Genomic DNA, 230,686 nt, shown 5'->3' on the forward strand with positions numbered 1-230,686 from the left:
ATCACACGTCAGTGATCGCCGTCACCCGTCCCCAACCTCCGTGGACAGAACACCTAGTTCTCCCCGGCCGTGAACGCCACCTCCAGCACCCGCTCACCGGTACGGACCCGCATCCCGGAGGCGACGGCGTCCGCGGCCGGGTCCCGCGACGGCTTGGCGAGCCACCAGAGGTTGAGGGCCGAGCCGAGGAGGAGCGCGTCGAGGCGGGGGCGCGGGGTTCCCCACGGGCGGCGGGCGTGCGCCTCCAGCAGGATGCCGCCGCGCAGCCGGACCAGACAGCGGTCCTCGGCCAGCGGCGCCACCACGACGTTCAGGTGGGGGAGCCGCTCGGCGGTGCGGCGCACCCACTCGGCCGGCGGCAGCTCCGCGTCGAGGACCGTGCGCGCCATGACCTCCGCGCTCTTGGGGTGCAGCACATGGGTCTCGCGGTCGCTGATCGCGTAGAAGCCGCGCGCCTCCCGCGGGCCGAGCCCTGCGACCACCGGCCGGCGCAGCACCTCCACGGTGCCGTCGGGGAGCGGGCCGCCCGTCACGTCGTACGTGGACGGCGTGGCCCGGTGCGGGAGAGCGGGAGCGGGGACCGGCTCCGCGACGACAGGACGCGGCGGTGGGGTCAGGCCGAGCCGCTCGTAGATCCATCGCTGGAGGATCTCCCCCGACCGGCCGCGGGCGCCGAGCTGCCGGTCGACGATCTCGCGCAGCCGGTCCGGGGCGTACTCGTCCGAGGCTCGCCGCAGCTGCTCGTACAGATCGCCGCGAGGGTCGAGTCGCGGAGCCGTACGCCCGAACGCGGCGGCGGGCGAGGCCGGGTCCAACTCGTCGAGTCCCGTGGCCGCGAGGAGGACGACCCGTTTCAGGGCCGCCGAGTAGAACGATGTGCTGCCGTGGTCGCCGATCACCCAGTCCCCGGCGATGACGGTGGCCCGCCAGCCCTCCTGCGGCGGAACCACCATCAGCCCGGCGTCGACGGCCCGCGCGAGCCGCTGGTACACCCCCATCGGGGTGTGCCACGCCCACACGTTGGGGTGCAGGACGGCGGCCACGGCGAACTCGTCGGCGGGCAGTTCGGTGACCAGGCGCAGCGGCAGATCGGGCCAGCGGCCCAGCAGCGACTGCTCGCTCCACGTCGAGTGCAGCACCACGAGACGGCGGCCGCCCACGCCCAGCCGCTCGCGGTAGACATCGCGCAGCGGCAGGCTGGCGCGGATCCGGTCGAAGCAGGGGTCGCCGACGACCAGGGCACGCGGCACGGCGGGCGGGCAGCTCCGGGCCAGCCGCTCGATCTGCTCCTCGTGCGACACACCGATCGCGGTGGGCACGACCCGGCCGCGGTGCATGAGTTCCTTGCGGGACAGCCCCGCGGGTGACACCGCGTCACCGGTCGTCTCCCGCACCAGCCGGTTGTAGCCGGCGCCGTGCGGCAGTACCAGCAGCGGCGCCCGTACCCGGCGCATCGACGCGTTCACCGTGCACGCCACGGCCAGCTCGAACGGCTGCCGCACGGCCTCCCGCCACGGCAGGACACGGGTGTGCAGACCGGCCAGGTACTCCTCCAGGCCCGCGGCGAACACCGAGCCGGGATTGACCGTGTACGCGACCTCGATGCCGTCCTCGGGCCGCAGCAGCGCGAACACGTCCAGCAGCCGGGTCGCCGACGTCAGCGTGCGGACGATGCCCAGCACCCGGGCCCTGGGCTCCGGCCAGGTGTGCCAACGCTCCGACGCGGTACGCCGCTTGGCGATGCGGGGGAGCAGGTGCACGGTGATTCTCCGGCGGGCTCGGGGCGGACCGTGGGGCGAATGCGGACAAACGCGGGTAATGCGCGGTACGGGGAACGTAGTGATCGTACTGAACCGGTGCCGGGCCGACGGCGCGCGGCACCGCCGCTCTCAGGGCTTCGGCTCGTCGGGAGCCGCGCCGCCCGCCACGCTCCCCAGCTCGGCGAGCTTGTCGAGGCAGGCCTGCCGCAGAGGGGAGTCGTGGACCTGGTCCGCCAGTTCGGCGGTGAGGAGGAGGGCCTGGTTCAGCTTGGCGTACTGCTTCCGGCCGTGCGCCCGCACCGCCGCGTCGATGGCGAGCTCCAGCGCCCGGTCGTACGCCCCGAGCGCCTGGTGGGCCCGGCCCAGGACGATGCCGATCCGCATCCGCATGGCGTCGTCCTCGGGGATGCCCGCGAGGACGGAGTCGAGGAGGTCGACGGCCCGCCGGGGACGCCCGGCGGCCACCAGGGCCTGCGCGAGGTTGTAGCTCTGCACGGCGATGCCGTGCCGGTCGCCCTCGTTGGCCCGCAGCGCCCGGGTGAACAGGTCGACGGCGGCCTCCGCGTCGCCCTGCTTCATGCTGAGCAGGCCCTGCGTCTCCCAGATCACGCCGTGCAGCCACCCCTCGGCGACCAGGCCGAACAGTTCCTCCGCGCGGTCGAGCTCCGCACGCGCCTCGCCGTCCTCGTCCAGGCCCATGTGGGCGCGTGCGAGTTGGTTGCGCAGACGGATCTCGACGTCGGGGCGGGGTACGGGTGCCCACTGCGCGGCGGTGACACCGAGCCGATGGGACTCGATCCAGTCCGTGTAGTACTGGCGGCTGTGGTACAGCGCCCACAGCGATTCGCACAGCTGCCACACCGGGTCGTGCCAGTCGTGGGCCGCGGCGGCCCGCAGCACCTCCAGGAGGTTGGCGCGCTCCGCGTCCAGCCAGGCCAGCGCCTCGGCCGCGTCGGCGAACGGGGTGTCACCGGACGGTGCGGGCTGCAGCCGCCGCCGGCCGCCCAGGACGAGCCGGTCGGCGTGGGAGGTGAACTCCACGTAGTGTTCGACGAGTTGACGCAGCGCTGAGGCGCGGCGCTCCTCCGGCACGGCGGACTCCGCGTGGGCGCGTGCGTGGGCCCGTACGACGTCATGGAGCCGGAAGCGGTCCGGTTCCCGTCCGGCGGTGGGCCGGTGCGCCACCGCCAGATGGGTCGCGAGGAGATCGCCGAGGGCCTCGTCGAACCGCTCGGCGCCCGTGGCCCGGGCCACGGCCGCGGTGAACGTCGTACCGGGCAGCGAGCCGAGCAGCAGGTACAACGCCCGGGTGTGGTCCGGGAATCCGGCCAGGACCCGGTCGAAGACGCCCCAGGCCGACTCCTCGTCCTCGCCGCCCCGCAGCCAGTCGCTGTCGCCGCCGAGTTCGCGCACCACATCCTCCAGGGGTACATGGGACCGCTCCAGCAACTGCCGTCCGGCCGCCCGCAGGGCCAGCGGGGAGCCGCCGCACAGCCGGCTCAGACGGGTGGCCGCCTCCCGGGTGGCCGTGTGACGCCAGTGGCGGATCAGTTCCACCCCCGCCTGCTCGTCCAGGGGGTCGACCGTGACACAGGTCGCCCCGTCGATCTCCAGCGAGGGCAGCCGACGGCGGCTGAGGACCAGCAGGTGCCCGCCGCCCGGGACGAGCGGCCGTACTTCCGGGGCGTGCTGCACGTTGTCCACGACCACCAGCAGCCGCAGTCCGGCGGTCACCGAGCGGAACGCGCGGGACAGGCCGTTGAGCGTGGCCGGCAGCCGGTCGTTGTCCTCGCCCAGGGCGACCAGGAAGTCCCGGAGCACGGCGGCGACGTCCACGGAACCGTCACGGCGTCCGTCCGTCAGATCGGCGTACAGGTGCCCGTCGGGGAATGGGTCGCCGTCCAGGCCCGCGATCCACTGCGGCACCAGCTGCGTCTTGCCGACACCGCCGAGACCGCTGAGCGAGATCAGCCGGGAGGACTCCATGGCGTGGGTCAGTTCGGTGAGTTCCCGGGCCCGGTTGACGAACAGTCCGATGCGCGGCGGAAGTTGCCGAGGCACGGGGCGTCGCTCGCTGGTCGCGACATGAAGGGAGTTGATCATCGAGGCCTGGACGACAGGGCCGTGTATCACGGCGTCCCCCGACACCGTGTTGTGAACCGTCCGCCCGCCGTCCCCGCGCCCGAGGTTGTCCACTGGCTCCCTTTCCGCGCCGCCGCCGATCCGTGCGGGCCCAGCGTATTGCCCGAGCGCACCGCGCGTCCCACCCGTCACCGAGCGGTCGCACGTGGCTCAGCCCACCACCGCCTCGTGCACCAGCCGCCGCAGCTCGGGGAACACCGCGTTGGAGGAGGTGGGCCGCACCTGGGTCATGAACTGGACCGTCAGGTCCCGCGCCGGGTCGACCCAGAAGGTCGTGGTGGCCACACCGCTCCAGCCGAACGTGCCCCGGGACGACGGGGTTTCGGTGACCTCGGGGTCGATGACGACCGATACGCCCAGGCCGAAACCGACGCCCGTGTTACCGGGCAGCCGGTGGGGTGCACTGCCGAAGGAGTGCAGGTCGGCGTTGCCGGGGAGGTGGTTGGCGGCCATCGTGCCGACGGATTCCGGGGAGAGCAGGCGGGTGCCGTCGAGTTCGCCACGGCGGCGCAGGAACTCCATGAAGCGGTGGTAGTCACGGGCCGTGGCGGCCATGCCCCCGCTGCCGGACAGGAAGCGCGGGCGGCCGTGCAGCGGGAGGCCGGGGATCGGGGTGATGCCGCCGTCGTCGGTCTCGCCGTACAACTCCGCCAGCCTCGGGGCCTGTTCGGGGGTTACGCGGAAACCCGCGTCCGTCATGCCCAGCGGGCCGAAGATCCGCTCGGCGAAGAACGCGTCGAGGGGCAGGCCCGAGACCACCTCGATGACCCGGCCGAGGACGTTCGAGGCGACCGAGTAGTTCCACTGCGTGCCCGGCTCGAACTGCAACGGCAGGCTCGCGTACACGTCGCACGTGCGGGCCAGGTCGGCGCCCGAGGGGACGGAGTTCTCCAGGCCCGCGTCGCGGTAGAGCGCGTCGACCGGGTGGGCGTGGTAGAAGCCGAACGTCAGGCCCGAGGTGTGGGTCATGAGATGGCGGATCAGGATCGGCCCCTGTGCGGGGCGGGTCACGGTCTCGCTGCCGGAGCCCGACACGTACACCCGGGGCTCGGCGAAGGCCGGGATGTACCGGGACACCGGGTCGTCGAGGGCGAGGCGGCCCTCCTCCACCAGGATCAGCGCGGCCACCGAGGTGACCGGTTTGGTCATCGAGTAGATCCGCCAGATGGTGTCGGTCTCCACGGGGAGTCCGGCCGCGCGGTCCCGATGGCCGTACGTCGTGAGGTGCGCGACACGGCCGTGCCGGGCGACGGAGACCAGGTAGCCGGGCAGCCGGCCGTCGTCGACCAGGTGGGCGAAGCGCTCGTCCAGCCGGGCCAGGGACTTCGGGTCGAGGCCAACCGATCCCGGCTCCACCTCTTGTCGCAGTGGTCCCATGATTCACCTCCGGTGCGGCCCGGGCCAGGGCTCACGAACGTCCTTCCTCCTCATGCTCTCTCACGGGCGGTGAGTCAACCGTGTTCGGGGTTCCCGGTCCGGCAGCCTGGAGCACCAGGTGGACGTCGGCGTCGATCAAGGAATACGTCGATCGAGGAATACGTGGAATCCCCGCGGACGTTCGGCCGTTGGTCAGGACATGAACCAGGATGCGAAGGAAGCCGACGGAGTGCCCGACGCCGCGCGGGACGCGCAGAACGCACTGCTCGGGCTGCTCTCCCAGTACAACGGCGGAGTGCTGGTGACCCTCAAGGCCGACGGCCGCCCCCAGCTCTCGAATGTCAGCCACGCGTACTCCCCCGACGAGCGGACGGTGCGCGTCTCGATCACGGACTCCCGCGCCAAGACCCGCAACATGCGCCGGGACCCACGGGTGTCGTACCACGTGACCAGCGACGACAGATGGGCGTACACGGTCGTCGAGGGCACGGCCGACCTGACCCCGGTCGCCGAGGACCCGTACGACGAAACGGTCGAGGAGCTGATCCGGCTCTACCGCGACGTCAGCGGTGAGCACCCCGACTGGGACGACTACCGAGCGGCGATGGTCCGGGACCGCCGGCTCGTCCTGCGGCTGCGGGTGGAGCGGGCGTACGGGGTGCCCAGGCGTTAGGCACCGATCCGGCACGTGTGCCGCCATGCCATGGGGTGATGCGCCTCAGCCGGGCGAGTGACAGCGGCCACCGCACGCTGCTACCGGGCGCGCCCGGTGTCCCAGGATCGGTGCCCCACGTCTGTGCCGTGCGATCGGCTCGACCACGGCTGTCCGAGGAGTCCATCCCATGCGTTCACGCGTCATCGCCGTCATGGCCGCCGCGGTCGCGGCCACTGCGGCCCTCGCGCAACCCGCCCACGCCGCCCCGCTCGTCGACGGGGTCTACCGGTTCGCGGCTCTCAAGGACGGCACGTGCCTGGTCTGGCCCAAGGCGAACGTGAGTACCGGCCCGGTGACGCTGGGCGCCTGCACGGACAACGCGTCCACCTCGGCGAACTGGCAGGTACGGCAACGCCCCAACGGAACGATGGAGGTCTCCGGGGCCGGCTCGAACCCGCGCACCTGCCTGAGGGTGACGACGGAGCACACCGTGATGGTCGGCAACAACTGCGCTGACAAGTACACCGAGTGGACCGTCTCCTACGGCTCCGCCGGGCCCGGCAGCGTGGTGTGGGCCGACATCGAACACACCCCCGGCGACCGGTCCGGCTCGTGGGGGAGGCTGGTGGACAGTTCCGACGCAGCCGGTCGACTCGTGGTGAGGCAGGCCTCCATCGAGCCGCACTACTGGACGTTGCAGCAGGTCAGCTAGGTGCAGCCGCCGGAGCCCCCGCCGTCCGCCCGTGTCCCGGGCGGCCGTCGGACCGGCCGCCCGGAACGTGGGGTCTTTGGAACGCTCAGACGCGGTACGGATTGCGCAGGTAGGTCAGACTCAGATCGCCCGTGTTGCCGAAGTACTGGGAGACCAGATACGCGGGATCGGTCGCGATCACGCCCGCCTGGAGGTCACTGCCGTCGTTCGTGTCGTCCCAGGCCCAGGGAGCGTGCGCCGCGTTGTCCTTGCCGTTGTCGCCGCGGAACGCGCCCCACGTGGCGTACGTCTCCGTGTTGGTGCGACGGCCCCAGAGGCTGTCGGCGGCGGTGAGGTCGGTGAGTCCGTAGCGCGCGTCGCGGTCGTTGCCGCCGGCCGGGACCGAGCCCCCAGCGCGGCTCGGCTTGTAGACGATGCCGTCGCCGCCGGGGAAGTCGGCACCGTTCCAGGCGTAGGCACCGTGACCGCGCGCTTCCTGGAAGCTCGTCGGGTGCGCCGCACCGTCGTGGTTCCGCATGACCAGGGTGCCGTCGATGTTCTCGCGGCCGTCGGTGAAGGGGCTGCCGGGCGGCGTGTACGAGTAGAAGTTGTCGTGCGCGAGCGTCACGACGGCCTGGAGGGTGCCGTACTCACTGCCGTCCTTGCGGATGACTTCCACCTGGCCCTCCATGTCGTTCTCGTGCGAGAAGAGGTTCAGCGGGTAGTCCTTCCAGTCCCGTGGGTGGAAGAAGCCGTAGGTGATGTACCAGTGCGTCCGGGTCTCGGCCACCGAGTAGTACACGGTGCCGGTCAGCCGTGAGGCGTTGGCGTCGAGGTTCTCCCAGTTGTTGAGGGTGTTCCAGTCGCCGTCGTAGTTCACCGGCGCCAGGTAGTCGGCGGTGTAGTACGCCGACGAGGTGTCCTGGTAGTGCAGGGGCGCCCAGCGGTAGGCGAGGTCGGTGTCACTGGGGGCGGCGTGGGCGGGCGGGGCGAGGAGCAGGGTGGCGGCGCCCACGCACGCGGCCGACAGGGTCGCCAGGGCGGATCTCCAACGGGGCACGACGGTCCTCCGGTAGGGGAGCGGGGGGTGGCGACTCCCCATGATCGGGACCGGCGGGCCCCGTGCACAGCCCTGGTCAGGAATGTTCAACCCAGGGGTGCGATTGTTCACCCGTGTTCACCCGGGCGCTGCGGACCGTACCCAAGTCCCCCTCGCCCCCCGGAGGTTGCGTCCGTCGGGCGCTCAGGCCGCGATCGTCTCCCGGCCCGCGTTCTCGCGCGGTGCGCGCTCGCCGAGGAGTTCCGTCGGGACCTTGTGGGTCTCGCGGGCGGTGAGGGTGGCGAGGACCGGCGGGACGCACAGGGCGGCGGTGAAGAGGGCCACGGCGGACCAGTCGTCACCGTTCGGGCCGGCGATCTGCGCGGCGAACGTCACGGCGAACCCGGCCACCGCGAAACCGATCTGCGTGCCGATGGCCATGCCGGAGAGGCGGACGCGGGTGGAGAACATCTCGCCGTAGAAGGAGGGCCAGATGCCGTTCGCGGCCGAGTACACCACGCCGAAGGTCAGGACGCCGAGGAGCAGGACCAGCGGGTACGAGCCGGTGGAGATCGCCCACAGGTAGACGAACATCAGGATCGCGCTGCCGGCGGAGCCGACCAGGAACACCGGGCGCCGGCCGATACGGTCGGACAGGACGGCCCACGCCGGGATCGCGCCGAGCGCGACGAGGTTGGCGAGCGCGCCCACCCACAGCATCGACGAGCGGGACAGCCCCACCGAGTCGCTCGTGCCGTACGCCAGCGCCCACACCGTGAAGATCGTGGAGACCGACGCGACCAGCGCGCCCGCGATGACCCGCAGTACGTCCGCCCAGTGCGAGCGCAGCAGTTCGGCGAGCGGCAGTTTGGCCACGCCCTCGGACTCGACCTGCTGGGTGAAGGCCGGGGTCTCCTCCAGAGTGCGCCGGATGACGTAGCCGACGACGGCGACCGCGATGCTCAGCCAGAACGGGATCCGCCAGCCCCAGGACAGCAACTGCTCCTCCGGGAGCGCGGCGACCGGGATGAAGACCAGGGTGGCGAGCAACTGCCCGCCCTGGGTGCCGCTGAGGGTGAAGCTGGTGAAGAAGCCCCGGCGGTTCGGTGGTGCGTGTTCCAGGGTCATCGAGTTGGCGCTGGCCTGCTCGCCCGCCGCCGAGATGCCCTGGAGGACACGGCAGACCACGAGGAGGACGGGCGCGAGCGTGCCGATCTGGTCCCGGGTCGGCAGACAGCCGATGAGGAACGTCGACAGCCCCATCAGGATCAGCGTGAAGACCATGATCTTCTTGCGGCCGAGCCGGTCCCCGAAGTGCCCGAGGAAGAGCGCGCCGATCGGCCGTGCCGCGTACGCGACACCGAACGTGGCCAGCGACAGCAGGGTCGCCGTGGCCGGGTCGGACTCGTCGAAGAAGACCTCGGGGAAGATCAGGGCGGCGGCGCTGCCGTAGATGAAGAAGTCGTAGTACTCCAGGGCGCTGCCGATCCACGCGGCCGTCGCGGCTTTCCTGGGCTGGCCGGGCGGCGCGTCGAGGGGTGCGGCGGGGGCAGACGACACGGCGTGCTCCTTCGAGGGGGCTCCACCGTAGGCGGAGCGAGCGGAGGGGAGAAGTGCCGGATCCCCGGGGTGAAGGGCCGGCCGCGCCGGGGGCTGCGACGTCACCTGCTGCCCCGGCTAATTAACCCACTGGATAGTTAGTAGTGGTTGGGCAGTGATGTTGCGCTCAGGTGTCCGGGGTGTCAAGAGGTCGCGTCGAAGGGCGTTCGCGGCGGGCCGGGGCGCGCGGTCGCGCAGGGGCCAGGCCCGTCGTGGAGCGGCTCAGTCCGAGGCGCGGTCCGCCGTCAGATAGGCGATGACCATGTCACCGAGCATGGTCCGGTAGTGCTCGCGTTGGTCGGCGGCGACCAGATCGCGGCCGAAGAGGGCGCCGAACGTGTGCCGGTTGGCGACGCGGAAGAAGCAGAACGAGCTGATCATCGCGTGCAGGTCCACGGCGTCCACGTCCGCGGTGAACAGGCCCGCCTTCCGGCCCGACGCCAGGATGCGGCGGATGACCTCCAGTGCGGGGGAGCCGATGCGGCCCAGCTCCTCGGAGGCGGCGATGTGTTCCGCCTCGTGGATGTTCTCGATGCTCACCAGGCGGATGAAGTCGGGGTGCGCCTCGTGGTGGTCGAAGGTCAGCTCGGCCAGTCGGCGGATGGCCGCGACCGGGTCCAGGTGCTCGACGTCCAGCTCCTGCTCGGCCTGCCGGATCACCGAGTACGCACGCTCCAGAACGGCCGTGAACAGCTGCTCCTTGCCGCCGAAGTAGTAGTAGATCATCCGCTTCGTGGTGCGGGTGCGGGCCGCGATCTCGTCGACGCGCGCCCCGGCGTACCCCGCGCGGGCGAACTCCGCGGTCGCCACGTCGAGGATCTCGGCCCTCGTGCGGGCCGCGTCGCGCAGCCGCCCGCCGGAACGGGCCGGCTCGTCGACAGTGGTCATCGGATTCCTCGGATTTCTCGGCGTCCTTCGGTCGGGGCGGCCCCCGGCGGTCGAGGTCCAGTGTCCGCGATGAAGGGCTTCCAGTGCCCGTGATTCTAGAAGCAGGTGGTTCCCAGAAAGTCCGGGGCCTGATATGACTAACGAACCAGTTCGTACATTAGTCGCTCAGTAAGCCCCCCGCAGGAGGCCCCGCCGTGCCCCAGGACTCGTACCTCGTCGGTCTCATCGGGTCGGGCATCGGGCCCTCGCTCAGCCCCGCACTGCACGAACGCGAGGCCGACCGGCAGGGCCTGCGCTACATCTACCGCCTGATCGACATCGACACCCTCCGTACCGGACCCGAGTCGGTGGGCGACCTCGTACGGGCCGCCCGCGACCTGGGCTTCGACGGGCTGAACATCACGCACCCGTGCAAGCAGCTCGTCATCGAGCACCTGGACGCGCTGTCCCCGGGGGCCGAGGCGCTCGGCGCGGTCAACACCGTCGTCTTCGAGGACGGCCGCTCCATCGGCCACAACACGGACGTCACCGGCTTCGCGGCCTCCTTCGCCCGCGGCCTGCCCGACGTCCCGCTGGAGCACGTGGTGCAACTGGGCGCCGGAGGCGCGGGCGCGGCCGTCGCCCACGCCACGCTCACCCTCGGCGCCGGGCACATCACCGTCGTCGACGCGATGCCCGACCGGTCCGCCGACCTCGCCGCCTCCCTGAACCGGCACTTCGGCACCGGCCGCGCGGCCGCCGCGACCCCCGACGCCCTGCCCCGGCTGCTGGCCGGCGCCGACGGCGTCGTCCACGCGACACCCACCGGGATGGCCGCCCACCCCGGCCTGCCGTTTCCGGCGGAGCTGCTGCGGCCGGGGTTGTGGGTCGCCGAAGTGGTCTACCGGCCGCTGGAGACGGAGCTGTTGCGCACCGCCCGAGCGGCCCGCTGCGCCGTTCTGGACGGGGGCGGGATGGCGGTGTTCCAGGCCGCGGACGCGTTCCGCCTCTTCACCGGCCGGGAGCCGGACACCGCCCGGATGCTGGCGGACATCACCGAGTTGACCGGCGTTGCGCGTATCCGCAACTGAGCGCCGCCCCGCGGCCCCTCGGGCGCGTTACCGGATCCCAAGCCCTGAAGGAGCACCGTCCATGCGTACCTCCATCGCCACCGTCTCGCTCAGCGGATCGCTCACCGAGAAGCTCACGGCCGCCTCCCGGGCGGGATTCGACGGCGTCGAGATCTTCGAGAACGACCTGCTCGCCAGCCCCCTCACCCCCGAGGACATCCGCGCCCGCTGCGCCGACCTGGGCCTGAGCATCGACCTCTACCAGCCGATGCGCGACATCGAGGCCGTGCCGCCCGAGGAGTTCGCCCGCAACCTGCGGCGCGCCCGCCACAAGTTCGAGCTGATGAGCCGCCTCGGCGCCGACACCGTCCTCGTCTGCTCCAGCGTCTCCCCGCTCGCCGAGGACGATGACGCGCTCGCCGCCGCCCAGCTGAGCCAACTGGCCCAGCTCGCCCAGGACTTCGGTATCCGCGTCGCATACGAGGCGCTGGCGTGGGGGCGGCACGTGAACACGTACGACCACGCCTGGCGCATCGTCGAGGCGGCCGGCCATCCGGCGCTCGGCACCTGCCTGGACAGCTTCCACATCCTCGCCCGCGGCTCCGACCCCAAGGACCTCGAAGGCCTCGCGGACATCCCCGGCGAGAAGATCTTTTTCCTGCAACTCGCCGACGCCCCGCTCATGGCGATGGACGTCCTGCAGTGGAGCCGCCACTACCGCTGCTTCCCCGGTCAGGGCGGCCTCGACGTCACCGGCCTGCTGCGGCACGTCATCGCCGCCGGATACCGGGGGCCGCTGTCCCTGGAGGTCTTCAACGACGTGTTCCGGCAGGCCGAGGCGGGTCCCACCGCCGTCGACGCGCACCGCTCCCTCCTCGTCCTGAAGGAGGCGGCCGGCCTGGCCGCGCTGCCCGCACCCGTCGTCCCCACGGGGGCGGCCTTCGTCGAACTCGTCACCGCCGACGCCGAACCCGCCTCCGCGCTCCTCGGCGCGCTCGGCTTCGCCCGGACGGCCCGCCACCGCAGCAAGCCCGTGGACCTGTGGCAGCAGGGCGAGGCCCGCGTCCTCGTCAACACGGGCCCGGCCGCCCGGCGCCACGGCACCTCTCTCGCCGCCGTCGGCCTGGAGTCCCCGGATCCCGCCGGAGCGGCCCGCCGCGCCGAGTCCCTCCTCGCCCCCGTACTGCCGCGCCGCCGCGCCCCCGGGGACGCGCCCCTCGACGCGGTGGCCGCCCCCGACGGCACGGAACTCTTCTTCGTCGCCACGGACCCCGTGGCCGCTGAAGGCGAGCCCGAACTCCCCGACTGGCGCGCCGACTTCGTGGACGTCCCGCACCAGGACGCCACCCCCCACGGAGTCACCCGCATCGACCACCTGGCCCTCACCCAGCCCTGGCACGAGTTCGACGAGGCGGTCCTCTTCCACCGCAGCGTGCTCGGACTGCACGCCCAGGAGAGCGTCGACGTCGCCGACCCCTACGGACTGCACCGCAGCCGCGCCGTCAGCAACGCCGACGGCAGCGTCCGCATCGCCCTCGGCGTCGGCCCCGCTCCCACCGACGACGGCGCCCGCGCCCAGCACATCGCGCTCGCCACCGACGACGTGGTCGCGACGGCCCGCGCGTTCCTTGCCGCCGGCGGCCGACTGCTGTCACTGCCCGCGAACTACCACGACGACCTGGCCGCCCGGTACGCGTTCGCCGACGGGGAGCTGGAGACGTACCGAGAGCTGAGCATCCTCTACGACCGGGACGCGCACGGCGAGTTCCGGCACTGCTACACCCACACCGTCGGCCGCGTCTTCTTCGAACTCGTCCAGCGCGACGGCGGCTACCGCGGCTACGGCGCCCGGAACGCGCCGGTCCGGCTGGCCGCGCAGCACGCCGCGCGGTGACTCAACTACGGCTGACGGACCTGGTCACACCGGCGAGGACCGTCGTGGCCAGAATCCAGCCCGTGATGATCAGGACGTAGGACAGCGTCTGATACCAGCCCTGCGGGGCGAACGCGCCCTCCTGGCCGAAGGAGATCACCGGCAGCAGCAGGTCGAGCGTGTAGAACACCGGGTCGAACTGCGGGGCCTCGGACGGCTTCAGCGGGGGCGGGTGGTGCAGCCCGTACGCGGCCGAGCCGACGGCGAGCAGCGACAGCAGCCAGACGCAGGCCCGCAGCGGGCGGAAGCCGTAGCCGACGGTCGCGTCCTGGACGTGGCCCCACAGGCGGCCGTACCAGGCGAGCGTGGAGCGGTGGCGGCGCTGCTTGGCGAGTTGCACGAGGCGGGCCGCTTGGTCGTCGCCGATGCGGCGGTAGGCGGCGGTCAACTGCTCGTAGGCGTGCGGGACATAGCCCTCGCGGTCCCGTTCCAGCATCGGCAGGCGGCGCTCGGCGGGCTCATGGGGGATGAGCGTGGTGTAGCCGAGGTTGTTGAGGAGGACCACGTCCGGCACCGCCTCCGGTTCCAGGAACAGGACGTCGATCTGGGTGCGGCGCAGATTGAGTCTGCCGTCCAGCGACGCGCTGCCCCGCAGCCAGAGTTCCCCGAACACGGAGCCGCTCGCCCGCAGCGCCGCGTCGCCGGGGTTCGACAGACGGATGTGCGACAGGTCGAGGCGGCCCGCGACACGGGCGCCGCCCAGGCCGATCCAGCCGTGCGCCTCCAGGCGCCGCATGAGGACATTGCCCTCCACGACAAGGGTCTGCGCGTCGAGGACGGCGTGGCCCGGGTGGTGGAGCCGCGCCCCGTTGAGGTCGACCGATCCGGAGACGGCGGCACCGTCGAGCCGTATCTCGCCGTGCGTGCGCAGCCCGGGCGCGCATATCTCGTCCTCGATGGTCGCCTGCTTGAGTTGCAGGACGGGCTGCGGTCCGTCCGAGGCGGTGAGCTCCGCCCCCTCCAGGAACAGCGTCCCCGAGATGTGCGCCCCGCCGAGGCGCACCGGGCCGCGCACCCGGCAGCCTGTCAGCCGCAGGCTGCCGTCCACTCTGGCACGCGCCGAGGCCAGGCCGGGAAGCACGGAGCCGGTCAGGTTGAGGTAACTCAGGTGGGCGCCGGAGAGATCGGGAGCGTCGTCGAAGCGGCACTGGCTCAGGCGTACGACGCTGTCGACCGTCGCGTACCGCAGGTCCAGGACGCCGGTGATCCGGGCACCGGCGACCTTGAGCGCGGCGACCTCCCCCTCCTGCCGCGGAGCCTTCAGCAGCAGCGCCCGCAGCACGCTCGCCCGTACGGTCCGCTCCGGCCCCCCGTCACCGCCGGGCACGGCGTCCTCGTCCTCGACTGTACGGAAGTCCACGGCCTCGCCCCGGGGGAACGCCCGCCACACCCGCGCCTCGGCCGGCGTCAGATCGTTGATCTCGCTCACGCCGGGACTCTGACGTGACCCCTCCGGGCTGTCAACTCGCCGTGGCTGTCCGAAATCCCGGCTGACACCGCGCCCGGAACGCCATGAGACTGGCACCCCGCGCACCCGCACCACACACACCATTCACCCACGCCACCCACACCCACCCTGCACCCTCAGTCGAACGCACCCGACGCGGAGGCGGACCGCCATGCCGAACGGAGCGCAGATCCTCATCGAAGGCCTCGTGGACGCGGGCGTCGAGGTGTGTTTCGCCCATCCCGGCACCTCCGCGGCGCACATCGTGGCCGCCCTGGACGACGTGCCCCGGATGCGGCCCGTCCTGTGCCTCGTCGAGGGGGTCGCCACGGGCGCCGCCGACGGCTACGCGCGCATCGCGGAGAAACCGGCCTGCACGCTTCTGCATCGGGGCGCGGGCCTGGCGAACGGACTGGTCCACCTCCACAACGCCCGGCGCGCCGGCACCCCCGTCGTGAACATCGTCGGCGACCACGCGCCGCGGCACCACCGCCTCGACGCGCCCCTGGAGTCCGACATCACCTCTCTGGCCCGCACGGTGTCCGGCTGGACCCGGCGCACGTATCAGGTCACCGAACTGGCGGGGGACGTCGCGGAGGCGGTCGCGGCGGCGTACGGACCTCCCGGCGCGGTGGCGACCCTGGTCGTGCCCGCGGACGTGTCCTCGTCGGAGGCGGACAAGAGCTCCGGGACGGGCCGGGGCGAGGTTGCGGAGTTCCTTCAGGAAGGCCCCAGGTCCCGGACGGGTGCCGTGTCCTCGGCGGCCGTGGCGGCGGCCGCCGAGGTGCTGCGGTCCGGGGAACCGGCCGTCCTCCTCCTCGGCGGCGCCGCCACCCACGGCCCCGGACTGCACGCCGCCGCCCGTGTCGCCGCGGCGACGGGCGCCCGGCTGCTCTGCGAACCCTTCCCGGCCCGGCTGGAGCGCGGCGCCGGACTTCCCCCGGTCGAGCGGCTCGCCTGCGGAACCGCCGACGCCTTCGTCCAACTCGCCGACGTACGGCACCTGTTGCTGGCGGGCGCCACGACACCGGCGGCCTTCGCCGCGTATCCGGATCAGCACGGCCGCCAGGTACCGGCCGGCCGCCTCATACCGGACGGCTGCGAGGTGCGGTCGCTGGCCGAGGGGAGGGAGGACGTGACGGCGGCGCTGGAAGCACTGGCGGGTGCCTTCGATCCCCCGCGTCCCGTTCCGCAGAAGTCCCCCCGTCGTCCCGGACGCCCCACCGGTGAGCTCACCGCCGAGTCGGCCGCCGCGGCGATCGGCGCGCTGCTGCCCGAGGGAGCGATCGTCGTCGACGAGTCGAACACCGCGGGACTGTGGCTGCCGGACGCCACCGCGGGCGCTCCGCCGCACGACTGGCTGACCCTGACCGGCGGCGCCATCGGCCAGGGACTGCCCGCGGCGGTGGGCGCCGCGCTGGCCGCCCCCGACCGGCCCGTGCTCGCCCTGGAAGCGGACGGCAGCGCGATGCACACCCCCCAAGCACTGTGGACGATGGCCCGCGAGGAACTCGACGTCACCGTCGTCGTCTTCGACAACCGCTCCTACTCCGCCCTCGGCCTGGAGCTGATGTCCACCGGCGCCGACCCCCACGGGGAACGGGCCGCCGACCTCCTCGAACTGTCCCGGCCCGACCTGGACTTCGTCGGTCTCGCCCGCTCCCTGGGCGTCCCCGCCGAACAGGCCACCACCGCGGAGGAGTTCACCGCCCTGCTGAACCGGGCCCTCGCCGAGCCCGGCCCCTACCTCGTCGACTGCGACGTACCGCGGGCGGGAGTTTGACGACAGGACCTAGGTGTTCCGTTTCCGCGCCCTGTCCTGGTGGGCGGGGAAACTACGGGGACGACTCGACCGCGTGGCCGCCGAACTGGTTGCGGAGCGCCGCGATCAGCTTCATCTGGGGGGAGTCGTCCTGCCGGGAGGCGAAGCGGGCGAACAGGGACGCGGTGATCGCCGGCAGCGGCACCGCGTTGTCGATCGCGGCCTCCACCGTCCAGCGCCCCTCACCCGAGTCCTCCGCATAGCCGCGCAACTTCTCCAGGTGCTCGTCCTCGTCGAGCGCGTTGACCGCGAGGTCGAGGAGCCAGGAGCGAATGACCGTCCCCTCCTGCCAGGAGCGGAACACCTCGCGCACGGACGTCACGGAGTCCACCTTCTCCAGCAGCTCCCATCCCTCCGCGTACGCCTGCATCATCGCGTACTCGATCCCGTTGTGGACCATCTTCGCGAAGTGCCCGGCGCCCACCTTGCCGGCGTGGACGTACCCGTACGGCCCCTCCGGCTTGAGCGCCTCGAAGATCGGCTGGAGCCGCTCCACATGCTCCTTCTCACCGCCGACCATCAGCGCGTAGCCGTTCTCCAGGCCCCAGACGCCGCCGGACACACCCGCGTCCACGAAACCGATGCCGTGCGCGGCCAGCTGCTCCGCGTGCTTCTCGTCGTCCGTCCAGCGCGAGTTGCCGCCGTCGACGACCGTGTCACCGGGGGACAGCAGGCCGGCCAGCTCGTCGACGACCGACTGTGTGGGACCGCCCGCGGGCACCATCACCCACACCACCCGCGGACCGTCCAGCCTCTCCACGAGTTCGTGCAGGCTGCTCACATCGGAGACTTCGGGATTGCGGTCGTAGCCGACGACGGTGTGGCCCGCGCGGCGGATCCGCTCGCGCATGTTGCCGCCCATCTTGCCGAGGCCGATGAGACCCAGCTGCATCGCTGCCATGTCAGTTCACTTCTCCTTGAACGTTCCGAAGACTGCGGTAGACCGTCACGAGGGCATGGGGACCTCGGACATGGGGACCTCAGACATGGGGGGCGGTCTCCCTGGTGCGCTCGCCCCGCAGGGCGACGGCGTACATCTCGTCCGCGTCGAGCCGGCGCAGCTCCTCGGCGATCAGCTCGGACATGGGGCGCACCTTCAGGGCGAGGGTGCGCGCGGGCTGGCCCGGCAGGGCGAGCGTGGCCAGCGGGCCCTCGGGGCGGTCGATGACGATCTCGCCCTTCTCGGTACCGAGACGGACCCCGGTCACCACCGGTCCGGCGGTGACCACCCGCTCGACGGGCGCCCTCAGCCGCACCTGGAGCCAGCGCGCCAGCAGCTCGGCGCTCGGGTTCTCGGCCTCGCTCTCGACGGCGGCGGACGTGATCTCCGTGTGGGCCTGGTCGAGGGCGGCGGCCAGCATCGAGCGCCACGGGGTGAGCCGGGTCCAGGCCAGGTCGGTGTCGCCCGGCGCGTACGAGACGACTCGCTGCTCCAGTACGGCCATGGGGTTCTCGACGGCGTACAGATCGGTGATCCGGCGCTGGGCCAGGGCGCCGAGCGGGTCCTTCGAGGGCACCTCGGGCGCGTTCACGGGCCACCAGACGACGACCGGCGCGTCCGGCAGCAGCAGCGGCAGGACCACGGAGTCGGCGTGGTCGGCCACGTCGCCGTACAGCCGCAGCACGACCGTCTCCCCGGTGCCCGCGTCCGCACCCACGCGGACCTCGGCGTCCAGGTGGGACCTGGTGCGGTCGCGAGGGGTGCGGGCATGCCGCTTGATGACGACCAGAGTGCGCGAGGGATGCTCGTGCGAGGCCTCCTCGGCGGCCTTGAGCGAGTCGTAGGCGTTCTCCTCGTCGGTCACGATGACCATCGTCAGGACCATGCCCACGGCGGGGGTGCCGATGGCCCGGCGTCCCTGCACGAGCGCCTTGTTGATCTTGCTTGCCGTGGTGTCGGTGAGGTCGATCTTCATGGCCTGCGCCAGCTCCGTCCGTCTCGTATGAGCATCTCGTCGGCTTCCTCGGGACCCCAGGTGCCCGAGCGGTACTGCGCGGGCCCGCCGTGCCGCTCCCAGTGCTCCTCGATCGGATCGAGGATCCGCCAGGACTCCTCCACCTCCTGATGGCGGGGGAACAGGTTGGCGTCGCCGAGCAGTACGTCCAGGATCAGACGTTCGTACGCCTCCGGGCTGGACTCCGTGAACGACTCGCCGTACGCGAAGTCCATCGACACGTCCCGGATCTCCATCGAGGTACCCGGCACCTTCGACCCGAAGCGCACCGTCATGCCCTCGTCGGGCTGGACGCGGATGACCACCGCGTTCTCGCCGAGTTCCTCGGTGGCGGTGGTGTCGAAGGGGGAGTGCGGGGCACGCTGGAACACGACCGCGATCTCCGTCACCCGGCGGCCCAGGCGCTTGCCCGTCCGCAGATAGAAGGGGACGCCCGCCCAGCGGCGGTTGTCGACCTCCAGCTTGATCGCCGCGTACGTGTCGGTCCGCGACGTCGGGGCTATGCCCTCCTCCTGGAGATACCCGGGCACCAGCTCGCCGCCCTGCCAGCCGGGCGCGTACTGACCGCGCACGGTGTGCGCCCCGAGGTCCTCCGGCAGCCGTACGGACCTGAGGACCTTGAGCTTCTCGGTGAGCAGCGACTCGGCGTCGAAGGCGATGGGCTCCTCCATGGCGGTCAGCGCAAGGAGCTGGAGCAGGTGGTTCTGGATGACGTCACGGGCCGAGCCGATGCCGTCGTAGTAGCCGGCGCGGCCGCCGATGCCGATGTCCTCCGCCATCGTGATCTGGACGTGGTCGACGAACGACCGGTTCCAGACCGGCTCGTACATCTGGTTGGCGAAGCGCAGCGCCAGGATGTTCTGGACGGTCTCCTTGCCCAGGTAGTGGTCGATACGGAACACCTGCTCCGGGTCGAACACCTCGTGCACGACCGCGTTCAGCTCGCGGGCACTGGCCAGGTCGTGACCGAACGGCTTCTCGATGACCGCACGCCGCCAGGAGCCCTCCGGCGCGTCCGCCAGGCCGTGCTTCTTCAGTTGCCGGACGACCTTCGGGAAGAACTTCGGCGGCACGGAGAGATAGAAGGCGAAGTTGCCACTGGTGCCGCGGTAGGCGTCCAACTCCTCGACAGCACTGCGCAGTTGCTCGAACGCGCCGTCGTCGTCGAAGTCGCCCGGCACGAACCGCATGCCCTCGGCGAGCTGCGTCCAGACCTCCTCACGGAAGGGCGTACGGGCGTGCTCGCGCACCGCGTCGTGCACCACCTGCGCGAAGTCCTGGTCCTCCCAGTCGCGGCGCGCGAACCCGACGAGCGAGAAGCCCGGCGGCAGCAGACCGCGGTTGGCCAGGTCGTACACGGCCGGCATCAGTTTCTTGCGGGACAGGTCACCGGTCACCCCGAAGATGACCAGGCCCGAGGGGCCCGCGACACGGGGGAGCCGGCGGTCGCGGGGGTCGCGCAGGGGGTTGGCCCCACGGATCTCGACAGCGTCCACGAAGCGTTCGGATGTCTGCGCACTCATCTTCAAGGAGTCCTCACGGAATGGAATGCCATTGCCGGTTCGCCTTCAAATCTAAAAGTCTGACTTTTGCTGGGGAAGGTGCGCCCGTGTCAGCCTTCGGTGAAAGTGGGACAACGACCACAGGGCACACTGCGGGGCAGAGCGCAGGGCGGACCGCAGCGCCGAGTCGCCGCGAGAGGGACATGACCGACAGAACCCCAACCTTCCCAGACGCAGAAGGAACCTCGGCAGGGGGAACCTCCCGAGACGGTGATGGGATCAAGACGTTCCCCTTTCCCGTCGACCTCAGCCTCTCCGGCGTCGGTATGCAGGTCGGCCGCATGGACCCGGACCGCACCTGGCACCCGGACGTGCCGCTGGAGCGTGTGCATCGCATCGACTTCCATGTGGTGATGCTGTTCGGCGGCGGCCCCGTGACCCACATGATCGACTTCGCCGAGTACGAGGCCTCCGGCGGCGACCTGCTGTGGATCCGTCCCGGCCAGGTCCACCGCTTCTGCCGTACGGCCGGGTACCGCGGGACCGTCCTGACCATGCAGCCCGGGTTCCTCCCACGTGCCACCGTCGAGGCGACCGGCCTCTACCGCTACGACCTCCCACCGCTGCTGCGCCCGGACGCGGCCCAGCTCGCCGCTCTACGACACTCCCTCGACCAGCTGGAACGCGAGTACACCGACACCGAGACCCTCCCGCTCAGCCTGCACACCGCCGTGCTGCGGCACTCCCTCACCGCGTTCCTGATCCGCCTGTCCCACCTCGCGGCCGGTACGGCGGAAGCCGAGCGCCGACGGGCCGACACCACCTTCGCCCGGTTCCGGGAGGCCGTCGAGAGGGGCTTCGCGGCCAACCACAGCGTCAGCGCGTACGCCGACGCACTCGGCTACTCCCGCCGTACGCTGGTGCGCGCCGTCCGCGCCGCCACGGGGGAGACGCCCAAGGGCTTCATCGACAAGCGGGTGGTCCTGGAGGCCAAGCGTCTACTGGCGCACACGGACATGCCGATCGGCCGCGTCGGCGCCGCGGTCGGGTTCCCCGACGCGGCCAACTTCTCCAAGTTCTTCCATCTGCACGCGGGGATGAATCCGGTGAGGTTCCGGGCGGAGCTGCGGTGAGGGGGTGTGGCCGGGCCGTGGGCCCGGAAGAACTGGAAGATCACAACGCTTGAGGAGCCGGAACGTCCGCCCCTCCCGGTAGCCAGACGCTCGCCCTGCCGGGCGGCCGGAAGCCCGCCCGCACGTACGACACCAGGTCCCGCAGCCCGGGGGGCCGGTTGTGCGAGTGCCAGACCAGGGACCACGGGTACGTCGGCGTGGGCTCGACGAGCGGGATGCGGTACAGCGTCTCGCCCTCCGGCCAGGTGAGCCGGGTCTTCTGTCCCACGAAGGTGATCAGCGAGCTCGATGCGGCGATCGTCTCCAGTAGTGCCTCCGGACCGAAGTTCGGGCCACTTGAGTCGATGACCAGGGAGAACGCCTCGCCGAACTCGCGGTAGAACTCCCCCACTCACTGCCGCCGACGATTCCGGGCATCCAGGCGGTGAAGGAGCCCAGATCCCCGGGACGGAGCCGCTCGGCCCCCGCGAGCGGGTGCCCCGCACCGACGACGACCTCCAGCCCCTCGAAGTACACGGGAGTGCTGGTGAGCAGCGGATCGCGTTCCTCGACGGGGCTCCGCAGGTACGCGAACGCCACGTCGATCTCGCCGTCCAGGAGCGCGCGGACGGCCGCGTCGGCCTTGGCGAGCGTCACCGACTCCAGCGCAATGTCCGGATGCGCGCGATGGAAGTCACGCAGCATCTCGGCCGACGCGAGGTGACTGCGCAGTACGTCGACCCTGAGGGGGTCCCCGGCGATCCGTACCGATGCGACCGCCTGCCGCACCGCCATCAGGACGGCTCGCGCGTGCGGGAGGAAGGACTCTCCCTGCCCGGTGAGGACGGCACCCGTGGGCACACGCCGGAACAACGCGACACCAAGGTGCGACTCAAGTGCCGCGACGCGTTTGGACACCGCCTGCTGCGTCACCCCGAGACGGGTGGCCGCATGCCGGAACTGTCCCTCTTCCGCCACGGCGACGAAGGCGCGCACGGACTCCAGATTCACCCGGGGGACGCTAGCACCCGACAACGATGGGTTGTACGGCGGTCTGCTCCCGCGGTGTGAAACCGCTGTGGGCGCCGGGCTGACATGAGTGCGGACCCGGCCGGGGACCACCCCGGCCGGGTCCGTGCGGGCGCCTCCCGCCTATCGGTCACCTCCTCGCTCAGCGACCGAAGTTGAACCAGTTCACGTTCACGAACTCCTGGGACTGGCCGCTGGTGAACGTGAGGTAGACGTCATGGGTCCCGGTGACACCGCTGATGTTGGCCGGGACCGTGCGCCAGGACTGCCAGCCGCCCGTGTTGCCGATGGCGAAGCTGCCGACGGGTGGGTTCGTGCGGCTGTCCAGGCGGACCTCGACGAGGCCGCTGACGCCCGAGGCGGCACCGCTGGCGACGCGGGCGCTGAACTGGGTGGCCGTCATGGAGCCGAAGGTGACGCCGCGGTACAGGGCCCAGTCGCCGCCCGCGAGGCCGCCGATGTTCTGGCCGCCGCCCGAGTCGGAGGTGGACTCGGTGCTCACGCCGCTCTGGCTGTCGTACGACTCGGCCTGGATGGCGCTGTAAGCGTCACGGTTGCCGGTCGGAGGCGGGGTGCTGCCCCCGCCGGCCGACAGCACCTGGACGTAGTCGACGACCATGGGGTGGCCGGGTTGGGTGTCGCCGTCCAGGCCGCCGCCGAACGCGTCGGGGAAGCCGCCGCCCATCGCCACGTTCAGGATGATGAAGAAGCCGTGGTTGGTGGCGTTGGCCCAGGTCGTCGCGTCGACCTGGTTGGCCGTCACCGTGTGGTAGTTGCTGCCGTCGACGTAGAAGCGGATCGCCTCAGGGCTCACCGAGCGGTCCCACTCCATGCTGTAGGTGTGGAAGCCCGACTGACACGTGGTGTTGGGACAGGCCGTGGAGTTGCCGATGCCGGTGCTCTCGTTGCACGGGCCGCCCGGGTTGGTGCCGCAGTGCATCGTGGACCACACGCGGTTGAGGCCCTGGACGTTCTCCATGATGTCGAGCTCACCGATGCTCGGCCAGTTCTGGTAGTTGCCGCGGAAGGGCGCGCCCAGCATCCAGAACGCGGGCCAGTAGCCCTCGGCCGCGACGCCGGTGACGTTCGGCATCTGGATACGGCCCTCCACGCGCAGCTTCCCGCCCGAGGGGGGCTGGAAGTCCGTGCGGTTGGTCTCGATGCGGCCCGAGGTCCACTTGCCGGCGGCGTCGCGCCGTGGGGTGATGCGGAGGTTGCCGTTGCCGTCGAGCGCGACGTTGTTGGTGCTGTTCGTCATCGTCTCGACCTCGCCGGTGCCCCAGTTGGCGGGACCGCCCGGGTAGGAAGTACCCGTCGCGTACTGCCAGTTCGAGGTGTTGACTCCGGTGCCCGCAGGGCCGTCGAAGTCGTCGACGAAGACCTGGGTCCAGCCGGCCGGCGGCGTGGGCGCGGACGCCTGCGCCGCCGAGGCGCCGGCCGCGGCCAGGCTCAGCGCGGCGGCGAGGGCGAGGAGCGTGCGGCGCAGGCGGCCTCGTCTGGGGGGTGCGGAGGGTGTGGGGGTTGTGGGGGTTGTCCTCATGAGTACCTCTTTGCGTACGGAGTGGGGTGCGCAGGTGCTGAGGCGAGCGCCCCGGGGAAGACCGTGCTTGAGAGCGCTCTCAACGAGAGGTGCGGGGCCAATGTGCTCCCGGTCACTCCGATCGTCAAGAGGTGAAGCGGCGAAAGTTCCTTGGGAGAGGGCCGAGTTCACACCCTGAAGGAGACCTCTCCGTACGGGAAGAGCCGTACGAGGCATGCCGGGGCCGGTGGCCCCCGGACGGGGGTCCTGACAGGGTGCGGGCGATCTCGTGCGAAGATCACTCCTGGTCCAGGGAACCAGAACCCGGGATTCCCCCTCTCTAGGGTCGGGTGCCGCCCGAAACTCCCCCCGAGGTTGCGGGCGGCACCCGGTGACCTGCAACAAGGTGTTCATGCCCCGTGCATGGTCCTGCACGGAGAGTCCCCTTGATCATCGGTTTACGACCCGCAACCGCACGCCGACAGGAGTTCCGCATGCCCAGCCGCCGCCGTTTTCTCGCCGGGTCCGCCGCCCTCGGCGTGGCCGGAGCGGCGGCCGGGTGTTCCGCCGGCAAGGAGGCCGGGGGCGGAGACGCGGCGCCGCCGGCCGGCGCACCGTCCCCCTCGGTCGTGCCCGCCGCCCGGCCCAAGGGGCAGCGGCTCAACTTCGTGGTGGTCCTCGCGGACGACCTCGGCTGGGGCGAGCTCGGCAGTTACGGGCAGAAGCTGATCGACACACCCCGTCTCGACGCCCTCGCCGCCGAGGGGCTGCGGTTCACCGACGCGTACGCCGCCGCCCCCGTCTGCGCACCCTCACGCTGCTCCCTGCTCACCGGACTGCACAGCGGCCACGCGACCGTGCGCGAGAACCCGTGGGGCGCCGGGGGCCAGGCCGGCCTCACCGAGGACGACTTCACCTTCGCGGAGGCACTGCGGGCCTGCGGCTACCGCACCGGCCTCATCGGCAAGTGGGGCTTCGGCCCCGAGGCACCGGACCAGCCGAGCCACCCCAACTCCCGCGGCTTCGAGGAGTTCTACGGCTATCTGACGCACGGCCACGCCCACGACTACTTCCCCGACTACCTCTGGGACAACGGCACCCGGCAGGAGATCCCCGCGAATCGGGGCGGCGCCCGCGAGGTGTACGCGCCCGATCTCATCCAGCAGCGCTCGCTCGACTTCATCGACACGCACAAGGACGAGCCGTTCCTGCTGTACCTCGCGCCGACCGTCCCCCACGCCCCCAGCCGCGCCCCGGACCTCGGCCGGTACGCGGACGCCCCCTGGAGCCACCCCGACAAAGCGCACGCCGCCCAGGTCACGTCCTTCGACACCCTTGTGGGCAGCGTCGTCGACCGGCTCACCGAGCACGGTCTGGCCGAGCGCACGCTCGTCCTCGTCACCAGCGACAACGGCCCGCACGAGGAGGGCGGCACCGATCCCGACCTCTTCGACGGCAACGGTCCGCTGCGCGGCTACAAGCGCAATCTTTATGAGGGAGGCATCCGCGTTCCGCTCATCGCCTGGTCGAAGGGCCGTGTCCGGGCCGGGACCACCGACCGGCCGACCCCGCTGATCGACCTCCTGCCGACGCTGGCGGACCTCGCGGGCGCGCCCGTCCCCACGGACATCGACGGCCTCTCGCTCGCGCCGCTGCTGAGCGGCGGCCGGAACACCGCCCACGCCCCCTATCACGATCACCTGTACTTCTACCGCAACCACAGCGGCACCTCCCCGCGCGCCAACGCCGTCGACGGCGGCCGGATACGGCGCCTGTCCGAGGCCGTGCGCCGCGGCGACTTCAAGGCGGTGCGGTTCGCGCCCGGTCAGGACCGGCGGGCGCCGGACGACCGCTGGCAGGTCGAGCTGTACGACCTCGCCAAGGACCCCTCGGAGCAGGACGACCTCGCGACGGCACGGCCCGCCGAGGCCGACGCGCTGGTCCGCCTCATGCGTGAGTCGTGGGTCGACGGCTACGAGCGCAGGCCCTTCGGTGTCACGGTCGAAGTGGCCCGGCAGGGCACGGAGTTCCTCGTGACCGCCACGCTCGCCAACGGCTCCGCCCGGCCGTGGACGGCCGCCCAGCTCGCCCTCCAGACGCCCGGCCGCTGGCAGGTGCGCGCACTGGGCCCGGCGACCGCGGACCGCGTCCCGGCGGGCGGCCGGCTCACCGCCCGCTGGACGGTCACGCCCTCCGCGGGCGCACCAAGCGGACGGCTGACCTGCCGGGGCACGGCCACGCACGCGGGGACGCCGGTGACGTACGCGGCTCAGGTCGTCGCGCGGTAGGCGCCGGGCGAGACGAGGCGCCTGGCGCGAGGGCCCGTAGCGGGCGGATGCGGGCGGCGCCGCGTGGGCCGGATCAGCTTCCTGTTCCCGGCTGCCACCCCAGCGCCCGGGAGATGCCCCGCGCAGCCAGCCGAACCGCCGGGATCAGCGCCGGGACCTGCGCGCCGGCCTCGGGCACCACCACCGACACGGCCGCGACGACCGTGCCGTCCCGGCCGCGGACCGGGGCGGCCACCGAGAGGGCGTCGTCCGTGACCTGACGGCTGCTCACGGCGGCGCCGGTGCGCCGGACCTCGGCCAGCACGCGTCGCAGGCGCGCTCCGTCGGTGAGGGTGTACGGCGTGAACCCGGCCAACGGCCCGGCGCAGTACTCCTCCTGCGAGGCCGGGTCACTGTGCGCGAGCAGGGCGAGGCCGACGCCCGTGGCATGCAGCGGCCAGCGGGCGCCCACACGGATGTGAACGCCGACCGCGGAGCGGCCGGAGAGCCACTCGATGTAGACGACCTCGCCGCCGTCCCGCACCGCCAGCTGCACGTTCTCGTGGGTCGCCTCGTACAGGTCCTCCAGGTACGGCAGCGCGATCTGCCGCAGCGCCAGCCCGCGCGGGGCGAGGGCGGCGACCTCCCAGAGCCGTAGCCCCACGTGGTAGACACCGGAGCCGTCGCGCTCCAGAGCGCCCCACTCGGTGAGCGCGCCGACCAGCCGGTGGGTCGTGGTGAGCGTGAGTCCGGACCGGCGGCTGATGTCGGTGAGGCAGAGCGCGGGGTGCTCGTGGTCGAAGGCGGCGAGCACGGCGAGCAGCCGGCCAGGCGCGGACCGCGCGGACGAGAGGGAGGGCGGCGAGGGGGAGTACGGCGGAGGTGTCGGAGACGGGACGGTGTCAGCGGTCATCGGCATGGCATCGGCTCCGTCTCTGCTCGGACCGGCTCCCTGCTCGGGCCGGTTCTCGGCTCGGTCGGCTCAGCTCAGCTGCGTCTCGGGGACACGTGTGCAGCAGTGTGCCATCGGCACCGGCGGCGACAAGGTGGCACTCTGGTCGCATCCGCAGGAGCTCAAGACGGCGTACGCGAACGGAGGCCGGCCCCCTGGAGGCGTACCTGCTCGGGCCGACGCAACCGTAAGGGACACCCATGTGCGCTCCCATCGGCAAGGACGGACAGAGGCAGACAGATGCGCGATGAGGGAATCGGGTCGTGGCCGGCGCGCCGGGCCCGCAGGACACCGCACCGCACCGCCCTGATCCACGGCGACACCACGCTCACGTACGCGGACCTGTACGAGCGCACCACCCGTCTCGCCCACGCCCTGCGCGGCACGGGGGTCCGCCGGGGTGACCGGATCGCCTATCTGGGGCCCAACCACCCCTCGTACCTGGAGACGATGTTCGCGGCCGGGACGCTCGGTGCGGTCTTCGTCCCGCTCAACACCCGCCTCGCCGGCCCCGAGATCGCCCACCAACTCGCCGACTCCGGCGCCAAGGCCCTCGTTCACGGTCCCTCGCACGCCGGGCTCGTCGATGGCCTGCCCGGCGAACTCCGCGACACGGGCGTCCGGACGACCATCGAGGTCGGCGCCGAGTACGAGGCGCTGCTCGCCGGGGCCGGGAACGAGCCGATCGACGAGCCCGTCACACACGACGACACCTGCGTCATCATGTACACCTCGGGCACGACGGGCCGCCCCAAGGGCGCGATGCTCACCCACGGCAATCTGACCTGGAACGCGTTCAACGTCCTGATCGAACTCGACCTGGTCGCCGACGAACGCGCCCTGGTCGCCGCCCCCCTGTTCCACACGGCCGGGCTGAACATGCTCACCCTGCCCGTGCTGCTCAAGGGCGGTACCTGCGTCCTCGTCGAGGCGTTCGACCCGGCGGGCACCTTCGACCTGATCGAACAGCACCGGATCACCTTCATGTTCGGGGTGCCCACGATGTTCGACCAGATGGCCCGCAACGAGCGCTGGGCCCGCGCGGAGCTGTCCAGCCTGCGCATCCTGACCTGCGGCGGCGCACCGGTGCCCCGCGCGCTCATCGCGAGGTACCAGGAACGCGGGCTCACCTTCCTCCAGGGCTACGGCATGACCGAGGCCGCGCCCGGTGTGCTCTTCCTGGACGCCGAACACGCCGTCAGCAAGGCGGGCTCGGCCGGTGTTCCGCACTTCTTCAGCGACGTACGGGTCGTACGGCCCGACATGACGCCCGCCGCCCTCGGCGAGACCGGCGAGGTCGTCGTCCGCGGCCCGCACGTCATGCCCGGCTACTGGGGGCTCCCCGAGGAGACGGCCGCCGCCTTCACCGACGGCTGGTTCCGCAGCGGGGACGCGGCCCGCATCGACGAGGACGGTTACGTCCACATCGTCGACCGCATCAAGGACATGATCATCTCCGGGGGCGAGAACATCTACCCCGCCGAGATCGAGGACCGCATCCTCGCCCACCCCGACGTCGCCGAGTGCGCCGTCATCGGTGTGCCCGACGAGAGGTGGGGCGAGGTGCCGCGGGCGGTGGTGGTCCCCCGTGAGGGCGCCACGGTGGACCCCGACGACGTGCTCGCCTCGCTCGCCGGGCGCCTCGCCCCGTACAAGATCCCCAAGTCGGTGGTGCTGGCGGAGGCACTGCCCCGCACCGCCTCCGGAAAGCTCCTCAAGGCCCGGGTGCGCCAGCGCTACGGCACGGATTCCTGAGTACGGATTCCTGAGTACGGATTCCTGAGTACGGATTCTTGAGCAAGGAACCCCGCACCCCCTCGGGGCGCGCCCTCAGGCGCCCACCACGTCCACGAAGACCGGGTTCGAGTAGAACCATGTGTCCGCCCACGGGTCGCCGTTGCCCGGCTCGTGCGGGATCGGCCCGTGGGGGTCGATGGCGGCGCCCAGATACCCCGTCCCGTTGCGGTTGCCGTCGCTGCCGCGCAGGCGCACGTAGAAGGACTCGTCCCCGGCGGTCAGCGGCATACGGAGGGTGTACGTCCCTTTCCGGCCGGAGACGTCCTTCGTCTGTACGACCTTGGTGTCGGGGGCCTTCCAGGTGTCCCGGTCGGCCACCGGACCGCGCACCGCGCCCCTGATGACATCCACGTGCGCCAACTCCGGCAGGATCCCCTGGGAGTTGGGGCGTGAGGCGGTCGTCACCGTCACGTACAGCGTGATCCTCTCGCCCTTGCGCACGCGCAGCCGCCCGCCGAGCGTGACGCCCCGGCCCGCGTCGCCGTCCCGCTTCAGCCGGACGTCGAGACCGTCGAGCAGATGGCCGTGGTCGAGCCACACCCGGCCCGCGCGCAGGCCCGCCATCACCGCGCCGTAGCCGTAGCGGGTGACGCCCACATGGGTGCGGCTGAACTGGCCGGGCCAGAAGTCGCTGCCCGGCTGCGGGCTGTCCGTGCTCACCGGGTCGGGCAGCCTGCCGGTGTTGTCGAAGTTCTGACCCGGGAGCCAGTCACCGTTCTTCCAGGTGTCGAACACGATGCGGTGGGCGTCCGAGTTGGTGGTGACGGAGAACAGCCTGCCCTCGGCGAGCAGGGAGTCCCAGAGGCCGCCCACGGTCGCGGTCGCCCAGTCGAAGCCGCCGTACGTCAGGTACGCCTCCGCCGGGTAGCCGGGCCAGGACTGCGCGGACGGCTTGTTCTCGTACTCACCGCGCATCGATGTCGAGCCGCGCCAGCCGGGGATCGCCGCGCCCTGGGCGCCGGGCGCGCCCTCCATGCCGATCATGATGCCGGGGGCCGCGTCCCGCCAGTTGCGCATCTCGTGCGGGGAGTCGATGCCCAGCCGCAGGGGGTGGTTGGCGAGGACCAGAACGTCGTCGACGTAGCCCGTGCGGCGCTGCTCGGCCAGCCACTGGAGGGCCTTCACGGCGTGCGCCTCGTTGCGCGCGGTGTCGGCGTCGGCGGGGCCGCCCTTGTCGTAGCCCAGCAGCTTGCCGTCGTACGCGTTCTCGAACCGTGTGAGCAGGTCGACCTCGTGCGGGCCGGGCGCCGAGAAGACCGTGCAGTGCTCGGCGGCCGGGATGTACCACTCCAGACCCTGGAAGATCAGCTGACGCGGGTTCTCCGCCCGTGCCCTGAGGATCTCCTGGTGCTCCAGCGCGGCCCCGTACCGGGCGTGCCCGACGTTGGAGTGCTCGGTGAACACCATCCAGTCCAGGCCGTACCTGGCGCCCGCGGCGGCCAGTTGGGAGAACGTGTACTTCGCGTCGTGGCTGTAGACGGTGTGGATGTGGTGGTCGCCGACGAGGTAGGCCAGGCGGGGGTCGTCGCCCCCGAGGCGCTGCCCCGCGGCGGCCGCGGGTACGGCCGCGGAGCCGAGGGCGAAGGCGGCGCCGAACAGGCCCGCGCGGCGCAGGAGCCCCCGGCGGGAGACGCCCTGCGCGTCGAGGTCGGCGGGGGAGACGGACGGGTCGGCCCAGACGGGCAGCTGCTGCTCGGGCAGGGCGGACTTGGCGGATATGGCGTGCATGGCGTGTGGGTCCTTCTGGATCTCAGTGGTTCATGAACGACGTGACGGGCAGGGCTCGTTCGACGATCCGGACGTCACCGAGCCGTCCGTGCAGGATCTGGTCGATCCGGCCGCCGTACTCGTAGCCGCCCAGCAGCCACGGCAGCCCCACCGAGGTGATGCCGATCGCGGGGGCCTTGGGATTGCGGACCACCGGGCAGCCCTCGACGTACAGCGTCGTGTGGTCGCCGTCGTTGACGACCGCGAGGTGCCACCACGTCTCCAGCGGCGTCTCGTGGCCCCAGTTGGTGGCGATGCCTTCCTGGTTGAGCGGGCGCATCGCCCACTGCGGCTCGCGGTCGTTGGAGAGGGACAGTGTGGCCAGCGGCTCGTCGGGATCGTCGGCGGTCTTTCCGGCGGCACCGCCCGTGCCGGTGCGGCTGACCAGGCCCGACCAGGCGTGGTGCGAGGGGTCCCAGCCGGCGGGGAGGCGGTAGAAGGCCTCGATGGTGTAACCGTTCCTGAAAATGGCCGAGTTGAGCGGAGCTCCGTCGACGGTGCGCAGGTACGCGCCCTTCAGCGGGGACTTGTAGCCCTGGAACTCCAGGCTGCCGTGGCCAGGTTGGTCGGGGTGGTGGTCCGGGGACCAGCCCAGCTCGCCGCCGCCCACGGTGACCAGGCCGAGGTCGTTGCCGTGCCCGGACAGGTCGCGGACGGTGCCGTTCGCGGGCTCCTCGAAGCGCCAGTACGCCAACGTGCCCGGTACCAGCATCCGCGACGCGGGCCGCGCCGGTCGCGCGGGCACGGGTGCGAAGCCCGAGAAGCGCTCCTCGAAGTCGATCTCCACGGAGAACCTGTCGGCGTCGCCGCTCAGCTCGATCTCCCGCCGCTCCAGCTCGTTGATGCCCTGCGCGGCCCGGCCCAGGATCCACGGGGAGACCGTCTCCACGTCGATGGTGTTCCGGTCGAGGTCGAAGCGGTAGAGGCGGATCATCGCGGCGCCACCGAAGTAGCGGTTCTGGTAGTTCGTGAGGTGGAGGTGGACGTCATGGCCCGCCGCGTTCTTGCGCGTGGTGCGACCCGCGGGCCAGTAGTGCCCGTTGAGGGTGAGGAAGATCTGGTCGTGGTCCTCGACCAGCTGGTCCCAGAGCCGTTGACCGTACGAGGAGAGCGAGTCGTCCCCGTCGAATGTGGTGAGGATGACGGGGGTCCTCGGATGCCGGGCCATGACGTCCCTGGCCCAGGCGAAGCCCTTCGCCGACAGCCGCCAGTCCAGGGCCAGCACCATCCACGCGCGGCCGGCGGCCCGGAAGAGGTGGAAGGTGTTGTAGCCGTCGGGCGAGGCACCGCCGAAGGTGGGCCTGCCCTGGAAGCGGCCGGGGCCGAAGACGTCCAGGTACGGCGTCGAACCGCGCTGGTCGTCGGTGGTCGAGCGCACATCGTGGTTGCCCGCCAGGACGCTGTAGCCCACGCCCTGCCGGTCGAGCAGCCGGAACGCCTCCCCGATCGCCGCGCACTCCTCCTTGGCGCCGTTCTGCGTGAGGTCACCCAGGTGGGAGAGGAAGACGATGTTCTCCTCCCGCCCGTGCTCCAGCAGATAGCGCAGGGACGCCTCGACGGGTGCCTTGTCGATGCTGGGGCCGTCGAAGAGGTACTGGGTGTCGGGCATCACCGCGAGGGTGAAGCGGCGGCTGTCCGGGTCGGGGCGCCGGGCGGCGTCGTCGGCGGGGACGTCGGCCGGTGCGGCCTGGGCGGCGGTCGTGGCGGGCAGCGCGACCGCGGCGGACGCTCCGATCAGCGCGGTCGCCCGAAGGAAACCGCGTCTGCCGGCGCCCGCCTGGGGCGCCTCCTGGGCAGGCTGGTGCCCGGACTCGTGCGAGGTGCACACATTGACTCCGTGAGAGGGGGAGGTCCCGGAGAAGGGAAGGGGACGGGAGGCGGGGGGTGGAGTCCTGGGAGGGGGAGGGGAATCAGAGAGTGCGCAGGGTCCAGCTCCAGCGATGGGCGCCCGTCGGCACGAGGTACGAGGGTGAGGTGTCCGGCCCGCACGAGGCGGTGCCGAGGCCCCGGTGGGCCGCGTCGATGTGGACCACGCAGCCGGGCCGGGGCACCAGTTCGTCGTGGTGCGCGGCCGCGGTCAGGTCCTCCGCGCGGTAGCGGGTCACGGAGACCTGTCGGGGCCCGTCCAGCCGCACGGCCAGTCCGTGCCCGCCGTCCCCGGTGAGCGAGAAGTGGCGCACCCCGTGCCGCCCCCCGCTCTCCTGCGGGCGCAGATACGGGGTGAACAGCTCGTCCACCGTGGCCGAGTAGTGCCCCACGGGCGCCCCGGCGGCACGGTCCGGGTAGCTCTCCCACGGGCCCTGCCCGTACCACGCGAAGCGGTCGAGCCCGGCGACGGTCTCGAACACGGTGCCCACCCGCGCCACGTCCGACAGCTCCTCGGGCAGCACCGCCGTCTCCTCGACGCACACCCGGCCGTCCCGCAGCGCCGTGAACGCCTGCTCGTGCTCGACCGGCCCCACGGCCGTGGCCCAGCGGGACCGCACCAGCACGCGGGCGCCCGTCCGCTCCACGGAGACGGTCTCGCGCTCCGCGCGGTCCAGGCCCCACGCGCGCCAGCGGCCGGCCATGCCGCCGAGGACGTCGTTGTCGGTGGGGGCGCGCCACAGACACAGCACGGGCGGCGCGGTGAGCAGCGGGTGCAGCAACAGGCCGTCGGCGTCGGTCTCGGGCCGGGCGCCGGAACCCGGGCCGCCCGCGCCCGGAACGAGACGACCGCGGCTGTCCCGGGCGGCCCCGTCGTCGGCGTCCTCCTCGACGCCCGCCGCCGAGGTGACGCCTGCCACCGAGTGGACGCCCGCTGCCGTCCCGTCGCCCGCCGGCGGTTCGCCGGCCTCCGTCTCGTACCAGCGCACCTGTGGGCCGCATACCTCGGTGCCGCGCGGCGCCCACGGTTCGTCCGCGGCCGTCGTCACGCGCAGCGTCAGCCAGGTCTCGCCGGCCCCGCCCGGCACGTCGGGCCGGTCGATGACGGCCGCGCCGCCGGGCGGCACGTCGGGCAGCACGGCCGGCACGGTCCAGCTGCCTCCGTCGGCGGCGGCGAACTCCCACTGGGCGGCCAGCCACGACAGATCGCGGAAGTGCTGCCGGTTGTGCACCCGCAGCACCCGCCGGGTGCCCTCGCCCTCCACGGACAGCCGCACCGGCGCGGCGATCTCCCGGTGCTCGTACATCACGGGCTTGGGCGTGCGGTCCGGGAAGACGACGCCGTCGGCGATGAACGCGCCGTCATGGACCGCCTCGCCGAAGTCGCCGCCGTACGCCCAGCGCAGGCCGGGTGCGGCGACACCGTTGTCATACAGCCCGGCGCCCGCGCGCCCGGCCGGTCTTCCGTCACTCACCCGCTGGAGAATGCCGTGGTCCCAGAACTCCCAGATGAAGCCGCCCTGAAGCCCCGGGGTGGACTCGATGGCCGCCCAGTGGTCGGCGAGCGTGCCGTTGCTGTTGCCCATGGCGTGGGAGTACTCGCACTGGATGAGCGGCCGGGTCTGCTCACCGGACAGCGCGTGGGCGACACAGTCCTCGATCGGCGCGTACATCGGGCAGGTGATGTCGGAGGCGTCGTCCGTGGCCGCCCAGTCCAGCTTGGCGGCGCCCTCGTACTGGACCGGCCGGGTCGGGTCGTGGCGGCGTACCCAGCCGGCGGCCGCGTCGTGGTTCGCGCCGTAGTCGGACTCGTTGCCCAGTGACCAGATGATCACGGACGGGTGGTTCTTGTCCCGCAGCACCATGCGTGAGACGCGGTCCACGAAGGCGGACGCGTAGCATGGGTCGTCGGCGATCTCGTGGGCGTGGTCGTGCGACTCGATGTTCGCCTCGTCCACGACGTAGAAGCCGAGTTCGTCGGCGATGTCGTACAGCGTGGGGTCGTTCGGGTAGTGGGCGGTGCGGAGCGCGTTGAAGCCGAAGCGCTTCAGTGTCACCAGGTCGGCGCGCATGTCGTCGTACGACACGGTCCGTCCGGTCAGCGGATGGAAGTCGTGCCGGTTGACGCCCCTGAGGTAGACCCGCTCGCCGTTGAGCAGCAGGTCCCGGCCGCGGATCTCGACCTCGCGGAAGCCCACCCGGTGGGTCGAGGTGTCGGCGACGGAGCCGTCGGCCCGGTGCAGGCGCACGGTCAGGCCGTACAGTTCGGGCGTCTCGGCGGTCCATGCGCGTACGTCCCGTACCGTGGCGCGCAGGCGGGCCTCCCCCAGGAAGTCGGAGACGCGCTCGTCCTCGGCGTTCAGCCGGTCGAACTCGGCGTCCTGGGCGAGCTCCTGCCCGTCCAGGCGGCCGGTGACGTACCACCCCTCGGGCAGCGCGCCCGCCGCCGACCGCACCCGGCAGTCCACCCGCAGCGAGCCGTCGCACCGCGCCCGGACGGTCACGTCCGCGAGGTGCAGCGGATCCGTCGCGTACAGCAGCACCGAGCGGGTGATCCCGCCGTGCCACCACTGGTCCTGGTCCTCGATGTGCGAGGCGTCGGACCACTTCACCACGGTGAGCCGCACGGTGGCGGGCTCCCCGGGCCGTACGGTGCCGGAGAGGTCGAACTCGGCCGCGAGGTGCGAGTCCTTGGAGAGGCCCACCGGCCGCCCGTCCACGTGCACGAGCAGCACGCTCTCGGCGGCGCCGACGTGGAGCACGATCCGGCGCCCGGCCCAGTCGGCGGGAATGTCCACTTCCCGCTCGTACACGCCCGTCGGGTTCGCGGCGGGGGAGTCCGGCGGGAACTCCGCCCACGGCATGCGGACGTTGGTGTACTGCGGCAGGTCGGTCGTGTCCTGTGTCGTCCAGGCGCCGGGGACCGACGACCAGGACCACGCGGGGCCGGGCTCCGCCTCGGGTGACGGCAGCAGCTGGAAGCGCCACCGGCCGTCGAGGGAGAGGGCACCCTCGCGCCGGTCCACCGCGCACATGGGCAGCCGGCCCCAGGAGGTCACCTCGGGTGCCTGCCACGGGCGCAGCGCGATCAATGGATCGCCAGACATTCCGAACACTTCGGACGTCAACGGATGGCTCCCTTGCCGAGATCGGCGATGATCTGCCGGGCGCCGACGGCGAACACGATCAGCAGCGGGACGAGGGCGAGCAGGGCGCCGGTCATGACCATTCCGTAGTCGGTGGTGCCGTGGGTGCCATTGAGCTGGGACAGCGCGACCTGAAGGGTGACGTTGTCCGGGTTGGTGAGGGCGATCAGGGGCCAGGCGTAGTCGTTCCACTGGCCCATGAAGGTGAAGATGCCGAGGAACGCGAGGCCCGGCCGGACCACCGGGAGTGCCACGTGCCAGTACTGGCGCAGGAAGCCCGCCCCGTCGATCCGTGAGGCGTCGAGCAGTTCGTCGTGGATCGCGCCCTTCATGTACTGGCGCATCCAGAAGATGCCGAACGCGTTGGCCGCCGCCGGGACGACCAGCGCGGTCATCGAACCGATCCAGCCGATCTTCGCCATGATGACGAACTGCGGGATGGCCGCCATCTGTGCCGGGACCATGAAGATCGCCATCATCAGGGCGAACAGCGTCCGGCGCCCGGGGAACTCGAACTTGGCGAAGACGAACGCCGCCAGTGAGTCGAAGAACAGGACCAGGACCGTCACCGAGCCCGCCACCAGCAGCGAGTTGCCCATCGAGCCGAAGAAGTCGATGTTGTCGAAGAGGTTGCGGACGTTCTCCGCGAAGTGCGAGCCGGGCAGCAGCTTCGGCGGGTAGGAGAAGATCTCCGTCGACGAGTGCGTCGACATGATCACGGCCCAGTAGAACGGGAAGACCGAGAGCAGCAGACCGACGATCAGGACCAGATGGAGCGCTATGCCCCGCTGCCGTGAACCCTGCTGTCGTGAACCCTTGAGTGATGCCATGGTGGCGGGCTCCTATTCTTCGCCCCGGCGCTGTACCAGGCGCCAGTTGATGATCGAGAAGAGGACCACGACGAGGAAGATGCCCCAGGCCACGGCGGCGCCGTAGCCGAAGTCGTTGTTGTCGAAGGTCTGCTGGAAGAAGTAGAGGACCATGGTCTGGCCCGCGTGGCCGGGACCGCCCGCGAACGAGGAGTTGTTGTCCGTCGTCTGCAACAGCACCTGCGGCTCGGAGAAGGACTGCAGGCCGGTGACGGTCGAGATGACCAGGACGAAGAGCAGGACGGGACGCATCAGCGGCAACGTGACCCGGAAGAAGGTCTGCACGGGACCGGCGCCGTCCATGCGCGCCGCCTCGTACAGCTCACTCGGGATCGTCTGGAGACCGGCGAGGAAGATGATCGCGTTGTAGCCGGTCCACTGCCAGGTCATCAGCGTCGCGATGGCCACCTTGATGCCCCACGGCGAGTTCAGCCAGGCCACCTGGTCCAGGCCGACCGCCTGCAACAGGGCGTTCACCAGGCCGAAGTTGGTCGAGAAGACCGAGCCGAAGATGATCGCGACGGCGACGATCGAGGTGACGTTCGGCAGGAAGTACGCGAAGCGGTACACGTTCTTGAAACGCACCGCCGAGTTCAGCAGCACGGCCGTCACCATCGCCAGGAAGATCATGGGGAAGGTGGCCAGCGCCCAGATGACGACCGTGTTGCCTATGGAGCCCCAGAACTGGCTGTCCGACAGGAGATAGCGGTACTGCGACAGCCCCGCGAACTCCATCGAGCCGAGTCCGTCCCAGCGGTGGAACGACAGATACAGCGAGAACCCGACCGGGATCAGTCCGAAGGCGAGGAAGAGCAGATAGAAGGGTGAGATCGCCGCGTACAGCCGCCAGTGGCTCAGGATTCCCTTCCGGGCAGGTCCGGCGGGGGCGGTGGTCACGGTCGCCGGGGGCGTGTCGATCACGGGTGCGGTGGCCATGTCAGTAACTCACCCCCAGGTGGTCCGCGATACGCCGGCACTTGCTCATGGCGTCCTTCCATGCCTGGTCCGGGTCCTTGCCGAGGACGGAGAAGTTCCGCAGTTCGTCGTCGATCGGGGTCTTGAGCGCGATGTCGTACGGGCTGTTGAAGGCGACCGGGATCTTCTGCGCCGCCGGACCGAAGACGTCCATGGTGATCTGCCCGCCGAAGAACTCGTCCGGTTCGCGCAGCTTCGCCATCCGGTACGACGCCGGAGTCGAGGGGAAGAGCACCGAGTCGACGAAGCCCTGGGCCTGGTTGTCCGCGTCGAGCATCCAGGTGATCATCTCGAACGCCTTCTCCGGCTCCCGGCACGCCTTGGTGATCGACAGGAACGAGCCGCCGATGTTCGACGGGCCGCCCGGACAGTTCGCCACCCGCCACTTGCCTTTGGTCTTCGGCGTGTTGAGCTTGATGTCACCCGCCGCCCAGGAGGCGTTCAGCTGGCTGGGCAGCAGGCCCCGCTCGGTGGCCGAGATATTGTCCGGCGTCCCGTTGACGATCTTCGAGACCAGTCCGCGGCGGGTGGCCTCCACGGCCCGGTCCCAGGCGGTGCGCACATGCTCCTGGTCGCCGATGAAGTGCCGGTCCTTGTCGACGAACCGCTTGGTCGTCTGGTTGACCGAGATGCCGTAGATGCTGAGGGCGTCCGTGAGGATGAACGCGCCGGGGACGCGTTTCTTGAGCTGCTCACCGGCCGCGAGGAACTTCTCCCAGGTGTCCAGCTCCCTGGAGACGTCGTCCGGTTCGTACGGCAGCCCGGCCTTCTCGAAGACGGCCGGCTGGTAGTAGTGGGCGACGGGGCCGCAGTCGATCGGGAAGCCCACCATCGAGCCGTCCTCGGCGATCGCCTCGTCCCACTTCCAGGTCAGATACCGGTCCTTGAGCCGGTCGGCACCGAGCGTCCGCAGGTCCACGAACTGGTCGGAGTTGGGCAGGTACGAGGCCATGTCCTCGCCCTTGAGCCCCGCGATGTCCGGCACGTGGGCCCGTCCGGTCATCGTGGTCATCAGTTTCGAGCGGTAGTAGCCGCCGATCTGGATGGCCTGCAGGTTCACGGCGCTGTCGTAGCGGGCCTTGGCCTTCTGGAGGACCTTCGGGCTCAGCCCGCCGCTCCAGTACCACAGGACCATGTTCCGGCCGGTCGACCCGGTGGGAACGGCACAGCCGGATGCCAGTCCGCCGAGCGCCGTGGCGGCCGTGCCGGCCAGGCCCGCGCGCAGCAGGCTCCTTCGTGAGAGCCGCAAAGCTCCCACCGCCTTTCGGATGTCTTGACTTTGCGTGTGGTTCAGTGAGGGGTGTTGACCGGGGGTGTGACGGGGGCGAGGGGGAGGGGCGGGCCCGGGTCGGCCGGCAGCCGCTCGGCGAGGAAGCCGTAGGCGCGCCGCAGCCCGGGGTCGTCGAGAGCCCGCCACCACGTGTGCACCCCGTGCCAGCCGGGCGCCGCCAGGGCCCCGCCGTGATGGCGTACGGACAGACCGGCGGCGAGCACCGCGAAGCGCAGCCGCTCCTCCAGTGGCCAGCCGCCCAGCGAGGCCGCGACGAAGCTCGCCCCGAAGACGTCCCCGGCGCCCGTGGCGTCGACCACGTCCACGTCCAGGGCCGGCACGTCGGCGTACTCACCCGTCGTCTGGTCCACGGCGATCGCGCCCTCGCCGCCGCGCGTGACCACGGCCACCGGCACCAGCTCCGCCAGGGTGCCGAGGGCGGCGACGGCGCTGTCGGTGCGGGTGTAGGCCATCGCCTCGGTCTCGTTCGGGAGGAAGGCGTGGCACAGGGAGAGCTGGTCGAGGAGGTCGGAGGACCACTGCTGGGTGGGGTCCCAGCCGACGTCCGCGTAGATGTGCGTGCCGTTCGCGGCCGCCTTGGCGAGCCACTCGCGGGGCTCGGCCTCGATGTGCACGAGAGCGGCACGCGCGTCGGGCGGGTCGCCCATCAACGCGTCCTGGGTGTACGGGGGTTCCTGGCCGTGGGTGACCAGCGCCCGGTCGTGGCCGTACGCGAGCGAGACGGTGACCGGTGTGTGCCAGCCGTCCGCCGTGCGGGACAGAGAGAGATCGATGCCCTCCTGGCCGTCGAGGACGTCACGGCAGTACTCACCGTAGAAGTCGTCACCGAAGACGGTCGCCAGCGAGGTGGTGAGGCCGAAGCGGGAGGCGGCGACGGCGAGGTTGGCGATGCCGCCCGGACCGCAGCCCATGCCGTGGGTCCAGATTTCCTCTCCGGGTGTCGGCGGCTTCTCCAGGCCCGTGAGGACGAGGTCGTAGAACAGCAGCCCCGTCAGCAGTACATCGGGCCGGTCGTCGTCCACGCGCGCATCCTCCTGTCGCAGGCGGCCGCGATCAGTTCTGAGCGCGGTCGTCGAAACCTTCGCAATCGGTGCACAGGATCGTGCGCGCCTCCGGGGATTTTGGCAAGAGTCAAGCAGAAGTGAGCATGGAAATGATTGAAGATGACGAGTACTGTCCACGGTGTGCTGGCAGAACGACGACATCAACTCATCCTCCGGGCCCTGCGCTCCGGGGGCCCCGCGGCGGTCACCGACCTGTCCGAACAGCTCGGAGTGAGCCCCGCCACCATCCGGCGCGACCTCGTCAAGCTGGAGGAGGAGGGGCTGCTCACCCGTGTGCACGGCGGAGCGGTGGTGGAGGAGGGCGACCAGCCCTTCGCCGAGGTCGCCGAGATGCGTGTGCCGGAGAAGGACGCCATAGCGGCGAAGGCCGCCTCGCTGGTCCGGGACGGCGAGTCCGTGCTGCTCGACATCGGCACCACCGCCTACCGGCTGGCCCGGCACCTGCACGGCCGCAGGCTCACCGTCATCACCAGCAACCTGGTGGTCTACGAGGAACTCGCCGACGACGAGGGAATCGAGCTGGTGCTGCTGGGCGGCATGCTCCGCCGTGAGTACCGCTCGCTCGTCGGCTTCCTGACCGAGGACAACCTGCGCCAGCTGCACGCGGACTGGCTGTTCCTCGGGACCAGCGGGGTGCGGCCGGGCGGGCAGGTGATGGACACCACCGTCGTCGAGGTGCCGGTCAAGCGCGCCATGATCAGGGCGGGGGAACGGGTCGTCCTGCTGGCCGACCGCGCGAAGTTCCCGGGCACGGGGATGGCGCGGGTCTGCGGACCCGAGGAACTGGACATGGTGGTGACGAACGCACCCGTCGACCCGGTCACACGGTCCTCGCTGGAGGAGGCGGGCGTGGAGGTGGTGCCGGCATGAGCCGGGTACACGAAAGGACGGCAAAGGTGGTAGGCGCGTGAAGCTGACGATTCTGGGCGGTGGCGGGTTCCGGGTGCCGCTGGTGTACGGGGCGCTCCTCACGGACCGCGCCGAGGGCAGGGTGACGCGTGTCGTCCTGCACGACCTGGACGCGGAACGGCTGTCCGCCGTGACCCGCGTCCTGGCCGAGCAGGCGGCGGGCAGATCCGACGCGCCCGAGGTGACGGCCACCACCGACCTCGACGACGCACTCAGGGGCGCCGACTTCGTCTTCTCGGCGATCCGCGTCGGCGGCCTGGAAGGGCGCGCCGACGACGAGCGCGTGGCCCTCGCGGAGGGAGTCCTCGGCCAGGAGACCGTCGGCGCCGGCGGGATCGCCTACGGCCTGCGCACGGTGCCCGTCGCCGTCGACATCGCCCAGCGGGTGGCCCGGCTCGCCCCCGACGCCTGGGTCATCAACTTCACCAACCCCGCCGGACTGGTCACCGAGGCCATGTCCCGCCACCTCGGCGACCGCGTGATCGGCATCTGCGACTCGCCGGTCGGCCTCGGCCGCCGTATCGCCCGCGTGCTCGGCGTCTCCGACCCGCGCGAGGCGTGGATCGACTACGTGGGCCTCAACCACCTGGGCTGGGTCCGCGGACTGCGCGTCGCGGGCCGCGACGAACTCCCGCGCCTGCTCGCCGACCGCGACCTGCTCGGCTCCTTCGAGGAGGGCAAGCTCTTCGGCCCCGACTGGCTCCAGTCCCTCGGCGCCGTCCCGAACGAGTACCTGCACTACTACTACTTCAACCGCGAGGCCGTCCGCGCCTACCAGGAGGCCGACAGGACCCGCGGCGCCTTCCTGCGCGACCAGCAGGCCCACTTCTACGAGAAGATGCGGCGCCCCGACGCCGAGGCCCTCAAGGCATGGGACCGCACCCGCGCCGAGCGCGAGGCCACCTACATGGCGGAGAACCGTGAGACGGCGGGCGCCGGCGAGCGCGACGCCGACGACCTCTCCGGCGGCTACGAGAAGGTCGCCCTCGCCCTGATGCGGGCCATCGCCCGCGACGAGCGCACCACCCTGATCCTCAACGTCCGCAACAAGGGCACCCTCTCCGTCCTCGACACCGAGGCCGTCATCGAGGTGCCCTGCCTCGTCGACGCCAACGGCGCCCACCCCGTCGCCGTCGACCCGCTGCCCGACCACGCCACCGGCCTGGTGTGCGCGGTCAAGGCCGTCGAACGCGAGGTCCTGTCCGCGGCCGAGTCGGGCTCCCGCACGACCGCGGTCAAGGCCTTCGCCCTGCACCCGCTCGTCGACTCCGTGAACGTGGCCCGCAGACTGGTCGACGCCTACACGGCCGTCCATCCGGGCATGGCGTACCTCAAGTAGAGCCCGCACCGTCCCCAGGAGAGCTTCTTCCATGCATGACGAACGCCGCCGGATCGAGGAACGCGTCGAGCGCGTCCACACCCAGCGCATCAAGCCCGCGATCTACGCCGCCTCCGTGCCCTTCCAGGTCGAGGCATGGCAGGCTCCCGGCGAGCCCGTCCCCTTCGAGGAGGCCGCGGCCGCCCCGTACGAGCCCTTCGCGATGGACACCCCCTGGGGTCCGCCCTGGGGCACCACCTGGTTCCGGATGCGCGGTCAGGTGCCCGCCGAGTGGGCGGGCAGGCGCGTCGAGGCCGTCATCGACCTCGGCTTCGTCGGGGACTGGCCCGGCAACCAGGCCGAGGCCCTGGTCCACCTCACGGACGGGACACCGCTCAAGGCGGTCAACCCGCTCAACCAGTACGTGCCGATCGCCGACCCGGCCACGGGCGGCGAGACGGTCGACTACCTGGTCGAGGCGGCCTCCAACCCGGACATCCTCGCCAACAACTTCGCGGCCCCGACCCCGCTCGGTGACGTCCTCACCGCCGGCGACAAGCCGCTCTACACCTTCCAGCGCGCCGACCTCGCCGTCCTCGACGAGAACGTCTGGCACCTCGACCTGGACCTCCAGGTGCTGCGCGAACTGATGGTCCACCTCGAAGCGCACGACCCGCGCCGCCACGAGATCATGCACACCCTGGACCGGGCCATGGACGCCCTGGACCTCGACGACATCTCCGGGTCGGCCGCGGCCGTCCGCGAGGTCCTCGCCCCCGCCCTGGCCAAGCCCGCGCACGCCAGCGCCCACACCGTCTCCGGCGTCGGGCACGCCCACATCGACTCCGCCTGGCTGTGGCCCATCCGCGAGACCAAGCGCAAGACGTCCCGCACGTTCTCGAACGTGACCTCGCTGGCGGACGAGTACGAGGACTTCATCTTCGCCTGCTCGCAGGCCCAGCAGTACGAGTGGGTGCGCGACAACTACCCCCACGTGTGGGAGCGGATCAAGAAGTCCGTCGAGAAGGGCCAGTGGGCGCCCGTCGGCGGCATGTGGGTCGAGGCCGACGGCAACCTCCCCGGCGGCGAGGCCCTCGCCCGCCAGCTCATCCACGGCAAGCGGTTCTTCATCGAGCACTTCGGCGTCGAGACCAAGGGCGTGTGGCTGCCGGACTCCTTCGGCTACACCGCCGCCTATCCGCAGCTCGCCAAGCTCGCGGGCAACGAGTGGTTCCTGACCCAGAAGATCTCCTGGAACCAGACCAACAAGTTCCCGCACCACACGTTCTGGTGGGAGGGCATCGACGGCACGCGCATCTTCACCCACTTCCCGCCGGTCGACACCTACAACGCCCGGTTCAGCGGCGAGGAGATGGACCGCGCCGTCCGCAACTACCAGGAGAAGGGCGGCGGCACCCGCTCCCTGGCACCCTTCGGCTGGGGTGACGGCGGTGGCGGCCCCACCCGCGAGATCATGGAGCGGGCGCGCCGGCTGGCCGACCTGGAGGGCTCGCCGAAGGTCGTCGTCGAGCACCCGGACGCGTTCTTCGCGAAGGCCCGCGACGAGTACCCGGACGCCCCCGTCTGGGCCGGTGAGCTCTACCTTGAGCTGCACCGCGCCACCTACACCTCCCAGGCCCGCACCAAGCAGGGCAACCGGCGCTCCGAGCACATCCTGCGCGAGGCCGAGCTGTGGGCGACCACGGCCGCACTGCACGCGCCGGGCTACTCCTACCCGTACGACCAGCTCGACCGGCTGTGGAAGACGGTCCTCCTCCACCAGTTCCACGACATCCTGCCGGGCTCCTCGATCGCCTGGGTGCACCGGGAGGCCGAGGCGGAGTACGCACGGGTCGCGAAGGAGGTCGAGGCACTGACCGCGGAGGCGATCGCCGCACTCGGTACGGGCGACGCACACGTGTTCAACACGAGTCCGCTGGACCGCGGGGAGGTGGTCCGGACCGCGGACGGCTCCCTGGTCCACACGGTCGTCCCGGCGAACGGCAGCGCCCCCCTGGGTGCCGGAGAGGGCACGGACCCGGTGACGGTCACCGGACGCGTCCTCGACAACGGCCTCGTCCGGGTGGAGATCGCCGAGGACGGCACCCTGGCCTCCGTACGCGATCTGCGGGCCGGTGGCCGTGAGGTCCTCGCCGACAAGGGCAACCTGCTGCGGCTGCACACGGACCTCCCGAACTACTGGGACGCCTGGGACGTCGACAGCCACTACAAGAACCGCTACACGGACCTGCTGGACGCGGACTCCGTGACGGTGGTCGAGGAGGACCCGCTGCGGGGCGCGATCCGCGTCGAACGCTCCTTCGGCAAGGGCTCGAAGATCACCCAGACGATCAGCCTCCGCGCCGGCAGCCCCCGTATCGACTTCGAGACGGACATCGACTGGCACGAGGCCGAGAAGTTCCTCAAGGCGGGCTTCCCGGTCGACATCCGGGCGCCCCACTCCTCCGCGGAGATCCAGTTCGGTCACATCCAGCGCCCCACCCACACCAACACCAGCTGGGAGGCGGCCCGCTTCGAGGTGTCCGGGCACCGCTGGGTGCACATCGCCGAGCCCGGCTACGGGGTGGCGGTGATCAACGACTCCACCTACGGCCACGACGTCTCCCGCACGGTCCGCGAGGACGGCGGTACGACCACCACGGTCCGCCTCAGCCTGGTCCGCGCCCCGCGCGTCCCGGACCCGGAGGCCGACCAGGGCAGGCACCGCTTCACGTACGCGCTCCTGCCGGGCGCGAGCGTGGACGACGCGATCGCGGAGGGCTACGCGCTGAACCTCCCGCTGCGGATCGCGGACGCGGCGGGCCCGGCGGAACCGGTGGTCTCGGTCGACGGCGCCGGCGTGACGGTGGAGGCCGTCAAGCTGGCCGACGACGCGTCCGGTGACGTCGTGGTCCGGCTCTACGAGTCCCGCGGCGGCCGCGCCGAGGGCGTGCTGCGCACCGGCTTCCCGCTCGCCGGGGCCCAGGTGACGGACCTCCTGGAGCGCCCGCTGGAGGCGGCGGCCACCGAGGGGAACGCGGTGCCCATCGCCCTGCGGCCCTTCGAGGTGAAGACGCTGAGGCTGACCGTGGAGAAGTAGTGACCCCGCTTCCCAGGAAGAATTAAGAAAGCGGTAAACACGCTGGTCGCGGCGGGTGTACGACTCGCCGCGACCCTTTCCCGTTCCCTCCCCGACACCTGGAGTTCGCCCGCTCCCCCTGTGATACGGGCGAACGAAAAGCGGAGTGAGACGGGTGGAGAGGTGGCATCGTGCGAGACCCGCGTATCAACGCGATCGGTAAAGGGCTCAAGCGCCGCGGCAGGCTGATCGCCGAGGCGGTGAGCCCGCCGAAGCGGAACCTGGACGCGGTACCCGCGCAACGGAGCACCGACGCCGGGGCCGAAGCGGAGCCGTACGTGGCCCCGCGCGCCCCGCGCCTGGTGGAGTCGCCGGTGTTCGTGCTGTCGTCGGTCCGTTCCGGCTCCACGCTCCTGCGGGTCCTGCTCAACAGCCACAGCCGTATCCGCGCCCCGCACGAGATGCATCTGCGCACGGTGCACGTCAACCTCTCGCGCGACTTCACCGCGGACGCCATGAAGGCGCTCGAACTCGACAAGGACGAGGTCGAGCACGTCCTGTGGGACAGGCTGCTGCACCTGGAACTCACCCGCAGCGGCAAGGAGCTGATCGTCGACAAGACGCCGCCGAACACGCTCATGTGGCCGCGGCTGCACCGATGTTGGCCCGAGGCGCGCTACATCGTGCTGCTGCGCCACCCGGGCGCGGTGATCGCGTCGCTCACGAGCCGCCGTACGGACCCCGACCACGAGGCGATCGCCGCGGAGGTCCTGTCCTACAGCGAGAAGCTGGAGGAGGCGCGGCAGAACCTGCCTGCGCACGTCATCACGTACGAGGAGCTCACGGCCGAACCGGAGAAGGTGACGCGGGGCATCTGTGACTACCTGGGCGTCCCCTGGGAACCCGCGATGCTCGACTACGGCACCAAGGACCACGGCACGTTCCGCCCCCAGCTCGGTGACTGGTCCAGCACCATCAAGTCGGGCCGCATCCAGGCCGCCCGCCAGGCCGACCCGAACGCCACCCTCTCACCCCGCCTGACAGAACTGGCAGAGGCGTGGGGCTACCCCTCCTGAGGTTCTTAGCCCCCGCCGCCCCTACCCGTCCCATCCGCAGGGGCTCCGCCCCTTCGACCCCGGCCCAGGGGGGGCTCCGCCCCCTGGCCCCCGGGTTTCGGGGCACGCCCCGGACCCCCGCTCCTCAAAACGCCGAAGGGGCTGACGATCCAGCCCGTCCGGCGTTTGAGGGCGAGGCCGTTCAGGCCGGCGAGCGGGGGTCTGGGGGCGGCAGCCCCCAGGAAGGGATGGGCCGGGTAGGGGCGGCGGGGGCGAGGAAAACGCCCGGTCAGACGGCCAGCGGGCGGTCCGCCGGGTGGGGGCGGACGCCCGGCGCCGGGGCGAGGGCGAAGGGACGCCCCTCCGCCGGCTCCGGCGTCGTCGCCGGAACGTCCGGACGCTGGTGCGGCAGAGAGACGGGACGCACCGCACGCGGACCCGAGACGACCGTGTAGTCCGCCCCGAGGCGGGCCGGAAGAAGGTCGCCGGGGTCCTCGCCGAGGGCCAACTGAACGGCGGCCCAAGGAGCGTTGAGGCCGCACAGGGAGAGCTGGTGGAGCCCACCCGCAGGCCGCGTGTTGACGTCCATGAGAACCGGATCGTCGCCGTACATGCGGAACTGGATGTTGGAGAGATAGTGGAGGCCGAAGGCCTCCGCCAGACGCCGCGCCGGCTCGATCCAGGCCGGGCCCAGCGTGAACCCGCGGCGGCGGCCGTTCTTCGTACGGCCCACCGCCATACGGACGCGACCGTCCGGGGCGACGAGGCAGTCCACCGACACCTCGGGCTGCTCCAGGCGGGGCATCACCAGCCAGTCCACCGTCTCCCCGGCATCACGCAGCGCGTCCAGCACCACGTCCAGAGGCACATGCGGACCCGGAAACCCGTTGAGGTGCGTCAGCGAGAAGGGGGCCCGGGTCACGACACGGAAACCCACCCCGCCCGCACCCGCCGCGGGCTTGAAGCACGCCTTGTGCCCACCGGCCTCCAACTCCTCCACGGCGGCGACGAGTTCGTCCGCATCCCGCACCCGGTGGTACGGCGGCACCGGCACCCCGAGCGCCTCCACCGCCTGGTACGCCGTCACCTTGTCCTCGAAGACGTGCACGGCCTCAGCGGGCGGCGCGAGAAGGGTCGTACCCACGGCCCTGAACTCCTCGCGGTGCGCGGCGATCGTCGCCTGGTGCAGCCGGGGCACGAACACATCGATCCCGCGCCGCTGGCACTGGTCGAGGGCGAACTCGACGTACGCGGCGGGGGAGAGGCCCTCCGGCTCCAGGTCGGCGGTGTCGGCTGCGGCGAGCACGGGCGAGTCGGGGTCCCCGTGGGTGGCATGGATCTCGACCGGACGCGCCTGCGGATTACTTCGCAGCTGATCCATGAAGAAGACGTTCTCCGCGTACGTGCGGTTGAGCCAGACGCGTACGCGAGAGACCATGCAGGCCGCCTTTCACGGTTCGCGGGCAGGGCTGAGCAGGCCGTGCCCGGCCAGGGGAGAGGGAGGTACGCCGAACCGCCCGACGCGAGGGACGGAGCGTGGCGGAGGTGTTAGGGGCGATCATAGGGCCACCGGGGCACTGGTTTCTGTCACGCGGGTGTTAATCCTTCGTACGGGTCCTGCCAGATGCCGTTCACGTGGTCGGCGGGCCGCTCTTGTCCGCTGGTGCGTGCGTGTGTTCTCGTGTTCCCATCCGGATCTGGAGGGAGTGAGGGTGGAGTCGACCGCTGGCGGTTCGGGGAATTTGCTGGCCATCAGTGACCTGCACATCAGCTATCCCGAGAACCGCGCCCTGGTCGAACAGATGCGCCCCGAGACCGACGGCGACTGGCTCCTGGTGGCCGGAGACGTCGCCGAGAAGGCGGACGACATCCGCTGGGCCCTGGAGACCCTCGCCGGCCGTTTCGCCAAGGTCGTCTGGGCGCCGGGCAACCACGAACTGTGGACCCACCCGCAGGAGACCCTCACGGCACGCGGCGTCGAGCGGTACGAGCATCTCGTCGCCCTGTGCCGCGAGCTCGGCGTCACCACGCCCGAGGACCCGTACCCCGTGTGGGAGGGTCCGGGCGGCCCCGCCGTCGTCGCCCCGCTCTTCCTGCTGTACGACTACTCGTTCCTGCCGCCGGGCTGCGCGACCAAGGACGAGGGGCTGGAGTACGCGCACGGCACCGGCATCGTGTGCACGGACGAGATGGTGCTGTACCCCGACCCCTACCCGAGCCGTGAGGCCTGGTGCCGTGCCCGGGTCGCCGAGACCGAGCGCAGGCTCGCCGAGATCCCCGCGCACCTGCCCACCGTGCTGGTCAACCACTACCCCCTGGACCGGCATCCGACGGACATCCTGCGCTACCCCGAGTTCGCGATGTGGTGCGGCACCCGGCTCACCGCCGACTGGCACCGCAGGTTCCGCGTCGAGGTGATGGTCTACGGCCATCTGCACATTCCGCGGACCACCTGGCTGGACGGGGTCCGCTTCGAAGAGGTGTCCGTGGGGTACCCCCGCGAGTGGCGCCCGCGCCCGAAACCGCCGGGAAGGCTGCGCCGCATTCTGCCGATGGAGGTCGAAGCCGGTGATCGAGGAGTTGCTCCCGGAGTCGGTCGTGGTCGTGGAGGCCTACGGTGAATACGCCGCCGACGCAGCCGACGCCGCCCGCGCGGCAGGGGGGCCCGAGGATGTGTCGCTCTTCCCCGAGGAGGAGGCGGTCATAGCGAAGGCGGTGCCCAAACGCCGCAGGGAGTTCACCGCCGTACGCGGGTGCGCCCGCCGCGCGATGGAGAAGCTCGGCGTGCCCCCGCAGGCCGTGCTGCCCGGTGAGCGCGGCGCCCCCGCCTGGCCGGACGGGCTGGTCGGCAGCATGACGCACTGCGAGGGCTACTGCGCCGCCGCACTGGTCCGCGCCGCCGACGTCGCCTCCCTCGGTATCGACGCCGAACCCCATCTGCCCCTCCCGAACGGCGTCCTCGGCGCCATCGCCCTCCCCACCGAGGAGGCCCGGCTGCACCGCCTGAACACCGAGCGGCCCGGCGTCCACTGGGACCGGCTGCTGTTCAGCGCCAAGGAGTCCGTCTACAAGGCGTGGTTCCCGCTCACCGCCCAGTGGCTGGACTTCTCGGAAGCCGACATCGACGTGTTGGCGGACAGCGGCCCTCCCACCGGCGCCGGGTCGGGCGTCTTCCGGGCGCGGCTCCTCGTGCCCGGGCCGGTGGTGGACGGACAGCGGATCGGGTCGTTCGACGGACGCTGGACGGTACGGGACGGGCTGCTGGCCACCGCCGTGTCGGTGCCCTACCCGACGGGACGCGCGAAGGCCGCCGGATGACCTCCCTGTCCTACGTCGAACTGCACCGGCAGTTCTCGGGCGAGATCGACGCGGCCCTGGACGCCGCCCTCGACGGGCTGGGACCGGAGGCGGAGTCGGTCAGGAAGGCGATCACCGGACTCTTGCACCACCAGCAGATGAAGTACCCCCTGTCGGTGCTTCCGCTGCTCGTGCACGCCGTCGAGACGGGCGACCCCGGACCGGCCGTCCCCCTCTCCGCCGTCCACCTGCTGTGGTGGACCTCGGCCTGTTACCTCGACGACCTGGCGGACAGTCAGGCGACCGGCACGCCCGAGGGCCTCGGCGAGCAGGAGGCACTGCTGGCGGCCGTCGTCGGCGGGCAGGCACTGCCCATCCGTATCGTCCAGGCACAGCCGGTACCGGACGCCGTGCGGGGCGCCCTCACCGCCGAGATCGTCAACTGCTGGTTCCCCGCCGTGGAGGGGCAGCTCAGGGATCTGCGGGGAGGCACGGAGGGCGCCGCGCGGGAGTCGGTCGTCACGGCGTACCGGGGCAAGTCCGGGGCTCCCTTCGCGATGATCACGGCCATGGCCGGCATATGGGCGGGCGCGGACAGCGGGCGCATACGGCTGTGGCGTGAGTTCGGCGACGTCCTCGGCATCCTGTGGCAGTTGTTCAACGACCAGGAGGACATCCTGTCCGGCCGCAACGAGGACCTGAGGAACGGCACGCTGACCTATCTGCTGGCCTGCGCCCTGGAGGAGGCGCCGCCCGGGGCGAGGGAGCACGTGCTGGCGCTGTCCGGGGCCGCGCGGAGTTCCGGACGGGCACGGCGGGAGCTCACGGAGCTGCTCCTCGCGCCCGCCGTGCTCCGCGGCTATCAGAAGGACCTCGGCACGTTCCGTGACGAGGCGTACCGCGTCCTCGGTGAACTGGGCGGCCACGAGGAACCCTTGGCGGCCCTGCGGCAGCTCGTGGACCAGTCCGGCGGACTGTACCTACGGGCGACCGCCTGAGCCGGCCCGCTCCCGGTTCGCCCGGGAACGGGCCCGGGTGTCAGATCTCCGGGCACCAGCTCCGCAGCAGCCGGAAGAACTCCTCCTCGTTGCCCGCGAGTCCGGCCGCCGCCAGGGCCTGCTCGGCCTCGGCGAGCGCGGCGGTCGGCACCACGGGTGGTCGGCCTCCGCCGGGCGGGCCGTCGAACGCGGCTCGTACGGTCTGCAAGAGCCGCAGATAGGCCTGCACGGCGGTGCGTTCATGGTCGGTCAGTACGGCGGTCTGCATCGGACGGCTCTCCCCTGTTCGGCCGGTTTGATCGGTGCGTGCGCCCCGGCAGGGCGGGGGGCGCACCTCCAGCTTGCCGTCCACCACTGACAATCCCGTTCCCGTACACGGAGGTTCGCTCGCTCAGCGGAGGCGAAGCCTTTGCCGCACGCCTACGTTCCCGCCCCCTCCGGCGCCCCGGACACCGCCGCCTGCTCCCCCTCCGTGAGCGGCGGACCCGTCAGTGGGGCCTTCAGCGGACCTCGCAGGACGGCGAGGAGGACTTCGGGCGCGAGCAGGGCGCCGGGCGGCCTGGAGAGGGTCATGACGCCGAGGAACGTCCGGAAGACCAGGGGGCGGCCCGTCGCCGTGCGCAGGAGGCGGTTCACGTACCGGGTGAGCAGGCGCTGGACGGGACCGGGCTGCTCGCCGATCGCCTCCGGGTAGCGTATGTCCGTCTCCGTGGCCAGCTGCCACGCCATCGACACCGGACCGGCCACCGCCCGCTGCACCCGCCGCGCGAGCCGCGGAGCCATGAGCCCGTGCGCGGCCACCCGCTCACGCAGCGCCAGGGCGCTCTGCGCGGCCACCGACATGCCGTGACCGTACAGCGGGTTGTAGGTGGCCACCGAGTCACCGATCGCGACGAACCCCTCGGGCCAGGCCGAGACCTTCTCGTAGAAGCGCCGGCGGTTGACGGTGCTGCGGGTGACGGCCACGTCCGTCAGCGGTTCCGCGCGGGCCAGCAGTTCGCCCACCACGGGGTGGCGCACGTTCCGTGCGAAGGTCTCGAACTCCTCGGCGGACGCGGTCGGCTGGCCACCGCGCGTGCCCGACACCGTCACCAGCCAGCGCCCGCCCTCGATCGGCACGAGGGTCGCGCTCTGCCCGGGCACCGGCCGCGCCGCGTCCGGCTGGACGTTGACGACGGGGAACTCCTCGGTGCCCGCCGGCGCGCGGAAGACCCGGCTGGCGTACACGAGCCCGGAGTCGACCTCGCCCAGCGGCGCGGGCGGCACGCCCAGCGCGTCCAGCCACGTCGTGGCCCGCGAGCCGCGCCCCGAGGCGTCCACCACCAGGTCGGCGGCCAGAACACGCTCCTCGCCGTCGGCCGAACGGACCCGCACCCCCGTCACCCGGGTCGCACCGCCCTCCAGGCCCAGCAGTTCGGTGCCCTGCACCACGGTGATCCGGGTCTGCCTGACGACCTCGGCGCGGATCACCGACTCCAGCAGGTCCCGGCTGCACGCGATCATGAACTCCATCTCGGGCCAGCGCCGCACCCAGCCCTGCGCCGACAGGGAGACGAGCCCGGTCGGCAGCGGAATCCGGCGGGCGCCCGCGGCCAGCCAGGCGTCGGTCACCCCGGGCAGCAGCTCCTCCATCGCGCGGACGCCCCCGGACCACAGGAGGTGCGCGTGACGGGCCTGCGGGACGCCCCGGCGCGATGCGGGCCCCTCGGGCAGCAGGTCGCGCTCGATGACCGTGACATCGGCGTACGGACGCAGCGCGGCGGCGGACAGCAGGCCGGCCAGGCCCCCGCCGACGACGACGGCCCGACGGAATTCCGACGGCACCACGGATCCGGGGACGTCAGCGGGTTCGCTCATGGAAGTCGCTCTCTGACAGGGGCGCGGCGTGCTCCCGGGCAGCCGCGACGACGGGTGACTGACTGAGGGCCAGGGACAGCCGGACCAGGTCGCGTGGACCGTCCGTGGACGGGGGCGGTGCGGCGCCGGTCTCCGCCGAGCTGATGACCCTGCCCTCCGGGTCGGCCGCCCGGGCCCGTACCGCCGCCGTCACCATCGCCGCGTCGGCCTCGGCCCGTGCCTGGTCGGGCGCGGAACCCGACGCGACGGCCGCTTCGTAGGCCCTCGCCCGCACCCCGGAGTCGAAGTACGGGTGCAGGGTGAGCATGCCGTCGTGGATGTCGGACTCCCGCTGGGTCACCTGCAGTTGGACCGGCGACCACCAGGCGATCCGCACCGCGCGCTCACCCTGGTCGGCCACGGGCCTGAGCTCCCGCCACAGCGGGCCCAGCCTCCGGTACGTCGACCAGGTCGTCCAGGAGTCCCCGATGCGCTGGCAGGCCAGCGGCAGAGAGAAGCCGACCGCGGCGATCTGCGCCCCGACCGAGGCCAGCACGGGCGCCACATAGGTGCTCAGGCCGTCCAGGTTCCCACCGTTCCAGCGGGCCACCACGGCCGTGAACTTCGCCGCCGAGTACGGGACGTTCGACAGAAAGCCGACCGCGATGATCAGCAGTCCGGCGCGCAGCCAGCCACGCACCTGGAGCGCCCAGCGCCAGCACATGACCACCGTGGCGACGCCCGCGACGGAGAACGCGGCGAGGTAGAGCACGATCATCTCGCGGATGAACGGCGTGTTGGCGTAGTACGTGTCCAGGTCCCGCAGCCGCTCCACCGGCGCGTCACCGAGCGCGAACAGCACCACGATCGCCACGCTCACCGCGCCGTACCCGGCGATCCAGCGACGCGACAGCCTGCGCGTCACCTCGGGCGGACCACCCCGCCAGTTGATGATCAGCACCAGACAGGAGGCGCTCAAGGCACTCATCAGGACGTACACGACAGGCGCCGAGACGTTGGTGATGCCGGTGAGGCGGTTGACCTCGGCGATCGTCGGCGGGGCGGCGAAGCAGAACACCAGGCTCGCCAGCGTGAGCAGCGCGCACACCGACCGCAGCAGCGGATCGCGCCAGCCGTGCAGCAGCGCGGGCGTCTTGACGGCGAGGACGACCGCCATCGCCACCGCGGGGATGTAATAGCTGGACCCGTCCATCTCCGGTGGCTCAGCCCTGCGGCCCGCGATAGCCCAGGGAGGCCTCGATGCGCCCCGCGAGCCGGTCGCGCCGCACCGGACCGCGCAGCGCCGAACCCGCCAGCCAGGTACGGCACTTGCTCGCCAGCAGCAGCCCGAAGCTCTCGGCGTCCTGCTCGTCCTTCACGTCGAACCGGGTACGCGCGGCGACCTTCTGGACCGTCGCCCGCAGGTCGGCCCCGTCGCTCAGCAGACGTGCCGCGACCGCGGCACCCTCCACATGGTGGCCGCAGTGCCCGGCGTGCATGTGCCACAGCTCATGGCCGAGGATCACCAACTGGTGGTCGGGCGCGGTGCGTTCCTCGATCACGACGAGGTCCTGCTCGGCCATGTCCAGCCACAGCCCGCTCGCGGTCCCGGGCGGGAAGGCGGCCGTACGGTACTGGACGGGGCGGCCGCGGCGTCTGCCCATGGCGTCGCACAGCGCGGAGTACAGCCCGGCGGGCTCCGCCGGTGCCGGGAGCGTCAGCTCGCCGACCAACTCGCCGCACAGGCGGCGCATTTCCCTTCCGATGCCCACTGTTCTCCCCCGGGTCAGGACTCGGGCCGCTTGACGCTCTCCAGGAGCATGTCGAGCCACTCCGCCACCTTGTCGCGATGCTGGTCGGTGGGCAGTTGTGCCGCACGCCAGGCGATGCCGCGGACACCGTGGTCCTGGAGCAGCCGCTCCAGCGGGTCGTCGGCTGCCTGGGTGGCCGGCGCGGCCGCCCGCTCGCGGTCGGCGAGCTGCTGGAGCAGCTCCTGCTCGGTGCGCATGAGGGCGCTCGCGAGTGCCTCCGGGTCCTCGGCGGTGAGGAAACCGGCGTGCACTCGGAAGAAGCGCTGGATGGCGTCGCAGTGCTCCATCGTGGGGCGCCGGTCGCCATTGATGAGGGCTCCCGCCTGCTGACGCGACATGCCCGCGCCGTCGGCGATCTCCTGCTGTGTGTACTTGCGTCCGTTGGGCTTGAGACGGGTGCGCCGCAGCAGGGCCAGCCGCTGCACGAACCGGGCCTGCAGGTCCGGCTCGCCGGCGGGCCGGCCGCCCAGCAGCGCCTTCACCACCGACTCCGGCACCCCGGAGGCCGACGACAGGCGCCGGGCGTCGAAGACCTCGTCGTGGGGCACGCCCAACCGGTCGGCGAGCGCGGTGACACGGGCCACGACGGCCGGCAGCAGAACCGTCGCCGCAGCGTCCGGAACCTCGAAGCCATCCGTCACCGACAGGTCTCCTACGTCTCTCTCAGCCAGTCTCAGCCAGTCTCATCATGATGCCGAATTCCCGGGCACGCGAGGCCCGGGCATAGTCCACCACCGTGAACTGCACGGAGATTAGCCCCTGACGCGAACTCACATCCAGGTCTCGCCACAACTGTGGCGAGATTCAGCCGTCAACGGCCGCGAAATGCCACGATAGTTGACATGACTCCCGCGCGGGCCTCAGGATCAAGACGCCGCGTGAAGGCCGCATAGGCAAGAGGGGTGACCTCCCGATGGCATATCAGGCAGGAGGGCAGCGGTCCGAACCGCGCCCCGTCCCCGAGAGCCTTGAGGCTCAGGCGTACCTGCAGGACTACGCCACGCTCCTGGAGGCGGTGCCCTTCCCGTCCGTCGTCTTCGACCACCGCTGGGACGTCGTCCTGTCCAACAGCGCCTACGAGAAGCTCTTCCGCGGTGTCGGTCCGCACCCGACCGCCATGCCGGGTGACAACTTCCTTCGCTTCGTGCTCTTCCACCCCGACGCGGCCACGGTCCTCGGCGAGCACGAGTCCCGCTGGTGCCTGCCGATGCTGGCCGACTTCGCCGCCGCCGTGGAACGGCACGGCCAGGACCGGGGCCTGCAGTCCATCCGCCGGGACATCGCCCAGGACCCCATCATGGACGCCGCCTACCGGCACGGGCTGCCGCACTGGATCCGTACGGTCGGACCGGAGGCCGCCGAGCACGACGGCGCCGTCCGCCCGGTGGTCCACCCCGACCCCCGCTGGGGCCGCACCGACTGCCGTATCGTCGGCGAGACCCCCAAGACCCTGCAGGACATGGGATACACGCGGATGACGCTCGTACTGCGCGCGGCGCGGCGCCCGTCGGCCGCCCCGCCCCGCCCCCGCCGCGACCGGCGCACGCCGAGCCATCTCAGCGTGGTGCCCGCACCCGAGTAGACAGCTCCACGTAGAGCTGTCAGCCGCTTCGGCATCCTTCCGCCCATGCACTGCGCACCATTCCCAGCGAGTGAACCATGTGACATAGTACTGCCGTGAACACGCGGCTGACCTGCGACGTCGTAGTGATCGGGGCCGGAATGACGGGCGCTGCCTGCGCACTGTACGCGGCCAGGGCGGGGCTGGACGTGACCGTCGTGGACCGCGGCCCGGTGGCCGGCGGCACCACGGGCGCGGGGGAGGGCAATCTCCTCGTCTCCGACAAGGAACCCGGAGCCGAACTCGAACTCGCCCTGCTGTCCAACCGGTTGTGGGCCGAACTCGCCGAGGAGACGGGGGAGAGGGCGGAGACGGGGAGGATGATCGAGTACGAGGCGAAGGGCGGCCTCGTCGTCGCCTCCTCGGAGCAGGGGCTCGCGGCGCTCACGGACCTCGCGGCCGGACAGCGCCTCGCCGGAGTGGTGGCCGAGCAGGTGCCCGCCGACCGCCTCCGGGACCTGGAACCCCACCTCGCGCCCGGCCTCGCCGGAGGCGTGTACTACCCACAGGACAGCCAGGTGATGCCGGCCCTCGCCGCCGCCCACCTCCTGCGCGTCTCGGGCGCCCGGCTCCTCACGGGCCGGACCGTGACCGAGGTGCTGCGCACGGCGGACGGTTCCGTACGGGGGATACGCACCGGCCACGGCGACATCCACGCCCCGGCCGTCGTGAACGCGGCGGGCACCTGGGGCGGTGAGGTCGCCGCCCTCGCGGGCGTGTCCCTGCCCGTCCTGCCCCGGCGCGGTTTCGTCCTCGTCACCGAGCCACTGCCCCGCAGGGTGCGGCACAAGGTGTACTCCGCCGACTACGTGGCCGACGTGGCCAGTGACTCGGCGTCCCTCCAGACCTCTCCGGTCGTCGAGGGAACGGCGGCCGGCCCGATCCTGATCGGGGCGAGCCGCGAACGGGTCGGCTTCGACCGGTCGTTCTCGCTTCCCGTCGTCCGCGCGCTGGCGGAGGGCGCGGTCCGGCTGTTCCCGTTCCTGTCCGAGGTGCGGGCCCTGCGGACATACGCCGGTTTCCGGCCGTACATGCCCGACCACCTGCCCGCCATCGGCCCCGACCCCCGCGTCCCCGGGCTGTTCCACGCCTGCGGGCACGAGGGCGCCGGTATCGGCCTCGCCACCGGTACCGGACACCTGATCGCCCAGGCCCTGGGCGGCAAGGCGCCGGAGACGGACCTCGCGCCGTTCCGGCCGGACCGCTTCGAGGAAGAGGCCGCGTGAACCCGTTGGAGCTGGCGCGGGCCCAGCCGGGCCCCGCCTTCACCGTCACCCTGGACGGCCGGGAGATCGAGGCCCTGCCCGGCCAGACGATCGCGGCCGCGCTCTGGGCGGCCGGCGTCACCTCGTGGCGCACCACCCGGGGCGAGGGCCGCCCGCGGGGCGTCTTCTGCGGGATCGGCGTCTGCTTCGACTGCCTCGTGACCGTCAACGACCGTCCCAACCAACGGGCATGCCTGCTCCCGGTACAGCCGGGCGACGCGATCCGCACCCAGGAAGGCACGGGCCATGAGGACTGAGCTCGCGGTCGTCGGCGCCGGCCCCGCCGGACTCGCCGCCTCCCTGGCCGCCGCCGCGCGCGGCGTACACGTCACACTGATCGACGCGGCCGAGGACGCGGGAGGTCAGTTCTACCGGCAGCCCGCCGCCGGGCTCGGGGCTCGCCGTCCGCGGGCGCTGCACCATCAGTGGCGGACGTGGGAGCGGCTGCGGGACGGGCTCGCCGCGAGTAGTACGGTCCGCCACCTGACGGGGCATCATGTGTGGTGCGTCGAGCGGAACTCCGCGTCCTCGGGGGCCTCCGGGCGCTCGGAGCGCTCCGCCGCCTTCGGCGTGCACGCCCTCCTCGGGCGCTTCCAGGACGAGCCCGTCACCGTGCACGCCGACGCCGTCCTCCTCGCGACGGGCGGATACGAGAAGGTGCTGCCGTTCCCCGGCTGGACCCTCCCCGGCGTCGTCACCGCGGGCGGGGCCCAGGCCATGCTCAAGGGCGGGCTGGTCGTGCCGGGCCGCACGGCCGTCGTGGCCGGGACCGGTCCGCTGCTCCTGCCGGTCGCGACCGGGCTCGCCGCGGCGGGCGTCCAGGTCGCCGCCCTCGTCGAGTCCGCCGACCCCAAGGGCCTCGTACGGCGGCTGCCCGCCCTCGCCGCCAAGCTGCCCGAAGCCGCCGGGTACGCGTCCCGGCTGCTGCGCCACCGCGTGCCGTTCATGGCCGGGCACACCGTCGTCGAGGCACACGGCGAGGACCGCCTCGAAGCCGTCACCGTGGCCGCCCTGGACCCCGCCGGACGCGTCCGGCCGGGCACCGGGCGGCGGATCCCCTGCGACACCCTCGCCGTCGGGCACGGCATGCTGCCGCACACCGATCTCGCGGAGACGCTCGGCTGCCGCGTCGACGGGGTGAACGTACAGGTCGACGACGAGCAGCGCACCGACGTCCCCGGAGTGTGGGCGGCGGGCGAGACCACCGGCATCGGCGGCGCGGCGCTCGCGCTCGCCGAGGGGCACATCGCCGGACGGTCGATCGCCGCACGACTCCAGGGCACCGCGCCCGACCCGCGGGAGTGGGCCGCGGCCGCCTCGTCCCGTACGCGACTGCGGCAGTTCTTCGCCGCCGTCGACTCCGTCTGCGCACCACCCGCGCACTGGACGGAGCAGGTCACCGACGACACCGTCGTCTGCCGCTGCGAGGAGGTGCGGGCGGGCACCGTACGTGAGGCGGTCCACGGCCTGGGCGCCGGGGACCTGCGCACCGTGAAGCTGCTGACCCGGGCCGGGATGGGCTGGTGCCAGGGCCGGGTGTGCGGGCCCGCGGTCGCCGGGCTCGCCGGATGCGACCTCACACCGACCAGACGACCGTTCGCCCGTCCCGTGCCGCTGGGCGTACTCGCCCGGACCGACCACCCCGCCGAGGCCGACCACACCACCGAGGAAGGACCCTCATGACCCTCTCCGCCCACCGCCCCTGGCGCGGCGTCCTCGTCGCCACCGCCCTCCCGCTGACCGACGACCTCTGCGTCGACCACGACAAGTACGCCGAACACTGTGTCTGGCTGATCGACAACGGCTGCGACGGCGTCGTGCCGAACGGCTCGCTCGGCGAGTACCAGGTGCTGACGCCCGAGGAGCGCGCGAAGGTCGTCGAGACGGCCGTGTCCGCGATCGGCGGCTCGCGGGTCATGCCCGGAGTGGCCGCCTACGGCAGTGCCGAGTCGCGCCGCTGGGCCGAGCAGGCGCGTGACGCGGGCTGCGGCTCCGTGATGCTGCTCCCGCCCAACGCCTACCGCGCCGACGAGCGCTCCGTCCTCGCCCACTACGCGGAGGTCGCCAAGGCGGGCATCCCGGTCGTGGCGTACAACAACCCCATCGACACCAAGGTCGACCTCGTCCCCGAACTGCTCGCCAAGCTGCACGGCGAGGGCTTCATCCAGGCCGTCAAGGAGTTCTCCGGCGACGTCCGCCGCGCCTACCAGCTCGCCGAACTCGCCCCGGAACTCGACCTGTTGATCGGCGCCGACGATGTTCTGCTGGAGCTCGCGCTCGCCGGCGCCAAGGGCTGGGTGGCCGGCTACCCGAACGCGTTGCCCGCCGCGACCGTGGAGCTGTACCACGCGGCCGTGGACGGCGACCTCGCGACCGCCAGGCGGCTCTACGAGCAGCTGCACCCGCTGCTGCGCTGGGACTCCAAGGTCGAGTTCGTGCAGGCCATCAAGCTGTCCATGGACATCGTGGGCCGTCACGGGGGACGCTGCCGACCACCGCGGATGCCGCTGCTGCCGGAGCAGGAGGCCACGATACGCTCCGCCACCGAGAAGGCCGTCGCCGCAGGGCTGGCGTAAGCGCGTAAGGAGGGCCAGAGCCATGCGCAGCAAACTCGTCCTGCACGCCGTCGACTCGCACACCGAGGGCATGCCCACCCGGGTGATCACCGGCGGGATCGGCACGATCCCCGGCGCCACCATGAACGAGCGGCGGCTGTACTTCCGCGAACACCGCGACGACATCAAGCAGTTGCTGATGAACGAGCCGCGGGGCCACTCGGCGATGAGCGGCGCCATCCTGCAACCGCCCACCCGCCCCGACTGCGACTGGGGCGTCGTCTACATCGAGGTGTCCGGCTACCTCCCCATGTGCGGACACGGCACCATCGGTGTGGCGACCGTGCTGGTGGAGACCGGCATGGTCGAGGTCGCCGAGCCGGTCACCACGATCCGCCTCGACACCCCGGCGGGACTCGTCGTCGCCGAGGTCGCGGTCACGGACGGCCACGCCACCGCGGTCACGCTGCGGAACGTGCCGTCCTTCGCCGTCGGCCTCGACCGCAAGGCGACGCTTCCCGACGGCCGCACGGTGACGTACGACCTGGCGTTCGGCGGCAACTTCTACGCGATCCTGCCGCTGGACGAGTTCGGCCTGCCCTTCGACCGGGCCCGCAAGGACGACATCCTCAGCGCCGGACTGGCACTGATGGACGCCATCAACGCCGAGGACGAGCCGGTCCACCCGGAGGATCCGTCCATCCACGGCTGCCACCACGTCTATCTGGCCGCCCCCGACTCGACGGCCCGCCACTCACGGCACGCCATGGCGATCCACCCCGGCTGGTTCGACCGCTCGCCGTGCGGCACCGGCACCAGCGCACGCATGGCACAGCTGCACGCGCGCGGTGAACTCCCGTTGCACACCGAGTTCGTGAACGAGTCCTTCATCGGCACCCGCTTCACCGGACGGCTCCTGGACACCACCGAGGTCGCCGGCACCCCCGCCGTCCTGCCCAGCTTCACGGGCCGCGCCTGGATCACGGGCACGGCCCAGTACCTGCTGGACCCCGAGGACCCCTTCCCGGCGGGCTTCGTGCTGTAGGCAGCGCCCATAATCTCCGGGGACGTGTAAGGAGGACGACACCCATGGCCCCGCAGCACAGACCCGCCCTGCCCGTGCTGGGCGGCAGAAAGCCCAGCTACCGGGAACGGGTCGCGGACGCGCTGCGGGCCGCGCTGATCGCGGGCGAACTGCGTCCCGGCGAGGTGTACTCGGCCCCCGGCCTCGCCACCCGCTTCGGGGTCTCCGCCACCCCGGTGCGCGAGGCCATGCTCGACCTCGCCAAGGAGGGCCTGGTCGACACCGTCCCCAACAAGGGCTTCCGGGTCACCGCCGTGTCCGAGCGGCAACTCGACGAGTACACCCACATCCGCTCCCTGATCGAGATCCCCACGACGGCCGACCTCGCGATCAGCGCCGACCCCGTCGACCTGGAGGCGCTGCGCCCGCTCGCCCAGGAGATCGTCACGTCCGCCGCGACCGGCGACCTCATCTCCTACGTCGAGGCCGACCTCCGCTTCCACCTGGGTCTGCTGTCCCTGGCCGGCAACACCCATCTGGTGGAGGTCGTACGGGACGTGCGGCGCCGCTCCCGACTGTACGGACTGACGGCGCTGGCGGAGGCGGGACGACTGGAGGCCTCCGCGAAGGAGCACCTGGAACTCCTGGACGCCCTGCTGGCGAGGGACGAGGAGGCGGTGAGAGAGGTGATGACGCGTCACTTGGGTCATGTACGGGGCCTGTGGGCAAGTAAGACCTAGTCAGGCTGTTCCCCGCTTGGCCGCCTGAATCTGCTCGTACACCCGCGTCCGCAACTCCGCGAACCGCGGAGCGACCCGCGTACGCAACTGATCCCGCGCCTCAGGAAGATCCACCTTCACCTGCTCCCGTACGACCGTGGGAGACGCCGAGAGAACGAGTACCCGCTCACCCAGATACACGGCCTCGTCGATGTCATGGGTGACGAACAGAATCGTGATCCCGCGCTCGCGCCACAACCCCCGCACCAAGTCCTCAAGGTCCGCCCGCGTCTGCGCGTCCACCGCCGCGAACGGCTCGTCCATCAGCAGCACATCCGGCTCGTACGCGAGCGCCCGCGCGATGGCGACACGCTGCTGCATACCGCCGGACAGCTGCCACGGGTACGCCCCGGTGGCATCGGCGAGACCGACGGAGGCCAGCGCGTCGGCGACCAGCGCACGACGCCGCGCCTTGGTCAACGGCTTCTGTCTGAGCGGCAGTTCGACGTTGGCGCCGACCCGCATCCAGGGAAAGAGGCTGCGGCCGTACTCCTGGAAGACCACCGCCATGCCGGGCGGCGGCCCACTCACCGGCCGCCCCTCCAGCAGGACCTCACCCGAGGTGGGTGTGAGGAGCCCGGCGACACACTTCAGCAGCGTGGTCTTGCCGCAGCCCGAGGGACCCACCAGACAGACGAGTTCACCCGCGTCGACGGTGAACGTGAGGTTGCCCACCGCCTCCACCCGGCGGCCGGAGCCCTCGTAGACCTTCCTCAGGCCGCGTACGTCGAGCATGGACTGCCCCATTCCGAGCGTCTTCCCGAGCTTCTTCTCATACTTCACGACGACCGCCGGGAAGCCGCGCGCAGTCCGTGGTACCAGGCGAGGACCCGCCGCTCGACCAGGTGGAAGACAAGCGACAGAAGGAACCCGAGCAGGCCCAGGACGAGGATGCCGGTCCACATGTCGGGGATCGCGAACCCGCGCTGGAACTGCACGATGGTGAAGCCGATCCCGTTGCTGGCCGCGAACATCTCGCTGATCACCATCAGGATGATGCCGATGGACAGGGCCTGCCGGAGCCCCGCGAAGATCTGCGGGCTCGCCGACCGCAGGACCACGTCCCGCAGGCGGGCCATGCCCGTGATGCCGTAGGACCGGGCGGTCTGGGACATCACCGGGTCCACCGCCCGTACACCCTCGACCGTGTTGAGCAGGACCGGCCACACGCAGCCGCTCGCGATCACAGCGATCTTCATGCTGTCGCCGATGCCCGCGAACAGCATGACGACCGGCACGAGGACGGGCGGCGGGACCGCCCGCAGGAACTCCAGAACCGGTTCGCACACGGCTCGTACGCGACGGTACGAGCCGATGACCGTGCCCAGCGCGACGCCCCCCACGGCCGCCGCCGCGTAACCGGCCAGCAGGCGCAGCACACTGGGCAGGACGTCGGCGCGCAGCCGCTCGCCCGTCCACACGTCGGGGAACGTGGTGAGGATCGTGCGCAGCGGCGGCCAGTACACGTCGGTGCTGTCGTCGGACGTCAGCCACCAGGCCGCCACCAGCAGCGCCGGCAGTGCCACGACGAAGAACAGCCGCAGGGCCAGGCGTTTCACACCATCACCTCCCCGCGCACCGACTGGTGCCAGGCCAGCGTCCGGCGCTCCACCGCCCGCGCGCCCACGTTGATCAGCAGCCCGAGCGCGCCGGTGACCACCACGAGCGCGTACATCTCCGGCACGGCCTGCGAGGTCTGGGCCACGGCGATGCGCTGGCCCAACCCCGGTGCGCCGATGACGAGTTCGGCGGTCACCGCAAGAATGAGGGCGACCGCGGCGGCAAGGCGGACACCCGTCATGACGTACGGCAGGGCCGTGGGCCACAGGACGTGACGGACCCGGGCCCAGGCACCGAGGCCGTAACTGCGGGCCGTGTCCTCGGCGACCGGGTCGACGTCCTGGACGCCGTACAGCACCTGGATCAGCACCTGCCAGAACGACGCGTACACCACCAGCAGGAGCACCGAGCGCAGTTCCGAGCCGTAGAGGAGGACCGCGAGAGGGATCAGGGCGACCGACGGGATCGGACGCAGGAACTCGATGGTGGAGGCGGTCGCCTCGCGCAGGAACGGCACCATCGAGATCACGACCCCGGCGAGGATCCCGGCCGTCACCGCGATCGCCAGCCCCAGCGCCCAGCCGGTGAGCGTGTCGCCGAGCGCGGTCCAGAACGCCTCGTCGCCGAACTCGGTGACGAGCGCGCCCGACACGCGGGTGAGCGGCGGGAAGTAGTCCCCGGAGACGACTCCGAACCGGGAGACCGCCTCGCACAGCGCGAGGAAGCCCACGATCCCGGCCGCGCCCAGGGCCGCGCCCGCCCGCCTGCCCTTCACGGCAGCAGCTTGTCCAGGTCCGGGGCCTCCTCGAACAGGCCGTCCTGCACACCCAGTTCGGAGAGCCGCTCGATGGAGCCGCGGTCCGGCTCGGCGGGCCAGCGGGGCAGGGTCAGCTCGTCCAGCAGGGCCTCCGGGATCTTCGTGTACGTGGTGAGGATCTGGCGGACCTCCTCGGGGTGGCTGTCGGCGTACGTGAGGGATTCGACCGTGGCCTCCTGGAACCTCTTCACCAGCTCCGGGTTCTTCCGGGCGTACTGCTGGGAGGTGAAGTACATGGCCACGGTGAGGTTCGGGTCCACGTCGTAGTAGAACGACGCGATCGACTTGCCGCCCGCCGCCCTGACGGTGGCGAGCGCCGGTTCCACGGTGCAGGCGCCGTCCACCTGTCCCTTGTCGAGCGCGGCCGGCATCCGGTCGAACGGCATCTCGACGAACTCGACCTTGGACGGGTCGCCGCCGTCCTTGCGGACGGACTCCTTGATCGAGGTGTCACAGATGTTGTTGAGCGTGTTGGCCGCGACCTTCCTGCCCTCCAACTGCTTCGGGGACGTGACGGGGCTGCCCTTCCTCACCGTGAGGCCCGCGTAGTCGGCATCGTCCTTGGAAGTGGAGGAGACACCGTTGGCCACGGCCTTCACGGGCACGTTCTTGGACTGGGCCACCAGCAGGGACGTCGTGTTGCTGATCCCGAACTGGAACTGGCCGGAGACGACAGCGGGCACGATCGCCGCCCCGCCCTGGGCCAGGCTGATCTCCAGCTTGATTCCGCGCTTGGAGTAGAAGCCCTGCTTCTGGCCCAGGTAGACGGGTGCGACGTCCAGGATGGGAATGAGACCGACCTTGACCGTGGTGGTGCCGCCGGACCCCTTGTCCTCGCCGCCGGAGCCGGAGGAGTCGGACGAACCGCAGGCCGTCGCGGCGACGAACACGGCGCCGGCCGCGAGGCGGATGAGCAGACGACGCATGGATCCCCCTAGTGGGACAGCTCTTCGACTGGCTGTGCGCGGACCGTACACGGATGCTCAGCGGGAAAGTAGAGCCCCACCGGGAACGGGTCAATCCCCCGGCCCCCTGGACGTGGTCGCGCGGTCGTCCGCCCCGGGGCTGGGGGCACCTCCCGCGCCCTTGGGGCAGTGGGGGAGGGAGTTCGACGACAGGGCCTACAGGTCGAGCACCAGCCGCCGCCCCCGGCATCGGGACACACAGATGAGCATGGTGTCCCCGGCCTCGCGCTCCGCGTCGCTGAGTACCGAGTCGCGGTGGTCCGCAGTGCCCTCCAGGACGTCCGTCTCACAGGTCCCGCACGTGCCCTCGGTGCAGGAGTAGAGCACCTCGACGCCCGCGGCCCGCACCGTGTCGAGGACGGACACGCCCACGGGCACGGTCAGGGTCTTCCCCGAACGCTCCAGTACCACCTCGAACGCGCCGTCCGGGCCGGTCTCCTGCTCCCTCGGCCGGAACCGCTCCACGTGCAGCAGCCCCTTTGGGCATCGCTCCTCGACCGCGTCCAGCAGCGGCCCCGGACCGCAGCAGTACACGAGGGTGCCCTGGGGCACGTCGTCGAGCACGGAGCCGAGGTCCAGCAACCCGGTCTCGTCCTGCGGGGCGAGGGTCACACGGTCGCCGTACACGCCCAACTCCTCGGTGAACGCCATGGAGGCGCGGGTACGGCCCCCGTACAACAGCGACCACTGGGCACCGGCCGCCTCCGCCGCCGCCAGCATCGGCAGGATCGGGGTGATGCCGATGCCGCCCGCGATGAAGCGGTAGCGGAACGAGGGCCGGAGCGCGAAGTTGTTGCGCGGCCCCCGCACGCGGACCTTGTCGCCGTGCCGCAACTCCTCGTGGACGTACGCGGATCCGCCGCGCCCCTCCGGTTCGCGCAGGACGCCGATCCGCCAGGTCCGCCGGTCCGCCGGGTCCCCGCACAGCGAGTACGGGCGCTCCAGTTCCGGTCCGAGCAGCACATCGATGTGCGCGCCCGGCTCCCATGCGGGGAGCTCCTCGCCCAGCGGGTGGCTCAGGGAGAGGGCGAGCACGCCGTCGGCCGCGATCACCCTGCGGTGGACGACGAGTTCGGCTTCGTACCCGTTCATGAGCTGTTCCCCAACGGCTCGTGTCCTTGCGACTTGAGTCCTTGTGGCTCGTGTCCTTGTGGATGGGCGAGCATCCACTCCCACATCTCGACGGGGTCCTGCGAGGTGTGCTCGCGGCCGCAGTGGCAGGTGCCGTGCAGGATGTCCGTGCCCGGCAGCCAGTCGATGCGATAGATCTCGCGGGCCGCGGGAGAAGGGGGCGTCATCACTGAATCCTCTCCACGGGCTTCGCGCCCTCCTCGACCAGCCGGGCCAGGATACGGCGGGCGGCGAGACCACCGGTGTCGATGTTGATGCTCAGTTCCTGGTAACCGGTGCGCTCGGTGCCGAGCGTCTCCTGCAGCAGGTTGAGCGCGGTCACGTCCTGCATGACGACCGTGTGGTTGTTGCTCCGCACGAACTCGGTGACCTCGTCGTCATCCGTGGCCCAGTCGCGCGAGACCATCCAGAAGTCGTACACCTTGCCGTCGGCGGACGGTGTGATCGCGTACGTGATCTCGGTGTGGAAACCGTGCGGGTCGCTGCCGTCGGCCTCGGGCAGCACACCGACCGGGGCGATACGGCTGTGCAGCAGGTACAGACACGGGGCGTGGTACTCGATGTCCTGCCAGCGGGTGATCCGGCCCTCGATGCCGGTCGACCTGGCGTAGAACGGCGGACACTCGGCGTCGTCCATGTGCCGGCTGACGCGTACGATCCCCGCACCCTCGTCGACCTCCGTGCTGATCGGCGTCTCGGCGACCTCCGGGGTGCCGATGTACCCGCCGTGCAGATAGGTCTCGTGCGAGAGGTCGAGGAGGTTGTCGACGAGGAGGCCGTAGTCGGCGTCGATGGGCTCCATGCCGCGCACGGTGACCCAGCCGGGGGAGTCGAGGTGCTCGGCCCGCGGGATGGTCTGCGCGTCGGCGAGGTCCGGATCGCCGATCCACACCCAGATCAGGGAGTCCCGTTCGACGACGGGATACGAGGCGACGCGGGCGGTGCGCGGCACACGCTTCTGCCCCGGCACGTACACACAGGTCCCGGTCGTGTCGTACGTGAAGCCGTGGTAGCCGCACACGATCCGGTCCCCGTCGAGCCCGCTGTGCGACAGCGGGTAACGGCGGTGCACGCACCGGTCGTGCAGCGCGACGGGAGTCCCCTGCTCCTCGGTCCGGTAGAGCACGAGGGGCTCGCCCAGGATCGTACGGCCGAGCAACTCACGCCCGACCTCGTGGGAGTAGGCGGCGACGTACCACTGGTTCCTGGCGAAGGCGGTCATGTGCGGCATCGTTGCGGCTCCCGTCTGTCTGCGGTGGTGGCATCGTCCGGAAGGGGAGCGCGGTGCCGCAATACCTCTTCCGTCTCACGGAAGGGGAAAAGGCGGGGGCCCGGCAGCCAGGGCCACCGGGCAGCTCGGTGCGTGTGGCAGTCGGCGCTGGGCGGCGCCGCCGTCGACACCGACTCAGCGCCGTGCGGCCGGGTCGCGGGGTCCGGGCAGTTCCGCCCCGGGGATGACCAGGTCCGCGCGGTCACGGGTGCCCGCGACGAGATCCGCGTTGCGCTGGTCGGTGCCCAGGACCCAGGCGACCGCCGTGTCGTGCGGCTTGCCGAACTCCTCGTGCCGTGCGATGAGCCGGCGGATCCGGTCCTCCTCGTCCGGCTCGCAGAACCACACCTCGTCCAGCTCCGGACGGACGCGCGCCCAGGAACCGGTCTCCAGCAGAAGGTAGTTGCCCTCGGTCACGATCAGACGGGCCGACGGCGGCACGGGTACGGCGCCCGCGATCGGCTGTTCCAGCTCGCGCTCGAACCCCGGCGCGTACACGACCTCACCGGTCTCCTCGCGCAGCCGCCGCAGCAGCGCCGCGTACCCGGCCGCGTCGAAGGTGTCCGGGGCGCCCTTGCGGTCGCGGCGGCCCAGCCGGTCCAGTTCGACGTCGGCGAGGTGGAAGCCGTCCATCGGGACGTGAACGACCCAGGGCGGTCCGCCCCCGTTGAGTTCGCGCACCAGGTGCTCGGCCAGGGTCGTCTTGCCCGCGCCGGGGCTGCCGGTGATACCGAGGACCGCCCGGCGGCCGGGGCGGGCCAGGGACGCGGCCCGCCGCAGGAGGTCGTCGACGGTCGTGCGCGGGTGCCGCTCACTGCCAGGTGCTGGGCGCACGGGCCGTACCAGGTCGTCCTCCTCGATGTTCATGTGGCAGGTGTCCAGATGGATCAGGACGCTGCCGATGTCGTGGCGAGGGCGAGCGCCTCGCGGGCGGTGTTGACGACGTTCGTCTCGTACTGGTCGCAGACTTCCAGGGAGGAGCCCGTGAAGTGTACTTTTCGAGATGCGGCAAGCCAAGCACGGCACTGTGCTCGTGATCGTCGACCAGCCCGCCTCGGGGAGCCAACTGGGCTGCCCGCCCCGGCCGGCTCCCCGAGAACCACTACCAGGGTGCTACCCGGGGTGGTGGCCGGGCGTGTCCGCCGACTCGGCCCCGGATGCGTCCAGCGCGTTCAGCGCGTCCAGCGCGTCGAACTCGGCGATGAACCGTTGCCGCAGCGCGGCCCTGTCGGCCTCGGGAAGCCAGCAGGCGTCGACGCCGGCGAGCGACATGGCGCGCAGCGTCGTCCGGCTCAGGCCCAGGTCGTCGGCGGCGATCCGGTACTCGTCGGTCAGCGTCGTCGGGAACAGACCCGGGTCGTCGTCGGCGAGGATCACGTTCAGCCCGGCCTCGATCATCGCCGCGACGGACGCCCGTCGCCAGGGCCGCCAGGAACGGCGTGAGGTGGTGAAGGCGACGACGAACGGCACGCGTTCGGCGCGGCACCGGGCCACGACCTCGTCGTCCTCCAGCACGTAGTAGCCGTGATCGATACGGTCGCAGCCGAGCAGGTCGAGGCAGGTGACGGTGTTCACCGCCACCGGCGCGTGCTCGGAGGAGTGCGCGGTGCGGCGCAGTCCCGCCTGCCCCGCCAGCCGGAAGGCGTCCGCGAAACGCTCGGGAGGGCCCACGGTCTCCAGGTTGTCCAGACCGATCCCGGCGACGTACTCGTGCGGGTTGTCCACGACCTCGCGCACCCGCGCCAGGGCCTGTTCGGCGGTGGTGCTGCGGTCGACGGCGGCGATGAGCCGGCCGCTCATGCCGAAGTCGCGCTCGGCCAGCCGGATTCCCTCGGCGTACGCCTCGACCGCGCCCAGGTAGCCGAGAGAACGCAGATGCGGCGGCACGCCGTCGAACGACACCTCCAAGTGACGCACGGAACTGGTGCGGTGGGCCGCCTCGAACGCCTCGTACGTGATCCGCGTCAGGTCGTCGGCGTCCCGCAGCGCCTCGACGACCCACCCCGACACCTGGAACAGGGAGTAGGACACCTCCGGCTCGTCGGCGGCCCGCCCACGCGGCACCGGGATGCGGGTGTTCTCGTACAGCTTCGGGTCCGGCGGCAGCGAGTTGACGTCACGGAAGATCGTCTCGGGCGCCGCCGGAAGGTCGAGGCGGTGGCGCCGGGCGAGTTCGGCGAACGTCTCGGACCGCACGGTGCCGATCAGATGGCAGTGCAGGTCGGTCTTCGGCATCCGGCGCAGATAGTCGTCGGAATCGATGGTGGTGGTCATGGTGTCCAAGTGCGGGTGGAGTGGGGGAGCAGAGGAACGGGAGGGGGAGCGACCGGTGGGGCGGGGCGGGGGCACACGCTCGCCCGCCGGCCGCCCCACCCGGCGGTCACTTGGAGCTGACCTCGCGGCCGAACCGCTCGACCCACGAGTCGCGGTTCTTCACGACCGTGCCGGGGTCGAGGGTGCGGAAGCCGGCACCCACCGGGTCGGTCGCCGCCTTCCCGGCGACCTTGCCGAGCACCGAGGGGATCGTGGCGTCCGGGTTCACCGGCATGTCGCCGATGACCTTCGCTGCCTGGGTCTGCGCCTCGGCCGACAGGTAGTAGTCGATGAACGCGTACGCGGCCTTCAGGTTCTTGGCGTCCTTGGGGATCATCATCCGGTTGGTCGCCATGTACTTGCCCTTGCTCGGCGCCACCCAGCTCACCGGCTCACCGGACTGGATGAGGGAGGTGGCGAACGCGCTGATCGCCGGGGCGGCGACGATCTCGCCCTGGGTCAGCAGGTTCGTCACCTCGGTCGAGGACGAGTAGAACTGCAGGGTGTGCGGAGCCCAGGAGCCGAGCTTCGCGTACGCGGTGTCGATGTCGTACGGGCCGCTGCCGTAGGTCTCGCCGACACCGGACACGGTGAGCTGCCCCGAGGTGACCGAGATGTCGGGCAGGGCGGTCTTCTTGGCGTACTTCTTGTCGCCGTACACCGCCCAGTCGGCCGCGGTCTTGGCGCCGAGCTTGTCGGTGCGGTACAGGGTGCCGTTGAGCTGGTAGGTGTACGCCGGTCCGTCGTACGCGTCGTCGACGGCGAAGCTGCTCAGCTTGGACATGTTCGGCACGTCCTTGGCGCCGAACTTCTGGAAGAGTCCCTTCGACTGACCCAGCGCGGCGTAGTAGTCGGAGATGAGCATGACGTCCACGTCCGACCTCCCGCCCGCTGCCTCAAGTCTGGTCAGACGGGTGGCGTTGTTGCCCGTGTCGAGCTCGACCTTGTAGCCCGTCTTCTTCTCGAAGGGCTCGATGACGGCCTTGGTCAGCTCCTCCGACCCGAAGGGGAAGGAGCTCACGACGAGGGTCTTGCTGTCGCTTCCGCCGCCGGTGGCGGAGCAGCCGGCGATGGTCGTGGCGAGCGCGGTGGCGACGACGAGTGCTGCTGTGGCGCGTTGGCGCCGAGGAGTGGTACGCACGAGGGGTCCTTCCGAGGGTGTGGCGAGGGGAGGGCTGGGCGGGGAGAGAGGGAGAAGGTGAGAGAACGAGAAAGAGAACGAGGTGAAACGGGGGACGGGGGGACCGGAAGTAAGAGAGGCGGTGCCGTCGGTGTCGTACGGACCCGATGGCGATGAAGTCGGCGAAGTCCGCGGTTCAGTCGGCCAGTTCCACCACGTGCTCCGGCCGCGCGGACACCGTGACCCGGTCGCCGGGCCGCCAGTCGGCCCGGGAGTGGTCCGCCCGTACCGTCGCGATCAGGGTGACGTCGTCCTCGCCCTCGCCCCTGGGGGCCGACAGGGTGAGGTGCCGGTCGACCCCGCGGTAGGCGATGCCCGTGACCGTCGCGGGCAGGGCCAGCCGGGCCCCGTCCGGTGCCTCACCCTGGACGACCTCCAGGTGCTCCGGGCGCACGGTCAGGGTCGTGGCGCCGTCGGAGGCGGACAGGCTCGCCGGGACGAAGTTCTCGTAGCCCAGGAACTCGGCGACGAAGCGGTTGGCGGGGCGCGGGAAGACCTCGGCCGGCGACCCGCTCTGCATGACGTGTCCGGCACGCATCAGGACCATCACGTCGGACATCTCCAGCGCCTCGTCCTGGTCGTGGGTCACCAGGACCACGGTGAGGCCGGTCTCGGCCTGGATCCGGCGGATCTCGGCGCGCATCTGCACCCGCAGCCGGGCGTCCAGGTTGGACAACGGCTCGTCGAGCAGCAGCAGCGACGGACGGATGGCGATGGCACGGGCGAGCGCCACCCGCTGCTGCTGGCCGCCCGAGAGCTTCCTGGGGCGCTGCGCGGCCAGGTGGCCGAGGCCGACGAGGTCCAGCGCCTCGGCCACCCGGCTGCGGCGCTCGGCGGCCGGGATCCTGCGGAGCTTCAGCCCGTAGCCGACGTTGTCCGCCACGCTCATGTGCGGGAACAGGGCGTACGACTGGAAGACCATGCCGAGGTTGCGCTTCTCCGGAGGCAGCCGGGTGGCGTCCTCCCCGGCGATGCGGATCGTGCCCGAACTGGGCGCGGTGTAGCCGGCGAGCATCCGTAGCGTGGTCGTCTTGCCGCAGCCGCTCGGTCCCAGCAGCGTGGTGATCCTTCCTTCGGGGATGTCGAGGTTCAGGGACCCGACGGCGGTGAAGTCGCCGAAGGTCCGGCTGACGTCGATGAACTGGGCGGCGGCGGTCATCAGTTGATCCCCCCGAAGATCCTGGTGAAGCCGACGGTGCGTTCGGCGACGACGGCGACGATGATGGTGGCGGCCAGAATGAGCGTGGACATGGCCGCGATGACGGGGTCGTAGGACTGCTGGACGTAGTCGAGCATCGTCACCGGCAGAGTCCCGAAGTCCCGGCTCTGGAGCAGCAGCGAGAGCGGCACGTTGTTGAACGACGTGATGAAGCCGAGCAGTGCCGCCGACATCACGCCGGGACGCAGCAGCGGCAGGGTGACCGTGCGGAACGCGCGCCAGGGAGTCGCGCCCAGCCCGCGTGCGGCCTCCTCCAGAGCGGGGTCGGCCAGGGTGAGGGCGGCTCCCGTGACCCGTACCGCGTACGGCATGAGAAGAACGGCGTGCCCGATGAGGAGAGCGGCGAACGCGGTCTGCCCGAGCCCGATCATCAACTGCTGGTACAGCGCGAGCCCGATGACCAGCTCCGGCACGACCAGCGGGGACAGGAACAGCCCCTGCAGCAGGGACCGGCCGGGTATCGCCCCGCGGTGCAGGCCCAGCGCGACCGGAACACCGAGCGCCAGGGCCAGGGCGGTGGCACAGCCGGCGAGCAGCAGGCTGGAGACGAGCGCGTCGGTGAACGGCTGGTAGGCGGCGGCCTTGCCGAACCACTGCAGCGAGAAGCCCTTGGGTGGGAACGACAGGGTGCTGCTGGAGGTGAACGCACTGGCCACGACGAACAGGATCGGGACGAGCATGATCACGTAGCCGAGGACGGCCAGTGCGGCGGCTATCGGTCGTGCCTTCATGCGACCCGTCCCTTCGCTCGCGCCACGGCCGATCCGATTCCGGAGAGCGCGAAGACGAGCACGGTCATCACGAGCGCCGTCGCGGAGGCCGCGGCCCAGTCGACGGTGACGTTCGCGTGGACGAACAACTGGGTGGCGAGCATCCGCTGGGAGGACCCGCCGAGGAGGTAGGGGGTGGTGTACGCGGTGATGCTCCCGGCGAACACCAGGGTGGCGGCGACGACGATGCCCGGCAGCGACAGCGGAACCACCACGGTCCACAGCGTGCGCAGCCGGCTCGCGCCCAGGCCCCGGGCGGCGTCGTCGAGCCCCCGGTCCACCTGGGCGACCGCCGAGTAGCAGGAGACGACGGCCAGCGGCAGGAACAGCTGGACCAGGCCGAGTACGACGGCCAGCGGCGTGTACAGCAGTTGAGGAGCCTGCTGCGCCAGCCCGAGGCCGGTGATGATCTTGCCCATGACCCCGTTGGAGCCGAGGATCACCAGCCAGCCGAAGCTGCGCACGACATTGCTCAGCAACAGCGGGAACACCGCCAGCGCCAGCCAGAGCCCGGCCCAACGGGAGGTCGAGCGGGCCAGCAGGCTCGCGATGGGGAAGGCGATCACGACGCACACGACGGTCACGATCAGTCCGAGAGTCAGGGTGCGACCGATGATCTGGAGGTCGTATCCGTCGGTGAGCATCTTCGTGAGGCGCGTGAACACGTCGGACGGACTGACTCCCGGTGGCGCGAAGAGCATCGCGGCGGACGGCACGGCGAAGCCGAGCACCATCAGGAGCAGCCCGGGAAACAGCAGCAGTGCGCCTGCTCGGGGCCTGTGGAACATGGGTGGAGTTCGATTCCTTTGACGGCGAGTGATGAGTATCATCGCTGCAACCGGTTGCAGCAACCGGTTGCAGGCACCTTAGGTGACGAAGAGGTGGTGTGTCAGCCCCGCGTGTGACGTTGATGTAAAACCTGTTACCTCAAGGGGCCGGGAGTCCTCGCCGGGGAATTTCCGGCGGCGGGCGCCGGCCCACTCGGGGACGATCCCCGGCGACATCCGGGGGAAGGGGAGGTGCGGTGAATCCCACTGGGGGCGCGAGCCAGGTGCCCACGCTCGACGACGTGGCACGGCGCGCGGGGGTGTCGAAGTCGACGGCGTCGCGGGCACTGAGCCGGCCGGACATCGTCGCCCCGGCGACCAGGGCTCGGGTCCATGACGCCGCCGTCGCCCTGGGCTTCGAGCCCAGCCGGGTGGCGCGGGCCCTGGCCCATGGGCGTACGGGTCTCATCGCGCTCGTGGTGCCCGACCTGGAGAACAGCTTCTTCACCCCGATCGTCAACGGCGCCCAGGCCCAGGCCGCCCAGGCCGGAGTCCAGCTCACGGTGGCCGTCCACGAGGCCGACGACCACGACGCGCTGTCCCGGCTGTCCCGGCAGGTCGACGGATTCCTCATCACGGCGCCGCGCGGCACCGACGACGATCTGCGGGCCGCCGCCCGCCTCGCGCCGACGGTCCTCATCGACCGTGAGGTCTCCGGGCTGCCGTCCGTCTCCGCCGACGTCGCCCGCGCCTTCGGCGAGGTCATCGGCCACCTGGCCGGAGCAGGGCACCGGCACATCGCCTACCTCGGCGGACCGCACGGCTCCTGGCAGAGCCTGCGCCGCCACGACGCGGTCCGTGAGGCAGCCGCCGGGCGGACCGAACTGACCGTACTGGGACCGGTACCGGCCACCTTCACCGCCGGAGTGGAGAGCGCGGGCCCCGTGCTCGCGACCGGGGCGACCGCGGTGGTCCCCTACGCCACCTCGGTCGCGCTGGGCCTGCTGGCGGCCCTCCAGCGCCGGGGCGTACGGGTCCCGGACGACATGCTGATCAGCGCGGAACGTTCCGTTCTCGACGCGCTCGGCATGAACGGGGTGCCCGCGATCGACGTGGACGGCGAAGAGCTCGGAAGGGTGGCGGCGGGGCAGTTGGTGGACCGGATAGAGAGGGGCGGTCGTGCCGGCGGACCGGAGGCCGTGACCCGCCTGGGAGTCGCGGTGCGGCTGCCTGAGGGGTGACGCTTGGGACGGCTGCGGCTGCGGTCACGGTGATGGCTGCGACCGCGGCCACGGTCACGGCCCCGCGAGGGCGGTCCGGCGCCGGAGGCCGCCGTGGGCGGTGTGACGGCGGTTCGGTCAACTGCCTTGGGGAATCACCGAGTTGCGCCTGCCCTTCGGGTGAAATGCGCTTTCGCGACACGCCCTAGTCGGGCAGGGGCTGTTCCGCCCAGATGGTCTTGCCGGTGGGTGTCTGGCGGCTGCCCCAGCGCTCGGAGACCTGGGCGACGAGCAGGAGTCCGCGCCCGCCCTCGTCGAAGACACGGGCCCGGCGCATGTGCGGGGCGGTACCGCTGCCGTCGGACACCTCGCAGATGAGCGTCGCGTCACGGATCAGCCGCAGCTCGATGGGGGCGTCACCGTACCGGACGGCGTTGGTGACAAGCTCGCTGACGATCAGTTCGGTGACGAACACGGCGTCCGTCAGACCCCAGGCGGCCACCTGTTCGCCCGCCATCCTGCGGGCCCCGGCCACGGTCGCCGGGTCCTGCGGCAGCTGCCAGGTGCGTACCCTGCGGGCGTCGAGCGCGGAGGTACGGGCGAGCATCAGCACGATGTCGTCGGCGGGACGGCCGGGCAGCACGGTGCGCAGCACCTGCTCGCAGGTTTCCTCCAGTGGTCCGGCCGGGCTGCTCAACGCCTGGCGCAGCAGGGTGAGCCCGACCTCGATGTCGCGGTCGGCGGCCTCGACCAGACCGTCGGTGTAAAACGCGAGCAGGCTGCCCTCCTCCAGTTCGATCTCGACGGCCTCGAACGGCAGGCCGCCCAGACCGAGCGGCGGCCCGGCCGGCAGGTCCAGGAACCGTACGCTGCCGTCGGGGGTGACCAGGGCGGGTGGTGGATGCCCGGCGCGGGCCATGGCGCAGCGCCGGGACACCGGGTCGTACACGGCGTACACGCAGGTGGCCCCCACCTGCCCGGACGCTTCGTCCCGCCCGCGTACCTCCGGGCCCTCCTCACGGTCGAGCCGGATGACGAGGTCGTCCAGCTGGGTGAGCAGTTCGTCGGGCGTGAGGTCGACATCCGCGAGGGTCCGTACGGCCGTCCGCAGGCGGCCCATCGTGGCCGACGCGTGGATACCGTGGCCCACCACGTCGCCCACGACGAGGGCGACCCGGGCACCGGACAGCGGAATCGCGTCGAACCAGTCCCCGCCGACGTCCGCACCCGAACCGGCCGGCAGATAGCGGTAGGCGATCTCCATCGCCGCCAGCCCCGGCGGCCGCTCGGGAAGGAGGCTGCGCTGGAGCGCCAGCGCCGTCCGGCGTTCACGGGTGTACCGGCGGGCGTTGTCCACACTGACCGCCGCCCTGGCGACGATCTCCTCCGCGAGCAGCAGGTCGTCCTCGTCGAAGGGCTCCACCGTCCGGTGCCGCACGAAGTGCACCAGGCCCAGGGTCACCCCGCGGGCACGCAACGGCACCATCATCACCGAGTGGATCGTGTACTGGGTCACGATCTCGGCGCGGGCCGGGGAGGACATGATCCACTCCCACACCTCGGGATCCTCGGGCTTGTGCCGTGCGCCCCGGCCGGTGAGCAGCGTCCGCACCGGCAGTGTGTCCGCGGGGTAGACCGACGTGTCGCCCGAGGCGACCACCGACTCCGGGCAGCCCTCCAGCACCGACCGCTGGGCCGTGCGGCGAACGGTGACGGGCTCGCCCGGCCGGATCGGTTCCGGCTCGTCGCCCCGTACCACGGACGCCAGCAGGTCCACGGTGACGAAGTCCGCGAACCCGGCCACGGCCACATCGGCCAGCTCCTCGGCCGTCCGGGTCACGTCCAGGGTGCTGCCGATACGGAGACCGGCTTCGTTGAGCACCGCCAGGCGGCGGCGGGCCCAGTACTGCTCCGTGGTGTCGAACAGAACCGCGGACAGTCCCTGGACGGTGCCGGTCTCGTCCTTCAACGGCGAGAGGAACATCGACCAGGCGTGTTGCCGGGCGTCACCCCGGGCGGGGCCGTGGCCCTCGTGGTACACCATCCGGCCGGTGCGCAGGACCTGCCGCTGAAGGCGGTCGTACTCGTCGAAAGGCCGGCTGGGCTCGATCTCCCACAGGGTCAGGCCCCGCATCTCCTCCTCGGACCTGCGCATGAGCCGGGTCATGATCTCGTTGGCGGCCACCAGCCGGGCCTCGCGGTTGTAGACCGCCACCGGCGTGGGGAGCTGCGCCAGCGTGAGATCCCACAGGGCCGCCCTTTCCGGGTCGGCCCGCCCAGCGGTGCCCGCCCGTACGTCACCGGTGACCAGCCAGAACCTCTCGCGGCCCGCGTCCAGCAGCGGTGTTCCCCGCAAGCGCGCCACGACACGGTCTCCGTCCCGGTGCCGCAGCGCCACCTCACCGGCCCACGGGTGCCCATCGGTCAAGTGGCGCCGCACGGACCCGGGCAGTTCGTCGCAGAGCAGGTCGGCGGCGGCCCCGCCCACGACCTCGGCGGCTTCGTATCCGAGCAGCTGCCGGGCCCCGGCGCTCCACATCCTGATCGCCCCACCGGCGTCGACGACGGCCGCCAAGTCCTGCGGTGCGCGTCCCTCCACGGTGCCTCCGGATGTGACGTCCCTGCTGTTCATAGGCCCCTTCTCTTCCGCAGTGCCGCTCGGCCGGAGCAGATCGGCAGCCGGGGTCCCCCACACATCCGGGTACCCCCCTCCAGCGTCCCGCCGCGCCGCTTTCCGCTCAAACGAGGACACCAGGGATGCCAGGGGATGCTTCGGGCCGCGCGACGCAGGTGGCCGTCCACCCCGATCGCTCCTGGCCGAGCTGGACCGGTCGGCGCGTACGCGTCCGGCAGACCGCCCGCGCGGCGCTGTTCGCACCCCGGACGACCGTCCGTCACACGCGCGCCACTGGCTCTTCCCCGACGTTCGCTGCGCTTGGCACACTCCCTGCCCCGAGGCCCCATCCACCGCACCACTCCAGGACAAGAGGTCACCCGCCCATGCCTGAGGTCAACCGGCGCCGATTCCTCCAACTCGCGGGCGCCACCACGGCGTTCACCGCCCTGTCCACCAGCATCGAGCGGGCGGCGGCGCTGCCCGCGCACCACCGGTCCGGCACCATCGAGGACGTCGAGCACATCGTCGTCCTGATGCAGGAAAACCGTTCCTTCGACCACTACTTCGGCTCCCTCAGAGGCGTCCGCGGTTTCGGCGACCCGCACCCCGTGACCCTCGACAACGGCAAGCCGGTGTGGCACCAGTCGGACGGCACCAAGGACGTGCTGCCCTTCCACCCCGAGGCCGACGACCTCGGCATGCAGTTCCTGGAAGGCCTGCCGCACGGCTGGCCCGACGGCCACGCCGCCTACAACGGGGGCAAGTACGACCAGTGGATTCCCGCGAAGGGCACCACGACCATGGCGTACCTGACGCGCGAGGACATCCCGTTCCACTACGCGCTGGCCGACACCTTCACCGTCTGCGACGCGTACCACTGCTCGTTCATCGGCTCCACCGACCCGAACCGCTACTACATGTGGTCGGGTTACACCGGCAACGACGGCAGCGGCGGCGGCCCCGTCCTCGGCAACGACGAGGTCGGTTACGACTGGACGACGTATCCGGAGCGCCTTGAAGAGGCGGGCGTCTCCTGGAAGATCTACCAGGACATCGGCGACGGCCTGGACGCGAAGGGCTCCTGGGGCTGGATCCAGGACGCCTACCGAGGCAACTACGGCGACAACTCGCTGCTGTACTTCAACAGGTACCGGAACGCCAAGCCCGGCGACCCGTGGTACGACAAGGCCCGCACCGGCACCGACGTCAAGAACGGCGACGGCTACTTCGACCGGCTGAAGGCGGACGTCAAGGCGGGCACGCTGCCGCAGATCTCCTGGATCGCCGCGCCCGAGGCCTTCTCCGAGCACTCCAACTGGCCCTCGAACTACGGCGCCTGGTACATCGCCCAGGTCCTGGACGCCCTCACCGCCAACCCCGAGGTCTGGTCGAAGACGGCGCTGTTCATCACGTACGACGAGAACGACGGCTTCTTCGACCACCTGGTGCCTCCGCTGCCGCCGCGCTCCGCCGCCCACGGCAAGTCCACCGTCGACGTCGGCCCGGACCTCTTCGCCGGGAGCTCCACTCACGTCCCCGGTCCGTACGGCCTCGGCCCGCGCGTGCCGATGCTGGTCGTCTCGCCGTGGAGCAAGGGCGGGTTCGTCTGCTCCGAGACCTTCGACCACACCTCGATCGTGCGGTTCATGGAACGCCGCTTCGGGGTGCACGAGCCCAACATCTCGCCGTGGCGGCGCGCCGTCTGCGGCGACCTCACCTCCGCCTTCGACTTCTCCCGCGAGGACAGCGGGCCGGCCGAACTGCCGGACACCGACGACTACGAGCCGGCGGACCGCGAACGTCACCCCGACTACCGGCCGACGGTTCCCGCCGACCCCAGCATGCCGAAGCAGGAGCGCGGCCTGCGCCCCGCCCGCCCCCTGAAGTACGCGCCGAGGGTGGACGGCTCGGCCGACCCGGCGGCCGGGACGCTCACGCTGACCTTCGCCTCCGGCCCCGAGGCGGGCGCCGCGTTCCTCGTCACGTCCGGCAACCGCACCGACGGGCCGTGGACCTACACCACCGAGGCGGGCAAGAGGATCTCGGACACCTGGAACCCGTCCGCCTCGAACGGCTCGTACGACCTGACCGTGCACGGCCCGAACGGCTTCCTGCGCGTGTTCAAGGGCCCGGGCAAGGCGGCCGGACCCGAGGTGACCGCCCGGCACGTCGGTGACGACGTGGAGCTGACGTTCACCAACAAGGGCTCCCGCACGGCGAACCTGACGCTCACGGACGGATACGGCGGCCGCCCCCGGACGTTCCGGGTGCGGGCGGGGGCCACCGTGCGTTACACGGTGGACCTGCGGGGCGGCAAGCGCTGGTACGACCTGACCGTTGTCTCCGACACCGACTCCGGCTTCCTGCGCCGGTTCGCGGGGCACGTCGAGAACGGGCGGGCCGGGGTGAGCGATCCGGCGATGATCACGTACTAGGAATCCGGGTACAGCAGCAGGCCGGGGCCGCCGTGAGCGGCCCCGGCGGCCCCTTGTCCGGTGAGGGTGGTCACCGAGGGTTCGTACGGCGCTTGTCCGGGCTCCAGTGCCAGGACCGCCGCCACTGGATGGTCCACCGGAGGGTCGCCGTCCGGGACAGGGAGGTCCTCGGTCACGGGGTGCGCTGGGCGCGCCGCCCGGGACAGCAGCAGCACGCCCCAGGACGCCAGCGCCGCTCCCGTCAGGGCCAGGGGGACGCCCGTGAGGCCGGACCGCACGTGTTCGCCCAGCAGGGACAGGCCGATCACCGAGGCGGCGACCGGATTGGCCAGGGTCACCAGGGCGAGCGGGGCGCCGAGGCCGCCCCGGTAGGCGGTCTGGGAGAGCAGCAGCCCACCCGTGGCGAAGGCCGCGACCAGCAGGGCGAGGCCGATCACCCGGATGCTCAGCAGTGAGCCCGAGCGGTCCGTCGCGGCCACCGTCACGGTCTGGGTGAGCGCCGACGCGACGCCCGAGGCGAAGCCGGACGCGGTCGCCTGCCGCAGCCCCGGCCGCGCACCCGGCCGGGCGAGCACACCGATCACGGCGGCCGTGCCTCCGGCGACCGCGAGGGCCTCCGGCACGCTCAGTACGTCATGGGGCGCGGGGCCGGACGCGGCGACCAGGATCGCGGCGAGACCGACGAGCGTGAACGCCGTGCCCCGCCACTCCACCGCGCTGACCCGCCGCCCGGCCATCCGCGCACCCAGCGGCACCGCGGCCACCAGCGTGAGCGCACCGAGCGGCTGCACCACGGTCAGCGGGCCGTACGTGAGGGCCACGACGTGCAGCAGCGCCCCGGACCCGTTCAGGACGACCGACCCCCACCAGGCGCCACTGGCCAGAAGCCGCCCCACGCCCGCGTCCCCGCTCCGGGACGCGAGCCGCTCCTGCGCGACGGCCGCGGAGGCGTACGCGACGGCCGAGAACAGCGAGAGGACGACGGCGACGAGGGTGGCGCTCATCGGCCCGCTCCGACCAGGACGGGCTCGTCGGCCCTGACGAGCTCCGGGGTGCGGCCGGCGGTCGTGGCCGTGCGGTGCGGCAGGTGGATCGCGGCGAGGGCGAGGCCGAGCAGGGCGGCGGCCCCGACCGCGTCGAGCCAGTAGTGGTTCGCCGTGCCGACGATCACCAGCAGGGTCACCAGCGGGTGCAGGAGCCACAGCCACCGCCAGGGGGAGCGGGCAGCGGCGATCAGGCCGACCGCGACCATCAGCGCCCAGCCGAAGTGCAGCGACGGCATCGCCGCGAACTGGTTCGCCAGCGAGTCGGTCGCCGGGGTCGCCGAGTACACCGTGGGCCCGTACACCTGGCCGGTGTCGACGAGGCCCGAGCCGTCGAGCAGGCGCGGCGGAGCCAGCGGGAACACCAGGTGCACCAGCAGGGCGGCGCCGGTGACGGCGGCCAGGACCCGGCGGGCCCACACATAGTGCGCCGGCCGCCGCAGATAGAGCCAGACCAGGAAGGCCGCGGTGGCCGGGAAGTGAACGAGCGCGTAGTAGCTGTTCGCCAGCTGTGCGAGCCCGTCGCCGTGCAGGAGTACGGACTGCACGGTGCCCTCGTCGGGCAGGCGCAGGGCCCGCTCCCCGTCCCACACACGCTGGGCGTTGCGGAAGGCCTCGCCGGTGTGGCCGTTCGCCAGCAGCCGGCCGGACTTGTAGACGAGGAAGAGTCCCACGACGAGCAGGAGCTCACGGACGAGAGGCGGCCGCGCGGTGTCGTCGGGCGAGGCCCGGCGCCGTATGACCGCCTCCGACTCGGATCCCGCAGGCTCGGTTCGGCCATCCATCCCCCGGCCCCTTTGCTGACGTCGTACTGGATCACCGATACGCGAACGTACCGATACGGTTGTGTACCGAAACGCCACTGTACCGATACGAGGCCGTTTCGGTACAGTGGCGTATCGCTCTACACTGTGTGAGACGGACCACCGATCAAGACCGCGGATCACGGCCCCGAGCCGAGAAGAGATCACGAGGGAGAGAGCATGACGTCGCAGGCAGCGGACGGACCGGAGACGGTCGCCGCCTCGCGCCGCTCCAAGATCACGCCCGAGCGTGAGCAGGAGTTCTTCGACGCCGTGCTCGACCAGATCCGCGAGTGCGGTTACGACGCCGTGAGCATGGAGGGCGTGGCCGCGAGCACACGGTGCAGCAAGTCCACGCTGTACCGGCAGTGGAAGACGAAGCCGCAGTTCGTCGCGGCCGCGCTACGGGCCCACAGCCGTCCGCGGTTCGCCGACATCGACACCGGCTCGCTCGCCGGGGACCTGCGCGAGGTGGCGGTGCGCGCCGGGGCGGGCGGGTTCGGCCGTGACGCCCGGCTCCTCCATGGGCTCGCCCACGCCATCACACAGGACGAGTGCCTGCGGCGGGCGATGCGTGACGCGTTCGTCGAGCCGGAGATCGCCGGTCTCCGCAAGCTCCTCGCCCGCGCGGTCGCCCGGGGCGAGATCGCCGCGGACAATCCCGCGATGGAATACGTGCCCGCGCAGATCCTCGGTGTGGTGCGGTCCCGCCCGCTCCTGGAGGGCCGGGACGCGGACGAGGCCTATCTGACCCGCTTCATCGAGGCCGCCGTCCTCCCGGCGCTCGGAGTGGGCGCCGGGCCGCCGGGCGGCACGCCCTCAGAGCGCGGGCCGTCGTCCGAGGGTTGACCGGACGCCGGCCCGACCGCGCCGCACCGTGGGGACGGGGGCGGCGCACTCCCCGGCCGGGTGGGGTCCCTCTGGAGCGGAGGGGGACTCCACCCGGCCGACGGGCTCTCCCGGACGAGGTACCTCGGGCCAGGGGGCCCGGGGGTCAGACGTCCTGGCCGTTGCCGCCGCCCGACATCTTCTTGATGCCCTTGGTGATGTCGTCGATGACGGACTGCTTCGGTGCCTTGGAGCCGACGTCGATGCCGAAGCGGATCACCACGAGCCGGTCGGGGCCGGCGGGCGCGGGGAACGCGACCGACTGGACGTAGCCGTCGTCGCCCTCGCTCGTGGCGACCTTCCAGCGCACCAGATAGCCCTTCTCGCCGGCCACGGTCACCGCCTCGGAGGCCAGCTCGTCGTGCGAGGTGATCTCCCCGTACGCCGTACCGCCGTAGGCCTCCTCGGCGTTCTTCTCGATGTCCGCCTTCGCGGCGGCCTCGGCCGTGGTGGCGTTCAGCTCCAGCGCCTCGGCGGGTGCGGAGTACGCGCCGCCGCGCGTGCAGGTCTTCGAGGTGTCGCCGGGGCACTTGTACGAGTCCTCGGTCGTGACCTGCACGCCCACCCCGAGCGATACGGCGGTCCAGTCGTCGGGCACGGGGATCCCGATGCCGTTGACCGGGTCGACGGCGTACCCGTCCACGATCCGGGGCTGCGCGGACTCACCGGGCCCCGGGCCCTGACCGTCCGGGCCCCCGGAGCCGCCGCCGGGACCGCCCTGACCGTCGCCCGGGTCGTTCTGCCGTCCGGGACTCCGCGAACTGGCCGTGTTCCCGTTCCCGTCGTCCTTGGTGAGGGCGTACACGCCCACGCCGATGCTCGCCAGGACGGCCGCGGCCACGGCGACGGCGATGCCCGTGCGCAGCCCGCGCCGCGCAGGGGCGGGCGGGTACGCCGGGTACGGTGCCATGGCCCCCGGGTACGCCCCCGCGGGCGGCACCTGCGTCGGGGGACCCCATGCGGCGGACGGTTCCGCGGGCCGTATCCGGTCCGTCCACGCCTTGCCGTCCCACCAGCGCTCGGTGGCGGGGCCGTCACTTGTCTGCCCGGGGTCGGGGTACCAGCCGGGGGGAGTCTCCTGCGTCATGGGGTCACGGTATGAGGTGAGCGTGAAAGACGGATGAGAAGGGCCCGTTACGGTCGTTCACCGGGTCGGACATCCCGCTCGCACACCATCCGCACCGGCCCCCGCTCGACACCGCCCGCCGACGGCGCCCCTCCGGGAAACCCCCGACGCCCCGGCGTCACCGACCCCAGCAGGCTCGCGCGCCGTGCCCCGGTGCTCGTCGGACAGGTGCCCGGCAGCCCGTGCACGGTCAGAAAGCCCAGCACCGCGAAGGCGTACGCCTCCTTCGCGGCGGACGGCAACCCCAGCACCTCGGAGGTGCGCACCGGCACACCGCCCAACGCGTCGCCCAGCATCCCCATCAGGACCGGATTGCGGGTGCCGCCCCCGGAGGCGATCACCTCCGTGGCGTGCACGGCCCGGACGGCGTCGGCGACCGTGCGCGCGGTGAGCCGGGTGAGCGTCGAGACCACGTCCTCCGGCCGCAGCCCGGGGAAACCGGCGAGCGCCTCGCGCAGATAGCCCGCGTGGAACAGCTCCTTGCCCGTCGTCCTGGGCGCGGGCAGCGCGTAGTACGGCTCGTCGAGGAGCCGGGCCAGCAGCGGCTCGTGCACGGTGCCCCGCGCGGCCAGGGCGCCGTCCACGTCGTACGGCAGGCGCCCGCCGGTGATGTCACGGACGGCCGCGTCGATGAGGGCGCCCGCCGGACCGGTGTCGAAGGCCGTGCCGTCGGGTGCGGTGAGGTTGGCGATGCCGCCGAGGTTCAGCGCGACCGGTGTGCCCGGACGGCCCCGCAGCAACAGCAGGTCGACCAGGCTCACCAGGGGCGCGCCCTGGCCGCCCGCGGCGATGTCGCGCGGCCGGAAGTCGGCGACCACGGGCAGCCCCGTCGCCTCCGCGATCCAGGCGGGCTGACCGATCTGGAGGGTGCCGTGCACGGTGCCCCCGTCGGCCCAGTGGTACACGGTCTGCCCGTGCGAGGCGACCAACTCGGCCCGCCCGTCGCAGAGCCGGCCGTTCGCGTGCAGCGCGGCCGCCGCGAAGGCCTGCCCGATCCGTGTGTCCAGGCGGCACACCTCGGCCAGGGTGGTGGTCGCCGGGGGGAGGGCCGCGGCGAGCGACTTCCGCAGCGCGTCGTCGTACGGTTCGCTGACCAGCCCGAGTGGCTTCAGCGTGAGGGTGTCCCCGTCGAGGCGCAGATCCGCGGCCGCCGCGTCGATCGCGTCGTACGACGTGCCCGACATCAGACCGATCACCCGCATCCCTCAGCCACCCTCATCCCTCAGCCACCCTCATCCCTCAACTCCCTTGCCGGGAGCGGTCTCCGCGCGGCGTCAGCAGCGCCAGCGCGCTCACCGCGCACGTCACCGCCGCGTAGTACCCCGGGATGTCCGCGTTCCCCGTGCGCTCGATCGTCTCGGTGATGACGAGTCCCGCGCAGCCCGAGAACACGGCGTTGGACAGGGCGTAGGCGAGTCCCAGGCCCGTGTAGCGGACGTTCGTCGGGAAGAGTTCGGAGAGCATCGCCGGGCCGGGCCCCGCCATCAGACCGACGACCGCCCCCGCCACGAACACGGCCGCGCCCTTCACCGCCGTCGACGTCCCCGTGTCCTGGAGGAGATGGAGGAGCGGCAACGCCAGGACCGTCACCATCAGCGCGCCCGTCAGCATCACCGGCCGCCGCCCGACCCGGTCGCTGAGCCACCCGGCGGGGACGATCGTGACCGCGAAGCCGAGGTTCGCCAGCACCGTGGCCACGAGGGCCTGCTGGAAGGTCGCGTTCAGACTGCTCTGCAGATACGAGGGCAGCACCACGAGGAAGGTGTAACCGGCCGCCGCCCAGCCCATGATCCGTCCGGCGCCGAGCGCGATGCCCCGGGCGACCTCCCGTGCCGGCGGGCGCTCGGCCGACCGTTCCTCCCGGAAGGCCGGCGTCTCGTCCAGCCGCAGGCGCAGCCACAGTGCGCCGAGGCCCAGCGGCAGCGTCAGCAGGAACGGCAGCCGCCAGCCCCAGGAGCTCAGCTCCTCCGTGGTGAGGAGTGTCGCCAGGAGGGCCGCCGCCCCGGCTCCGCCGAGCAGTCCGAGCGCCACCGTGAACGACTGCCACGACCCGTACAGCCCCCGCTTCCCCGGCGGTGCGAACTCCGTCATCACCGACACCGCGCCGCCGAACTCCCCGCCTGCGGACAGCCCCTGGAGCACCCGCAGGAACGTGAGCAGCCACGGGGCGAGGGCGCCGGCGGTGGCGTACGTGGGCAGTGCGCCGATCAGTGTCGTCGCGCCCGTCATCAGCAGGACGGCCAGGATCAGCACCGGACGGCGTCCGATCCGGTCACCGAGACGGCCGAACAGCGCCGCGCCCACCGGCCGGAAGAAGAACGCGAGCGCGAACGACGCGTACGTCTTGACCAGGCCCTCGATCTCGCTGCCGCCCTCGGGTGTGAAGAAGCGGGCCGCGATGATCGTGGCGAAGTAGCCGTAGACGCCGAACTCGTACCACTCGATGAAGTTGCCCACCGACCCCGCGAACAGCGCCCGGCGGGACTGTGCGGGCCGGGTGGCGGTCTGCTGGTCCGGGCCGTGCTCGGGGGCGGCCGTCATGCCGGTTCCTTCCGGGAGCGGGAGACCGAACGATGTTGAAAGTTAGCTTCAGCGCAGTGGCTGTCGACTGTCAATAACTTTCACCAGGGCGGGCCTCCCGAGAGATGGGTCCTCAGCGCGGTCAGGACCGCCTGCGGGCACTGCGCGGGCGCCAGGTGCGAGGCGCCGGGGATCTCGACCAGGGCCGAGCCCGGTACCGCGTCTGTGATCTCCCGCAGGTGCGCGGGCGGTGTCGCGGGGTCCTCGCGGCCCGCGACGAGCAGGGTGCGCACGGTGATGTCGGGGAGACGGTCCCGGAGGTCGAACGCGGCCAGCGCGTCACAGCACGCGGCGTACGCGTCCGGGTCTGCTTCGCGGTGGTCGGCCACCAGTTCGGGCACCGTGAAACCGGGGGTGAACCAACGGGAGTTCGCCGACTCCGCGAGCCCTGCCAGCCCCTCGCGGCGCACCAGCGCGGCCCGCTCCTCCCACGGCTTGGAACCGCCGAAGTGGGCGGAGGAACAGATCACGGCGAGCGCCGACAGCCGCTCCGGGTGATGGACCGCCAGGTGCAGGCCCACGGCGCCGCCCAGGGACACGCCCGCGTACGCGAACCGCTCGATGCCGAGGGAGTCGGCGAGCGCGAGCACCAGGCCCGCCAGATCGCCGACCGTGGCCCCCGGTCGGATGAGGTCCGCCGCCGAACCGCCGTGCCCCGGCAGGTCCCAGCGCACGACCCGGTGCGTCACGGACAGGTCGGGCGCGACCTTGTCCCACAGCGCGGTGGACGTGCCGAGGGAGGGGCCCAGCAGCAGCGGGGGAGCGGTGGTGGAACCCTCGGCGCGGTGGTTGAGCAGCTCACTGGTCAACGTCGCTCCAGGGCACGGTCGGTGAGGGCTCCGGCGGAGCCGGTGTAACGGGTGGGGTCGGTCCAGCCCGCGAGGTCGATGTCGAGGTCCTGCAACTCCGGCTCCTCGGCGAGGAGCTCCGCAAGGGTTCGGCCCTCGGTGTGGAGGCGCCGCGCCGTCGCGGTCAGCAGCTCCTTGGCGCGGGCACGGCCGAGGACCGGCGCCAGCTCGGCGGCCAGCCGCTCGGAGACGATCAGCCCGTGGGTGAGGTCGAGGTGCCCTCGCATCGTGCCGGCGTGCACCCGAAGCCCCTCCATCAGCTCCGCGGCGTTCCCGGCCGCGCCCGCGACCAGCCGCAGCAGATCACGCAGCGGCTCCCACTCCGCGTGCCAGGCCCCGGCGGGCCGCTCGTCCTGCGTGGCCAGCGAGCCGTACAGCGTGGCCGCGAGCTGCGGGGCACGCCGGGCGGCCGCGGCGATCAGCGTGGACCGTACGGGGTTCGCCTTGTGCGGCATGGCGGACGAACCCCCGCCGCCGCCCTCGGAGACCTCCGCGATCTCCGTACGGGCGAGGGTGAGCACATCGACGGCCGCTTTACCGAGGGCGCCCGCGGTGAAGGCGAGGGCACTGGCGAGATCCGCGACCGGCGTGCGCAGGGTGTGCCAGGGCAACAGCGGCTCGGCCAGCCGGAGTTCGCCCGCGTACGCGGCGACCAGCGCCCGGGTGTCCGAGGCGCCGTAGGCGCCGAACGCCGCCAACGTGCCCGCCGCGCCCCCGAGTTGCGCGGGCAGACCGTCCCGTACGGTCGTGAGACGGTCCCTGGCGTCCAGTACCAGCGACCGCCAGCCCGCCGCCTTCAGCCCGAACGTCGTCGGCACCGCGTGCTGGGTGAGCGTCCGCCCGGGCATCGCCGTGTCACGGTGCTCGGCGGCCAGCCGGGCCAGGGCACGCTGTGTGCGCTCCAGGTCCGCCAGCACCGGATCGAGGGTGCGTACGGCGACCAGCATCGTCGCCGTGTCCATGATGTCCTGACTGGTGGCACCCCGGTGGACGTACGGGCCGTACTCCGCGCCGACCGCCTTCGTGAGATCCGCGACGAGGGGGATGACCGGATTTCCGCCCGCGCGGGCACGGGCCGCGATGTCCCGGAGGTCGAAGCGCTCGGTCACGGCCGCCGAGCTCACCGCCGTCGCCGCCTCCCGCGGAGCGAGCCCGAGCGCGGCCTGGGCACGGGTCAGCGCGGCCTCCGCGTCGAGCAGCGCCCGCAGATACGCGGCGTCGCTCGTCGTCGAGGACGCAGGGGAGGCGGCCGACCCGGGTGCGAGCAGCCCGGCGTCGGAACCGGCTGGGGGTGCCTCTTCCTCGGAGGTCGAGGGAGTCACCGGAACTCCAGGAAGACCGTCTCGCCCTCGCCCTGAAGGCGGATGTCGAAGCGGTACGTGCCTGCGCCGTCGTCCACGGCGATCAGCGTGCCGCGCCGTGCCTCGTCCACCTGCCCGAGCAACGGGTCCGCGCCGAGCACCGCCTCGTCGCCCGGCAGATAGAGCCGGGTGTACAGGTGCAGGAGGAGCCCGCGCGCGAAGACGCAGACGCTGATGTACGGCGCGCTCCGTCCGCGCGCCCCCGGCCGCAGCGTACGCGCGGTCCAGTGCCCGGACGCGTCGGTCTGGACGCGGCCCCAGCCGGTGAACTCCACGCCGTTGCGCCCCAGGAAGCCGCCGCTCGCCGGGTCGCGCCGCATCGAGCCGTCGACCCGGGGCACCTTGCCGTCCGGGTCGGCGCCCCACAGCTCCACCAGGGCGTCCGGCAGCGGGTTGCCCTCGCCGTCGTACACATGACCGTGCAGGACGATCGTGTCCGGGTGGCCGACGGGTGCGATGTCGCCGCCGCCGGGGAACGGCAGAGCGTGGCCGTAGAACGGGCCGACCGTGTGCGACGGGGTCGGGAGCACGGTCTCCGGACGACTCGGGTCGATCTTCGTCATGGCGGTCAGCGCCCTTCTTCGATCCACGTGGCGTTCGGCCCGTCGAGCACGATGTCCCAGTGGTAGCCCATCGAGAACTCCGGGACCGACAGGCTGTGGTCGTACGTCGCGACCAGCCGCTGCCGGGCCGCGTCGTCCGTCACCGACTGGATGATCGGGTCGTACGGGAACAACGGGTCGCTCGGGAAGTACATCTGCGTCACGAGCCGCTGGGTGAACGCGGTGCCGAAGACCGAGAAGTGGATGTGGGCCGGCCGCCAGGCGCCCACGTGCTGGCGCCACGGGTACGGGCCCGGCTGGATGGTGGTGAAGGTGTAGAACCCGCCCTCGTCCGTCAGCGTGCGGCCGACGCCCGTGAAGTTCGGGTCCAGCGGGGCGTCGTGCTGCTCGCGCTGGTGGGCGTACCGGCCCGCCGAGTTCGCCTGCCAGATCTCGACCAGCTGGCCGCGGACCGGGCGCCCGTCCCGGTCCAGCAGCCGCCCCGAGACGGTGATGCGCTCGCCGATCGGCTCGCCGTGGTGCTGCCGGGTGAGGTCGTTGTCGATCTCGGTGATGTCCCGCTCGCCGAAGGCGGGGGAGGACAGCTCCACCAGCTCCGGGTCCTTGGTGACGTCGATGGTGACGGGCGGCTGCTTCGGGTGGCGGAGCACCGAGGAGCGGTACGGCGCGTAGTCACGGCGCGGCTGGTGCTCGACGGGGGCGCCGTCGGCGATCCGCTTCTCGTACGCGGCGTGCTGGGCCGCGATCTCCTGGTCGATGTCGTGCTGGGTGAGAGTCATGGGGTTCCTCGGGGAAGACTCAGCGTTCGAGGACGAGGGCCAGGCCCTGGCCGACGCCGATGCAGAGGGTGGCGACGCCGACGCCGGAGCCCTTGCGGGCGAGCTGGTGGGCGACGGTGGCGGCGAGGCGGGCACCGGAGGCGCCGAGCGGGTGGCCGAGGGCGATGGCGCCGCCCTGGGGGTTGAGGACGGCGGGGTCGAACTCGGGCCACTCGGCCACACAGCCCAGGACCTGGGCGGCGAAGGCTTCGTTGAGTTCGAGGACGTCGAGATCGGCGAACGTCCTGCCCGCCCTGGTCAGGGCGCGGCCCACGGCCTCCACCGGGGCGAGCCCGAAGTAGTGCGGGTCGATCGCGGACACACCCGACGCGCACACGCGGGCCAGAGGCTGGCGGCCGGTGGCCTTCAGGCCCTCCTCGTCGGTCAGCAGCAGGGCGGCGGCGCCGTCGTTCAGGGGCGAGGCGTTGCCGGCGGTGACCGTGCCGCCTTCTGAGCGGAAGGACGGCTTGAGGCGTGCCATCGCCGCCAGGGAGGCGTCCGGGCGGACGCATTCGTCGGCGGCGACCACGAGCGGGTCGCCCTTGCGCTGCGGGATGTTCACCGGGGCCAGTTCGGCGTCGAACAGTCCCTCCGCCTGGGCCCTGGCCGCCTTCCGGTGGGAGGCGAGGGCGAACGCGTCCTGCTGCTCGCGGCTGATCCTGTGCTTGTCGGCGATGAGTTCGGCGGACTCGCCGAGCGGGACGGTCCACTGCGGGTCCATCTTCGGGTTGACCATGCGCCAGCCCAGCGTGGTCGAGTACAGCTCGGTGTGCCCGGCCGGGAAGGGCCGGTCGTTCTTGGGCAGCACGTAGGGGGCGCGGGTCATCGACTCCACACCGCCCGCGAGCGCGATGGAGGCGTCACCGCAGGCGATGGCACGGGCCGCCTGGATCACGGCTTCAAGACCCGAGGCGCACAGCCGGTTGACCGTCACCCCGGGCACCGAGGTGGGCAGGCCCGCCAGCAGGGCGGCCATACGGGCGACGTTGCGGTTCTCCTCGCCCGCGCCGTTGGCGTTGCCGAAGTACACGTCGTCGATCCGGGAGGCGTCCAACTGCGGGGAGCGGGCGAGGAGTTCCCGCACGGCGTGGGCGGCCAGGTCGTCCGGGCGCACCGCGGCCAGGGCGCCGTTGTAGCGGCCGATCGGCGTGCGGACCGCGTCGACGATGTAGACGTCTCTCATGACTGGACCCCCTCGGCGAGTTCTTCCGCGACCTTCACCTTGGCGGCGGTCTTCGCGATGATCTCCTCGGCGCCGACCCCCGGCGCTGTCTCCACCAGCACCAGCCCGTCGTCGGTCACATCCAGCACGCCGAGGTCGGTGATGACGCGGTTCACGCACGCCCTGCCGGTCAGGGGCAACGCGCACTCCTGAAGGATCTTCGGCGAGCCGTCCTTCGCGGTGTGGGTCATCACCACGATGACGGTGCGGGCACCGTGCACCAGGTCCATCGCCCCACCGATCCCTGTGATCATCTTCCCGGGTATCGCCCAGTTGGCGAGGTCGCCCCGCTGCGACACCTGCATGGCACCCAGGACCGCCACATCGATGTGCCCGCCCCGGATCATCGAGAACGACAGCGCGGAGTCGAAGAAGGACGCACCCGGCAGGACCGTGACGGTCTCCTTGCCCGCGTTGATCAGGTCCGGGTCGACCTGGTCCTCGGTCGGGTAGGGGCCGGTGCCCAGGATGCCGTTCTCGGATTCGAGGACCACCTCGACGTCCGCAGGCAGATGGTTGGGGATCAGCGTGGGCAGACCGATGCCGAGATTGACGTACTGACCGTCCTGAAGCTCACGCGCCGCACGGGCCGCCATCTCCTCGCGTGTCCAGGCCATCAGTTGCTCACCGCCCCCGGGACCTGCGCCCGAGGCGCGGAAATCGTGCGCTGTTCGATGCCCTTGTCGGCGGCCTGCTCGGGGGTGAGGGCCACCACCCGCTGCACGAAGATCCCCGGCAGGTGCACGGCGTCCGGGCCGATCTCGCCGGGTTCGACCAGCTCTTCCACCTCGGCGATCGTCACGCGGCCGGCCATGGCGGCGAGGGGGTTGAAGTTGCGGGAGGACTTGTTGAACACCAGGTTCCCGTGCCGGTCGCCCCTGGCCGCCCGCACCAGCGCGAAGTCGGTCCGGATTCCGCGCTCCAGCACGTACTCGGTGCCGTCGAACTCGCGCACCTCCTTCGGCGGCGAGGCCAGCGCCACCCCGCCGGAACCGTCGTAACGCCACGGCAGCCCGCCCTCGGCGATCTGGGTACCCACGCCCGCCGGGGTGTAGAAGGCGGGGATCCCGGCCCCGCCCGCCCGCAGCCGCTCCGCCAGCGTGCCCTGCGGGATCAGCTCCACCTCCAGCTCACCCGCCAGATACTGCCGCGCGAACTCCTTGTTCGCCCCGATGTAGGAGCCGGTCACCCGGGCGATCCGCCCCGCCGACAGCAACACCGCCAGCCCCGACTCCATCGCCCCGCAGTTGTTGGAGACCACACCCAGGCCACCGACCCCCCGCTCGTACAGCGCCTTGATCAGCACGTTCGGCACACCACTCAGCCCGAACCCGCCGACCGCGAGCGATGCGCCGTCCGGCACATCGGCCACGGCCTCCAGGGCCGTGGCGACCACCTTGTCCATCCGTGAAGCCCCATCCCGTCCGCGCACCCAGCGCCGGCCATGACCGGCTGTTAATCAGGGCACTGATTATTTCAGCGAGGTGCCCTTCACGCTGTCATTGGCGGAGTGAACCGTCAAGACCTCGGCGAACGTACACGTCAAGCCGTATGTCCCCTCGGAGACAGGTATGGCGACTCCGGGGTATTGTTCAGTGCACCAACGAATACGACCCCGGGAGTGCACATGGCCGCGGTGGATCTGACCACCCACCCCGGGCACCTGGCCCGCAGGCTCCAGCAGGCGCACCACCTGCTGTGGAACACGATGGTCTCGGAGGAGATCACCTCGCCGCAGTTCGCGGTGCTCAACACGCTCGTCGCCGAGCCGGGACTGGATCAGCGCACGGTGGGGGAGCGGGTCGGTCTCGACCGGTCCACCGTCGCCGAGGTGATCAGCCGCCTCACGCGGCGCGGACTCCTCGACAAGGTCCGCGATCCGCAGGACGGCCGCCGGTTCCTGCTGCGCCTCACGGACGACGGCGTCCGTACGCACCGCAAGCTGACCGTGCGGACGGCCCGGATGAACCAGGTCTTCCTGGCCCCGCTCTCCGCCGAGGAGCAGACCGTCTTCTTCGACCTCATCCTCCGGGTCGCGGATGCCGCCGAGGGGCTCCGCAACCCGGCGGAACCCCTGGTCACCCAGGCCTGATCAGGGAGCCTTCGCGAACACCACCCACACCGGACCCTTCGCGAGGTTCACCGGCCTGCCGTCGGCGGTGGTGAAGTCCGTCCCGTCGGTGGGCTTCTCCCGCTCCCAGTTCACGTCGTACGCCCGTCCGTCGCGCAGCACCTGGGCCTTCCCCGACCCCACCGTCTCCGTGTACGGCGTGTTGTTGCCGAGGAAGTCCTGGAACCTGGACTGCCGCACCTTCACGTACTGCACGACAACGGTCGCGGCGGTCACCCGCTTGCCGTCGGTCGTCACCGTCGGCGTGCCGTCCATGGTCACCAGCCAGCGCTTCTGGCTCCCGGACCAGGTGAAGGTGAAGCGGGCCGCCGGATAGCTGACCGTGCGCGCGTTCTCCGGAGTGCCGCCGGAGGGGGCCGCGCCGTAGCGGTACCCCGTCGTGAGGGCGCCGGCGCCCGGTGCGGACCCCATCAGCCGCTTGGGGCGCAGATACAGATTGTGCGGCGCGGGCTTGCCGGAGCTGCGGTAGTACGCGCCGGCCGCGTCCCGTGGGGACTTCCGGTGCAGCGGCGCCTTGTCGATCAACGGCAGCAGCTTGCCCTGGGCGCCCGAGAAGGCGAGCGTGGGCTCGTCGAACTGGCGCAGCAGCTCCAGGTCGGACTCCCGTGCGCTGCGCACCGGCCCGACGGCGTCCGGCAGCCTGGTGGCGTACACCGCCATCAGCCGGCTCAGGCCGCCCTCCACCTGCTCCGCGTACACGACGTCCGCCGTGTCGAGCCCCGTCTGCGGGCGGGCCGTCGGAGTGTTGTCGACCTTGACGGCGAGTACGGAGCCCGTGGGCGCCGTGCTGACCCGGTCCTCGCCGCGTCCCTGGCCCGGCCCCCCGCCCCGTCCGTCGTCGTTCCCCGAGCCGTCGCCGCAGCCCGCCATGAGGGAGCCCACCACCGCGACGGCCAGCAGCGCCGCCGTCGTCCTGCCGCGTCGGATCTTCGTTTCCTGTCTCATGCCCACGTGGCCACCCCTGTCCGTTTGTCGCCGATTGTGCGCTTATATGTTCATGGATGGCCATACCCGCCTGTCTGTGTCCGCGAGTGGTCGGGTAGGCCAGTCGGCCCACCGTCCTGCCCCCGAGGGTTCCGGGAAGGCCGCCCGGGTACCCGAGCGTGACCCGACACCCGTGCGCAGACCCCGAGGGACGGAGTGCGACGCGATGAAGGCAGTGACATGGCAGGGCAGGCGGGACGTACGCGTGGAGACCGTGCCCGATCCGGTGATCCAGGAGCCGACGGACGCCCTTGTCCGCATCACGTCCACCGGACTGTGCGGCTCCGACCTGCACCTGTACGAGGTGCTCACCCCGTTCATGACCCCCGGCGACATCCTCGGCCACGAACCCATCGGCATCGTCGAGGAGGTCGGCACCGAGGTTCCGGACCTCCGTCCCGGCGACAGGGTCGTGGTGCCGTTCCAGATCGCCTGCGGACACTGCTGGATGTGCGCCGAGGGCCTGCCGACCCAGTGCGAGACCACCCAGTGCACCGGCGAGGGCATGGGCGCCGCCCTGTTCGGCTACACCCGGCTGTACGGCTCCGTTCCGGGCGCCCAGGCCGAGTACCTGCGTGTCCCGCAGGCGCAGTTCGGGCCGATCAAGGTGCCCGAAGGGCCGCCGGACGACCGGTTCGTCTACCTCTCCGACGTGCTGCCCACCGCCTGGCAGGCCGTCCGGTACGCGCACGTCCCGCCCGGCGGCAGCGTGGCCGTCCTCGGGCTCGGCCCGATCGGCGACATGGCCTGCCGGGTCGCCCAGGTACAGGGCGCGGAGCGGGTGTTCGGCGTGGACCTGGTCCCCGAGCGGCTGCGCCGGGCGCGTGAACGCGGTGTGGAGACGTACGACCTCAGGGACTTCGACAGCGAGAAGGAACTCGTCGCCGCGATCCAGGAACGGACCGGGGGCCGCGGACCCGACTCCGTGATCGACGCCGTCGGCACCGAGGCACACGGCAGCGCCGCCGCGCGCCTCGCCCAGACCGCGACCGGCATGCTTCCCAAGGCCATCAGCGCGCGGTTCGCGGAACGCGTCAGCGTGGACCGGCTGGCCGCCCTGCACACCGCCATCGACCTCGTACGGCGCGGCGGCACCATATCGCTCACCGGTATGTACGGCGGCACCGCCGACCCGCTGCCCCTGCTCACCCTGTTCGACAAGCAGATCCGGCTCCGCATGGGCCAGGCCAACGTCCGCACCTGGGTCGACGACATCCTGCCCCTCCTGACGGAGGACGACCCGCTGGGCGTCGACGGCTTCGCCACCCACCGCCTGCCGCTCACCGAGGCCCCGCACGCGTACGAGGCGTTCCAGCGCAAGCAGGAGGGCACCGTGAAGGTACTGATGCGGCCGTGAGAGGGCCTGCCCCGTAGGGCCGCAGGCCCTTCAGGGGCGCGAGGAACTGCGCGACCAGCCACAACGAGCCCGCAGCGGTACCACGGCATCAGCCAGGCAGACGCTGCTTCCACCGCGCTTCCACTGCCCGGGAAACGCTGCTCCTACTGGCCGAGAATCTCCGTCAGGTCATACCGCACAGGCTCCTCCAGCTGCCCGTACGTACAGCTCTCAGCCGAACGATCCGGCCGCCACCGGCGGAACCGCGCCGTATGGCGAAACCGCACCCCGTTCTCCATGTGGTCGTACGCCACCTCCGCCACCCGCTCGGGCCGCAGCGGGATCCACGAGAGGTCCTTCTTCGCCGACCACCGGCTCGGCGCCCCCGGCAGCCGCGCCGTCTCGTGAGCGGCCTCGTCGGACCAGGCCGCCCACGGATGCTCGGCGACATCGTCCATCCGCAGCGGCTCCAGCTCCGCCACCAGTTCGGCGCGCCGCTTCATGGGGAACGCGGCGGAGACCCCGACGTGCTGGAGGGTGCCCCCCTCGTCGTACAGGCCGAGCAGCAGCGAGCCGACGACCGGCCCGCTCTTGTGGAGGCGGTACCCCGCGACCACCACGTCCGCCGTGCGCTCGTGCTTGATCTTGAACATCGCCCGCTCGTCCTGCCGGTAGAGCAGCGTGAGCGGCTTGGCGATCACCCCGTCGAGCCCCGCGCCCTCGTACTGCTCGAACCAGCGCTCGGCCACCTCGATGTCCGTGGTCGCCGGGGCGACGTGGACCGGTGCCGTGGTCCGGGCGAGGGCCGCGACCAGCAGGGCACGCCGGTCGGCGAGGGCCACGTCGAGCAGTGACTCGTCCGCGAGCGCCAGCACGTCGAAGGCCACGAACGACGCGGGGGTCTTCTCGGCCAGCATCCGCACCCGTGACTGAGCGGGGTGGATGCGCTCGGTCAGCGCGTCGAAGTCGAGCCGCCCCTCCCGGGCGATCACGATCTCGCCGTCCAGCACGCACCGATGCGGCACCCGCGCCTTCAGAGCCTCCACCAGCTCGGGGAAGTACCTGGTCAGCGGCTTGCCGGTGCGGCTGCCGAGTTCCACCTCGTCCCCGTCGCGGAACACGATCGACCGGAAGCCGTCCCACTTCGCCTCGTAGTGCATGCCCGGCGGGATCTTCGCCACGGACTTGGCGAGCATCGGCATCACGGGCGGCATGACAGGGAGGTCCATGCTCCGATTCTGCGAGCATCGACCGCTTTCCGCCCGGTGTGCACGTTTGCCGCCCGATGTGCGGGTGTGCCGCCCGGTGTGCGCGGTGTGCGCGCTCCGCCTACCGTGGCCTCCATGGGCGATGCGGTGGAGCTGGAGGCGGCGGGCCGGACGGTACGGCTGTCGAGCCCCGACAAGGTCTTCTTCCCGGAGCGCGGCTTCACCAAGCTGGACCTCGCCCGCTACTACCTCGCCGTCGGCCCGGGCATCCTGCGCGCCCTGCGGAACCGCCCGACGACCCTGGAGCGCTATCCAGAGGGCGTGAGCGGCGAGTCGTTCTTCCAGAAGCGGGCGCCCAAGAACATGCCCGACTGGATCCCCACCGCCCACATCACCTTCCCCAGCGGCCGCAGCGCCGACGAGATGTGCCCCACCGAGGTCGCCGCCGTACTGTGGGCGGCCCAGTTCGGCACGCTCACCTTCCACCCGTGGCCGGTGCGCCGCACCGACGTCGACCGCCCCGACGAGCTCCGTATCGACCTCGACCCGCAGCCCGGCACCGACTACGCCGACGCCGTCAACGCGGCCCACGAACTCCGCGAGGTCCTCCACGAGTACGGCGGCCTGTCGGGCTGGCCCAAGACATCCGGCGGCCGGGGCCTGCACGTCTTCGTGCCGATCCGGCCCGACTGGACCTTCACCCAGGTGCGCCGCGCGGCCATCGCCGTCGCCCGCGAACTGGAGCGACGGATGCCCGAGCAGGTGACCACGGCCTGGTGGAAGGAGGAGCGCGGCGAGAAGATCTTCGTCGACTACAACCAGACCGCCCGTGACCGCACGATCGCCTCCGCCTACTCCGTACGCCCCCGACCGCACGCCCCGGTCTCGGCGCCCCTGCGCTGGGACGAGGTCGGCGACGCGCACCCCCGGGACTTCGACCTCGCGACCATGCCCGTGCGCTTCGCCGAACACGGCGACGTGCACGCGGACATGGACGATCACGCCTTCTCGCTGGAGGCCCTGCTGGAGCTGGCCTCCCGCGACGAGCACGACCACGGGCTCGGCGACCTGCCGTACCCGCCCGACCACCCGAAGATGCCGGGCGAACCCAGGCGGGTGCAGCCGAGCCGGGCGAAGAAGGACCCTGGCTGAGCCGAGTGGCCTTGCAGCGCAGTGGCCGTACGGCCGCCACTGATCCACAGCATGCCGTACGCCACTGACAACGGGTGGTGCGGGAGCGGAGCCCCAGCGGCTCCCGGAGCCGCCTGGGGCTCCCGGAACTGCCTGGGCTCCCGGAGCCGCTACAGCTCCATGATCCGGATGTCCCGGTACGACACCACGTCCGTCGTGCCGTGCACCTGGAGCCCGATGTAGCCGGAGGCGAACCGCCGGCCGTCCGTGCCCGGGTCGTCCGCCCGCGGCGGGGCGAACTCCTGCCCGCCGGTGTTGTCGAACTCGTTGATCAGCACGCCGTTGCGGTACACCGAGTAGTGCTGGTCGACCACGCGGATCTCGTAGTCGTTCCAGGTGCCCTTCTGGGTGACGCCCGCACCGGCGAGCCCCACGCGGTCGAAGCCGTAGACGGAACCGGTCTTGTACATGTCGCCGTCGGGCCGGTCGAGCACCTGCACCTCGTGCCCGTACTTGATGGCGACCCACTCGGGACGGGTCTCCTCGGGGTGGTCGTGGACCCACGGGAACCGCACGAAGACACCGGAGTTGGCGTTGCCCGTGCCCGGCGCGTCGTCACGCCACTGCAGACGCAGCGAGAAGTCGCCGTACTTCCGCTCGGGGAACCACAGCATGCCGAGCCCGTCCTTCGTCGTCCCCGACGTGATCGAACCGTCGGAGTTCTGCGCGAACGAACCGCCGCCCACCTGCTGCCACTTGGCGAAGGACTCCGGCGTACCGTCCAGGATCGTCCGGTAGCCCTCCGTCTGACCGGGCCTGCCGATGCCGGACTCGCGGGCCGCCTTCTGGATGGCGTTGTACTCGCGCTGGTCGATGACGCCTTCCTTGAGGAGCTTGTCCAGGACCGTCTTCACATGCTTGAGGAACAGCGCCTGGGACGTCCACTCCTTCTCGTCCTCGATCAACTCGTTGATGCGGCACCGGTTGTTGGTGAGCCGGTTCGGCACGCCGGAGTCGACCGTGCCGACGATGACGGTCAGCCGCTCGTCCCACTCGGCGCAGTTGGGCGCGGGGACGCCGCCCCCGGAGACCACCGTGAAGGTCACGGTGCGCGCCGGGGAGGTGTTGCCCGCCTTGTCGCTCGCCCGGTACGCGAGCGTGTGCGTGCCCGCGCGGTCCACCACGACCGGTGCGGTGTAGGCGAGGTAGGGCCCGCCGTCGAGCGAGTACTCGATCGCGGCGACGCCCGATCCGCCGTGCTCGTCGGTCGCGCTCACCGTCACCTTGGCGCTCTTGAGGTAGGCGCCGTCGGAGTTGCGGTCGCCCTCGACCGTCACCCCGGTCACCGGCGGTGTCGTGTCCTCGACGGGCGGCGTGACCACCGTGAACGTGACGTTCTTCTCGGCGGACACGTTCCCCGCCTTGTCGGTGGCGCGGTACCGCACCTTGTGCGTGCCGGCCTCGTGCACCATCACCGGGGCCGTGTACGGCTGCCAGGCGCCGGAGTCGCCGACCGCGTACTCGATGGTGTTGACGCCGGAGCCGGTGTCGGACGCGGACACGGTGACCGTCGCCATGGAGAGGTACTCGCCCTGCGGGTTCTGCTCACCGGTCACCGTCGCCGAGGTCTCCGGTGGCGCGGTGTCGTCGGTCGGCGGGGCGACGACGGTGAACTCGACGGACTTTTCGGCCGCGACGTTGCCCGCCTTGTCGAACGCCCGGTAGCGGACGTGGTGATCGCCTACCTGGTTGACCACGACGGGTGTGGTGTACGGCTGCCAGTCGCCCGAGTGCCCCAGCGCGTACTCCACGCGATCGACACCCGAGCCGCCGTCCTCGTCGGTCGCGCTCACCGCCACGGTCGCCGAACCCACGTACGCGCCCTGCGCGTTCTGCGTCCCGCTCACCTTGGCGGAGGTCTCGGGCGGAGTCGTGTCCTCGCCGGTGCCCTCGGACACGACGAGGATGCCCTGCATCTGGCCGTGGCCCGGGATCGTGCAGTAGAAGCGGTAGCGGCCGGGGGTGAGGTTCACCTCCACCTCGTACCGGCCGCCCTGCGCGTCGTTCGGATTGGCCAGGATGTTCAGCGGGACGTCGTTGTTGTACTCCGGGTCCGAGACGTCGAACGTCAGCGTGTGCGGCATGCCCGTGGTGTTGCCGGTCGCCGCGCTGTTCTCGAAGACGATCGTCGTCGGTCCCGCGACCGCGGTCTGCGGGGCGGACGCGTACTTGGTGATGTCGTCGCCGGCCGTCCAGGTCAGCACCTGGGCGGCGGCGGCCTTGGCACCCTCGGCCTGGGGCCGGCCCGCCGCCGACGCCGAGGTGAGCCCCAGCACCATCAGCAGGGCCGCCAACAGGGCCGTCAGCCACCGGACTTGACGTGCCAGATGTCTCACATGTCTCTTGCGCATCACTCCGCCTTCCTGGCCAGCTGGCCCGCGGCCGGGGTCGGGCCGCCGCCCGTGTAGGTCACCCGCCACAGCGCCGACTTGGCGTCCGAGGTGAAGAAGCCACGGCCGTAGTCGAGGACGTACAGCGACCCGTCGGGCCCGAACTTCCAGTCCATGAGGTTCTTGATGCCGTCGTTGCCGATCGGCACGATCTTCTTCAGCGACTCCGAGTGGACCGGCAGTCCGCCGTCACCGTGCGTCTTCGGGTCGGTGACGACCGCGTTGCGCGGCTGGTCGGCGTCGTAGAAGTCGCCCACGAACCACTTGCCGTCCCAGTAGGCGGGCCACTGACCGCTGTCGGTCACGGACGCGTCGTACCGGTAGACCGGCCCGTTCATCGCGGCCTGCCCGCCGCCCTTCAGCCACGGCAGTTTGTACGTGGCCTCCTCGTTCTTGTACGAGGGCACGCCGCTTGCGTCGCGCGGGAAGTCCGGGGCGCCGCCCTGGGGCGAGTACCAGATGTTGTTGCCCGTCACCGGCGGCAGGTTGACCAGGCCGTCGTTGTTCGGGGACTCGTTCTTCGGGTGGTCGCAGTCGTACCAGCCGAGCGGCTTCGTCGGGTCCGGCAGATTGCGGTCGCGGTAGGGCTGCTTGTTGCCCATGCAGTACGGCCAGCCCCGGTTGCTCGCCTTGGTGATGACGGCGAACGTGTCGTACTTCGCCGGGCCCCAGGTCGTGGACGGCTGGCTCGCGTCGGGGCCGACCCAGCCCGCGTACAGGGTGTCGGTCGACTTGTCGACGAAGATGCGCGCGGGGTTTCTGACCCCCATCACATAGATCTCACCGCGTGTCTTGCCGCCACCCTCGGCGGTCTCCTTGCCGGTGAAGAGGTTCCCGTCGGGGAGGGTGTACGTGCCGTCGGGCTCCGGGTGGATGCGCAGGATCTTGCCGTTGAGGTTGTTGGTGTTGCCGGCGGTGCGGCGCGCGTCCGCGAACGAGACACCCTTGTAGTTGGGCTCCGGGTTGTTGCCGGAGTAACCGCCTGTGAAGCCGCTGGAGTTGTTGTCGCCGGTCGCGATGTACAGGTTGCCCTGGGAGTCCCAGGCCATCCCGCCGCCCGAGTGGCAGCAGCTGTGGATCTGCACCGGCCACTTCAGCAGCACCTTCTCGCTGTTCAGGTCCAGCTTGTTGGTGGCGAGGTCCAGTGTGAAGCGGGAGACGTAGCGCTCGGCCATCCGCGTGTCGCGGTTGATCCGTGAGTGCGGCGTGTAGTGGAGATAGACCCAGCCGTTGTCCTCGAAGCGCGGATCCAGCTCGATGCCGAGCAGGCCCTCCTCGACCTTGGTGAGCTCGTCACCGCCGCCCTTGTTGCCGAAGACCGACAACGCGCCCGCCAGGGTCACCTTCTTGGTCTTCGGGTCGTAGACGTGGATCTCGCCCTTGCCCTTGCCGATGTCCGGGTTGTTCCAGTCGGTGATCACCGGCTGCGAGGAGTCGGCGCCGCCGCGGCCGATGTAGAAGACACGTCCGTCGGGCGCGGTCACCAGACCGTGCGGCTCACCGATCTGGTCGTTCTGCCCCGGCTGGTTGGGCTGGGTGAGCCGCTCCGCCTTGTAGTTGGCGTTGATCGTCGCCTTGCAGTCCGCCTGGGCCAGACGGCTCGTCCAGAGCAGGGCGCCGCGCAGATGCGAACGGAACTCGGTCTCGTCGAACGAGGAGACGGTGCCGCCCATGCCCGTGTAGAAGGAACGGCCGCCGTCGTAGTCACGGCACCAGCTCACCGGGTGGTCCCAGCCGTTCTTGCTCTCTCCCGGCTGGTACGTCGACTCGCGTACGCGTGCCACCGTGTGCACGTCGCCGGAGGGGTTCTTGACCCAGTTGAACCACTGGTCGGGCCGCTTCCACTGCACCGGCAGGTCCTTGGTCGCCGGGTGGCGCCGGTCGCCCACCTCAACGGTCGCCCGCTGCACGGCGGTCGGGCTCGACGCGGCCGGGCGGGCGCCGATGAGACCGGTGAACCAGTCCGAGTACGGCTCCGCGCGGGCCGCGTCATGGATGCCGACGAAGCCGCCGCCCGCCTCCATGTAGGCCTCCAGACCCGCCTCCTGCTCCGGATCGAGGACGTCCCCGCCACCGGTCAGGAACACCACCGCGTTGAAACGGCTCAGCCGGGTGTCGTTGGTGAAGACGGAGGCGTCGTCCGTGGCAACGACCTCGAACTGCTGGTCGGTTGGTCCGGACAGGCCGATCTTCTCGATGGTCTCGATGCCCGCGTTGACGACGGGCGACTCCTCCCCGGCCGCGGCAGAGCCGTAGAAGATCAGCACTCTTGCGCTCGCGCCGCCCGGTGGCGACTTGATGGACATCGTTGTCAGGGGTGGTTCCGGAGCAGGGCGTGCGCTGGCGGCCGGGCCCGACAGCAGCCCGGCGGCGACGATACCGGCGGTCACGCCCGCCACACAGGCCCGTCTTCTCGTGCTCAACCTTCGCAAGTGCATGGGCACCTCCACGGTCACAGCAACAGCGCCATGGAAGGTAGACCCTTTTGCACGGCCCGCCAATACCTATGACCGCGATACCACAAACTTTGTCCTGAGTGTGGATAAACGCGAGTGTGGCCGGTACCGTTCCCTCAGTTCATCACAGGTACGTCTCCGTAAGTTCCGCACCAGGATGGGGAGTTCCGCATGGACAGACGCGGGTTCAACCGGCGGGTGCTGCTGGGCGGCGCGGCCGTCGCGACATCGTTGTCCCTGGCCCCGGAAGCCGTGAGCGCCGAGGAGGCGGTGAAGACCGCGCCGGCCGGCGGTGAGGTGAAGCGCATCAAGATGTACGCCGAGAGACTCCCCGGCGGTCAGATGGGCTACGGCCTGGAGAAGGGCAAGGCGACGATCCCCGGCCCGCTGATCGAGCTCAACGAAGGGGACACGCTGCACATCGAGTTCGAGAACACCATGGACGTGGCGGCGAGCCTGCACGTCCACGGACTGGACTACGAGATCACCAGCGACGGCACCAGGATGAACAAGAGCGACGTCGAGCCGGGCGGCACCCGCACCTACACCTGGCGCACCCACGCCCCCGGCCGCCGCGCGGACGGCACCTGGCGTGCGGGCAGCGCGGGTTACTGGAACTACCACGACCACGTGGTCGGCACGGAACACGGGACGGGCGGCATCCGCAACGGCCTCTACGGACCGGTGATCGTCCGCAGGAAGGGCGACATCCTGCCCGACAAGACCGTCACGGTCGTCTTCAACGACATGCTGATCAACAACAAACCGGCCCACTCCGGCCCCAACTTCGAGGCGACGGTGGGCGATCGCGTCGAGTGGGTGATGATCACCCACGGCGAGTACTACCACACGTTCCATCTGCACGGTCACCGCTGGGCGGACAACCGTACGGGTCTGCTGACCGGCCCCGACGACCCCAGTCAGGTCATCGACAACAAGATCGTGGGCCCGGCCGACTCCTTCGGCTTCCAGGTGATCGCCGGCGAGGGCGTCGGCGCGGGCGCCTGGATGTACCACTGCCATGTCCAGAGCCACTCCGACATGGGCATGGTCGGCCTGTTCCTGGTGAAGAAGCCGGACGGCACGATCCCCGGGTACGAGCCGCACCACTAGGGTCCCGGTACAGACTCCAGAGAGCGCTCTCAAGCGACGCCGCCTCCAGGGCTATCCTGACGGGCAGCCGCTCTGGAGGAGAGTCCCTAAGTGTCCGAGGAAACGTCGCGTCCCACGCTGGAGGCCGTGGCAGCGCGGGCGGGGGTGTCGCGGGCGACCGTGTCACGGGTCGTCAACGGGGGCACGGGCGTGCGGGAACCGCTCGTCGAGCGGGTACGCAGAGCCGTCGAGGAACTCGGGTACGTGCCGAACCAGGCGGCCCGGAGCCTGGTCACCCGACGGCACGACGCCGTCGCCGTCGTGATCGCCGAGCCCGAGACCAGGGTCTTCGCCGACCCCTTCTTCGCCCTCCAACTGCGCGGCATCGGCAAGGAGCTGACCGCGCACGACTCCCAGCTCGTCCTGCTGCTCACCGAAGGGCGCGACGATCACGTACGCGTCGGACGGTACCTCGCCGGCGGACATGTCGACGGCGCGCTCGTCTTCTCGCTTCACCTCGACGATCCGCTGCCCGGACTGATCCACGGGGCAGGTGTGCCGACCGTGTTCGGCGGGCGGCCCGGCTGGGGCGACGGCGTGCCCGACGTCGTGTACGTGGACAGCGACAACCGCGGGGGTGCGCGGGACGCCGTTCGGTATCTCGTCGGGCTCGGCCGCACCCGTATCGGGCACATCACCGGTCCCCTCGACCAGACCTCCGCCGTCGACCGGCTCCAGGGGTTCCGCGATGTCATGGTGGACGCCGGTCCGCGGATGGTCGGCGAGGGCGACTTCACGCCCGCGGGCGGCGAGAGCGCCATGCGGGAACTCCTGGACCGCTGCCCCGACCTGGACGCCGTCTTCGCCGCCAACGACCTCTCCGCCTCGGGCGCCCTGCGTGCGCTGCGGGAGAGCGGACGCCGAGTCCCCGACGACGTCGCCGTGGTCGGCTTCGACGACATGCTGCCGGTCGCCGAACAGACCGACCCTCCTCTCACGACGATCCGCCAGGACATCGAGGAGATGGGCCGGTTGATGGCACGCCTGCTGCTGGGCGGGCTGGAGCCCCGAGGAGCGGGGGCCGGGCGAGAGGCCGCGAACGCGCCCTCCAGCGTCGTCCTGCCGACCACGCTGGTGCGACGCGCCTCCGCCTGAGCGCTCCGCCGGAATCATGGCGATGAACAGCAGCCCGGGGCAGCCCCCGGTGGTGGACCCGTGATCCCTGCTGGTCTCAGCTCTGCTGCGGCACGCTCTTGATCACCGCGAACCGCGCTCCGTAGGGGTCGGTGAACTCGGCGATGCGGCCGACGCCCTGCAAGTCGGTCGCGGGGAGGCGGACCGTGCCGCCCAGCTCCTGCGCCCTGGCGGCCGTGGCGTCCGTGTCCGGGACCTCGAAGTACGGCAACCAGGCCCCGGTCTCCGTCCTGGCCGGCGCGTCCTCCAGCGGGACGATGCCGCCGAACATGGCATCCATCTCGGTGCCCGCCGGGTGGACCGTGGTGTACATGCCCCCGGGGAACGCGACGGCCGAGGTCTCCCAGCCGAGCACGGCGTGGTAGAATCCGGCGGCCGCGGGAAGGTCCGGGGTATACAGCTCCAGCCAACACAGCGAGCCCTGGTCCCGCACGATGTCGAGGCCCTTGGTGGCCGCGGGCTGCCAGACGCCGAAGCGCACGCCCGCCCGGTCGGCGAAGAGGGCCGTGCGGCCCTGGCCCAGCACGTCCATGGGCTGCGCGAGCACCGTGCCGTGCGCCTGCTCGACCGCCGTCGCCGTGGCGTCCGCGTCCGGCGTCTGGAAGTACACCGTCCAGGACGGCGGCCCCTGCTCCGGGGTGGTTCGCATCCCGCCCGCCGCGGTCTTCCCGTCGAGCTGGAAGAAGCCGTAGCCGCCGGTCTCGGGCGGGCCCGGCTGGAACTGCCAGCCGAAGAGTCCGCCGTAGAAGGACGAGGCGCCGTCGAGGTCGGGGGCGCCGAGGTCGAGCCAGTTCGGGGCGCCGGTGACATAGCGCGTGGTGATCATGTACGCACTCCTTCGAGGGGCCCATTGCCTGCACTGACGAGTCTCGCACCGCCCACTGACAACCGCCGCCGGGACGCTGCCGCTGCGACCTGCACCCAGTGACATTCGGTCAGTGACATGGGGTAATCGGACGGGGAGCGACCCGTGTACGAGCGACCCGCGCGCCGCCGTGCGTCCGCCTGGCCCGCGGGTCCATCATCGGGTGTCCGCAGCGGTACCACCGGACCGGCCGTGCACCGTGGACATCCCGCCCGGCCCGGGTGTCGTTGATCCTGCGTTGATCGAACGTTTTTCACCGCGCGACACCATCTCGACCATGCACACCGACACACCCACCCCGCCGGACCTGGCCTGGCAGGAGCAGGCGCTGTGCGCACAGACGGGGGCCGACTTCTTCTTTCCCGAGCCGGGCAGCTCGGTACGGGAGGCGAAGCTGATCTGCGGCATGTGCGAGACGCGCACCGCCTGCCTGGAGTTCGCGCTGGCCAACGACGAGCGCTTCGGCGTCTGGGGCGGCCTCTCCGAGCGGGAACGACTCCACCTCAAGCGCACGGATCCACGCTGACGACCGTCACCGGCACCCCCCCCTGTCACCCGCACGTCACCGTGAACCGCCGTCCCCCGCACGCGGCACATGCGCCGACCCCGGATCGGCTCACGGAACGCGGATGCCCCGCCTCGGCCGAGGCGGGGCATCCGCGGAGGTCATGCGTGTACTGCCGTCAGGCTCCGGCGCGTGCCGCCATCCGGGCCTTGCGCGCCGCGAGCTTCTCGTCGAACTTCAGGGCCTCCGCGTCCAGTCCGCCCATGTAGAGCCCCAGCTCCTCCTGCGCCTGGCGGCCCTCGGGGCCCAGCCCGTCGATCTCCATGATCTTCAGGAAGCGCAGCACCGGCTGGAGCACGTCGTCGTGGTGGATCCGCAGGTTGTAGACCTCGCCGATGGCCATCTGGGCGGCGGCGCGCTCGAAGCCGGGGATGCCGTGGCCGGGCATGCGGAAGTTGACGACGACGTCGCGGACCGCCTGCATCGTCAGGTCGGGCGCGAGCTCGAACGCCGCCTTCAGCAGGTTCCGGTAGAACACCATGTGCAGGTTCTCGTCCGTCGCGATGCGCGTCAGCATGCGGTCGCAGATCGGGTCGCCGGACTGGTGGCCCGTGTTGCGGTGCGAGATACGGGTGGCCAGCTCCTGGAAGGCGACGTACGCGACCGAGTGCAGCATCGAGTGCCTGTTGTCCGACTCGAAGCCCTCGCTCATGTGGGCCATGCGGAACTCTTCGAGCTTGTCCGGGTCGACCGCGCGCGACGCGAGCAGGTAGTCGCGCATCACGATGCCGTGCCGGCCCTCCTCGGCGGTCCAGCGGTGCACCCAGGTGCCCCAGGCGCCGTCACGGCCGAACAGCGTGGCGATCTCGTGGTGGTAGCTGGGCAGGTTGTCCTCGGTGAGCAGGTTCACCACCAGCGCGATACGGCCGATCTCGGTGACCTTGGACTGCTCTTTCTCCCAGGCCTCGCCGTCCTCGAAGAAGCCCGGGAAGTTCCGGGCGTCGCTCCACGGCACGTACTCGTGCGGCATCCAGTCCTTGGCGACCGTCAGATGCCGGTTGAGCTCCTTCTCGACCACTTCCTCCAGGGCGTACAGCAGTCGTGCGTCGGTCCAGGTGGACGAGCTGCCAAGGTGGGGGGAAGTGATCGACACGGTGGCTCCAGGGGGACGAGAAAACGTGCGTGGTCACGAGCGAGTGACCCAACCTACGGAATCGTAGGCTACGAACCCGTAGGTTACGAAGCCGTAGGTTAAGTGTGCTGTAAAGACCCCTGTTCAGCGGGTGTTCCCGCAGTGTCCCGGGGTGTTCACCGGGCATGTCGTCGACCTCGCGAACCCACAGACCCGCAGGTCCAGGGGCCGGGAGGCGATGTGCCCGCCTGGTCAGGCGTACAGCTCCCGCAGCCGCACCGAGAGGCACGTCACACAGCCTTCGAGCTTCTCGAACTCGCTGATGTCCACGACGACGGGCTCGTACCCGAGGTCCTCGTACAGGGCGGCGGTCTTCGGAGCGCTCGCCGCCATGAGCAGCTTGTCACCGCCGAGCAGCACCACATGGGCGCCGGACTCCTCCGGCACGTGCAGGAAGCTCGGGAACAGCGTGAGGGAGTCCATCTTCGGGATGTGCCCGACGACCGTGCCGTCGGGCAGCGCGGTCACCGCCGACTTCAGGTGCAGCACCTTGTTCACGGGTACGGCCACCACCCGCGCCCCGAGCGGCTCGAACGCGGCTCTGAGCTGCTGTACCCCGGCCGCGTTGGTGCGTCCGCCGCGGCCCACGAACACCGTGTCGCCGATCTTCAGGACGTCACCGCCGTCGAGGGTGCCCGGCGCCCAGATCCAGTTCACCGAGCAGCCGAGTGCGGCCACCGCCTCCTCGACACCGGCGGTCTCGCCGCGCCGCGACTCGGCTCCGGGCCGGGCGATGAGCGCGACGTTGCGGAACATCACGACCGTGTCCTCGACGAACACCGAGTCGGGGCAGTCGTCGGCGGGCTCCACCTCGACGGTCTCCCAGCCGTGCGTGCGCAGTGCCTCCGTGTACGCCTCCCACTGGTCGACCGCGAGACCGACATCGACCTTCGCACGTTCGATGTGGGTGACCAGGCCCTCGGCCAGTCTGGGGCTGGGGCGGCGGACGAGGGCCTTCTTGCTGGGCACGGCGGATCTCCGTCTCGGGCGTTCTCGGGCAGGGCGTTCTTGGGGGTGAGGCCCATCGGGATGCCGGACCATGATGCAGCCCTTGCCCACGCGAACAAAACCCCTGAGTAACAAGCGGGTGACCGCCGAGGTGACCGGCACTCAGGCGGTGGCCTGCCGCAGATGTTCCGCCGTGTACGAGTCCCGTGCGCCCAGCAGCTGTTCCGGCGTCCCTTCGAACATCACCCGGCCGCCGTCCCTGCCTCCGCCGGGTCCCAGATCCACGATCCAGTCGGCGTGCGCCACCACCTCCAGGTTGTGCTCGACGACCACGACCGTGTTGCCTCCGTCGACCAGCCGGTCGAGCAGCGCGAGCAGACCCTCGACATCCGCCATGTGCAGCCCGGTCGTCGGTTCGTCGAGGACGTACACCGCCCCCCTCATGTGCAGCCGGGTCGCGAGCTTGATGCGCTGCCGTTCGCCGCCGGACAGCGTGGACAGCGGCTGCCCGAGGGTGAGGTACGTCAGCCCCACGTCCCGCAGGGCGCGGAGGCGTCGCCGTGCGCCCGGTTCGGTGAAGAAGCCCAGCGCCTGATCGGCCGTCATGTCCAGGACGTCGGCGATGGAGCGGCCGTCCACCGTCAGCCGCAGCACCTCCTCCCGGAAGCGCCGTCCCTCGCAGTCGTGGCACGTCGTGGTCACCGGGTCCATGAACGCCAGATCGGTGTGGATGATCCCGCGCCCCTGGCAGGTCCCGCACGCGCCCGACGAGTTGAAGCTGAACAGTCCGGCGTCGGTGCCCGTCTCCCGGGCGAAGACCTTCCGCACGGTGTCCATGACGCCGATGTACGTCGCCGGAGTCGACCGCCCCGAGATGCCGACCGCCGACTGGTCGACGACCACGGCCCGCGGGTGCGCCGCCACGAACGCGCCGGACACCAGAGAGCTCTTCCCCGACCCCGCGACCCCGGTGACCACCGTGAGTACCCCGGTCGGGAACTCCACGGTCACATCCCGCAGGTTGTGCAGATCCGTGCCCTTCACCCACAGCCCGCCGGCCGGACGCCGAGGCTGCGCCTTGACCGCCGTCCGGCGGCGCAGGCACCGTCCGGTCGGGGTGTCCGCGGCGGCCAGCTCCTTCGGCGTGCCCTCGAAGACGACCAGCCCGCCGTCGGCGCCCGCGCCCGGGCCCATGTCCACGACGTGGTCGGCGAGCGCGATGACGTCCCGGTCGTGCTCGACGACCAGCACGGTGTTCCCCTTGTCCCGCAACCGCAGCAGCAGATCGCCGAGGCGGCCCACGTCCCGCGGGTGCAGGCCGACGCTCGGTTCGTCGAAGATGTACGTCATCCCTGTCAGGCTCGACCCCAGGTGCCGTACTGTCTTCAGCCGCTGTCCCTCCCCGCCGGACAGCGTGGACGTCTCGCGGTCGAGGCTGAGGTAGCCGAGGCCGATGGCGTCGATCCGCTCCAGCGCGGTGACGGCGGCCGAGGCGATGGGACGGGCCTGCGGGCCGTCGATCTCGTTGAGGACGCCGATGAGGTCGGTGACCTGCATACGGGCGTAGTCGGCGATGGACAGGCCGCCCACCCGCGTGGCGAGCGCCGCCGCGTTGAGGCGGGCGCCGTGGCACACCGGGCAGGTGTCCTCGACGAGGAAACGCCGCACGAGGTCGCGGGTCTTCTGGCTCATGCCCGACAGGTCCCGTTTGAGGTACAGCCGCTCGAAACGGTCGGCGAGCCCCTCGTAGTCGGTGCTCCAGGTGCCGCCCGAGCCGGTGACCTCGACCTTGCTCCCGGGCGCGCCGCGCATCAGGAACTCCCACTCGGCGTCGGTGAACTCACCGACCGGTTTGTGCGGGTCGAGCTCGGGGGTGTTCGTGTAGGTCTGCCCCTGCCAGGTGCCCGCGGCGAACGGCGGGAAGACGATCGCGCCGTCCGCCAGCGACCGGCCCGGGTCGAGCAGGCGGTCCCAGTCGGGGCCGACGGCCCGCCCCAGCCCGTCACATCCGGGGCACATGCCGGACGGGTCGTTGAAGGAGTACGCGGACGCCGGGCCCGCGCTGGGCGCGCCGTGCCGGGAGAACAGCACCCGGAGCACCGACTGGATGTCGGTCATGGTGCCGACCGTGGACCGGGAGTGGCCCCCGACCGGCCGCTGGTCGACCACGATGGCGGGGGAGAGATCCTCGATGGCGTCGGCGTGCGGCCGTTCGTACTTGGGCAGCCTGTTGCGCACGAACCAGGTGAACGTCTCATTCAGCTGACGCTGCGACTCCACCGCGATCGTGTCGAAGACGACGGACGACTTCCCCGACCCCGACAGGCCGGTGAACACGGTCAGCCGGCCTTTCGGGATGCGGAGGGTGACGTCCTTGAGGTTGTTCTCCCGGGCTCCGGTAACGGTGATGTATTCGGGCATGCACCCGAAGCTAGGCGGGATACCCGACAGCTTCTGGCGTGATTTCCCTCAGTTCTCCCTCCTCCATCAGCAGCCGGCGGGTGATCCCGATCGACTCCAGGAACGGCAGGTCGTGACTGGCCACGATCAGCGCGCCCTCGTACGACTCCAGGGCCGTGGTGAGCTGCCGTACGCTCGCCATGTCCAGGTTGTTCGTCGGCTCGTCGAGCATCAGCAGCTGAGGCGCGGGCTCCGCCAGCATCAGCGCGGCCAGCGCCGCCCTGAAGCGTTCGCCGCCGGAGAGCGTCGCCGTCGGCTGGTCGGCGCGCGCCCCCTTGAACAGGAAGCGGGCCAGGCGCGCCCGGATCCGGTTGTTGGTGGCACTCGGGGCGAACCGGGCCACGTTCTCCACGACCGTCAGGCCGTCGTCGAGCACATCGAGCCGCTGCGGCAGGAAGCGCAGCGGGACGTGCGCCGTCGCCTCGCCCGCCACCGGCTCCAGCTCGCCCGCGATCGTGCGCAGCAGCGTGGTCTTGCCCGCGCCGTTGCGCCCGATCAGGGCGATCCGCTCGGGCCCGCGCAGATCGAGGCCGCCGCGCACACGCGCGCCGTACCTCAACTCCAGGTCCAGGAGCGTGAGGACCGTACGGCCCGGGGGCACCGCCGTGTACGGCAGGTCGACGCGGATCTCGTCGTCGTCCCGTACGGCCTCCACCGCCTCGTCGAGCCGCTCCTTGGCGTCGGCGAGCCGTTCCTCGTGCAGGAGGCGGTGCTTGCCGGCGGAGACCTGGGCCGAGCGCTTCTTCAGCTTCATCACGGCCCGGGGCTCGCGCTTGTTCTCGTACATCTTGTTGGCGTAGCGCGTCCGCTTGGCCAACTTCGAGTGTGCCTCGCCCAGTTCCCGCTTCTGCTTCTTCAGATCGGCCTCGGCGACCCGCACCATGCGTTCCGCCGCGTCCTGCTCGGCGGCCAGCGCCTCCTCGTACGCGGAGTAGTTGCCGCCGTACCAGGTCACCTCACCGGAGCGCAGGTCGGCGATCTGGTCGACGAGTTCGAGGAGTTCGCGGTCGTGGCTGACCACGACCATGACCCCGGACCAGGACGCCACCGCCTCGTACAGGCGGCGGCGCGCGTACACGTCGAGGTTGTTGGTCGGCTCGTCCAGCAGGAGTACGTCCGGTCGGCGCAGCAGCAGCGCGGCCAGGCGCAGGAGCACCGACTCGCCGCCCGAGACCTCGCCGATCGTGCGGTCCAGGTCGATGTGGCCGAGCCCGAGTTCGCCGAGGGTGGCGAGCGCGCGCTCCTCCACGTCCCAGTCGTCGCCGACCGTCGCGAAGTGCTCCTCGGCCACGTCGCCCGCCTCGATGGCGTGCAGCGCGGCCCGGACGGCGGCGATGCCGAGGGCCTCGTCGACCCGTAGGCCGGTGTCGAGCGTGACGTTCTGCGGCAGGTAGCCGACCTCGCCGGCCACGCGGACCGTGCCCTCGGCCGGGGTGAGCTCCCCGGCGATCAGCCTCAGCAGGGTTGACTTCCCTGATCCGTTGACGCCGACGAGCCCGCTCCGGCCGGGGCCGAAGGAGATCTGCAGGTCGTCGAAGACGGGGGTGCCGTCGGGCCAGGCGAAGGAGAGAGCGGTGCAGGTGATGGAAGCGGACATGGCGGCCTCACGGTTGCTGGGAGTGGTCGGGGCGAACGCGTGAGAGACACCGCGAGGCGGGAGCGGACGGAGGGAGCACAGCGACCGCCAAGGCCACGGGGGCATGAGAAAAGCCCCGCGCCGGAGGACGGCTCGTACGCCGAGGTCGCACGCAACGCACACACGTGACGGTGTGTGACGCGGTGTCTCAGGACCTCAGACGAGCAACGTCCTTCTCCAATCGACGGCAACAGGACCGCGTACGACGCTACGGAGGAGGCCTGTGGGCTGTCAACGGATTAACGTGGAGCCCGGCCACCCCGAGGAGGACTCCCCGTGCCGAACGGCTCTCTGTCGCTGCCCGCCCGGCTCTACCTGCTGGCCTGGGACACCACGAGGACGGGGCTGCCCCGAGCGGCTCACCTCGGCCACCTGGTCCGCGCCGGTGCCCTCACCGAACTGGTCCAGCGCGGGCTGCTCACCGACGAGGACGGCATCGCCACACCCGTCGACCCCGACGCCCGCACGGGAGACCCGGTTCTCGACGGGCTCCTGGAACTCGTCGAGGAGTCCCAGCCACGCACCTGGAAGACCTGGGTCACACTGCGGGCCCGCGTCACCCTCGACGCCGTGCCGGCCCAGCTTGTCGCGGACGGCTGTCTGCGCGTGGTGAGGCAGCGGACGCTCGGTGTCTTCCCGATGGTGGAGTACGAGCTGGAGCGTGTGCCCCTGGTGGAAGGCCTGCACGAGGAGGCCCGGCGGATCCTGGAGGGCCCTCTCCCGGTGGCGGAAGTGCCCGAGCGCGACGCGGCCCTCGTCGCGCTCGCCGCCTCGGTCGGCCTGCGCACCCTGTTCAGCGGTGAGGGCCCCGACCGCCACAAGGAGCGGATCGAGGCCCTGACGGAGCGAGGCGGAGCGGCGGCCCCGGCCCTGCGGAAGGTCGTCCAGGAGGTGCGCACGGCGCTGCTCGTGACGACCACCCTCACCATCGTCACCTGAGGCCGGGCAAGAGACCGGTGGTGCCCAACGCCCCTCCGGGCGGCGGGCGTCGGTGCTCAGCAGGCGTCCCGCATCAGCTCCGCGAGGTCGTGGTCCAGGTCGATCTGGAGGTGTTCGAGACCGAGGGCCACCAGTTCGGTCGTACGGTCCAGGAAGCGCCGTACCTCGGCCGCCCGGAGGTGCACCACGGCCGTGCCCTCGGGGGCGTGGAACTCCATGACCAGCCGCTCGTAGCCGTACGGCCGCACCCGGACGTCGCCGTGGCCGACCGCCTCGTCCATGCCGGACACGAGCAGTTCACGGGCGAAGGTCCAGCAGACCTCCACGCCCTCCAGGGTGGCGGGGGCCGGGAAGGTCATGCTGACGGCGAAGGGGTCGCGCCGGTCGTAGTGGAGCGTGGCGGGAATGCTCGGCATCCGCGGCGCGGCGGCGACGAGACGGGCCTCAACGGGCTGCTCGATGATGGTGGACATCGCCTTGCTCCCTCGTGACGGCTGGACGGAATCCTGGTGGGTGTGGCCGGGCACTTGAAGAGACGCTGGAATGAGCCAATCCGTGCCCATGAAATGCGAGTGACCTCTGTCACCGGGAAAATTCACCGCGGTGGCTCTGTGGTTTCTGCGTGACGTCTCTTGGTGATCCATTTCGCGTCCCGTGGTCCCTGGGCCCGTGATCCCGGACATCGGAGAGGACACTCGAACACGCCGCGCGGTTCCCGGCAGCAGGCATCTGGACGCCACTGGGACGGTGGGCTAGCTTCGCCCGCCATGGGACTGGTGAAATCGGCATCGGTGGGGGCGAGTTGGCGAGCACTCGTCGGACTGTGCGCGGCGGGACTCGTCGCCGCCCTGACGGCACCCGCGCAGGCCCACCCCGCGCCGCGGCCCCCGCACTGGGAGCTCAAGGACACGGGTACGGCCGACGTCCGCTTCCGCGGCCTCGCGGCCGTCAGCCGCGACGCCGCATGGCTGGCCGGGACCGAGGGCACCGTGCTGCGCACCACCGACGGCGGCGTGAGCTGGCGGAACGTCTCGCCGCCCGGAGCGGGGGAGTTGCAGTTCCGCGACATCGAGGCGTTCGACACGCGCCGGGCCGTGGTGCTGGCCATCGGCGAGGGCGAGGCCTCCAGGGTGCTGCGTACCGAGGACGGCGGTGCCACCTGGACGGAGTCCTTCCGCAACACCGACCCGAAGGCCTTCTACGACTGCCTCACCTTCTTCGACCGGCAGCACGGGCTGGCCATGAGCGACCCGGTGGACGGCAGGTTCCGCATCCTCTCGACACGGGACGGCGGCCGCTCCTGGACGGTCCTGCCCAGCGCGGGCATGCCCCCGGCCCTGGAGGGCGAGGCGGGCTTCGCGGCGAGCGGCCAGTGCCTGGTCAGCTCCGGGCCGAGGGACGTGTGGCTGGCCACGGGCGGGGCCGCACGCGCGCGTGTGCTGCACTCCTCCGACCGGGGGCTGACCTGGACGGCCGCCGACACCCCGATCCCGGCGGGCGATCCGGCCCGCGGTGTCTTCGCGCTCGCCTTCCGCGACCGTGCGCACGGCATCGCGGTCGGCGGCGACTACCGCCCCGACCAGACGTCACCCCGAGCGGCGGCCCGCACCGGCGACGGCGGCCGCGGCTGGACCCCGGCCGCCCAGCCGCCGCCCGCCTACCGCTCCGGCGTCACCTGGCTCCCGCACAGCGGCAGCACGGCGCTCGCCGTCGGCCCCACCGGCACCGACCTGACCACGAACGGCGGACGCACCTGGCGGACGGTGGACACCGGTTCGTACGACACCGTGGACTGCGCCCCCGATCAGGCCTGCTGGGCCGCGGGCGAACAGGGCCGCGTGGCACGCCTGGAGCGCTGACCCGGACCGGGGCGGGTAACCGCACGCCTCCGCACGCATCCGCATGCTCCTGACGCGTGGGTGTCCTGAAAAACCTGACTCGCCGGCGTGCTGAAGAACTGTGCGGTGAAAAAGGGGTACCCGGCCCGTGACGGAAGGAGCGATCATGCCACGCGGTTCGAGTCCCAAGAGAGAACGACAGTACGAGCACATCAAGGAGAGCGCCCAGGACCGGGGCGAGAGCAAGAAGCGCGCCGAGGAGATCGCCGCGCGGACCGTGAACAAGGGGCGCGCACGGTCAGGCGAGTCCAGGACCGCGAGCCGCGTCTCCACCCGGGACATGTCCTCCGGCAGGCGCGGCGGGCAGCGTTCGGGCCGGGGCGCGCAGGGGCCCACCTATGACCAGCTGTACGAGGAGGCCAAGCGCCGCAACATCCGGGGCCGCTCCGACATGAACAAGAGCGAGCTGCGGCAGGCCCTGGGCAAGAAGTGACCGGAAAGGCCCCGGCCGTGCCCGCAGGGCCGGGCGCCGTAGGCTCGCACCATCATGACGACCGTGCGCATCCCGGCGGGCTGGCCCGCCACCGAAGAGCAGGCCCGTGCCGTGCAGGACGAGTTGCGGAGCAGGGTGGTGCTCGACGAGGACGGGCCGGGGCCCGGCACCGGCCATGTGACCGGTGTCGACGTCGCCTACGACGACGAGCGGGACGTCGTCGCGGCGGCGGCCGTGGTGCTGGACGCCGCGACCCTCGACGTGGTCGCCGAGGCAACCGCCGTCGGGCGGGTCTCCTTCCCGTACGTGCCCGGCCTGCTCGCCTTCCGGGAGATCCCCACCGTCCTCGCCGCCCTGGACGCGCTGCCCTGCGCACCGGGGCTCGTCGTGTGCGACGGGTACGGTCTCGCCCACCCACGCCGCTTCGGCCTCGCCAGCCACCTCGGCGTCCTCTCCGGGCACCCCACGATCGGCGTCGCCAAGAACCCGTTCACCTTCACGTACGACGAACCCGGTCCCGCGCGCGGGAACACCTCCCCGCTCCTGGCGGGCACCGAGGAGGTGGGCCGCGCCCTGCGCACCCGTGACGGCGTCAAGCCGGTGTTCGTCTCGGTCGGCCATCGGGTGAGCCTCGACACCGCGTGCGCCCACACGCTCGCACTCACCCCCGAGTACCGCGTCCCGGAGTCCACCAGGCGGGCGGACTCCCTGTGCCGACAAGCCCTCAAGGAGGCACTGTCCCCAGGGGAGACCGGAGTGTCCGACTACCGTGTCTGAGTATCCGATCTGAGTATCTGTACGGATGTGGGGGCGCCGTCATGATCGACAGGCTGTGCTCCATGACGACGCAGCACACCGCCAAGCCGGCCGCCAGCCCCACCCAGCCCATCGAGCGCGCCGTGATGACGAGCCTGGTCCTCGCCGTGATCGCCGGACTCGCCTGGATCGGCTGCATGCTCTACACGGTCACCGGCTGGTCCTTCTGAACCGGTCGGGCGCGGGCAGGTGCCCTGGCCTCTACCGGCCGGCCGCCACCCGGAAGGTGATGCCTGCCCGGCGCAACCGCCCGATCAGCGCGTCGCCCATCGCGACCGCCGGGGTGACCTGCCCGGCCGTGTCCGGCAGCTCGTCGAGGGCGAGGCTCAGCGCCGACTCGGCGAGGATCTTCGCCGTCTCGTCGTAGCCGGGGTCACCACCCGCGACCTCCGTGAACACCCGGCGCCCACCGCCCTCGCCCACGAACCGCACCGAGAACCAGCTCTTCGCCCGCTTCTCGGCGCTCGGTCCCTCTCCGGGCCTGAGCCGCTCCGACAACCAGCGTCGCGCGGGCGGCAGCTGGGCGGCCGCGACCACCGCGCCGGCGGCGGCGACACCCCCGAGGGCGTACGGCAGGCTCCGTACGGCCGCGTAGTTGCGGTAGCGGAAGTCGGGCCCGTACCGCCGCAGCGCCCGCGCCGAGCGCTGCACCACCTGCCCGTCGATCGTGGGCAGCGGCACCGCCCACGCTCCGACCTCCTTGGCGAACCGCGGCGCACCCAGCGGCGCGTGCGCCCGCCGTCCGGGCGTACGCGGCTCGTGCCGCCGCCGGTCCCGCGCCGCGGCCAGCAGCTGCCGCCCGCGCGAGACCTGGTTCAGCGCGGAGGCGAACGTACCGCCCGAGGCCATCGCGTCGAAGCGCACGAACCCGTCCACCGTGATCGGCACGCCCTCCGGGAGCTGCGCCACGGTGAAGTACGCCCCCAGGTCGTGCGGTACCGAGTCGAAACCGCAGCCGTGCACGAGCCGCGCACCGGTCTCCCGCGCGCGTGCGTCGTGCCGCACGTACATCAGGTCCACGAACTCGGGCTCCCCGCTGAGGTCCACGTAGTCCGTGCCGGTATCGGCGCAGGCTGCCACCAGTTCCTCGCCGTAGCTCAGATAGGGGCCGACCGTCGTCGCCACCACGCGCGCGTGCCCGGCGAGTTCGCGCAGCGACTGCGGATCCCCGGCGTCCGCCCGCAGTACCCCGATCGTGGAGCCGCCGGGCAGGCGCTCACGCAGCCGCTCCAGCTTCCCGGCATCGCGCCCCGCGACCGCCCACCGCACTCCCTCCGGCGCATGGGCGGCGAGGTACTCCGCCGTGAGCTCCCCGACGAATCCGGTCGCCCCGAAGAGCACGACGTCGTACGCGCGATCCACCCTGCCCCGCCTGCCCATGGCACCCCTCAGCCCTCGCCCCCGCGCCGTTGTCGGTGGCTGAGGCTAGCGTGAGGTACGAGCAGCCGCAGCCGAAAGATCGGGAGCCGACGGTGTGATCATGCCCATGTCCGCGCTCCAGGCAATCGACTAAGCGCTTGCTCGCCCAGGGCTTGTGCCCACTGGAACACGTTCCTAGCATCACTGGTGTTACATCGGCAGTGTCACGCTCAGGGGGCCGGATGGCAGACGCAGGGACGCCCGGACAGGGCCCGCTCGTCGGTGTGCGCGTGGTCGAGCTCGCCGGCATCGGGCCCGGCCCCTTCGCCGCCATGCTCCTCGCCGACCTCGGGGCCGACGTGGTCCGCGTGGACCGTCCCGACGGCACCGGACTCGCCATCGACCCCGAGTACGACATCACGAACCGCAACAAGCGGTCGGTGATCGTCGACCTCAAGAGCGAGGACGGCCCGGACCTCGTCCTCGACCTGGTCGACCGCGCGGACATCCTCATCGAGGGCTACCGCCCCGGCGTCGCCGAGCGCCTCGGCGTCGGCCCCGAGACCTGCCACGCCCGCAACCCGCGGCTCGTCTACGGCCGTATGACCGGCTGGGGCCAGCAGGGCCCGCTCGCCGGGCGCGCCGGGCACGACATCGCGTACCTCGCGCCGACCGGCACCCTCGGCATGATCGGCAGCCCGGACGAGCCGCCCGCCGTCCCGGCCAACCTCGTCGGCGACTACGCGGGCGGCTCGCTCTACCTCGTCGTCGGTGTGCTCGCCGCCCTCCACCACGCGCGCGCCACCGGCACCGGACAGGTCGTGGACGCGGCGATCGTCGACGGCGCAGCGCACCTGGCCACGATGATCCACGGCATGCTCGCCGCCGGCCGCTGGCAGGACCGGCGCGCGGCCAACCTCCTCGACGGGGGCTGCCCCTTCTACGGGACGTACGAGACGGCCGACGGCGGGTACATGGCCGTGGGCGCGCTGGAGCAGCAGTTCTACGAGGAGTTCGTGGACCTGCTCGGCATCAGGGACCGGGCTCCGGCCCGCAAGGACGTGGCACGCTGGGGCGAACTGCGCGAGATGGTCGCGGCCCGCTTCAAGGCCCGTACACGCGACGAGTGGACGGCTGTCTTCGAGGGCTCCGACGCCTGCGTGGCCCCGGTCCTGTCACTGCGCGAGGCGCCCCACCACCCGCACCTCGCCGCACGCGGTACCTTCACCGACTTCGGCGGCATCACCCAGCCCGCCCCCGCACCCCGCTTCTCCGCGACCCGCACCTCCCTGCGCAGCGGCCCCGCCCAGCCGGGCGCCGACACCGCGGCCGTGGCCCGGGACTGGGACATACCCGGTCTGCTGAAGGACGACGGCTGACACCCGATCGGGCGAGCTGTCACCCGTACGGACGACGGCTGACACCCGTACGGCTATGGCTGACACCTGTTCCGCCCGCCTCCACGCCGCCCCGGTTTCCTGACCCCTTGCCACCCGAAAGGCCTGACTCGTGAGCACCGAAGCGTACGTGTACGAAGCGATCCGCACCCCGCGCGGCCGCGGCAAGGCGAACGGCGCCCTGCACGGCACCAAACCCATCGACCTGGTGACCGGGCTGATCCATGAGATCCGGCGGCGCTTCCCGGAACTCGACCCGGCCGCGATCGACGACATCGTGCTCGGTGTCGTGGGACCCGTCGGCGACCAGGGCTCCGACATCGCCCGCATCGCCGCGGTCGCCGCGGGGCTGCCGGACACGGTGGCCGGCGTCCAGGAGAACCGCTTCTGTGCCTCGGGGCTCGAAGCCGTCAACACGGCCGCCGCGAAGGTGCGTTCCGGCTGGGAGGACCTGGTGCTCGCGGGCGGTGTCGAGTCGATGTCGCGGGTGCCGATGGCCTCCGACGGGGGCGCCTGGTTCAACGACCCGATGACCAACATGGCCGTCAACTTCGTACCGCAGGGCATCGGCGCGGACCTCATCGCCACGATCGAGGGCTTCTCACGACGGGACGTCGACGAGTACGCGGCGCTGTCGCAGGAGCGGGCGGCGGCCGCATGGAAGGACGGCCGGTTCGACCGGTCCGTGGTCCCGGTCACCGACCGCAGCGGGCTCACGATCCTCGACCACGACGAGCACATGCGGCCCGGCACCACCGCCGACGCGCTCGCCAAGCTGAAGCCGTCCTTCGCGGACATCGGGGACCTCGGCGGCTTCGACGCGGTGGCGCTGCAGAAGTACCACTGGGTCGAGGAGATCGACCACGTCCATCACGCGGGCAACTCGTCCGGCATCGTGGACGGCGCGGCGCTCGTCGCGATCGGCTCCCGCGAGGTCGGCGAGCGCTACGGCCTGACACCCCGCGCGCGGATCGTGTCCGCGGCCGTCTCCGGCTCCGAGCCCACGATCATGCTGACCGGTCCGGCGCCCGCCACCCGCAAGGCCCTCGCGAAGGCCGGACTGACCATCGACGACATCGACCTCGTCGAGATCAACGAGGCCTTCGCGGCCGTGGTGCTGCGCTTCGTGAAGGACATGGCGATCCCACTGGACAAGGTCAACGTCAACGGGGGCGCCATCGCACTGGGGCATCCGCTGGGAGCGACGGGGGCGATGATCCTGGGCACCCTGGTGGACGAACTGGAGCGGCAGGACAAGCGCTACGGCCTGGCCACGCTGTGCGTCGGCGGCGGCATGGGCATCGCCACGATCATCGAGCGCCTGTAACCCACCGGCGGACCGACCCGACTGCAACGGAGAACCTGCCATGAACGAGAGCACCACCATCCGCTGGGAACAGGACCACACCGGAGTCGTCACCCTCGTCCTCGACGACCCCCACCAGTCCGCCAACACCATGAACCAGGCGTTCAGGGCCTCCATCAAGGCGATCGCCGACCGCGCGGAGGCGGAGAAGGACTCGATCCGCGGGATCATCTACACGTCCGCGAAGAAGACGTTCTTCGCGGGCGGCGACCTGAAGGACATGATCCAGGCGGGCCCGGAACACGCCCAGCAGGTGTTCGACACCGGCACGGAGATCAAGAACTCCCTGCGCCGCATCGAAACGCTCGGCAAACCGGTCGTCGCGGCCATCAACGGCGCGGCCCTGGGAGGCGGCTACGAGATCGCGTTGGCCAGCCACCACCGCGTCGCCCTGGACGCCCCCGGCTCCAGGATCGGCCTCCCCGAGGTCACCCTCGGCCTCCTCCCGGCCGGCGGCGGCGTCACCCGCACCGTACGGCTGATGGGCATCGCGGACGCCCTCCTCAAGGTGCTTCTCCAGGGCACCCAGTACAGCCCGAAGCGCGCCCAGGCGGGCGGCCTCGTCCACGAAGTGGCCGCCACCCCCGAGGAGATGCTCGCCAGGGCCCGCGCCTTCATCGACGCGAACCCCGAGTCGCAGCAGCCCTGGGACAAGCCGGGCTACAAGATCCCCGGCGGCACCCCGGCCAACCCGAAGTTCGCGGCGAACCTGCCCGCGTTCCCCGCCAACCTCAAGAAGCAGCTGAACGGCGCGCCCTACCCTGCGCCGCGCAACATCCTCGCGGCCGCCGTCGAGGGCTCCCAGGTCGACTTCGAGACCGCGCTGACCATCGAGGCCCGCTACTTCACCGAACTGGTCACCGGGCAGACCGCGAAGAACATGATCCAGGCGTTCTTCTTCGACCTCCAGGCCGTCAACTCCGGTGCCAACCGCCCGCGGGGCATCGAGCCCCGCCAGGTCCGCAGGGTCGCCGTGCTCGGTGCCGGGATGATGGGCGCGGGCATCGCGTACTCGTGCGCCCGCGCGGGTATCGACGTCGTCCTCAAGGACGTGTCGGTGCAGGCCGCGGAGAAGGGCCGGAGCTATTCCGAGAAGCTCTGCGCCAAGGCGGTCTCCAGGGGCCGTACGACCCAGGAGAAGGCCGACGCCCTGCTCGCCCGCATCACGCCCACCGCCGATCCGGCCGACCTCGCGGGCTGTGACGCCGTCATCGAGGCGGTCTTCGAGGACCCGGCCCTCAAGCGCAAGGTGTTCCAGGAGATCGAGCCCATCGTGGCACCGGACGCCCTGCTCTGCTCCAACACCTCCACGCTGCCGATCACCGCGCTCGCCGAGGGCGTGGAGCGGCAGGGCGATTTCATCGGACTGCACTTCTTCTCCCCGGTCGACAAGATGTCCCTCGTCGAGATCATCCGGGGGAAGCGGACCGGCGACGAGGCACTGGCCCGAGCCTTCGACCTCGTCCGGCAGATCAACAAGACGCCGATCGTCGTCAACGACTCGCGCGGCTTCTTCACCTCCCGGGTGATCGGCCACTTCATCAACGAGGGTGTCGCGATGGTGGGGGAGGGCATCGAGCCGGCGTCGATCGAGCAGGCGGCGGGCCAGGCGGGCTATCCGGCGAAAGTCCTCGCACTGATGGACGAGCTGACCCTCACGCTCCCGCGCAAGATCCGCAACGAGTCGAAGCGGGCCGTGGAGGAGGCGGGCGGCACCTGGACCGCCCATCCGGCCGAGGCGGTGATCGACCGCATGGTCGACGAGTTCGGACGCACCGGCCGCGGCGGCGGGGCGGGCTTCTACGACTACGGCCCGGACGGCGGGCGCGGCACGCTCTGGCCGGGCCTGCGTGAGCACTTCACCAAGCCGGGGTACGCGATCCCGTTCGAGGACATGCGGGAGCGCATGCTCTTCTCCGAGGCGCTGGACACCGTCCGGCTCCTGGAGGAGGGCGTCCTGACCTCCGTCGCCGACGCCAACATCGGTTCCCTCTTCGGCATCGGCTTCCCCGGCTGGACCGGTGGCGTCCTCCAGTACATCAACGGCTACGACGGGGGACTGCCCGGCTTCGTCGCCCGCGCGCGGGAGCTCGCCGACCGGTACGGAGAGCGGTTCACGCCGCCGGTGTTGCTGGTGGAGAAGGCGGAGAGGGGTGAGCGGTTCTCGGACGGGTAACGCGTCGGGGCGCGCGGGGTGGGGACTGTTCCTCGCCCCCGCCGCCCCTATCCGTCCCATCCCTGGGGGCTGCCGCCCCCAGACCCCCGCCTGTCGGCCTGAACGACCTCGTCCTCAAACGCCGGACGGGCTGAAAGAAAGCCCGGCCCGCAGCCGACAACGGCCTGGAACCCCGGCCCCCGGCCAACAAAACCACCCCCACCCGAACACCCAGCCCCCAGGAACGCCGAACCCCGCCCGAGCCTCCAGACCCGTCGGCGCATCCAGCCCTGCCCGCGCAACCCAGCCCCGGCACAACTCAGCCCCGCCCGCACGATCCAGCCCCTCCGGCGTTTGAGGAGCGGGGGTCCGGGGGCCGGCCCCCGAAACGGGGTCCGGGGCGGAGCCCCGAAGCCCTGGGGGTCCAGGGGACGTAGCCCCCTTGGCGGGGGCGAAGGGGGCAGCGCCCCTGGGGATGGGACGGGTAGGGGCGGCGGGGGCGAAGACACCCCCGCTCCGGCTCACGCCCTCTTGAGCCAGTCCCGAAGCTCCTCCTTCAACGACCGCTGAAACGTCGTCAGCAGCGCCTGCACCACCAGGGGCTGCATATGGGCCGACAGAGACTTCACGGCCTGCGGATCACGCTCCGCCACCGCGTCCCGCAACAGCCGCGACAACGCGTGGGCGGCGGCGCGCGAGTGCTCCAGGAGCACGGACCGGGCCGCCAGGATCGTCTCCTCCGACAGGGGAACGTCGAGGACCTGCACACCGATCCGGAGCAGACCGAGATCGACGCGGAACGAGCCGCCGTCCCGCTCGACGACGTTCATCGCCGTCAGCCGCTCCACGTCCTCCTCGCTCAGCGGCCGGCCCGCGCGCCGCTCCAGCTCCACCCGGCTCACCGTCTCCACCGCGTCCGGCGCCCAGGACGCCACCACCGCACGCTGGAGGGCCAGCTCGTGCGGGGTCAGGTCCGGCGGCAGCCGGCGCAGATAGCGCTCGATGGCGGCGAGCGTCATGCCCTGGCTCTGGAGTTCCTCGATCAGCGCGAGACGCGCGAGATGTTCCCGGCCGTAATGACCCACCCGGCGCGGACCGATCACCGGCGGCGGCAGCAGACCCTTGGTGCTGTAGAACCGGACCGTTCGCACCGTGACCCCCGCCCGCGCGGCCAGCTCGTCGACGGTGAGGGTCGGCTCCCCGGTCTCGGTCGTCATGTACGCCAGTATCGCTGTGTCACCGGCGCTGTGACACCTCTCGTGCCTCGTCGGGGCCACTGCCGCGGTCCCAGCGGTCTGAAGACGGCCGGCAGTGGCCCCGCACACCACACTCGGCTCAGTGAGCGTGCACAGAATTCGTCGCCGTGATCTTCTTCCAGGACGTCGGTGCCGTGACCCCCGAGCTCCGCGAGGCGACGCCCGCGCCGCGCGCCGCAGGCGCCCCCGGCTTCGACGGCTTGAACAGCCATGTGTCGAACAGACCCGCCAGCGACCGCCCGGACACCTGCTCGGCATACTCCTGGAAGTCCCCGACCGTCGCGTTGCCGTAGGCGTACTTCGCCGGCCACCCCTTGAGGATCGTGAAGAACGCCCTGTCACCGACCTCGTTCCGCAGGACCTGGAGTGCCAGCGCGCCCCGGTCGTACACGGCGATGTCGAACAGGTCCTCCGGCCCCGGGTCACCGGGCCTGACCTTCCAGAAAGGATCGTCGGCTGCGTGTGACGCGTACACGTGGTCCGCGAGCTCCTGTGCCGTCCCCTCGCCCTCGTGCTCGGACCACAGCCACTGCGCGTAACGGGCGAAGCCCTCGTTGATCCAGATGTCCTTCCACCCGGCGACGGACACGAGGTCGCCGTACCACTGGTGGGCCAGCTCGTGGACGACCACGGAGACGTTTGAGCCGCCCGCGAACTGCCGGGGGCTGTAGAACGGCCGGGTCTGCGTCTCCAGCGCGTACCCGGTGCGCACGTTGGGCACATAGCCGCCGAGCGCGTTGTAGGGGTAGGGCCCGAAGTACCCGGTGAGCCATTCGGCGACCTCACCCGTGCGCTCGACGCTCGCGCGGGCCGCGCCGGCGTTGTCACCCAGGTCCTTGCTGTACGCGTTGATGACCGGAATACCGCTCTCGGTGCGCCCGGTCGTGATGTCGAATCTCCCGACCGCAAGCGTGGCGAGATACGTGGCCTGCGGCTTGTCGGACCGCCAGGTGTAGCGGGTCCACCCGGCGCGTGAACTCGTCGACCTGAGCGTGCCGTTGGAGATCGCCTGGGTGCCGTCGGGCACGGCGACCGACACGTCGTAGGTGGCCTTGTCGAGCGGGTGGTCGTTGCTGGGGAACCACCACCAGGCCGCCTCGGGCTCGTTCGCGGCGACCCCGCCGTCCGGAGTGCGGTGCCAGTTGGTGAAGCCGTACGCCTGCTTCGACGACGGCACGCCGCGGTAGCGCACGACGATCGTGACGGGCGTGCCCTTGGCCAGGGGCGTCTTCGGGGTGATCTCCAGCTCGTGTTCGCCGGACGTGGCGAAGGATGCCTTCGCGCCGTCGACGCGCACCTCGCTGACGTCCAGCAGGAAGTCGAGGTGGAAGCGGGACAGGTCCTGCGTGGTCCGCGCGAGGAGAGTCGCCGTGCCCTCCAGCGCGTCCGTGACGGGCTGGTACTTGAGCCGGAGGGTGTAGTGCGAGACGTCGTATCCGCCGTTGCCGTAGGACGGGTAGTAGGGGTCACCGATGCCCGGCGCACCGGGCTTGTAGTCGGCCGCCGATGCCGGGACCGTCAGCAGCAGGGAGACGGCGAGCGCACCCGGTGCGATCAGTCTGCGGTGCACGTGGGACTCCAGGTCGTAGGGTCACGAAGTCTGTCCGGAGCCTATGCATCCCGGTGGGGCAGGGGATGTCCAGCTCCCCGGCTGTCACTCGATCGCCATGTGCCCGACATGAGCAACTTCCTGGGGCCCACCTTCCAAGCCACCACTGGGTGAAACCCATCTGAGACCTCATCAGCCCGTTGAGGCCCTCTTTTGCACAGGAGTTGACCGCAGTACCGTCCGCGCATGTCCCCACCTGCGCGCCGCAGGCGCTTCACGATCTGGAGATCGCTCGCGACGGCGGCCACGGCCGCCCTGATGGCCACCTTCCTGACCCCGGCGGTGGCGAGCAGCGCACCCGCACCGAAGGTGAGCGAGCCCGTTTACTCGTACGAGAACGCCATCCGCGAGTCCGTATGGGTGGACATCGGACTCGACGGCGACAGCGACGGCAGGCCGGACCGTGTCGCCGTCGACATCGTCCGGCCCCGTGAGCTCGCCGGGCAGGGCCGCAAGATACCCGTGATCATGGATGCCAGCCCGTACTACTCGTGCTGCGGACGCGGCAACGACAGCCAGCGCAAGACGTACGACGCGAACGGCAACGTCGTCCAGATGCCGCTCTTCTACGACAACTACTTCGTGCCGCGCGGCTACGCCTTCGTGGGCGTCGACCTCGCCGGCACCAACCGCTCCGACGGCTGCGTGGACGTGGGCGGCCCCTCCGACATCCGGTCCGCGAAGGCCGTCGTCGACTGGCTGAACGGCCGTGCCGAGGGCTACACGACCCGCACCGGCACCGCCCGTGCCGAGGCGACCTGGACCAACGGCAGGACCGGCATGATCGGCAAGAGCTACGACGGCACCATCGCCAACGGAGTTGCCGCCACCGGTGTCGAGGGCTTGGAGACCATCGTCCCGATCAGCGCCATCTCCTCCTGGTACGACTACTACTTCGCCAAGGGCGCCCCGCTCTACGACTCCGGCCCGGACTGGCTGTCCAACGCCGTCGAGAGCCCCGACGCCCGCGCCCGGTGCGCGGCGGTCCAGCAAAAGCTCGTCGACGGAGCGCCGCGCACCGGGGACCGGACCCCGCTGTGGACCGAGCGCGACTACGTCAAGGACGCCAAGAAGGTGAAGGCCAGCGTCTTCGTCGTGCACGGCCAACAGGACCTCAACGTCCGGCCGGGGCACTTCGGCCAGTGGTGGGACGCCCTCGCGAAGAACGGCGTCGAGCGCAAGATCTGGATCTCGCAGACCGGGCACGTCGACCCGTTCGACTTCCGGCGGGCCGCATGGGTGGACACCCTGCACCGGTGGTTCGACCACGAACTCCTCGGCTATGACAACGGCATCGACGACGAGCCCATGGCCGACATCGAGCGGCACCCCGACACATGGGTGACATCGAGCGTATGGCCGCCCCCGAGCACCGAGGCCGTGAACCTGCGCCCCGACCGGGGCGCCCAGACCGGTGTCGGCGCCCTCGGCCTGAGCCGCGGATCGGGCACCGAGACCTTCACCGACGACCCGCGGCAGAGTGAGACCGACTGGGCGGCCCGGATCGACCAGCCGACCCCCGACAAGGCCGGATTCGTGACCAGGCCGCTCACCAAGGCGCTGCGGCTGTCCGGCTCCTCCCAGGTGACCGTCACCGCCACGCCCACGACCTCCACCGCCCACCTCTCGGCGGTCCTCGTGGACCTGGGACCGGACACCATCCGCGACTACGCCGATGCCGCCGAGGGCATCACCACGCTCACCGAGCGCACCTGCTGGGGTTCGAGCACCACGGGAGACAGCTCCTGCTTCAGGGAGACGCGGGCCAAGTCGGCCGACGTCGACTACACGGTCTTCAGCCGCGGCTGGGCCGACCTCGGCAACCATGTCTCGGACCAGAAGGGCGCCCCGCTGACTCCGGGCAAGCCGTACACGATCACGCTCGACCTGCACGCCGGAGACCACGTGGTCCCCAAGGGCCACCGCCTCGCGCTCATCGTCGCGGGCACCGACAGGGGCCTGATCGACCCCCCGTCGTCCACACCCACGCTGACGCTCGACCTGTCACGCACCTCCGCGCGCGTGCCGCTGCTCGGTGGCGCCGACGCGTTCGCGGACGCGACGAAGGGGGCCACCGCCACGGACCACGCCCCTGCGGACACATCCGTTCTGAACGGTGTCCGTGACCCGCACACCGCCCACCGCATCCCGGGAGCCGCATGAAAGCCCGTCTCCACCCCCGTACCGCCACGATGATCGCCGCGGCCCTGACCACCGCCCTGGCCGCACCCCTGCTGTCCACCCCGGCGTCCGCGGCCCCGGCCACGGACGCCCCACTGCGCACCGGGTTCGAACAGACGGGCGGCGCCCGCTGGACCAGCCAGCCGGAGGAGCAGGAGTTCCTGGCCGCCGTCGACCGGGCCGGCGACGACGTGTCGATCACCCGCATCGGCACCACCAAGCAGGACCGGCCGCTCCAACTCGTCCGCATCGGGACACGCCCCACGACCCGCACCGTGCTCCTGATCTGCAGCCAGCACGGCGACGAGCCCTCCGGGCGCGAGGCCTGCCTCTCCACGGTCCGCGACCTCGCGTACGCGAAGGACAAGGCGACCAAGGACTTCCTGAAACGCACCACCGTGCTCGTCGTGCCCACCGCCAACCCGGACGGCCGGGCCGCCGACACGCGCGGCAACAGCGACGGCGTCGACATCAACCGCGACCACCTGTCGCTGAAGACGGCAGAGGCGCGGGCGATGGCCGCCGTCATCCGCGACCGCACACCGGACATCGTCTACGACCTGCACGAGTACGGCGCCACACCCCAGTTCTACGACAAGGACCTCTTCGACCTCTGGCCGCGCAACCTCAACACCGACGGGACCGTGCACGAGGAGGCCGAGACCCTGTCACAGGCCTACGTGCGGCCCGCCGCACAGGCCGCCGGGTACACGACCGGCACATATGGCATATGGACCGACCCCACCAGCGGCGACCCGGTCAAACAGGTCGCCGGTGACGGACAGGAACGCATCCTGCGCAACATGTCCGGCGTCAAACACGCGGTCGGACTGCTCATCGAGAGCCGTGTGGAACCCCTGACGGACGGGACGGCGGAGCCCGCCAACAACCGGCGCCGGGTGAACTCCCAGCTGTCGGCCCTGAAGGGCCTGTTCGGCTTCGCGGGGGAGCGCGGCGGGCAGGTCGACGCGGCGACCGCGGCGGCCCGTGTCGCCGGCTACCGGGACAGCGGCCCGGTCTACGTCGGCGGCGCCGACAACGACCCGGCCGAGCCGGCCGAGGTGATCCAGGACCCGCCCTGCGGCTACCGGCTCACCGACGCCCAGTACACGGAGGTGAAGGACGAACTCGCCCTGCACGGCGTGCGGGTGCGCCACGACGGCGACGGCACCCTCGTACCCCTGCGGCAGTCGCTGCGCGCACTCGTCCCGCTGCTGCTGGACGAGCGGGCGCCGTACCGGCTGACGGTCGGGGAGCCCGAGACGGACTGCTGAAAAGAACGGACTGCTGAAAAGACGGGAACCGTGTCACATGCCGGAGCCGGTTCCGGGCAGGAGTAGCCCATTCCAGCCACTCCGGGAAAGGCTCCGCCTGTGACGCATGAACTCCACCGCACCCACGGCCAACACGAGGGAGGCGCGCTTCCAGGATCGGAAGCGGGCCTCCCGGGCGGCGGACGGCCGCAGACGGACCGCATCGTGTTCGGTGTGACCGCCGCCCTCACCCTGGCCTTCGTCCTGTGGGGCGCGATCTGGACCGACTCGCTTGAGGACGCTTCGGCCGGCCTGCTCGGCGGGCTCATACGCAACGGCGGTTGGGCCTTCATGCTGGCCGCCTCCTGCTTCGTGGTCTTCGCCCTCTGGCTCGCGGTCAGCCGCTACGGCCGCATCCACCTGGGCGCGGAGGGCGAGAAGCCCGAGTTCCGCACGGTGTCCTGGGTCGCGATGATGTTCAGCGCGGGCATGGGCATCGGACTGATGTTCTACGGCGTCAGCGAGCCGCTCTCGCACTACACCACGCCCCCGCCGGGCACCAGTCCCGAGAGCTCCGGCGAGCGCATGGAGACGGCGATGGCGACCACCCTCTTCCACTGGACGCTGCACCCGTGGGCGATCTACGCGGTGGTCGGCCTCGGCATCGCCTACAGCACGTTCCGCAAGCGCCGCCGCCAGACCATCAGCGCCGTCTTCACCCCGCTGATCGGTGAGAAGCACGCGAACGGCACCGGGGGCCGGATCATCGACATCCTCGCGATCGTCGCCACCGTCTTCGGATCCGCTGCCTCCCTCGGCCTCGGCGCGCTCCAGATCGGCTCCGGCGTCCAGGAACTGGACTGGATGGACAAGGTGAGCACCGGGCTTCTGGTCGCCATCATCGCCGTTCTGACCCTGGCCTTCGTCGCCTCCGCGGTGTCCGGAGTGGAGAGAGGCATCCAGTGGCTGTCCAACACCAACATGGTGCTCGCACTGTTGCTCGTCGCCTTCGTGTTCGTCGCCGGCCCCACCATCCTGATCCTCGACCTGCTGCCGACGTCGGTCTTCTCCTTCCTCGGCGACCTGCCCCAACTCGCGGGCCGCACCGAGGCGTCCGGCGGCGAGGGCGTCGCGGACTGGCTGGGCAGCTGGACCGTCTTCTACTGGGCCTGGTGGATCTCCTGGACGCCGTTCGTCGGCATGTTCATCGCACGCATCAGCCGAGGCCGTACGATCCGTCAGTTCGTGGGCGGCGTGATCCTGGTCCCCAGCACGGTCAGCCTCCTCTGGTTCGCGGTCTTCGGCGGTACGGCGATGAGGCAGCAGGAGCGCGGACGACTCGGTGAGGAGTCCACCCCCGAGGGCCAGCTCTTCGCCGTACTCCAGGACTACCCCGTCGCCACCGTCACCAGCCTGCTCGTGATGATCCTGGTCGGCATCTTCTTCGTGTCCGGCGCCGACGCCGCGTCCATCGTGATGGGAACGCTCTCACAGAAGGGCGCGCTCGAACCCGGCCGGTTCGTCGTCGTGTTCTGGGGCGTCGTCACGGGAGCCGTCGCCGCGATCATGCTGCTCGTCGGCAGCGGACAGGGCGACGCGCTCACCGGCCTCCAGAACCTCACGATCCTCGCCGCCGCGCCGTTCGTGGTCGTGATGATCGGCATGTGCGTCGCCCTCATGCGCGACCTGCGCCGGGATCCGGTCATCGTGCGCGAGGAGATGGCCTCCGAGGCCGTCGAGAGCGCCGTCATCGTGGGCCAGAAGAGGTACGACGGCGACTTCGAGATCAAGATCGGTCCCGGCCAGGGGACGGAGCCGGAAGGGGATCCGCTCGGCAAGCACTGAGCTTCGGGCGACGGCAGGGGAGAACCGCGGGCCGGCGGGCGGCCGCGGGCGCGTCGTGCGGGCGTCGAGTCACGTCGCGACGCGCACGCCCCCGACCGTACGTACGCCACTCTCCTCGGGCCGGGGCGCCGCTTCCTGGTTCCGTGACGCGGTGACATCGACGGAATCTGTCATGCCGTGCTCACATTGCTCCCGCTCTGGGGATACTCACACCATGTCTGCCATGTCCGCCGAGTACGCGACCTTCGGCCTGGCACCGGCGATGCGTGCCGGTGGCGTCCTCGCCAACGGTGACTACCAAGCGCACCGGGACTTCGTCGACTTCATGGTCGACGGACGCCCGCTGCTGTTCCAGCTCTCCGACCTCGACGCCGTCTCCCCGCTCGCCTCCGACATCCCGCCCGCGATCTTCACCGCCCAGGTGCGCAGCCTGCTCCTGGAGGCCGACGCCCCGCTGACTGACGGCCGGTACGTCATCTACGGCTGCCCGGAGTGCGAGGATCTCGCCTGCGGGGCCGTCACGGCCGTCATAGAGAGGGACGGCGACGACTACGTGTGGCGCGACTTCGCCTGGCAGACCGGGGAGACCGCCGATCTGGAACGGAACGGCTACCACGGCATCGGTCCGTTCCGCTTCCACGGCCCCGACTACCGCGGCGCGTTGCAGTCCCTCCTGAGCGCGGACGACGCCGCTGCCCGCCGCCGCGTGCTCCTCATCGGCGCCCGTGTCGCGGTCCTCGCCAGGCTCGCTGCGGCCCTGCGCACCATCGGCATCGGTGCGGACATCACCCACGACGCCACCGAAGTGCCCGCCGAGGAACTGCGCACCTACGGCGCGGTGGCCTTCGGCCGGGCCGTGGGCGAGGAGGAACGCGCCGCCGTACGGGAAGCGTTCGAGCGAGCCGGGGTCGAGGTCGCCCACGTCGACGGGCTCGCCCCGGTCATCCCGCTGCTCGTGGCCCAGATCGAGAACGCCCTGGACCGCAGCCCGTCGGCCCAGCGGCGCCTGACCCGGCTGATCGCCGCCGAGGGCGAGGCGGGCGTCGAGGTCACGTCCACCTGCCGGGTCCAGGTGACCGTGTACCGTCTGGACCGTCTCCACCGCACCCACACGCACGCGGCCTTCGACGGCATCCTCCCGGCGGGCCGCCATCGCATCGCACTGAGCGGGAAGGCACTGAAGGGCGAGTCGTTCGTCGTGGCGCGGTCATCGGGGACCGTGTTGGTGGAGCCGATGGTGCGCTGAGGGGCAGGAGGATCCGCCGCCGGCCCGTGGCGGTGCCGGGCCCGAAGGCGGTGCGCGACCGCGCGGTCCGCGCCGGTCCGGGGGCCGGAGCCTTTCCGTTGGGCCCGCACGTCCCGTGGTCGTTAGGATCGCCCCCTGTGACCGCCACCCTCGTCGTCAAGAACCTCTCCGCCGGACACGGCGACCGCTCCCTCTTCTCCGGGCTCGACCTCGTCGTGGCGCCCGGCGACGTGATCGGGCTCGTCGGTGCCAACGGAGCGGGCAAGTCCACGCTGCTGCGCATGCTCGCCGGGCTGCTCGCCCCGGAACAGGGGGAGCTGCGGCTCTCCCCGCCCACCGCGACCGTGGGCCACCTGCCCCAGGAGCCGGAACGGCGGGAGGGCGAGACGGTACGGGCGTTCCTGGCGCGCCGTACGGGCGTCGCCGCGGCCCAGCGTGCGATGGACGAGGCGACGCAGGCGCTCGTCGACGGAGCGCCCGGCGCGGACGACGCGTACGCGACGAGCCTGGAGCGCTGGCTCGCCCTGGGCGGCGCCGACCTCGACGAGCGCGCGGAGGAAGTCGCCGACGCGCTGGGCCTGGGGGTGAGCCTGGACCAGCTGATGACGGGCCTCTCGGGCGGCCAGGCGGCGCGGGCCGGCCTGGCCTCCCTGCTGCTGTCCCGCTACGACGTCTTCCTCCTCGACGAGCCCACCAACGACCTGGATCTGGACGGCCTGGAGCGACTCGAACGATTCGTGAGCGGCCTGCGCGCGGGCACCGTCGTCGTCAGCCACGACCGCGAGTTCCTGACCCGCACGGTCACCAAGGTCCTCGAACTCGACCTCGCCCAAGGACAGATCAACCTCTACGGCGGCGGCTACGAGGCCTACCTGGAGGAGCGGGACACCGCCCGCAGGCATGCGCGCGACGACTACGACGAGTACGCCGACAAGAAGGCGGCCCTCCAGGACCGCGCCCAGACGCAGCGCGCCTGGATGGACAAGGGCGTCAAGAACGCGCGCCGCAAGGCGGGCAACGACAACGACAAGATCGGCCGCAAGTTCCGCAGCGAGGCGAGCGAGAAGCAGGCGGCCAAGGCCCGGCAGACCCAGCGCATGATCGAACGGCTGGAGGTCGTCGAGGAGCCGCGCAAGGAGTGGGAGCTGCGGATGAGCATCGCGGCCGCCCCGCGCTCGGGCGCGGTCGTCGCGACCCTGCGGGACGCCGAGGTGCGCCGCGGCGACTTCGTGTTCGGACCCGTGTCCCTTCAGCTCGACTGGGCGGACCGGGTGGCGGTGACGGGCGCGAACGGCGCGGGCAAGTCGACGCTGCTCGGGGCGCTGCTGGGGCGTGTCCCCCTGGACGCGGGCCACGGCTCCCTGGGCTCGGGCGTCCTGGTCGGCGAGGTCGACCAGGCCCGTGGGCTGTTCCACGGCTCCGAGTCGTTGCTGGACGCGTTCTGCGCGGCCGTACCGGAGACCGAGCCGGTCGAGGTCCGCACCCTCCTGGCCAAGTTCGGACTGAAGTCGGACCACGTGCTGCGCGCGGCGGCGACCCTGTCCCCGGGCGAGCGCACGAGGGCCGCGCTCGCGCTGCTCCAGGGCAGAGGCGTCAACCTCCTGGTCCTGGACGAGCCGACCAACCACCTCGATCTCCCCGCCATCGAACAGCTGGAGTCGGCACTGGACTCCTACGAGGGCACGCTGCTCCTGGTGACGCACGACCGGCGGATGCTGGACGCGGTACGGGTGACGAGGCGCTTCGAGGTGGCGTCGGGGAAGGTGACGGAACGCTAGGCCCCGTCGTCGGACAGCGGGGTTCTGTCGCCCCCGCCGCCCCTACCCGTCCCATCCCTGGGGGCTGCCGCCCCCAGACCCCCCTTGCGAGCGCTGGGGTGCGTGGGAGCAGCGCCGCCCCGCACCCCAGCCCCTCCGGCGTTGGAGGTGCGGGGTTCCGGGGGCTGACCCCCGCACGGGGCCCGGGGCGGAGCCCCGAAGAGGGGCCAGGGGGCGCGGTCCCAAGCCCGGGGAGTGGGAGTCGCGGCCCAAAGCCCGGGGGCTGGGGGCGTGCCCCAAAATCCGGGGGCTGGGGGTGTGGTTCCAAGTCCGGGGGCTGGGGGCGTGGTCCCAAGTCCGGGGGCTGGGGACGTGCCCCAAAGTCCGGGGCCGGGGACTTGCCCAAAGCCCGGGGCCGGGGACTTGCCCAAAGCCCGAGGCCGGGGGCGTGACTCAAAGGCCGGGTGGCCGGGGGCGCGGCCCCGAAGCGGGGAGGGCCAGGGGCGGAGCCCCGAAGTGGGGGGCCGGGGCACAGCCCCGAAAACCCGGGGTCCAGGGGCCTCCGCCCCCTGGGCGGGGTCGAAGGGGCGGAGCCCCTGGGGATGGGACGGGTAGGGGCGGCGGGGGCGAAAGAGACCCCCGCCGCAACCTCACCGCCGCTTGGGATCGACCAGTCCCGCTCGCCGCAACGCATCCGCCATCGCACTGTTCGCGGGAGCAGAGGCCTGACGCGCCCCACCACCCCCGCCGCCACCGCCGCCACGCCCCTGCCGCTGCTGAGGCGCCCGCCCCCCACGCTGCTGCCGCCCACCGCCGGAGGCAGCCGCTCCCTGCCCGGCCGCCTCGTCGTCCAGCCGCAGCGTCAGCGAGATCCGCTTGCGCGGGATGTCGACGTCCAGCACCTTCACCTTGACGATGTCCCCGGGCTTCACCACGTCCCGCGGATCCTTGACGAACGTCTTCGACATCGCCGAGACGTGCACCAGCCCGTCCTGGTGGACACCGACGTCCACGAAGGCACCGAAGGCCGCGACGTTCGTGACGACCCCCTCCAGCACCATCCCGGAGGACAGGTCGGAGATCTTCTCGACGCCCTCCTTGAAGGTGGCCGTCTTGAAGGCCGGCCGAGGGTCGCGCCCCGGCTTCTCCAGCTCCTTCAGGATGTCGGTCACCGTCGGCAGACCGAACGTCTCGTCCACGAAGTCACCCGGCTTCAGCGACCGCAGCACCGACGTGTTGCCGATCAGCGACGCCACCTCGGCGCCCGACCGCTTCACCATCCGCCGGACCACCGGATACGCCTCGGGGTGCACGCTCGACGCGTCCAGCGGGTCGTCGCCGCCCCGGATCCGGAGGAAGCCCGCGCACTGCTCGTACGCCTTCGGCCCCAGCCGCGTCACGCCCTTCAGGTCGGAGCGGGACCGGAACGGGCCGTTCGCGTCGCGGTGCGCCACGATGTTCTCCGCGAGACCGGAGGAGATGCCGGAGACCCGGGCGAGCAGCGGCGCCGAGGCGGTGTTGACGTCGACGCCCACGCCGTTCACACAGTCCTCGACCACCGCGTCCAGCGACCGCGACAGCTTCACCTCGGACAGGTCGTGCTGGTACTGCCCGACTCCGATCGACTTCGGGTCGATCTTCACCAGCTCGGCGAGCGGGTCCTGGAGGCGGCGGGCGATCGAGACGGCACCGCGGAGCGAGACGTCCATGCCGGGCAGCTCCTGCGAGGCGAACGCCGACGCCGAGTACACGGACGCGCCCGCCTCGGACACCATCACCTTGGTGAGCTTCAGCTCCGGGTGCTTGCTGATCAGTTCACCGGCGAGCTTGTCCGTCTCGCGCGACGCGGTGCCGTTGCCGATCGCGATCAGCTCGACCGCGTGCTCCTTGGCGAGCCGCGCGAGCTTGGCGACGGCCTCGTCCCACTTGTTGGCCGGGACGTGCGGGTAGATGACGTCGGTGGCGACGACCTTGCCGGTGGCGTCGACCACGGCGACCTTCACGCCCGTACGGAAACCCGGGTCGAGCCCCAGCGTCGCCCGTGTGCCCGCGGGTGCGGCGAGGAGCAGGTCCCGCAGGTTCGCCGCGAACACGTCGACCGCCTCGTCCTCGGCGGCGGTCCGCAGCCGCAGCCGCAGGTCGATGCCGAGGTGCACGAGGATCCGGGTGCGCCAGGCCCAGCGGACCGTGTCCTTGAGCCACTTGTCGGCAGGGCGTCCGCGGTCGGCGATCCCGAAGCGGTTGGCCACGATGCCCTCGTACGAGGACGGGCCGTCCGTGGGCTCCTCGGGCTCCAGGACAAGGTCGAGGACCTCCTCCTTCTCGCCGCGCAGCATGGCGAGGACGCGGTGCGAGGGCAGCTCCGTGAAGGGCTCGGCGAAGTCGAAGTAGTCGGCGAACTTCGCGCCCGCCTCCTCCTTGCCCTCCCGCACCTTGGCGGCCAGCCGCCCGCGCACCCACATCCGCTCGCGCAGCTCGCCGATCAGGTCGGCGTCCTCCGAGAACCGCTCGGTGAGGATCGCCCGTGCGCCGTCCAGCGCGGCCTGCGGATCGGCGACGCCCTTGTCGGCGTCCACGAACGCCGCCGCGGCCGCGAGAGGCTCGACGGCGGGGTCGCCCAGCAGCCCCTCGGCCAGCGGTTCGAGCCCCGCCTCGCGGGCGATCTGCGCCTTGGTGCGCCGTTTCGGCTTGAACGGCAGGTAGATGTCCTCCAGCCGCGCCTTGGTCTCGGCACCGCGGATCTGCGCCTCGACCTCGGGCGTCAGCTTGCCCTGCTCGCGCACCGAGTCGAGGATCGCCGTCCGCCGCTCCTCCAGCTCCCGCAGATAGCGCAGCCGCTCCTCGATCGTGCGCAACTGCGCGTCGTCGAGCATCTCGGTCGCTTCCTTGCGGTAGCGGGCGATGAAGGGCACGGTCGAACCGCCGTCGAGCAGCTCCACCGCGGCCTTGACCTGCCGCTCCCGCACGCCGAGCTCCTCGGCGATCCTGCCTTCGATGGACCCTACTTCAAGGGACCCGGGTGTCGTCACGATCCCGTACCGCCTTCTCCACTGAGGTTGCGCGGCAATTGTGGCAGGCGACACCGACAGCGGAGGACCAGGGCGCGATGACGCCGTCAGACCCGGCGCGCTCGACCACCGCGCCGCGTGGACCCCGAGGCTCCGCCCAGGAGCCGGGCCAGGGCGCGGAACGGCAGCGTCACCACGGTGGCGATCGCGGCTCCGATCTGCCGCAACACATCTGCGATCGCACTGAACACGAGATTCCCCTTTCGTCTCCCGGCCCGTACGACCGGGACGCGTCGAGTACCGCGACTCGGCCCGGTCATGCCCGGGACGGCTGGAGCAAGGGGGAGCTCACACGCTCCACGTGAACCGTGGTGCGCGGCGCTCCAGGAACGCGGCGACGCCCTCCGCGGTGTCGCCGCTCCCGCGCGCCTGCTGCGCCCAGTGGGCGTCCCGGTCCGTGCGGCCGTTCGCGAACTCCTTGGCCGCGGCCTGCGTCAACTGTGAGCGGGAGACCAGCACCCGGGTGAACTCCCGGACTCGCTTGCCCAGTTCACCCTCCGGGACCACCTCGTCCACCAGCCCCGTTCGCAGAGCCCGTTCCGCCTCGATCAACTCGCCGGAGAACAGCAGGTACTTGGCGGTCCCGGGCCCCACCAGCGACACCAGCCGCCGTGTGGAGGAGGCCGGATAGACGATCCCCAGCTTCGCCGGGGTCACCCCGAACAGCGCGCCCTCCTCCGCGAACCGCAGGTCGCAGGCCGCCGCGAGCTGCGACCCGCCGCCCACGCAGTACCCGCGGACCGCCGCGAGCGAAGGCTTCGGGAAGGCCGCGAGCGCCTCCTCGGCGAGCCTCGCCAGCTCCTGCGCCTCGTCCGGCGAGTCCCGCAGTGTCGATATGTCGGCCCCGGCGCAGAAGGTGTCGCCCTCGCCGGTGAGCACGAGCGCCCGTACGGCGGGATCGGCGGCCAGGCCTTCGAGCAGCGGCGGCAGCGCACGCCACATCCCGACCGTCATGGCGTTGCGTTTGGCCGGGTGATGGATGACGACGGTGGCGACCCCGTCAGTGACGCTGTGCAGCAGCTCCATACGCGGATGCTATCCGTGACCCGCGCACGTACGATCAAGAAGGGGCCCGGGGTGAGGAGGGTCCGATGACACGAACGAAGCACGACCGGACCGCCGGACTTCGCCGCGGTTTCACCTGGGTCGGCGCACTCGGTGTGATCCTGGTGCTCGCGGGGCTCGTCGGGCTCCTCTACACCGCGTTCGCCACCCTGACCACGATGCTCCTGTTCGGCTGGCTGCTGCTGATCGGCGGTGTGGTCGGCCTGATGCAAGCGGTCCAGGCGCGCGGCACCAGCTTCTTCTGGCTCGCTGTGGTGGTCGCCGCCCTGAACATCGCGGCCGGCGTGGTCATGATCCGCAGGCCCGAGGCGGGGGCCGAGGCCCTTGCCATGTTCGGCGCGCTGCTGTTCCTGAGCGGCGGGGTGTTCCGGGTGATCGGCAGCCTCGTGGTGCGCGGGCCGCAGTTCGGCTGGACCCTCGTCCAGGGCGCCTTCGGGCTGTTCCTCGGCATCGTGGTGCTGGCCTCCTGGCCGAGCAGCAAGTACGTCATGGGTTCGTTCTTCTCGCTCGCGCTGCTTTTCGACGGCCTCGGTCTGATCGCGGCCGGGTACGGCGGGCGGCGCATCGTCGGCATGGTCTCGGACCGGATGACCCCCGGGAAGAAACCGGGCGGGCCCGGAGTCAAGCCCGTACAACCCGAATAATTCGCAAGGCGGCACGACGCGGACAGGGGTGGTCGTGCCGCCGACCGTACCGTTCAAAGGCAGGCGGAAGTCGTCGATACGCGCTGACTTCTGTTCAGTCCTCCGGTCCGCGCCCCTGCGTTACCAACACTCGACGTGTGGTGACAATCGAGCGCAAGGGCGGCGACCGGACGATGGACGACCAGGGGCGGGGGCCGGGCCCACGCCCTGCGGGCGGCGAGGACGTATCCCCCGACCTACGACCGCCGGGGCCGCTGCCGTACGAAGGGGTGTGGCGGTTCACCGCTCCGGCCGTCGACGCCTCGGTTCCACAGGCGCGGCGCGCCGTCCGCGATCTGCTCGGCCGCCAGGGCGTGCCCGTCACGGAGGACCTGGGCCATGGGCTGCTGCTGATCGTCTCCGAACTGGTGACCAACGCGGTCAAACACGCGGCGCTGCTGTCGCCGACGATCGCCGTGGAGGTCGCCGTCGGGGCCGAGTGGGTGCGTATCGCGGTGGAGGACAACCACCCCTACCGCCCGACCGCTCTGCAGACCGACCACGCCCGGACCGGCGGCCGGGGGCTGCTGCTCGTCCAGGAGATCGCCCGGGAGGCGGGCGGCGGGTGCGACGTGGAGCACACCGCGAGCGGCGGCAAGGTGATCTGGGCCGCCCTGCCCTTGCATCCCGCGCGCCTCCCCTAGGCCCTGTCGTCAAACTCCCTCCCCCACTGCCTTAAGGGCGTGGGAGGTACCCCCACTCGCCGCGGGGCCCGCCCTCCGGGCGGACGGCGGGAGTTTGACGACAGGGCCTGGGCGTATCGCACTGAGAGGTCCTGAGATGTGACTGAGAGGTGTCGGCGATGCACCTCAGAGGTGCGGACCTGGCCCCGGCTCACCAGCCCGCGGACGCGCCTGTCAGCTCCCTGACCGCCGGACGGGCCGCGTCCAGCACGGTCGTGAACCAGGCGGAGAAGGGGTCCTTCGCATGCCGCTCCGCCAGCTCCGCGGGTGTCACGAAGGCCGTTGCCCCGACCTCCTCGGGCTCGGGGCGCGGCGGGGACTGCACGAGTCCCACGAACAGGTGGTTGAACTCCTGCTCCACCAGGCCCGAGCGCGGGTCGGGGTGGTTGTAGCGGACGGTGCCCGCCTCGGCGAGCAGCGACGGAGAGACCCCCAGCTCCTCGTACGTGCGCCGGGCCGCCGCCGCGAAGGGGGCCTCGCCCGGGTACGGATGGCCGCAGCACGTGTTCGACCACACACCAGGGGAGTGGTACTTGCCGAGGGCGCGCTGCTGGAGCAGCAGCCGCCCGCGCTCGTCGAAGAGGAACACGGAGAACGCCCGGTGCAGCTGCCCGGGCGGCTGGTGGACGGCGAGCTTCTCCGCCGTGCCGATGGTGTTGCCGTCCTCGTCGACCAGTTCCAGCAGAATCGCTTCCGTGATGCCGTTCGGGGAACTGTGCATCTCGGTGGCAGGTGTGATCGGCATACCCATCCTTAACCTCGTTCGTCCGGTCTCAAGTCTGCCGTACGAAACCGGTGCTCACGGCGGTTGGCCCCCCTCCGCATGTCCCGCACCGGCACCCCGGAGCGGGCCATGCGGAGGGGGCGCGGATCAGACGCCGAAAGCGGTGGGATACCTGATCGTGCCCGGTGCCACACATGCGGAACCGTTCAGCACGAGCGCCATCATCGCCTCGTCCGGTGCGTCGAACCCGGGCCGGATGCCGTATGCGGAAGCCCGCGTGAAACCGAAGCGCGGGTAGTACTCCGGATGCCCGAGTACGAGCACGAGCCGCTCCTCGCGCCCCCGTGCCGCCTCCAGCACCGCGCGTACGACGGCCGCTCCCGCTCCCTGCCGCTGCCGGCCGGGCCGTACGGCGACGGGCGCCAGCGCGAGCGCGGGCACCTCGTCGACATGGCACCGGGTGAGCAGCGCGTACGCCGCGACCGCACCGTCCGGTCCTTCGGCGACGTACGAGAGGTCCGGCAGCCAGGCCCCGGGATCGGAGCGCAGCGCCTCCACCAGATCGGCCTCCTCCGCCCTCCCGAAGGCGGCGGCGGTCAGCTCGTACACCTCGGCACGGTCGGCGGGGGACTCCGGCCGGGTGCGCCATGACATGGTCTGTGCGGAGTCGTCGATGGTGTCGGTCATGGGAAAACCCTTGGGTGAAAGGGCCGGGCCGACCTCTCGACGAGATGACGAGACCGGGTCAGCCGTCGGCCCGGGAAGTGGGGACACACGTGTCGCTGCGCAGGGCAGCGCCGAACGCGACAGTCATCAACCCACCTCCTCGAAGTCACCAGCCCCGCCGGCACCCGGTACCGAGCGGGACCGAGCGGGATCTCAGTGGCACAGCTTAGCCTCGTGCTCCGCGTGACCGCTCGGCTCCAGCTGGAAAGTGCAGTGCTCGACGTCGAAGTGGTCGCCGAGGCAGCGCTGGAGTTCGTGCAGCAGCTTCTCGTGCCCGAGGGCGCCGAGCGTCTCGGAGCCGACGACCACATGCGCGGAGAGGACCGGCATGCCCGAGGTGATGGTCCAGGCGTGCAGGTCGTGGACGTCCTCCACGCCCGGCAGCGCCAGGATGTGCGCCCGTACCTTCGCCATGTCGACGTTCTTGGGAGCCGCCTCCAGCAGCACGTCGAGCGTCTCGCGCAGCAGCTTGACCGTACGAGGGACGATCATCAGACCGATGACGAGCGAGGCGATCGGGTCGGCGGCCTGCCAGCCCGTCGTCAGGATGACCACCCCGGAGACCAGCACCGCCACCGAGCCCAGCGCGTCCGCCACCACCTCCAGGAACGCGCCCCGCACGTTCAGGCTCTCCTTCTGCCCCCGCATCAGCAACGTGAGCGAGATCATGTTCGCCGCCAGACCGATCAGCGCGAACGTGATGGCGAGCCCGCCCTTGGTCTCGGCCGGTGTGACGAAGCGCTCGATGGCCTCGTACAGGAGGTAGCCGCCCACGCCGAGCAGCAGCACGCAGTTGGCGAGCGCGGCGAGGATCTCGGCGCGTGCGTACCCGAACGTTCGCTGGTCGCTCGCGGGCCGTCCCGCGAAGTGGATCGCGAGCAGCGCCATAGTCAGCCCCACGGCGTCGGTGGCCATATGGGCCGCGTCCGCGATGAGCGCGAGCGAATCCGCGAGAATCCCGCCCACGATCTGGATCACCATGACGGTGAGCGTGATCGTCAGCGCGACACGCAGCTTCCCCCGGTACGCCGCCGTCGCCGTACCGCCGGCCGACGCTCCGTGCGCGTGCCCGTGATCGTGCCCAGCCCCCATGACTCCGCCCTTCGGTCTCTCGCAGTGCGTTCGGGAGCCCCAGTCAACTACGGGTGGGGGGTATGTGCAACGCGGCACTGAACACCGTTGTCATGTGCGCTGACCTGCGAAAATGAACCGCAGGTCAGGGGCTCGGAGAGATCATCCGCCATGGTGCAGCCGCCACCCGGCCCAGGCCGATTCGACCATCTCGCGTACGTCGCGCCGGGCCGTCCAGCCCAGTTCCCGGGCGGCGAGTTCCGCCGAGGCGACCGCGCGCGGGGCGTCCCCGGGGCGGCGCGGCTCGACGAGCGGGGGCCGCCGGTCGCCGCTCACCTCGCCGATGAGGGTGATGAGTTCACGGACCGAAACACCCTCACCGCGGCCGATGTTGACCGTCAGGTCCCCCGTGGCGCCCTGGGTCAGTCGCCGGGCCGCCGCCAGGTGCGCCTCGGCGAGGTCGGCGACGTGGATGTAGTCGCGGACACAGGTGCCGTCCGGCGTCGGGTAGTCGTCGCCGAAGACGCGCGGGGCCTCATCGCGGGTGAGCCGGTCGAAGACCATCGGGATTATGTTGAAGACGCCGGTGTCGGCCAGTTCCGGCGCCGCCGTGCCCGCCACGTTGAAGTAGCGCAGACACACGGTCGCGATGCCGTGGGCCCGGCCCGCCGCCCGCACCAGCCACTCCCCGGTGAGTTTCGTCTCGCCGTACGGATTCACCGGCGCGCACGGCGTGTCCTCTGTGATGAGCTCCACGTCCGGGTTGCCGTACACCGCCGCGGACGAGGAGAACAGGAACCGTCTGATCCCCGCCTCGGCCACCGCCTCCAGGAGCGTGGCCAGAGCGCCCAGGTTCTCCTGGTAGTAGCGCGTCGGCTGCGCCACGGACTCGCCCACCTGTTTGCGGGCCGCGAGATGCACCACACCCGTCACGGAGTGCTCGGCCAGTACCCGCTTCAGCAACTCGGCGTCCTGCGCCGCACCCCGCACCAGCGGGATGTCCTCGGGGAGCCGGGCGGGCACCCCGGCCGAGAGATCGTCGAGCACCACCACGTGTTCCCCGGCGCCGGCCATGGCCCGCGCCACGTGTGCCCCGATGTACCCGGCCCCACCTGTGATCAGCCATGTCATGGCTCACCACCCTATGCCGCGGCCCGCGCCCCGTACGCGATGACAGGAATGCGCCGCTATGGAGAGCAATGCGCGGTGGCGGTTTGTGACGCGGCACCGGCATCACCCATGATGATCACGGCAAGGGCCGAGCAGACCGGGTTGAGCAGACCATGAACGGCCGGTGAACGCTCTCTTCCCATCATCCGATACCCTCTGCCGACACGCCGCCCGGCCGCCCTCGGCCAGGGGCGTCCCCGCCCGCACACGCCCGGCGCCATCGCGTCGGTACCCAGGGAGTGAGTTCGTCTGTCGACCGCCATCCTCACCGGTCAGCCGGTCCCCGGATCGTCGCTGGAGGGCGATCTGCGGTCGCTCGGCTTCGACGTGCGGGTCGCCTCCGACGCCGGTGACGCCGAGACGCTCCTGGCCCAGGTCCCCGCCGGGCACCGGGTCGCCCTCGTCGACGCCCGCTTCATGGGCCACGTCCACGCGCTGCGTCTCGGCCTCACCGATCCCCGCTTCCCGGCCGCCGCACTGCCCGGCGCCGTGACCGTCCAGCCCGCCGCCCGGCAGGCACTGACCCGTGCGGTGGCCCGCGAGGGCTCCACGCCCACGGGTGGTACGGCCCTCGCCGTGGACGACCTCGCCGACCGCCTCGCCACCGCCCTCGACGCGGACGGCGTCGCCGTGCACCGCCCCGAACTCGGCACCCTCGTCGCCACGGTCCCCGTCGACCCCCAGTCCCTGGACGAGGCCCGCCGGGCCGTGGCCGCCGTCGACGACGAGGCCGTCCGGCTGCGTACGGCCGTGAAGTCCCGCGACGGCTTCTTCACCACGCACTTCATCAGCCCGTACTCCCGCTACATCGCGCGCTGGTGCGCCCGCCGCGGCCTGACCCCGAACCAGGTCACCACCGCGTCCCTGCTCACCGCCCTGATCGCGGCGGGCTGCGCGGCCACCGGCACCCGCGGCGGCTTCGTCGCGGCCGGTGTGCTGCTCCTCTTCTCCTTCGTCCTCGACTGCACCGACGGGCAGCTCGCCCGCTACTCCCTGCAGTACTCGACACTCGGCGCCTGGCTCGACGCCACCTTCGACCGCGCCAAGGAGTACGCCTACTACGCGGGCCTCGCCCTCGGCGCGGCCCGCGGTGGTGACGACGTGTGGGCGCTCGCCCTCGGCGCGATGGTCCTGCAGACCTGTCGCCATGTCGTCGACTTCTCCTTCAACGAGGCGAACGTCGACGAGCAGGGCGTCGCGGCCGCCAACACCAGCCCCACCGCGGCCCTTTCGGACCGGCTCGACAGCGTCGGCTGGACGGTGTGGGTACGCCGGATGATCGTGCTGCCCATCGGTGAACGCTGGGCGATGATCGCCGTGTTGACCGCCGTCACCACTCCTCGGATCACCTTCTACGCGCTGCTCGTCGGCTGCGCGTTCGCCGCGACCTACACCACAGCGGGCCGTGTGCTGCGGTCACTGACGCGCAAGGCGCGCAGGACGGACCGGGCCGCGGGTGCGCTGGCGGACCTCGCGGACAGCGGCCCCCTCGCGGAGACGCTCGCACGGCTGTTGAGCAAGCTGCCCGCCAAGCCCCCGTTCAGCGCGCGTGCCTTCGTCGCGCTGCCGGGCGCTGTGATCCTCGTCGCGGCCGCCTGGCTTGAGCCGTACGGCAGTTGGCTGCCCGTGGGCGCCGCCGCACTGTACGTGTTCACCTCCGCCGCCGCGGTGTCGCTGCCCCTGAAGGGCCGCCTGGACTGGCTCGTTCCCCCCTTCTTCCGCGCCGCCGAGTACTGCACGGTTCTGGTACTGGCGGCCAAAGCCGGTGTGAACGGGGCCCTGCCGGCGGCTTTCGGGCTGGTGGCGGCCGTCGCCTACCATCACTACGACACGGTGTACCGCATCCGCGGCAACGCCGGCGCGCCGCCGCACTGGCTGGTGCGGGCGATCGGCGGGCACGAAGGCAGGACGCTGCTGGTCACCGTCCTGGCCGCGCTGCTCGCGCCCACAGAGTTCAAGGTCGCGCTCACGGCTGCCGCCGTGGCCGTGGCGCTGGTGGTGCTCGCCGAGAGCATCCGTTTCTGGGTGTCCTCCCAAGCACCCGCCGTACACGATGAAGGAGAACCCGCATGATCGGCCTCGTGCTGGCGGCCGGCGCCGGACGGCGTCTGCGCCCCTACACCGACACCCTGCCCAAGGCGCTGGTGCCGGTGGGACCGGAAGGTGACGAGGACAGCCTCACCGTCCTGGACCTGACCCTCGGCAACTTCGCCGAGATCGGTCTGACCGAGGTCGCGATCATCGTCGGCTACCGCAAGGAGGCCGTGTACGAGCGGCGCGAGGCCCTGGAGCAGAAGTACGGCCTCAAGATCACCCTCATCGACAACGACAAGGCCGAGGAGTGGAACAACGCCTACTCCCTGTGGTGCGGCCGTGACGCCATCAAGCACTCGGTGATCCTCGCGAACGGCGACACCGTGCACCCGGTCTCCGTCGAGAAGACCCTGCTCGCCGCCCGTGGCGACGGCAAGAGGATCATCCTCGCCGTCGACACCGTGAAGTCCCTCGCCGACGAGGAGATGAAGGTCGTCGTCGACCCCGGGAAGGGCATGACGAAGATCACCAAGCTGATGGACCCGGCGGAGGCCTCCGGCGAGTACATCGGCGTCACCCTCATCGAGGGCGAGGCCGCCGACGAGCTGGCCGACGCGCTGAAGACGGTCTTCGAGACCGACCCCCAGCAGTTCTACGAGCACGGCTACCAGGAACTCGTGAACCGCGGCTTCAGGATCGACGTCGCGCCCATCGGCGACGTCAGGTGGGTGGAGATCGACAACCACGACGACCTCGCCAAGGGACGTGAGATCGCGTGCCAGTACTGACGAGGCTCATCCCCTCGCCGGTCGTCGTCGACATCCGTCCCGGTGCGCTCGACGACCTGGCGACGATCCTGTCGGACCAGCGCATCGCGCCGTCCGGCCGGATGGCCTTCGCGATCAGCGGCGGCTCCGGCCGTGCGCTGCGCGAGCGGTTCTCCCCCGCGCTGCCGGAGGCGGACTGGTTCTGCGACGCCGACGGCACCATCGACGGCGCGGTACGGCTCGCCGACTCGATCAAGAAGGGCGGGCACTACGACGCCGTGATCGGGCTCGGCGGCGGCAAGGTCATCGACTGCGCCAAGTACGCCGCCGCCCGAGTCGGCCTGCCGCTTGTCGCCGTGGCCACGAACCTCGCCAACGACGGTCTGTGCTCTCCGGTGGCCACGCTCGACAACGACGCGGGCCGCGGCTCGTACGGTGTGCCCAATCCGATCGGGATCGTCATCGACCTGGATGTCATCCGTGAGGCACCGGTGCGCTTCGTGCGGGCCGGGATCGGCGATGTGATCTGCAAGATCTCCGCCGTGGCCGACTGGGAGCTTTCGAGCCGGGAGACGGGTGAGAAAGTCGACGGGCTGGCCGCCGCCATGGCACGGCAGGCCGCCGAAGCGGTGCTGCGTCACCCCGGTGGCATCGGCGACGACGACTTCCTGACGACCCTGTCCGAGTCCCTCGTACTCTGCGGCATCTCCATGTCCGTCGCCGGCGACAGCCGTCCCGCGTCGGGCGCCTGCCACGAGATCAGCCACGCGTTCGACCTGAGCTTCCCGCGGCGCAACGCCCTCCACGGCGAGCAGTGCGGCCTCGGCGGTGCGTTCGCCACGTTCCTGCGGGGCCACCACGAGATCGCGGGGCAGATGGTCGAAGTCCTCCGGCACCACGGCCTGCCCGTCCTCCCGGACGAGATCGGCTTCACCGCCGAGGAGTTTGTCCAGGTCGTGGAGTTCGCCCCGCAGACCCGGCCCGGCCGCTACACGATCCTCGAACATCTCGACCTGTCCACCGACCAGATCAGGGACGCATACGCCGACTATGCAAAAGCCATCGGTAGCTGAACTCCGCCCGGTCGTCCACCCCCCGGGCGTGAAGGACCGGCGGAGCGGCGAGCACTGGGCCGGGCGGCTGTACATGCGCGAGATCTCGCTGCGCATCGACCGGCACCTGGTGAACACCCGGGTCACGCCCAACCAGCTGACCTACCTGATGACCCTCTGCGGTGTCCTCGCCGCCCCGGCCCTGCTGGTGCCGGGGATCCCGGGCGCGGTGCTCGGCGTGCTGATGGTCCAGCTCTATCTGCTGCTGGACTGCGTCGACGGTGAGATAGCGCGCTGGAAGAAGCAGTACTCGCTCGCCGGGGTCTACATGGATCGCGTCGCCGCCTACCTCTGCGACGCCGCCGTACTGGTCGGTTTCGGCCTGCGCGCCGCCGACCTGTGGGGCTCCGGGCGGATCGACTGGCTGTGGGCCTTCCTCGGCACGCTGGCCGCTCTGGGCGCGATCCTGATCAAGGCCGAGACGGACCTCGTCGGGGTCGCCCGCCACCAGGCCGGGAAGCCGCCGGTCCAGGAGTCGGCCTCCGTGCCGCGCTCCTCCGGCGTGGCGCTGGCCCGCAGGGCCGCCGCCGCGCTGAAGTTCCACCGGCTGGTCCTGGGCGTCGAGGCGTCCTTGCTGATCCTGGTCCTCGCGGTCCTGGACACGGTGCGGGGCGACCTGTTCTTCTCGCGGCTCGGCGTCGCCGTACTGGCGGGTATCGCGCTCCTGCAGACCCTGCTGCACCTGGTGTCCGTCCTGGCCTCCAGCAGGCTGAAGTGAGCAGCGGCATGAAGGTCGGCGCGGTCATCATCACCATGGGCAACCGCCCCGACGAACTGCGTGCCCTCCTCGACTCGGTCGCCAAGCAGGACGGCGACCGGGTCGAGGTGGTCGTCGTCGGCAACGGCTCCCCGGTGCCGGAGGTCCCCGAGGGCGTACGCACCGTCGAACTGCCCGAGAACCTCGGCATCCCCGGCGGCCGCAACGTCGGCATCGAGGCATTCGGCCCCGGCGGGACCGACGTCGACATCCTGCTGTTCCTCGACGACGACGGCCTGCTGGCCCGCAACGACACCGCCGAGCTGTGCCGTGCGGCCTTCGCGGCCGACCCGAAGCTCGGGATCGTCAGCTTCCGCATCGCCGACCCGGACACCGGCGTCACCCAGCGGCGCCACGTGCCCCGCCTGCGGGCCGCCGACCCGATGCGTTCCTCCCGGGTGACCACGTTCCTCGGCGGCGCCAACGCCGTCCGTACGAAGGTTCTCGCCGAAGTAGGCGGACTTCCGGACGAATTCTTCTACGCACACGAGGAAACCGACCTGGCATGGCGGGCCCTCGACGCGGGCTGGATGATCGACTACCGGTCCGACATGGTGCTGTACCACCCCACGACCGCGCCCTCCCGGCACGCGGTCTACCACCGCATGGTCGCCCGCAACCGGGTCTGGCTCGCCCGCCGCAACCTCCCCGCGCTCCTGGTGCCGGTCTACCTCGGCGTCTGGGTGCTGCTGACGCTGGTTCGCAGACCTTCGCGGGCCGCCCTGAGGGCCTGGTTCGGCGGCTTCAAGGAGGGCTGGACGACCGCGTGCGGTGCCCGTCGGCCCATGAAGTGGCGTACGGTGTGGCGTCTTACCCGATTGGGCCGACCTCCCGTCATCTGACAAGCTCGATATCTGAGAGCATTCGGCGGTACCCCGGAACCGGGTTTCTGCCTGGGCCCGACCAGCCTGCGCACTTTTGAGGACGAAAGTTTCCACTTGTGAGTGAGACAACGCATGACGGCTCAGTCGCCGTGAGCGACCGGCCGTCGCCCGACGAGGGACTCTCCCCCGCCGAGCTGGCCGCCAAGTACGGCCTCGCGGTCAGCGGAGCCCGGCCCGGGCTCGGCGAGTACGTCGCCCAGCTCTGGGGGCGCCGCCACTTCATCCTCGCCTTCTCCCAGGCGAAACTCACCGCCCAGTACAGCCAGGCCAAGCTCGGCCAGCTCTGGCAGGTGGCGACTCCGCTGCTCAACGCGCTGGTGTACTTCCTGATCTTCGGGCTGATCCTCAACGCGGACAGGGGCATGGCCCGCGAGGTCTACATCCCGTTCCTGGTCACGGGTGTCTTCGTCTTCACCTTCACGCAGAGCTCGGTCATGGCGGGCGTCCGTGCGATCTCCGGCAACCTCGGCCTGGTGCGGGCGCTGCACTTCCCGCGTGCCTCGCTGCCGATCTCGTTCTCGCTCCAGCAGCTCCAGCAGCTGCTCTTCTCGATGATCGTGCTGTTCGTCGTGGCGGTGGCCTTCGGCAGTTACCCGCGCCTGTCCTGGGTGCTGATCCTCCCGGTCCTCGCCCTGCAGTTCCTCTTCAACACCGGCCTGGCGATGATCATGGCCCGGATGGGCGCCAAGACCCCCGACCTCGCGCAGCTGATGCCGTTCGTCATGCGGACCTGGATGTACGCCTCCGGCGTCATGTTCTCGATCCCCGTGATGCTCGCCGACCACCCGCGGTGGATCGCCGACGTCCTCCAGTGGAACCCCGCCGCCATCTACATGGACCTGATGCGCTTCGCGCTGATCGACGGCTACGGTTCCGAGAACCTGCCCCCGCACGTATGGGCGGTCGCGGGCGGCTGGGCCGCGCTCGTCGCCCTCGGCGGCTTCGTGTACTTCTGGAAGGCGGAGGAGCGGTACGGCCGTGGCTGAGGCACGCATTCCCACCGTCATCGCGGACGAGTTGCACATCGTCTACCGCGTCAACGGCGCCAAGACCGGCAAGGGCAGCGCCACCGCGGCTCTCAGCCGCATCCTCAGGAGGGGCTCCGACGACACGGCGCGCGGTGTGCGCAAGGTGCACGCGGTCCGGGGCGTCTCCTTCACCGCCTACCGCGGTGAGGCCATCGGCCTGATCGGCTCCAACGGCTCCGGCAAGTCCACCCTGCTGCGCGCCGTCGCCGGCCTGCTCCCCGCGGAGAGCGGCAAGGTCTACACCGACGGCCAGCCCTCGCTCCTCGGCGTCAACGCCGCCCTGATGAACGATCTGACGGGCGAACGGAACGTCATCCTGGGCGGGCTCGCGATGGGTATGTCCCGCGAGCAGATCAAGGAGCGCTACCAGGGGATCGTCGACTTCTCGGGCATCAACGAGAAGGGCGACTTCATCACCCTGCCCATGCGCACCTACTCCTCCGGCATGGCGGCGCGCCTGCGCTTCTCCATCGCGGCCGCCAAGGACCACGACGTCCTCATGATCGACGAGGCCCTCGCCACCGGTGACCGCAAGTTCCAGAAGCGCTCCGAGGCCCGCATCCGCGAGCTGCGCAAGGAGGCCGGCACCGTCTTCCTGGTGAGCCACAACAACAAGTCGATCCGCGACACCTGCGACCGCGTCCTGTGGCTGGAACGCGGCGAGCTGCGGATGGACGGGCCCACCGAGGACGTCCTCAAGGAGTACGAGAAGTTCACCGGCAAGTAGCCGGTACTCCGAGGGCCGGTCCCGTCCCTCACCACCAGCATGCACCGGACCCCGCCGGAACGCCTCCGGCGGGGTCCGGGTGCCAAGGACGGGCAACGAACTCGGCAAGGACGGTCCCGTACGGCAAAGAAGGGACCAACTCCGGTTCCGCTGAGGAAGCTTCGGGCCAATCGGTGTGTTGTCGTGATGCTCAGGACACCCCGACGGAGTAGGGCGCGTTGTACAACGTAAGCTGTACCGGTGCCGAATCGCGGCAAGTAGGGCCATAATGCGCGACACCCGGTACCCGCCGTATGGAGCCGTCCACCGGGCGGCGTGTCCGAAATAGTGTGTATTGCGTCGGCAGTGTAGAACGGGAGATGTGACGGCAATGGCTACGGAAACTCCCCACCTCCGCGACGCTTGTGCCGTCCCCGCGCCGGGTGACGAGCGGTGACCGAAGCCGGGACGGCGCGCACCGGCGACCCGGAGCGCGGCACCCTCGACAAGGCCGCGGCCGAGAACTTTCCCGTGGCACCGTTCTTCCTGCCCAGGGCGTGGCGCGCCGACCTCATGGCGGTCTACGGCTTCGCCCGCCTGGTCGACGACATCGGTGACGGCGACCTCGCGCCCGGCGGCGCCGACGCCCGCCTGCTGGGCGTGTCCCCCGAGGAGGCCGAGGACCGGTCGGTCCTGCTGGACGCCTTCGAGGCCGACCTGCGGAGGGTGTTCGACGCGAGCCCCCGTCACCCCCTGCTGCGCCGCCTCCAGCTCACCGTCCGCCGCCGGTCCCTGACGCCCGAGCCCTTCCTCGGTCTGATCGCGGCCAACCGTCAGGACCAGGTCGTCCGGCGGTACGAGACGTACGACGACCTCCTCGCCTACTGCGAACTGTCCGCCAACCCCGTCGGCCGCCTCGTCCTCGCCGTCACCGGCACGTCCACGCCCGAGCGCGTGCGCCGCTCCGACGCCGTCTGTACAGCCCTGCAGATCGTCGAACACCTCCAGGACGTGGCCGAGGATCTCGGCCGCGACCGCATCTACCTGCCCGCCGCGGACATGAAGCGCTTTCACGTCCGGGAGGCGGATCTCGCGGCGACCACGGCAGGCGCATCGGTGCGCGCGCTGGTTGCGTATGAAGCCGAACGCGCCCGTGACCTGCTGAATGAGGGCAACCCCCTGGTGGGTAGCGTCCACGGCAGGCTGAGGCTGCTCCTTGCCGGGTTCGTCGCGGGGGGAAGGGCGGCGATCCACGCCATCGCCGCCGCCGACTATGACGTACTTCCCGGCCCGCCCAAGCCAGGCAGGCTTCGACTGCTGCGTGAGGCGGGCGTGACTCTGCGAGGAGAGGGGTGATCCGGACCGTGGAGCCCGATCCACACGTGTCCGCACCGGTACTCGCCGCCTACAGCTACTGCGAGGCCGTCACCGGACAGCAGGCACGAAACTTCGCGTACGGCATCAGACTGCTGCCGACGCCCAAGCGCCGTGCTCTGTCCGCGGTCTACGCGTTCGCGCGGCGCGTCGACGACATCGGTGACGGCGCGCTCTCCCCCGACGTCAAGGTGGCCAGACTTGAGGACACCCGGGCCCTGCTCACCCGGGTCCGTGAAGGCGATGTCGACGAGGACGAGACCGACCCGGTCGCCGTCGCCCTCGCGCATGCCGGCGAGCAGTTCCCGATCCCGCTCGGCGGCCTCGACGAACTCATCGAGGGCGTCCTGATGGACGTCCGCGGCGAGGCCTACGAGACCTGGGACGACCTCAAGGTCTACTGCCGCTGCGTGGCGGGCGCCATCGGACGCGTCTCACTGGGCGTGTTCGGTACGGAACCGGGCGCGCGAGGTATCGAGCGCGCGTCCGAGTACGCCGACACGCTGGGGCTCGCACTGCAACTCACCAACATCCTCAGGGACGTTCGCGAGGACGCCCTGGGCGATCGCACCTATCTGCCCGCCGACGACCTCGCCAAGTTCGGCTGCTCGGCCGGGTTCGGCCGGCCGGTCCCACCGGCCGACTCCGACTTCGCGGGCCTCATCCACTTCGAAGTGCGCCGGGCCCGCACCCTTTTCGCCGAGGGCTACCGGCTGCTGCCCATGCTCGACCGGCGCAGCGGCGCCTGTGTCGCCGCCATGGCCGGCATCTACCGCCGCCTCCTCGACCGCATCGAGCGCGAGCCGGAGGCCGTGCTGCGCGGCCGGGTCTCGCTGCCGGGACGGGAGAAGGCGTACGTCGCCGTGCGTGGACTGTCCGGTCTCGATGCCCGCCATGTCTCCCGCCGCACCGTCAGCCGGCCCGCCAGGAGGCGCTTGTGATGGCCAGGGCCTGTTCCGACCAAGGCGGCTCCCCCGGCGAAAGGCGGCACGCAACCCTCCGCCGCCCGGCCGCGTCCCAGACGGCAACGGCCTGCCGTGGCTCGCTGAAGTACCACGGCCACGGCGCGGGGGAGGGCACACGATGACCGACGGCACACACCCCGAGGGACTGACAGGTCGTGTTGCGAACGTCCCGCCTGCCTCGGCGGGGGCGGCAGACGGGCGGTCGGCCGTCGTGATCGGCGGCGGGCTCGCCGGGATCACCGCCGCGCTGTCGCTGGCCGACGCCGGAGTGCGCGTCACCCTGCTCGAAGGACGGCCCCGGCTCGGCGGACTCGCCTTCTCCTTCCAGCGCGGCAACCTGACCGTCGACAACGGACAGCATGTGTACCTGCGCTGCTGCACCGCGTACCGCTGGTTCCTCGACCGCGTCGACGGGACCGCGCTCGCCCCCTTGCAGGACCGTCTCGACGTGCCCGTACTCGATGTCGAGGCCCGTGCCGGGCGGCGGCTCGGCAGACTGCGGCGCGACGCGCTGCCCGTACCGCTGCATCTGGGGCGCAGCCTCGCCACGTATCCGCACCTCTCGCTCGCCGAGCGCGCCAAAGTGGGGCGGGCCGCACTGGCGCTCAAGGCCCTCGACCTCGCGGATCCCGCGCTGGACACCCAGGACTTCGGCAGCTGGCTGGGCGCACACGGTCAGTCGGCTCGTGCCGTCGAGGCACTGTGGGACCTCGTGGGGGTCGCCACCCTCAACGCGGTGGCCGAAGACGCCTCTCTCGCGCTCGCCGCGATGGTGTTCAAGACCGGTCTGCTGTCCGACCCGGGCGCGGCCGACATCGGCTGGGCGCGTGTCCCGCTGGGCGAACTGCACGACCGGCTGGCCCGCAAGGCGCTCGACTCGGCGGGCGTCCGTACCGGACTCCGTACCCGCGTCACCTCCATCTCCCGCAACGGAAACGGGGGTTGGGCGGTTCAGGTGCCCGGTGAGACCGTCGACGCGGACGCCGTCGTCCTCGCCGTACCGCAGCGCGAGGCGCACGATCTGCTGCCCGCGGACGCGCTCGACCACCCCGGGCGGCTGCTGGAGATCGGCACGGCCCCGATCCTCAACCTCCATGTCGTGTACGACCGGAAGGTGCTCGACAAGCCGTTCTTCACGGCCCTCGGCACCCCGGTGCAGTGGGTGTTCGACCGGACCGAGGCGTCCGGGCTGAGCGAGGGCCAGTACCTGGCGCTGTCGCAGTCGGCGGCTCAGGACGAGATCGACACACCTGTGTCCGTCCTGCGCGAGCGGTACCTGCCGGAGCTGGAACGGCTGCTTCCGGGCACGCGTGGTGCGAGCGTGCGCGACTTCTTCGTGACCCGGGAGCGCACGGCGACGTTCGCTCCCACTCCCGGCGTCGGGCGGCTGCGGCCCGGCGCCCGCACCAAGGCCCCCGGCCTGTACCTGGCCGGAGCGTGGACCGCCACAGGGTGGCCCGCGACCATGGAGAGTGCGGTCCGCAGCGGCATCAGCGCGGCGGACGCCGCACTGGGCGCCCTGGGCAGACCCCGCGACCATCTCTTCGACTTCGAGGAGGCGGCGTGACGCTCGATGAGCGACGCGAGGCAGACCCCCGCACCTCCCGCACCGCAACAAGAGGAGAGACTGTGCCCCCTGTGCCCCCGGCCGTGACGGCCGCGCGCGAGACCGCGGTGGACGTGACCGCGCTCCTGGAGCGCGGCCGGACCCTGGCCACTCCGGTGCTGCGGGCGGCCGTCGACCGACTGGCGCCGCCCATGGACACGGTCGCCGCCTACCACTTCGGCTGGATCGACGCCGCGGGCAAACCCGCCGACGGCGACGGCGGCAAGGCCGTGCGGCCCGCGCTCGCCGTGCTGTCCGCCGAGGTCACCGAGGCGGCCCCCGAGATCGGCATCCCCGGCGCCGTCGCGGTCGAGCTGGTACACAACTTCTCGCTCCTGCACGACGACCTGATGGACGGTGACGAGCAGCGCCGCCACCGCGACACCGTCTGGAAGGTGCACGGCCCGGCCCAGGCCATCCTCGTCGGCGACGCCCTCATGGCGCTCGCCAACGAGATCCTCCTCGAACTCGGCACGGTCGAAGCCGGCCGTGCCACCCGTCGGCTGACCACGGCCACCCGCGCCCTCATCGACGGCCAGGCCCAGGACATCTCCTACGAGCACCGGGACCGTGTCAGCGTCGCGGAGTGCCTGGAGATGGAGGGCAACAAGACCGGCGCGCTGCTCGCCTGCGCCTGCTCGATCGGTGCGGTCCTCGGCGGCGCCGACGAGCACACGGCCGACATGCTGGAGAAGTACGGCTACCACCTCGGCCTCGCCTTCCAGGCCGTCGACGACCTGCTGGGCATCTGGGGCGACCCGGAGTCCACCGGCAAGCAGACCTGGAGCGACCTGCGGCAGCGCAAGAAGTCCCTGCCGGTGGTGGCGGCGCTCGCGGCGGGCGGCCAGGCCTCCGAGCGCCTCGGCGAGATCCTCACGGCCGACGCCAAGAGCAGCGACATCGAGAACTTCTCCGAGGAGGAGTTCGCCGCCCGCGCCGCCCTCATCGAGGAGGCCGGCGGGCGCGACTGGACCGCCGAGGAGGCGCGTCGCCAGCACCGGATCGCCCTTGACGCCCTGGAGGAGATCCGGATGCCCGACCGGGTGCGCGACCAGTTCGTGGCGCTCGCCGACTTCGTCGTCGTACGAAAGAGATGATCACTACCGGGAAAGAGATGATCCCTATCGGTCGAATAACCCTCGCGTAGTCGCCGGCCGGTGCCTCGGGCACGGTGAGCACCGGCCGACGGCGGACCCACAGCAGAGACATGCCACTGCACGAAGGGGAAGCCATGACAGCGACGACCGACGGAAGCACCGGGGCACCACCACCCCGCGCTGCCTCGGCCAGCGAAACCGACACCGACATCGACACCCCCGGAGTGGCGGGGGTCGCGGAAGCCGCCGTACGCGCGACAGCGCGCGCCACCGACTTCCTGCTCTCGCGCCAGGACGCCCAGGGCTGGTGGAAGGGCGACCTGGAGACCAACGTCACCATGGACGCCGAGGACCTGCTCCTGCGTCAGTTCCTGGGCGTCCGCGACGAGAAGACCACGCACGCCGCCGCCCTCTTCATCCGCGGCGAGCAACGCGAGGACGGCACCTGGGGGACCTTCTACGGCGGGCCCGGGGAACTCTCCACCACCATCGAGGCGTACGTCGCCCTGCGCCTGTCCGGAGACGCCCCTGACGCCCCGCACATGGCGAAGGCGTCGGAGTGGATCCGCGCCCAGGGCGGTATCGCCGCCTCACGCGTCTTCACCCGGATCTGGCTCGCCCTGTTCGGCTGGTGGAAGTGGGAGGACCTGCCCGAACTCCCGCCGGAGCTCATCTACTTCCCGAAGTGGATGCCCCTGAACATCTACGACTTCGGGTGCTGGGCACGCCAGACCATCGTCCCCCTGACCGTCGTCTCGGCGAAGCGGCCGGTGCGGCCCGCTCCGTTCCCGCTCGACGAACTGCACACCGACCCCCGCGATCCCCACCCGGCCGCGCCCCTTGCTCCCGTCGCGAGCTGGGACGGCCTCTTCCAGCGGCTCGACAAGGTCCTGCACGGCTACCACAAGGTGGCCCTGAAGCCACTGCGCAGGGCGGCCATGAACAGCGCGGCCCGCTGGATCATCGAGCGGCAGGAGAACGACGGCTGCTGGGGCGGCATCCAGCCCCCGGCCGTGTACTCGGTCATCGCGCTGCACCTGCTCGGCTACGACCTCCAACACCCCGTGATGCGTGCCGGGTTGGAGTCCCTCGACCGGTTTGCCGTGTGGCGCGAGGACGGGGCCCGGATGATCGAGGCCTGCCAGTCGCCGGTGTGGGACACCTGCCTCGCGACCATCGCCCTCGTCGACGCCGGACTGCCCGCCGACCATCCGCAACTGGTGAAGGCCGCGGACTGGATGCTCGGCGAGGAGATCGCCCGGCCCGGAGACTGGGCCGTCCGCAGACCAGGACTCGCGCCGGGCGGCTGGGCGTTCGAGTTCCACAACGACAACTACCCCGACATCGACGACACCGCCGAGGTCGCCCTCGCGCTGCGCCGCGTCCAACACCCCGACCCCGAGCGCGTCAACAAGGCGATCGCACGCGGAGTGCGCTGGAACCTCGGCATGCAGTCGAAGAACGGCGCGTGGGGCGCCTTCGATGTCGACAACACCAGTCCGTTCCCCAACAAGCTTCCCTTCTGCGACTTCGGTGAGGTCATCGACCCGCCGTCCGCCGACGTCACCGCGCACGTCGTGGAGATGCTGGCCGTCGAGGGACTCGCCCACGACGAACGCACCCGCCGCGGCATCGACTGGCTGCTCGCCGAACAGGAGCCGAACGGCTCGTGGTTCGGGCGCTGGGGCGTCAACTACGTGTACGGCACGGGGTCGGTGGTCCCGGCGCTGGTGGCCGCCGGGCTGCCCGCATCGCACCCCGCGATCCGCCGGGCCGTCGCCTGGCTCAAGGCCGTGCAGAACGACGACGGCGGCTGGGGCGAGGACCTGCGCTCCTACCAGGACGTCGCCGGATGGAGCGGCAAGGGCGCCTCCACCGCCTCCCAGACCGGGTGGGCCCTGCTCGCGCTGCTGGCGGCGGGGGAGCGGGAGTCGAAGGCCGTGGAACGCGGGATCGAGTGGCTCGCGGTCACCCAGCGCGAGGACGGCTCCTGGGACGAGCCGTACTTCACCGGGACCGGCTTCCCCTGGGACTTCTCGATCAACTACCACCTCTACCGGCAGGTCTTCCCGCTGACCGCGCTCGGCAGGTACGTCCACGGGGAGCCGTTCACGGACAGGAGTGACACGTCCGACACGACGGCCGCGCCCGTCAAGGGGAGCTGAAGTGAGCGACGCTCCCGTCCCGGCTCCGCTGCTGATCGCCTGCGCGCTCGGCATCGAACGGCTCGCCCTGCGCGGAGGCGCCCGCCGTGGCCCGGTCACCGTGTTGCGGACCGGTATGGGGCCCAGGGCCGCCGAGCGCTCCGTCACCCGTGCGCTCGGCGAGCCGGCGCTGCGCGGGGCCGCCGTCATGGCCACCGGCTTCTGCGCCGGGCTCGCGCCGGGCATGCACCCCGGTGACCTGGTCGTCGCCGAGGAGACCCGGGGCCCGGCCGGTGCCACGACGCCGTGCGAGGGCACCGATCTGCTGGTCAAGGAGCTGACGCGCGCCGTACCGGGGCGCACCGTGCACACCGGCACACTCACCGGTTCGGACCACGTCGTACGCGGACACGAAAGGGCGCAGCTGCTCGCGACCGGCGCGATCGCGGTCGACATGGAGTCCGCGGCCACGCTCCACAGCGCCGTGCGCCGGGGAGCGCGCCCGGTTGCGGCCGTACGGGTGGTCGTGGACGCTCCAGAACATGAACTCGTCCGGATCGGCACGGTGCGCGGTGGAATATCGGCTTTCCGTGTTCTTCGTGCCGTCGTTCCCGCTTTCTTCGAATGGCACCGTTCTTTGCTGCTTCCCAGGAGGTGAGCCAGATGGCCATGCCGCTCCGCCAGTCCATCAAGGTGGCGACGTATCTCTTTGAACAGAAGCTTCGCCGGCGGGACAAGTTTCCGCTCATCGTCGAACTGGAACCGCTCTTCGCCTGCAACCTGAAGTGCGAGGGCTGTGGCAAGATCCAGCATCCGGCCGGAGTGCTCAAGCAGCGCATGCCGGTGGCGCAGGCCGTGGGCGCCGTCCTGGAGTCGGGGGCGCCGATGGTGTCCATCGCCGGGGGTGAGCCCCTGATGCACCCCCAGATCGACGAGATCGTGCGGCAGCTGGTCGCCCGTCGGAAGTACGTCTTCCTGTGCACCAACGCCATGCTGCTGCGCAAGAAGATGGACAGCTTCAAGCCCTCGCCGTACTTCGCGTTCGCCGTGCACATCGACGGGCTGCGCGAGCGACACGACGAGTCCGTGGCGAAGGAGGGGGTGTTCGACGAGGCCGTGGAGGCCATCAAGGAGGCCAAGAGGCGGGGCTTCCGGGTCACCACCAACTCGACCTTCTTCAACACCGACACCCCGCAGACCATCGTCGAGGTGCTCAACTACCTCAACGACGACCTCAAGGTCGACGAGATGATGATCTCGCCCGCCTACGCCTACGAGAAGGCGCCCGACCAGGAACACTTCCTGGGCGTCGAGCAGACCCGCGAACTGTTCAGGAAGGCCTTCGCGGGCGGTAACCGGAGCCGCTGGCGGCTCAACCACTCGCCGCTGTTCCTCGACTTCCTTGAGGGCAAGGTCGACTTCCCGTGCACGGCGTGGGCGATCCCCAACTACTCGCTGTTCGGCTGGCAGCGGCCCTGCTATCTGATGAGCGACGGGTACGTGCCGACGTACCGGGAGCTCATCGAGGAGACGGACTGGGACAAGTACGGCCGCGGCAAGGACCCCCGCTGCTCCAACTGCATGGCCCACTGCGGCTACGAGCCGACCGCGGTCCTCGCCACCATGGGGTCCCTGAAGGAGTCGCTGCGCGCCCTGCGTGAGACCGTCAACGGAAACCACGGGTGAGGCCATGACCGCCGTATCCCTCGGCGTTCCCGACGTGCCGGTCCGGCCGATCGCTCAGCGCCGCGTCTCGCGGCAGATCCAGGTCGGGCCGGTGACCGTGGGGGGCGGAGCCCCGGTGTCGGTGCAGTCGATGACGACGACGCGTACGTCGGACATCGGGGCGACGCTTCAGCAGATCGCGGAGCTCACGGCGTCGGGCTGCCAGATCGTGCGGGTGGCCTGTCCCACGCAGGACGACGCGGACGCGCTGGCCACGATCGCCCGCAAGTCGCAGATCCCGGTGATCGCGGACATCCACTTCCAGCCGAAGTACGTGTTCGCGGCGATCGAGGCGGGCTGTGCGGCGGTCCGGGTGAATCCCGGGAACATCAAGCAGTTCGACGACAAGGTGAAGGAGATCGCGCGGGCCGCGAAGGACCACGGCACCCCGATCCGTATCGGCGTCAACGCGGGCTCGCTGGACCGGCGTCTGCTGCAGAAGTACGGCAAGGCAACCCCGGAGGCGCTGGTGGAGTCGGCGCTGTGGGAGGCGTCGCTGTTCGAGGAGCACGACTTCCGGGACATCAAGATCTCGGTGAAGCACAACGACCCGGTGGTGATGGTCAACGCCTACCGGCAGCTCGCCGCCCAGTGCGACTACCCGCTGCACCTGGGGGTAACCGAGGCCGGTCCGGCGTTCCAGGGCACCATCAAGTCCGCCGTGGCCTTCGGGGCGCTGCTCGGCGAGGGCATCGGCGACACCATCCGGGTGTCGTTGAGCGCCCCGCCCGTCGAGGAGGTCAAGGTCGGTACGCAGATTCTTCAGTCGCTGGGGCTGAGACAGCGGCGGCTGGAGATCGTGTCGTGTCCGTCGTGCGGCCGGGCGCAGGTCGACGTCTACAAGCTGGCCGAGGAGGTCACGGCCGGTCTGGAGGGGATGGAGGTACCGCTGCGCGTCGCCGTCATGGGGTGTGTCGTGAACGGTCCCGGGGAGGCCCGGGAGGCGGACCTGGGGGTCGCCTCCGGCAACGGCAAGGGCCAGATCTTCGTCAAGGGCGAGGTCATCAGGACGGTCCCCGAGTCGAAGATCGTCGAGACCCTCATCGACGAGGCGATGAAGATCGCGGAGCAGATGCAGCAGGACGGCGTCGCGTCGGGGGAGCCGGCCGTCACCGTGAGTTGAACAGCACTGATCGAGAGGGGGCCCGAGCGTGACGATTCTGGAGAGCATCCGGGGACCACGCGAACTGAAGGCGCTGTCCAGGACGGAGCTCGGTGAACTGGCGGGAGAAATACGGGAGTTCCTCGTGCACGCGGTCTCCAGGACCGGCGGACACCTGGGGCCCAACCTGGGGGTGGTGGAACTCACCATCGCGCTCCACCGGGTCTTCGAGTCACCCGTCGACCGCATCCTGTGGGACACCGGCCACCAGAGCTATGTGCACAAACTGCTGACCGGCCGTCAGGACTTCTCCAAACTGCGCGGTAAGGGCGGCCTGTCCGGTTACCCGTCCCGCGAGGAGTCCGAGCACGACGTCATCGAGAACAGCCACGCCTCCACCGTCCTCGGCTGGGCGGACGGGCTCGCCAAGGCCCGGCAGGTGCGACAGGACAAGGGGCACGTCGTCGCGGTCATCGGTGACGGCGCCCTCACCGGCGGTATGGCGTGGGAGGCGCTCAACAACATCGCGGCCGCCAAGGACCGGCCACTGATCATCGTCGTCAACGACAACGAACGGTCGTACGCCCCGACCATCGGCGGCCTCGCGAACCACCTCGCGACCCTGCGCACCACCGACAGCTACGAGCGGGTCCTCGCCTGGGGCAAGGACGTCCTGCTCCGGACCCCGGTCATCGGTACGACCCTCTACGAGTCGCTGCACGGCGCGAAGAAGGGCTTCAAGGAGGCCTTCGCGCCGCAGGGCATGTTCGAGGACCTGGGGCTGAAGTACGTCGGGCCGATCGACGGACACGACGTGGGAGCCGTGGAGTCCGCGCTCAGGCGTGCGAAACGCTTCCACGGGCCCGTGCTCGTCCACTGCCTGACCGAGAAGGGACGCGGGTACGAGCCCGCGCTCGCCCATGAGGAGGACCACTTCCACACCGTCGGCGTGATGGACCCGCTGACCTGCGAGTCCCTCGCGCCCGCGGGCGGCCCCTCCTGGACCTCGGTGTTCGGCGACGAGATGGTCCGGATCGGCGAGGAGCGGGACGACATCGTGGCGATCACGGCGGCCATGCTGCACCCGGTGGGGCTCGGCCCGTTCTCGGAGCGGTTCCCGGACCGTGTGTGGGACGTCGGGATAGCCGAGCAGCACGCCGCGGTGTCGGCGGCCGGTCTGGCGACGGGCGGTCTGCACCCGGTCGTCGCCGTCTACGCCACCTTCCTCAACCGCGCCTTCGACCAGCTCCTCATGGACGTCGCCCTGCACCGCTGCGGAGTGACGTTCGTCCTGGACCGGGCCGGGGTCACCGGTGTCGACGGGCCGTCGCACAACGGCATGTGGGACATGTCGATCCTCCAGGTCGTGCCCGGCCTCAGGATCGCCGCGCCCCGCGACGCCGGGCAGCTGCGCGCGCAACTGCGCGAGGCGGTCGCCGTCGACGACGCGCCGACGCTTCTGCGCTTCCCCAAGGAGTCGGTCGGGCCCGACATCCCGGCGGTGGACCACGTCGGCGGCATGGATGTGCTGCATCGCTCCACGGGCCGCCCGGAGGTGCTGCTGGTGGCCGTCGGCGTCATGGCCCCGGTCTGTCTCCAGACCGCCGAACTGCTGGCTGCCCGCGGTGTCGGCTGCACCGTCGTGGACCCGCGCTGGGTCAAGCCGGTCGACCCCGAGCTGCCCTCACTCGCCGCCGAGCACCAGGTGGTGGCCGTCGTGGAGGACAACAGCCGGGCGTCCGGCGTCGGCGCGGCGGTCGCGCTGGCCCTCGGGGACGCCGAAGTGAACGTGCCCGTACGGCGGTTCGGCATCCCGGAGCAGTTCCTCGCGCACGCCAAGCGGGGTGAGGTGCTGGCCGACATCGGCCTCACGCCGGTCGAGATCGCCGGGCGGATCAGCGCCTGCCTGGCGGCCAGGGACGAACTCGCCAAGGAGAAACAGCAATGACCACCGCGGAACCCGCAGTCGGTGCGGAGACGTTCGACCTCGGCAGGCTCCTGGCCGAGCGCGGGGCCGAGCGCTACGAACTCCATGCCCGGTACCTCAACCACCAGCTCCCGCGCATGCTGCGCACCATCGGCTTCGACAAGGCCTACGAGCGGGCCGAGGGCGCGCACTTCTGGGACGCGGACGGCAACGACTACCTGGACATGCTCGCCGGCTTCGGGGTGATGGGCCTCGGCCGCCACCACCCCGTGGTCCGCAAGGCGCTGCACGACGTCCTCGACGCCTCCCTCGCCGACCTCACCCGATTCGACTGCCAGCCGCTGCCCGGGCTCCTCGCGGAGAGGCTCCTCACCCACAGCCCGCACCTGGACCGGGTGTTCTTCGGCAACAGCGGCACGGAGGCCGTGGAGACCGCGCTGAAGTTCGCCCGGTACGCGACCGGCAGGCCGCGTGTCCTGTACTGCGCGCACGCCTTCCACGGGCTGACGACCGGAGCGCTGTCCGTGAACGGCGAATCGGGCTTCCGGGACGGCTTCGCGCCGCTGCTGCCCGACACGGCGGTCCCCCTCGGCGACCTGGACGCCCTGGCACGGGAGGTGAAGAAGGGCGACGTCGCCGCCCTCGTCGTCGAACCGATCCAGGGCAAGGGCGTGCACGAGGCGCCGCCCGGTTACCTGCGCGCCGCCCAGGAACTGCTGCACCGGCACAAGGCGCTGCTCATCGCCGACGAGGTGCAGACCGGGCTCGGTCGGACCGGCGACTTCTACGCCTACCAGCACGAGGACGGTGTGGAGCCGGACCTGGTGTGTGTGGCGAAGGCGCTCTCCGGCGGCTATGTACCGGTCGGGGCGACCCTCGGCAAGGACTGGATCTTCAAGAAGGTCTACTCGTCGATCGACCGCGTCCTCGTCCACTCGGCGAGCTTCGGCTCCAACGCCCAGGCCATGGCGGCCGGACTCGCCGTCCTGTCGGTCATGGACGACGAGAGAATCGTCGCGGGCGTCCGCGCGACCGGTGAGCTGCTGAAGTCCCGGCTCGCGGCGCTCGTCGACAAGTACGAGCTGCTCAGCGACGTACGCGGCCGGGGCCTGATGATCGGCATCGAGTTCGGCAGGCCGAAGTCACTGGCACTGCGCAGCCGGTGGGCCATGTTGCAGGCCGCACGCAAGGGCCTGTTCGCGCAGATGGTCGTGGTACCGCTGCTCCAGCGGCACCGCATCCTCACCCAGGTCTCCGGCGACCATGTGGAGGTCATCAAGCTGATCCCGCCGCTGGTCATCGGGGAGCGGGACGTCGACCGCTTCATCGACGCCTTCACCGACGTGATGGATGACGCGCACAGCGGCAGCGGGTTGATGTGGGACTTCGGGAAGACACTGGTGAAGCAGGCGGTGGCCAACCGCTGAGGCTAGCCCGCGGCCTTCTGCCGGAGCTTTTGCCTCTGAGGCAAGGAATTTGCCTCTCAGGTAATCCCTCGTGCTGAATGGTCGGCATGAGCCTCACCGAGCCGGAGCCGGAGCCGGAGCCGGAGCCCGAGCGGGAGCCATCCGCCGGGGCCGAACCCGAACCCGCCGCCGACCTCCCCGCCGTCGCTCCGCAGCTGCGCATCCTGCGTCGCCGTGCCTCCCTCACCCTGGAGGCCGCGGCGCGGGCCGCAGGGCTGTCGCCCGCGCATCTGTCCCGGCTGGAGACCGGCCGCCGCCAGCCCTCGCTGCCGATGCTGCTCGCGCTGGCCCGCGTCTACGGTACGACGGTGTCGGAACTGCTCGGCGAGACGGTCGCCGAACGGGACGCGGTCGTCCGCGCCGCCGACATGGAGCCGACGCGGGCGGGCGGCTGGACCTACTGGCAGGCGGGCGCCGCCGGGCGCGGCATGCAGGCCCTGCGCGTGCACGTCCCGTACGGCTCGCAGGGCGACATCGTGCGCGTGCACCCCGGTGAGGAGTGGCTGTACGTGCTGCGGGGCCGGCTGCGGCTGCGCCTCGGGGACGCCACGCACCTGCTCACGCCCGGGGACAGCGCCCATTTCGACTCGCTGACCCCGCACCGCCTCGCGGCCGCCGACCACGACGGCGCCGATCTGCTCTTCGTCCACACCCTGCTGCAGAGCCCGACCGCCACCCTGTGCCTCGGGCCGTCGACCACCGGAGAAGCCCCGTGAGCGACCTGGAAGAGAAGTTCCCCCGTGCCCTGTGGGTGCGCCTGATCATCTACATCGCCGTCGGCCACATCTTCGCGGCCTTCATCTATCTGCTCTTCGAGGTGGGCGCGAAACAGTGAGCGAAGCAGTGCGCTACCCAGTGAGCGAAACGGCGAGTGGCACGCTCGGGCGGCGCGCCGCGGCCCGGCCCCGGCTCAGTCCAGCAGCCGCTCGCGCAGCCGCTCCCGGATCCGCGGCGTGACCTTCAGGCCCTGCTCCAGATACGCGTCCACGCCGCCCCAGGACTGCTCGATGGTCTCGAACGCCGCCTGAAGGTACTCGGCCCGCGCGTCGAACAGCGGGTTGAGCAGCTCCATGACCTCGGGGGAGTAGGCACCGGCCGACTTCTCGCTGCGGTGCACCTTGTAGCGGCGGTGGACGGCGCCCGACTCCAGGTAGTCGGCCACGATCGCGTCGCGCTCCACGCCGAGGGCGAGGAGCGTCACCGCCACCGACAGACCCGCGCGGTCCTTGCCGGCCGCACAGTGCATCAGGGCGGGCACGCTGTCCTTGGCCAGGGCGTGCAGCACCTGGGAGTGCTCGGCCGTGCGGTGCCGGATGATCGTGCGGTACGAGCCGATCATGCGGCCTTCCGCCTTGCCGTCCGCGAGCAGATCACGCAACTGGTCCAGTTCGCCGTCGCGGACCATCGTCCAGAACTCGGCGCCGTCCGCGGGGTCCGTCAGCGGCAGGTTGACGTTGCGCACGCCCGGCAGGTCGATGTCCGGGCCCTCCAGCTTCTGGTCGGCCGCGTTACGGAAGTCGAAGATCGTGTGCAGCTCAAGGGAGGACAGGAACGCGGCGTCCTCGTCGGTCGCGTGCGCGAGGTGGCCGCTGCGGAACAGCCGCCCGTGGGCCACACGCCGGCCGTCCACGGTGGGCAGGCCCCCCACGTCACGGAAATTCCGTACTCCGGTCAGCTCCGGCTCGGTCGACGGGACCTGCTGCGTCACGGGGGCTCCTCCCATCCGGCCGTCGGCGATGCCCGGTTCCGCACGCCGACGTTGCGCCCTCGACGATACGACATGGCTTCGTAGGCCACGGAGTTGTCCACAGGGGCCCACGGGCGTTTGCCAGGAGGCCCGGCGGACTTGATGATGTCGGGGCCTGATCGCACCTGTTCGAATATGTGGGAGGCTTGATGCTGGAGATCGGCGGAGACGGTCGTACGTGGCTGCTCTCAGGACCCACGAGCAGCTACGCGCTGTCGCTCACCGAGGACGACACCCTCCTGCACCTCCACTGGGGTCCGAGGATCGGGCTCGCCGACGCCGAGGAGCTCGCGGCCCGGCCGCTGCCCCCGTACCGGGGCTTCGAGTCGCAGCTCGACGGACTTGAGGAGTACCCGGTCGAGGGCGGCCCCCGTTTCGCACGGCCCGCGCTGTCCGTCCGCACCGATGAGGTCCGCGGCACCGAGTGGACCTTCCAGGCGTACGAGATCGAGGACGACGAGCTGCGGCTGCGCTTCACCGACAACGGGCTCGGCATCACCCTGCACTACCGGATGCGCCATGACGTCGTGGAACGCTGGGTGACCCTCACCAACGACGGCCCCGCCCTGGAGGTGCTGCGCGCGGATTCCGCGACCTGGACGCTGCCGTTGCGCGAGGGGTGGCGGCTGTCCCAGGTGCACGGCCGGTGGGCCGCCGAGTCCCGGCTCGTCCGCACGGACCTCACCTACGGTGAGCACGTCATCGGCAGCAGGCGAGGCCACACCGGGCATCAGCACCTGCCGTGGGTCGCGCTCGACGCCGAGGGGGCGACCGAGGAGCGCGGCGAGGTCTACGGGTGCGCGCTCGCCTGGTCGGGCACCTGGCGCATCTGCGTCGCCCAACTGCCCGACGCGCGCGTGCAGATCACCGGCGGCATCGGGTACGACGACTCGGGCCTGATGCGCCTGGAGGCGGGTGCGTCGTACACCACTCCCGTCTTCGCGGGGCTGTGGAGCGACGGCGGTTTCGGTGGCGCGAGCCGGGCCTGGCACGCCTACCAGCGCGCGTACGTCATCCCGGGCGCGGAGCCGGACCGGCCGGTGCTCTACAACTCCTGGGAGGCCACGGAGTTCGACATCTCCGAGGGCCAGCAGCGCGAGCTGGCGCGGCGGGCCGCGGGCATGGGGGTCGAGCTGTTCGTGGTCGACGACGGCTGGTTCGGGAAGCGCACCAGCGACCGGGCGGGACTGGGCGACTGGACGCCCAACCCCGACCGCTTCCCGTCCGGACTGAAGCCGCTCGCCGAGGACGTGCGCGCGCTCGGTATGCAGTTCGGCATCTGGGTCGAGCCCGAGATGGTCAATGCGGACAGCGACCTGTACCGGGCCCACCCGGACTGGGTGCAGTTCCAGCCGGGACGCAAGCGGACGGAATTCCGCAATCAGCTCGTACTGAACCTCGCCCGCGAGGATGTCCAGGACTACCTGTGGGAGAAGCTGGACGACCTGCTCTCCAGCGCGCCCATCGACTATGTGAAGTGGGACTTCAACCGCTGCTTCACCGACGCCGGCTGGCCCGGTGAGCCGTATCCGCAGAAGCTGTGGGTGGAGCACGTGCACGCCTTCTACCACCTGCTCGACCGGCTGCGGGCCGCGCACCCGGGTGTCGCCTTCGAGTCCTGCTCGGGCGGTGGCGGCCGTATCGACCTCGGGGTCATGGCGCGCACGGACCAGGTGTGGACGTCCGACAACACCGACCCGCTGGACCGGCTCGCCATCCAGCACGGCTTCAGTCAGATCCACCCGGCGCGGGTCATGGCCGCCTGGGTCACCGACAGCCCGAACACCCAGCTCAACGGGCGGGTCAGCTCCCTGCGCTTCCGGTTCGTGAGCGCCATGGCGGGTGTGCTGGGCGTCGGTGGCGACCTCGCGAAGTGGAGCGAGGAGGAACTCGTCGAGGCGCGCGAGTGGGTCGAGCTCTACAAGGAGATCCGTCCCGTCGTGCAGCGCGGCGACCTCTACCGGCTGCGGCCGCCTGCCGGCGGGCTGAGCGCGGTGCAGTACGTCCTCGGCGACGAGGTCGTCGTCCTCGCCTGGCTCCAGGCTCAGCATCACGGCGAGCCGCCGGTCCCGCTCCGGCTGCGGGGCCTCGATCCGGCACGGGCGTACGAATGCCGCGAATCGGGCGAAGTTCACCGAGGTGCGGTGCTGCTGCATCATGGGCTGTCCACGGGGTTGCGTGGCGACTTCGATGCGAAGGTTATCCGGCTGCGACGCATCTGAGGGTTCTGCCCGAAATGCGGTATTGAGTGCAAGTGGCCCTGGAATAAAGCACGGTGGGTCGAAGATGCGTGACCAGCGTCATATCCGTGACGCTGCGTCGCCGTCATGTTCATGTAATGCTGGCGGATTTTCAGGGCCGTTGGGAAAGGCTGGAGATCGCTTATCGACGGAGCGTGACGGCGAATTCGTGAAAGGGCCCAGGGAGGAGACGCACGGAAACCTCCAATGGTTGTCCAGATGCCCGTAAGTCGCTTACGTTCCCCTCAATCCGGACGGACGCCGAATCCTGCCACCGCCCGGAACCGCACACTCACCCGTACCTGGCAGGAGCGGGGGACCCACAGGCAGTACCGCCTGTTCCGGTCTCCGGAACAGGCTTGGGGTCAAGCCGTGCGCGCGTACGGCCGGGCATCTCCAGCCCGCACCCGACAGCTCACCTCGTAGGCGCCGGAGAGGAATTCGTCATGCCCGCGAGGGGTAAACACCGCCGCCCGAAGTCCCTGCGTTTCACCCGCTCGATAGCCGTCGCCGGAACCGGTGGCGCCGCACTCGCGCTTCCGTTGATCGGGGCCACCGGAGCCCATGCCGCGACCGCGGACTCCGTTTCCCAGAAGACGACGGCGGTTTCCCCGAAGGCCGTCACCGGGAAGAGCGAAAAGGCCGTCGCGGAGCAGGCCGAGAAGACGGCCGCCACCAAGAAGACCGCCAAGCGGATCTATTCGGTGCGGCCCGGAGACTACCTTTCCAAGGTCGCCGAGGAGCAGCAGGTCGCCGGTGGCTGGAAGAGGATCTACGCGGACAACCGCGAGGCCGTCGGCTCCGACCCGTCGCTCATCCACCCCGGCCTGAAGCTCACCCTCGGAGGCAAGGCCCCGTCGGGCGGCAGCGCTTCGGGCGACAGCACTCCGGGTGGTGGCAACGCGACGGACACGACCGCCTCGTCGGAGAAGACGGGGCAGGAGAAGGCCGAGCCGCAGCAGACCGAAACGCCCGCGAACAAGCCGGACTCCACCACCTCGGACACCCCGAGTGCGGAGACCAGCGGCTCCGGCTTCGTGCTCCCCGTCGAGGGCGCCTCCGTCGGCACCGCTTACAAGACCGCGGGCAGCATGTGGTCCAGCGGCTACCACACCGGCGTCGACTTCGTGGTTCCGACGGGCACCAGCCTCAAGGCCGTGGGTGCGGGCACGGTCGTCGCCGCGGGCTGGGGCGGCGCGTACGGCAACCAGGTCGTCATCCAGCTCGCCGACGGCCACTACGCGCAGTACGGCCACCTCTCCTCACTCTCCGTCTCGGCGGGCCAGAGCGTGAGCGAGGGCCAGCAGATCGGCCTCTCCGGCGCGACCGGCAACGTCACCGGTCCGCACCTGCACTTCGAGATCCGCACGGGGCCGGACTACGGCTCGGACGTCGACCCGGTCGCGTACCTGCGCTCGAAGGGCGTCAGCATCTGACCCGCCCGCAGCTTCGCTGACCGCATCCGAAGGCCGGACCCCACGATCCCCGGGGTCCGGCCTTCGGCGTGTCCGGGTGGCCATGAGCATGGCCGGTCGCCGTATCGACAGTGGTGCGGAAGTGGCGACACAGTGGTCGCCGGCAAGCGCTTTCCACGGCTGCTGACCCGCAGCATGCCCGCACCCGCCATCACGGCATTCCCCCGCAGAAGGAGCGTCATGACCACGCGCAGAGCCTTCGGAGCCCTCGCCGCCGGAGCCGCCCTCGCGGCGCTGGCACCGGTGACGACCGCGAGCGCCACGCCCCGCTACCGTCGCGGACGGCTGATCGCGGCCGACGACTTCCGGCACGGCCTCCGCCAGTGGGGCACCGAACTCCAGGACGGCGGCACCGTCACGGCCTCGGGCGGCGTCCTGGAGATCGACGTGCCGGGCGGTGCCACGGTCTGGTTCCGGAAGCGGTTCGGAGGCTCGTACGTCATCGAGTACACAGCCACGCCCGTCTCCGCGGGCGGCGCCAACGACCGGGTGTCCGACCTCAACAACTTCTGGAACGCCGTCGACGTACGGTCGCCCGACGACATCTTCGCGACCGAGCGGGGCGGAGCGCTCGCGGAGTACGACTACCTCACGACCTATTACGCGGGCTACGGCGCCAACACCAACACCACCACACGGCTACGCCGTTATGTCGGCGAGGCCGGTGTGCGGCCGTTGATTTACGACTACTCGGAACCACTGCTCGTCGCCAACGAGCCCCACCACGTGCGGATCGTCTCCGTCGGCACCACGGTCCAGTGGTGGAACAACGGGCGGCTGGTCTTCGACTACACCGACCCGGAGCCCTACACGAGCGGGCACTTCGCGTTCCGTACCGTGTGGAGCCACTTCCGGATCACGGGGTTCCGGGTCTGGCGGCTCGCCCAACGTCCGTGACATGAGGCGTATTCCGTAGTTGACCAACACTTGACGAGTGGCCTATCTCACCGTTCGTCAACCTTTTCCTACGGTCGCGTAGCTCACATCGCAGGGGGAATCATGGCCCGATGTGGCAGACGATTCGAAGAATGACAGCAGATCAGTGATCGGGTCGTACGTGGCGGTGGGGGACAGCTTCACCGAGGGCGTCGGCGACCCCGGCCCCGACGGGGCGTTCGTCGGCTGGGCGGACCGGTTCGCGGTACTCCTCGCGGACCGGCGCCCGGAGGGCGACTTCGACTACACCAATCTCGCCGTCCGCGGGAAACTGCTCGACCAGGTCGTCGCGGACCAGGTCCCGAGGGCGAAGGAGCTCGCCCCGGACCTGGTCTCCTTCTGTGCCGGCGGCAACGACATCCTCCGGCCCGGCTCCGACCCCGACGAGGTCGCGGAGCGCTTCGAGCGCGCCGTCGCGGATCTCACCTCCGCGGTCGGCACCGTCATGGTGACCACCGGCTTCGACACCCGAGGCGTGCCCGTGCTGAAGCATCTGCGCGGCAAGATCGCGACATACAACGGGCATGTGCGAGCCATCGCCGACCGGTACCGGTGCCCCGTTCTGGACCTCTGGTCCCTGAGGACCGTCCAGGACCGGCGCGCCTGGGACGACGACCGGCTGCACCTGTCGCCCGAGGGCCACACGCGTGTGGCGCTGCGGGCGGGCCAGGTCCTGGGCATCGAGATCCCCGCCGACCCCGACCAGCCCTGGCCTCCGCTCCCGGCACGCGGCACCTTCGAGGTCCGCCGCGACGACATCCACTGGGCACGCGAGTACCTGGTCCCCTGGATCGGACGCCGCCTGCGCGGCGAGTCCTCCGGGGACCGTGTGGTGGCCAAGGGGAGTCTGTCGCCGGGCGACATCAGGATGCGGATCGAGTCGGCGGTCTGAGGCAACGGCCGGGCGCGACGGCGAGCGGAGAGCCGGGAGAGGGGGCCGAGGCGGCGTCCTCGGGGCGCGACGGCCCTGGCTTGCTCCGCGCATGGCCGGGCGCAGACGTTCGCCGCCGCCAACGCCTCAGGCTTCAGGTCCAGTTCGGGGGCGGGGGCCTCGTCGGCCCACTCCAGTGCGCAGCTGCGCGAGATCGTCCTCCGCCCCGACGCCCTCGAACGGCGTCCACCACTCAGGCCCCACCCGGAGCTCCCGGTCGCCGGGGCCCCGCACCGCGCGGTCCTGCTGAGACGCCGTGGGCCCGGCGTTGTCGGAGGGGCGGCCCATAATGGAATGCCCCAGTGACATCACCAGGAGGTGGCCGTGTCGGGTTTCCGTTCCACGAGTTCCGGGCTGCGCGGGCTGCGGCCCGCCGCCTTCGGCGCGGATCCAGGCGGTGCGCGCCTGGAGCGGATCCGCAGGTCGCCGAATTTCGCGAACGGCGCGTTCGTGAACCCGGAGGGCACGCGTGTACGTCCGGCGGGTGGCGCCGCGCTCGACATGGCGAAGCGCTATCTCCGCAAGGAGGAGCGCGCCCTCCGCGCCCCGGCCGGCTCTGTGCCGTTGCACGCCACCACCCTGGCCGACCTGGCCGGGCCGCCGGTGAGCGGGCTGCGGCTGACCTGGATGGGGCACTCCAGCGTGCTCGCCGAGATCGACGGTCACCGCGTGCTCTTCGATCCCGTCTGGGGCGAGCGCTGCTCCCCGTTCGCCTTCGCCGGCCCCAGGCGGCTGCACCCGGTGCCGCTGCCGTTGGCCGCCCTCGGCCCCGTCGATGTCGTCGTCATCTCCCACGACCACTACGACCACCTCGACCTGCCCACCATCAAGTCCCTGGCCGGCACGGACACGCTGTTCACGGTGCCCCTCGGCGTCGGAGCCCACCTGGAGCACTGGGGCGTCTCCGAGACGCGGATACGCGAGCTGGACTGGACCGAGTCGACGAAGATCGGCGGCCTCACCCTGACGGCCACCCCGGCCCGCCACTTCTGCGGCCGCGGCCTGCGCAACGCCCAGCACACGCTCTGGGCCTCCTGGGCCGTCGCGGGCGAGACGCACCGGATCTACCACAGCGGCGACACCGGGTACTTCGAGGGCTTCAGGGACATCGGCGCCGAACACGGCCCCTTCGACGCCACGATGATCCAGATCGGCGCGTACAGCGAGTTCTGGCCGGACATCCACATGACCCCCGAGGAGGGCATGCGCACCCACCTCGACCTCCAGGGCGGCAGCCCGGCCGGGGTGATGCTGCCGATCCACTGGGCGACGTTCAATCTGGCGCCCCACCCCTGGGCGGAGCCCGGGGAGTGGACCATGGCAGCAGGCGAGGCGGTGGGACAGGCTGTCGCCGCGCCCGTCCCCGGGCAGCCGTTCGAGCCTGCCGGAGATCTTCCGACGCGTCCGTGGTGGCGGGACCTGTCCCTGCCCCTGCCGCAGGACGGGAAGTGGCCCGTTCCGAAGATCGCTCCCGCCACGACGTCCGAGGGTGACCTCGACCTGGTGAGCGAGGCCTGACCGACACCACGTTCGGCGCGGATGCTCCCGCACGCCGGGGCGGGAACGGAACGGGAACGGCTTCCGGGACAGTCAAGGCGTCCCGGATCGACGCAGGAGCCGGCGTATCGAGTCGACCAGTTCCCGGCGACCGGGGCCTCGTTCCCCGACAAGTGAGGAGACAGTGCCGTGCCCGTGGTGACGGTGGACTGGTGGAAAGGCAACGACCGACAGAAACGAGCCGATCTCGTGGATGAGCTGACGTCGACTCTCGCACGCATCGCGGGATGCCCCAGGGAGGCTGTGACGGTCCTCGTGCGGGATGTGGAGCAGGACCACTGGGGTCGCGGCGGCCTCCTCGCCGACGAGCCCAGCGAGGCGCCGACGGACAGCGAGGAGCCGCCGCAGCGGGCTCGTTCCGTGCTCACGGAGAGCCGCTGAGGGACACGCGGGCGGACACGGTCGGTGGCCGACGGCACCATGCCGTCGGCCACCGACCGTCTCCGCCCGCGGTGCCTGCGGTGTGGGCCGGGCAGCGCGGGGTCTCCTCCCCGGGTGCCCGAGACCACACCCGGAGGCCCGAATCGGGTACGACACGGAGACGGGAACAACGCCACGCGTCACCCGCGGCCCCAGACGTCGCGGGCGCCGGGCGGCCCCAGGCTTGAGGCCCGCACGCGGCGGAGCGTTCCCAGGCGCCGAGTGACGCGCAGGGCAAGCACCCGCGTGTCATCCGGGCGCCCTGGTCATCAGGCAGTCACCCTGTGCCCGAACGGCCAGTGTGCGCCGGACAGGGTGTGCGTGTCTCCGCTCGCCAGGGAGAGCACGGGCTGTGGGCGTGGGTGAAGGACAACACAAAGTGACCAGTGCTGCTCCAGGGGCGTCGGCCCTCCGGACGTCCTGGTCGCTGTGCGGGGACCGAACCGGGCCACTGCCGGCAGGACCTCGCGGCCGTCGGCCGGGAGGTCTTTCCCGCCCCGCGGTCCCCTGCTCGCCGCGCGGCACGGAACCGGCGCAGGGCACCAGGAACACGTGTCCGATACCTGATGCGCTCCGCCCCCGCAGCCTATGAAGACACGCCAAGACGCGACGGTCAGTGCGCATCCTGGGTCAGAATGTGACCGTCGCTGACGGCCGTCCCGTGCCGTGCCCTGCATGAGGTGAAGGACCTGGACGGCCGTAGCCGGTTCCGCCGCGCGGTCCTCCCGTGCAGGCGCGCGGTTCCGGGGGCGGCCGCCCCGGAACCGAGGAGAGGACATGTGCCAATGCCGCACAGCGCGCCGATACGCCTTCGGATCCTTGGCTCCGTCGAGTGTTGGGACGGGGACGAGCGCGTACAACTCGGCGGACCCGTCAGCGAACGCGTCCTCGTGACACTGCTTCTTGAGCCACAGCGCGTCCTGCCGGTGCACCGGCTCGTCGAGGCCGTCTGGGACGAGGACGCCCCCGCGACCGCGGCCCACCAGGTACGCAAGGCCGTCGCCGAACTGCGTCAGCGCATCCCCGGCGGACGCGACCTGATCGTCACCGACGGGCCCGGTTACCGCGCCGCCGTCAGACCCGAACAGCTCGACCTGCTCCAGTTCACCGAGGCACTGCGCAGGGCCCGGGAACACGCGGCCGCCGGCCAGGCCGCGGACGCCGCCGCGCTCCTGCGCGAAGCCATCGCCCTGTGGCGCGGACCAGTGCTCTCCGGAAACGGCGGCGCGGTCGTCGACGCCGCCTCCGCCGCCCTGGAGGAGCGGCGCCTCACCGCCGTCGAGCAGCTCTTCGACCTCAGACTGGAGGCCGGAGAGGCCCCCGAACTGGTCGCCGAGATCCGCGAGGCCATCGGCGGGAGTCCGCTGCGCGAAACCCTGCGCGGTCAGCTCATGCTCGCCCTGTACCGCTCGGGCCGTCAGGCCGAGGCACTCGCCGAGTACGGCACGATCCGCACCGTACTCGACGAGGAACTCGGCATCGAGCCCGGCGACGCCCTGCGCGACCTGCACCAGGCCATCCTGCGCAACGACCCCGCGCTGGCCGTCCCCGCCACGGCCCCCACCGCACCGCCGGTGGTGACGGACAGCCGCTCCACCCTGCCCTACGACCTGCACGACTTCACCGGCCGCGAGGAGGAACTGAACAAACTCATCGGCTTCGTCGAAGACGCCACCGGCTCCGGACCGCTCATCGTCGCCATCGACGGGATGGGCGGCAGCGGCAAGACCTCCCTCGCCGTCCGTGCCGCGCACCGCCTCACCGACCGGTATCCCGACGCCCAGCTCCACCTCGACCTGCGCGGCTACACCCCGGGCGAGGAACCGCTCAGCCCGGCCGCCGCCGCCGAGGCGCTGCTGCGCATGCTCGGGGTGCCGGGTGAGCGCATTCCCGACGACCCCGAGGGCCGCATCGCGTTATGGCGCTCCACCATGATCCGGCACCGGATGATCCTCCTCCTCGACAACGTCGTCGACGAGGGACAGGTGAAACCGCTGCTCGCCTCACCGACCGGCACGGTCGTCCTGGTCACCAGCCGCGCCCTGCTCGTGGACCTCGACGCGGCGCACTCCGTCTCCCTGGGCACCATGGCACCGCAGGACAGCACCGCACTGATCGTCAGCGTCATCGGGGAGCGCCGGGCCGAGGCGGAAACGGAGGCCGTCGCCGAACTGGCCGACCTCAGCGGACACCTGCCGCTCGCCCTGCGCATCGCCGCGGCCAGGCTGCGCAAACGCCCCCGCTGGACCGTGCGCTACCTCGTCGACCGGCTGCGCGACGACGCCCACCGCCTCGCCGAACTCAGCGCCGGCGAACGCAGCGTGGAAGTGACGCTGCGGCTCTCCTACGAGGGGCTGGACGCCGGATACCGCAAGGCGTTCCGGCTCCTGGGCCAGCACCCGGGCGCCGACCTCGACGTCTACACGGCTGCCGCCCTGCTGGACATGGGGGTCCGGGACTCGGAGGAGGTTCTGGAGTACCTCCTGGACATGCATCTCGTCCAGCAGCACGAGCCGGGCCGCTACGCCTTCCACGACCTCGTCCGCAGCTTCGCCCACGTGCTGTCGCGGGCCCGGAGCTCCGGCGGCACCGGTGAGTTCAGCGACGAGGCGGCGGGCGCCGTGCGCCGGCTGCTGGAGTTCTCCCTGGCGGCCTCGGACGCCGCCTGCGACCTGCTCTTCCCGGGCAGGGTACGGATGGCGCGCCCGGAGTCGTCGTTCCGGCCGGAGCTGGCGCCGCTGGCGGGGGCGGAAGCCGCCCGCGACTGGTTCGAACGCGAACAGGACGGCCTGCTCGCGGCGATCGCCCTGGCCTTCCGGCGGGGTTTCGACCGCGAGGTCGCCCTGCTCGCGGCGAACGTCGTGTTCCACCTGGACCTGCGGGGCAGGCTCGACGAGTTCCTGGAGCTGTGCCGCACCGCTGTCGCCGCGGCCCGCCGACTGGACGAACCGGTCCTGCTGCGGCTGAGCCTGTCCAACCTGTCGGTGGCCTGCTGGAAACGCGGACGGTTCGAGGACGGCATAACGGCGGCGGTGGAGGCCCACCAGCTCGCCGTCGACCTCGGCGACCGGCGAGGACAGGCCAAGGACACCGGCGTCCTCGGCCTGCTGCTCGCCACGACCGGCCGTTTCGACGAGGCGCTGTCCCGGCTGGAACAGTCGATCGCTCTCAAACGCGAACTCGGCGCCGAGCGCGCCGAGGCGGAGTCACTGTCGAACATCAGCGGCGTCCACATGGAGCGCGGCGACTTCGATGACGCGGTGCGGGCCGCGACCCGTTCGGTGGAACTCGCCCGCGAACTCGGCGCTGTGGAGAAGGAACTCGTGGGGATGAGCGATCTCGCTCAGATCCAGTTGGCGATGGGCGACGTCGAAGCTGCCGCAAGGACGCTGGCGCAGGCCCGCGAACGGGCTCCCGGCGTTCTTCCCCCGGCCGAACGGGCGCTTCAGCTCATCCTCTCCGCGGAGGCCGAGAGCCGGCACGGACGGTGGGAACGGGCGCTCCAGTGGGCGGAGGAGGCCCTCGCCACCAAGGGATTGGAGGATGCTCCGGTGCGGGAGGCCACGGTCTGGAACACCGCCGGGCGTGTCTTCCACCGCAACGGCGACCACCAGCGGGCGCTGAGCCTGCACCGGCAGGCCCATGGCTCGGCGGCTCGGCTGGGCCACCGTGTGGAAGAGGCGTACGCCCTGGACGGCATGGCGGCCGCCCTGACCGCGCTGGACGAGGTCGAGAGGGCCGCCGAGCAGGGTGCCGCCGCCGAGGCAGCCTTCCGGGCCATGGGGATCCCCGGCCGCTTCCGCCGCTGAGACCGACCGCTTCCGCTCACCGGCCCCAACGCCACGTGCCGATGCCCGCCGTGATGGACGGCGGGCATCGGCACGAGGGGAACCGTGAGTGGCCGGTCCGGGCCGGCGGTCAGACGGCGACGGTGATGACGTTGGGGCCTTCGTCGCCGTTGGTTCCGGTGGTGATGACGTTGGGGCCTTCGTCGCCGTTGGTTCCGGTGGTGATGACGTTGGGGCCTTCGTCGCCGTTGGTTCCGGTGGTGATGACGTTGGGGCCTTCGTCGCCGTTCGTTCCGGTGGTGATGACGTTGGGGCCTTCGTCGCCGTTCGTTCCGGCCGTGACGATGTTCGGGCCTTCGTCGCCGTTCGTTCCGGCCGTGACGATGTTCGGGCCTTCGTCGCCGTTCGTTCCGGCCGTGATGACGTTCGGGCCTTCGTCGCCGTTCGTTCCCGTCGTGACGACGTTCGGGCCCTCGTCCGTGGCGAGCGTGAGGCTTGAGACGAGGTTCGGGCCCTCGTCCGAGGCGGGAACCGCCCCGGACGTCCCGGTGGCGAGGCCGGCTGCGAGGGCCAGGGTGAGCGCGGCGGAAGCGAGGAAGCCCGTCGTCGTGCCGATGACCTTGCTGCTCATGATGCCTGCCTGCCTTCTGTCGTCGGTCTGCGGTGCTGACAGGAAGAAGGTCGCGCCGAGCGCTCCCGCACTGTTCCGCATCCGTTACCGGCAGACAGGCACTGGTGGGGAATCGCTCGGGAACCCGATCGGTGTGCCGGCCGCGCACCCACGTACCGACGCTTCCCGGCGCCCACCGCGCCCCTGGGGGCGAGTCGTCACAGGGGCTCCGACCGCGGACTCACCTCGGCGTGCAGCAGCCGCTGCGCCTCCGCGACGGTCTGCGCGGCGTCGTGGGCCGACGCCGCGGTCAGCATGACGTAGCCCTCCGCGCCGCACCCGGCGCGCGGTATGTCGTCTCCTGACGTGTACGGGAAGTGCACCTCGTGCATACCGGGCAGCTCTGACACCGCTTCCAGCCCCCACACCGACAACAGCCGCCCTGTCGGCAGCCGGTAGAAGACCACGGCCGCACAGCGGTCGGCGGTGGGCGGCTGCACGGGTTTGCCGGTCAGAGCCTGGACGAGCTCCGCCTCCGCGCAGAAGCCCGTCGCGAGTTCGATCAGCGAGGCCACGGGTTCGTCCGGGTACCGAGCCTGGGAACGCACCACCCGCGGCCCGTTCGCCGTGAGCACGACCACGGTGTAGGCGAAGCCGAACTCGTACCCGGCGAGATCGAGCAGTTCCGTCGTGATCGCCCGTGCCTCTGCCTCGTCGCGTTCCCCGAGGGGCGCCGGGAACAGAGAACCGCTGCGCGCGGGCCAGGCACCGCGCAGTGCCACGATGCCCACCACCCGGTGCATTCCGTCGACCGTGAGCGTGACGACGCCGAACTCCGGCCCCTGCAAGTACTCCTCCACCAGGTAGGAGTGCTCACCGGGCGTTTCCACCGGACGGACGGCGGAGTCCTGGGAGAGCGGCGCCAGCGGGCGCACGGTGACCGGGGCGCCGATCTCTTCGACGGCGTCGGGCAGTTCCCGCGCGGTGCGGGCCCGGGCGGCCGCCACATACGAGTGCCGGCTGCCGTTGAGCAGGGCCCGCATCGCCGCGGGCTCACCCAACAGGCGTGCCGCGTCGGGTGGGTTGGGGCACACCCCCAGCCGGGCTGCGGTCTCCGTGACGGCGGGCAGTTCGGCCGAGCCCGCGGAGGCCAGCAGCCGCTCCGTGCCGTACCGCCGTACCGACGCCTCGATCGCCTTGGTCACCGCGGCGTCGTCCGTGAAGTCGACGAGGTCCACCGGCACGGGAGGCAGGGTGCCGTCGTGGGGCTGGTGCGCGTCGGCGAGTACCCGTACGCCGAATCCCGCCGCGACGGCCTCGTGGGCCAGACGCGGCGAGGGACAGACCAGCAGCAGTCGCTGCGGAGCGCGGTCCGGAGGAGGGTGCTCTTGGCGGCGCTCGTCTGTCTCGCTCATGGGTGGCTCCTCGTCTTTCGGCGGTGGGCGGGGTGCGGCATGCGTCGCGCTGCCGGCTGTCCCACGCGGCCGGGAGTTGATGATGGGTACCTGCTGTGGATGTCTGTTCGTGCGTCACCGGGTCGCTCCTGAGGAGTCGTTCCTGAGGATTCGCTCGTGCGGATCGTGCCCGCGTGTGGCACCGGTGCGCACCGGGATCGTCCCGCCGGCCGTTCCCGAACTCCTCCCCGCGCGTTCCCCGCGTAGTCCCCGTCCGTTCCCGGTGATCCGGGATGGGGGCGGTCCCGTACCGGTGGCCGGGGAACCGTTGGGGAAGGGAACGGGAACGGGCGCCGCGAAGCTCTCTTCGAGACCTGGACCAGGCCGGCGGCCGTCAGGCTCCCCTTCCTGGAGGGGAGAGGGACGCCAGCCCGCTTCCAGGAAGACCGGAAGACCAGGAAGACCAGGAAGACCTGGAAATCCAGGAAGAACAGCGAAGACCAGGACATCCGGAAGTCCAGGAAGACCTGGACGCAGCCTTCAGCGCCGTCGGCTCGGCATCGTCCGACGGCTGTCACCTCCCCGCCCTCGACTGGAGCCCCGATGAACGCCATTTCGAAGGAGCCCGCCTCTGTACTGCCCTTCCGCCCACCCGCCGGGCCCGGCACACGCTCCGCGACACCGACCGCCACCCCACCGGACCTCACCCGTATGGGGCTGCTGCGCCTGATGCGTGAAGACCTGGACGTCGTCGTCGAGCGGGATCCCTCCGTCCGCGGCCGTCGGGAGGCGGTACTGCACCCCGCGCTCACCGCCCTGTGGACGCACCGGATAGCGCACCGTCTGCACACCGCAGGCCGACGGCTGCCGGCCCGCCTCCTCGCCCGCTGGGCCCGGCGGGTCACCGCCGTGGAGATCCACCCCGGAGCCGTGCTGGGCCGCCGCGTGTTCATCGACCACGGGGCCGCCGTGGTCATCGGCGAGACCTGCACGATCGGTGACGACGTGACGATCTACCACCAGGTGACGCTCGGCGCGGTCGGCTGGTGGAGCGACAACCGCAGGCCGGAGGGCGCACGCCGGCACCCGGTGGTGGGCCGCAACGTCATTCTCGGCACCAACGCCACCGTGCTGGGCCCCGTGACCGTCGGCGACGACGCGATCATCGGCGCTCAGGCGCTGGTCAACAAGGACGTACCCGACGGGATGCGGATGCTGGCGGCGACCGCCTCCGGGCGCCCGCCGGGCCGCCCGGCCGAGGACGACATCGCGAGCATCGCCTCGGCGGGCTCCTGGTAGCCCGCCCTCACCCGGCATTCCCCCTCCACCGCTCACGCCCACCGCTCACGACGAGGAATCAAGCCCATGCGCACCCTTCCACCGCGTACGACACGACTCCCCCTGGCCCGTCCGGCCGTCGCCGACGGCATCGACGACCTGGTGGGCGCCACTCCGCTGGTCCGGCTGCGACTCGACGGTCTCGCACCGGGCGCCGAGGTACTGGCCAAGCTGGAGGCGGCCAACCCCATGTCCAGCAGCAAGGACCGGGCAGCCCTGTACATGCTCAAGGCCGCCGAGGAACGGGGCGACCTGGTCCCGGGCGGCACCATCGTCGAAGCCACCTCCGGCAACACGGGCATCTCGCTCGCGGCGCTGGCCGCCGCCCGCGGCTACCGCTGTGTCATCGTGCTGCCCGACAACGCCACGACCGAACGAGTGCGTCTGCTGGTGGCGCTGGGTGCCGAGGTGGTTCGGACCCCCGCCGACCTGGGATACCCGGGAGCGATCGAGAAGGCAGAGGAGATCCACGCCGCCACCGAGGGTTCCTGGTTCCCCTGCCAGCACGAGAACCAGGACAACGTCGAGGCGCACTACGCCACCACGGGCCCCGAGATCTCCGCCGCCCTCGAAGCGACCGGGCGTCGTGTCGACACCCTCGTGTGCGGGGTGGGCACCGGGGGAACCCTCACGGGTATTGCCCGCCATCTGCGGGAGAACGACGCGTCGGTACGGGTCGTCGCGGTCGAGCCCGAGGGATCACCGCTGCTGACGCGCGGTTACGCCGGCCGCCACCGCATCCCCGGTCTCAACGGAGGTTTCGTCGCCCCGACCACCGACGTCTCACTGATCGACGAGGCGATCGCCGTCACCGACGACGACGCCCTGCGCACGGCCCGCCAACTCGCCGCCGGTCAGGGTCTGTTCGTCGGTGTCTCGTCCGGCGCGGCCGTTCACGCGGCGCGCCTGGTGGCCGCACGCCCCGAGTACCGGGACCGGACCGTCGTCACCGTCCTGCCGGACACGGGCGAGCGCTATCTGAGCATGTGGGACGGCGCGTCATGACGCTGCTGCACTCGACCCTGCGCACGTTCGGCGAGGCCGTCAAGGTCCGCATCGGAGAGACGACGACCACGCGGTTCATCGCCCTCGCCGACACCACCGACGGCCGCCTCGGCCTGTTCCACCACCACATGCTTCCGGGCGCCGCCGGTGCGGCCCCGCACTACCACACCCGTATCTCGGAGTCGTTCTACGTCATCTCCGGCGAGGTCACCCTCCACGACGGCACCCGCTGGCGCACGGCCCACGCCGGTGACTTCCTGCACGTGCCGGAAAACGCCGTGCACGGCTTCCGCAACGACAGCGACGCCCCGGCGGAGATGCTGATCATCTTCACGCCCGCGGAGAACCGCGAAGAGTACTTCAAGGGCCTGGCCCAGCTCCTGGCCGACGGCAACACCCCGACCCGGGCCGAACTGGTGGCCCTCATGGAGAAGTACGACCAGTTCGAGGTCGACGAGCCCTGATGAGAGATCGACGAGCTCTGACGCCCTGACCCTCGCCGGTTCCCATCTGTTCCCACCGGCTCCTGCCCCATCCCCTGTTCGACAACTTCCGGGAGTAACCGACATGCATCCCGTCAATTGGGCCCGCTTCGGGCTGCTGGCCGCCCTGTGGGGGTGCAGCTTCGCCTTCATCAAGGTGTCGCTGGACGCCTTCGCCCCCCTCCAACTCGCCTTCGGACGGCTTCTCGTGGGCGCGCTGGTCGTCGCGCTGATCCTCGCCGTGACCAGGGCCGCGCCGCCGGACCGCAAGGCCTGGGGGCACATCGTCGTCGCCTCGGTGTTCGGCAACGTCGTTCCGTTCACCCTCTTCGCCGTCGGCGAGCAGCACACCACCGCCACTGTCGCCGGTGTCATCCAAGGCGCCACACCGCTCGTCACCATGGGCATCGCGGCCCTGGCCATCAGCACGGAGAAGCCCACCGCCCGCAAGGTGACCGGCCTCCTCATCGGGTTCGTCGGTCTGATCGTCGTGGTCGGGCCCTGGCGGACCGAGGGCTTCGGTTCCGTCGGCGGCCAACTGGCCTGTGTCGGAGCCGCGGTGAGCTACGCGATCAGCTTCGTCTACGTGCGCCGCTTCATCGCTCCCTACAAGATCCCCGCCCTGGCCGTGACCGCCGGTCAGCTCACCTCCGCCACGGTCATCACCGGCCTCATCACCACCTTCAGCATCGGCTGGGACCTGCCGGGCGAGCTGACGGCCGGCCCGTTGCTGTCGCTGCTGGTGCTCGGGGGCGCCTCCACCGGCATCGCCTTCGTCCTGATGAACCGGCTCATCGCGGACGCCGGCCCGACCACCGCCTCCGGCGTCAACTACCTCGTCCCCGTGTTCTCCGTGATCGTCGGCGCCCTCGCCCTGCGCGAAGCCATCACCTGGAACGTGCCGGTGGGCGGCGTGGTCGTCATCGCCGCGCTCGCCCTGGCGGAGGGACGCCTGTCCTGGCCGGCGCGCCGTGCCGCGGCACCGTCCGCGCCGGCGTCGCCCACACCCGATCCGGCGCCGACCGCGGTCGCCAGGGAGGCCTGCTGAGCGGTACCTTCCGGGCTTGCTGAGCAGCCCTTCCGAGTCCTGCCGTACGACGTTCGTCCGCCTGACTTCACGGTGCGTCCCGCTTCTCGGGACGCACCGTGCGGCGTTGTGGGGGCGGGGCTGAGAACACACCGTCTGTTCTCGGCCCCGCCCCCACCACGCCGTCACCTCCCGTTCCCCAGGCGCCTCTTTCGTTCCCACGGCCTCCCAGGCCGCCGGGAGCGATGCGGGACACAACCGGGAACGGCGCGAGCGAACCTTTCAGTACCAGGCAAGAGCACGGCACCACGGAAGGCCACGGCGGCACAGCAGCCGCAACGCGCCCCGGCCACCACGGAGCAGCGGGTCCACGACTCGCGCGGGGTGGCGCGTACCTCGGCGCCGCCTGGCCTTCGGGCGACGGGCCGCACCGTGCGCGCCCACCGCCCGCGGGCGGCCATGTCCCACGGCCGTCAGGACCGGGTGCCACCGCCGCCCGTCCACTCCCGATCTCCCCACTCCGCACCGGCAGGCCGATGCCACCCGCAGCGGCCTTCGAACACAGAAAGCAGCCACCGGCATGCCCCCAACCACCGCAGCCACCGCCCTCGGTGACGCCCGCATCATCACCGCGGCCGAACTGGAGTTCCACCCCGTCGCCGACCCCACCGCCCGCACCACCGTGGCGACCCCCGTCAGCCCGGCCGCGGGATCCACCCACGTCACCCTCCATGTCGTCCGCATCGCCGGCGGCGAGTCCTTCACCCCTGACGACAGCGCGGCCGAGGAGAACACCGTCGTCGTCTTCTCCGGCTCCGGCACCGCCGCGGTCGGCGACCTCAGCCGCCCCGTCGAGCGTGGCCGCGCCGCCTACGCCCCCACTGGCCGCACGCTCACCCTCACCGCCGACGACGCCGGGATGACGGCGTACATCTGGCGCACGCCCCTGGCCGGCGCCACCCCCGGCAGCGATCCGGTCCTGCACTCCTCGCTGTGGGACGACACCACCCAGCTGCGCGGCTTCACCGGCACCGGCCAGGTCGAGGCCGCCGAGGCCCGCGCCACCATGAACTTCGTCTTCTGGCCCGGCACCGGAAGCAGCCGCCTGTGCCTGCACTGCGGTATCCAGCAGCCCGGCGAGACCTTCAACGTCCACCTCCACCCCGACAGCGACGAGGCGTTCATCGCCTTCGAAGGCATCGGCCAGATGTACCTGCGTGACCGGTGGGTCGACGTCGCGGCGGGAGACGTGCTGTACGCGGCTCCCGGGGTCCTGCACGGCGCCCGCAACCCGCACACCGGCCCCGCCGCCCGCCGCTTCGTGACCTGCGGCGGCCCCAGCCCCTACGATCCCGCGCTCTACTCCGCCGCCGGCTACTCCTCCCAGGTCAGGTGAACGTCCCATGTGCCGCATCTACGGAACCTTCAACGTCCACTCCAGCGAGACCGAACTGCGCCGCGTCGCCGACCTGATGTACCACGGCGGCCCCGACGCCCAGGGCGTCGCCCACCGGCCCGACTGGGCACTCGGCAACAACCGCCTGTCGATCATGGACCCCGAGGGTGGTGCGCAGCCCTACCATCTCGGGCGCGTCACCGTGGTCTTCAACGGCGAGATCTACAACCACCGGGAACTGCGCGAGCGGCTCACCGGGCTCGGCTTCCACTTCACCGACCACTGCGACGGCTCCATCCTGCCGGCGCTCTACATCACCTACGGGGAACGGTTCGCCGAGCACCTGGACGGCATGTACTCGATCGCGGTCATGGACCTGCGCGCCACCCCGCGCATGGTGCTGGCCACCGACGACTCCGGCATGAAACCGCTCTACTACCACTGGGAACGCACCACCGGCCAGTTCCACTTCGCCTCCGAACTGCCCGCGCTCCTCGGCTTCTCCGGTGTGAGCGCGGAGGAGGACGAGATGGGCCTGGACGCCTACCTCACCTCCAAGACACCGTTCGGCGACCGCACCATGTTCCGCGGTATCCACGTGCTGCCGCCGTCCGTCACCGCCGTCGTCAGCCACCGGGACGGACTGCGCGTCAAGCACCGCCCGATGGCCCACGAGCAGGGCCTGCGCCCCGACCGGGGCCGCACCCTGGACGAGGCCGGCACGCAGCTGCGCGACCTGCTGTCCCGTGAGGTGTCCCGGCTGCTGATCGCGGACGCCCCCGTCGCCGCCGTCACCTCCGGCGGCCTCGACTCCAGCCTCGTCACGGCCCTGGCGGCCGACGCGTTCCGCACCAGCGGCGGCAGCGGTGCCCTGCACACCTTCAACATCGCCTACACCGGCACCTGGCCCAGCGACGAACGCGCCTACGCCGCCGAGGTCGCCCGCAGCGTCGGCACCCACCACCACCAGGTGGAGATCGACCCCGCCGGCTTCCCGGACCTGATGACCGACGTGGTGCGCCACCTGGGGCAGCCCAACGCCGACCCCATCACCCTCTCCACGTTCTCCCTGTTCCGCGCGGTCCGTGACGCCGGCTTCAAGGTCGCCCTCACCGGTGACGCCGCCGACGAACTCTTCAGCGGCTACAGCCGCATGACCCAGGCGGTCGCCGCCCACCACGGATCGGACTGGGCGGACGACTACCTCGACCACCTCGCCGCCGTCCCGCGGGCGCTGCGCGCGCGCCTGTACACCGACGAGTACGCGTTCGCCGTGGACGCGGCAGGCCCCGCCCTGCCGGACGACATCCGGCGGACCCTGCGGTTCAGCCCCGGCAGCCGTCTGCGGCGCATCACCGCGGTGGAGCAGCGTTATCGTCTGCCCGCCTACCACCTGCGCCGTGTCGACCACCTGTCGATGGCGAGCTCGGTCGAGGTGCGGCTGCCGTTCTGCCAGCCGTCGGTCGTGCGCTTCGCCGCCACCCTCACCGACAGCCAGCGGCTCGTACCGGGGCAGGGTGTCAAACGAGCCCTCTACCGGGCCGCCCAGGGGCTCGTCCCGCGCAGCGTGCTGGAGCGGCCCAAGCAGCCCTTCACCCTCCCGGTCACCGCGATGCTCGCCCCCGGTCAGCGGCTGTGGGCGATGGCCCGGGATGTGCTGGCCACCGAAACCCTGCGTGCCGACGGCCGTATCCGGCCCGAGCAGGTCGAGGCGCTCTTCGACGAACAGGCCGTCAGGCCCAGCGACACCGTCTCCCTCGCCCTGTGGTCCCTGATGTCGCACCAGCTGTGGCGGCAGGAGTTCTTCACGGCCGCCGATGCCCCGATCCGCCTTGCCGCACCGGCACCGGTCCTCCAGGTGGCGGCATGACCGTCACCCTCGCCAGGGCGCACGGTACGCCCTGCCCCACCGCCGTCGTGGACGCACGCACCCTGCCCGAAGCCGAACCCGAACTGCTGGCCCGGCTCACCGAACTGCGGGCGACCCTCGCCGACCACGGGGCCGCAGACGTCCTGAAGAACGCGCTCGTCCAACCCTCCCGGCATCCGCTGTTCGACCTGGACTACCGGTTCGTACAGTCGCTGCCGGACCGTCTCGACAGCTTCGACCTGCGCGGATCGTGCGGGCACTCCATCCTGGCCGCCGTGGAGGCAGCCGCCCGCACGGGCATGATCCAGCCGCTCGTGCCGGGCTGCCGGGTGCGGGTCAACGTCCTCAACAACGGCGACAACGTCGTGTGCGAGACCGAGGAAACCTCCGACGGGGGCACGCGCTTCACCGCCCACTTCCTGTGCTCCCCGCCCCGCCCGGTGCGGGAGCTGCTCATCACGGGCGAACCTGTCACCGGCATTCCGTTCGAGGGACGGATGGTCCCCGTCTCCCTGGTCTCGATGGGCAATCCGTACATCTTCGTGCACGCCGTCGAACTCGGCGTCCCCACCGTCGACGAACTCTTCGCCGACGACCTGGTGCTCTTCGACCGGATGACCCGGCTGCGCCGCGCGGTCTGCGAGGCGCAGGGCTGGGACACCGGGGGCGCCTTCCCGAAGGTCGCCGCGCTGCTCCCGGACGCCGTGGGCTCGCTCGCGGTCCGCGCCATATCCGTGCCGTCCTGGCACCCCACGGTGGCCCTCACCGGCGCGACGTGCCTCGCCGCGGGCGCCGCCGTCGAGGGCACGGTGCCCCACCTGCTCTCCGGCCAGTCGGAACAGGCACACAGCGGCATGCTCGCCCTGCGCACACCGGGCGCCACGATCCGCGTCTCCGCCCGCACCACCGGTGGCCCGCACGACCGGCGGCTCGCCTGGATCTCCGTAGCGGAGAAACAGGTCGACTACCGCGGCCGCTTCCTGCCCGCCCGAACCTCCCAGGAGTTGTCATGGCTTCCACTGACAGCCTGACCGTGCCCGACGCGCCGGACTTCACCGACGCGCTGCTCACCCTGCCGGCCTCCGGGCTCACCGCGCCGGTACGCGAGCGTCTCGCCGCCTGCGCCCGGGCCGCCGACACGAGCGGCGAACCCGACCGGGAAGCCGTGGCCCTGCTGCGGGACAGCGGAATGCTCGGCCTGGCCCTGCCCTACGAGTACGGCGGCACGGGCGACGACGCCCAGGAGCTGAACACGGCCGTCGAACAGGTGGCGCAGGTCAACGCCTCCGCCGCGATCATGCTCTTCCAGCACTACGCGGTCAGCCGGCGCGTCCTGGAACACGGCAGCCCGGCGCTGTGCCGCCGGCTGCTGCCCCGGCTCGCCCGCGGTGACTGGCTCGCCGCCTCCGCGTGGAGTGAGACGGGCGCGGGCGCGAACAAGAAACGGCTGTCCACCACGGCCCGCCGCACGCCCGACGGAGGCTGGGTCCTGGACGGTGCCAAGTCCTTCACCACCAGCGCCGGTCTGGCGGACGTCTACCTGGTGCTGGCACAGACCGAGGAACCGGCGGCGGACAGCGGGGCCGACACCGGGTACGGCTCCGCCGGACAGACCTTCTTCCTGGTGACGGCGGACACCCCCGGACTGGAGCCGGACACGTCGCTGCGACTGACCGGTATGCGTGGTTCCGCCACCGGATTCGTCTCCGTCCACGACTGCCATGTGCCGGACGCGAACCGGCTGGGCCCCGTCGGCGCGGCAGCCTCGATCATCGCCGGCGTCCGGGACAGCGGCGCCAGCCTCGGTGCCGTCTCCGTCGGTCTGGCCCAGGCGGCCCTCGACCTCGCCCACGAACACGCCGAGCGGCGAGGACTGACGGCGCAGCAGGCCGTCCGTCACCAGCTCGTCGACCTCGCCACCGAGGTCGAGGCCGCCCGCGCGGTCGTCGAGCGCGCGGGACGGCGCAGCGCCGCCGACCCCGGCGTCACCACGCTGCACTCCAAGCTCTTCGCCTCCTCGGCCGCCGAGCGGGTCGTCAGCGCCGTCGAGCGGATGCTCGGCTCGGCCGGCTACGTCGCCTCGCACGACATCAACCGCTACGACCGCGACGCACGCGCCGTCGCCCTGATGGGACCGACCAACGACCTCTGCAAGGAACTGGTGAGTCTGACGTGGAACCGCTGAGTACCCCCAACGCCGTGAGTACCCCGAATCCCGCTCCCGCCGACCTGATCGTCGAAGGCGGCCGCCTCGTCACCCCCGAAGGCGTCCGGACCGGCACCGTCGTGATCCGTGAAGGCCGCGTCGCGGCCCTGCTCGCGGCAGGGGAGCCCCTGCCGCCGGGCCCGCGCCTCGACGCCCGGGGCCGCTATGTGCTGCCGGGCCTGATCGACTCCCACGTCCACTTCCGCACCCCGGGCCTGGAGTACAAGGAGACGTGGGAGCACGGCAGCCGTGCCGCCCTCGCCGGGGGAGTGACCACCGTCGTCGACATGCCCAACACCCGTCCGCCGTCCCTGGACGAAGCCGGGATCATCGCCAAGGCCGACCGGATCGCCGGCCGTTCCTGGGCCGACTACCGCTTCCACATAGGCGCCGATCCCGACCACCCCGAACTCCTCGCGGACCTCGACCCGCGGACAGCGACCTCCGCGAAGGTGTTCATGGCGGGCCACCACACCGCGCCGGTCGTCTTCCGTGACGGCGAGCAGCTGCGGCGGGCCTTCGCGGCCGCCGCCCGCGGGGGCGTCCGGCTGGTCCTGCACGCCGAGGACCAGCATGTCTTCGACCTCCTCGACGTGGGCTCGGGCGACCCGGACTCCTATGGCCAGTACGAGCCGCACCGGCCGCGCTCCGGCGGCATCGTCGCTGTCGCCCAGGTGGTCCGCCTGGTCCGCGAGTACGGGACGAAGGCGCACATCCTGCATGTGTCCTCGGCTGAGGAGGCCGACCTGCTCACGGCGGCGGCCGCCGAGGGACTGCCCCTCACCTTCGAAGTGACCGGCCACCACCTGTCGTTCACCCACGACGACACCACACGGCGGGGTCCGCGCACTCGGCTCTCCCCGGCCATCCGCGACGGCCGCGACCAGCGGCGCCTCTGGCAGGCCGTACTGCACGGCCAGGCCGCCACCCTCGGCAGCGACCACGCCCCCCACACGGTGGAGGAGAAGAACCGCCCACCCGCGGAAGCGCCCCCCGGACTCCCCGGTGTGCAGGAGCTGGCCACGGCCGTCTGGACCGGGCTGCAGTCACGGGGAGTCGAGCCCGACGAGGCTGCCCTGCATCTGGCCCGGCTCATGGGTGACGGACCCGCCCGCCTCTTCGACCTGCCCGGCAAGGGCCGGCTGGAGCCGGGGGCGGACGCCGACCTGGCGCTGCTGGACCCGTCCGAGCGCTGGCAGTTCTCCGGGCGCGACGTGATGTCGCTGTGCGGCTGGTCGGCGTACGAGGGCTGGACCTTCACCGGTCGCTTCACCACCACGGTGAAGGCGGGACGTGTCGCCTGGGACATCCGTACCGGGTTCGCCGGCCGTCCGCAGGGCCACTGGCTGCAGGGTGCGGCCCGCTCACTGGAGGCGGCCCGATGACCGGAACCCTCCTCGCGCCCCAGCCCGCTCGCGGCACCGCGACCGACCTGGCCGAGTCCTTCCGGGCGGCGATGTCCGCCCTGGCGGCACCCGTCACCATCGTCACGTGCTACGACGACCGGGGCACCCCACGCGGTCTGACGGCCAGCGCCGTGTCGTCCCTGTCGCTGAGTCCGCCGCTGTTCCTCGTCTGCATCGACCGGGGCTCCCGTACCCACGATGCGCTGACCAATGCCGACGCCTTCGCCGTGCACCTCCTCGGCCCGGGCGACGAGCACCTCGTCCGGCGGTTCACGCGACCGGCCGAGCAGCGCTTCGACGACGTCGCGCTGGCGGCGGACGCGCATCCGGCACCCGTCCTCCGTGACGTCAGCCTGACCCTGCGGTGCGTGCGGCACGACATCCTGGAAGGAGGGGACCACACGATTCTGGTGGGCCGGGTCACCGGTGTGGACGGCGAACCCGCCCACGCGGGCGGCCTGGTATGGCACCGAAGGGGTTTCGCCCACGCGCGGCGCCCATGACCCGACGCCGCCCTCTCACTTCGAACGGGTGGTCGGCTCACCGCCGAAGACAGTCCGCTCACCACAAAGGGTGATGTCTCCGAAGGGATCTCCGCGGACACCGGAGCGTCGTAAGCCGCTCCCGCCGGATGGAATTCCCGATCAGTTTCCGATGGCCGAGGGTCGCATCGACCTCGGCCATCGCTGTTTGTTCTCGACCGCCTCTGACCAGCTTCGATCGATTCAATTCTGTATCAGGAGCGGATGTCCGAAGGTTTATCGGCCTGTCGTACGACGTCTCATACCAGGGCGGGAACCTTTGCCCGGGTCTTTGTCAACTGCACACCGCACGTGACGCGTTGGCGACTACTGTGAGTCGCCGTCGCGCGACGCAGGACTGAGTTCTCCGGTCTTCGGTTCTCTCGACCGGCACGCGATGGCGCATGCCCGGGTCGCGCAGACGCGGGAGCCCCCCACGCACCCGACGCACCAGTACAAGGACACCGATGTCTCAGCTCCGCGCACCGACCGCCCGGTCCGACCGCCGTGAGGGCGGCCGGCACGGACGACCGGTCGCCCGCACCGCCCCCTCGCCGCCCGAGACGCCGATACGGCCACAACTGCTGCGCCTGGCCGTCCTGCCGCCCATCGCGGTGGCGCTCAGCGCCTGCGCGGCCGTGCTCTTCACCGTCCGCTCCACCGGAGCACGCCCCAGCCCCATCCTGTGGGCCGTGCTCGCCGGAGCCGTCGGGGTCACCCTCGCGGGCATCGTGATCGCCGCCGTGGCCGCCGACCGCGCCGCGAAGTCCGTGAGCGAACGCCTCGGCGCACTGCGCCGCACCAGCGCCCGCGGTGAGGCCGACCTGCGCACCCTCGTCGAGGCGCTGCGCCGGGGCGAGGGCCCGCCCGAGCGGGCGGCGCGCGGCGAACCGGCCACGGACGCCGACGAGTTCGAGCTGCTCGCCGCGGACCTCGCGCACGCCCACGACGCCGCCGTCACCGCGGTCGTCCAGGCCTCCCGGCTCTCCAGCCAGGCCGGCAGCGAACAGAAGGTCGAGGTCTTCGTCAACCTCGCCCGGCGCCTGCAGTCCCTGGTGCACCGCGAGATCTCGATCCTCGACGAGCTGGAGAACGACATCGAGGACCCCGAGCTGCTCAAGGGACTCTTCCACGTCGACCACCTCGCCACCCGCACCCGCCGGCACGCCGAGAACCTCGCCGTGCTCGGCGGCGCCGTCTCCCGCCGCCAGTGGAGCAACCCGGTCCCCATGACCGAGGTGCTGCGCTCCGCCATCGCGGAGGTCGAGCAGTACTCACGGGTCAAGCTGGTGCCGCCCATCGACGGCACCCTGCGCGGGCACGCGGTCGCCGACGTCATCCATCTGCTGGCCGAACTCGTCGAGAACGCCACGGTGTTCTCCGCCCCCCACACCCAGGTCCTGCTGCGCGCCAACATCGTCACCTCCGGCCTCGCCGTCGAGGTCGAGGACCGCGGTCTCGGTATGCCGGTGACGGAGCAGAACAAGATGAACACCCTGCTCGCCGACCCGGACCAGGTGAACGTCGCGAGCCTCCTCCAGGACGGCCGCATCGGCCTGTTCGTGGTCTCGCAACTCGCCCGGCGACACGGCATCCACGTCCGGTTGCAGACCAACATCTACGGCGGCGTCCAGGCCGTGCTCATCGTCCCCCAGGGACTGCTCGGCACGGAGCCGGGCACCTCCGGCGACGTACCGCAGCAGCAGCAGCCGCAGCCACAGCCCCGGCCTGCGGCCACCCAGCCGCAGCAGCACCGGCCCGCTTCCACCGGTCAGGGCGCCACCCACGCCCTACCACGACAGCAGACACCGGCCGGCCCCAGCGGCGGCCCGAGCCGGCTGCCCGTGCGCGACACCCGCCAGGAGCGGCCCACCCCGGCCGACGCCCCGCCCGGCATCCGCCCCGACGACCGGCGGGCCCTCCTGGAGAACACCACGACACCCCCCGTCCCACGCACCGGCGCGGTCCCCGGCACCACGGGCAAGCCCCAGCTGCCCCGGCGGCGCGCCCAGGAGCACATGGCGCCCCAGCTCCGGGGCGGCCCCGTGCCCACGGCCCGCCAGGACCCCGACCACTACGTCGGCCACGACCCCGGTCTGATGGCGGCCTTCCAACGAGGGATCGGCCTGGCGGAGGCCCACCCCATGGACCCGGCGCACACGGACCCGACGCCCCTGGACGCGGCCCACCAGAGCGATGCGCGCACAGCGCCCCCGCCCCGCGAGGGGCACGGGACGCGGGAGTCCGCTCCCGGACACGACCTCACCGCCCGGCACGACGGGAGCACACCGACCGGATGACCGCATCCCTGCCCACCCCCTCCGCTCCCGCGGACCCTCGTACCCCAAGGAGTCGATCCACCATGGCAAGCGACGCCCCGACCGGCCATGTCTCCGATCTCGACTGGCTGATGAGCGGCCTCGTGCAGCGCGTACCGCACACCACGAGCGCCGTGCTGCTCTCCTGCGACGGGCTCGTGAAGTCGGTCCACGGCCTCGACCCGGACAGCGCCGACCACATGGCCGCGCTGGCCTCCGGCCTCTACTCCCTCGGCCGCAGCGCGGGGGTCCGCTTCGGGGACGGCGGCGACGTGCGCCAGGTCGTCGTCGAACTCGACTCGACCCTGCTGTTCGTCTCCACGGCCGGCTCCGGCACCTGCCTCGCCGTCATGGCCGGACGCGAGGCCGACGCCGCGGTGCTCGGCTACGAGATGGCGATGCTGGTCAAGAGCGTCCGCCCGTACCTGATGACACCGCCCAGGCAGCCCGCCGTCGAACCCTCGGCGTTGAGGCCTTGAGCGCGGCCGCGGTCGGCGACGGGCCCTGGCTCGACGCCGCGGCCGGACGGCTGGTGCGTCCCTACACGGTCAGCGACGGCCGGACCAGGCCGACCGCCACGCTCGACCTCCTGACGCAGGTGATGGCCACCGGAACCCTCCCCCTCGGCTACCTCGGCCCCGAGCACGCCCAGGCACTCGACCTGTGCCGGGCACCCGTCTCGGTCGCCGAGATCGCCGCGCACCTGAAGCTGCCGGCGGCGGTCACCAAGGTGCTCCTGTCCGACCTGGTCGACTGCGGGGCCCTCACCGAGAGGCCCCCGGTCTTCCACCACCCCACAGACCGGTCTCTTCTGGAGGCAGTGCTCGATGGACTACGACGACAGCTCTGATCCCTTCCCCACCGCACTCAAAATCCTGGTGGCGGGCGGGTTCGGAGTCGGCAAGACGACTTTCGTCGGCGCGGTGAGCGAGATCGCGCCGCTCAGCACGGAGGAGCTGCTCACCACGGTCAGCGCCGCGACCGACAGCCTCGACGGAATCGAGAACAAGGTCGAGACGACCGTGGCCATGGACTTCGGCCGCATCACCCTCGACCCGGAACACGTGCTCTACCTGTTCGGCACCCCCGGCCAGCAGCGGTTCTGGTTCATGTGGGACGAACTCTCCGACGGCGCGCTCGGCGCGGTCATCCTCGCCGACACCCGCCGTCTGGAGGACTGTTTCGCCGCCGTCGACTTCTTCGAGCAGCGCGGCCTCCCCTTCGTCGTCGCGGTCAACGAGTTCGACGGCTCGTTCCGCTACGACCCGGCGGAGGTACGCGCGGCGATCGACCTCGGCCCCGAGATCCCGGTCGTGTGCTGCGACGCCCGGATCTCCAGTTCCGGAGTGCAGACCCTGCTCACCCTGGTCGGCCACCTCCTCGCTCATACGTCCCCGCACGCTCGAAGCCACGGAGCCCACACATGAGGGACGACATGAGCGGTGGAGTACGGCCATGAGCTACCACCCGGGCCGTCCGCCCGGCCGGCTGCTGCTGACCCCCGAGGACCGGGACGCCCCCGAGCGCGTACGACGGCTGCGCCTGCTGGGCCTCGGCGTACACCCGGAGCCCGGCCCCGGCTCCGGCTTCGACGGATTCGCGCAGCGGCTCGCGGAGGTCGCCTCGGCGCCGTACGCGATGGTCACCTTCGTCGACGAGCACCGGCAGTTCTTCGCCGGACTGCACACGCCCGACGGCATCCTCGTCGAAGCGGAAGGCGCGAAGACCATGGCGTCCCGCCATATGCCCCGCGAGTTCGGCTTCTGCCCCCATGTGGTGGTCCGACGCAAGGCACTGGTCCTGGAGGACGTCAGTGAGTACCCGCGGTTCGCCGGAAACCCGATCGTGGACGAGGTCGGCATCCGCTCCTACCTCGGCGCCCCGCTCGTCGACCGCACGGGCATCGCCCTGGGCACGGTCTGCGCCGCCGACGTCACCCCGCGCCGGTGGGGACGGGCCGGCCTGGAGACCATCAAGGCGATGGCCGCCGAACTGGTCGAGCAGCTCGAACGCCGGGAGCCGTGTCTCTAGACCCCAGCTCTGCTCAGGGAGCCGGACTCCGTGGTCATTCCGTCATGAACCGTACGACGACGGTGTCCCCTTCGGGGAAGGTGATCCGCGCCTCGTCCTCCTCCACCGCACAGCCCACCGACTCCCGCAGCGCCTGAGGATGGACGGTGTCCCGGGTCAGCACGAGCAGCGTGACGAAGATTCCACTGCCGCCGGGCAGACCGGCGCCGCACCGCAGGTACGGCGTCGCGGAGTGCGCGCCGAACGCGTTGGCCTCCACCTCTCGTGCGATGCCCGTGTCCTCGTCCCAGCCGTGGAGGGCGACCATCGCGCTGTTGAGTCCGTGCGCGGTCCGTACCAGCGCCCAGCCCGCACCCCGCTCGGCCGACGGCCGGTTCCGGTCCGCGACCGCGTACCCGCCCTCCCGGACCGCCGCACCCGCCGGGGCGTGCACCCGGTGCACCCGGACCTCCCACGGCCCCCGCAGCACGCTCGTCGTCTCGACCGGGAACGTGTCCTCCCTGCCCGGCAGTTGAGCGTCGTACCGGGACGCCGCCATCCGTCCGGCGCACCGCAGGGGCCGGATCCGGCGCCGTCGCGAGGGCGTACCGTCCGGCGCGAGGAGCGCCAGATGGCCGTCCACGTTGCGCTCCCGCGCGTGCGTCCCCGCCTCGGGCGCCGTCGCCGTCGAGTAGCCGAACCGGCTGGCGTGCGGATCGTCGTCGGCGGGATCCTGCGGCGAGCTGCCGTGGTTGACGAGCCGTACGATCCCGTCGTGCCGGGTGCCGTGCAGCAGCCAGCCAGGGGCCGGGAGCGCCGTGTACTGGTCGGACACCTCGACGGGCAGCGGCTGCTCGCGCTCCCGCCACACCGGGTGCCCGGCGGGCAGCAGCAACCCCAGGAAGGCGGTGCTCGCCCAGTACGGCGAGCCCGGCCCCGCTGACGCCCCCGTCGCGGGCAGGAACGTGCCGTACCAGCCGAGCGGCAGCAGCCCGCGCTCGTCGGGCGCGCCCCGCTCCACGAAGTGCCGTACGGTCCCCGAGGCCAGACGCCGGGTCAGCCCCGGGGCCAGGGGCGTGCAGCCCGCCAGGGCGCCCAGCCACACGGGGGCGGTCGCGGCGAAACGGTACGTCAAGGAGCGTCCGTGGTGGACGGGGGCGCCGTCCGCGCCGAAGAACTGCGGGTAGGAGGCCAGGAACTCGGCCAGCCGCCTGCGGTAGACGCGGCCGCGCCCTCCGTCGTCGCCGCCCGCGATACGGCACCACAGCAGCGGATACAGGTGCAGACACCAGGCGTTGTGGTAGTCGAACGTGCGGCCGTCGCCGTCGGAGTACCAGCCGTCGCCGACGTACCAGTCCTCGATGCGGTCGAGGCCGGCCTCGATGTCCTCCTGCCGGTACGGCGCCCCGACCGACGCCAGGAACTGCTCGGCGACCACCTGGAAGAGCCGGCCGTGGTCGTCCACGGTACGGCGCCCCACGAAGCCCCACAGCCAGTCCACGATCTGCTCCTGGGCCTCGGGCGGCAGCCGGTCCCAGATCCATGTGCGGGTCTCGTGCAGGCCGAGCGCGATGGCGGCCGCCTCAGCCATCTGCGGCGAGCAGTCGGTGAGTTCGGGCCATGCCTCGCCGCTGTCACGGTCCGAGCCCGTGGTCAGGCCCCGCACGTACCGTTCGGTGAGACGGGGATCGACGGCCCCGCCGGCTCCCGCGATCCGGAAGGAGGCCAGCAGGAACGAGCGGGCGAAGCCTTCGAGCCCGTCCGCGACCACACCCGACGTCGAGCCGCGGCCGGGCAGCCGGTACTGCGCGAAGCCGGGTGTCGCGTACGGGAACAGGGCTTCGAGTTGCCGGTCGGCGAGCGCCTCCCAGTGCTCGCGGGTCCAGCCGGTGAACGGGGAAAGGACACGGTCGGTGGGCGGCAGGGCCATGTGCGGTGCGGGCAGCATGACGGTGTTTCGGCTCCTTGGCAGTGGGGGTGCCGGGACGGGGTGGTGCCTGGTCGGGGTGGTGACTCTCACGGGGATACGGCGAGCGGCGGCGAGGGGATCAATACCCTCGCGCGCCTCGTGCACCGCAACGGCGCCCACAGCCCTGGGCGTGAAGGAAAGCTGCGGCGGCGCTTAAGAAAACCTCGATGGACCGGGGCGCGAGCGTACGGCAGATTTCCTACGGGTTTCCCCGGGGTCGCTCAGATCCCTCCCTCTCTTCCACGAGATCACACCCCCTCCCCGGTCCGGGCTTCTTCGGCATGCCCGGCTCCGGGGTCTCACCCACAGGAGCCGTAGCGTGAAGGCGCTGGTCAAGGAGAAGGCGCAGCCCGGGCTGCGGCTCGCGGACGTCCCGCAACCCGAGGCGGGTCCGGGCGATGTACTGATCAAGGTCCTCAGAACCGGGATCTGCGGGACCGACCTGCACATCCGCAACTGGGACGGCTGGGCGCGGCAGACCATCCGCACCCCGCTCGTGATCGGCCACGAATTCGTGGGCGAGGTCGTCGGGACGGGTCGCGACGTCACCGACATCAAGGCCGGCGACCGGGTCAGCGGTGAGGGCCACCTGGTGTGCGGCAAGTGCCGCAACTGCCTCGCCGGACGCCGGCACCTGTGCCGTGCCACGGTCGGGCTCGGCGTCGGACGGGACGGCGCCTTCGCCGAGTACGTGGCGCTGCCCGCGTCCAACGTGTGGGTGCACCGGGTGCCCGTGGACCTCGATGTGGCGGCGATCTTCGACCCGTTCGGCAACGCCGTGCACACCGCGCTCTCCTTCCCGCTGGTCGGCGAGGACGTGCTGATCACCGGAGCCGGCCCGATCGGACTGATGGCCGCCGCCGTGGCACGGCACGCCGGTGCCCGCAACGTCGTCGTCACCGATGTGAGCGAGGAGCGGCTGGACCTCGCGCGCAAGATCGGCGTCGACCTCGCGCTGAACGTGTCGGGCGCCCGGATCGCCGACGGACAGAGGCAGTTGGGGCTGCGCGAGGGCTTCGACATAGGGCTGGAGATGTCCGGCCGCCCCGAGGCGCTGCGCGACATGATCGCCAACATGACGCACGGCGGCCGCATCGCGATGCTCGGGCTGCCCACGGGGGAGTTCCCGGTGGACTGGGCGCGGATCGTCACCTCCATGATCACGATCAAGGGTATCTACGGCCGGGAGATGTTCGAGACCTGGTACGCGATGTCGGTCCTGCTGGAGGGCGGACTGGACCTGGCCCCGGTGATCACCGGCCGGTACGACTACCGCGACTTCGAGACGGCGTTCGACGACGCGGCGAGCGGCCGCGGCGGCAAGGTCATCCTCGACTGGACTGCTTGATTTCTGGCTCGGTTCGCCTCCGGGGCGCTCAAGCCCCGTCGGCTCACTCGCCCACCGCACCCTAGGGAGCCCTCGATGTTCGACTCTGTACGCGCCGATGTGCGCGCCACCCTCGACGAGATCCGCGCCGCCGGCCTGCACAAGCCCGAGCGTGTCATCGGTACACCGCAGTCCGCGACCGTCGGCGTCACCGCGGGCGGCCGCCCCGGCGAGGTGCTCAACTTCTGCGCGAACAACTACCTCGGCCTCGCCGACCACCCCGAGGTCGTCGCCGCCGCCCACCGGGCGCTCGACCGCTGGGGCTACGGCATGGCCTCCGTGCGCTTCATCTGCGGAACGCAGGAGGTGCACAAGGAACTGGAGGCACGGCTGTCGGCGTTCCTCGGCCAGGAGGACACGATCCTTTACTCCTCCTGCTTCGACGCCAACGGAGGCGTCTTCGAGACCCTGCTGGGCCCCGAGGACGCGGTGATCTCCGACGCGCTCAACCACGCCTCGATCATCGACGGCATCCGTCTGTCGAAGGCCCGCCGCTTCCGCTACGCCAACCGCGACCTGGCCGAGCTGGAACAGCGGTTGAAGGAGGCGGCCGAGGGCGGCGCCCGGCGCAAGCTGATCGTCACCGACGGCGTGTTCTCCATGGACGGCTATGTGGCGCCCCTGCGCGAGATCTGCGACCTCGCCGACCGGCACGACGCGATGGTCATGGTCGACGACTCGCACGCCGTCGGCTTCGTCGGTCCAGGCGGCCGAGGCACGCCCGAACTGCACGGCGTCATGGACCGCGTCGACATCGTCACGGGCACCCTCGGCAAGGCCCTGGGCGGCGCGTCCGGCGGGTACGTCGCCGCACGCGCCGAGATCGTCGCCCTGCTGCGCCAGCGCTCCCGGCCGTACCTCTTCTCGAACACCCTCGCCCCGGTGATCGCGGCGGCCTCGCTGAAGGTGCTCGACCTGCTGGAATCGGCGGACGACCTGCGGGTCCGGCTCGCCGGGAACACCGCGCTGTTCCGCAGCCGGATGACCGAGGAGGGCTTCGACATACTCCCCGGCGACCACCCGATCGCACCCGTCATGATCGGCGACGCGGCGGTGGCCGGGCGCATGGCCGAGCTGCTTCTGGAACGCGGGGTGTACGTGATCGGCTTCTCGTACCCGGTCGTCCCGCAGGGCCAGGCCCGCATCCGGGTGCAGCTGTCGGCCGCGCACTCGACGGAGGACGTGCACCGTGCGGTGGACGCGTTCGTGGCGGCGCGGGCGGAACTCGGGCTCTGAGCGGCACCGGGTTCCCGACCGACCCGGAGCAGCTGGGAGAATCGGTCGCATGATCGAAGCACGGCGGCTGCACATCCTCCGCGCGGTGGCCGACCACCGGACGGTGACCGCGGCCGCCGCAGCGCTGTACCTCACCCCGTCGGCCGTCTCCCAGCAGCTCACCGCCCTGGAGCAGGAGACCGGCCACCGGCTGGTCGAGCGCGGTGCGAAGGGAGTACGGCTGACGCCCGCCGGTGAGATCCTGCTCGCCCACACCCACGCGGTCCTCGCCCAGCTGGAGCGAGCGGAGGCGGAGCTGGCCGCGTACCGCTCCGGGGCGGCCGGCACGGTCACCGTCGCCTCCTTCGCGACCGGCATCGTCCTCGTCGTCGCCCCGGCGCTGACGCGCCTGGCCGCCACGGCCCCGGGGATCCGCGTCCACGTCCAGGACGCCGAGGGCGACGCCAGCCTGCCCATGGTGCTGGACCGTCAGGTCGACATCGCGGTCGCCGTCGAGTACCGGGGCTCCCCCGACGCGGACGACCCGCGCCTCACCCACGTTCCGCTGTACGCCGAGCCCTTCGACGCCGTCGTCCCGGTCACCCACCGCCTGGCCGACACCGCCGAGGTCCCGCTCGCGGAGCTGGCCAAGGACCCATGGATCGGCCCCTACCCGGGTAATCCCTGCCACGACGTCGTGGTCCTGGCCTGCGAGAACGCCGGGTTCCAGCCCCGCCTCCAGCACTCCTCGGACGACTTCCGCGCGGTCGTCGCCCTGGCCTCGGCCGACGCGGGCGTCGCCCTCGTGCCGCGCTCGGCCCTGCACGGCATGGACCTCACCGGAGTCGTCGTCCGCCCCGTCGACGGCACAGCGCCCACACGCCGGGTCTTCGCCGCCGTGCGCCGGGGCGCGGAGGGACATCCGCTGATCCGCCCCGTACTGGAAACCCTGGGTGAGGCGGCAGCCATGGGGTGAACGGTCCGTGGGGCAGCACATCCGGTCCTCGACGGGGCGCAGGTGACGCTCTCCGGTTGGTTGTCAGTGGCGCCCGCTACCGTGCGTCTCATGCTGGATGCCGAAGACGTGCGACGTATCGCCCTCTCCCTGCCGGACACGACGGAGAAGATCGCCTGGAGCATGCCCACGTTCCGGGTGGCGGGGAAGATGTTCGCCACGCTGCCCGAGGACGAGACCTCCATCGCCGTGCGCTGCCCCAAGGTGGAGCGGGACGAGCTGGTCCTGGCCGAACCGGACAAGTTCTGGATCGCCGACCACGAGGCGGGCTTCGCCTGGGTTCGGGTCCGGCTGGCCGCCCTGGAGGACGGGACCGAGCTGCGCGACATCCTCGCCGACTCCTGGCGGCAGGCGGCACCGCCACGGCTGCTGGAGGCGCATCCGGGACTGGGGCTGCCGGTGGCGGACTGAGTCAGCGGACGTGGACCGCCGCCGCCCCCAGGAACCCCGTGATCCGCTCCCGCAGCGACCCGGCGTCGAGACCGTGCGCGGACACGTGCTCCTCGACCGTCCCGTACCGCCGCAGTTCCCGGCGCCCGACCCCGAGGCCCAGCACCCGGTGCGGGACGTCGGCGAGTGCGTCGTTCGCGGCGGCCGTGGAGGTACCGGCCAGGTACGGCTCGACGAGAACCACCTCCGCTCCGGCCGCCTCCGTGGCACGGCGCAGCGCGGCGGCGTCGAAGGGGCGCACGGTGGTGGCGTACAGGACGGTGACGTCGAGCCCCTCCGTGGCGGCGAGTACGGCGTCGAGCAGCGGCCCGACGGCGACGACCACGCCGCCGCGCCCTTCGCGGACGGTGAGGAACCGGGCCCCGTCGACCGGGAGGCCCCGCTCGTTCGCCTGCACGGACAGCCGCACGTACACCTTGTCCGCCTTGTTGCCGCCCGGGCCCACCGCATGCCGCAGCAGGGTCTCCGCCTCGTCGGGGTGCCCCGGGACGTGTACGGTCCAGCCGTCCAGCGTGTCCAGCAGGGCCACATCGCCGGGTGCCATATGGGTGAAGCCCCCGGCGGGCCAGTCGAACGACGCGGCGGCACTGACCAGCACAGCGCCCACGTCCTGGTGACCCAGATCCAGCTTGACCTGCTCGAAGGGCCGCTCCACGAGGAAGCTGGCGAAGGTGTGCACCACGGGCCGCATCCCGGTCAGTGCCAGTCCCGCACCGGCCCCGACCAGCAGCTGTTCGCGAATACCCACATTGATCACTCGATCCGGATGCCGGTGCCGCGCATCCTCGAACCCGTCCTTGCCGATCTCGGCGAGGACGACCGCGACCCGCGGGTCCTCGTCGAGCAGCCGGGAGACGACCGGGGCGAAGCGGTCACGCATGGTGTCCATGAGGGGGTTCCTTTTCCGTGTGTGAAGACCGAATGGAGGTGGCGGAGCGTCTGCCTCAGGCGTTCTTGGGCTCGACGCGGGCGACGACCACGCGGGGCCGGCCCGGATGCGGTGCCGTGAAGGCGGCGTACAACGCCTCGTGATCACGCCCGTCGACGGTCTCGGCGGACCAGCCGGCCGCCTCGAACCGCGCGGCGATGCCGCCCGGCAGCGCGTGGCTTGCGGAGGCGTTGTCGACGACGACGGTGTGCAGCCGGTCGAGTCCGGCCGGCCCGGCGTACGCGATCGCCTCGTGATTGCTGCCCTCGTCCAGCTCGGCGTCCCCGATCAGTACCCAGACGCTGGGCGCGTGGAGCCCCTGGGCCCGCAGCCCCAGCGCCGTACCGACCGCGAGGGGCAGCCCGTGCCCGAGTGACCCGCTGCCGATCTCGGCGCCCGGCACCAGGACCCGGTCCGGGTGGTGGCCGAGCGGAGAGTCGTACGAACCGAACTCCGGCAGCCACTCGACGGGCAGGAACCCCTTGGCCGCGAGCACCGCGTAGTACGCCATGGGCCCGTGCCCCTTGGACAACAGGAACCGGTCCCGCTCCGGATCCTCCGCGCGCTCCGGCCCGACCCGCAGCACCCGGTCGTAGAGCACCCACAACACGTCCAGCGTGGAGGTGGCCGCCGGGCCGTGCTTCTCGTCCCCCGTCATCATCCCCATCAGGCGGGACAGGTCCGTGTACCCGTAGCGCTCGTGCGTGCCCGCGTGTGTGTATCCGTGTTCCGCTGTGATCGACATACGAGCATCGTGCAACCTCAACCGAACTTCAGGTCAAGTGCCGCCTCGCGTGTCCGCCCGCGAAGAAACGCGTGCGCGACCACGGGCTTGAGTGCGGTATGGTTTCTGTGCACGTTGGGCCCGGGGAAACCCCAGGTCAGGCGGGCAACGGGACGTGGCGCAGCTTGGTAGCGCACTTGACTGGGGGTCAAGGGGTCGCAGGTTCAAATCCTGTCGTCCCGACCGTGCGAAGGGTCTTCGCAGGCGAGAGCCTGTGAGGGCCCTTTTCGTATGGTCACGACGTTTGCTCGCCTGCCGCCGGTTCAGTCCTCCCGTTCGCCGGGTGCGCGCAGGGATTTCTCGATCCGCTGGGTGGATGCCTCCGCGGTGGCCACGTCACGTGGATAGCTGCGCATCGCCACCAGCCCGAGCAGACCGGCGGCGACCAGGGTGAGCAGGAAGAACAGCAGCGTGTATTCCAGGGCTGTGCCGCTGTCGCCGCCGTGGCCGGCGAAGACGGTGGTCGAGAAGTAGCCGAACAGGGTGGGTGCGGCGGCCTCGCACAGGGTGCGCAGCATGGTGCGTACCCCTTCGCCCGTGCCCCACAGCAGCGGCGGGAGGATGTCGAGCCGCGCGGCGTCCAGGGGCGGGTTCGCCGCACCCAGCAGCAACGTGCCGACCATCAGCAGGGGCAGGGCCACGGCCAGGGAGGTGGTGTAGAGGGCTGATGCGATGAAGACCGGAACCGTCAGCATGCAGACGGTGGGGACCAGGGCCCGGGCGTTGACGCGTCCGCCGCTCAGGAGCCGGTCGGCGATCCGGCCCCCGGACAGGACACCGCCCAGCGCTCCCACGCCCACGACGAGCGCCAGGGAGGTGGCCACCGAGGTGGAGAGTCCGTAGTGGTCGGTGGTGTACAGGGTGGCGAACGAGCGCAGCCCGGTGAAGTAGAAGTAGCCGAGCGCGGACGCCATGATGAGGACCACGTTGGTGCGCACCCGCAGGACATAGCGGACCGACCACCACTTGGACGCCTCGCGGGGATCCGAGTCCAGCACGAGGTGCTCGTGGGGTTCGACCCGTGCACGCCTTGCTGCCTCCCCGGCGGGATCGCCGTCCTGCCGGCCGGCTCCCGGCGGCTGTGCCGTCTGCTGAGGTTCGCCTCGTTCCCCGCCCTCGGGCACCTCCCGCTCGTCGCGGGTGTGCTCCTGATCGCCGGCCGGGCGGGACTGCCCGCCTCGCGCGGGTTCGGGCAGGCGGCGCAGGAACCACACCAGCGCACTGCCGGGGATGACCAGCCACCAGAAGGCGAAGCGCCAGGTGAGGAAGGACCCGATGGAACCGGAGAGGGCGAAGCCGAGTCCCGTGCCGACCAGCTCCCCGGCGAGCACGAGGCCGTACATGCGGGCCCGCTCCTTGATGGGGAAGTAGTCGCCCATCAACGAGGCGATGGTGGGGCCGGCGGTGGCGCTGACCGCGCCCAGTGCCGCGCGCGAGGACAGCAGCCACCCGTAGGAGGGGCTGGCGCCGGCCAGGATCATCGCCGCGACCCACAGCGTCACACTGAGGGCGAGCAGCCGGGTGCGCCGGGTGCGGTCGGCGAGCAGGCCCACAGGAATGGTGAACACCGCGCCGGACAGCGCCACGACGGACACCAGCAGTCCGATCTGGATGTTGTTGATGCCGAACGTGTCCCTCAGCTGGGGAGCCATGGCCGACACGGCGCCCTTGTCCGCGCCGTCCACCGCCAGGGTGGCGGCCAGTGTCGACACGACCCTGGCGCGCGCCCGACCGCCCACGGCCCGTATGCCCCGGTCGAACAGGGCCCGCGCCGGCTCCGGCCCCTTCATCGGTTCCTCACCTGCGGTGCGGCCCTGTCGTCCTGCTCCTCAGGGGCGGCGTTCTTGCCGTGGCCGGACTCATCGGTGAGCAGCGGGGAGCGCGACAGCATCATCACCGCCGCCGCGGCCGCCGCGGCGGCCAGGACGGCCAGCAGGATGAACAGCCCGCCGCGCACCCTCTCCTGGAAGACCAGCGTCCCCCACAGGATGGCGACCACCGGATCGGCCATGGTCAGGCCGGGCTGGGTGACCAGCAACCGGCCCGCGTGCATCGCCGACTGCAACAGGAACATCGCACACCCGCCCGTGGCGCACATGGCCCACAGCTGCCAGCTGGTGAGCAGGGCGGCCAGGCCGTGGGAAAAGGTGTTCGTCATGCCTTTCATCAGGGCGGCGGTCAGCCCGAAAGCGCATCCGGTGGTCGCCCCCAGAACGGCTGCCCGGCGGGAGCCCGACACGCCCCGCGCCCACAGCACACCGGCCGCGATCACCAGGGCGTTGACTCCGCAGCCGGTCAGCCACTCCACCCACGAGACGGACGACACCTTTCCGCGGGTCGGCCTCAGCGCGATGATCAGTCCGGCCACGCCCGCCGCCATCACCGCCGACGCCAGCCACTCCCGTCGGCCCAGCCGGCCCCCGAGGAGAAACCTGGCCAGGATCAACGCCGTGGGCAATTCCAGGGTGAGCAGCGGTTGCACCACGGAGATCTGGCCGGACCCCAGGGCGGTGGCCTGCAGCAGGAAACTCGCGATGATCGTCAGGAACCCGCCCAGCCACACCGGACGGTGCAGCAGGTGCCACACCAGGCGCAGGCTCAGGTTCTCTTCCGCGGGCTCGTCGCGCGCGGCCTTGCGCTGCAGTGCGGAGGCCAGGGCGTTGCAGACGGCCGCCAGCACGGCCAGCAGCGGGCTAAGCATGACGCCACCCGGCGGAAACGGCTGGTGACAGCAACCGGCGCCCGCCTCGGGACAGGGTGGTCGGGAAAGAAGGCCACATCCCCTGAGTGGCCGATATGTGCCTTTTCACACTGTTATGGGGGTCGACCGCCCGTATGTTCGACTCTGGGCCTCGGCTCCGTCATGCGGCGGTGGCGGACGATCTCCGGGACGCCATTGCCTCCGGTCGGCAGCGTGGTGGGCCGGAACGTTGCCGCACCACGCACAGGTGGGCGCGGCGCTGACGATGGGATGCTTCCGCGTATGACCGATGTCCGGGAAGTGACCTGTCGTCCCCTTCGAACGCGGGCCTTGTGGAGCTTCGCCGCGCTGGGGGCGGCCGGGGTGACCCTGGTCGCGGTGCGCAGGGTGTACGAGGGCCCGGACGCCTGGCTGGGGCTGGCACTGCCGCTGTCACTGGTGGCCATCCTGTCGCTCCGCGCGGTCACCGCCCGGGTGAGCGCCGACGCGTACGGACTGCGGTCCCGGACGCTGCTGCGCCACCGGAACGTGCCCTGGAGCGACGTCGCCGACCTGCGCGTACGCCTGAAGTACGCGAACACCCCCCGGGTCCAGGACACCCGTCGCGTCATCCTGGTGCTGCGCGACGGACGCAAGCGGCTCCTGCCCCTGCCGCAGAGCTGGTCCCCGGACGACCCGGACTTCGACGCCACGGTGGGCGCGCTCCGTGCGCTGCACCGTCGTCACGGGGTCCCGGAGTCGAGCCACCTCCCCGTCGTCTCGTACCGCACTGCCGGGAGCGGCTGGGCCGGTTCGCTGGCGCTGTGCGCGCTGCTGCTCGCGTGCGCGGGCCTGGTCGCGTGGTGGGCGCCGAGCCTCGGGTCGGACGAGCGGGCGTGGAAGTTGGCCACCGCGTGCACGGCCGGGACGCCCGTCGCGGAACGTGAGGAGGGCGAGTGCCTGACCACCCTGCCGGCCGTGATCGCCCGGACCGACGCCAACCGGCCTGCGAAGAAGCCCAGTTGGCTGTACTTCGCCGACCGTCGGCCACTGGAACGACTCGCGGTCCCGTACGAGGACGCCGAGGAGTTCCGGCCCGGTGACAGAGTCGAACTGACCATCTGGCGCCGCGAGGTGAGGGAAGTCGCCGGGGAACGCCATGTGTGGCGCAAGCACCTCCCCGCCGCCCGGGACGCGGTCATCGGCGCGGCCGTCCTCGCTCTCGCCGCGGGCCACCCCGGCGCCCGCGTGCTGCTGCGCCTGCGTGGACGCCGGCTGCCCGACGACGAGGTCCTCCCGTCGGTGCTTCCGTTCACGGCGGCGCTCGTCGGCACGGCCCTGTGGCTGCTGCCGCTCTGTTACCTCAGTCCCACGACCCCGCTCGCCTCTCCCGTGACGATCACGTGGGCGGCCGCGGGCTCCCTGGCCACGCTGGGGCTGCTCACCTGGGCCTGGCGCGCCACCCGCGTTCGTCCGCCCGAAGAAGCCGCCGCAGTCGAGGACTCCGCCGAGTCGGAAGGACAGGCAGAGCAGCGGGGGGAGGTGTTCCTGGCGGCCCGCTTCCTGGAGCACACCGACTACAACCCGTACCGCTTCGGCACGCACATCGTCCTCGGAGGCGGCCCGCCGGCGGTGACACCTCACCCCGGCCCGGGCAGGTTCGCGGCGAAACAGATTCCGTTGGAGCGGATCACCGTCAACGGCGTGCGGCGGGTCCGGGGCAGCGACGGCGACACCGTCCCCAGAAGCTGGCACATCGCCGAACTCGACGATGCGGGCACGCCGGTCCGCCTCGCGGCCGCCCCAGCCGACCTGACCCGCATCATCCGCGAGCTGAGCCCCGGCAAAACCCCCGCGCACACGGCGAACCAGGAGTCCTGACTCCTCCGGCTGATGCGTGGTGTGCACGGTGGGCACGGCAGGAACGTCTCGCCTCCCGGGCATCGGGGACGCCGCCTGCCCGGCTCAAGGTGTCCGTGAGGAACTCTGGCTCGTCGTATCAGGCTCCGCGCCGCGTGGGCCGGTGTAGCGGAGGATCCACACGCCTTGGTTCTTGTCCGATATGTAGATGTAGCCGCGGCGGTCCACCACCACGTCCTCGGTCTGGGTGACGAGGCGGTCCTCGGGCATCGGGCCGTAACGGCGACGGGGCTCCGGAGGCAGGAAGTAGCCGACTTCGCGCGGCAGTCGCACGTGGGAGACGTCGTAGATCCGCAGCCCGGCATTGAAGTGCGCGACATAGAACAGGTTGCCCTGCCGCTCGACGTCCGGGTGGTGCTGATGGTGGTTGATGTTGTGCGGGCCGCGCCAGCCACCCCGGGTCGTGAAGTCGTCATACGGGGCGTTCTCCGGCGGGACCGGCTCCGGGAACAGGGACAGCAGGTACGGCTCGGCCGGGTTCGTGATGTCGATGATCGAGTTGTGGTGGGCGGCGCCCTCGGCGTACGTGACGTTCTCGGAGTTGGCGAAGGCGATGCCGCGCTCGGGCAGCGGCAGCACACTGTGCACGCCGAAGCGCGAGTGGAAGGGCGGGCTGAACCGGAGCGTACTCACCAGCGTCGGCCGGGACACCTCGGAGATGTCGAGGACGACCATGCCGGCGGCGCCGTAGGGCAGATACGCGTGATGGCCCGCCACATAGGCCGGACCGTGCAGCGACACGTCCACGCCGGTGGGGCAGCAGAAGCCGTGCCCGGGTGGTGCAGCGGTCGCCGCCCCGCCCTGCTCGGACGCCTCGTCGTCACGCTGGCCGGGCACCCACCAGCGGCCCGCCTCACGCGGTCGGCGCCGGTCGGCGATGTCGAGGATCATGTAGATGTTGCCGGTGTGGCCGGGCAGCCCGGCGGCCAGGTGCACATACCGTCCGCCGGGGTAGTGGTTGCGGTGGGTGCCGGTTCCGCCGGTACGGAACCGGCCCAGGCGCTTCGGTCTCAGCGGCTCCTCGATGTCCCAGATCAGCACACCGTCCTCGAACTCGGCGTCAGGGTCCCCGCCGAAGTTGGGAAAGATCTGCTCCAGCGCCGTGACCATGGTCGTCCCGGACAGGTCGACCTGCAGGGTCCAGGTGTCCGCGGGGCCCGGGACGAAGGCAGCCACCTCGGGCCGCGCCGGATCGGTGACATCGACGACGCTCCAGCCGGAGTCCCAGAAGTGGCCGGTGTAGAGATACCACCGTCCCGCCACCTCACGGATCGCCATCTTGAACGCCGGCCGGTCGTCCATGTCGCAGTAGCCGACGGCCTCCACGTTCCACGCGTACCCGCCCCCGGGCAGGCCGCGTTCCCCGCCGGCGGCGACCTGAGCAGCGGCCTGCGTCCCCGGTAACGCCGCGAACGCCGCGGACGTCATCCCGGCCCGCATGGCCTGCCGCCTCGTCCAACGCCCGATACTCACACGGCCTCCCTCTGCCTGGGTGACGCACGATGCGCCGACTGTCCCACTCCATTGGCCCGCATACGGGGTAAAAGTTCTGTCAGCCCGTGAGGTAGCCGCCGGACGCGTCGATGTCGGTGCCGACCACGGCGCTCGCCCCGTCCGAGCTGAGCCACATCACCACCGAGGCCATCTCCTCGGCGCGGACGATGCGTTTGATCGGGTAGCCCTGCGCGATCTCCTCGTAGGTCATCCCGAACGCCTCGGCGGCCCGCCGCAGCATCGGGGTGTCCACCGCGCCGGGCGCGAACGCGTTGACGCGGATGTTGTCCGCGGCGTACTCAAGAGCCGCCACCTTCGTCAGCGAGGCGACAGCGTGCTTGCTGGCGTTGTACGGCGCGATGGTCCCGAACCCGACCTCGGCCGAGATCGACGCGGTGTTCACGATCACCCCGCCCCCCTGGGCCCGCATCTGCGGGATCTCGTACTTCATGCCGAGAAAGACCCCGCCGGCGTTGGTGCGCCAGACGCTTTCCATGTCCGCGAGGGACTGTTCGTGCAGCCGCGCCGCGCGAGGACTCTCGACTCCGGCGTTGTTGACGGCGATGTCGAGTCTGCCGTAGCGGCTGACGCAGGCGCGGACGAAGTCCCGCACCTCGCTCTCATGGCGCACGTCGGCGCGTCGGAACGTCGCGTCACCACCGGCCGCCCGGATGCCGTCGGCCACCCGCCGGCCGAGCTGCTCCCGCCGGCCGCAGAAGAACACTTTGGCCCCCGCCCGAGCCATGGCGCGGGCGGTCGCCTCGCCGATGCCCGACGTGGCGCCGGTGATCAGCACGACCTTGCCGGCGAAGGGTCCGGATCCCGCGTCGGACGGCGCTGCCGCCGCCCCGGGCGCGGCCGCCGTGGTGGCGGCCAGGCCGAGCGTGCCGGCGGCCAGGACTCGACGGCGGGACGGGATATGACGCTCCATCAGGAAACCTCCGGTCGGGGCTGGGCAGAAAAACGGGAAAGATCGGCAAGTGGGGCCGAATGCCGGGGGAGTGTCCTCCGGGGCCCGTCACCGGCCAGGTAAATCGCGCAGGCACTCCGGCGTCCAATACCTGCGCTCATACGCTTGAGGCATGGGGTTCGACTCGGGCGGGGCCATGGACATCGACACACGAGTGCTGCGCTACTTCGTCGCGGTCGCCGAGCGGCTCAGCTTCACCCAGGCGGCCAAGGAACTGTTCGTGTCGCAGCCCTCGTTGAGCCGCCAGATCCGCCAGCTCGAAACCCGGCTCGGCACCGAGCTGTTCACACGCAGCACCACCGAGGTCCGGCTCACCAGGGCCGGAGAGGTGCTGCTCGACGCCGCGCGCCGCCACCTGGCCGACTGGCGGCGCACCACACACATCGTGCGCGCCACCGCCGCAGGCGACCGCAAGGTCCTGCGCTTCGGTTTCGTGGCCACCGGAGGCGGTGCGCTCGCCCGCCGAGCCCGGTCGGTGTTCGCCCAGCGGCATCCGGACGCCACGGTCGAGCCGAAACGCTTCCCCTGGGGCGGCGAGGCCGACGCACTGCGCCACGGACTGGTGGACGTGGCGTTCCTCTGGCTGCCGGCCGACACCTCCGGGCTCCACGCCGAGATCATCGCGACCGAGACGCGCTGGGTGGCCATGGCCCGCACCCATCCGCTCGCCGCGTCGGACAGCGTCACCCTCCACGACATCCGCGACGAGCCCCTGATGTGGACCCGCCGCGCACCGACCGCATGGGTCGACTGGTGGGCCGTCAACCCGCGCCCCGACGGCTCCGAGCCGGTGTGGGGCCCGGAGAACGACAACGTCGAGGAGATGCTCGAACACGTCGCCGCCGCCGACGCCGTCTGCATCGGCTCGGAATCGATGGCCGCCTACTACTCCCACCCCGATCTGACCTGGCGGCCCATCACCGACATCGACCCCCTGCGCATCGCCATCGCCTGGCCGCACGACGACACCCCCAACCCGCTCGTCCCCGACTTCGTCCGTATCGTGCGCACCCTCGCCCGGCAGGACTGAGTCTCACTCCGGAACGGTCTTTCGGGAGCCGCCCCCGATCGGCCCGTTCGACGGCACGAAGGTCCGGATCTCCTCCAGCAGTTCGCCCCGGCCGTAGGGGGCGCGCTCCAGGTGCAGGAAGTGCGAGGCTCCGGACAGCGTGCGGACGCGTACGGCGTCGGCGCGGGTGAGATCCGCGGCGAGCCGTTCGCCGTCCTGCGGGCGCGACCAGAAGTCCAGTTCCGCGCGCAGCACCAGGGTGCGGGCCCGGATGCGGCCCGCGTCGTAGAACTGCCGTCCCTGCGCGAGGTGGAAGGCGTCGACGAGCGGTCCGGTGGGGTTGCGGAAGCTGGGCGGGGTACGGGTGTGGCTGGTCGGGTCGGCGCGCAGCGCGGCGGCGCGGTAGGCGTGCCTCACCACCGGGTCGCGGCGCGGGCCCGCGGGCTCGTCCGCCGGGCCCGCATCCCAGCGGGCGGTCAGGGAGTCGGCCGTCACCGCCCGCCAGGCCGGCTGAGGGCGGGGGTGCCCTGGGCGGTCGGGGTCCTCCAGTTCCTGCTGGAGCGGCCAGGGACCTGCCACCGAGTACAGCGAGTTGAGCAGCACCAGGTGGGTGAGCCGGTCCGGGCACACAGCGGCGTACATGGCCAGCCAGTGACCGCCGGTGGCCCAGCCGAAGGCCGCGGGCCACCGGCCTCGGCGGGCGCGGATCAGGCGCACGACGGTGCCGATGTCGACGACCGCCTCGGCGGAGCGCACCAACGGAGGGTGAGCGGCGGGGTCCTGGCCCATCTCGGCCGGGTAGTCCGAGTATCCGAAGCCGCGCACGTCCATCACGTACACCGCGTATCCCGCCGCGGCGAGTTCCGCGGCGAGTGAGCCGCCGCGGACGGGCAGGTCGAACGCCGCGGTGCCGCCGGGCCTGGCCCCGTGCACCAGCAGCAACGGCCGCCCGACCCGCCCGGCCGTCCCGGCGGGCCGTACTTCGCGCACGAAGACGCGTGCTCCGCCCGGCCCCCTCACCCGCAGATCGTTCCGTACGAGCCCGTCGGCGCCCGGCACGGCTGCGGCAGTCCCCGGCGGCGCGAGCGCCATGGCCGCCCCGGTCCCGCCGGCCAGTGTCAGAAAGTGTCGTCTGCGCATGGCGCCCGACGCTAGACAGCGCCACGGAGAGCATCAATCAATCACCGGGTATCAACTCATCGGCGACGCTTATAAGTTGAGCCCATGGAGTTGCGCCAGCTCAGATATTTCGTTGCCGCCGCCGAAGAGCTGCACTTCACCCGCGCCGCCGCGCGTCTGGGCATCGCCCAGCCGGCGCTCTCCCAGCAGATCCGCCGCCTGGAGGCCGCGCTCGGTGTGGAACTGTTCAGCCGAACCAGGCGCCGGGTGACGCTCACGCCGGCCGGCCGCGCCTTCCTGGCCGAAGCCCGGGGCACCCTGGAACAGGCTCGACGGGCCGCCCGGATCGCCCGGCGCACCGCCGCCGGTGAACTGGGCCCGCTCACCATCGGTTTCGTCGGCTCCGCCACCGACGCCCTCCTGCCCCGTGCCCTGCCGACGCTGCGCGCACGGCACCCGGAGCTGAAGCTGGTCCTGCGCGAGTTGACCAGCGCGGAACAGATCGACGCGCTCGCCCGCGGCGCAATCGACCTGGGCCTCCTCCGCCCGCCCTCACCTCTCCCACCGGGGCTGCGCACGCGCCTCGTCGCCCGGGAGCCCCTCGTCTGCGCACTCCCGGCCGATCACCCCCTCACGCGACACGAGCGACTCACCGCCACGGACCTGCACGGACAGCCGTTCGTCCTCTTCCCACGCCGCGAAGGACCCTGGTTGTACGACCTGATCACCGCGTACTGCCGCGGCGCGGACGGGACCCTCCCCACGGTGGTGCAGGAAGCGGTCATGATGCAGACCATCACCGCACTCGTCGCAGCCGGCACGGGTATCTCTCTCGTCCCCGCCTCCCAGCAGGCCATCAGCAGAGAAGGCCTCACCTACCGGCCACTGGCCGATCCGCCCCTGACCGATCTGAGCGCCGCCTGGCCGTCCACAGGGCACAACCCGGCACGCGACGCCGTGTTGAACGCCCTGACCGGCACGGTGAACCGGGGACCGTGACGCGGCTGAGCGGAGCCGAAGGGCGAGGCCGGTAACCCCTCCTTTTACACAGTACGAGTGAATCAACCGACTTTTCCGTTCGGCGCTGGTGGTGAGTCCTTTACGGTCTCCGAGTGATCGGGCGGCCGCAGGGGTGTCCTGCGAGCGGGTGCCGGTTGAGAGGCGCACCTGATGTTGGGGTTGCACATGCAGGGATACGGGCCGACGGTCGCCTGCTGGACGTTGGCGGTTTCCCTGGCGCTCCGTGCGTCAGGGATGAGCGGCCGGGTACGGACACGGCTGCTGCTGTTGGCGGGTTCCGCGGCGGCCGGAGGGGTGTACCGGGCTGCGGTCGACGTGGTGTCGGCTCACCCTCGGGTCTGGGGGCTGGACGTGCGGCCGTTGCTCGGTTCGGTGGTGGTCACCGGGGTGACGGTGGTGGTCGGGCTGGGAGTGGCGGGTCTGATGGCCGCGACCGATGCCGGTACAGGCCGGCGCATGTGGCTGCCGCGCGTGCTGGACGGGATCGTCACAGCCGGGTCCGTCTTCTTGACGGGCTGGGTCCTGCTCCGGGGAACCGGTGAGGACTGGCAGTTGGAGACGGGAATGGTGGGTGTTCTGTGGGCCGCCGAAGCCGCGTTCCTCAGCTTTCTGTTCGCCCTGTGCGGCCTTGTACGGGGCGACCAAAGGGTCACTGTGGGGGTGGCGGCAGCCGGGCTGGCCCTCATGCTGGTCGGTGACACCCTGCGGCTGTGGAAGTCCGACCCGTACACCCCTGAGGACACGCCGTTGCTGGCGGATGTGTTCAACACCGCGGGCCTGCTGGTGCTCGCCGCGGGCCCCTGGGTGCCCGGCGGCGCGAGCGTCCTGGGCACGGGCGGATCGGCACTGCGGCTGGGGACGGAGGGCGCCTCGGCGTTCGTTCCCCTGACCGTCTTCACGGTCATGGCGTTGGGATACGCGCTGGCTCCCCTCGCCGGCGACCCGGTACCGCTGTTGGTCGGCGGGACCGTACTGCTGGGCTTCTGGGCGCGCCGGACGCTCGTGCCGAGGGACAACACCGCAAGCGGTGACTAGTGCCCCGGCCCTAGGTCCGGAGAAATCCTCTGGGAACCGCTGAGTTCTGGGGCGTTCCTCGGTCTACCCCCGCGAAAGGCATACCCGAACGCTGAACAGGAGACCGTGCCATGAGTGAGACCGCGCCCCGGACATCGACCACCGCTCAGTCCCCGTCCACGCCTCGTTCCCCCCGCTTCCTGGCCGCGCGCTCCGTATGGCTGGTCGGTGTCCTGGCGGCCCTCGCCGGTGCCGTCGTGACCGAGGCGTTCGCACTCGCCGCCCGGGCTGCCGGTGTGCCGATGGACGCGGCCAGTCCCGGGGCCGAGGAGGCCGCGGAGATCCCGATGGGCGGCTTCGCCGGCGGCGTGCTGTTCTGGTCGGTACCTGGGATCATCCTCGCGGTGGCTCTCGCCCGCTGGGCCAGGCGGCCCGCCCGCACCTTCACGGTGACCACCGTCGCACTCACCGCGCTGTCCCTCGTCCCCCCGGCCCTCGCCCCTCACACGGCCACGTCCACCCAGATCGTCCTGGCCGTGTCCCATGTGGTGGCCGCCGCTGTGATCATCCCCGCGCTGGCACAGAGGCTGTCCCACCAGCAGCGGTGACCCGAGACCGGAAGGGCACCGTTCGTTGATCATCTGTAGGGTCATGCGGTCGGTGTGTCGTCCACTCGCTCGCCTTCCGCCTGGGACGGCTCGGTCCTGGGGACATCCGGATGCTGTTCCACGGCCGCGCTCTCGGCCGGTTCGTCGCGCTCGCCCTCGGCCTGGGAGGGCGTGTGCGCGTACAGCCAGCGGTCGTCGTACGAGGCTCCGGTCTTCATGGCGGGCCTCCCTCGGTCGCTCATCTCCATGGTCCTCCCGGGGGCGCGGCGAAGCGAGTGTGCTCCGGAATTCACGCAGCCCAAAGGCGCGGATCATTTTCCGATATTCACTTCGATTCGAAGTCGCGTGCGAATGGTTTGAGACTTGTGTGCGTATCGGAGTCGGCTTCAATGTCCGGCCTCCATATTCGGCTCAATATGAGGCCTCGATGTTCGGCCGCGATGTTGGGCTGCGCTGTTCCACAGGACACATCCACGCTCTTCACCTGCACCTCCCTCGACGAACTCCGCGCATCCGTGCGGCTGAAAAAAACGCTTGGACGTCACGGGTGCCGTCGCGGGAAACTGCCGTTCTCGCGGCGCTTTCGACGTGCGAGTACCGGAAGGCAGGGGGATGGGATCTCCTGAGTCGCACGACGCATTGCCGGGCAAGGGCTCGGTGCTCCTCGCACTTCGTTACTACCGACGGGAACTGCTCCGGCTCCGGTGGCTGACGATTCCCGGGATGCTGCTGCCGGCGCTGGGCAACATCGGCCTCTACTACATCGCGCCGCTGGTCGTCGCGAAGCTCGTCGGCGGCATCGCCGGCGACACCGGTGCCACCGCCGGCTCCGCACTGCCGTACGTTCTCGGCTTCGCCGGCGCCCTGCTGCTCGCGGAGGCGGTGTGGCGCGTCGGCCTGCACTGCCTGAACCGGCTCGAAGCCCGCGGCATCGAGCACCTGTACGTGATCGGCATGGACGAGCTGTTCGCCAAGGACGCCGCGTTCTTCCATGACAACTTCGCCGGCTCGCTGACCAAGCGGGTCCTGAGCTTCGCCTCCCGTTTCGAGCAGTTCGTCGACACGCTGACGTTCTCGGTCGTGGGCAACTTCGTGCCGCTGCTGTTCGGTGCGGTGGTGCTGTGGCGCTACGAACCGCTGCTCGTGGTCGGGCTCCTGGTGATGATCGCGGTGACGGCGGTGTGCGTGGTGCCCCTCATCCGCCGTCGCCAGGCGCTTGTCGCCCAGCGCGAGCAGGCAGTCGCCCGGGTCTCGGGCCATGTCGCCGACAGTCTGATGAACATGGACACGGTCCGGGCGTTCGCCGCCGAGGACCGCGAGGCCGCCGAGCACCGCTCCCGCGTGGCGGAGTCACGGAGGCTCTCGCTGAGGGCGTGGGACTACGGCAATCTGCGGATCGACACCCTGGTCGCGCCGATGTCCGTGCTGACCAACGTCCTGGGCCTGCTGCTGGCGGTCACGCTCGGCGGGGGCGGGCACGGCGTGGAGGCGGTCGTGGTCGCCTTCACGTACTACACCAACGCGACGCGGATCATGTTCGAGTTCAACCAGATCTACCGCCGTATGGAGAGCTCGATGACGGAGGCCGCGCAGTTCACCGAACTGCTGCTCGTGCCGCCGACCGTGCTCGACCCCGCGTCGCCGGAGCCGCTGCGGCCCCGGGCCGCCGACATCCGCTTCGAGCAGGTGACCTTCGCCCACGCGGGCGCGGCGCCGCTCTTCAAGGCTCTCGACCTGACTGTGCCCAGCGGGGCGAAGATCGGTCTCGTCGGCCGGTCCGGCGGAGGCAAGACCACACTCTCCCGGCTGCTGCTGCGGATGACGGACATCGACGCCGGACGGATCCTGATCGGGGGCCAGGACATCAGCAGGCTGCGCCAGGCCGACCTGCGCAGCCTGATCGCGTACGTGCCCCAGGAACCCGCGATGTTCCACCGCACGCTGCGGGACAACATCGCGTTCGCCCGGCCGGAGGCCACCGACGCCGAGATCCGCCGCGCCGCCGAGGCGGCGCACGTCACGGAGTTCGCCGACGCGCTGCCGGACGGGTTCGACACCATGGTGGGCGAGCGCGGCGTCAAGCTGTCCGGCGGACAGCGCCAGCGGGTCGCCCTCGCCAGGGCGATCCTGCGCGACGCGCCGATCCTGCTGCTCGACGAGGCCACCAGCGCCCTGGACTCCGAGAGCGAACTCCTCGTCCAGGAGGCGCTGTGGCGGCTCATGGAGGGGCGGACGGCGCTGGTGGTGGCGCACCGGCTGAGCACGGTCGCCACCATGGACCACCTCGTCGTCCTCGACCGCGGACGGATCATCGAGCAGGGCACGCACCACGAGCTGCTCGCGTCGGACGGCGCGTACGCGAAGCTGTGGCAGCACCAGTCGGGTGGCTTCCTCGACGACAGTCCCGTCAGCGGCATTCCCGTGGAGGGCATGCCCGTCGAGGGCATTCAAGTCGACGGGGCTCCCGCGCGGGCCGACCTGCACTGAACGCGAACCCGGGCGGCAGCCCCGTGCGCTGCCGCCCGGCCCGCATCGGCGGCGCTGGTCAGGGCCGGATCGTCAGCCAGTCCAGAGCGGCGACCCGGCGTCCGCCCTCCGCGACGAGGTAGAGGTCGTGGCTGCCGGTGACCTCGCGCTTCAGGCGCACCGACTGCTCCTGCCACTTTCCGTCGCCGCCGCCCCGGACGGGCACCACCCCCAGCAACGGGCCGTCCGGGGCGTCCAGGCGCAGGTGGAGCGAACAGGTCCGCGCGCACGGGGACGCGGCCCGCACGGTCAGCCGGTCCCCGGCGAGGTTCACCTCGCGGAAGCCCAGCCAGTCGCCGGAGCCGAGCACGCCGGTGGCCGCCGTGCCGCGCCGCACGCCTCGTACGACCGTGGCCCGCTCGGCCTGGAGCGTGGTGGCGGAGTCGGGTGCGTCGCCGTACAGGCGCAGGTCGTTGACGACCCAGGGGACGGGTCCGCTCGCCGTGAGGGTGATCCTGAGATAGCGGGCGGTGGTCTGCCGGGGGAACACCGCGTCCTGGGTGAAGGAGCGGCCGGAGACCCGGGCAAGCGGCTCGCTCCAGTGCGTGCCGTCGCGGCTGACGGCGACTAAGAAGCCGTACGGCTGGCCGCTGGTGTCGCGGCCGGCGTCCAGTGAGAGCCGGCCGAAGGTCTTGGCCTCGCCGAGGTCGACGGTCAGGAACTGCCCCGGGGGCTGTGGACTCGCCGCGGTCCAGCGGGTGTTGATGTCCCCGTCAGTGGCGGCGGAGGCGTCCGTCCCGTCGCTCGCCGTCGCCGTCCAGGTGCCGTGCCGGACCCGCTGCTGACAGCCCGGCAGGTCACAGCCCGTCGACCAGATCGGGGCGCCGTACTCGTACGCGCCCTGGTCGGGGCCCGCGCCCCGGACGTCGGTCGTGATGCCGTCGATCGGCTCGCCGGCGTCGATGGCGGGGGAGCCGGCCGTCAGCCACAGCTCGCCGTTCACCGCGTCCGTGTAGCCGGGCTGTTCGCTGATCAGGTTGGAGCGGACCACCGGCAGCGGGTCGCCGGTCTGGGTGGCGCTGATCGGTTTCGGGCCGATGATGTTGCTGATGTAGGAGCCGGAGGCGTCCGTCGCGCCGCTGAGCAGCACCGAGTTGCCGTTGATGCCCACGCCGTAGCTGGAGTTGTGGTCCTCGTTGGCGATGCTGGGTCCGGTGTGGCCGTTGAAGAAGGTGCCCCGGGCGCCGGTGTTCCAGGCGACGTTGTGGTGCAGCTTGAAGTACCCGGAGTAGTTGTCGACGTAGAAGCCGACCTGGCCGTCGGCGTCGTGCGAGGTGTTGTGGTCGATGGAGGTGCCGGTGCCGTTCAGACTGCAGCACACGTAGAAGGGGGAGCCGTCGCGTGAGGTGCGCATCGCTTCGGAGAGGTCGTTGTAGGCGATGCGGTTGTCATGGAACTCGGTGCCGTTGAGCTGCCAGGCGGTGTCGATGGAGGCGCGTCCCGTGCGCCGGACGGTGTTGTGGGTGATCGTGTGGCCGTTGCCGTTGATCTCGATGCCGGGGGTGTAGCTGCCCATCCAGCCGACGTCGTGGATGTAGTTGTTGGTGACGGTGTTGCCGGTGCCCCGCAGCAGCACGCCGTTCCCGGCCGACCGGGAGATCTCGCTGTTCTTCAGGGTGTTGCCGGTCCCGAGGATCTGCACGCCCGAGTCGAGGATCCGGGAGGCCACGATATGGCCTTCGAACGGTGGGATCGCCAGATCGCTGTCCGGTGGCATGGGGAGGGTCGAGAACTCCGAGATGTAGGTGGCGCGCAGCCGGTCGACCGTCACTCCCGTGCTGTCCTCGCCCGTTCTGAGGGACGTGCCCCAGAGGTTCAGTCCGCGCACGGTGACGTACGAGCTCCCGCTCAGGTCGACGCCCCAGAGCCGGTGCTTGGCGGTCACCGTGTGTCCGGCGATGCCGTCCTTCGGCGGAACCATGTACAACCGGCGCGCGGTCTTGTCGTAGTACCACTCGCCCGGCTGGTCGAGGGCCGCCTTGGAACCGACGAGGTAGTAGTTGCGGTAGTTCTGGTTGCCCATGCACAGCGGCGGGCAGCGGTAGTTGCCGCCCTTGAAGTCCAGCTTGCCGGGGGCGGCGGCGGTCACCGTGCCGGTCTGCTGGGCCCAGGGGTTGGACCCTGCCCACAGGTGCATGGTGGCGCCGGTCCAGTCGGCGTCGGGCAGGTCGGTGTCGTCGACGTGCTGGTCGGTGGAGGTGGCGTCGGCCTCGGCCCAGGTGGTGTTCAGCGGGTCGGGACCGGAGTTGGGCCAACGGCCCTCGGCCGCACGGTCGCCGTCCAGGAACACCGCGTTGAAATCTAAGGCGAGGGGGAGGTCGGTCTCGGCGGCGACGAGGCCGCCGCCGGCGTCCTTCCAGCCGGTCACCGGCTCGGTCCCGTCGACGGTCACCGGGCCGTCGCCGTACGCGGCGACGGTGATCGGGGCGTCCTTCGTACCGGAGGGCGGGTTCACCTGCTCGCGGTAGGTACCGCGGTGGATCAGGCAGGTGTCGCCGGGGCGGACCCGGGAGAGGCAGTCCCCGACGGTGCGCAGCGGTCTCTGCGCCGAACCGTGAGCGGTCTCGCTGCCCCAGGGAGCCACATGGTAGGTGCGGCCGGGACCCGCCGTCTGCGTCTGCGCCTGCGCCCGTCCCTGGACGGGGAGGGCCAGTAGCGCCGTCACAGCGGCCAGTACGGACAGGTGTCTCAGTCTCCTCATGTCCCGCCTCCAGTCGTCGTCTTGGTCAGCCAGTCATCGGAGCAAATACCCGCTGTGTCCGCAGTATTGACGCATCATTGACCACTTCCTACCCTCCCGACTAGCTAGTCATCGGATCAATTTTGTGTCACGGCGACGGGAGATCGGTGATGGCAGTCAGCAGACGGGGGTTCCTGGGCCGCGTCGCCGCGAGCGCCACCGCCGGAGCAACGACCGGAATGGGCGTCGCGGAAGAGGCAGCGGCCCAACCGGCAAGGGACCAACCGGGCTCCGCCGTCGGCTCCGTGGCCCTCACCGGTATGCGGACCGACCGCGAGTGGCGGGACTTCCTCGCCGGACAGGACCCGCGCTGGAGGCGACTGCCGCGCGCCTGGTACGAGGGCCCGTTCCTCGGTAACGGTCTGCTCGGCTCGATCGTCTACCGGGAACCCGGGGCGAACGCCCTGCGCTTCACCGTCCACCACAGCGAAGTACAGGACCACCGGCCGGAGTTCGGCCACAACTGGGGCCTGGCCCGCCTGCCCGTCGGCAATCTCCTCCTGTGTCCCGTGGGCGCCATCACCGGTGCCGACCTCCGTCTGGACCTGTGGAACGCCGAGATCAGCGGCACCGTCACCACGGACAAGGGCAGCATCGAACTGCGTGCCCTGGTCCACAACGACCGTACGCTGCTGCTCGTCACCGCGACGGCGAGCGCGGGGGAGCGGGACTTCCGCTGGGAGTTCGTCCCCTCGCCCGCCGTCAGCCCGCGCATCGTCCGCGAGGACCCTCCGGAGGGCCTGGAGCCCAACCCCGATCCGGTGATCACGCGAGAGCAGGACGGCACGGGTGTCGTCGTCCAGCCCTTGGCCGCGGGCGGCCGGACCGTCACCGCCCACCGGGAGCGCACGCTCGGCGACGACCGTGTGTACGTCCTGTCCGTCGCTCACTCCCACCCCGGCACTGACGCCGAGGGCCGAGCCAGAACGGCCGTCCGCAAGGCGTCCGCGCTGCCCGTCTCCAGCCTGCTGCGCACCCACCGCGAGTGGTGGCACCGCTTCTACCGAAAGAGCTTCCTCTCCGTCCCCGACGGGATGCTGCAGAGCTTCTACTGGATCCAGCTCTACAAGCTCGCCTCCGGCGCCCGCGAGCACGCGCCGATCATGGCGACCACCGGCCCCTGGCTGGAGTCCACCCCCTGGCCGGCCGTGTGGTGGAACCTCAACGTCCAGCTGGAGTACTGGGCGGTGCACGGCTCCAACCACCTGGAGCTGGACGCCGTCCCCCGCACCCTCGCCGAGAACACCGGCACCCTGATCGGCGCCCTGCGCCCCGAGTACCGCTCCGACTCGGCGGGCCTGCGCCGCGCCACCGACGCCACCTGCGACAGCAGCGGCACGGTCGCCGTCCCGGGCGTCAGCAGCACACCGGAAGTCGGCAACCTGCCCTGGGCGCTGCACAACGTGTGGCTGACCTACCGTCACACCATGGACCGTGGCGTCCTGGAAGACGTCCTGTACCCACTGCTGCGCCGCGCCGTCAACTACTACCTGCACTTCCTGTACGAGGGCGAGGACGGACGACTGCACCTGCCGGCGACCCACTCACCCGAGTACGGCAACGCCCCCGACTGCAACTACGACCTGGCGCTGCTGCGCTGGAGCTGCACGACCCTGCTGGAGGCCACGGAGCTGCTCGGCATCCGGGACCCTCTGGAGCCGAAGTGGCGGGAGGTGCTGGAGAAGCTGACCGACTACCCGGTGGACGACAACGGCTTCATGATCGGAGCCGGTGTCCCCTTCGCCAAGTCCCACCGGCACTACTCCCACATGCTCTCCGTCTACCCCCTCCACCTCGTCAACTGGGAGCAGCCCGAGCAGCGTGACCTGATCGAACGCTCGCTGAACCACTGGATCGGCTTCGAGGGCGCCCTGCGCGGCTACAGCTTCACCGGCGCCGCCTCGATCACCGCCCAGATGGGCCGGGGCGACGACTCGCTGACGTATCTGCGGGAGCTGGTCGCCCGGTTCGTGCAGCCCAACACCATGTACTACGAGGCCGGGCCCGTCGTCGAGACACCGCTGTCCGCCGCGCAGAGCCTGCACGACATGCTGTGCCAGAGCTGGGGAGACACGATCCGCGTCTTCCCGGCCGTCCCGGCCGCATGGCGGGACGTCACGCTGCACGACTTCCGCACCCAGGGCGCGTTCCTGGTCAGCGCCGTCCGCCGGGGCGGCACCACCCGCTGGGTCCGCGTGCGCAGCCTCGCCGGGGAGCCCTGCCGGATACGCCCCTCCCTGCGCGGGCGGCTCACGGTCACCGGGGTGGGCGGCCCGGCCCCCGCCTGGCGCGACCTGGGCGACGGCGTGGTGGAGCTGGACCTGCCACGGGACGGAGAAGCGGTGATCCACCCGGCCGGCTCGCGGCCCGACCTGAGGATCGCCCCGGTGGAGGTGACCCTGCCCGCCGACCCGTGGGGCCTGCCGGAACCGGCGCAGAGCGGCACCGTCACCCGGATCGACCTCACCGGCTTCTTCGACAACGACGGCATCACCACCGAGATGTACTACGGCGACGGGGACTTCGACGGCTCCGGCCGCACGTACCCCATGGCCCAGCTGCCCCAGACCGGGGAGACGACGGACAACGGGATCGCCTTCCTCTTCACCAACGGGAGCGAGGGCACCACCAACAACGTCGTCGTGGCCGGACAGGAGATCACCGTCCCGCGGGGCGCGTACGCGAAGCTGCACGTGCTCGGCGCGGGCGACACGGCGGCCGTGACCGTCCCGGCGGTGGTCCGCTACGCCGACGGAACCAGCGAGACCGCGCGGCTCACGCTCACCAACTGGCTGGCGTCCGGCCCCGAGAACGGCGAGACCGAGGCGGTGACCACGAGCCAGATCCACACCCCGACCGGGCCCGTGGCCACCAAGGCCGCCGTCTTCCACCAGGTGATCGAACTCGACGCGAGCAGACAGCTCACCACGATCACACTGACCGCGCCCGACGGGACGGCCAGGGCTCATGTCTTCGCTCTCTCACTGGAGCAGTAGGCCCGGGGGCCCTTGAAGGTCCGCGGGCCCTTGACCGGCGAGGGACGCCGGGGTCACACGACGCGGTGCCGCACCTCTCGTGCCCCGCACCGGAGCAATAGGCTGGAAGACGGGGCTCCGGCGGGTGATCCATCGGGTCCGAGGAACTCCGAGGACGACAGTCGCCGGTGCTCCGCGGCGAGGTGAATGATGATGCGTTCGAGCAGTGACCCTCCGCGACCGGTGGACGGGGACGGAAAGAGGAGCCCCGTACAGCCGCCGGACGCCGTGGCCGCCGTCGACGCACACGGCCTGGTCACCGCGTGGAGCCCGGGCGCCCGGCACCTGCTCGGCTACGCGCCCTCCGAGGTGCTCGGCCGCCCCGCGTCCCTCCTGCTGGCCGCGGAACCCACCCCGGCGGCCCTGCGGCGCGCTGTCGCGTCCGAGGGCTGGAGCGGCCGGGTGGCGCTGCGGCACCACGACGGTCACCGTCTGGAGGCGGACCTGCGGGCATGGTCGGCACCGGCCGCCGACGGACAGTCCCAGTGGTTCCTCGTCCACTCCCCGCCCCCGGCGCCGCCGCCGACCCCCGGCGCGTACGACGACGCACAACTCCTGGAGTGGGCTTTCGCACGGTCCCCGCTCACCATGGCGGTCTACGACGTCGACGGGCGGATCCTGCGGATGAACACCGCCACCTGCCGCCTGCTCGGCGTCGACGAGCACCAGGTGCTCGGGCGCGCCGTGGAGGACCTGTGCGGGGACACCCGGGAGCGGGGAGCACCCGCCACCCCCGCGTCCGCCCAGCGTCTGATCGAGACGATGCGCTCGGTGGCCCGGACGGGCCAGGAGATGCGCTACGAGATCGCCGGCCCGGCAGCGGAGGACGGGAGCGGGAAGGCGACCTGGTGGGCGGTCACCATGTCACCCGTGACGGATCCGGACGGCCGTGTCCACGGAGTGTTCACGGCAGGATGCGACATCACCGGTCAGCACGAGGCGCGGCAGCGGCTGGCCGTCCTCAACGAGGCGAACGCCCGGATCGGAGCCACCCTGGACGTGGCGCGGACCGCGGACGAACTCGCCGACATGGCCGTCCCGTGGCTCGCCGACTTCGTCAGCGTCGATCTCCTCGACTCCGTGCTGCACGGCGGCGACCCGTTCCCGGGCCCGGTGGTGGGCACCATCACCCTGCGCAGGGTCGCCCACCGGTCGGTGACCGAGGGCACCCCCGAAGCCGCGGTCAAGCTGGGTGCGGTGGACATCTACCCGGACTACTCGCCGCCTGCCCGCTCCCTGGGCTCCGGCCTGCCCGTCCTGAGCGCGAAGGGAGACGACGACTTCGACCGGTGGACCGGGGCGCACCCCGGCAGGGCCTCCCGGGTACGCGACTACGGCTTCCACTCCGTGATGTCGATACCGCTACGGGCCCGCGGCACCACGCTCGGCGTGGCGGTCTTCGCCCGCCGGCGCCCGGAGCCCTTCGTCCCGGACGACCTGCTCGTGGCCGGCGAGATGGTGGCCAGGGCCGCCGTCTGCGTCGACAACGCCCGCCGCTACACCCGCGAGCGCGCCACCGCCCTGAGCCTGCAGCGCAGCCTGCTCCCGAGGCAGCTGCCGCAGCAGCCGGCCGTGGAGGTCGCCACACGCTATCTGCCCGGCAGCACCCAGGCAGGCTTCGGCGGCGACTGGTTCGATGTGATCCCGCTGTCCGGCGCCCGGGTCGCGCTCGTCGTCGGAGACGTCGTCGGCCACGGCCTCCGGGCGACGGCGGCCATGGGGCGGTTGCGGATCGCGGTGCGCACCCTCGCCGACGTCGACCTCGCCCCCGACGAGCTGCTCACCCAGCTGGACGATCTGGTCATCCGCCTGGCCGCGGAGGGCAGCGGCGCGGCGGGCGACAGCAGGGACGAGGGCCTTGAGACCCCGGAGGACGAGGAGAGCGCCGGTGACATGGCCGCCACCTGCCTGTACGCGGTGTACGACCCCGTCACCCGGCACTGCACCATCGCCCGGGCCGGCGGTCCCGTCCCCGCTCTCGTCCGGTGCGACGGCACGGTGCAGCTCCTCGACGTCCCCACCGGCCCCCGGCTCGGTGTCGGAGGTCTGCCCTTCGAGGCCACGGAGCTGGAAGTGCCTGAAGGCAGCCTGCTCGCCCTCTTCACCGACGGCCTGATCAACGCCAGGCCCGGCAACCTCGACACGCTGTGCCGCGTTCTGTCCCACCACCCGGATCGGGACCTGGAGGACACCTGCGACACCGTCCTGGAGCGGCTGCTCCCCGGCCTGCCCACGGATGACGTCGCCCTGCTCATCGCCCGTACCCGCGCCCTGGACACCGACCGGGTCGCCACCTGGGACCTGGACAGGGAGCCCTCCGTCGTCGCCGACGCCCGGAAGGTGACGTCCGACCAGCTGGCCCGCTGGGGGCTGGACGACCTCACGTTCACCACGGAACTCGTCGTCAGCGAGCTGGTGACCAACGCCATCCGGCACGCCGAGGCCCCCATCCGGCTGCGGCTGATCCAGGACCAGTGCCTGATCTGCGAGGTGTCCGACGGCAGCAACTCCGCGCCGCATCCGCGCCGGGCCCGCACCTTCGACGAAGGCGGCCGCGGTCTGATGCTCGTCGGTCAGGTCGCCGACCGCTGGGGCACCCGCCAGACACCCACGGGAAAGATCGTCTGGGCCGAGCAGTGTCTCTCCACGGCGTGAGCGGACGGCCCGCCCTGGCTTGGTCAGCTCCGAGGGGACGCCGTATCCGAGGTGGCGGCGGCGCGGTCCCAGGTGCGGGAGGTCACGCCGCGCTCGCGCAGGACGGCCTTGCGGACCTTGCCGGTCTCGGTGAGCGGCAGCGCCGGAACCGTCTCCACGAAGCGGGGCACGGCGAAGGCGGGCAGTTCACGGGCACAGTGCCGGGCCAGGTCCTCCGGGTCCAGCACACTGCCCGGCCGGACGACCACGGCGACCATGACCTCGTCCTCGGCCAGCTCCGAGCTCACGGGGAAGGCCGCCGCCCCGGCGACCGCCGGATGGGAGCGGACCACCGACTCCACCTCGGACGACGAGATGTTCTCCCCACGGCGCCGGATGACGTCCTTGACGCGGTCGACGAAGCGGAACCAGCCGTCGGGTTCGCGGACCACACGGTCGCCGGTACGGCGCCAGGAGCCGGGCGACGGCTCCGGATCCCCCAGGTAGCCGGTGGAGAAGGCGTACGGGTGGTGGCTGCGGACGAGGAGCTCGCCCGGGGTTCCGTCCGCGACGGGGCTGAGCGTGTCGTCGACCACCCGTGCGGAGAAGCCCTCGCGTACCGTGCCCATGTGGCCGGGCCGGTACGCGTCGGGGGTGGCGCCGATCACGAGGTTCGTCTCCGTCGAGCCGAACCCGTCGACGAGGGTGACGCCGAAGCGGTCGAGGAAAGGCTGCCACAGGGGGCCCGGGGTGGCCGGGGAGAGACCGCGCCACGCCCGGTGCGCCCGGTCCTGAGGACCCGGTGGCTGCGCGAGCAGCATCGGCACCATCGCACCGAGCAGATAGACGGCCGTGGCACGGGCCTGAGCCACCTGCGACCAGTAACGCGAGGCGGAGAAGCGCCCGCCGACGACGCAGCTCGCGCCCACCGTCATGGCGTGCGCCAGGGTGTTGAGGGCGTTGGTGTGGAACAACGGGAGACAGGTGAACAGGACGTCGTCGGACGTGAGCCGCAGCGCGTCCGAGACATTGCGGCCCCACCACACGAACTGGGCCTGCGGGCAGCGGACACCGCGCGAACTCCCCGTGGTGCCCGAGGTGAAGAGCAGGGCGGCGGTGTCCTCCGGACGCACCGGAGCGGGCGGGACCGCCTCGGCCACGCCCGGCCGGGGGACGTCCTCGCCGCCCACCGGCCAGACGGCGCCGCGATGCCCGGCCGCCGCGGCGTGCGCCACCGACTCCGCCTCGGCGTACAGGAACCGGGGCCGGGCCGCGTCCAGCGCCTGGCGCAGCGACCGGCCGCGCAACCCGGTGTTCAACGGCACCACGACCACGCCCAGCCATGCACAGCCGAGGACCAGGTCGACGAGTTCGATCCGGTTGGACAGCAGTGCCGCGATCCGGTCGCCCGGCCGGCAGCCCCGGGCGGCGAGCGCGCCCGCCATGGTGGCCGCGGCCTCGCGGGTCTCCACGTACGTGCGCGTCACGTCTCCCACGCGCAGGAAGATCCGGTCACCGAACCTCTCGGCCGCCGACTCGACGAGCCCCGGCACGGTCATGTCGCGCACCCGCGCGCCGGGTGTGGCCGTGCCGTACGCCGTCGAGTCAGTCACCGCAGGACACCCTCCTCGTGCAGCCGCCGGAGCCGCTCCGCAGAGATGCCCGCCACGTCGAGCAGCACTTCGTCGGTGTCGGCGCCCAGCACGGGCGCGGCCCGCCGGATGCCGCCGGGCGTACGGGTGAGACGGATGGGCACGCCCTCGTGCAGAAAGGCGCCCGCGGCCGGGTGCTCGGCACGGACGTAGAAGCCTCGTGCCCTCAACTGCGGGTCGTGTTCGACGAGTTCACGGCCATCCTGCACCGCCCCGGCCGGGATACCCCGCTTTTGCAGCAGCTCCGCCGCCAGATCGGCGGACAGACCGCGGGCCCACTCGCCGAGCACACCGTCGACCAGGGCGCTCTCACGCCTGCGGCCCTCCGCCGTCGACAGCCGGGCGTCGGCGGCGAGTTCGGGGCGCCCCAAGATGTCGCACAGCGCCGCCCACTCCTCGTCCGAGCGGACACTGACGGCCAGCCAGCGGTCCGTGCCGAGACAGCGGTACACCCCCTGAGGGCTCCACACCGGGTGCGCGTTGCCGATCGGGGTCGCGGACGACGTGAGCAGGCTCGTCCCCATGTGCGCGGCGATCGCCTCCAGTTGGGACAGGTCGATGTGCTGGCCACGCCCGGTCTCCGCCCGGTGCTCCAGCGCGGCGACCGTCGCCAGCGCCGCCTGGAGACCCGCGACGATGTCACCGTGGCCGTAGATCACGCCCACCACGTCGTCCGGCCCCCAGCCGGTCAGCCCGGTCAGTCCCGAACTGGCCGAGACGGTGTCGGCGTACGACACCCAGCCGGCCCGCGGGCCGGTGTGGCCCATGCCCGACATGCTCACGTACACGATGCCCGGGTTGATCTCGCGCAGCGCGTCGTAGCCGAGGCCGAGCCGGGTCATGACCGTGGCGCTGAAGTTCTCCACGACGACGTCGCAGTTGGCGATGAGGTCCCGGAGCACGGCGACGCCCTCCTCGGTCCGTGTGTCGAGGGCGATACTGCGCTTGTTGCGGTTGACCTCGTTGAAGTAGCCGTTGGTGTCCGGGTCCGTGTGGTCGCCCCGCGACAGGTGCATGAAGGGGGCGAACCGGGTGGGGTCGGGGCGTCCGAGGGACTCCACCTTGATGACGTCCGCTCCGTGGTCGGCCAGGACCTTCGTGCAGTACGGGCCCGCGAGGACCCAGGTCAGGTCGAGGACGCGTACGCCGTCCAGGGCGGGCCGGGCGTCCTCGTAGGCTTCCTCGACCTGCCGCACCGGGCGTTGCTCGCCGAGGAGCGCCTGATCGTCGCCGAGGCGGGGTACGCCGAGCGAGGTGACCCGGCGACCCTCGGGGAACGCGAACGGGAAGCCCACGTCCGTCCGGCCCCCGACCCGGACGAAGAAGTCCCGCGCGGACAATTGAGGGTTGTCCGGCAGCTCGTGCGGCAGGTCCACGGCCGCCCAGGGCAGTTTCCTGGTCTGCGCCGCCTGGGCGAACTCCTCCTTCGGCCAGGTGCCGACGAAGTCCTGGACGACCTTGAAGACGTACTCCTGGTGTTTCTTGCGCTCGACGGGGTCCTGCCACCTGGGCTCCGCGAGATCGGCGTCCGCGCCCTCCTCGCGCAGCCAGGCGAGCAGCGCGTCCCACATGCGGGGGCTGCCCCCGAGCCCACCGCCCAGGTAACCGTCCGCGGCCCGGAACAGCCCGTGCGGGACCAAGGGGTGCACGCGCCCCGGCCGCGGCGGTACCCGGTCCTCGTGCAGATAGGCGAGGGCACCCGCCTCCAGGGCCGCCGCGACACATGCCTGCGCGGAGACGTCGATGAGCTGACCCGGCCCCCGGCGCCGCGCCCGCAGGCCGAGCAGGACGGCGATCGCCGCGTTGACGCCCGCGAGCTGCTCCGCCTGGTTCTCCGGCAGCCGCAGCGGCGGCCCGTCGGGATCGCCCACCTGCGCGAGCATCCCGCCCAGCGCCGCCACGACCAGGTCGGTCCCCTGCCAACCGCTGCGCGGACCGACCAGCCCGAACGGGGTGACGCGCACATGGACCAGATGATCGAGGCCCTCGGCGGCCGGGCCCGCGCCGTCCGGCGTTCCGTCGAGCAGGACGTCGGCGCCCGCCAGCAGGCCCCGCAGCCCGGCGGCGCCCTCAGTGGTGGACGGGTCCAGCGTCACCGAGCGCTTCCCGGCGTGCCAGTGGGCGAAGGCGTCACCGCCGAGTTCACGCCGCGTCCCGTCGCCCTGAGGGGGTTCGACGAGGACGACCTCGTGACCGAGCCCGACCAGCAGCCTGCCCGCGAACCGGGCGAACGGGCTGGACAGCTCGACGACGCGGGGGATCGATGCGCTCACGTGTCCTCCGCTCGCCGTCAGCCGTGGTGCTGGTTCAGGAACCCGCTGACCACGCTGTAGTAATCGTACGGACGCTCTTCCTGGGGATGGTGGGATGCCTGATCCATCACATGCAGACTGCCCCGCGGCACCATGCGGGCCAGCATCAGGGGATAGTCCGGGGTCAGGAAGGCGTCGTACATCCCCCACAGGAAGAGCGCGGGGGCCTCGATGCGGCCGAGTTCGGCGGAGAGGTCCTGCCAGTCGCCGCGCGGGTTGTCCGAGGCGCCCGCGAGCGCGGTCTCCTCCGGGTCGAGGCTCTGCTCGTAGCGCAGCGTCACGGTGCCCTCGGGGACGGCGTCCGGGTCGAACCACTCCAGACGCGCCATCAGGGCCCTCATCTTCTCCCGGGACGGGCCGTCACCGCCGTAGTACACGTCGCGGGCGTTGCGTCCGCGCCGGCCGCCCTCCGGCAGCGGGGCCAGCGGGCCGTGGAAGACCGGCATGCTGCCGGTGACGACCAGCGACCGGACACGCTCGGGATACCTGGCGGCCAGGTTGAGCGCGATCGTCCCGCCCCACGAGTTGCAGACGAAGTCGGCACGCTCCACGCCCAGAGTGTCGAGCAACGCCACCGTCTTCGCGGCGTGGTAGTCCCACATGGGCCCCTTGATGACGGGCTTCGCGGACTTCCCGTACTGCAGGATGTCGACGAGGAGGCACCGGCGGTCCGCCGCGAACAGCGGCGCCACCTGCCCGAAGTCCGACCAGCCCGTACATCCCGGGCCGCCGCCGTGCAGAAAGACGGTGGGGCTTCCCTCGCCCAGCTCGATGTAGTGGAAGTCGACGCCGTCCGCGTCCGCGTAGGCGCCCTGCGGAGGCGGCTGAATGTCCATGAGGTCCATGCTCCGCATCGTGTCCGGCGGCACGGCCGCATCCAAGCGCAGCGGTCCGCTGAGCGGGCCGGACCCGTGGTGACGGACGGACAGCGGCGGTTAGCGTCGCGTCACCCGAGGACGGAGGCGGCGCATGGCGGCGGAGCTGGATCTGGCGGAGGAACGGGCCCGGGCCTCGATCGGCCGGCAGGAACGGCGCCCCCTGGGGGTCGTACGGGCCGAGGACGCCGCGGAGTTCGCGCGGACCTCGGGAGAGACCCAGCCGCACCTGACCGACCCCGGGCACTCCCGGTTCACCGTGCACCCCATGTACCTCGTCAGTCTGCTGCGCCCGGCTCCAGGCCCCGGCCCGGACGAGGTCCGGCCGGACGGCATGTACCGCGACGAGGTCCCCGGCACGGACGGGCTCGATGTGCGGCTGATGGCGGGCGGCCAGGAGGTGCGCTGGAAGGACGAGGTACGGGCCGGAGACGCGGTCGACGTGCTCCGGGCCCTCACGGCGGTCGAGCGCAAGGGTTCCGGGGACGGGTTCCTGCTGCTCACGGTGGAGAAGACGTACCGCGCGGCGCGCGGAGTGCTCGTCGAGGTCTCGGAGAGGTTCATCGTCAGGTGAGTACGCCCGGTAACCCCAGTAACCCCAGTACGTCCAGTACGTCCGTGGAATCCGTCCGCGTCGGTCAGCCGGTACCACCCGTCGCGTTCACCCCCGACGAGGTCACCCTGCTGCGCTTCGGCGCCGTCACCCGCAACACCCACCGCATCCACTACGACACCGCCTTCGCCCGCTCCGAGGGCCTGGCCGGACCGGTCGTCATGGCGCAGCTGCACGGCTGTCTCTTCCACCGGGCCGCGGCGGGCTTCGCCGGCGGGACCGGGCGGGTGCGGGAGGTCGCCTGGCAGAACCGGGCACCCGCCCACGCGGGAGACCGGCTCGAAGTCACCGGCACCGTGCGCGCGGTCGACCCGGTGCGCGGCGAGGTCACGCTCGACCTCGTGGAGCACTGCGGGCCCGCGGACGGCGAAGGCCCCGGAAGCGTCTGCTGCCGGGGCCACGCCGTCGTCGTCCTGCTCTGAGCGGCCTCAGTCCACGGAGGGGTCTCAGTCCACCGAGGGGTCTCAGTCCACTGAGCGGCC

191 protein-coding genes, 1 tRNA gene, 1 pseudogene and 1 riboswitch (1 of these 194 cut by a window edge) are annotated in these 230,686 nt (G+C 71.3%); of the genes and pseudogenes, 103 read left to right on the forward strand and 90 right to left on the reverse strand.

The genetic code is table 11. The annotated features are described in order from the left end of the window. Positions 1–53: 53 nt before the first annotated feature. From IE262_RS15045 to IE262_RS15055, 3 genes are all read right to left on the reverse strand, one after another. Complete coding sequence (locus tag IE262_RS15045) at positions 54–1,760, reverse strand: hypothetical protein (RefSeq protein WP_189874100.1); 1,707 nt, start codon at positions 1,758–1,760, stop codon at positions 54–56. A 129-nt stretch (positions 1,761–1,889) separates the two neighbouring features. Then, complete coding sequence (locus IE262_RS15050; RefSeq protein ID WP_229877269.1) at positions 1,890–3,821, reverse strand: tetratricopeptide repeat protein; 1,932 nt, start codon at positions 3,819–3,821, stop codon at positions 1,890–1,892. A gap of 231 nt (positions 3,822–4,052) precedes the next feature. Then, a complete protein-coding gene (locus IE262_RS15055; RefSeq protein ID WP_189874104.1) occupies positions 4,053–5,279 on the reverse strand; it encodes a serine hydrolase domain-containing protein in 1,227 nt (408 codons plus the stop codon). A 199-nt stretch (positions 5,280–5,478) separates the two neighbouring features. On the opposite strand from IE262_RS15055, the gene IE262_RS15060 reads away from it, so the two are divergent. After that, positions 5,479–5,952: a PPOX class F420-dependent oxidoreductase gene (locus IE262_RS15060; RefSeq protein WP_134039742.1), complete on the forward strand. Its 474-nt coding sequence runs from the start codon at positions 5,479–5,481 to the stop codon at positions 5,950–5,952. A 169-nt stretch (positions 5,953–6,121) separates the two neighbouring features. Continuing rightward, positions 6,122–6,646 carry a hypothetical protein gene (locus IE262_RS15065; protein ID WP_189874106.1) on the forward strand — a complete coding sequence of 175 codons (525 nt, stop codon included), beginning with the start codon at positions 6,122–6,124 and terminating at the stop codon, positions 6,644–6,646. An 85-nt stretch (positions 6,647–6,731) separates the two neighbouring features. Here the strand turns inward: IE262_RS15065 and IE262_RS15070 are convergent, their stop codons facing one another. From IE262_RS15070 to IE262_RS15080, 3 genes are all read right to left on the reverse strand, one after another. Beyond that, the gene (locus IE262_RS15070) at positions 6,732–7,685 is read right to left on the reverse strand and encodes a hypothetical protein (RefSeq protein WP_229877270.1); all 954 of its coding nucleotides are present in this window, start codon (positions 7,683–7,685) and stop codon (positions 6,732–6,734) included. A 183-nt stretch (positions 7,686–7,868) separates the two neighbouring features. After that, positions 7,869–9,224, reverse strand: coding sequence for an MFS transporter (locus IE262_RS15075; RefSeq protein ID WP_189874108.1), 1,356 nt, complete (start codon positions 9,222–9,224; stop codon positions 7,869–7,871). Positions 9,225–9,485: 261 nt separating this feature from the next. Next, a complete protein-coding gene (locus IE262_RS15080) occupies positions 9,486–10,151 on the reverse strand; it encodes a TetR/AcrR family transcriptional regulator (protein ID WP_134039745.1) in 666 nt (221 codons plus the stop codon). Positions 10,152–10,345: 194 nt separating this feature from the next. On the opposite strand from IE262_RS15080, the gene IE262_RS15085 reads away from it, so the two are divergent. Next, on the forward strand, positions 10,346–11,221 hold the full coding sequence (locus IE262_RS15085; RefSeq protein WP_134039746.1) for a shikimate dehydrogenase: 876 nt from the start codon (positions 10,346–10,348) through the stop codon (positions 11,219–11,221). 61 nt (positions 11,222–11,282) lie between these two features. Continuing rightward, positions 11,283–13,094 carry a bifunctional sugar phosphate isomerase/epimerase/4-hydroxyphenylpyruvate dioxygenase family protein gene (locus tag IE262_RS15090; protein WP_189874111.1) on the forward strand — a complete coding sequence of 604 codons (1,812 nt, stop codon included), beginning with the start codon at positions 11,283–11,285 and terminating at the stop codon, positions 13,092–13,094. Position 13,095: 1 nt separating this feature from the next. Here the strand turns inward: IE262_RS15090 and IE262_RS15095 are convergent, their stop codons facing one another. Continuing rightward, entirely contained in the window at positions 13,096–14,562 is a 1,467-nt protein-coding gene (locus IE262_RS15095) for a translocation/assembly module TamB domain-containing protein (RefSeq protein ID WP_189874113.1), read from the reverse strand. 190 nt (positions 14,563–14,752) lie between these two features. On the opposite strand from IE262_RS15095, the gene IE262_RS15100 reads away from it, so the two are divergent. Further along, positions 14,753–16,363 carry an acetolactate synthase large subunit gene (locus IE262_RS15100; RefSeq protein ID WP_189874115.1) on the forward strand — a complete coding sequence of 537 codons (1,611 nt, stop codon included), beginning with the start codon at positions 14,753–14,755 and terminating at the stop codon, positions 16,361–16,363. A 52-nt stretch (positions 16,364–16,415) separates the two neighbouring features. Here the strand turns inward: IE262_RS15100 and gnd are convergent, their stop codons facing one another. From gnd to zwf, 3 genes are all read right to left on the reverse strand, one after another. After that, the gene (gene gnd, locus IE262_RS15105) at positions 16,416–17,294 is read right to left on the reverse strand and encodes a phosphogluconate dehydrogenase (NAD(+)-dependent, decarboxylating) (protein ID WP_189874549.1); all 879 of its coding nucleotides are present in this window, start codon (positions 17,292–17,294) and stop codon (positions 16,416–16,418) included. Between the two features lie 88 nt (positions 17,295–17,382). Beyond that, positions 17,383–18,318 carry a glucose-6-phosphate dehydrogenase assembly protein OpcA gene (gene opcA / locus IE262_RS15110; protein WP_134039750.1) on the reverse strand — a complete coding sequence of 312 codons (936 nt, stop codon included), beginning with the start codon at positions 18,316–18,318 and terminating at the stop codon, positions 17,383–17,385. Continuing rightward, complete coding sequence (gene zwf, locus IE262_RS15115) at positions 18,315–19,880, reverse strand: glucose-6-phosphate dehydrogenase (protein ID WP_189874117.1); 1,566 nt, start codon at positions 19,878–19,880, stop codon at positions 18,315–18,317. The genes opcA and zwf overlap by 4 nt, the downstream gene beginning before the upstream one ends. 182 nt (positions 19,881–20,062) lie before the next feature. Here zwf and IE262_RS15120 point away from each other — a divergent pair, with 182 nt between their 5' ends. After that, positions 20,063–20,992: a helix-turn-helix domain-containing protein gene (locus tag IE262_RS15120; protein WP_189874119.1), complete on the forward strand. Its 930-nt coding sequence runs from the start codon at positions 20,063–20,065 to the stop codon at positions 20,990–20,992. Between the two features lie 40 nt (positions 20,993–21,032). Here IE262_RS15120 and IE262_RS39450 read toward each other — a convergent pair whose 3' ends face one another. The 3 genes from IE262_RS39450 to IE262_RS15130 all read right to left on the reverse strand — a co-directional run bounded on the left by IE262_RS39450 (position 21,033) and on the right by IE262_RS15130 (position 23,540). After that, positions 21,033–21,260, reverse strand: a complete 228-nt coding sequence (locus IE262_RS39450; RefSeq protein WP_229877271.1) for a hypothetical protein — start codon at positions 21,258–21,260, stop codon at positions 21,033–21,035. An 8-nt stretch (positions 21,261–21,268) separates the two neighbouring features. Further along, positions 21,269–21,982, reverse strand: coding sequence for a LysR family transcriptional regulator (locus IE262_RS15125; RefSeq protein ID WP_229877272.1), 714 nt, complete (start codon positions 21,980–21,982; stop codon positions 21,269–21,271). Between the two features lie 160 nt (positions 21,983–22,142). Continuing rightward, entirely contained in the window at positions 22,143–23,540 is a 1,398-nt protein-coding gene (locus IE262_RS15130) for a glycoside hydrolase family 16 protein (RefSeq protein WP_189874121.1), read from the reverse strand. 473 nt (positions 23,541–24,013) lie between these two features. On the opposite strand from IE262_RS15130, the gene IE262_RS15135 reads away from it, so the two are divergent. Then, on the forward strand, positions 24,014–25,807 hold the full coding sequence (locus tag IE262_RS15135; protein ID WP_189874123.1) for a sulfatase-like hydrolase/transferase: 1,794 nt from the start codon (positions 24,014–24,016) through the stop codon (positions 25,805–25,807). A 73-nt stretch (positions 25,808–25,880) separates the two neighbouring features. On the opposite strand, the gene IE262_RS15140 is transcribed toward IE262_RS15135, so the two are convergent. Further along, a complete protein-coding gene (locus IE262_RS15140) occupies positions 25,881–26,705 on the reverse strand; it encodes an IclR family transcriptional regulator (RefSeq protein WP_189874125.1) in 825 nt (274 codons plus the stop codon). 273 nt (positions 26,706–26,978) lie between these two features. Between IE262_RS15140 and IE262_RS15145 the strand changes: the two genes are divergently transcribed. Continuing rightward, on the forward strand, positions 26,979–28,493 hold the full coding sequence (locus IE262_RS15145) for an acyl-CoA synthetase (RefSeq protein WP_189874127.1): 1,515 nt from the start codon (positions 26,979–26,981) through the stop codon (positions 28,491–28,493). 75 nt (positions 28,494–28,568) lie between these two features. On the opposite strand, the gene IE262_RS15150 is transcribed toward IE262_RS15145, so the two are convergent. From IE262_RS15150 to IE262_RS15180, 7 genes are all read right to left on the reverse strand, one after another. Next, positions 28,569–30,236 carry a PHP domain-containing protein gene (locus IE262_RS15150; protein ID WP_134039822.1) on the reverse strand — a complete coding sequence of 556 codons (1,668 nt, stop codon included), beginning with the start codon at positions 30,234–30,236 and terminating at the stop codon, positions 28,569–28,571. 49 nt (positions 30,237–30,285) lie between these two features. Continuing rightward, entirely contained in the window at positions 30,286–32,130 is a 1,845-nt protein-coding gene (locus tag IE262_RS15155) for a LamG-like jellyroll fold domain-containing protein (RefSeq protein ID WP_189874129.1), read from the reverse strand. Positions 32,131–32,212: 82 nt separating this feature from the next. After that, positions 32,213–35,275 carry a glycoside hydrolase family 2 TIM barrel-domain containing protein gene (locus tag IE262_RS15160; RefSeq protein ID WP_189874131.1) on the reverse strand — a complete coding sequence of 1,021 codons (3,063 nt, stop codon included), beginning with the start codon at positions 35,273–35,275 and terminating at the stop codon, positions 32,213–32,215. Between the two features lie 17 nt (positions 35,276–35,292). Then, the gene (locus tag IE262_RS15165) at positions 35,293–36,144 is read right to left on the reverse strand and encodes a carbohydrate ABC transporter permease (RefSeq protein WP_189874133.1); all 852 of its coding nucleotides are present in this window, start codon (positions 36,142–36,144) and stop codon (positions 35,293–35,295) included. A gap of 12 nt (positions 36,145–36,156) precedes the next feature. Continuing rightward, entirely contained in the window at positions 36,157–37,119 is a 963-nt protein-coding gene (locus IE262_RS15170; protein ID WP_189874135.1) for a carbohydrate ABC transporter permease, read from the reverse strand. Position 37,120: 1 nt separating this feature from the next. Continuing rightward, positions 37,121–38,407 (reverse strand): ABC transporter substrate-binding protein, encoded by a 1,287-nt coding sequence (locus IE262_RS15175; RefSeq protein ID WP_189874137.1) that lies wholly within the window; start codon positions 38,405–38,407, stop codon positions 37,121–37,123. A 41-nt stretch (positions 38,408–38,448) separates the two neighbouring features. After that, positions 38,449–39,471 (reverse strand): carbohydrate kinase family protein, encoded by a 1,023-nt coding sequence (locus tag IE262_RS15180; RefSeq protein ID WP_189874139.1) that lies wholly within the window; start codon positions 39,469–39,471, stop codon positions 38,449–38,451. Positions 39,472–39,633: 162 nt separating this feature from the next. On the opposite strand from IE262_RS15180, the gene IE262_RS15185 reads away from it, so the two are divergent. The 4 genes from IE262_RS15185 to IE262_RS15200 all read left to right on the forward strand — a co-directional run bounded on the left by IE262_RS15185 (position 39,634) and on the right by IE262_RS15200 (position 45,895). After that, the gene (locus IE262_RS15185; protein WP_189874551.1) at positions 39,634–40,383 is read left to right on the forward strand and encodes a DeoR/GlpR family DNA-binding transcription regulator; all 750 of its coding nucleotides are present in this window, start codon (positions 39,634–39,636) and stop codon (positions 40,381–40,383) included. Positions 40,384–40,420: 37 nt separating this feature from the next. After that, the gene (locus IE262_RS15190; RefSeq protein ID WP_189874141.1) at positions 40,421–41,761 is read left to right on the forward strand and encodes a 6-phospho-beta-glucosidase; all 1,341 of its coding nucleotides are present in this window, start codon (positions 40,421–40,423) and stop codon (positions 41,759–41,761) included. A gap of 31 nt (positions 41,762–41,792) precedes the next feature. Beyond that, positions 41,793–44,840 (forward strand): alpha-mannosidase, encoded by a 3,048-nt coding sequence (locus tag IE262_RS15195; protein ID WP_189874143.1) that lies wholly within the window; start codon positions 41,793–41,795, stop codon positions 44,838–44,840. Between the two features lie 170 nt (positions 44,841–45,010). Next, the gene (locus IE262_RS15200; RefSeq protein ID WP_134039772.1) at positions 45,011–45,895 is read left to right on the forward strand and encodes a sulfotransferase family protein; all 885 of its coding nucleotides are present in this window, start codon (positions 45,011–45,013) and stop codon (positions 45,893–45,895) included. A gap of 268 nt (positions 45,896–46,163) precedes the next feature. Here the strand turns inward: IE262_RS15200 and IE262_RS15205 are convergent, their stop codons facing one another. Next, positions 46,164–47,312, reverse strand: a complete 1,149-nt coding sequence (locus tag IE262_RS15205; protein WP_189874145.1) for an ATP-grasp domain-containing protein — start codon at positions 47,310–47,312, stop codon at positions 46,164–46,166. A gap of 274 nt (positions 47,313–47,586) precedes the next feature. Between IE262_RS15205 and IE262_RS15210 the strand changes: the two genes are divergently transcribed. Genes IE262_RS15210 through IE262_RS15220 form a run of 3 tightly spaced genes read left to right on the forward strand, consistent with a single transcriptional unit; the run spans position 47,587 to position 50,169 of the window. After that, the gene (locus IE262_RS15210; RefSeq protein ID WP_189874147.1) at positions 47,587–48,495 is read left to right on the forward strand and encodes a metallophosphoesterase family protein; all 909 of its coding nucleotides are present in this window, start codon (positions 47,587–47,589) and stop codon (positions 48,493–48,495) included. Further along, positions 48,443–49,192, forward strand: a complete 750-nt coding sequence (locus IE262_RS15215; RefSeq protein ID WP_189874149.1) for a 4'-phosphopantetheinyl transferase family protein — start codon at positions 48,443–48,445, stop codon at positions 49,190–49,192. Before IE262_RS15210 ends, IE262_RS15215 begins: the two co-directional genes overlap by 53 nt. Then, positions 49,189–50,169 carry a polyprenyl synthetase family protein gene (locus IE262_RS15220; protein ID WP_189874151.1) on the forward strand — a complete coding sequence of 327 codons (981 nt, stop codon included), beginning with the start codon at positions 49,189–49,191 and terminating at the stop codon, positions 50,167–50,169. The genes IE262_RS15215 and IE262_RS15220 overlap by 4 nt, the downstream gene beginning before the upstream one ends. 40 nt (positions 50,170–50,209) lie before the next feature. On the opposite strand, the gene IE262_RS15225 is transcribed toward IE262_RS15220, so the two are convergent. The 5 genes from IE262_RS15225 to IE262_RS15245 all read right to left on the reverse strand — a co-directional run bounded on the left by IE262_RS15225 (position 50,210) and on the right by IE262_RS15245 (position 54,457). Continuing rightward, positions 50,210–50,437, reverse strand: coding sequence for a hypothetical protein (locus tag IE262_RS15225; RefSeq protein WP_134039777.1), 228 nt, complete (start codon positions 50,435–50,437; stop codon positions 50,210–50,212). 152 nt (positions 50,438–50,589) lie between these two features. Beyond that, positions 50,590–52,026, reverse strand: a complete 1,437-nt coding sequence (locus tag IE262_RS15230; protein WP_189874153.1) for an FAD-dependent monooxygenase — start codon at positions 52,024–52,026, stop codon at positions 50,590–50,592. Continuing rightward, positions 52,010–53,218: an MAB_1171c family putative transporter gene (locus IE262_RS15235; protein WP_134039778.1), complete on the reverse strand. Its 1,209-nt coding sequence runs from the start codon at positions 53,216–53,218 to the stop codon at positions 52,010–52,012. Before IE262_RS15235 ends, IE262_RS15230 begins: the two co-directional genes overlap by 17 nt. Before the next feature lie 10 nt (positions 53,219–53,228). Next, entirely contained in the window at positions 53,229–53,759 is a 531-nt protein-coding gene (locus IE262_RS15240; RefSeq protein WP_134039825.1) for a toxin-antitoxin system, toxin component, read from the reverse strand. Between the two features lie 32 nt (positions 53,760–53,791). After that, positions 53,792–54,457 carry a helix-turn-helix domain-containing protein gene (locus tag IE262_RS15245; protein ID WP_134039779.1) on the reverse strand — a complete coding sequence of 222 codons (666 nt, stop codon included), beginning with the start codon at positions 54,455–54,457 and terminating at the stop codon, positions 53,792–53,794. 272 nt (positions 54,458–54,729) lie between these two features. Here IE262_RS15245 and IE262_RS15250 point away from each other — a divergent pair, with 272 nt between their 5' ends. The 7 genes from IE262_RS15250 (at position 54,730) to IE262_RS15280 (ending at position 61,021) form a co-directional block, all read left to right on the forward strand. Next, a complete protein-coding gene (locus IE262_RS15250) occupies positions 54,730–55,398 on the forward strand; it encodes an MmyB family transcriptional regulator (protein ID WP_189874155.1) in 669 nt (222 codons plus the stop codon). A 95-nt stretch (positions 55,399–55,493) separates the two neighbouring features. Then, positions 55,494–56,663: an NAD(P)/FAD-dependent oxidoreductase gene (locus tag IE262_RS15255; protein ID WP_189874157.1), complete on the forward strand. Its 1,170-nt coding sequence runs from the start codon at positions 55,494–55,496 to the stop codon at positions 56,661–56,663. Further along, complete coding sequence (locus IE262_RS15260) at positions 56,660–56,959, forward strand: (2Fe-2S)-binding protein (protein ID WP_134039782.1); 300 nt, start codon at positions 56,660–56,662, stop codon at positions 56,957–56,959. Before IE262_RS15255 ends, IE262_RS15260 begins: the two co-directional genes overlap by 4 nt. Next, on the forward strand, positions 56,949–58,385 hold the full coding sequence (locus IE262_RS15265) for an NAD(P)/FAD-dependent oxidoreductase (RefSeq protein ID WP_189874159.1): 1,437 nt from the start codon (positions 56,949–56,951) through the stop codon (positions 58,383–58,385). The genes IE262_RS15260 and IE262_RS15265 overlap by 11 nt, the downstream gene beginning before the upstream one ends. Further along, positions 58,382–59,278, forward strand: coding sequence for a dihydrodipicolinate synthase family protein (locus tag IE262_RS15270; RefSeq protein WP_189874161.1), 897 nt, complete (start codon positions 58,382–58,384; stop codon positions 59,276–59,278). The genes IE262_RS15265 and IE262_RS15270 overlap by 4 nt, the downstream gene beginning before the upstream one ends. Positions 59,279–59,300: 22 nt before the next feature. Beyond that, entirely contained in the window at positions 59,301–60,302 is a 1,002-nt protein-coding gene (locus tag IE262_RS15275) for a proline racemase family protein (RefSeq protein ID WP_189874163.1), read from the forward strand. A gap of 44 nt (positions 60,303–60,346) precedes the next feature. Continuing rightward, positions 60,347–61,021, forward strand: a complete 675-nt coding sequence (locus tag IE262_RS15280; protein ID WP_189874164.1) for a GntR family transcriptional regulator — start codon at positions 60,347–60,349, stop codon at positions 61,019–61,021. Here IE262_RS15280 and IE262_RS15285 read toward each other — a convergent pair whose 3' ends face one another. The 13 genes from IE262_RS15285 to IE262_RS15345 form a co-directional block, all read right to left on the reverse strand. Then, entirely contained in the window at positions 61,022–61,807 is a 786-nt protein-coding gene (locus IE262_RS15285; RefSeq protein WP_189874553.1) for an ABC transporter ATP-binding protein, read from the reverse strand. A gap of 32 nt (positions 61,808–61,839) precedes the next feature. Then, positions 61,840–62,619, reverse strand: a complete 780-nt coding sequence (locus IE262_RS15290; protein ID WP_189874166.1) for an ABC transporter permease — start codon at positions 62,617–62,619, stop codon at positions 61,840–61,842. Beyond that, entirely contained in the window at positions 62,616–63,395 is a 780-nt protein-coding gene (locus tag IE262_RS15295; RefSeq protein WP_134039788.1) for an ABC transporter permease, read from the reverse strand. The genes IE262_RS15290 and IE262_RS15295 overlap by 4 nt, the downstream gene beginning before the upstream one ends. Next, positions 63,392–64,363 (reverse strand): ABC transporter substrate-binding protein, encoded by a 972-nt coding sequence (locus IE262_RS15300; RefSeq protein ID WP_134039789.1) that lies wholly within the window; start codon positions 64,361–64,363, stop codon positions 63,392–63,394. The genes IE262_RS15295 and IE262_RS15300 overlap by 4 nt, the downstream gene beginning before the upstream one ends. A 195-nt stretch (positions 64,364–64,558) precedes the next feature. Then, complete coding sequence (locus IE262_RS15305; RefSeq protein ID WP_189874168.1) at positions 64,559–65,494, reverse strand: PDR/VanB family oxidoreductase; 936 nt, start codon at positions 65,492–65,494, stop codon at positions 64,559–64,561. After that, entirely contained in the window at positions 65,491–65,700 is a 210-nt protein-coding gene (locus tag IE262_RS15310) for a hypothetical protein (protein ID WP_189874169.1), read from the reverse strand. Before IE262_RS15310 ends, IE262_RS15305 begins: the two co-directional genes overlap by 4 nt. Next, on the reverse strand, positions 65,700–66,764 hold the full coding sequence (locus IE262_RS15315; RefSeq protein WP_189874171.1) for an aromatic ring-hydroxylating dioxygenase subunit alpha: 1,065 nt from the start codon (positions 66,762–66,764) through the stop codon (positions 65,700–65,702). The genes IE262_RS15310 and IE262_RS15315 overlap by 1 nt, the downstream gene beginning before the upstream one ends. 174 nt (positions 66,765–66,938) lie before the next feature. Then, positions 66,939–67,670 carry a nucleoside/nucleotide kinase family protein gene (locus tag IE262_RS15320; protein WP_189874557.1) on the reverse strand — a complete coding sequence of 244 codons (732 nt, stop codon included), beginning with the start codon at positions 67,668–67,670 and terminating at the stop codon, positions 66,939–66,941. Positions 67,671–67,916: 246 nt separating this feature from the next. Continuing rightward, positions 67,917–69,077: an adenosine deaminase family protein gene (locus IE262_RS15325; protein WP_229877273.1), complete on the reverse strand. Its 1,161-nt coding sequence runs from the start codon at positions 69,075–69,077 to the stop codon at positions 67,917–67,919. A 106-nt stretch (positions 69,078–69,183) separates the two neighbouring features. Further along, positions 69,184–70,257 (reverse strand): ABC transporter substrate-binding protein, encoded by a 1,074-nt coding sequence (locus tag IE262_RS15330; protein WP_189874172.1) that lies wholly within the window; start codon positions 70,255–70,257, stop codon positions 69,184–69,186. 175 nt (positions 70,258–70,432) lie between these two features. Continuing rightward, complete coding sequence (locus IE262_RS15335) at positions 70,433–71,455, reverse strand: ABC transporter ATP-binding protein (RefSeq protein ID WP_189874174.1); 1,023 nt, start codon at positions 71,453–71,455, stop codon at positions 70,433–70,435. Next, positions 71,455–72,246 (reverse strand): ABC transporter permease, encoded by a 792-nt coding sequence (locus IE262_RS15340; protein WP_189874176.1) that lies wholly within the window; start codon positions 72,244–72,246, stop codon positions 71,455–71,457. The genes IE262_RS15335 and IE262_RS15340 overlap by 1 nt, the downstream gene beginning before the upstream one ends. Beyond that, on the reverse strand, positions 72,243–73,073 hold the full coding sequence (locus IE262_RS15345; protein WP_189874177.1) for an ABC transporter permease: 831 nt from the start codon (positions 73,071–73,073) through the stop codon (positions 72,243–72,245). Before IE262_RS15345 ends, IE262_RS15340 begins: the two co-directional genes overlap by 4 nt. A 236-nt stretch (positions 73,074–73,309) precedes the next feature. On the opposite strand from IE262_RS15345, the gene IE262_RS15350 reads away from it, so the two are divergent. Beyond that, on the forward strand, positions 73,310–74,293 hold the full coding sequence (locus tag IE262_RS15350; RefSeq protein ID WP_229877274.1) for a LacI family DNA-binding transcriptional regulator: 984 nt from the start codon (positions 73,310–73,312) through the stop codon (positions 74,291–74,293). A 184-nt stretch (positions 74,294–74,477) separates the two neighbouring features. On the opposite strand, the gene IE262_RS15355 is transcribed toward IE262_RS15350, so the two are convergent. Next, on the reverse strand, positions 74,478–76,904 hold the full coding sequence (locus IE262_RS15355) for a SpoIIE family protein phosphatase (protein WP_189874179.1): 2,427 nt from the start codon (positions 76,902–76,904) through the stop codon (positions 74,478–74,480). Positions 76,905–77,272: 368 nt separating this feature from the next. Here IE262_RS15355 and IE262_RS15360 point away from each other — a divergent pair, with 368 nt between their 5' ends. Then, positions 77,273–79,324 (forward strand): phosphocholine-specific phospholipase C, encoded by a 2,052-nt coding sequence (locus IE262_RS15360; RefSeq protein WP_189874181.1) that lies wholly within the window; start codon positions 77,273–77,275, stop codon positions 79,322–79,324. On the opposite strand, the gene IE262_RS15365 is transcribed toward IE262_RS15360, so the two are convergent. Continuing rightward, the gene (locus IE262_RS15365) at positions 79,321–80,328 is read right to left on the reverse strand and encodes a DMT family protein (RefSeq protein WP_229877275.1); all 1,008 of its coding nucleotides are present in this window, start codon (positions 80,326–80,328) and stop codon (positions 79,321–79,323) included. The genes IE262_RS15360 and IE262_RS15365 overlap by 4 nt on opposite strands. After that, on the reverse strand, positions 80,325–81,152 hold the full coding sequence (locus IE262_RS15370) for a phosphatase PAP2 family protein (RefSeq protein WP_134036948.1): 828 nt from the start codon (positions 81,150–81,152) through the stop codon (positions 80,325–80,327). Before IE262_RS15370 ends, IE262_RS15365 begins: the two co-directional genes overlap by 4 nt. Positions 81,153–81,350: 198 nt before the next feature. Here IE262_RS15370 and IE262_RS15375 point away from each other — a divergent pair, with 198 nt between their 5' ends. Next, on the forward strand, positions 81,351–82,019 hold the full coding sequence (locus tag IE262_RS15375) for a TetR/AcrR family transcriptional regulator (RefSeq protein ID WP_189874183.1): 669 nt from the start codon (positions 81,351–81,353) through the stop codon (positions 82,017–82,019). 145 nt (positions 82,020–82,164) lie between these two features. On the opposite strand, the gene IE262_RS15380 is transcribed toward IE262_RS15375, so the two are convergent. From IE262_RS15380 to IE262_RS15425, 10 genes and pseudogenes are all read right to left on the reverse strand, one after another. Continuing rightward, positions 82,165–83,145, reverse strand: a complete 981-nt coding sequence (locus IE262_RS15380) for a DUF2510 domain-containing protein (protein ID WP_134036955.1) — start codon at positions 83,143–83,145, stop codon at positions 82,165–82,167. Between the two features lie 47 nt (positions 83,146–83,192). After that, a complete protein-coding gene (locus tag IE262_RS15385) occupies positions 83,193–84,386 on the reverse strand; it encodes an anhydro-N-acetylmuramic acid kinase (RefSeq protein ID WP_189874185.1) in 1,194 nt (397 codons plus the stop codon). Positions 84,387–84,423: 37 nt separating this feature from the next. Further along, entirely contained in the window at positions 84,424–85,725 is a 1,302-nt protein-coding gene (locus tag IE262_RS15390; RefSeq protein WP_134036961.1) for an MFS transporter, read from the reverse strand. Between the two features lie 89 nt (positions 85,726–85,814). Continuing rightward, positions 85,815–86,573, reverse strand: a pseudogene (pcaD, locus tag IE262_RS15395) (3-oxoadipate enol-lactonase); the annotation flags it as partial. Then, positions 86,570–87,934, reverse strand: coding sequence for a 3-carboxy-cis,cis-muconate cycloisomerase (gene pcaB / locus IE262_RS15400; RefSeq protein WP_189874187.1), 1,365 nt, complete (start codon positions 87,932–87,934; stop codon positions 86,570–86,572). The pseudogene pcaD and the gene pcaB, both read right to left, overlap by 4 nt. Beyond that, complete coding sequence (pcaG, locus tag IE262_RS15405) at positions 87,931–88,536, reverse strand: protocatechuate 3,4-dioxygenase subunit alpha (RefSeq protein WP_189874189.1); 606 nt, start codon at positions 88,534–88,536, stop codon at positions 87,931–87,933. The genes pcaB and pcaG overlap by 4 nt, the downstream gene beginning before the upstream one ends. A 5-nt stretch (positions 88,537–88,541) precedes the next feature. Further along, the gene (gene pcaH, locus IE262_RS15410; RefSeq protein WP_134036970.1) at positions 88,542–89,315 is read right to left on the reverse strand and encodes a protocatechuate 3,4-dioxygenase subunit beta; all 774 of its coding nucleotides are present in this window, start codon (positions 89,313–89,315) and stop codon (positions 88,542–88,544) included. A gap of 19 nt (positions 89,316–89,334) precedes the next feature. Then, the gene (locus IE262_RS15415; RefSeq protein ID WP_189874191.1) at positions 89,335–90,537 is read right to left on the reverse strand and encodes a thiolase family protein; all 1,203 of its coding nucleotides are present in this window, start codon (positions 90,535–90,537) and stop codon (positions 89,335–89,337) included. After that, positions 90,534–91,193, reverse strand: coding sequence for a CoA transferase subunit B (locus IE262_RS15420; RefSeq protein ID WP_134036975.1), 660 nt, complete (start codon positions 91,191–91,193; stop codon positions 90,534–90,536). The genes IE262_RS15415 and IE262_RS15420 overlap by 4 nt, the downstream gene beginning before the upstream one ends. Beyond that, positions 91,193–91,981: a CoA transferase subunit A gene (locus tag IE262_RS15425; RefSeq protein ID WP_189874193.1), complete on the reverse strand. Its 789-nt coding sequence runs from the start codon at positions 91,979–91,981 to the stop codon at positions 91,193–91,195. Before IE262_RS15425 ends, IE262_RS15420 begins: the two co-directional genes overlap by 1 nt. Positions 91,982–92,203: 222 nt before the next feature. Here IE262_RS15425 and IE262_RS15430 point away from each other — a divergent pair, with 222 nt between their 5' ends. Continuing rightward, complete coding sequence (locus IE262_RS15430; RefSeq protein WP_189874195.1) at positions 92,204–92,668, forward strand: MarR family winged helix-turn-helix transcriptional regulator; 465 nt, start codon at positions 92,204–92,206, stop codon at positions 92,666–92,668. On the opposite strand, the gene IE262_RS15435 is transcribed toward IE262_RS15430, so the two are convergent. Further along, positions 92,669–93,652, reverse strand: a complete 984-nt coding sequence (locus IE262_RS15435) for a DUF3048 domain-containing protein (protein WP_134036984.1) — start codon at positions 93,650–93,652, stop codon at positions 92,669–92,671. It lies immediately after the preceding gene. Between the two features lie 205 nt (positions 93,653–93,857). Here IE262_RS15435 and IE262_RS15440 point away from each other — a divergent pair, with 205 nt between their 5' ends. Beyond that, complete coding sequence (locus IE262_RS15440) at positions 93,858–95,048, forward strand: zinc-dependent alcohol dehydrogenase (RefSeq protein WP_189874197.1); 1,191 nt, start codon at positions 93,858–93,860, stop codon at positions 95,046–95,048. Between the two features lie 143 nt (positions 95,049–95,191). Here IE262_RS15440 and IE262_RS15445 read toward each other — a convergent pair whose 3' ends face one another. After that, the gene (locus IE262_RS15445) at positions 95,192–96,256 is read right to left on the reverse strand and encodes an ATP-dependent DNA ligase (RefSeq protein ID WP_189874199.1); all 1,065 of its coding nucleotides are present in this window, start codon (positions 96,254–96,256) and stop codon (positions 95,192–95,194) included. Between the two features lie 114 nt (positions 96,257–96,370). Between IE262_RS15445 and ligD the strand changes: the two genes are divergently transcribed. Continuing rightward, positions 96,371–97,387 carry a non-homologous end-joining DNA ligase gene (ligD, locus tag IE262_RS15450; protein ID WP_134036993.1) on the forward strand — a complete coding sequence of 339 codons (1,017 nt, stop codon included), beginning with the start codon at positions 96,371–96,373 and terminating at the stop codon, positions 97,385–97,387. A 149-nt stretch (positions 97,388–97,536) separates the two neighbouring features. On the opposite strand, the gene IE262_RS15455 is transcribed toward ligD, so the two are convergent. Then, the gene (locus tag IE262_RS15455) at positions 97,537–99,777 is read right to left on the reverse strand and encodes an OmpL47-type beta-barrel domain-containing protein (RefSeq protein WP_189874201.1); all 2,241 of its coding nucleotides are present in this window, start codon (positions 99,775–99,777) and stop codon (positions 97,537–97,539) included. Beyond that, positions 99,777–102,254 carry a ThuA domain-containing protein gene (locus IE262_RS15460; RefSeq protein ID WP_189874203.1) on the reverse strand — a complete coding sequence of 826 codons (2,478 nt, stop codon included), beginning with the start codon at positions 102,252–102,254 and terminating at the stop codon, positions 99,777–99,779. The genes IE262_RS15455 and IE262_RS15460 overlap by 1 nt, the downstream gene beginning before the upstream one ends. Positions 102,255–102,443: 189 nt before the next feature. Here IE262_RS15460 and IE262_RS15465 point away from each other — a divergent pair, with 189 nt between their 5' ends. Together IE262_RS15465 and IE262_RS15470 are read left to right on the forward strand one after the other, a co-directional pair. Next, positions 102,444–103,385, forward strand: a complete 942-nt coding sequence (locus tag IE262_RS15465; RefSeq protein WP_134036999.1) for a multicopper oxidase domain-containing protein — start codon at positions 102,444–102,446, stop codon at positions 103,383–103,385. A 90-nt stretch (positions 103,386–103,475) separates the two neighbouring features. Continuing rightward, a complete protein-coding gene (locus tag IE262_RS15470) occupies positions 103,476–104,519 on the forward strand; it encodes a LacI family DNA-binding transcriptional regulator (RefSeq protein ID WP_189874205.1) in 1,044 nt (347 codons plus the stop codon). A 76-nt stretch (positions 104,520–104,595) separates the two neighbouring features. On the opposite strand, the gene IE262_RS15475 is transcribed toward IE262_RS15470, so the two are convergent. After that, positions 104,596–105,384: a VOC family protein gene (locus tag IE262_RS15475; protein ID WP_189874207.1), complete on the reverse strand. Its 789-nt coding sequence runs from the start codon at positions 105,382–105,384 to the stop codon at positions 104,596–104,598. A 316-nt stretch (positions 105,385–105,700) separates the two neighbouring features. Here IE262_RS15475 and IE262_RS15480 point away from each other — a divergent pair, with 316 nt between their 5' ends. Then, positions 105,701–105,949 (forward strand): WhiB family transcriptional regulator, encoded by a 249-nt coding sequence (locus tag IE262_RS15480; RefSeq protein WP_166681653.1) that lies wholly within the window; start codon positions 105,701–105,703, stop codon positions 105,947–105,949. Between the two features lie 157 nt (positions 105,950–106,106). Here the strand turns inward: IE262_RS15480 and IE262_RS15485 are convergent, their stop codons facing one another. The 4 genes from IE262_RS15485 to IE262_RS15500 form a co-directional block, all read right to left on the reverse strand. Next, a complete protein-coding gene (locus tag IE262_RS15485) occupies positions 106,107–107,081 on the reverse strand; it encodes an acyl-ACP desaturase (RefSeq protein ID WP_134037011.1) in 975 nt (324 codons plus the stop codon). 231 nt (positions 107,082–107,312) lie between these two features. Further along, positions 107,313–108,089, reverse strand: coding sequence for a dimethylargininase (ddaH, locus tag IE262_RS15490; RefSeq protein ID WP_189874209.1), 777 nt, complete (start codon positions 108,087–108,089; stop codon positions 107,313–107,315). A 141-nt stretch (positions 108,090–108,230) separates the two neighbouring features. Next, positions 108,231–110,489, reverse strand: coding sequence for an ATP-binding cassette domain-containing protein (locus tag IE262_RS15495; RefSeq protein WP_189874211.1), 2,259 nt, complete (start codon positions 110,487–110,489; stop codon positions 108,231–108,233). Between the two features lie 10 nt (positions 110,490–110,499). Next, on the reverse strand, positions 110,500–112,125 hold the full coding sequence (locus tag IE262_RS15500) for an ABC-F family ATP-binding cassette domain-containing protein (RefSeq protein ID WP_189874213.1): 1,626 nt from the start codon (positions 112,123–112,125) through the stop codon (positions 110,500–110,502). Positions 112,126–112,440: 315 nt separating this feature from the next. Between IE262_RS15500 and IE262_RS15505 the strand changes: the two genes are divergently transcribed. Then, the gene (locus IE262_RS15505; RefSeq protein ID WP_189874215.1) at positions 112,441–113,103 is read left to right on the forward strand and encodes a GOLPH3/VPS74 family protein; all 663 of its coding nucleotides are present in this window, start codon (positions 112,441–112,443) and stop codon (positions 113,101–113,103) included. Positions 113,104–113,159: 56 nt separating this feature from the next. Here the strand turns inward: IE262_RS15505 and ssgD are convergent, their stop codons facing one another. Continuing rightward, on the reverse strand, positions 113,160–113,576 hold the full coding sequence (ssgD, locus tag IE262_RS15510; RefSeq protein WP_134037026.1) for a spore wall synthesis regulator SsgD: 417 nt from the start codon (positions 113,574–113,576) through the stop codon (positions 113,160–113,162). Between the two features lie 294 nt (positions 113,577–113,870). Between ssgD and IE262_RS15515 the strand changes: the two genes are divergently transcribed. From IE262_RS15515 to mmpA, 4 genes are all read left to right on the forward strand, one after another. Then, complete coding sequence (locus tag IE262_RS15515) at positions 113,871–114,962, forward strand: WD40/YVTN/BNR-like repeat-containing protein (protein WP_189874217.1); 1,092 nt, start codon at positions 113,871–113,873, stop codon at positions 114,960–114,962. A gap of 145 nt (positions 114,963–115,107) precedes the next feature. Continuing rightward, entirely contained in the window at positions 115,108–115,434 is a 327-nt protein-coding gene (locus tag IE262_RS15520) for a plasmid stabilization protein (RefSeq protein ID WP_134037032.1), read from the forward strand. Positions 115,435–115,488: 54 nt separating this feature from the next. After that, positions 115,489–116,211 (forward strand): endonuclease V, encoded by a 723-nt coding sequence (locus IE262_RS15525; protein WP_134037036.1) that lies wholly within the window; start codon positions 115,489–115,491, stop codon positions 116,209–116,211. Between the two features lie 62 nt (positions 116,212–116,273). Further along, positions 116,274–116,420, forward strand: coding sequence for a morphogenic membrane protein MmpA (gene mmpA / locus IE262_RS15530; RefSeq protein WP_189874602.1), 147 nt, complete (start codon positions 116,274–116,276; stop codon positions 116,418–116,420). Between the two features lie 31 nt (positions 116,421–116,451). Here mmpA and IE262_RS15535 read toward each other — a convergent pair whose 3' ends face one another. Next, entirely contained in the window at positions 116,452–117,630 is a 1,179-nt protein-coding gene (locus tag IE262_RS15535) for a saccharopine dehydrogenase family protein (protein ID WP_189874219.1), read from the reverse strand. A 221-nt stretch (positions 117,631–117,851) separates the two neighbouring features. Between IE262_RS15535 and IE262_RS15540 the strand changes: the two genes are divergently transcribed. The 3 genes from IE262_RS15540 (at position 117,852) to IE262_RS15550 (ending at position 122,548) form a co-directional block, all read left to right on the forward strand. Continuing rightward, a complete protein-coding gene (locus IE262_RS15540; protein WP_189874220.1) occupies positions 117,852–118,988 on the forward strand; it encodes a CaiB/BaiF CoA transferase family protein in 1,137 nt (378 codons plus the stop codon). A 130-nt stretch (positions 118,989–119,118) separates the two neighbouring features. Next, positions 119,119–120,333 (forward strand): acetyl-CoA C-acetyltransferase, encoded by a 1,215-nt coding sequence (locus IE262_RS15545; RefSeq protein WP_134037045.1) that lies wholly within the window; start codon positions 119,119–119,121, stop codon positions 120,331–120,333. A 40-nt stretch (positions 120,334–120,373) separates the two neighbouring features. Beyond that, positions 120,374–122,548 carry a 3-hydroxyacyl-CoA dehydrogenase NAD-binding domain-containing protein gene (locus IE262_RS15550; protein WP_189874222.1) on the forward strand — a complete coding sequence of 725 codons (2,175 nt, stop codon included), beginning with the start codon at positions 120,374–120,376 and terminating at the stop codon, positions 122,546–122,548. A gap of 500 nt (positions 122,549–123,048) precedes the next feature. On the opposite strand, the gene IE262_RS15555 is transcribed toward IE262_RS15550, so the two are convergent. Continuing rightward, the gene (locus IE262_RS15555) at positions 123,049–123,744 is read right to left on the reverse strand and encodes a MerR family transcriptional regulator (protein WP_134037051.1); all 696 of its coding nucleotides are present in this window, start codon (positions 123,742–123,744) and stop codon (positions 123,049–123,051) included. Between the two features lie 118 nt (positions 123,745–123,862). Then, a complete protein-coding gene (locus tag IE262_RS15560; protein WP_189874224.1) occupies positions 123,863–125,353 on the reverse strand; it encodes a M1 family metallopeptidase in 1,491 nt (496 codons plus the stop codon). A gap of 225 nt (positions 125,354–125,578) precedes the next feature. On the opposite strand from IE262_RS15560, the gene IE262_RS15565 reads away from it, so the two are divergent. The 5 genes from IE262_RS15565 to IE262_RS15585 all read left to right on the forward strand — a co-directional run bounded on the left by IE262_RS15565 (position 125,579) and on the right by IE262_RS15585 (position 133,695). Next, positions 125,579–127,555: a Xaa-Pro dipeptidyl-peptidase gene (locus tag IE262_RS15565; RefSeq protein WP_189874226.1), complete on the forward strand. Its 1,977-nt coding sequence runs from the start codon at positions 125,579–125,581 to the stop codon at positions 127,553–127,555. 29 nt (positions 127,556–127,584) lie between these two features. Continuing rightward, positions 127,585–128,847, forward strand: a complete 1,263-nt coding sequence (locus IE262_RS15570) for a M14 family metallopeptidase (RefSeq protein ID WP_189874563.1) — start codon at positions 127,585–127,587, stop codon at positions 128,845–128,847. A gap of 99 nt (positions 128,848–128,946) precedes the next feature. Next, positions 128,947–130,671, forward strand: a complete 1,725-nt coding sequence (locus IE262_RS15575; RefSeq protein WP_189874228.1) for a BCCT family transporter — start codon at positions 128,947–128,949, stop codon at positions 130,669–130,671. Positions 130,672–130,894: 223 nt separating this feature from the next. Next, positions 130,895–131,917, forward strand: a complete 1,023-nt coding sequence (locus IE262_RS15580) for an oxidoreductase (protein ID WP_189874565.1) — start codon at positions 130,895–130,897, stop codon at positions 131,915–131,917. A gap of 137 nt (positions 131,918–132,054) precedes the next feature. Then, entirely contained in the window at positions 132,055–133,695 is a 1,641-nt protein-coding gene (locus tag IE262_RS15585) for an ABC-F family ATP-binding cassette domain-containing protein (protein ID WP_189874230.1), read from the forward strand. A 629-nt stretch (positions 133,696–134,324) separates the two neighbouring features. Here IE262_RS15585 and IE262_RS15590 read toward each other — a convergent pair. The 3 genes from IE262_RS15590 to IE262_RS15600 all read right to left on the reverse strand — a co-directional run bounded on the left by IE262_RS15590 (position 134,325) and on the right by IE262_RS15600 (position 137,768). Further along, the gene (locus IE262_RS15590) at positions 134,325–136,703 is read right to left on the reverse strand and encodes a Tex family protein (protein WP_189874232.1); all 2,379 of its coding nucleotides are present in this window, start codon (positions 136,701–136,703) and stop codon (positions 134,325–134,327) included. An 86-nt stretch (positions 136,704–136,789) separates the two neighbouring features. Next, positions 136,790–136,933 (reverse strand): LPFR motif small protein, encoded by a 144-nt coding sequence (locus IE262_RS15595; protein ID WP_166681654.1) that lies wholly within the window; start codon positions 136,931–136,933, stop codon positions 136,790–136,792. Positions 136,934–137,030: 97 nt separating this feature from the next. Further along, positions 137,031–137,768, reverse strand: coding sequence for an enoyl-CoA hydratase/isomerase family protein (locus IE262_RS15600; protein ID WP_189874234.1), 738 nt, complete (start codon positions 137,766–137,768; stop codon positions 137,031–137,033). A gap of 65 nt (positions 137,769–137,833) precedes the next feature. Between IE262_RS15600 and IE262_RS15605 the strand changes: the two genes are divergently transcribed. Both IE262_RS15605 and IE262_RS15610 read left to right on the forward strand, forming a co-directional pair. Next, a complete protein-coding gene (locus IE262_RS15605) occupies positions 137,834–138,451 on the forward strand; it encodes an HdeD family acid-resistance protein (protein WP_134037072.1) in 618 nt (205 codons plus the stop codon). Positions 138,452–138,624: 173 nt separating this feature from the next. Further along, on the forward strand, positions 138,625–139,134 hold the full coding sequence (locus IE262_RS15610; RefSeq protein ID WP_134037785.1) for an ATP-binding protein: 510 nt from the start codon (positions 138,625–138,627) through the stop codon (positions 139,132–139,134). Positions 139,135–139,324: 190 nt separating this feature from the next. On the opposite strand, the gene idi is transcribed toward IE262_RS15610, so the two are convergent. The 4 genes from idi to galE all read right to left on the reverse strand — a co-directional run bounded on the left by idi (position 139,325) and on the right by galE (position 142,825). Further along, positions 139,325–139,918 (reverse strand): isopentenyl-diphosphate Delta-isomerase, encoded by a 594-nt coding sequence (gene idi, locus IE262_RS15615; RefSeq protein WP_134037075.1) that lies wholly within the window; start codon positions 139,916–139,918, stop codon positions 139,325–139,327. Positions 139,919–140,044: 126 nt separating this feature from the next. Next, positions 140,045–140,584: a GNAT family N-acetyltransferase gene (locus IE262_RS15620; RefSeq protein ID WP_189874236.1), complete on the reverse strand. Its 540-nt coding sequence runs from the start codon at positions 140,582–140,584 to the stop codon at positions 140,045–140,047. Positions 140,585–140,776: 192 nt separating this feature from the next. Then, complete coding sequence (locus IE262_RS15625; protein ID WP_134037079.1) at positions 140,777–141,715, reverse strand: cation diffusion facilitator family transporter; 939 nt, start codon at positions 141,713–141,715, stop codon at positions 140,777–140,779. Between the two features lie 141 nt (positions 141,716–141,856). Continuing rightward, a complete protein-coding gene (galE, locus tag IE262_RS15630) occupies positions 141,857–142,825 on the reverse strand; it encodes a UDP-glucose 4-epimerase GalE (RefSeq protein ID WP_189874238.1) in 969 nt (322 codons plus the stop codon). 288 nt (positions 142,826–143,113) lie between these two features. On the opposite strand from galE, the gene IE262_RS15635 reads away from it, so the two are divergent. The 20 genes from IE262_RS15635 to IE262_RS15725 all read left to right on the forward strand — a co-directional run bounded on the left by IE262_RS15635 (position 143,114) and on the right by IE262_RS15725 (position 164,393). Further along, positions 143,114–144,937 (forward strand): DUF5941 domain-containing protein, encoded by a 1,824-nt coding sequence (locus IE262_RS15635; RefSeq protein WP_189874567.1) that lies wholly within the window; start codon positions 143,114–143,116, stop codon positions 144,935–144,937. After that, positions 144,934–145,686 carry a phosphocholine cytidylyltransferase family protein gene (locus IE262_RS15640; RefSeq protein ID WP_189874240.1) on the forward strand — a complete coding sequence of 251 codons (753 nt, stop codon included), beginning with the start codon at positions 144,934–144,936 and terminating at the stop codon, positions 145,684–145,686. Before IE262_RS15635 ends, IE262_RS15640 begins: the two co-directional genes overlap by 4 nt. Then, entirely contained in the window at positions 145,674–146,738 is a 1,065-nt protein-coding gene (locus IE262_RS15645; RefSeq protein WP_189874242.1) for an iron-containing alcohol dehydrogenase family protein, read from the forward strand. The genes IE262_RS15640 and IE262_RS15645 overlap by 13 nt, the downstream gene beginning before the upstream one ends. A 28-nt stretch (positions 146,739–146,766) precedes the next feature. Next, on the forward strand, positions 146,767–147,495 hold the full coding sequence (locus tag IE262_RS15650) for a CDP-alcohol phosphatidyltransferase family protein (RefSeq protein ID WP_229877276.1): 729 nt from the start codon (positions 146,767–146,769) through the stop codon (positions 147,493–147,495). Beyond that, complete coding sequence (locus tag IE262_RS15655) at positions 147,492–148,376, forward strand: glycosyltransferase family 2 protein (protein ID WP_189874246.1); 885 nt, start codon at positions 147,492–147,494, stop codon at positions 148,374–148,376. The genes IE262_RS15650 and IE262_RS15655 overlap by 4 nt, the downstream gene beginning before the upstream one ends. 98 nt (positions 148,377–148,474) lie before the next feature. After that, on the forward strand, positions 148,475–149,404 hold the full coding sequence (locus tag IE262_RS15660; protein WP_189874248.1) for an ABC transporter permease: 930 nt from the start codon (positions 148,475–148,477) through the stop codon (positions 149,402–149,404). Next, positions 149,397–150,173 carry an ABC transporter ATP-binding protein gene (locus IE262_RS15665; protein WP_189874250.1) on the forward strand — a complete coding sequence of 259 codons (777 nt, stop codon included), beginning with the start codon at positions 149,397–149,399 and terminating at the stop codon, positions 150,171–150,173. Before IE262_RS15660 ends, IE262_RS15665 begins: the two co-directional genes overlap by 8 nt. Positions 150,174–150,605: 432 nt before the next feature. After that, entirely contained in the window at positions 150,606–151,508 is a 903-nt protein-coding gene (gene hpnC / locus IE262_RS15670) for a squalene synthase HpnC (RefSeq protein WP_189874252.1), read from the forward strand. Then, a complete protein-coding gene (gene hpnD / locus IE262_RS15675) occupies positions 151,505–152,467 on the forward strand; it encodes a presqualene diphosphate synthase HpnD (protein ID WP_189874254.1) in 963 nt (320 codons plus the stop codon). Before hpnC ends, hpnD begins: the two co-directional genes overlap by 4 nt. Further along, complete coding sequence (locus tag IE262_RS40535) at positions 152,467–152,613, forward strand: DUF6380 family protein (RefSeq protein ID WP_373305054.1); 147 nt, start codon at positions 152,467–152,469, stop codon at positions 152,611–152,613. The genes hpnD and IE262_RS40535 overlap by 1 nt, the downstream gene beginning before the upstream one ends. Next, a complete protein-coding gene (gene hpnE / locus IE262_RS15680; RefSeq protein ID WP_189874256.1) occupies positions 152,610–154,058 on the forward strand; it encodes a hydroxysqualene dehydroxylase HpnE in 1,449 nt (482 codons plus the stop codon). The genes IE262_RS40535 and hpnE overlap by 4 nt, the downstream gene beginning before the upstream one ends. A gap of 71 nt (positions 154,059–154,129) precedes the next feature. Further along, positions 154,130–155,194: a polyprenyl synthetase family protein gene (locus tag IE262_RS15685; protein ID WP_166681669.1), complete on the forward strand. Its 1,065-nt coding sequence runs from the start codon at positions 154,130–154,132 to the stop codon at positions 155,192–155,194. 134 nt (positions 155,195–155,328) lie between these two features. Continuing rightward, a complete protein-coding gene (gene shc, locus IE262_RS15690) occupies positions 155,329–157,359 on the forward strand; it encodes a squalene--hopene cyclase (protein WP_189874258.1) in 2,031 nt (676 codons plus the stop codon). Position 157,360: 1 nt separating this feature from the next. After that, positions 157,361–157,996 (forward strand): phosphorylase family protein, encoded by a 636-nt coding sequence (locus IE262_RS15695; RefSeq protein WP_134037120.1) that lies wholly within the window; start codon positions 157,361–157,363, stop codon positions 157,994–157,996. Between the two features lie 5 nt (positions 157,997–158,001). Continuing rightward, positions 158,002–159,024 carry an adenosyl-hopene transferase HpnH gene (gene hpnH / locus IE262_RS15700; RefSeq protein WP_189874260.1) on the forward strand — a complete coding sequence of 341 codons (1,023 nt, stop codon included), beginning with the start codon at positions 158,002–158,004 and terminating at the stop codon, positions 159,022–159,024. A 4-nt stretch (positions 159,025–159,028) separates the two neighbouring features. After that, positions 159,029–160,186 carry a flavodoxin-dependent (E)-4-hydroxy-3-methylbut-2-enyl-diphosphate synthase gene (ispG, locus tag IE262_RS15705; protein WP_134037126.1) on the forward strand — a complete coding sequence of 386 codons (1,158 nt, stop codon included), beginning with the start codon at positions 159,029–159,031 and terminating at the stop codon, positions 160,184–160,186. Between the two features lie 28 nt (positions 160,187–160,214). Further along, positions 160,215–162,113 carry a 1-deoxy-D-xylulose-5-phosphate synthase gene (gene dxs / locus IE262_RS15710; protein ID WP_189874262.1) on the forward strand — a complete coding sequence of 633 codons (1,899 nt, stop codon included), beginning with the start codon at positions 160,215–160,217 and terminating at the stop codon, positions 162,111–162,113. Then, positions 162,110–163,519 carry an aspartate aminotransferase family protein gene (locus IE262_RS15715; protein WP_189874264.1) on the forward strand — a complete coding sequence of 470 codons (1,410 nt, stop codon included), beginning with the start codon at positions 162,110–162,112 and terminating at the stop codon, positions 163,517–163,519. Before dxs ends, IE262_RS15715 begins: the two co-directional genes overlap by 4 nt. Positions 163,520–163,605: 86 nt before the next feature. Beyond that, entirely contained in the window at positions 163,606–164,274 is a 669-nt protein-coding gene (locus tag IE262_RS15720) for a helix-turn-helix domain-containing protein (protein WP_373305055.1), read from the forward strand. Then, positions 164,271–164,393, forward strand: a complete 123-nt coding sequence (locus IE262_RS15725; protein ID WP_131564781.1) for a DUF6126 family protein — start codon at positions 164,271–164,273, stop codon at positions 164,391–164,393. The genes IE262_RS15720 and IE262_RS15725 overlap by 4 nt, the downstream gene beginning before the upstream one ends. A 75-nt stretch (positions 164,394–164,468) precedes the next feature. On the opposite strand, the gene IE262_RS15730 is transcribed toward IE262_RS15725, so the two are convergent. Further along, positions 164,469–165,266 (reverse strand): tyrosine-protein phosphatase, encoded by a 798-nt coding sequence (locus IE262_RS15730; protein WP_134037138.1) that lies wholly within the window; start codon positions 165,264–165,266, stop codon positions 164,469–164,471. 188 nt (positions 165,267–165,454) lie between these two features. On the opposite strand from IE262_RS15730, the gene IE262_RS15735 reads away from it, so the two are divergent. The 7 genes from IE262_RS15735 to IE262_RS15765 all read left to right on the forward strand — a co-directional run bounded on the left by IE262_RS15735 (position 165,455) and on the right by IE262_RS15765 (position 176,673). Next, the gene (locus IE262_RS15735; RefSeq protein WP_189874268.1) at positions 165,455–167,527 is read left to right on the forward strand and encodes an alpha-galactosidase; all 2,073 of its coding nucleotides are present in this window, start codon (positions 165,455–165,457) and stop codon (positions 167,525–167,527) included. A gap of 301 nt (positions 167,528–167,828) precedes the next feature. Then, positions 167,829–167,987, forward strand: a riboswitch (cyclic di-AMP (ydaO/yuaA leader). A 4-nt stretch (positions 167,988–167,991) separates the two neighbouring features. Further along, on the forward strand, positions 167,992–168,981 hold the full coding sequence (locus IE262_RS15740; RefSeq protein ID WP_189874270.1) for a M23 family metallopeptidase: 990 nt from the start codon (positions 167,992–167,994) through the stop codon (positions 168,979–168,981). A gap of 219 nt (positions 168,982–169,200) precedes the next feature. After that, the gene (locus IE262_RS15745) at positions 169,201–169,917 is read left to right on the forward strand and encodes a DUF6250 domain-containing protein (protein WP_189874272.1); all 717 of its coding nucleotides are present in this window, start codon (positions 169,201–169,203) and stop codon (positions 169,915–169,917) included. A gap of 145 nt (positions 169,918–170,062) precedes the next feature. Further along, on the forward strand, positions 170,063–170,848 hold the full coding sequence (locus IE262_RS15750) for an SGNH/GDSL hydrolase family protein (protein WP_189874568.1): 786 nt from the start codon (positions 170,063–170,065) through the stop codon (positions 170,846–170,848). A 363-nt stretch (positions 170,849–171,211) separates the two neighbouring features. Then, complete coding sequence (locus tag IE262_RS15755) at positions 171,212–172,405, forward strand: MBL fold metallo-hydrolase (protein ID WP_134037150.1); 1,194 nt, start codon at positions 171,212–171,214, stop codon at positions 172,403–172,405. A 168-nt stretch (positions 172,406–172,573) separates the two neighbouring features. Further along, positions 172,574–172,825, forward strand: a complete 252-nt coding sequence (locus tag IE262_RS15760; RefSeq protein ID WP_134037153.1) for a tautomerase family protein — start codon at positions 172,574–172,576, stop codon at positions 172,823–172,825. Between the two features lie 929 nt (positions 172,826–173,754). After that, positions 173,755–176,673 (forward strand): AfsR/SARP family transcriptional regulator, encoded by a 2,919-nt coding sequence (locus tag IE262_RS15765; RefSeq protein WP_229877277.1) that lies wholly within the window; start codon positions 173,755–173,757, stop codon positions 176,671–176,673. 109 nt (positions 176,674–176,782) lie between these two features. Here the strand turns inward: IE262_RS15765 and IE262_RS15770 are convergent, their stop codons facing one another. Next, positions 176,783–177,283 (reverse strand): hypothetical protein, encoded by a 501-nt coding sequence (locus IE262_RS15770; RefSeq protein ID WP_189874275.1) that lies wholly within the window; start codon positions 177,281–177,283, stop codon positions 176,783–176,785. Between the two features lie 197 nt (positions 177,284–177,480). Beyond that, entirely contained in the window at positions 177,481–178,677 is a 1,197-nt protein-coding gene (locus IE262_RS15775; protein ID WP_189874277.1) for a hypothetical protein, read from the reverse strand. 690 nt (positions 178,678–179,367) lie between these two features. Here IE262_RS15775 and epsC point away from each other — a divergent pair. From epsC to IE262_RS15850, 15 genes are all read left to right on the forward strand, one after another. Further along, positions 179,368–179,955: a serine O-acetyltransferase EpsC gene (epsC, locus tag IE262_RS15780; protein WP_189874570.1), complete on the forward strand. Its 588-nt coding sequence runs from the start codon at positions 179,368–179,370 to the stop codon at positions 179,953–179,955. A 66-nt stretch (positions 179,956–180,021) separates the two neighbouring features. Continuing rightward, the gene (locus tag IE262_RS15785; protein WP_134037164.1) at positions 180,022–180,999 is read left to right on the forward strand and encodes a PLP-dependent cysteine synthase family protein; all 978 of its coding nucleotides are present in this window, start codon (positions 180,022–180,024) and stop codon (positions 180,997–180,999) included. Continuing rightward, complete coding sequence (locus IE262_RS15790; protein WP_189874279.1) at positions 180,996–181,463, forward strand: cupin domain-containing protein; 468 nt, start codon at positions 180,996–180,998, stop codon at positions 181,461–181,463. Before IE262_RS15785 ends, IE262_RS15790 begins: the two co-directional genes overlap by 4 nt. A gap of 103 nt (positions 181,464–181,566) precedes the next feature. After that, positions 181,567–182,529, forward strand: coding sequence for a DMT family transporter (locus IE262_RS15795; protein WP_134037170.1), 963 nt, complete (start codon positions 181,567–181,569; stop codon positions 182,527–182,529). Between the two features lie 559 nt (positions 182,530–183,088). Next, positions 183,089–183,904 carry a cupin domain-containing protein gene (locus IE262_RS15800; RefSeq protein ID WP_134037173.1) on the forward strand — a complete coding sequence of 272 codons (816 nt, stop codon included), beginning with the start codon at positions 183,089–183,091 and terminating at the stop codon, positions 183,902–183,904. Between the two features lie 7 nt (positions 183,905–183,911). Next, positions 183,912–185,774 carry an asparagine synthase (glutamine-hydrolyzing) gene (gene asnB / locus IE262_RS15805; RefSeq protein WP_134037176.1) on the forward strand — a complete coding sequence of 621 codons (1,863 nt, stop codon included), beginning with the start codon at positions 183,912–183,914 and terminating at the stop codon, positions 185,772–185,774. Next, a complete protein-coding gene (locus IE262_RS15810; RefSeq protein ID WP_189874281.1) occupies positions 185,771–186,805 on the forward strand; it encodes a PrpF domain-containing protein in 1,035 nt (344 codons plus the stop codon). Before asnB ends, IE262_RS15810 begins: the two co-directional genes overlap by 4 nt. After that, the gene (locus IE262_RS15815; protein WP_134037182.1) at positions 186,784–187,959 is read left to right on the forward strand and encodes an acyl-CoA dehydrogenase family protein; all 1,176 of its coding nucleotides are present in this window, start codon (positions 186,784–186,786) and stop codon (positions 187,957–187,959) included. The genes IE262_RS15810 and IE262_RS15815 overlap by 22 nt, the downstream gene beginning before the upstream one ends. Positions 187,960–187,973: 14 nt before the next feature. Next, positions 187,974–189,365, forward strand: coding sequence for a dihydroorotase (locus IE262_RS15820; protein WP_373305056.1), 1,392 nt, complete (start codon positions 187,974–187,976; stop codon positions 189,363–189,365). Further along, complete coding sequence (locus IE262_RS15825) at positions 189,362–189,889, forward strand: flavin reductase family protein (RefSeq protein WP_229877278.1); 528 nt, start codon at positions 189,362–189,364, stop codon at positions 189,887–189,889. The genes IE262_RS15820 and IE262_RS15825 overlap by 4 nt, the downstream gene beginning before the upstream one ends. A 485-nt stretch (positions 189,890–190,374) precedes the next feature. Further along, positions 190,375–192,207: a sensor histidine kinase gene (locus IE262_RS15830; protein WP_189874283.1), complete on the forward strand. Its 1,833-nt coding sequence runs from the start codon at positions 190,375–190,377 to the stop codon at positions 192,205–192,207. 62 nt (positions 192,208–192,269) lie between these two features. Further along, the gene (locus tag IE262_RS15835) at positions 192,270–192,704 is read left to right on the forward strand and encodes a roadblock/LC7 domain-containing protein (RefSeq protein ID WP_134037191.1); all 435 of its coding nucleotides are present in this window, start codon (positions 192,270–192,272) and stop codon (positions 192,702–192,704) included. Continuing rightward, positions 192,701–193,075, forward strand: coding sequence for a DUF742 domain-containing protein (locus IE262_RS15840; RefSeq protein WP_189874285.1), 375 nt, complete (start codon positions 192,701–192,703; stop codon positions 193,073–193,075). Before IE262_RS15835 ends, IE262_RS15840 begins: the two co-directional genes overlap by 4 nt. After that, a complete protein-coding gene (locus IE262_RS15845; protein WP_189874287.1) occupies positions 193,053–193,652 on the forward strand; it encodes a GTP-binding protein in 600 nt (199 codons plus the stop codon). The genes IE262_RS15840 and IE262_RS15845 overlap by 23 nt, the downstream gene beginning before the upstream one ends. Before the next feature lie 28 nt (positions 193,653–193,680). Then, positions 193,681–194,256: a GAF domain-containing protein gene (locus tag IE262_RS15850; RefSeq protein ID WP_134037200.1), complete on the forward strand. Its 576-nt coding sequence runs from the start codon at positions 193,681–193,683 to the stop codon at positions 194,254–194,256. A gap of 34 nt (positions 194,257–194,290) precedes the next feature. On the opposite strand, the gene IE262_RS15855 is transcribed toward IE262_RS15850, so the two are convergent. Beyond that, complete coding sequence (locus IE262_RS15855) at positions 194,291–196,183, reverse strand: DUF2264 domain-containing protein (RefSeq protein ID WP_189874289.1); 1,893 nt, start codon at positions 196,181–196,183, stop codon at positions 194,291–194,293. Between the two features lie 340 nt (positions 196,184–196,523). On the opposite strand from IE262_RS15855, the gene tdh reads away from it, so the two are divergent. The 4 genes from tdh to IE262_RS15875 all read left to right on the forward strand — a co-directional run bounded on the left by tdh (position 196,524) and on the right by IE262_RS15875 (position 200,232). Next, positions 196,524–197,552 (forward strand): L-threonine 3-dehydrogenase, encoded by a 1,029-nt coding sequence (tdh, locus tag IE262_RS15860; RefSeq protein WP_189874292.1) that lies wholly within the window; start codon positions 196,524–196,526, stop codon positions 197,550–197,552. 75 nt (positions 197,553–197,627) lie between these two features. Continuing rightward, positions 197,628–198,827, forward strand: coding sequence for a glycine C-acetyltransferase (locus tag IE262_RS15865; RefSeq protein ID WP_189874293.1), 1,200 nt, complete (start codon positions 197,628–197,630; stop codon positions 198,825–198,827). A gap of 49 nt (positions 198,828–198,876) precedes the next feature. Then, positions 198,877–199,782: a LysR family transcriptional regulator gene (locus IE262_RS15870; RefSeq protein WP_189874295.1), complete on the forward strand. Its 906-nt coding sequence runs from the start codon at positions 198,877–198,879 to the stop codon at positions 199,780–199,782. Between the two features lie 90 nt (positions 199,783–199,872). After that, positions 199,873–200,232, forward strand: a complete 360-nt coding sequence (locus IE262_RS15875) for an MmcQ/YjbR family DNA-binding protein (protein ID WP_134037215.1) — start codon at positions 199,873–199,875, stop codon at positions 200,230–200,232. A 1-nt stretch (position 200,233) separates the two neighbouring features. Here IE262_RS15875 and IE262_RS15880 read toward each other — a convergent pair whose 3' ends face one another. Together IE262_RS15880 and IE262_RS15885 are read right to left on the reverse strand one after the other, a co-directional pair. Further along, on the reverse strand, positions 200,234–201,160 hold the full coding sequence (locus IE262_RS15880) for a transketolase family protein (protein WP_189874297.1): 927 nt from the start codon (positions 201,158–201,160) through the stop codon (positions 200,234–200,236). Positions 201,161–201,215: 55 nt separating this feature from the next. Next, a complete protein-coding gene (locus IE262_RS15885) occupies positions 201,216–201,944 on the reverse strand; it encodes a thiamine pyrophosphate-binding protein (protein ID WP_189874299.1) in 729 nt (242 codons plus the stop codon). A 148-nt stretch (positions 201,945–202,092) separates the two neighbouring features. Between IE262_RS15885 and IE262_RS15890 the strand changes: the two genes are divergently transcribed. After that, a tRNA-Pro gene (locus tag IE262_RS15890) sits at positions 202,093–202,166 on the forward strand. An 80-nt stretch (positions 202,167–202,246) separates the two neighbouring features. Here the strand turns inward: IE262_RS15890 and IE262_RS15895 are convergent. Both IE262_RS15895 and IE262_RS15900 read right to left on the reverse strand, forming a co-directional pair. Continuing rightward, positions 202,247–203,773 (reverse strand): MFS transporter, encoded by a 1,527-nt coding sequence (locus tag IE262_RS15895; RefSeq protein ID WP_189874301.1) that lies wholly within the window; start codon positions 203,771–203,773, stop codon positions 202,247–202,249. Next, positions 203,770–204,684, reverse strand: a complete 915-nt coding sequence (locus tag IE262_RS15900; protein WP_189874303.1) for a DMT family transporter — start codon at positions 204,682–204,684, stop codon at positions 203,770–203,772. The genes IE262_RS15895 and IE262_RS15900 overlap by 4 nt, the downstream gene beginning before the upstream one ends. Before the next feature lie 282 nt (positions 204,685–204,966). Here IE262_RS15900 and IE262_RS15905 point away from each other — a divergent pair, with 282 nt between their 5' ends. Continuing rightward, positions 204,967–206,544, forward strand: a complete 1,578-nt coding sequence (locus tag IE262_RS15905) for a PH domain-containing protein (RefSeq protein WP_189874305.1) — start codon at positions 204,967–204,969, stop codon at positions 206,542–206,544. A gap of 84 nt (positions 206,545–206,628) precedes the next feature. On the opposite strand, the gene IE262_RS15910 is transcribed toward IE262_RS15905, so the two are convergent. Together IE262_RS15910 and IE262_RS15915 are read right to left on the reverse strand one after the other, a co-directional pair. Next, on the reverse strand, positions 206,629–208,056 hold the full coding sequence (locus IE262_RS15910) for an LVIVD repeat-containing protein (protein ID WP_229877279.1): 1,428 nt from the start codon (positions 208,054–208,056) through the stop codon (positions 206,629–206,631). Between the two features lie 79 nt (positions 208,057–208,135). Continuing rightward, on the reverse strand, positions 208,136–209,008 hold the full coding sequence (locus IE262_RS15915) for an SDR family NAD(P)-dependent oxidoreductase (RefSeq protein ID WP_189874307.1): 873 nt from the start codon (positions 209,006–209,008) through the stop codon (positions 208,136–208,138). A gap of 151 nt (positions 209,009–209,159) precedes the next feature. Between IE262_RS15915 and IE262_RS15920 the strand changes: the two genes are divergently transcribed. Beyond that, the gene (locus tag IE262_RS15920) at positions 209,160–210,077 is read left to right on the forward strand and encodes a LysR family transcriptional regulator (protein WP_229877280.1); all 918 of its coding nucleotides are present in this window, start codon (positions 209,160–209,162) and stop codon (positions 210,075–210,077) included. Positions 210,078–210,080: 3 nt separating this feature from the next. On the opposite strand, the gene IE262_RS15925 is transcribed toward IE262_RS15920, so the two are convergent. Continuing rightward, on the reverse strand, positions 210,081–211,196 hold the full coding sequence (locus tag IE262_RS15925; protein WP_189874309.1) for an alpha/beta fold hydrolase: 1,116 nt from the start codon (positions 211,194–211,196) through the stop codon (positions 210,081–210,083). A gap of 84 nt (positions 211,197–211,280) precedes the next feature. Here IE262_RS15925 and IE262_RS15930 point away from each other — a divergent pair, with 84 nt between their 5' ends. The 3 genes from IE262_RS15930 (at position 211,281) to IE262_RS15940 (ending at position 213,817) form a co-directional block, all read left to right on the forward strand. Continuing rightward, complete coding sequence (locus IE262_RS15930; protein ID WP_134037238.1) at positions 211,281–212,174, forward strand: LysR substrate-binding domain-containing protein; 894 nt, start codon at positions 211,281–211,283, stop codon at positions 212,172–212,174. 171 nt (positions 212,175–212,345) lie between these two features. Beyond that, the gene (locus IE262_RS15935; RefSeq protein ID WP_229877281.1) at positions 212,346–213,230 is read left to right on the forward strand and encodes a hypothetical protein; all 885 of its coding nucleotides are present in this window, start codon (positions 212,346–212,348) and stop codon (positions 213,228–213,230) included. Positions 213,231–213,340: 110 nt separating this feature from the next. Continuing rightward, the gene (locus IE262_RS15940; RefSeq protein WP_189874311.1) at positions 213,341–213,817 is read left to right on the forward strand and encodes a DUF6069 family protein; all 477 of its coding nucleotides are present in this window, start codon (positions 213,341–213,343) and stop codon (positions 213,815–213,817) included. Positions 213,818–213,858: 41 nt separating this feature from the next. Here IE262_RS15940 and IE262_RS15945 read toward each other — a convergent pair whose 3' ends face one another. Then, on the reverse strand, positions 213,859–214,035 hold the full coding sequence (locus IE262_RS15945; RefSeq protein ID WP_166681657.1) for a hypothetical protein: 177 nt from the start codon (positions 214,033–214,035) through the stop codon (positions 213,859–213,861). A 394-nt stretch (positions 214,036–214,429) separates the two neighbouring features. Here IE262_RS15945 and IE262_RS15950 point away from each other — a divergent pair, with 394 nt between their 5' ends. Next, positions 214,430–216,304, forward strand: a complete 1,875-nt coding sequence (locus tag IE262_RS15950; protein ID WP_189874313.1) for an ABC transporter ATP-binding protein — start codon at positions 214,430–214,432, stop codon at positions 216,302–216,304. 58 nt (positions 216,305–216,362) lie between these two features. On the opposite strand, the gene IE262_RS15955 is transcribed toward IE262_RS15950, so the two are convergent. Continuing rightward, positions 216,363–219,044: a discoidin domain-containing protein gene (locus IE262_RS15955; protein WP_189874315.1), complete on the reverse strand. Its 2,682-nt coding sequence runs from the start codon at positions 219,042–219,044 to the stop codon at positions 216,363–216,365. A gap of 149 nt (positions 219,045–219,193) precedes the next feature. Here IE262_RS15955 and IE262_RS15960 point away from each other — a divergent pair, with 149 nt between their 5' ends. Next, entirely contained in the window at positions 219,194–222,079 is a 2,886-nt protein-coding gene (locus IE262_RS15960) for a glycosyl hydrolase family 95 catalytic domain-containing protein (RefSeq protein WP_189874318.1), read from the forward strand. Between the two features lie 222 nt (positions 222,080–222,301). Beyond that, positions 222,302–224,773 carry a SpoIIE family protein phosphatase gene (locus tag IE262_RS15965; RefSeq protein WP_229877282.1) on the forward strand — a complete coding sequence of 824 codons (2,472 nt, stop codon included), beginning with the start codon at positions 222,302–222,304 and terminating at the stop codon, positions 224,771–224,773. A gap of 23 nt (positions 224,774–224,796) precedes the next feature. Here the strand turns inward: IE262_RS15965 and IE262_RS15970 are convergent, their stop codons facing one another. From IE262_RS15970 to IE262_RS15980, 3 genes are read right to left on the reverse strand one after another with little or no spacing between them, the layout of a single operon-like run. Then, complete coding sequence (locus tag IE262_RS15970) at positions 224,797–226,311, reverse strand: AMP-binding protein (protein ID WP_189874579.1); 1,515 nt, start codon at positions 226,309–226,311, stop codon at positions 224,797–224,799. 50 nt (positions 226,312–226,361) lie between these two features. Further along, positions 226,362–228,677: a CaiB/BaiF CoA-transferase family protein gene (locus tag IE262_RS15975; protein ID WP_189874320.1), complete on the reverse strand. Its 2,316-nt coding sequence runs from the start codon at positions 228,675–228,677 to the stop codon at positions 226,362–226,364. Positions 228,678–228,694: 17 nt separating this feature from the next. Beyond that, positions 228,695–229,561 carry an alpha/beta fold hydrolase gene (locus IE262_RS15980; protein ID WP_134037258.1) on the reverse strand — a complete coding sequence of 289 codons (867 nt, stop codon included), beginning with the start codon at positions 229,559–229,561 and terminating at the stop codon, positions 228,695–228,697. 124 nt (positions 229,562–229,685) lie between these two features. On the opposite strand from IE262_RS15980, the gene IE262_RS15985 reads away from it, so the two are divergent. Both IE262_RS15985 and IE262_RS15990 read left to right on the forward strand, forming a co-directional pair. Then, on the forward strand, positions 229,686–230,165 hold the full coding sequence (locus IE262_RS15985; protein WP_134037261.1) for an FAS1-like dehydratase domain-containing protein: 480 nt from the start codon (positions 229,686–229,688) through the stop codon (positions 230,163–230,165). Positions 230,166–230,209: 44 nt separating this feature from the next. After that, on the forward strand, positions 230,210–230,626 hold the full coding sequence (locus IE262_RS15990; protein WP_134037264.1) for a hotdog family protein: 417 nt from the start codon (positions 230,210–230,212) through the stop codon (positions 230,624–230,626). A gap of 42 nt (positions 230,627–230,668) precedes the next feature. On the opposite strand, the gene IE262_RS15995 is transcribed toward IE262_RS15990, so the two are convergent. Continuing rightward, positions 230,669–230,686: the 3' portion of a quinone oxidoreductase family protein gene (locus IE262_RS15995; RefSeq protein ID WP_189874322.1), read on the reverse strand. It continues 966 nt past the right edge of the window; the window shows 18 of its 984 coding nt (coding positions 967–984); its start codon lies off the right edge, out of view — the gene reads right to left on this strand; its stop codon occupies positions 230,669–230,671.

This window comes from Streptomyces bluensis, assembly GCF_014650715.1.
Classification (GTDB): Bacteria; Actinomycetota; Actinomycetes; order Streptomycetales; family Streptomycetaceae; genus Streptomyces; species Streptomyces bluensis.

Bases quoted from the DNA above. Each gene is read 5' to 3' on its own strand.
- IE262_RS15525 (WP_134037036.1), top strand. From the start codon at position 115,489: ATGACGACCGTGCGCATCCCGGCGGGCTGGCCCGCCACCGAAGAGCAG.
- IE262_RS15970 (WP_189874579.1), bottom strand. From the start codon at position 226,311: ATGACCGTGCCGGGGCTCGTCGAGTCGGCGGCCGAGAGGTTCGGTGAC.
- gnd (WP_189874549.1), bottom strand. From the start codon at position 17,294: ATGCAGCTGGGTCTCATCGGCCTCGGCAAGATGGGCGGCAACATGCGC.
- IE262_RS15865 (WP_189874293.1), top strand. From the start codon at position 197,628: ATGTTCGACTCTGTACGCGCCGATGTGCGCGCCACCCTCGACGAGATC.
- ispG (WP_134037126.1), top strand. From the start codon at position 159,029: ATGACCGCCGTATCCCTCGGCGTTCCCGACGTGCCGGTCCGGCCGATC.
- IE262_RS15745 (WP_189874272.1), top strand. From the start codon at position 169,201: ATGACCACGCGCAGAGCCTTCGGAGCCCTCGCCGCCGGAGCCGCCCTC.
- ssgD (WP_134037026.1), bottom strand. From the start codon at position 113,576: ATGTCCACCATCATCGAGCAGCCCGTTGAGGCCCGTCTCGTCGCCGCC.
- IE262_RS15315 (WP_189874171.1), bottom strand. From the start codon at position 66,764: ATGCCGCACATGACCGCCTTCGCCAGGAACCAGTGGTACGTCGCCGCC.
- IE262_RS15205 (WP_189874145.1), bottom strand. From the start codon at position 47,312: ATGGTCTCTCGCGTACGCGTCTGGCTCAACCGCACGTACGCGGAGAAC.
- IE262_RS15915 (WP_189874307.1), bottom strand. From the start codon at position 209,008: ATGGAGCGTCATATCCCGTCCCGCCGTCGAGTCCTGGCCGCCGGCACG.
- IE262_RS15310 (WP_189874169.1), bottom strand. From the start codon at position 65,700: ATGACGCCCCCTTCTCCCGCGGCCCGCGAGATCTATCGCATCGACTGG.
- IE262_RS15265 (WP_189874159.1), top strand. From the start codon at position 56,949: ATGAGGACTGAGCTCGCGGTCGTCGGCGCCGGCCCCGCCGGACTCGCC.
- IE262_RS15285 (WP_189874553.1), bottom strand. From the start codon at position 61,807: ATGGGGCAGTCCATGCTCGACGTACGCGGCCTGAGGAAGGTCTACGAG.
- IE262_RS15515 (WP_189874217.1), top strand. From the start codon at position 113,871: ATGGGACTGGTGAAATCGGCATCGGTGGGGGCGAGTTGGCGAGCACTC.
- IE262_RS15415 (WP_189874191.1), bottom strand. From the start codon at position 90,537: ATGAGAGACGTCTACATCGTCGACGCGGTCCGCACGCCGATCGGCCGC.
- IE262_RS15620 (WP_189874236.1), bottom strand. From the start codon at position 140,584: ATGACCGACACCATCGACGACTCCGCACAGACCATGTCATGGCGCACC.
- IE262_RS15220 (WP_189874151.1), top strand. From the start codon at position 49,189: ATGACCTCCCTGTCCTACGTCGAACTGCACCGGCAGTTCTCGGGCGAG.
- IE262_RS15770 (WP_189874275.1), bottom strand. From the start codon at position 177,283: ATGAGCAGCAAGGTCATCGGCACGACGACGGGCTTCCTCGCTTCCGCC.
- idi (WP_134037075.1), bottom strand. From the start codon at position 139,918: ATGCCGATCACACCTGCCACCGAGATGCACAGTTCCCCGAACGGCATC.
- opcA (WP_134039750.1), bottom strand. From the start codon at position 18,318: ATGAAGATCGACCTCACCGACACCACGGCAAGCAAGATCAACAAGGCG.
- IE262_RS15475 (WP_189874207.1), bottom strand. From the start codon at position 105,384: ATGATCACCACGCGCTATGTCACCGGCGCCCCGAACTGGCTCGACCTC.
- IE262_RS15565 (WP_189874226.1), top strand. From the start codon at position 125,579: ATGTCCCCACCTGCGCGCCGCAGGCGCTTCACGATCTGGAGATCGCTC.
- IE262_RS15380 (WP_134036955.1), bottom strand. From the start codon at position 83,145: ATGACGCAGGAGACTCCCCCCGGCTGGTACCCCGACCCCGGGCAGACA.
- IE262_RS15340 (WP_189874176.1), bottom strand. From the start codon at position 72,246: ATGAAGGCACGACCGATAGCCGCCGCACTGGCCGTCCTCGGCTACGTG.
- IE262_RS15875 (WP_134037215.1), top strand. From the start codon at position 199,873: ATGCTGGATGCCGAAGACGTGCGACGTATCGCCCTCTCCCTGCCGGAC.
- IE262_RS15160 (WP_189874131.1), bottom strand. From the start codon at position 35,275: ATGTCTGGCGATCCATTGATCGCGCTGCGCCCGTGGCAGGCACCCGAG.
- IE262_RS15830 (WP_189874283.1), top strand. From the start codon at position 190,375: ATGTCTCAGCTCCGCGCACCGACCGCCCGGTCCGACCGCCGTGAGGGC.
- IE262_RS15325 (WP_229877273.1), bottom strand. From the start codon at position 69,077: ATGACCACCACCATCGATTCCGACGACTATCTGCGCCGGATGCCGAAG.
- IE262_RS15870 (WP_189874295.1), top strand. From the start codon at position 198,877: ATGATCGAAGCACGGCGGCTGCACATCCTCCGCGCGGTGGCCGACCAC.
- IE262_RS15815 (WP_134037182.1), top strand. From the start codon at position 186,784: ATGGCTTCCACTGACAGCCTGACCGTGCCCGACGCGCCGGACTTCACC.
- IE262_RS15365 (WP_229877275.1), bottom strand. From the start codon at position 80,328: ATGAGCGCCACCCTCGTCGCCGTCGTCCTCTCGCTGTTCTCGGCCGTC.
- IE262_RS40535 (WP_373305054.1), top strand. From the start codon at position 152,467: ATGGCCAGGGCCTGTTCCGACCAAGGCGGCTCCCCCGGCGAAAGGCGG.
- IE262_RS15785 (WP_134037164.1), top strand. From the start codon at position 180,022: ATGCGCACCCTTCCACCGCGTACGACACGACTCCCCCTGGCCCGTCCG.
- IE262_RS15540 (WP_189874220.1), top strand. From the start codon at position 117,852: ATGGCAGACGCAGGGACGCCCGGACAGGGCCCGCTCGTCGGTGTGCGC.
- IE262_RS15240 (WP_134039825.1), bottom strand. From the start codon at position 53,759: ATGCGCCGCCTGTGCGGCGAGTTGGTCGGCGAGCTGACGCTCCCGGCA.
- IE262_RS15600 (WP_189874234.1), bottom strand. From the start codon at position 137,768: ATGGAGCTGCTGCACAGCGTCACTGACGGGGTCGCCACCGTCGTCATC.
- IE262_RS15140 (WP_189874125.1), bottom strand. From the start codon at position 26,705: ATGCCGATGACCGCTGACACCGTCCCGTCTCCGACACCTCCGCCGTAC.
- IE262_RS15795 (WP_134037170.1), top strand. From the start codon at position 181,567: ATGCATCCCGTCAATTGGGCCCGCTTCGGGCTGCTGGCCGCCCTGTGG.
- IE262_RS15440 (WP_189874197.1), top strand. From the start codon at position 93,858: ATGAAGGCAGTGACATGGCAGGGCAGGCGGGACGTACGCGTGGAGACC.
- IE262_RS15355 (WP_189874179.1), bottom strand. From the start codon at position 76,904: ATGAACAGCAGGGACGTCACATCCGGAGGCACCGTGGAGGGACGCGCA.
- IE262_RS15345 (WP_189874177.1), bottom strand. From the start codon at position 73,073: ATGTTCCACAGGCCCCGAGCAGGCGCACTGCTGCTGTTTCCCGGGCTG.
- IE262_RS15455 (WP_189874201.1), bottom strand. From the start codon at position 99,777: ATGCGCAAGAGACATGTGAGACATCTGGCACGTCAAGTCCGGTGGCTG.
- IE262_RS15270 (WP_189874161.1), top strand. From the start codon at position 58,382: ATGACCCTCTCCGCCCACCGCCCCTGGCGCGGCGTCCTCGTCGCCACC.
- IE262_RS15195 (WP_189874143.1), top strand. From the start codon at position 41,793: ATGCATGACGAACGCCGCCGGATCGAGGAACGCGTCGAGCGCGTCCAC.
- ligD (WP_134036993.1), top strand. From the start codon at position 96,371: ATGGGCGATGCGGTGGAGCTGGAGGCGGCGGGCCGGACGGTACGGCTG.
- IE262_RS15885 (WP_189874299.1), bottom strand. From the start codon at position 201,944: ATGTCGATCACAGCGGAACACGGATACACACACGCGGGCACGCACGAG.
- IE262_RS15895 (WP_189874301.1), bottom strand. From the start codon at position 203,773: ATGAAGGGGCCGGAGCCGGCGCGGGCCCTGTTCGACCGGGGCATACGG.
- galE (WP_189874238.1), bottom strand. From the start codon at position 142,825: ATGACATGGCTGATCACAGGTGGGGCCGGGTACATCGGGGCACACGTG.
- IE262_RS15610 (WP_134037785.1), top strand. From the start codon at position 138,625: ATGGACGACCAGGGGCGGGGGCCGGGCCCACGCCCTGCGGGCGGCGAG.
- hpnH (WP_189874260.1), top strand. From the start codon at position 158,002: ATGGCCATGCCGCTCCGCCAGTCCATCAAGGTGGCGACGTATCTCTTT.
- IE262_RS15060 (WP_134039742.1), top strand. From the start codon at position 5,479: ATGAACCAGGATGCGAAGGAAGCCGACGGAGTGCCCGACGCCGCGCGG.
- IE262_RS15130 (WP_189874121.1), bottom strand. From the start codon at position 23,540: ATGAGGACAACCCCCACAACCCCCACACCCTCCGCACCCCCCAGACGA.
- IE262_RS15950 (WP_189874313.1), top strand. From the start codon at position 214,430: ATGGGATCTCCTGAGTCGCACGACGCATTGCCGGGCAAGGGCTCGGTG.
- IE262_RS15920 (WP_229877280.1), top strand. From the start codon at position 209,160: ATGGGGTTCGACTCGGGCGGGGCCATGGACATCGACACACGAGTGCTG.
- IE262_RS15775 (WP_189874277.1), bottom strand. From the start codon at position 178,677: ATGAGCGAGACAGACGAGCGCCGCCAAGAGCACCCTCCTCCGGACCGC.
- IE262_RS15740 (WP_189874270.1), top strand. From the start codon at position 167,992: ATGCCCGCGAGGGGTAAACACCGCCGCCCGAAGTCCCTGCGTTTCACC.
- IE262_RS15120 (WP_189874119.1), top strand. From the start codon at position 20,063: ATGACCGACAGAACCCCAACCTTCCCAGACGCAGAAGGAACCTCGGCA.
- IE262_RS15810 (WP_189874281.1), top strand. From the start codon at position 185,771: ATGACCGTCACCCTCGCCAGGGCGCACGGTACGCCCTGCCCCACCGCC.
- IE262_RS15850 (WP_134037200.1), top strand. From the start codon at position 193,681: ATGAGCTACCACCCGGGCCGTCCGCCCGGCCGGCTGCTGCTGACCCCC.
- IE262_RS15425 (WP_189874193.1), bottom strand. From the start codon at position 91,981: ATGGACAAGGTGGTCGCCACGGCCCTGGAGGCCGTGGCCGATGTGCCG.
- IE262_RS15275 (WP_189874163.1), top strand. From the start codon at position 59,301: ATGCGCAGCAAACTCGTCCTGCACGCCGTCGACTCGCACACCGAGGGC.
- IE262_RS15145 (WP_189874127.1), top strand. From the start codon at position 26,979: ATGCGCGATGAGGGAATCGGGTCGTGGCCGGCGCGCCGGGCCCGCAGG.
- IE262_RS15960 (WP_189874318.1), top strand. From the start codon at position 219,194: ATGGCAGTCAGCAGACGGGGGTTCCTGGGCCGCGTCGCCGCGAGCGCC.
- pcaG (WP_189874189.1), bottom strand. From the start codon at position 88,536: ATGACGAAGATCGACCCGAGTCGTCCGGAGACCGTGCTCCCGACCCCG.
- IE262_RS15735 (WP_189874268.1), top strand. From the start codon at position 165,455: ATGCTGGAGATCGGCGGAGACGGTCGTACGTGGCTGCTCTCAGGACCC.
- epsC (WP_189874570.1), top strand. From the start codon at position 179,368: ATGGGGCTGCTGCGCCTGATGCGTGAAGACCTGGACGTCGTCGTCGAG.
- IE262_RS15375 (WP_189874183.1), top strand. From the start codon at position 81,351: ATGACGTCGCAGGCAGCGGACGGACCGGAGACGGTCGCCGCCTCGCGC.
- IE262_RS15720 (WP_373305055.1), top strand. From the start codon at position 163,606: ATGAGCCTCACCGAGCCGGAGCCGGAGCCGGAGCCGGAGCCCGAGCGG.
- IE262_RS15320 (WP_189874557.1), bottom strand. From the start codon at position 67,670: ATGAACATCGAGGAGGACGACCTGGTACGGCCCGTGCGCCCAGCACCT.
- IE262_RS15305 (WP_189874168.1), bottom strand. From the start codon at position 65,494: ATGAACGGGTACGAAGCCGAACTCGTCGTCCACCGCAGGGTGATCGCG.
- IE262_RS15390 (WP_134036961.1), bottom strand. From the start codon at position 85,725: ATGACGGCCGCCCCCGAGCACGGCCCGGACCAGCAGACCGCCACCCGG.
- IE262_RS15055 (WP_189874104.1), bottom strand. From the start codon at position 5,279: ATGGGACCACTGCGACAAGAGGTGGAGCCGGGATCGGTTGGCCTCGAC.
- IE262_RS15250 (WP_189874155.1), top strand. From the start codon at position 54,730: ATGGCATATCAGGCAGGAGGGCAGCGGTCCGAACCGCGCCCCGTCCCC.
- IE262_RS15280 (WP_189874164.1), top strand. From the start codon at position 60,347: ATGGCCCCGCAGCACAGACCCGCCCTGCCCGTGCTGGGCGGCAGAAAG.
- IE262_RS15940 (WP_189874311.1), top strand. From the start codon at position 213,341: ATGAGTGAGACCGCGCCCCGGACATCGACCACCGCTCAGTCCCCGTCC.
- zwf (WP_189874117.1), bottom strand. From the start codon at position 19,880: ATGAGTGCGCAGACATCCGAACGCTTCGTGGACGCTGTCGAGATCCGT.
- IE262_RS15945 (WP_166681657.1), bottom strand. From the start codon at position 214,035: ATGAAGACCGGAGCCTCGTACGACGACCGCTGGCTGTACGCGCACACG.
- IE262_RS15535 (WP_189874219.1), bottom strand. From the start codon at position 117,630: ATGGGCAGGCGGGGCAGGGTGGATCGCGCGTACGACGTCGTGCTCTTC.
- IE262_RS15570 (WP_189874563.1), top strand. From the start codon at position 127,585: ATGATCGCCGCGGCCCTGACCACCGCCCTGGCCGCACCCCTGCTGTCC.
- IE262_RS15360 (WP_189874181.1), top strand. From the start codon at position 77,273: ATGCCTGAGGTCAACCGGCGCCGATTCCTCCAACTCGCGGGCGCCACC.
- IE262_RS15235 (WP_134039778.1), bottom strand. From the start codon at position 53,218: ATGGACGGGTCCAGCTATTACATCCCCGCGGTGGCGATGGCGGTCGTC.
- IE262_RS15090 (WP_189874111.1), top strand. From the start codon at position 11,283: ATGCGTACCTCCATCGCCACCGTCTCGCTCAGCGGATCGCTCACCGAG.
- IE262_RS15135 (WP_189874123.1), top strand. From the start codon at position 24,014: ATGCCCAGCCGCCGCCGTTTTCTCGCCGGGTCCGCCGCCCTCGGCGTG.
- IE262_RS15555 (WP_134037051.1), bottom strand. From the start codon at position 123,744: ATGACGACCGAGACCGGGGAGCCGACCCTCACCGTCGACGAGCTGGCC.
- IE262_RS15900 (WP_189874303.1), bottom strand. From the start codon at position 204,684: ATGCTTAGCCCGCTGCTGGCCGTGCTGGCGGCCGTCTGCAACGCCCTG.
- mmpA (WP_189874602.1), top strand. From the start codon at position 116,274: ATGACGACGCAGCACACCGCCAAGCCGGCCGCCAGCCCCACCCAGCCC.
- IE262_RS15230 (WP_189874153.1), bottom strand. From the start codon at position 52,026: ATGAGCGAACCCGCTGACGTCCCCGGATCCGTGGTGCCGTCGGAATTC.
- IE262_RS15980 (WP_134037258.1), bottom strand. From the start codon at position 229,561: ATGGACCTCATGGACATTCAGCCGCCTCCGCAGGGCGCCTACGCGGAC.
- IE262_RS15845 (WP_189874287.1), top strand. From the start codon at position 193,053: ATGGACTACGACGACAGCTCTGATCCCTTCCCCACCGCACTCAAAATC.
- IE262_RS15300 (WP_134039789.1), bottom strand. From the start codon at position 64,363: ATGCGTCGTCTGCTCATCCGCCTCGCGGCCGGCGCCGTGTTCGTCGCC.
- IE262_RS15935 (WP_229877281.1), top strand. From the start codon at position 212,346: ATGTTGGGGTTGCACATGCAGGGATACGGGCCGACGGTCGCCTGCTGG.
- IE262_RS15955 (WP_189874315.1), bottom strand. From the start codon at position 219,044: ATGAGGAGACTGAGACACCTGTCCGTACTGGCCGCTGTGACGGCGCTA.
- IE262_RS15335 (WP_189874174.1), bottom strand. From the start codon at position 71,455: ATGACCGCCGCCGCCCAGTTCATCGACGTCAGCCGGACCTTCGGCGAC.
- IE262_RS15495 (WP_189874211.1), bottom strand. From the start codon at position 110,489: ATGCCCGAATACATCACCGTTACCGGAGCCCGGGAGAACAACCTCAAG.
- IE262_RS15430 (WP_189874195.1), top strand. From the start codon at position 92,204: ATGGCCGCGGTGGATCTGACCACCCACCCCGGGCACCTGGCCCGCAGG.
- IE262_RS15225 (WP_134039777.1), bottom strand. From the start codon at position 50,437: ATGCAGACCGCCGTACTGACCGACCATGAACGCACCGCCGTGCAGGCC.
- IE262_RS15420 (WP_134036975.1), bottom strand. From the start codon at position 91,193: ATGGCCTGGACACGCGAGGAGATGGCGGCCCGTGCGGCGCGTGAGCTT.
- IE262_RS15790 (WP_189874279.1), top strand. From the start codon at position 180,996: ATGACGCTGCTGCACTCGACCCTGCGCACGTTCGGCGAGGCCGTCAAG.
- hpnE (WP_189874256.1), top strand. From the start codon at position 152,610: ATGACCGACGGCACACACCCCGAGGGACTGACAGGTCGTGTTGCGAAC.
- IE262_RS15625 (WP_134037079.1), bottom strand. From the start codon at position 141,715: ATGGGGGCTGGGCACGATCACGGGCACGCGCACGGAGCGTCGGCCGGC.
- IE262_RS15640 (WP_189874240.1), top strand. From the start codon at position 144,934: ATGATCGGCCTCGTGCTGGCGGCCGGCGCCGGACGGCGTCTGCGCCCC.
- IE262_RS15370 (WP_134036948.1), bottom strand. From the start codon at position 81,152: ATGGATGGCCGAACCGAGCCTGCGGGATCCGAGTCGGAGGCGGTCATA.
- IE262_RS15550 (WP_189874222.1), top strand. From the start codon at position 120,374: ATGAACGAGAGCACCACCATCCGCTGGGAACAGGACCACACCGGAGTC.
- IE262_RS15435 (WP_134036984.1), bottom strand. From the start codon at position 93,652: ATGAGACAGGAAACGAAGATCCGACGCGGCAGGACGACGGCGGCGCTG.
- IE262_RS15605 (WP_134037072.1), top strand. From the start codon at position 137,834: ATGACACGAACGAAGCACGACCGGACCGCCGGACTTCGCCGCGGTTTC.
- IE262_RS15445 (WP_189874199.1), bottom strand. From the start codon at position 96,256: ATGGACCTCCCTGTCATGCCGCCCGTGATGCCGATGCTCGCCAAGTCC.
- shc (WP_189874258.1), top strand. From the start codon at position 155,329: ATGACAGCGACGACCGACGGAAGCACCGGGGCACCACCACCCCGCGCT.
- IE262_RS15520 (WP_134037032.1), top strand. From the start codon at position 115,108: ATGCCACGCGGTTCGAGTCCCAAGAGAGAACGACAGTACGAGCACATC.
- IE262_RS15385 (WP_189874185.1), bottom strand. From the start codon at position 84,386: ATGCGGGTGATCGGTCTGATGTCGGGCACGTCGTACGACGCGATCGAC.
- IE262_RS15460 (WP_189874203.1), bottom strand. From the start codon at position 102,254: ATGCACTTGCGAAGGTTGAGCACGAGAAGACGGGCCTGTGTGGCGGGC.
- IE262_RS15855 (WP_189874289.1), bottom strand. From the start codon at position 196,183: ATGCTGCCCGCACCGCACATGGCCCTGCCGCCCACCGACCGTGTCCTT.
- IE262_RS15825 (WP_229877278.1), top strand. From the start codon at position 189,362: ATGACCGGAACCCTCCTCGCGCCCCAGCCCGCTCGCGGCACCGCGACC.
- IE262_RS15170 (WP_189874135.1), bottom strand. From the start codon at position 37,119: ATGGCCACCGCACCCGTGATCGACACGCCCCCGGCGACCGTGACCACC.
- IE262_RS15080 (WP_134039745.1), bottom strand. From the start codon at position 10,151: ATGACCACTGTCGACGAGCCGGCCCGTTCCGGCGGGCGGCTGCGCGAC.
- pcaH (WP_134036970.1), bottom strand. From the start codon at position 89,315: ATGACTCTCACCCAGCACGACATCGACCAGGAGATCGCGGCCCAGCAC.
- IE262_RS15065 (WP_189874106.1), top strand. From the start codon at position 6,122: ATGCGTTCACGCGTCATCGCCGTCATGGCCGCCGCGGTCGCGGCCACT.
- IE262_RS15925 (WP_189874309.1), bottom strand. From the start codon at position 211,196: ATGCGCAGACGACACTTTCTGACACTGGCCGGCGGGACCGGGGCGGCC.
- IE262_RS15930 (WP_134037238.1), top strand. From the start codon at position 211,281: ATGGAGTTGCGCCAGCTCAGATATTTCGTTGCCGCCGCCGAAGAGCTG.
- IE262_RS15880 (WP_189874297.1), bottom strand. From the start codon at position 201,160: ATGGACACCATGCGTGACCGCTTCGCCCCGGTCGTCTCCCGGCTGCTC.
- IE262_RS15500 (WP_189874213.1), bottom strand. From the start codon at position 112,125: ATGTCCGCTTCCATCACCTGCACCGCTCTCTCCTTCGCCTGGCCCGAC.
- IE262_RS15835 (WP_134037191.1), top strand. From the start codon at position 192,270: ATGGCAAGCGACGCCCCGACCGGCCATGTCTCCGATCTCGACTGGCTG.
- IE262_RS15580 (WP_189874565.1), top strand. From the start codon at position 130,895: ATGTCCGCCGAGTACGCGACCTTCGGCCTGGCACCGGCGATGCGTGCC.
- IE262_RS15985 (WP_134037261.1), top strand. From the start codon at position 229,686: ATGGCGGCGGAGCTGGATCTGGCGGAGGAACGGGCCCGGGCCTCGATC.
- IE262_RS15465 (WP_134036999.1), top strand. From the start codon at position 102,444: ATGGACAGACGCGGGTTCAACCGGCGGGTGCTGCTGGGCGGCGCGGCC.
- IE262_RS15800 (WP_134037173.1), top strand. From the start codon at position 183,089: ATGCCCCCAACCACCGCAGCCACCGCCCTCGGTGACGCCCGCATCATC.
- asnB (WP_134037176.1), top strand. From the start codon at position 183,912: ATGTGCCGCATCTACGGAACCTTCAACGTCCACTCCAGCGAGACCGAA.
- IE262_RS15715 (WP_189874264.1), top strand. From the start codon at position 162,110: ATGACCACCGCGGAACCCGCAGTCGGTGCGGAGACGTTCGACCTCGGC.
- IE262_RS15905 (WP_189874305.1), top strand. From the start codon at position 204,967: ATGACCGATGTCCGGGAAGTGACCTGTCGTCCCCTTCGAACGCGGGCC.
- IE262_RS15480 (WP_166681653.1), top strand. From the start codon at position 105,701: ATGCACACCGACACACCCACCCCGCCGGACCTGGCCTGGCAGGAGCAG.
- IE262_RS15100 (WP_189874115.1), top strand. From the start codon at position 14,753: ATGCCGAACGGAGCGCAGATCCTCATCGAAGGCCTCGTGGACGCGGGC.
- IE262_RS15165 (WP_189874133.1), bottom strand. From the start codon at position 36,144: ATGGCATCACTCAAGGGTTCACGACAGCAGGGTTCACGGCAGCGGGGC.